Origin of the sequence: Buchnera aphidicola (Meitanaphis flavogallis), assembly GCA_039830035.1 — a bacterium.
GTDB lineage: Bacteria > Pseudomonadota > Gammaproteobacteria > Enterobacterales > Enterobacteriaceae > Buchnera_B > Buchnera_B aphidicola_AZ.
On the sequence record CP140038.1, the window covers coordinates 173,015 to 403,700 of the forward strand.

The following is a 230,686-nucleotide window of genomic DNA, read 5'->3' on the forward strand; positions in this document are numbered from 1 at the left end:
ATTTGTGCATAATGGATGCTTGAGGACATATCTTGTATTAGTAGTTTTTAGTTGCTTGATCTTTTTAACAACTATAAAATTATTTTTATAGTTTTATGTTGTAATCAATAAAGTTAATTTTTTAACTATAGATATAGTTTAATTTATTAAACGACTAAACTAAAATAAGGAATATAATTAACATGTTGCTTCCTATATTTATTATGGTTCCTTTTTTAGGTGGAATATTATGTTTGTTATGCGATCAATATAGTTTAAAAATTGCTCATTATATTGCATTGATATTAATGAGTATAGTGTTTGCATTATCTATTTCGTTGTTGTTTTACGATTTGACAGTTTATGTCCCTAGTATATATGGATCTCATTGGAATTTTGAATATGAAACTCCTTGGATACCACGATTTGGGATTACTTTTCATTTAGCTGCTGACGGTTTATCTATTTTAATGTTAGTTTTGACTAGCATATTAGGAATTGTATCTATACTTTGTTCATGGAATAAAATTAAAAGGAATATAGGATTTTTTTATTTAAATTTGTTGTGGATTTTAAGTTTTTCTATAGGAATTCTTCTCTCTGTAGATCTTTTTTTATTTTTTATTTTTTGGGAAGTAATGATATTTCCAGCATATTTTTTAATAATATTTTGGGGATATAAAATTGATAATAAGAAAACTTGTTTAAATCGATATATTATTGCTAATAAATTTTTTATGTATTCTCAATGTTCTGGTTTAATTTTGTTGTTTTCAATACTTGCTTTAGTACACTGTCATTACATTTCTACTCATATCTTAAGTTTTAGTTATGATGCATTACATAATGTTCATGTAAATTTTTTTTTAGAAACATGTATTATGCTAGGATTTTTTTTAGCGTTTTCCATAAAAATTCCTATTGTTCCTTTTCATGGTTGGCTTCCAGATTTTCATACTTACTCTCCTATTTCAGGTTCTCTGGATATTTCTGGAATATTATTGAAAACCGCTGTTTATGCTTTATTACGATTTAATATTTTTCTTTTTCCCCATTCTTCAGCTAGATTTGCATGTTATTTTATGATTTTGGGACTTATCACTATATTTTATACTGCGTTAATTGCTTTTTCTCAAACTGATATAAAACGTTTGGTTGCGTATTCATCTATATCACATTCAGGATTTGTTTTAGTGGCTATTTATAGTGCTAGTCAAATAGCTTATCAAGGAGTAATTGTACAAACTATTTCTTATGCATTATCTACTGCTGCTTTATACTGTCTTATAGGTCAATTATTTCAACGTGTTCATACTCGCGATATGCGAAAAATGGGTGGATTATGGTCTAGTATAAAGTGGATTCCTGGTTTTTCTTTGTTTTTTTCGGTAGCAAATTTAGGTATTCCAGGTACTGGAAACTTTGTAGGTGAATTTATGATATTATTTGGAGCTTTTAAAAACAATATTTTATTAGTTAGTATTGCTTCTTTTTCTCTAATTATTTCAGCATTATATTCTTTAATGATGATACAGAAAATATATTTTGGTGTTCATTCGAGATCTAATGATGTAGTTATTATGCCATATACTTCTTTTCGTGAAATATTTATATCAGTATCATTATTGGTAATGTTGATATTAATTGGGTTGTATCCTAATATCATTATGAATATATCTGAATTGCCATTAAATAATCTTCGGTCTGTTTTTTCTAATTTTATTTTAATTACAAGGTTATAATTTTTGATGATCATCACTATAAATCAGTTAATATCATGTTCTCCATTATTAATTTTGTTATCAACTGCAATAGTTATAATGTTATTTATTGCATATAATCGTAATCATGCTTTTACTTTTTTATGTTCTATTATAGGATTATCATTTACCTTATTATCTTTATATTTTGTTCAAAAAAATATACCAACTAATGTAACTATATTATTTCATATAGATAAGTATTCGTTATTTTATATTGCAATGATTGTTTTATCGAGTATGATTTCTTGCGTATTTGCTTATTCATGGTTAAAAAATTGTCCTTATGACTATGAAGAATTTTATTTATTTTTGTTGTTTTCTACTATTGGTTGCATTTCATTAATTATTGCTAATCATATGTCTGTTTTATTTATTGGTATGGAGTTAATATCTTTACCAATGTTAGGATTAATTGCATATACATATTTTAAGAAACACTCTTTGGAATCAGCTGTAAAATATATGATTTTATCATGTACAGTATCAGTTTTAGCGTTGTTTGGTATTGCCTTAATATATTCAATTTCAGGAAGTTTAACATTTTTTAGTTTAATGTACGAATTATTAATGTCAATGTCGCATCCAAATATTGTTTTGCTATGTGGTGTTGGATTAGTTATTGTAGCTTTTGTTTTTAAATTATCGATATTTCCGTTTCATATATGGACTCCGGATGTTTACAATGGAACGCCTTCAATAGTGCTTATATATTTATCAACTGCAGCAAAAATTGCAGTTTTTAGTTTGTTTTTTAAACTTTTTTCTTTTTTAACGTTTTTTAATATAGGTTTCTTTAATATTGCATTAGAAATAATGTTGTGTTGTTCTATAGTTTTTGGACATATTATGGCATTATTTCAGACTAGTATTAAAAGGTTCTTAGGATATTCATCTATTTCTCAGTTTGGATATTTACTAGTATCTTTATTAAATTCTAGTAATTTTAATTTTTCTTTAGAAGTAGTTGGAGTATATTTAATAAGTTATTGGTTATCTAACATTGGTATATTTGGATTAATGAGTATGATATCTAACGCAAATTGCAAATTAGAATTTGATTGCATTTCTTGTTATCGTAGTTTGTTTTGGTATAATCCTGTTTTGTCAAGCATAATGACTATTACGTTGTTGTCTTTGTCTGGAATACCTATTACTATTGGTTTTATTAGTAAATTCTATTTGTTATCGTTAATTATTAAAGAACATTTGTGGTTCTTAGGAATGATATTTATATTAGGATCAATGATAGGTATATATTCTTATTTAAAGATAATTACGTTTTTATACTTAAAACCAGTTACAAACAGCAGCGTAAAAAAAATAATTTTAAATACTCATAGCAAGAAATATGTATTTTTTTTATTTATGATATCTTTGTTGATAGTAATATTAGGAATTTTTCCAGATATGGTAATAAATGTGATATCACGGTCTGAACCTAGGTTATTTAATATAGTTTGATATTGATTTTTTGTTATTTTTTTCTTTATCTTAGCTGTTTTATCATAATAATTTTAATATAGTAATTATTGTATGAAATAATGTTTTGAAGTTTTTAAATATAGTATTTAATTTTTTATAAATAATTTTAGTTACCTACTGACTATTTTAATAGGTTAAACATGAACGTGAAATTAAATAATATTGTATTTATATTAATATATTGTTTAATTACATTTCTAAAGAATATGTTTATAAGATTGTGCATTATTTTTGGTATTAAATTAATATTTTATAATATACTGTACTATGAAAGTAGTATTTCATAAAAATTATTTATTGAGGTAAGAATTAATGTGAATAATTTAAATTATATAGTTTATAATCATAGATTAATTTCATTTAAGTACGTTAGTTACTACACATATTTAAATATATTGTATGATTTTTTTTATTATTTATTTTGAAAATAGAAGAATTTTTTTTGGTTTTATGTATATGAATAATAGTTTAACTAAGTCTTTGTCTTTTTTTGAATGGTTAAGTTATCTTGAAAAATGTTATTTACATGTTAAACGTAGTGATATTAAAAATGTTGTTTTTATTGCTAAAAAATTAGGAATATTACATTTGAATGCATTTGTTTATGTAGTAGGAGGTACTAATGGAAAAGGAACTACGTGTTTTGTATTGGAAAAAATGTTATTGGAGCTCGGTTATCATGTAGGATTATATACTTCTCCGCATATGTTTCGATATACTGAGAGAATACGTATTAATGGATATGAATTAGAACACGACTTACATGTTTCTTCTTTTATTGCAATTAAAAATGTATGCGGTTCATTATCTTTAACTTATTATGATTTTATTACTTTGTCGGCTTTATACTTGTTTAAGTATAGTAAACTTGATGTAATTATTTTAGAAGTTGGCTTAGGAGGTAGATTAGATGCTACAAATATTATTAATTCAGACGTTTCTATTATAACTAATATAGCTATAGATCATTCAAATGTTTTAGGAGCAAATCGTAATGTTATTGGCATTGAAAAATCTGGAATTTTTCGTAAAAATAAAATTGCGATTATTTCTGAGAGACATATTCCAAATATTGTAAAATGCATTATTAGAAAAAATGAAGTCTATTCTAAATTAATAAATAAGGATTGGTTTTACAAAAAATACAACGATTTTTGGGCTTTTATTAGTAAAAATCATTTTTTTTTAGATTTACCACTTCCTAGAGTTTCATTAATTAATACTGCTACAGCATTAGCTGCTGTTACTGAATCAATATCTTGCATAAAAAAGCAGATTATTAAAAGTTGTATTGATAAAGTATCATTATTTGGACGATTTCAAATATTGTCTTATAATCCTAAAGTAGTTTTGGATGTTGCTCACAATTTTCATGCTACACAATTTTTATCGAAAAAGCTGATAAAAGTAAAAGGTACTGGTAAAATATATGCTATAATTGGAGTATTAAAAGAAAAAAATGTTTCAAGTCTTATAACTCCGTTGTTGCCGATAGTTGATTTTTGGTATTGTATTACATTGAATACATATCGTAGTATTTCGGCCGAAAAAATTATGCAACATCTTCCTATACATATTTCTAAAGTGTGTTCTAGTATTGAATGTGCTTGGAAGGAAGTTCAAAATGTTGTCAGAGCGATAGATACTATTTTGGTATTTGGATCGTTTTTTACAGTTTATGAAATATGTAAAGTTTTAAAAATATAAATGAATTTATTTATATAAGATATTTAATATTTTAAAATTGTAATAAAAACGAATATTTTATGAATATAATAGATTATATTTCAATAGCAATCATTTTTATTTCTACTATTATAAGTTTTTCTCGTGGTTTTTTTCAAGAAATTATATCAATTTTTGTTTGGGTAATAGGGGTATATATATATTTTAAGTATTATCATTTTTTTTCTTTTTTTTCGATTTATGTTTATAATAAAGTTATAAGGTATACGATTAATTTTATAATTTTTTTTATTTTCTTATTTCTAATTAAATGGATATTAAATTATGTAATAACAATATTTTTATGTCAATTCCATTTATCCGTGTTGAATCAAATATTAGGAATTTTTTTTGGTATTATTAGAGGAACGTTGATTGTTTGTATAATATTATTTTTTTTAGAATGTTCAACTTTCTTCGTAAATAGCAAATTTTTTAAAAGTTCATTATTAATTCCTTATTATAATTATTTTATAAAAATGTTTTTAAAACTTTTCATAAAAAGTATTTTTATGTAATATTATTGTAGAATATATTTAAATATTTTTATAAAATTAGTTTTTTAAACGTTAACACAATTTTCTAATTTCTTCCTGTAACTGTTTTTGAGTACAGTAAATAAAAATGATAATTTTATTGTACTCAAAATATTGTATTTCTATGTAATAGAATAATATAAAATTAGTGTTCAAACATAGCTGATATAGATTCTTCATTACTGATTCTACGAATAGCTTCAGCTAACATTCCAGCTAATGTTAACGTTCTTACATTAGGAAGTATTTTGATGTTTTTTGATAATGGAATTGTATCACATACTATTACTTCATCAATATTGGAATTTTTTAAATTTTCTGCTGCGTTTCCTGAAAAAATTGGATGTGTTGCATATGCAAAAACTCGTTTAGCTCCTCTATCTTTTAGAGCTTCAGCGGCTTTACATAATGTACCACCTGTATCGATCATATCATCTACTAAGATACAATCGCGATTAGCAACATCTCCAATGATGTTCATAACTTGTGATACATTAGCATTAGGTCTGCGTTTGTCAATAATAGCCATATCTGTATCATGCAGTAGTTTTGCAATAGCTCTAGCTCTTACTACTCCTCCAATATCAGGAGAAACAATGATGGGATTTTTAAGATTTATTTGTAACATATCTTCTAATAAAATTAAACTTCCAAATACATTATCAACTGGAACATCAAAAAATCCTTGAATTTGTTCAGCGTGTAGGTCTACTGTTAATACTCGATCTATTCCAATACTGGAAAAAAAATCGGCTATTACTTTTGCAGTGATTGGAACTCTAGATGAACGAACTCGACGATCTTGTCTTGCATAGCCAAAGTAAGGAATTACAGCAGTAATTCTTCCCGCAGATGCTCTTCTTAAGGCATCTACCATTACTATTAATTCCATAAGGTTATCGTTAGTAGGATAACAAGTTGATTGAATAATAAATACATCATTACCACGAACGTTTTCATTTATTTGAACGCTAATTTCTCCATCACTAAATTGCCCTACTGATGCGTTTCCCAAATTCATGTATAATCGACTAGCAATAGATTTGGCTAAGTTTGGAACAGAATTTCCAGAAAATAATTTCATATCAGGCACGAGAAAACCTCAGAATGTAAGATATATGAGTTTTTAATTTTATAATATTACAGTATGATTTAAAATAAATAATGTGATTATAGTTGTTTATGCAATATTGAAATATTTGTACCATTGGTAATAAATCCATGAACATTTAAAGGTAATATAGAAAAAATTTTTATTGCGTTCTTTTTGGAATTAAATTCAGAAAAGATACAAGATCCTGTTCCTGTAATTCGAAATAGTGCATATCGAGATAGCCAGGTCATTAAATTGTTTATTTTATTGAATTGTTTTCTTACGAGTATTTCACAGTCGTTTTTAAATGGTGTTTTTAATAATAAATTAATATTTTTTTTTTGAGAATTTCTTTTTAATTTCGGGTGAGAAAAAATTTGTTTGGTGGAGATTCTAATGTTTGGATAAACTATTAAATACCATTTTTTTTTGGTTGTTATAGGATACAATATATTTCCTATTCCTTCTGCTATGGACGTTCTTCCCATAATAAAGAAAGGAACATCGGCTCCTAGATTTTTTCCGAAACTTGCTAATTGTGAAATGTTAAATTTTGTGTTCCATAATTTATTTAATGCGATTAATGTTGTTGCAGCATTAGATGACCCTCCACCTAGTCCTCCTCCTATTGGTATATTTTTATTTATATAAATGTTAGCTCCTAACTTTAGTGAGCAATTTTTTAATTTTTGTGCTTTTTTTTTAATAATTTTGCTGCATGGATAATGATATTTTTAGAATGAGGTATATATGGTGTATGTGTTAATAGTTTTATATTCCCACTATTATTAGGAAAAATATATATTATATCTCCGTAATTCAACAATTGAAATAAAGTTTGGATATTATGGTAACCATCGTTTCGCATCCCTGTAATATATAAAAAAAGATTTATTTTGGCAGGAGATAACCAGGTAGTTCTTATCATATTGAAACACCGATTATTAGAATAAGATAATAGAATTTTTTTATCTTAATTAAGTCAAATAAATTTTAAAATAGTTTTATGGGTGGTAGTATAAACGTATTGACTAATAATTATACAACAAGACGTTGTGATTTAAATATAAAATGTATACTTTTATATAGAGTTTATTTTTTTATTCGAGTTAATTTGATAAAATTTTATTTATTAATAGTGTAGTGATATAATGACATAATTTAATATGTTTTAAGATAACATTTTTAGTTTTTTTTAATTCGCATTTTTCTTTTTATTTATGATTTTAAAGATATTTTTGAAACTGTTGTATTCATCTTTATTTAATAGGACTAATAAATATCATTAAATCATCTTGATACTAATATTGTTTTAAAATTTTATAGAATTTTGGTAGTTAATTAAAAAAATAGTAAATAGTTTTTTGTAGATTTTTTTGAAGTTATGTGTATTTTTACGCAAATTTTTTAACAGTAATATTTAAATAAATGTATTTTGACATATTTGCAAGAATTAATATACTTTATTTTTTGAGACAATAAATTTATGCTATAAAAGGATAAGTTATGCACGTTCATTGCGTATAGACAAATTAATTTAAGGGTGTATTTAAAAGTGAAAGATTTTATTATAAAAAAATTAGAAGATTTACATAAAAGGTATAAAGAAATTGAATATATGTTGTCTGACGTAAATATTTTTTCTAATCCAAAAAAATTTCGAAAATTATCCAAAGAGTATTTAAAATTATCTAATATTAATAATTGTTTTATTGATTGGAAGGTTAATGAAGATAACAAAAAAACAGTTTCATATTTATTGGATGATAGCGAATTGCATGATATGGCTAAAGAAGAATTAGAAATAGTTTGTTTTAAGAAAATTAAATTAGAAAATGAATTAAAAATGTTGTTATTACCTAATGATCCATTTGATAAAAAAAATTGTTTTGTTGAAATTAGAGCAGCTACAGGAGGAGATGAAGCTGCTATATTTGCTGGAAATTTATTGAAAATGTATATTAGATATGCAGAGTTGAAACATTGGAAAACAGAAATTATTAATATTACTCATAGCGACCAAGGAGGTTGTAAAGATGTAATAATGAAGGTGACTGGTAAAGGAGTATGTGGAAAATTAAAATTTGAATCTGGAGGTCATAGAGTACAAAGAGTACCACAAACAGAATCTCAAGGACGTATCCATACTTCAACATGTACAGTAGCTATTATTCCTGTAGTGCCAGAAAAAGAAGTGACAAGAATTAATACTAATGATTTGAAAATTGATACGTTTAGATCTTCTGGAGCAGGTGGACAACATGTAAACACTACAGATTCAGCTATTAGAATTACTCATATTCCAACTGGTCATGTAGTAGAATGTCAAGATGAACGTTCTCAACATAAAAATAAGGCTAAAGCATTATCTGTTTTAGTTTCGAGGATTCAAGCAGAACAGTTTTCTCAACGTCGTGAAGAAAATGCTATTATGCGTCGTAATCTTTTAGGTAGTGGAATGCGTTCAGATAGAAATAGAACTTATAATTTTTCTAAAAATAGAGTAACTGATCATAGGATTAACTTAACATTGTATGCTTTAAACGACATATTAAATGGAAATTTAGATTTGTTAATTGATCCAATTATTCAAGAATATCAAGCTAATTACTTATCTAGTTTTTTTAATAATATTGTTCAATGAATGTTAAATCTTGGCTAGATACAGCTTGCTTACAATTGAATAATTCTAGTACTAAATTAGATTTAGAAGTCTTGCTTAGTCATGTTCTTCATAGAAGTATTGATTGGTTAATTGGTCATAGTTCTTATAAAATATCTAAAAATGACTTTGAACAGTTAAATAATTTACTAAAACGTAGGATCAATGGCGAACCTATTGCATATTTGATTAAACAAAAAGAGTTTTGGTCATTGCCCTTTATTGTATCATATGACACTTTAATTCCTCGCCCCGACACTGAAATGTTAGTAGAACAAACTTTAACTCGATTAGACAATATTAATCACAAAAGTATATTAGATTTAGGAACAGGTTGTGGTTGTATAGCTTTGACTTTGGCTAGTATAAAATTTAATTGTTATATTGTAGGTATAGATTGCGTACAGAAAGCTATTCATATAGCTAAAAAAAATGCAAAAATGTTGCAATTAAACAATGTTATATTTTTTCATAGTTTTTGGTTTTCTTCTGTCGATCAAAAATTTGATATTATTGTAAGTAATCCTCCTTATATTAGTTTGAATGAAATTGATAATTTAGAAAAAGAAGTGTTATTTGAACCATTGACAGCGTTAGTTTCTTCGGACAATGGATTGGGCTCTATTTGTTATATTATTAAGAATTCTAAGAAATACTTAAAAAATATGGGTTGGTTATTGATAGAGCATGGTTGGATGCAAAAGGTTCGAGTACAAAAATTGTTTAAGCAACATAATTTTTTTAATATAATTACTTATCAAGATTATTCTGGAAATAATAGAATTACTGTTGGACAGAGGAGATAGATGTGGATGTTAATTTTACATTTTAATATACGATTTACGTTGGTATTTCAGTAAATTTCAGTTGTTTTATGCTATAATGATTTTTTAGTATATAATTTTTACGGTTATATTTGGTTTTTCAATTAAATAAAAAATTTATAATGTAATTATTGGAAATCATATGACATCTTTTTTTGGTTGTGATGTTTCTAAATCACCATTATGCGAATCAATTGTTTCTATATTATGTCTTATTCGATCAGATTTTCCTACTGATTTTGTAGTTCAAGAATTAAGTAATAGAGTAGAAGAAGCTAAATCGTATGTAGCATCTGAAAAAGAAATGCATTGTAAGCTAAAAAAGTTAATAGAATTGTTTTATGATCATTGGAAATTTGGTGGAGCTACTGGAGTATATAAGTTGTCTGATGTTTTATGGTTAGACAATGTTTTAAAAACTCGTCAAGGTACTGCAGTTTCATTGGGGGTAATATTATTACATATTGCTCAGAAGCTCTGTTTACCTCTTGTTCCAGTAATTTTTCCTACTCAATTAATTTTACGTGTCGATAAATTAAATAAAAAAATGTGGTTAATAAATCCGTTTAATGGAGATACATTAGACGAACATGTACTAGAAGCATGGTTGAAAGGTAACATTAGCCCTATAGCAGAATTATATGAAAATGATTTATATGAAGCTCAACATTTAACAGTTATAAGAAAAATGTTAGATGCATTAAAAAATGCATTAATAGAAGAAAAAAAAATGGAATTAGCATTAAATGTGAGTAATGTATTATTAAAAATTAATCCCAATGATCCTTATGAAATACGTGATCGAGGATTAATATATGCTCAACTGGAATGTAATCATGTTGCATTAGCTGATCTTATCTATTTCGTAGAACATTGTCCTGAAGATCCTATTAGTGAAATAATAAAAGTTCAAATTCATGCAATAGAAAAGAAAAAATTTACGTTACATTAAAATCATTTATGTACTTTAAAGTAAAAAATTGTTTTTAAATATACGACTTCATAATAAAATTTACGATAAATTCTTATTATATTAAAAAGTTAATTTATGTTGTATTTATTATGTTAATGTATGTTTTAATATAATTCATTACGTTCATATGATGTGAGATTTAATAAGATAGATTCTATTTTTTTAAGTATTAATATTGTTTTAGTTCTTTATTTTTTTAATCGTTATAGAAGTTATAAAAGATTTGTGATATTTTTTTGTTAACATTTTTTAGCCATGTTTGAGGTGTTATTGGCATTTGACGTTTATGCATAGTATGGATAAAATATTTTTCAATTGCTAATTGACTTTTTTTATTAATTTTCTTACCTTCTAAATAAGAATCAATATCTAAATAAGTTACACCTAAAATTTCTTCATCAGTTTTGTATGGATGCATATCTTCTAAATTTGCTCTAGGCTGTTTTAGATAAAGATGAGGTGGGCATTTTAGTTCTTTTAACAATAATTTTCCTTGTTTTTTATTTAACTCAGAAATAGGATTAATATCTGTTCCTCCATCTCCATATTTTGTAAAAAATCCAGTAATTGCTTCAGAAGCGTGATCAGTTCCAACAACGATACCTTTATATGCACTAGCAATGTTATATTGTATCTTCATTCTTTCTCTAGCTTTGTTGTTTTCTCTCATATGATCAGATACATTTACTCCTGATTTTTGTAGTGCTTGTTCAGTATTTAATACAGATTTTTTTATATTAATGTTTAACATTATTTGAGGTTTGATAAAGTTTATTGCATCTTGACAATCGTTTGAATCTATTTGTTTTCCATATGGTAGGCATAATAAAATAAGTTTATAAGTTCTACAATGAAAAACAGTATTAAGTTTGTTTATGGCTAATTGACACAATTTTCCAGTTAGTGTTGAGTCTTGTCCACCGCTAATTCCTAATACTAATGTTTTAATTTTATCATGATGTAGTATATATTCTTTAATAAAGTTAATTATTCTGTGAATTTCAAATTTAGGATTAATATTAGATTTTACACCTAAAGTATTGATAATTTTTTTTTGTAAACTCATAATTTATCTCTTATAAATATGTTAATTTATATTATATAGATAATATTTTAAATTATAAATGTAGTTATTGATAATAATATTTCAATATATATATATTTATAGAAAATATTAGTTAGTATTTAAAATTTATAATTTCAAATATCTGTTGTATAATAAATTGTATAGAGTATTTTTTTAAAATGACATAACAATGTATATCATAAATTTGGAATACTATTATGTGCGATCCGTTAGTTTTTACTTTAAATTGTGGTAGTTCATCTATAAAGTTTGCTGTTATAAATTCAGCAAAAAATCAAATAGCATTGTCAGGATTAGTTGATTTTTTAGGTTTTTCTGAAATAAGCATTTCATGGATAATAAAATCTGAAAAATACAATAAAAAATTTCAAAAGTCAACAAGTTATGTAGATATAATTCTTTTTATTGTATGTCATATCCTAAAAAAAGATTTAAAAATATATAATTATATTTCATGTATAGGGCATCGTGTAGTTCATGGTGGGTCAAATTTGAAAAAGTCAGAAATAATAACTGAAGAAATAATACAAGATATTAAACATGCTTCTTTTTTTGCCCCGTTGCATAATCCTATCAATTTATTAGGTATTCAAGCTACATTAGTTTGTTTTCCTCATCTAAAAAAAAAAATGTAGCTGTATTCGATACAGCATTTCATAGTACGATACCAAAAACATCTTATTTATATGCTATTCCTTATACTTTTTATAAAAAGTATGGTATTAGAAGATATGGAGCACATGGTATAAGTCATTCTTATGTCATGCATTGTACTTCTAAATTTTTAAAAATTCCGGTACCGAAATTGAATATTATTACCTGTCATTTAGGAAATGGTGCATCAGTAGCAGCTATTCGAGGTGGTATTTGTGTAGATACTTCAATGGGTTTAACGCCATTAGAAGGTTTAGTTATGGGTACTAGAAGTGGAGATATAGATCCTGCAATTATTTTTTTTATGTACAATAAATTAAAAATGAATATGAAAGACATTGAAAATATTTTGATTAAAAAATCAGGATTATTAGGATTAAGTGAATTGAGTAGTGATTTGCGTGATTTAGAGGATAAATATTTTTATAATAGTAAAGTAAAGTTATCTATTGATGTATTTTGTCATCGTTTATCCAAATATATTAGTTCTTATTCTTCGTTAATGGAAGGGAGATTAGATGCTCTTGTTTTTACTGGTGGAATTGGAGAAAATTCTTGTTTAATTAGAACTATTACTATTTCTTATTTATCTTTGTTAAATTGTAAAATTAATAAAAAATTAAATATGTTAATTAAACGTGGTAAAAAAGGCTTAATTAATGCTAAAGACAGTATATCTATATTAGTAATACCGACTCATGAAGAATTAGTAATAGCAAAAGAAGCGGTATCATTGATTAGTAATTAGTAAAATATAATTGTTTTGTAAAAAATGATTGTGTGTAAAAATAGAATTTATTTTTGGAGTAAATTTTCATGCGTACTGTAATGTTAATTCCTATAGGGATTAATGTTGGATTAACTACTGTTAGTATAGGATTAATTCAAAAAATACAAGATAGTAACTTTCATGTCAAGTTTTTTAAACCAGTCTTTTATAGTACGTATGATCATGATTGTGTTGATCATACTACAAGTATTTTAGAAAAAATGAGTTCTATTGTATGTCTTAAACCTGTTAAAGTACATCATATACATCATTTTTTAACAAAATATAAAAAACAAACAATTATAGAAAATATTTTATTAGAAATACGTTCTAAAACAAAATATAATGATGTTTTATTGTTAGAAGGAATATGTTTACGATCATTTACTTTGCTTTCTAATGAAATAAATTACGAAATTTCACGAATTACTAATGCAGAAGTTATTTTCATATGTACTATACAAAATGACAGTATAGTTGAAATTAACAATGTTATGAATATTATTAAAAGAAATTTCATGGAGAAAAAATATATACATATCAAAGGTATTATAATTAATGAATTTAAAATGATACAGTTTGACTCGTCTAGAAATTTTATAGGTTATTTTAATATATTTGATCTTATGTTAAAGAAAAAAAAGTTTAGCGTTCTTAACAAGAGTATATTATCTAAGCATTGTAATATACCGATATTAGGTTGTATTCCATGGAATTCAAAATTAATAGAACCTAATTTAGAAGAGATATCATTTTATCTTCAAGCGTATGTTATAAATAAAGAAAAATTGAGTTCTTTATACATTAAATCTGTTATTGTATATAAAAATAGTGATGTTTTTAAATATAATAATCAATTTTTATCTCGTACAATTTTACTACTGTCATCAGATCATTTTTATAATTTAGAAACGATATGTACTATTATAAATAGAAATAATCTCATTGTTTCTATATTGTTAACAGATAGTAATGCATTTTATATGCGTTTGGTAGAATCATGCTCTTTTATTAAAATACGTGTGCCGATTTTATTAGTTAAGACAAATATGTTAAAAACAATTTTATTATTAAAAGAGTTTGATTGCAAAGTATCTGTGAAGGATAATAGTAAGTTTAATATAGTAAAAAATCATGTTTCTTTACATATTGATAATAATTTTATAACTTCTTTAAGTGATAAATATAATTCCCAATATCCGATGTGTTCATCAGCATTTATTTATAGTTTACGAAAGTTATCTAAAAAAAATAAAAAAAGAATTCTCCTTCCTGAAGGAACGGAGCTGCGCATTATTCAAGCTGCTTCTATTTGTGCAAGTAAAAATATCGCACAATGTGTTTTATTAGGAAATCCAAATGAAATTAGAAACATTGCTAAACTTAATAACATTAGATTAGAATCAAATATAGAGATTTTAAATCCAGAATTAATAAGAAATGATTATATAGAGCGTTTTATACAATTACGTAAAAAATATAAAATTACTATTATGCATGCAAAAAAAATGCTTGCAAATAATTCTATTTTATCTACTTTAATATTGGAATCTAATAAAGTAGATGGGTTAGTATCAGGATCTGTAAACACCACTGCTAATACAGTTCTTCCTGCTTTACAATTGATTAAAGTATCCAAGAATTTTTCTTTAGTATCATCTGTATTTTTTATGTTATTACCAGATCGTGTTTTATTGTATGCAGATTGTGCTATTAATCTCAATCCTAATTCTAATCAATTAGCAGAAATTGCTATTCAGTCTGCTAATACTGCTATATCTTTTGGAATATTTCCAAAGATTGCAATGTTATCTTATTCTACAGGAACATCTGGCAGTGGTATAAAAGTTGATGCAGTAAAAGAAGCAACTGCTATAGTACGAAAAAAATGTCCTCATCTTATCATAGATGGTCCTATTCAATATGATGCAGCGGTAGATAGTATAATATCAAAATTAAAATGTCCCAATTCTGTTCTTGATGGTGATGCAACGGTTTTTATATTTCCCGATCTTAATGCAGGGAACATTACATACAAAGCAGTTCAGAGATCTACTAATATTGTTTCTATTGGTCCCATATTACAAGGTATTGAAAAACCAGTTAATGATTTATCTAGAGGGGCTTCAGTACAAGATATAGTATATACTATTGCTATTACAGCTGTACTATCTAAATAGTTTTGAAGTTTAATAGTTTTATACATTGTAATGAAATGGTATTTTGTTTTAAATTTTAATTATAATATTTCCTGTTGCTATACAACAACATGGGAAAATGTCTCCTATGTTGTATGAAGCTAAGGGATGTATTTCATTTATGTAATATATATTACCTTTTAGTAGTTTAATTCTACATGTACCACAATATCCTTGTTTACATTGATATTCTACATGTATGTTGTGTTTCGTTAATATAAGGAGTAATGGAATTTTTTTGAATTGATAATAGATAATATACTTTTTGTTATAAATTTCAATAGTTGAATAAGACATTTATAATTTAAACTTATTAAATGCAGTATCATTAATATCAGAATCAATTTGTCCGATTAGGTAAGAGCTTACAGAAATTTCTTGAGGTGCTACTTGAACATTATCTGAAATTAACCAAGCGTTTATCCATGGAATAGGATTAGAGGTAATTTCAAAAGGCATAGGTAGTCCGATAGCATTCATACGGATATTAGTAATGTATTCAATGTATTGCGATAAAATCTCTTTATTTAATCCAAGCATGGAACCATCTTGAAATAAATACTCCACCCATGATTTTTCTTGCTCTGATACTGAAATAAACAAATTACAGCATTCTTTATGACACTCTTGAGTAATTTTTGACATTTCTTCATGATTGTTATCATTTTTTAATATATTTAAAATATGTTGAGTTCCAGTGAGGTGCAGTGCTTCATCTCTAGCAATTAATCTAATTATTTTTGCGTTACCTTCCATAATTTCTCTTTCTGCAAAAGCAAAAGAACAAGCAAAACTTACATAGAATCGAATAGCCTCTAATGCATTTACACTGATTAAACACAGGTACAATAGTTTTTTAATCTCGCGTAGATTAATAGATATCTTTGTTCCGTTAATTATGTGTATTCCCTCTCCTAATAGGTGCCAATAGCTAGTCATTTTTATAAGATTATCATAATATTTAGCAATGTCTTGAGCTCTATTGACTATATTTTTATTATTAACTATATCGTCAAAGATTACAGAAGGAGTATTGATTATATTTCTTATAATATGGGTATATGATCTAGAATGAATAGTTTCCGAAAATGACCATGTTTCTATCCATGTTTCTAATTCAGGAAGTGAAACGATTGGTAAAAAGGCAACGTTTGGACTTCTCCCTTGAATTGAATCTAATAGTGTTTGGTATTTTAAGTTACTAATAAAAATATGTTTCTCGTGATCCGGAAGATTCTGAAAATCAATTGCATCTCGTGATAGATCTACTTCTTCTGGTCTCCAAAAAAAAGATAGTTGTTTTTCTATGAGTTTTTCGAAAATTTCATATTTCTGTTGATCATATCTTGAGACGTTAACTGGTTGTCCAAAAAACATAGGTTCAAAAAGTTGGTTATTTTTATTTTTAGAAAAAGTAGTGTATGTCATATGATTATCCTATATAAGTAATAAATATATTATGTCTTAAATGAAAGTAAAGTGATTAATTTATATTTTACAAGCTCCATTTTCGCAATTGTCATTATTTATAAAAATTGGAATTTCGATTTGATTATCTTTGGCATCATCTTTAGTATTTTGGTAATATAGTGTTTTTAAACCTAACTTATAAGCTGTCAATAAATCTATTATTAATTGTTTCATAGGTATTTTTCCATTAGAAAATAATCTAGGATTATAATTAGTATTAGTAGAAATAGCTTGATCTACGAATTTTTGCATGATACCTGCTAATTGTAAATACCCAGTGTTATTCGGAATGTTCCATAGTAATTCATAATGTGATTTTAGCTTTTTATACTCAGGTACTACTTGTCGAAGCATGCCATCTTTTGATGCTTTGATGCTAATAAATCCTCTAGGTGGTTCTATACCATTAGTAGCATTTGAAATTTGAGAAGATGTTTCTGAAGGCATTAATGCTGATACTGTAGAATTGCGTAATCCATATTTTTTAATTTTCCTTCTTAAAAATTCCCAGTCTAAATGCAATGGTTCGTTACAAATTTTATCTACGTCTTTTTTGTAAGTGTCTATAGGTAAGATACCCTGGCAATATGTTGTTTGATTAAACCCAGCGCATACTCCTTTTTCTTTTGCTAATTCGCATGACGCATTTAACAAATGATATTGTATAGCTTCAAATGTTCGATGAGTTAGAGCATTTGCACTTCCATCAGAATATCGTACTTTGTTTTTGGCTAAATAGTACGCAAAATTAATTACTCCAATGCCTAGTGATCTTCTGGATAACGCTGATTTTTTGGCTCCTATGATGGGATAATTTTGATAATCTAATACTGAATCTAATGCTCTTACTATTAAGTGCGAGAGTTCTGATAAATCTTTAAGATTCTTTAGAGAACCTAAATTAATGGCAGATAAAGTGCATAGTGCAATTTCCCCGTTGGGATCATGGATATCATTTAATGGATTAGTTGGTAGTGTTATTTCCAAACATAAGTTGGATTGCCTAATAGGTGCAAGTTTTGGATTAAAAGCACTGTGTGTATTACAGTGATCAACGTTTTGTATATAAATTCTTCCGGTAGAGGTTCTTTCTTGCATAATTAAAGAGAATAAATGAGTTGCTTTTATTTTCTTTTTTCTAATTTTTTTGTTATTTTCATATTTGACGTATAATTTTTCGAATTGTTGTTGATCAGAAAAAAAAGAATCATATAATCTCGGAACATCGGATGGACTAAATAATGTAATGTATTTTCCTGATATCATTCGTTGATACATCAATTTATTTATTTGTATTCCATAATCCATATGGCGAACTCGATTTTCGTCTATTCCTCTGTTATTTTTTAATACTAATAGACTTTCTACTTCAAGATGCCAAATTGGATAAAATATAGTAGCTGCACCACCTCTAACGCCACCTTGTGAACATGACTTAACAGCGCTCTGAAAGTGTTTGTAAAAAGGAATACATCCAGTATGAAATGCATCTCCTCCTCTAATAGGGCTTCCTAAGGCTCTAATTTGACCTGCGTTAATTCCGATTCCTGCACGTTGAGATACATATTTTACAATTGCGCTAGCAGTAGCATTAATAGAATTTAAACTATCAGCGCATTCAATTAAAACGCAAGAACTAAATTGTCGCGTAGGAGTTCTTAATCCAGCCATGATAGGAGTTGGCAAGGAAATTTTAAAAGTAGAAATTGCATTATAAAATTTTTTGATATATTGCATTCTATTTTCTTTTGGATATTTATGAAATAAACATGCTGATATTACAATATATAAAAATTGAGCACTCTCGTAAATTTTTTTAGTTACTCTATTTTGTATTAAATATTTTCCTTCTAATTGTTTTACTGCTGCATAAGAAAAATTCATATCACGCCAATGTTTGATAAAGGAATTCATTTGTATATATTCAGTTTCAGAGTAATCTTTTAATAAATGTTTGTCGTATTTTCCTAATTTTACCATATTTTTTATATACGTATATAAATCAGGAGGAGTAAATTGACCAAAAGCTTGTTTTCGAAGATGAAATATAGCTAATCTGGCAGCCATATATTGGTAATCAGGTGAATTTTCAGAAATAAGATCAGCCGCAGATTTTATAATAGTTTCATGTATAGTAGTAGTTTTTATAAAATTATAGAATTGTATTCTAGATTTTAGTGCTACTTGAGATACGGAAATATTGTCTAAATCTTTTGCTGCCCAATTTAGTACTCTGTGAATTTTATCTAAATTAATTAATTCTTTTTGTCCATCTCTTTTTGTAACTAGTAGTATTGGATTCATTTTATCTTTTCCTTTTGCGAAATATAGTTATATTAGTTATTTTGAATTTTATATGTTTTGGTTATTTTTTTGTAAATTTTAATTTTACTATTATAAATAATTTTTAAAAAGAAATAAAATTTTGAAAATAACTAATGTACATTTAATTGCTTAGTTTGTTTTTGAGCATAAATTTATATTTTTTTTGAATAAAGTAAACATTTCATATTATAAAACTAATATTTTTTGCTTTTTTTAAAAATGTTCTTTTAAATGCGTGCTTGTTTTTAAATTAACATTAACGAATAGTTTGTTAACTTGTATCATGAATTTGTATTATGGCTTATAAAAATGATTCATTTGCTTTTTGTACAGCTACTACTTTTTCTTTTTCTGATGTTCTAATTAAAATAACACCTTGTGTATTTCTTCCAAGGATTCCAATTTCTGATATTCTAGTTCTGACTAATGTTCCAGCATTAGTTATGATCATGATTTGATCTTTTTCTATTACTTGCATAGCTCCAATCATTATTCCATTTTTTTTAGTTATTTTTATTGCAATAGTTCCTCTAGTAGCTCTAGATTTCATTGGAAATTCACAAATTTCAGTTCGCTTTCCGTATCCATGTTCGGTGACAATCAATATGTTTCCAATTCCTCTCGGTACTACTAAAGACACTACTTTGTCTTGTTTTTTTATTGCTATTCCTTTCATTCCAGTAGCATTTCTTCCCATTGTTCTAACTAACTTTTCAGAAAAATGGACAGCTTTTCCTGCTGCAGTAAATAACATTATTTTGTCTTTTCCGTTGGTAAGAGATACACCAATTAATTCGTCATCTTCTTTTAATTTAATAGCAATTATTCCAGCAGTTCTTGGTCGTTTGAACTCACATAAATTAGTTTTTTTAACCATTCCTTGAGCAGTAGCCATAAAAATATTTATGCTATCTTTATATTTTGAAATAGGTAATATGGCTGTTATTCTTTCTTTGGTACTAAGAGGTAAAAGATTAACTATTGGACGTCCGCGAGCATTTCTACTAGCTTCGGGTAATTGATAAACTTTCATCCAATATATTATTCCTCGGCTAGAAAAACATAATATTGTGTCATGTGTATTAGCTACAAGTAAATTTTCTATAAAATCTTCTTCTTTTGTTTTTGCTGCTGATTTTCCTTTTCCTCCTCTTTTTTGCGCTTCATAAGTAGATAATGGTTGATATTTTACATATCCTGAATGTGATAGAGTAACTACTACATCTTCTCGATTTATCATATCGGAAATATTGATGTCTTCATAATTTGTAATGATTTGAGTTTTTCTTTTATCTCCAAAACTCTGTTTAACATTTATTAGTTCTTCTTTCATAACGTTAGTAAGCGTTTGGGTATCTTGTAAGATATTTTCTAACATTATACAGGATTCCTTAAATTTTTTATGTTCTGCGATAAGTTTAGAAGATTCTAAATTAGTGAGTTTTTGAAGACGTAGTTCTAGTACTGCATTTACTTGAATGGGAGTAAAAAATAAAGTTTTATCTTTATTGTATTGAGTTTGCATTGAGTATTTTTTTAAAGTATTATTTAGTTCATTGGTTTTTTTAAAACTTTTTGAGTACCAATTTTTTTCAAGTAACAGCTTTTTTGCTTCTGCCAACGATTTTGCGTTTTTAATTAATGCAATAATTATGTCAATATTTTCTAAAGAGATAATTAATCCTTCAATAACGTGTATTTTATTTTTAATATTTTTTAATTCAAATAAACTACGTCTAGTTATTATTTTTTTTCGATGAGTTATAAACTCGTTTAAAATATCTTTTAACGACATTATTTTTGGTTGTCCGTTAGACAATGCAACCATGTTAATACCAAAAGAAACTTGTAATTGAGTTAAAATGTATAATTGATTAAGAATAATTTCTGGTTTTGCTTCTTTCTTTGTATCAATAACTATTCTCATTCCTTCTTTATCTGATTCATCACGTAAACCGCTAATACCTTCAATTCTTTTGTCTTTTACTAATTCAGCAATTTTTTCAATTACGCGTGATTTATTTACTTGATATGGTAATTCAAAAATAATTAGGGATTCTTTTTTCGTTTTTTCTTGAATTTCTATTTTACTTTTGGCTCTGATATGAATTTTACCTCTTCCTGTTTGATATGCTTCTGTAATACCTGTACATCCATTAATTATACCTGCGGTAGGAAAATCAGGTCCTGGAATATGTTTCATGAGTTCTTGTAAAGTAATTTGATTATTATCTATAAAAGCAAGACAACCATTTATTATTTCTGTGATGTTATGAGGAGGAATATTAGTAGCCATACCAACCGCAATACCAGATGAACCATTAATAAGTAAATTAGGTATTTTTGTAGGAAGTACTTCAGGAATTTTTTCTGTTCCATCATAATTAGGAAAAAATTTTACTGTTTCTTTATCTAAATCACTTAACAATTCATATGCAATTTTAGACATCCTAATTTCAGTGTATCTCATTGCTGCTGCAGAATCCCCGTCTATTGATCCAAAATTCCCTTGTCCATCAATAAGTGTATATCGCAATGAAAAAGATTGAGCCATTCGAACTATAGCATCATATACAGCAGTATCTCCATGTGGATGGTATTTTCCAATAACATCACCTACTATTCTAGCTGACTTTTTGTATAGTTTATTCCAATTATTACTTAATGTATTCATGGCGAATAATATTCTTCTATGAACAGGTTTTAATCCGTCCCTTACGTCTGGTAAAGCACGTCCGATAATAACTGACATAGCATAATCTAAATAAGAATTTTTAAGTTCATCTTCAATGTTGATTTTTATAATTTCTTTTGCAATTTTTTTCATGATTATATTTATCTTTGTAATAATGTTTAGGGTAGTAATATTATCACAATAGAAAATTTGATTAATACAAAAATATTATTTTATAAAATTATCAAATTTCTAAGGTTTTGAGAAAAATATTATTTTTGTTGTTTTGATTATTGAGGAATATGAGTAATATAATAATATTTAAAGGATAAACAATGATCTAAAAAATTTATAATCTATGATAAGTAATATATATAGAATATACATTATATTTTTTATGATGATTAGTATCATTTTATATAAATATTATTTTTATATATTTTTTAAAAAAACATTTTAAATATAGATTGAAATTGATATAAAATATTGTTTTACGATATCATATGATGTATTCTTTTGTTTAGTAGTATTGTATTAAGTTATGACAACAATGTTATTTTATAATGTAATATCACGAGGTTTATATGAATACTGATGAAAAAAAATTAATAGAAGATTTGTTTTTTCGATTACATCAAACTGAGATTCAATCTCCTAATCGAGATAATATTGCTGAAGAGCTAATTAAAAATTTATTAGAAAAGTATCCAAATTCTCCTTACTATATGGCGCAAACCATATTAGTTCAAGAAACAGCAATAAAGAAATTGAATGATAAAGTTTCTGAACTAGAAAGTCATGTTCTTAAAGATAAGAAAGATAAAAAAAATGTATCTATTGGTTTTTTATCAAATTTGTTTGGGACAAAAAAAAATCAAAGTGTTTCAGAAACATATTCTAATAGTTCTATTAATCCATTACATAATAGAGCTTTTGATTCTAATACTAGTCCTTTTTCTTCACAAACTCGTTCTGGCACTTTGTCTCAAATAGGAGCTGCTAATAATACAGGAGGATTTTTTAGTGGAGCACTTCAAACTGCTACAGGAGTAGCTGGTGGTGTAGTGATGGCGAATATGTTAACGAATCTTTTTCAGAATAAAAAATCTGAAGAAGAGGTAATAAATTCAGCTCATAACGTTGATTCTTCTCATGTAGAATCTAACTCTATAGATAATGATCCTGCGCATAATCAGTATATTAACTATGATAGAACGAATTCAGACAATCATGTTGAAGAATGTCATCCGTTGAATTGTGATGTTCATGATGATAATGATTATGACAATTTTGAAGATGATAATTTTATTTAAATATTTTATATATTCATGTTTATAAATGTTTTATAAAAAATGCATAAAACCAGCAACGAACTTATTTTTCTGCTGGTTCATGTAAATAATTATGTTAGTTTATAAATAAAGGTTATTTAATATTTTTATTATTTTATTTTTCACCATATGTATTTTTTAAATATTGTTTTACTCCATCTGAAGTAGGTTTCATTCCGTGATTTCCTGGTATCCAATTGGCTGGACAAACTTCTCCATACGTTTCGTTAAAATTTAGTGCATCTATCATTCTTATCATATCTGAAATGTTTCTTCCAAATGGTAAATCATTTATTACTTGATGACGAACTATTCCTTTTTTATCAATGAGAAAAGATGCTCTTAGTGCTACACCTAATTTTGGATGTTCAACATTGTATAATTTTTGTATTTCTCTTTTTATGTCAGATATTATTATATATTTTATTTGTCCGATACCACCTTGGTTGCGACTAGTTTGACGCCAAGCTTTATGTACATATATTGAATCAATAGATACTCCTATAACTTCCGTATCTCTTTGTGTAAATTCAGAAAGAGACTTGTCGAATGCTATAATTTCTGAAGGGCATACAAATGTAAAATCCATTGGCCAAAAAAATAGTACTGTAGTTTTTTCATTAATGTGGTTTTTAAAATTAAAGCAATCTACAATGTCATTGTTATGTAAAATAGCAGGTGCAGTAAAATCGGGTGCTTGATGTGTTACTAACATATTTATTTCCTTGATTGAGTGATATACTTTATAAAATATAAATTATTTTATTTTAAAAATATTACGCGTTTTACAAAATAGTTTTAAATAATTTTCAATTTTTTAATTTTATGTTTTATTTTAAATGTTTTTAGATGAATGAAATAGTATAATATAGAAATACAGTGCATAATGTTATTATTATAGTAATGATATTTTTAAAATTGAAGTTTTGATATTTTATGAGTAATTGTATCATGAATTGGAAAGATGTATTAAAAGAAGAAAAAAAAAATTATATTTTATTAGTATTATTAAAAATCTTGCTAATATCAGACAAACTAAAATAGTATATCCTCCTAAACATGAGGTATTTAATGCTTTTTCATTAACAAATTTTTCTAATATAAAAGTAGTTATTATTGGTCAAGATCCATATTTTAAAAAAGGTCAAGCGAATGGATTAGCGTTTTCTGTGCAAAAAAATGTTAAAATTCCTCCCTCTTTAGTTAACATACGAAAAGAATTAGTTAATGATATAGGTAAAAATTTTTTATTTCAAAGTGGATGTCTTAAAAATTGGGCTCGTCAAGGTGTATTTTTATTAAATTCTGTTTTAACAGTAGAATCAAATAAACCCGGTTCTCATTTTAAATTAGGATGGGAAAATTTTACTAATAAAGTTATAAAAATTATTAGCGATTATCATACAGGAGTTATTTTTTTGTTATGGGGATCATATGCTAAAAAAAAAATAGCACATATTTGTATTCGCAAACATCATATTTTATTGGCATCGCATCCATCACCGTTATCATCTTATCACGGTTTTTTTGGATGCCGCCATTTTTCAAAGACAAATTTTTTATTAAAAAAACAGAATAAAACTCCAATTAATTGGTTTATATGACTAATTTTATGTTATGCATCATAATATGATGTTATATGCGTCATGTATTTTTAAAAATATAACATTTTTATTGTAATTTTTGTTATTTTAAATATTGTTTTTTCTTTTTTTTATTTTTACTATGGCTTTTCGTATGATCTCTCCTTGACATATATAACCGTCTTTAATGACTGATGAAACATAATAAGTATGAATATCATCTAATTTTTCATTGGATTCAGTTTGATGTAATGATGCATTAAATTTTATATTTTTTTGATTTTCTATAGTTAAATTAAATTTTTGAATTGTATCCAATAGTAATTTTAGTGTTAATGTGATTCCTTCTATTATTTTATTATGTTTAATATTAAGTTTATATGCAGTATTTTTTATGTTTTTTAAATTATCTAATATGGGAATAAAATTAATGCAAAAATATTGAAATTGCATTTTTTTTATTTTTTTTATCTTATTGTAAGTATTTTTTTTTATGTTTTCGATTTCAGCTTGTTCTCGTAATTTAATATTTATAATGTTTTTTTTAATGTTAAGTATTTTTTCGTTCAATTTATTTTCATCTTCAATAGTATTATTTCTATTGTCATTAGCTTCTTTTTTTTTGATATCTATATTATTATTTTTTGTAAAATCTAAATCTTTATTTTTATTATTCATAAAATTTTTCTCTGCATTTGTTTGAAATATTCCATACTTGTTAAGTATGGAGAATCATAATAAATTATTCAACATTATGTATTAAATAATAATTTATAATTGCATTATAAAGGAACCCATTTCGTGAAACAATTTTTTTATTGTATTGGAATAGTAGGTTATCCTCGTCATTTTAGTGCGTTATCTACACACAAGATGCTATATAATTGGTTAAAAAAAAAAGAATATCATGTTATTGTTGAAGATAAAGTAGCTAATAAATTGGGTTTAGAAGGAATAGATGCAGATTCATTACCTAACATTGGTAAACAGTGCGATTTAGTAATAGTGGTAGGCGGAGATGGAAACATGTTGCATGCAGCTCGTATATTGTCTGCTTATAAAATAAAAATTATTGGTATTAATAGAGGAAATTTGGGTTTTTTAACTGATTTAAATCCTAATACTGCATTAAAGCAGTTGTTATGCGTACTTTCTGGAGAATATATTCAAGAACGTCGTTTTTTATTAGAAGTAAAAATTATTAAAAAAAATGGATTGTTTTCGATAAGTAAAGCTATTAATGAGATAGTATTGCATGCTGAGCATGTAGCTCGTATGATAAATTTTGAAGTATATATTAATAATGACTTAGCTTTCTCTCAACGTTCTGATGGTTTAATTATTTCAACTCCTACAGGATCTACTGGGTATTCATTGTCGGCTGGGGGTCCTATTTTGGTTGCTTCATTGGATGCAATCGTGTTAGTTCCTATGTTTCCTCATACTTTGTCTTCTCGTCCTTTAGTAATAAATAATACCAGTACAGTTTGTTTAAAATTTATGGAAACTATATCAGAATTAAGAATTAGTTGTGATAGTCAAATAGTTTTATCAGTAGAAGAACACGACGTTGTTTTGGTTCAAAAAAGCAATGATTTTTTATTTTTAATACATCCTAAAAATTACAGTTATTTCGAAACCTTAAGTTCTAAGCTACATTGGTCTAGATAATAGTAATCAATATATAAATGTTTTTTAGTGTGAGTGATAAAATTATTCTTTAGAAGAACATAGTATTTTACGTAGTAAATACATACATAAAAACTTAAATACACATTATTAATGTTTGATCGAATAATATGAATTTTTTTTGCATTTAAGATGGGATATTTTAGTATATATGGAGCTGGCGGGATTCGAACCCGCGTCCAAAATTTTTACGACTTCAGTACTACATGCTTAGTCTATTATATTTAATTAATCTATAAACGTATAGACACATTATAAATTTTTTCTTATTATATTTTTTTTTAACGACTAAAATTTATAAGTATAATTTTAATACGCGATCTCTTATTTTTTGATCCTGTTTTCTTTTTAAGAGAAAAAAGAATCAGGAAGCTTTAGTTTAACTTATTAAGCTGCTAAAGCGTAGTTGTTATTTTTTGCTACTATATTTTACGGCTTTTATCGAGGCAAACCGTTCCTCGGCATGCACTTTAGTTTTCAATAATTTTGTCGAATCCAAAATCAGCCCCTTTTATTAATTGTATAATAAAAAACAATTATAATCTAGCAATAAATTGTATAAGAATTTATGTATAATTTATAAGTTATACAACTTTTAATAATAATTTTAAAATTTATGTAGGAAAAATTAACGTGAGTACTATTAATGTAATTAAAGATCAAATTAAAAAAAATCCTGTATTAATCTATATGAAAGGATCACCTGATTCACCTAGTTGTGGTTTTTCTGCTCAAGCTGTTCAAGCATTGTTATCATGTGGTAAAAAATTTGCATATGTTGATATTCTTGAATACCCAGATATTCGTATTGAGTTGCCAAAGTATGCTAATTGGCCAACTTTTCCGCAATTGTGGATAAATGGAAATCTTATAGGAGGTTGCAATATTATTCTAGAGTTGTTTGAAACTGGTAAATTACAAAATTTGGTCACAAAGGCTTTTGACAACATTGCAGTGCCTAATAATATATCTAAAGCTTAGTTTTTGAAATTTTTAAAAGTATTTATATGAGAAATAGTTAAATAATGATTTAATATTTTTAAATAAAATATATGTTATCGTTCATTATTGGGTGGCCATCCACCCAATTTTTTCCAACGATTAACTATTTCACAAAAGAGGTTAGCTGTTTTTTTTGCGTCGTATATAGCTGAATGTGCTTGGTTATTGTCAAAGTTTAATCCGATAGCTTTACATGCTTTTGCTAGGACCGTTTGTCCTACAGCTAGACCGCTTAATGTAGCTGTATCGAAAACGGAAAATAAATGAAATGGATTATTTTTTATGTTATTTCTTTCAATAGCAGCCATAAGAAAGCTATAATCAAATATTGCATTGTGAGCAACAATAATACCTTTTTTGCACTTATTTTTTTTAATTCCTAAGTTAATTAATTGAAACATAGAATTTAACGCTTTATGCTCATTAATAGCATTGCGTAGTGGATTAAATGGATCAATTTTATTGAATGCAATGGCGTTAGGATCAATTATTGATCCTATAAAAGGTTTGATATGATAGTGTAAAAAGTGCTCTTGTTTTATCAATCCTGATGAATTCATTTTTAATGTAATGGCAGCAATTTCTAATAATGCATTAGTTTTTGAGTTAAATCCAGAAGTTTCAATATCTATGATTACAGGATAAAAAGTTCTAAAGCGTTTATTTAAAGAATTTTGTTGTTTAATTTTGTACATTAGATGTCCAGTTTATATTAAAATTTATTTAATTCTTTTCTTGTTTACTGTATAATATCAATTTAAGAACGTTTTTATGAAAATAATTAGATAATATAATTTATAACTTTTAATACTATATGAATTGATATAAGATTGTATTTTTTTTTGCAATAACGTCTTAAGTTTTTTAAAAAATGCGACTGTGATCAAATAATATATTAAGATTTGTAGGATTATCAAAATGAAATATACTTTACCTGTTTTGCCTTATTCTTATAATAGTTTAGAACCGTATTTAGATGAAAAAACGATGAGAATTCATCATATTAAACATCATCAAGCATATATTAATAATACAAATGATATGCTACATAATAGTAGTTTCATAAATTTATCTATTGATACTTTAATTTCTCAATTAGATGTTATAGATGTTAGTAATAAAATAAAGTTACAAAATAATGCTGGTGGACATGCAAATCATAGTTTATTTTGGACTATTTTAAAACTTGGAACGGTTTTAGAAGGTGATTTAAAAATTGCTATTGAAGATAATTTTGGTTCTATAACCAATTTTAAAGAAGAGTTTGAAAGAATAGCTGTTAATCATTTCGGTTCTGGTTGGGTTTGGTTAGTAAAAAACAATAAAGAATTATCTATTGTTTCTACTGTTAATCAAAATAGTCCATTAATGGGACAAAATATATCAGGAGTGTCAGGATTTCCTATCTTATGTTTAGATATTTGGGAACATGCTTATTATTTAAAATATCAAAATAGACGCATGGATTATATACGTGCTTTTTGGAACGTAATAAATTGGAATGAAGTGAGTAAGAGATTTAATAGATAATTGAAACTTAATTTTTTTAACAAGATTTTTCTATATAGCTGTATGTATAAACATTTTCATATATTAGTATTTTGAGTATAAATTTTCAAATATAATCAAAATTATTTTATTAAATCGTCTTCTAATTATAATATCATGAGATGAATTTGACAAATATTAAATTGATAGTTGGATTAGCTAATCCAATCGTCGTATATGATAAAACTAGGCATAATGTAGGTTCTTGGTTTATTCAGACCTTAGCTCGTCATCATAATCAAACTCTAAAAGAAGATAAAAAGTTGTTGGGATATACTGGATCTTTTTTTTGTGTTGATTTTAAAGTACGTTTATTTATACCCAATGTGTTTATGAATTTAAGTGGAAAGTCTATTTTTATTATTTCTAGGTTTTATCGTATTGCATTAGATGAAATTTTGATTATTCATGATGAATTAGATTTAAACCCTGGATGTATTAAATTAAAGTTTGGTTGCGGGCATAATGGCCATAATGGAATAAGAAATATTATTAACGTATGGACAAAAAAAAACAATTTTTTAAGAATGCAAATTGGAATTGGTCGTCCTGAAAAAAAGAAAACAGTAGCTGATTTTGTTTTATCTCCGCCCACATTAGAAGAAAAACGTTTAATTGAGAAGTCTATATTTCATGCAATATATGCTACTAATTTGTTAATACAAGAAAAAAATGTAAAAATAGCACAAGAGATATTAAAAAATAAGTGTTAAATAAATTATTTCGAACATTTCGAGTACAAATTTTAAAATTTAACATTTTATTTTGAATATAGATAAGGTAAGTTTATTATGAGTTTTAAATGTGGACTAGTAGGATTACCTAATGTTGGCAAATCAACTATATTTAATAATTTAACAAATTTAACAGTGTCAGCAGATAATTTTCCATTTTGTACCATTAAGCCTAATATTGGAATGATTTTGGTTTCTGATAGTCGTTTAAATGTTATTGCTAAGTTAGTTAATTCTAACCGTATTATTCCCACTCATATAGAGTTAGTAGATATAGCTGGATTGGTAAAGGGTGCTTATAAGGGAGAAGGATTGGGTAATAAATTCTTAAATTATATTAGGCAAACAGATCTGGTTATTCATGTGGTACGTGGATTTAAAAATAATGAAATTGTCCATATACATGGTCAAGTAAACCCTATTGCAGATATTGAAATAATTAATTTAGAATTGATATTATCTGATCTTGAAATTTGTAAAAATAGAATCAAGAAACTTAAAAAAAGTTATCTATTAAACAAAAATACTTTAAATGTGGAAATTGAAATATTATATCGTTGTTTGGATTTTTTAAAAAAAAATAAATGTCTAAAATTATTGAATTTAACTCAGGAAGAAATAAACATAATTAGTTATTTAAAGTTTATTACGTTAAAACCAATGATTTATGTTGTTAACATGAGTATAAATACTAATAATAATGCATGTCTTGAAAAAGTTTATAAATTATCAAAACAAGATAATTCTAACGTATTGTTGGTTTATATGGATGTTATGAACAATAATTTTATTCAAAATAATAAAAATAAAGTTTTAAGTAGTTGTAAATTAAATTTAGATGTATCAGGATTAAGTGCTATTTCTAGTTCTGGATACGCTTTATTAAACTTAAAAACGTTTTTTACTGTTGGAAAAAAAGAAGTACGTGCATGGACTACTACAAGTGATATTGAAATTTATAAATCAGTAAAATGCATTCATACAGATTTAAGTAAAGGTTTTATTCGAGCTCAAGTTATTTCATATTCTGATTTTATTAAATATGGAGGAGAAAAAAATGTTAAAAAATTTGGAAAAGTTAGAATGGAAGGAAAAAATTACTATGTAAATGATGGAGATATTATCCATGTTCTATACAAAGTATAAACATATGTTATTGTTTCAAACAATGGGTATTTTAAAAAATTATTTTAAAAAATTGATAGAGTGTTGTTCTTGTTATTTTTTTTGTATATAGAGAAAAATTGTATCTCTATATACGAATAATGTTTTATTTTTGTAACAAAAAGTTTTTTAATATAGAAAAGTTGGGATTAATATTATGTGATAATAAAGGTAATTTAATTCGACTTTCTAATTCTATAGGTAAAGGTAAAGTTATATTTAATATTTTTTCTACTGTTTTTTTAAACTTAGATGGATGAGCAGTACCTAAAAATAAACCGAATTCGCTTTCTTTTATTTTATTTTTTAATAAGTAATATGCTACTGCTGCATGTGGTTCTGAAATGTAACCTTTCTCTTTAAGTTCTCTTAAACTTTGTTTTGTTAATGAGTCAGATACACTACCAAATCTAAGTTTTTTTAATGGCCATGATTTTCTTTTATATAGTTCTTCTACTCTTGGCCAATTGTTTGGCTGGCTTATATCCATAGCATTGGATATAGTTGATATAGTATTTTTAGGTGACCATCTCCCTGTATTAAGAAATCTTGGTATTGTATCATTAGAATTTGTGGAAGCTATAAAATATTTTATAGGAAGTCCTAAAGATTTGGCTAATAATCCAGCAGTGATATTTCCGAAATTTCCACATGGTACAGATATAACTAGATTTTTCTTTTGTTCATCAGTAATTAAAGAAAATGCTTCAAAATAATAGCATATTTGTGCGAATAATCTACTGATATTAATTGAATTTGCAGAATTAAGTCCTATTAATTTTTTGAGTTCATAGTCTTGAAAAGCTTGTTTAACTAAATTTTGACACTCGTCGAAACTACCATTAATTGAAATAGTTGTTATATTTTCTCCTAATGTACAAAATAGTTTTTCTTGTAGTTCACTAATCTTTCCTTTAGGATACAGAATTATGACTCTAACATTTTTCATTTTGTAAAATGCGTGAGCAACTGCTGCTCCTGTATCTCCAGATGTAGCAGTCAAAATAGTTATAATATCGTTTTTATTTTTGTTCAAAAAAGAAATAACATTAGCCATAAATCTTGCTCCAAAATCTTTAAAAGCAAGCGTAGGTCCATGAAATAGTTCAAAACAAGCTATATTTTCTGTAATTGGTACCATAATTGGAGTGATACAGGAAAATGCTGCGTTGATTTGTTCTGATAACTCCGATTTATCAATTTCGTTTCCTATAATAATAGAGAGTATTTCACTGCTTCGTTCAAGAAAATTCATTTCTAGTAATTCTGAAAGTTTATTTTTGGAGATTATTGGTAGTTCTTTTGGAAAAAATAATCCTTGATTTTTTCCTAATCCAAGTGTTACAGCTTCTGAAAAATTAACTTCTTCTCTTATGTGTTTGATATTATAAAGTTTCATGTATTATCCTATTTGTCGAGTACCTATGGTATCTAATTTACAAATATGAACAAATCCTTGGTCAGTTTGGAGATAGTTTTTATGAAGCCATGTTTTTATGTTTTTTGCAATTTTTATATCATCAGAAATAGCAAAAATTGTTGGGCCTGATCCTGATATTCCAAATCCTATAGATCCTATTTTTTTAATTTCTTTTCGTGTTTTTAAAAAGTTGGGTAATAATTTAATTCGATACGGTTCAGCAATAACGTCATTCATGAGCTGCGCGGCTAATTTAGGTTGTTTTGTATATAAAGAATGGATAAACCCGGCTAAATAACGACTATGTTTAATACAGATATCTTTACTATATTTTAAAGGTAAAATAGTCCTTGCATCTGCTGTTGTTATTTTTACTCCAGGCCAAGCAATAATCCATAACCAGTTTTTAAACATTGGTAATTGTTGGCATATAACGTTTTTTTTATTAATTATTAATTGAAGTCCTCCTAGAAAACAAGGTGCAACATTATCATAGTGTACGCTACCAGATATTTTCCCTTCTATTTTTCCCATAAGTAGTAGCAGATCAGCTGTTTTAATGGGATTATTAAAATATGTATTTATGGCAATAATAGAAGCAACAACAGAACAAGCACTAGATCCTAACCCTGATCCAATTGGCATATTTTTTTCCAGGGTTATAGTAATTGGAATGTTTTTTTTTAAAAGTGAACAAAAATAGGTCCAACATTTCCAAACTATATTTTTGTTAATATTTGTTGGTAGTTGATTTGAAAATGTTCCTTTATTTATTAAATTAAATGTTTTTGAAGGGGTTATAGTGACAATGTCTCCCAAAAACGATCCATCTATTGGTGCAATGGCAGCACCTAATACGTCAAATCCAACTCCTACATTTCCAATTGACGCAGGAGAATAAATTTTTATCATTATTTATACCCCTTGTTTTATAACAATATTCGTAGTATGTCGGAAAACACTCCAGCAGCAGTAACGTTGTTTCCTGCTCCGTATCCTCTTAATACTAATGGAATTGGTTGATAGTATTTACTATAAAAAGCCAATGCATTTTCTCCATTTTTAATTTCATATAATGGATCTTTTTTATCAACTTCATCTAATTTTACTTGACAATATCCTTCTTTTTCAATAATTCCAACAAATCTTAGAGTTTTTCCTGATTTTTTTGTTTTTTCCATTTTTTTGAAAAACATTTGATCTAATTTTTTTAGTTGTATCATAAAATCATTAGTATTAGAAATGGAGTTAAATTCTTTAGGCAATATAGAATCAATTTTAATATCACTTAATTCTAATTTTAGTCCAGTTTCTCGAGCTAATATAAGTAATTTTCGTGCTACGTCTATTCCAGAAAGATCATCTTTTGGATTGGGTTCAGTAAATCCAAGTTTTTGTGCTTGTTTTGTTGCTTCAGAAAGTGATATGTTATCTTCTAATTTTCCAAAAATAAAAGATAATGATCCTGATAAAATCCCTCTAAAATGTATTAATTTGTCTCCAGAATGTAATAAATTTTTTAAATTTTCTATTATAGGTAAACCAGCTCCGACATTAGTTTCATATAAAAATTTTTTATTAGCGCATAATGCTGCTAGTCTGACTTCTTGATAATATTTTAAACTAGATGTATTAGCTTTCTTGTTAGATGTTACTATATTAAATTTATTATTAAGTAATATAGGATATTGATGGGCTATTTTTTGGTCAGAAGTACAATCTACTAAAATTGGATTAATCAAAGTACTATTTTTAGATATCTGTATTAAATCATTTATTTCAAATGATTGAGTTGACATAGAAAGAGATTGATTCCAACTATTTAAATCAATTCCGTTCATATTTACTAGGAATTTTTTTGAATTCGCGATTCCATATACTCTTAAATCAATATTTTTCGATTTTAGTGAACATTGTTGCTTATTCAATTGTTGTAATAAAGTAGCTCCTACGCCTCCGACACCAATTAAAAATAATTCAATGATACGATTTTTTTTGAATAACATGTGATGGATTATCTTAATTCCAGATATAGAAAAAGTGTTTTCTATTACTATTGAAATAGAATGTTTGGATGGTTCTTTTACGATAGCAAATATTTTTGCATTAGTTTTAGATAATGCTGAAAACGTTTTATATAAGATATTTTTTTGTGTTTCTATTCCTGATCCTACAATTGATAGAATAGCTAATTTTTCTATTATTTGTATTGGCATCAATAGTTTATTGTTTAATTCTAACTGAAATTCATTTTCTAATATATTTCGTGTTTTGTTTGCATGATGTTGAGATATACAAAAGCTAACGTTCACTTCTGAGAAGGATTGCATGATAAGTATTATTTCAATTTTACTTAAAGACATAGCAGAGAATATTCGAGATATTATGGGTGTCATGTTGTGTATTCCAGATCCCGATATATTGAACATAGCAATATCATTTAAATGTGCGATTCCTTTGATAGGCATTTTGATATCGTCTGGGTGTTTGCATATTATTGTCCCGATAGAATTTGGATTTTCGGTATTTTTAATTAAACATGGAATTTGAAATTTTGAAATAGGAGCAATAGTTCTAGGATGTAATACTTTTGCTCCGAAATAAGATAATTCCATAGCTTCTTGATATGAAAGGGATTTTAATAATTTAGCGTTTTTTATTATTTTAGGATCGCATGTGTATATTCCATCTACGTCTGTCCATATTTCGCATACATTCCCTTTTAAGCATACAGACAGAATAGCTGCAGAATAATCAGAACCATTTCGTCCTAAAACAACTAATTGGTTACTTTTATTTCCAGCAATAAAACCAGCCATCAATATAATATGGTTTTTAGGGATGTTGATTGCATTAATTCTTTGCGTAGAAGTGTTAATGTCGATAGTAGAATTTAGATATTCACCTATTGCTAAAAGACTTTTTACTGGATCAATAATAGTAATTTTGTAAAGCTCAGATTTTAAGATACCATCCATGATGACTATAGATAGTAATTCTCCAAAGCAAATTATTTTAGCCCGAATATTATCAGGACATTGATTTAATAAACTTATTCCGTGAAAAATATGTTTGAGTTTTAAAAATTTGTGTTCAATAATATCTGTAATTTTTTTATATGGAAAATTACTATTTGTTATATATATATCAGTAGTTATCTTAGAAAAAATGTTTTTTATTATATATATATCTGATTGTGTATTTTGTTTGTTAATAGCTTTTTCTATTGCATTAATTAAAAGATTAGTAATTTTCTCAGGTGCAGAGAGTACAATAGCTACTTGTTCTTTTTCAAAACTTGCTTTAATAATTTTCGATACAGATAAAAATTTTTTTGCATTGGCTAGTGAAGTTCCACCAAATTTAAGTATTTTCATATTTACAATATTCCTGAAGAAAATATATAAGAAAAGCCCACACTTTGCAAAAGAGTAAGCTCTTTTTATGTATATAGCTTAGTTTGAACTAATTTTAAATGCATTTTTTGGAATTAATATATGTATATTTTTGAATAAAAATTGTACATTTTTATTCTTAGGTATATCAATTGTATTTAATGATAATTTTTTAATTTAAAATGTATTGAACTATTGTGATAGTGCATGACGAATTTATTATTTAATATATTATCATATCTATAATAAAAATATTTTTTATTTCATGAAATATACAAGACATTTAATTAAATGTTTTTCATATGATAAAAATTTTACTTTTAAAAATATTTTATATTATATGTCTTCAAAATAAAGTTTAAATTTTAATTATTACTAGCGATGTTTCATTGTTGATATTATTGTTATAATAAAAAGTAATACAAAAAATAATAGTATGTTTTAGTTTTTTTAATTTTTGTGAATAATTTATAATGAGTTATTAATGTTTAATATAAAATTTGTTTTTTTTAATGATCTTTTTTAGTTTTAGAAACGATTTTATTTTGAATAAACAACAAAAATTTTGTAAAATTTAGAAAAAATATTTATTTCAAGAATATTATAATGATGAGGATATTATTAATTTGGAATTTAATGTGAATAAAATATTAAAATTATATACGCTAAAATTTGCGTCATCTTATATTATGAAACAAGTATGAATATTAAAGAGCTAAAATTTGTGTAGATTTTTTTATTAGTTTTTTATTTAAAATAATTTTATAATAAATTATACAATCAATTATATTAAATTATATTATTTTTTATATTATAAGTATAATAAAATTAAAATAATTTGGACTTATATAATATGATTTGGGATTTTCTATAAGGATAGAGTATGACTTTCGTGCAATGTTAACATAGTATTAGAGTGAAACGGGTTATGTCCCGTTCACTATAATATTTTATATGAATTTTATCCCAATATTTGTTTTTTTCTAATTTCTGCTAATGTTTTGCAGTCTATACATAAATTAGCAGTAGGTCTTGCTTCTAATCTACGTATTCCAATTTCTACTCCGCATGATTCGCAATATCCAAAATCATTTTCTTCTACTTTTTTTAAAGTTTTTTCTATTTTTTCTATTAATTTTCTTTCTCTATCTCGATGGCGCAATTCAAAGCTAAATTCTTCTTCTTGTACAGCACGATCAATGGGATCTGGAAAATTCGTAGTTTTTTCTTGTATATACAATTTTTTTTTAGGTATATCGTTCTTTAATTGAGTAACCCAAGCAAGAAGAATTTTTTTAAAGTGATTGATTTGTTTGGTGTTCATATATTTTTCGTTTTTTTTATTTTCATAAGGTTGTACTCCCGCCATAAATAGTATACTCAAGGAAGATACTTTTTTATCTTTTTCTTTTTGCATGATATATTTCCTATGGATTAATTATATTTAAAACAAAATTATAACTGTATAATTTAAAATAAATATTGTGGATTAAATATATAGATTGAATTTTTTTTATTTTCTGATGTTATATAGTTATTACATTTTATACAGTATAATATTGATCTCTTTTTTAACAGTGTTTGTTTTACAGTACGTCGATAATATCAAAATATAAATTTATTGTAAATTTTATACTTTTTAAAAAAATAAGTTTATTTCGTGTTTAAAGTAGTTATTTTTTAAATTAAAATAATTATAGAAATTAATGAAATGTTAATTTCAAATAAAAGTAGTGTTATGTATCTTTTATTTTAATTTAGGTGATTACTTAATGAAAAAAATAAATAATCGTACAAAAATCGCATTAGGTATTGAATATCAAGGAAGTAATTATCACGGATGGCAATATCAACAATCGGTATCAAATATTCAAGAAAAATTGGAAATTGCATTATCAATCGTAGCTAATCATGCAGTAGATATTTATTGCGCAGGACGAACTGATTCTGGTGTGCATAGTACTGAACAAGTAGTTCATTTTTATACTTCTTCTATTAGAAAGCGTAATTCCTGGATAATCGGAGTAAATCGATATTTACCTAAAGATATTTCTGTATTATGGAAAAAAAAAGTTCCGGAATTTTTTCATGCACGTCATAGTGCTTTATCTCGTAGATATCGTTATATCATTTATAATTATCAGTGTCGTTCGTCTATCTTTTCAAAAGGATTATATAGTTTTTATAAAAAATTAAATGTACTAAAAATGAATCGTGCTGCTAAGTTTTTAATTGGTGAACATGATTTTACTTCGTTTAGAGCAGTAAATTGTCAGTCATGCACACCTATTCGTAGAATTATTTCCTTAAAAGTATTTAGCATAAATCGATTAGTGGTTATTGACATTACAGCAAATTCGTTTTTATATCATATGGTTCGCAATATCGTAGGATGTTTAATTGATATTGGTGTATCTAAGTATAGTGAATATTGGATGAAAGAATTACTATTATCTAGAAACAGAAAATTAGCATCTCCCACAGCTAAACCGGAAGGTTTATATTTAGTTAAAGTTCGGTATCCTAGTATTTTTAATTTGCCGAATACTTCCATCGGTCCTTTTTTTATATGCAAATCAATGTCATATTAATGTTGCAAAGGATTTTTTTATCAACTTATGTAAAATAATATAAAACTTATGTGTTATTTTGTATGAATTTATGATATTAACTTTTTATGTTTATATGAATGATATATTATTTTTGGTTTTTATGATAATTTTAATCTGGCATATGATAGTTCTTTTTTAGTGTTAATTTATGTTCTGAAATCAGCATTATTTTGACAATATGTTGAAAGTTTTATATGTGGTGTAAAGGCTATTGGTAATGTATAAAATTAATATAAGATTAAATGCGATTTTTTTAATAAAGATGTTTTTATTATTATTTTTTTCAATAATACTATATGGCTTTTTTTTATATATTAAAATAAGTTTTTTTATTAATGAAAAAATATGGAAGTTACCTGTATTAATATACAGTAGAGTTATTACTTTAGAACCTGGAAACCACTATACTAAACAAGAGATGATATCTATATTAAAAGGAATTCGATATAACTATGTATCTGTTTTAAAAACATCTGGAGAGTTTATTGCAAATAAAAATAGTATAACGTTGATTAGGCGACCTTTTTGCTTTCCTGATGGAAGAGAAGATAAAGTTTATGCTAAATTGTATTTTTCGCGTAATATGTTAATAAGAATTAAAAATTTGTCTAATAATCATGATTTTGGCATATTGCGTTTAGATCCTCAGTTAATTACTATGTTAAATTCTCCAAATGGGGAACAACGATTATTTTTATCTAGGCAACATTATCCTAAGATGTTAATTGATGCATTGCTGACTGTAGAGGACCGATATTTTTATAATCATGATGGGATCAATATTTATTCTATTATCCGTGCTTTTTTAGCTAATATTCATGCTGGTTGCACTATTCAAGGTGGAAGCACTTTAACGCAACAATTGGTAAAAAATTTATTTTTAACTAATACTCGATCATTCTGGAGGAAAATTAATGAAGTATATATGGCATTACTTATGGATTGGAAATATAGTAAAGATCAAATTTTAGAGTTGTATTTGAATGAAGTTTATTTAGGACAAGATGGTAAAAATGCAATTAGAGGATTTCCGTTAGCAAGTTTATATTATTTTGGTCGTCCTATAAATGAACTAAGTTTGGATCAGTATGCATTATTAGTTGGTATGATGAAAGGAGCTTCTTTGTATAATCCTTGGAGCAATCCTATTTTATCATTAAATCGACGTAATGTAGTTTTACATATGTTATTTAAACAAAACATTATTAACAAAAATTTATATAGTGTTCTTGTAAAAAAATCTTTAAATGTTGAACCTCGAGGTAGTATTTTTTCACCTAAATCTGCGTTTATACAAATCATTCAAAAAGAATTTAAAGAAAAGTTAGGTAAGGATATTAACAATTTATCAGGAATAAAAATTTTTACTACATTAGATCTCATATCTCAAATTTCTGCAGAATATGCTGTAAGAAATATTATACCTATATTAAAGAAAAAAAAACATCTTAAAGATTTAGAAACAGCAATAATTATTATTGATAGAGTTAATGGAGAAATTCAAGGTGTGTTGGGTAGTTCTAATCCGGATGTATTAGGATATAATCGAGCAATTCAAGCACGACGTTCAATTGGATCATTATCTAAACCTATAACATATTTAACTGCTTTAGCTCAGCCAGAGCATTTTAATTTAGGTACTTGGATTGCAGATATACCTATTTCTATAAAATTAAATAATGGAACAATATGGAAACCTCAAAATAGTAATTTTAAATTTATGAATAAAGTCATGTTAATTGATGCCTTAAGTTATTCAATTAATGTTCCTACAGTTAATCTTAGCATGAAATTAGGATTAAAAACATTAGTTAAAACTTGGATAGAATTAGGTTTACATAATAATCAATTATTTGTTAGTCCTTCTATATCTTTGGGATCAATTAATTTAACTCCTATGGAAGTAGCTAAAATTTTTCAAGTTATAGCTAGCGGTGGAAATAAATCGAATTTGTTTTCTATTCAGTCAGTAATGTCTGAAGATAATATTACATTGTACAGTAGTTTACCTCAATCTGAAAGAATAATTTCTAAACAAGCTTCATATTTGACACTATATGCTATGCAATCAGTAGTTAAATACGGTACTGCAAGACAATTGGGAATGTTATTTAAAGATACTTTTTTAGCGGGTAAAACAGGAACAACAAACAATTTAGTCGATAGTTGGTTCGTTGGTATTGATGGGAAACAAGTAGTAATAATTTGGATTGGAAGGGATAATAATGAATCTTCTAAATTTTATGGATCTTCTGGTGCAATGCAAATTTATCGTCATTATTTGCAACTTCATCAACCTCAACCTCTTATTTTAATACCTCCTACAGATGTAAATTTATTAAGTATCAATTTTGAAGGTAATATAGTATGTAATATTCAATCTAACGATGTTTATCGTTATTTACCGATATGGAATAAAAATGGAATAGTGTTATGTAATTAGATTTTGTTAAAATTATTTAAAGTAATAGTAGATGTTTAATTACAAAATATTAAATAAAATATTTGATTGTAAAATAATAATAATCTATTTATTTTTTTATTTGATATGACTTAGTATATTGAAATAATTTTATAATTCGATAACAAATAAAATAGTTTGACTTCATTTTATACAATATTTTATGTGGCATTAATAAATTTCATATAAAATATAATGTTTTAATATTCTATTCAAACGTGAGTATAAATTAATATGATAATTAAATTCTTTAGTAAATTATTTAGTAATCGTAATGATCGGATATTAGAACAAATTCAAAAGACAATAGAACGTATTAACAGTTTAGAAAGTAAATTTTCTAAATTATCAGATACAGAATTACGTAATAAAACTGATTTTTTTCGATACTGTTTGAAAAATGGTTATACATTAAATAGTTTATTATCTGAATCGTTTTCTGTAGTTAGAGAAGCTAGTAAGCGAGTATTTGGAATGCGTCATTTTGATGTACAATTATTGGGTGGAATTGTATTACACCATAGATGTATTGCAGAAATGAGGACAGGAGAAGGGAAGACTTTAACAGCTACGTTGCCAGCATATTTGAATGCTTTAGAAGGAAGAGGTGTTCATATTGTTACTATGAATGATTATCTTGCCAAGAGAGACGCTGATAACAATAAGATTTTGTTTAATTTTCTTGGTTTGACAGTTGGTCTCAATATTTCAGGTATGTCTCCTGAATTAAAACGAATAGCTTATTCTTCTGATATAACATATGGTACTAATAATGAATATAGTTTTGATTATTTAAGAGATAATATGGTGTTCGATAAAAAAGATAGAGTACAAAGAAGTTTAAATTTTGCATTGATAGATGAAGTTGACTCTATATTAATAGATGAAGCACGTACACCGCTAATAATTTCTAAAGATTTGAAAGATAGCTCAGAGCTCTATTTTAAAATTAATAAAATTGTGCCTAAATTAAGATCTCAAAAACAAGAAGATTCAGATATATCTTTTGGAATAGGGCATTTTTTTATTGATGAAAAACAACGTCAAGTTAGTTTGACTGAAAAAGGTTTAATAGAAATTGAACAGTGGTTATTAAAAGAAAACTTGATAAAAAGTGCAGAGTCATTATATTCTTCTAAAAATATTATTTTAATGCATCATGTTATAGCAGCTTTACGCGCTCACAACTTGTTTTTTAAAAATGTAGACTATATTGTTAAAAATAAAAATGTAGTTATTGTAGACGAACATACTGGTCGGACTATGGAAGGAAAAAGATGGTCAGATGGTTTGCATCAAGCAATAGAAGCAAAAGAAAAAGTAAAGATAAAAAGTGAAAGTGAAACATTAGCATCAATTACTTTTCAAAATTATTTTCGATTATATAACAAGTTATCGGGGATGACTGGTACTGCTATTACAGAAGCATATGAGTTACGTTCTATTTATAATTTAGATACGGTTGTTATACCAACGAATCGTCCTATGATACGTAATGATATGCCTGATTTAGTTTATATGACTGAATTAGAAAAAATAGATGCAATTATAAAAGATATTCAGACATGTATTAAGCGGAATCAACCTGTGTTAGTAGGAACGGTATCTATTAAAAAATCTGAGTTAATTTCTAAACGCTTAGTACAATTAGGTATTAAACATAATGTTTTAAATGCAAATTTTCATTCTCAGGAAGCAGATATTATTGCTCAAGCAGGAAAATTAAAAGCAGTTACTATTGCTACTAATATGGCAGGACGAGGTACTGATATAGTATTAGGTGGTAGTTTAGTATTGGACTTCATTAAGAAAAAGATGTTTAATGAGAAAAGAATACGAGATATTCAAGATGAATGGAAAAAAGAACATGATCTCGTTTTAAAATCTGGTGGATTGCATATAATAGGAACAGAAAGACATGAGTCTAGAAGAATTGATAATCAATTAAGAGGTCGATCTGGTCGTCAAGGTGATGTTGGTTCTTCTCGATTTTACTTGTCTATGGAAGATTCTTTAATGCGAATTTTTTCTTCAGACCGCATTATTAGTATCATGAAAGCATTAGGGATAAAACATGGAGAAGCTATTACTCATTCTTTTATTACAAAAGCAATTTCTAATGCTCAAAAAAAAGTTGAAAATCAAAATTTTGATATTCGTAAACAACTACTAGAATATGATGATATTGCAAATGAACAACGTCGTATTATTTATTATCAAAGAAATTGTATAATTGATTCTGAAGACATTAGCGATGTTATTAAAAGAATTTCCTATGATATATTTATTGATGTTATCAACAAATATATAAAAAAAGGTTCTTTGAAAGAAACATGGAAAACATCTAAATTAGAATTATGTTTGTATAATAATTTTAATTTAGTTTGTCCAATTGTACAATGGTTACACGATGATAATACGCTGTATGAAGAAGAATTAACTAAAAGAATTTTAAAATTTGCTAATATGAGTTATAGAAGAAAACGGGATTTAGTTGGAACGAAAAATATGAACCAACTTGAAAAATCAATAATGATTGAAACGTTAGATATATTTTGGAAAGAGCATTTATCAGCTATGGAATGTTTACGTCAGGGTATTCATTTACGAAGTTACGCACAAAAAGACCCTAAACAAGAATATAAAAGAGAGTCATTTGTAATGTTTTCTTCTATGTTAAAATTATTGAAACAAGAAGTAGTGTCTATTTTATTTAAAATTAATTTTGTTAATAAAAATCATCATACATAATAGAATTAATCAATATGAATTATATATTTTTCGAATCCAAGATTTATTATAATCAAATGTTAAATTTTAAAGTGATGTGATTTAAAATTTTTAATTGTTGTTTTCTGTTATTTTTTTTATGTTTTTGAGTTGTTTTTTTATAAAAGTAAATATATACGTATATATTTATAACAAAAATTAGTTTAAAACAATAACTCGTTTTTATTATTGTGGTAGTAAAATTAGCATTGTATTTGTAGTGTAAGAATTAGATACATTTTAAAGCACTTTTTTATTACTATCAACAATAGCATTTAGCATTTTATATGAAAAAAAGTTATTTTTTATAAAAATGCTTTTATTTAATAATATTTTTTCTTTAAATTATTATGAGAGTACATCGCGATTACATAAAATATTTAATTTAGAAAATTATATTATTAGCTAGTTTAAAATAATATTTGTTTAATTGTTTAACATATATTTTTAAAGATTGTATTGTATTAATGTTATATATAATGTCGTCTGCAATTAATAAACGTTCTTGACGAGTAGATTGAGAAGAGATAATAAGTTTCGCTTGAACTTTATTAATTTTGTCTCGTTTTATAGTTCTCTTTAGTTGTTGTCGTATAGGTACGTCAACTAATAATATTCGATTAGTATATTTGTATAGTTTCATCTCTATTAACAAAGGTACTACCCATAGACACCATGGAGATGTAACTTTTTTTATCTCTTTTTTCATAGTATTAATAATTATTGGATGTAATAATTTTTCTAACCATATTTTTTTTGTTTTACAAGAAAATATATAATTTCTTAAAAGTTTTCGGTTTATTGATCCATCTGTTTTTAAAAATTGAACTCCACAATTTTTTATAATTGTATTTATTACAATTTTGTTATTTTCCAAGATATTTCTTGTAATTATGTCAGCATCGATAATTTTTATACCAATATTCTTGAACAAATTTGATATGGTAGTTTTTCCGCTACCAATCCCTCCGATAAGAGCTACAATATAAGTCATAAAATTTAATTTTAAAATTTTTTATTTTAAAATTTTTATAAATGAATTTTGTTATGCGATAATGACATTAATTGTAAACTAGTTTTCTTGTTAAGAATAGAGAAAGCATTGTTTTGTGTAAAATTAGAGATTATTAATTTATGCGTATTGAAGAAGATATTAAGTTAGGATTTAAAGACGTTCTTATTCGCCCAAAACGTTCTATATTACAAAGTCGATCACAAGTGGATCTTACTCGTAGCTTTATTTTTAGAAATTCTAGAAAATTATGGACTGGTATTCCTTTAATTGCTGCTAATATGGATACTATAGGTACTTTTAGTATGGTACGAGTATTGTCATTATTTCATATATTAACTGCAGTGCACAAATATTATTCATATGCACATTGGAAGCGTTTTGTGCGTAGTATTTCTGATTCAGTATTAAATTACGTGATTGTATCTACTGGAACATCAAAAAAAGATTTTATAAAATTGCAGCAAATTTTTTCTTTGTCTCCTAAATTACAGTATATTTGTATAGATGCTGCTAATGGTTATACTGAACATTTTGTTGATTTTTTAAAAAAAGTACGAGATTGTTTTTCAGAAAAAATTATTTGCGCAGGAAATGTAGTTACTGGAGAAATGGTAGAGGAATTAATTTTATCTGGTGCTGATATAGTAAAAGTAGGTATAGGTCCTGGATCTGTTTGTACTACACGGATTAAAACAGCTATAGGATATCCGCAATTATCTGCTGTTATTGAATGTTCAGACGCTGCTCATGGCTTGGGTGGACAAATCATAAGTGATGGTGGTTGTACTGTATCAGGGGATATAGCAAAAGCTTTTGGAGGTGGAGCAGATTTTGTTATGTTAGGTGGAATGTTAGCAGGACATAATGAATGCGAAGGATCTGTTTTTGAAGAAAATAAAAAAAAATATATGATTTTTTATGGCATGAGCTCTAAATCAGCAATGGATCGTTATATAGGAGGCGTAGCCGGATATAAAGCTGTAGAAGGAAAGACAGTAAAATTATTGTTTCGTGGTTCAGTAGATAAAACTATACGCGATGTTTTGGGAGGTTTGCGTTCTACATGTACTTATGTAGGAGCTGCGAGTTTAAAAGAATTAACAAAACGTACTACGTTTATAAAAGTTTCTGAGCAAGAAAATAAAATATTTAATAATCAAGAAATATGAAATTATTTTTTTAGATAGACTATTGATATGTTTACTAAATTAGTATGCATATAAACAGTTATTTAAGAATTTTTATTATTTTAAATATTTTGTTTACAGTTTTTATTATCGTAATGTAAACGTTAAATTAGTAATACATCATTTCAGTAGAGTAGCGTATGTACATTTAATTGTAAGAATATATTTTTTGATTTTTTAATATGTACTGATTGAACGAGTTAAATGATTTTTAATAAATTTTTTTATTAATAAAATCATTAATTTTTAGATTTTATTTTTTAAATATTTAATTAGATATATTAATATGTTTTTTTGACAATTACAAAAAAAGAGTAAATTAATTAATTAATAGTTTATATATATAATTAACGAAGGTGAGGAATATGACAGAATTGTTGTTCAACGATATCGATCCTATTGAAACAAATGATTGGGTTCAAGGAATTGAATCAGTCATTCGGGAAGAAGGGATTGAACGGGCAAATTTTATTGTTCAATCTGTTATCGAAAGGTTAGAACGAGAGAATGTAAAAGTTATGCAATATCACAAGATAATTAGTGATTATATTAATACTATACCTGTTTCGGAAGAGCCTATATATCCAGGAGACTTGTTTATAGAACATAAAATATGTTCTGTAATAAGATGGAATGCAATTATGATTGTACTTCGTGCGTCAAAAAAAAATTTAGATTTAGGTGGTCATTTGTCTTCTTTTCAATCAGCGGCAATGATTTATGAAGTATGTTTCAATCATGTTTTCCGTGCTTATAATCAAAAAGATAGTGGAGATTTAGTTTATTTTCAAGGACATATTTCTCCAGGAATTTATTCGCGTGCGTTTGTTGAAGGAAGATTAAATCAAAAGCAATTAGATAATTTTAGACAAGAAGTAAATGGAAATGGCCTTCCTTCTTATCCACATCCTAAATGTATGCCTAATTTTTGGCAATTTCCTACAGTATCTATGGGATTAAGTCCATTATGTGCTATTTATCAAGCAAAATTTTTAAAATATTTGCAAAATAGAAATTTAAAAAATACATCTAATCAAAAAGTATATGCTTTTTTAGGGGATGGAGAAATGGACGAACCAGAATCTAAAGGAGCTATTTCCATTGCTTTTCGTGAAAAATTAGATAATTTAGTTTTTATTGTGAATTGCAATTTGCAGAGATTAGATGGTCCAGTAATGGGAAATGGAAAGATTATTAATGAATTAGAAAGTATTTTTAGAGGAGCAGGTTGGGTAGTTATTAAAGTAATTTGGGGTAGTGCATGGGATAAATTGCTGAAAAAAGATACAACTGGAACATTAATAAAATTAATGAATGAGACTTTAGATGGTGATTATCAAACATTTAAGTCTAAGAATGGAGCTTATGTAAGAAAACATTTTTTTGGAAAATATAAAGAAACAATGCACTTAGTAAAGAATATGACTGATGAACAAATTTGGGATTTGAATAGAGGAGGACATGATTTCAAAAAAATTTATGCGGCTTTTAGAAAAGCTAATAATATCGTTGATAGACCGGTGATAATATTGATACATACTATCAAAGGTTATGGATTAGGAGATATTGCAGAAGGTAAAAATATTGCTCATCAGTTGAAACAAATTGATGAACAAGTTATACGGAATATTCGTGATAAATTTTGTATTCCGATAGAAGATAAAGATCTTAGTTCTTTTCCTTATGTTTCTTTTAAGATGGATAGTAAAGAATACAAATATCTTCACGCAAGAAGAAAAAAGTTAGGAGGATATCTTCCTTTTCGCATTTCTCGCTTTACTGAAAAACTCGAGCTACCAAAATTAAGTGATTTCAATATGCTTTTGATTGAACAAAAAAAAGAGATCTCTACTACAATAGCTTTTGTACGTATGTTAAATATTATTTTAAGAATTATTCCTATAAAAAAAAGAATAGTTCCTATTATTGCTGATGAAGCTCGTACGTTTGGCATGGAGGGATTATTTCGTCAAATAGGAATTTATAATATAAATGGTCAGAAATATATTCCTCAGGATAAAGAACAACTCGCCTATTATAAGGAAGATAGACAAGGTCAAATTTTGCAAGAAGGAATTAGCGAACTAGGTGCTTTCGCTTCGTGGCTAGCAGCAGCTACTTCTTATAGTACTAACAATTTTCCTATGATTCCTTTTTATATTTATTATTCTATATTTGGATTTCAAAGAATAGGTGATATATGTTGGGCGGCAGGAGATCAACAAGCTAGAGGTTTTTTAATAGGTGGAACTTCAGGTAGAACAACGTTAAATGGAGAAGGTTTACAGCATGGAGATGGTCATAGTCATATTCAGTCATTAACTATACCAAATTGTATATCTTATAATCCTGCTTATTCGTATGAACTTGCAGTAATTATTCATGATGGATTAAACAGGATGTATGGTGATAAACAAGAAAATATTTATTATTATATTACTACACTTAATGAAAACTATATGATGCCTGCTATGCCTATAGGTTCCGAAGAAGGAATTCGTAAAGGAATTTATAAGTTAAAAAGTATAGGACAAACTAAGCTAAAAGTCCAATTATTAGGATCAGGATCTATTTTACCATGTGTTTGTAAAGCTGCTTTAATATTATTACAAAAATATAATGTAAGTTCAGATATTTATAGTGTTACATCTTTTACTGAATTAGCTAGAAATGGACAAGATTGCGAACGGTGGAATTTGTTACATCCAGACGATAAAGATAAAAAAGTTCCTTATATTACTAAAATAATGAACAGTTCACCAGCTATTGCTGTTACTGACTATATGAAACTCTTTGCTGAACAAGTAAGAGCTTATGTACCTGGGATAAGTTTTCGTGTGTTAGGAACGGATGGATTTGGACGTTCTGATAGTAGAACAAATTTGCGGAATTATTTTGAAATCAATGAATTTTATATAGTTATTGCTGCTTTAGTAGAATTATCTAAATGTAATACCTTTGATAAATCAGTGATTACTAATGCTATCGATCAGTTTAAAATTAATGTAAGCAAAGTAAATCCAAGGTTAGCATAGGAGGCAACATGGATATTGAAATTAAAATTCCTGATATTGGAGTGGATGTAGTCGAAGTTATTGAGATTTTAGTTAAAATAGGGGATACGGTAAAAAAGGACGATGCTTTAATAACAGTGGAAGGGAAAAAAGTATCTATGGAAGTGCCATCTACTCATTTTGGTGTTGTAAAGTCCATCTTAGTAAATATAGGACATAAAGTAAAAACTGGTTCTTCGATTGCTTTTCTAACATTGTTGGATAATTTTAATATACTGAATGAAAAACAAAATATGTGTTTATATAATACAGAATTTAAAAATAAAACTAATTTTTCTAATCATGAAATATTTAAAATATATCGAAATAAAAAAGAAACGTTAGTCCATGCCACTCCTATCATTAGGAGGTTAGCTAGAGAATTAAATGTTAATTTAGATAATGTGATAGGAAGTGGAAGAAAAGGTCGAATTATCAGAGCAGATATCATGTCATATATTAATAAAGAAGAAATAAAACATAAAGATGACTCTTATATAAAATATGATACAAAAAACAATATGAAAAATTTTGTTAAATATGATTCTCATGAGTCTAATGATGTTTCAGAGTTATATTTAACTAATATGCAGGTACAATCTGGTAAAAATTTATTTAAAAGTTGGTCTATAGTTCCTCATGTAACTCAATTTGATGATGCGGATATTACGGACTTAGAAAAATTCAGAAAAAGCTATAATTCTAATTTAGATAATCATAATATTAATTCTAAATTGACTGTATTAGTTTTTGTAATTAAGGTAGTAGCAAAGTCATTAAAAATTTTTCCTAAATTTAATAGTACTTTATGTACTAAAATCAAAAAAAAAGTAATATTAAAACAAGATGTTAATATAGGAATTGCAGTGAATTCTAAAAATGGATTGTTAGTTCCTATTATTAATAATGCAAATAATAAAAATTTAGTAGAGTTATCAGTTGAATTAACTTCGTTTTCAAAAAAGGCTGAGTTAGGAACTTTAAATATATCACATATGTCAGGTGGAGGTTTTACTATTTCCAATTTGGGTGGAATTGGTGGTACTGGATTTACGCCTATTATAAATTATCCTGAAGTAGCAATTCTAGGTATGTCTAAAGCTTTGATAAAACCATTTTGGAATGGTACAGAATTTATACCACGTTTAATGCTTCCGTTGTCTTTGTCTTATGATCATCGTGTTATTGATGGAGTAGAAGCTGTTTTATTTGTGAATTATGTTAAAAAATTATTGTCTGATATTAGGTTATTATTACTTTGAATGTTGGATTTATTATTTTTTTAGATAGCATGTATAATAGCACATGATACTTGGTAACTTGTAATGTTTACTATAGTAAATTAGAAGTTTTGTATTATAATTAAGCTTCATATGATAATCTTTCTAAGATAGGTAAAAATATGTCATATAAAAAGATACATACTCAAGTAGTTGTTATTGGATCTGGTCCTTCAGGATATTCTTCTGCGTTTCGATGTTCGGATTTAGGTATAGATACCATTTTAGTAGAAAGATACACTAATTTAGGTGGAGTATGTCTTAATGTTGGTTGTATACCGTCTAAATCTTTATTACATATTGCTAAAGTGATAAAAGAATCAAGAAATTTATCTGATTTAGGTGTAAAGTTTGAAGAACCTAAAATCGATATTGATAAAATATGTCAATGGAAAAATAAAGTTATTAGTAATCTTAATTCTGGTATAAAAAATCTAGCAAATAAACGTAATGTGAAGGTAATTTTTGGACTTGCCAAATTTTTAAATTCGAATAGTATTCTTATTGAAGGAGAAAAAGAGAATATTATTGTTTCTTTTGAAAATATCATTTTGGCAGTAGGTTCTCATGCTAGAAAATTGTCTTATGTTCCTCATAATGATCCGAGAATTTGGAATTCTACTTCTGCATTGTCTATTCCTAATATACCAAATAATTTATTAATTATTGGTTCAGGAGTAATAGGTTTAGAAATAGCTACTATTTATAGTTCGTTAGGTTCAAAAGTAGATATTATAGATAGTTCTCATGATTTATTGTCTCATTTAGATAGAGATATTATTAATGTATTTTTTAATTCGATAAGCAAGGATTTTAATATTATTTTAAATTCTGATATTAGTAAAATTACATCGCATAAAGAAGGTCTTTTAGTTTCTATTAATATCAAAAAAGATAACATTCAAGAAAATAAGTTATATGATGCTATCTTAGTATCTGTAGGAAGAATACCAAATTTGCATATGTTAGATATTGAAAAAGCAGGACTTAACATTGATGATAATGGATGTCTAAAAGTAGATAATAAGTTACGTACAAATGTACCTAATATATATGCTATTGGTGATATTACAGGACAACCGATGTTGGCACATAAAGGTATTCATCAAGGACATATAGTAGCTGAAATTATTTCTGGTAAAAATCATTTTTTTGATCCCTATGTTATTCCATGTATACTATATACTGATCCGGAAATTGCTTGGGTAGGTATGACAGAGAAAGAAGCTATTAAAAATAATGTAAAATATGAAGCTGCGGTTTTTCCATGGAAAGCTTTAGGACGAGCCATTTCTTCTAATTATTCTAATGGAATGACTAAGTTAATTTTTGATTCACAAACAAATAAAATCGTAGGTGGTTGTATAGTAGGTAATAATGCTGGTGAATTGTTAGGAGAAATTGGATTAGCTATAGAAATGGGGTGTGATGCAGAAGATATTGCATTAACTATACATGCGCATCCTACTTTATATGAATCCATTAATTTATCGGCTCAAATTTTTCAGGGTACTGTTACTGATTTAATTAATTCAAAAAAAAATTAACATTTTATGATCAATGCATGATGAATTTTTGAAAATTATACAATACAATATATGTTGTATTTTTTCGTGGTGTTCTAAATAAATGTACGAATTTTATTGGTTGATATGATGTTTTTAAAATAGAAAATATGTATTATTATATATTTTGTAGTATGAATTAATTTATATTAAGGTATTTCTTAAAAACTATTTATAATAAAAATTATTCTTCAGTTATTATTTTGTTATATAAGTTTTTTAACATATTTTGGGTAATTTTCGACAAGTTTTTAGATGCTAAATGAGAAAATTTTTTAAAGTTTGATAAAGCATCGTTATCTGAATAATCGGATATAGATTTAATAATTAAAAGAGGTTTTTTAAATTGATAACAAACTTGAGCAATCGCTGTTGATTCCATATCTACAGCAATTGCTGTTGGAAACTTTTCTTTTAATGTTTTTTTATATTTTTGCTTATTAATAAATGAGTCTCCGCTGATTATAAGATTTTTGTTATAGTATGTATTAGATTTTAACATATATATTTCAGTTAATCTTATCATATAATCATTTGTTGAAAACAATTTAGGCAATTTTTGGATTTGTCCTAATTCATAACCAAAAGCAGTAAGATCAACATCATAATAGCATGTATTATTAGGAAGAATTATACTTCCAGGAACTAGTTTTATATCTAAACTTCCAGCTGTTCCTACATTGATGATTAAGTCTATTTTATATAAATTTAATAGTATAGCACATGTCACACTAGCTGAAACTTTTCCAACTCCTGATGTTGTTAATATGATATCTATACAATTTAGTTGTCCTGTATAAAATATTTGACTATGGATTCTCGTCTTTTTTAAATATTTAATTTGTTGACGTAGAAATATGGTTTCTTCATTTAAAGCGCCAATAATACCAATTTTAATATTTTTTTTAATTTTCATTTTGAACTGCGTATTAACCAATAATTATATTCAATCAAATACTAAATGAAGATCCACAACCACAAGTAGTTTTTGCTGTAGGGTTAAATATAATAAATTTTGAACCATTCAAGTTTTCTTGATAATCTATTTTTCCACCAATCAAATATTGAAAGCTAATAGGGTCTATTATAACAGAAATTCCTAATTGAGTGACAATTATATCATCTTCATATTGATGTTTGTCAAATTTAAAATTATATTGAAAACCACTACATCCACCTCCAGTAATGTAAACTCTTAGTTTTAAGTTTGGTATGTTTTTGTTTTTAGTAATATGATCAATTTTTTTAATCGCTGCGTCAGAAAAAGATAATGATAGTTTAGTTGTACTTATCATATAGTGTCTCCTAGTTTACAAAAATGTTTTAACATTTCTTTTAAAAATGTTAAGATATATAAAAAAATAAAAGTGTATTTTAATATTTAATTTAAATTTTTGAGTGTATATGTATTTATATCTATTTATATAGGTTTTAATATTTGGATATTATTATTTTAATGCAATAAAGTATTTTCATTTAGGTTTTTTTCTTAAAAAAGTTGGAATATCTAAGTAATCAATATCATTGTTTTGCAATAATTTTTCAGGTTCATGGTTTATTTTTTCTTTTTTAGATTTTCTGATATATTTATTAGTGTCTGAAAGTTCGTATTGTTTTTTTTCATGATTAAACAGTGATTTTTTTGGATATGTGTGTGTTGAGAGATATAGATCTATAGATGTTGTTTCCATTCCAATCCCTGTTGCAACTACTGTTACTCGAAGGTTATCGTCCATTTCAGTATCTAGTGATGTACCAATTACTACAGTAGCATTATCTGAAGAAAAAGATCGAATAGTGTTTCCCACAGCTTCGAATTCATCTAATCTCATATTAAATCCAGAAGTAATATTTACTAATACTCCTTGAGCACCAGATAAATCAATGTCTTCTAATAATGGACTAGAAATAGCAATCTCTGCTGCTTCTTTAGCTCTATTTTCTCCAGAAGAAATTCCAGTTCCCATCATAGCGTACCCCATTTCGGACATAACAGTACGTATATCAGCAAAATCTACATTAATTAATCCAGGTTTAGTGATTAATTCTGCTATTCCTTGCACCGCTCCTTTTAATATATTATTTGCTGAGCTAAATGCATCTAATAAAGAAATACCTTTATTCAATACTTTTAGTAATTTATCGTTTGGAATAGTAATCAGTGAATCAACGTGTTTTGACAATTCTATTATACCCTGATCAGCATAAGCCATTCTTTTTTTTCCTTCAAAATTGAAAGGTTTTGTTACTACAGCAACTGTTAATATTCCTAATTCTTTTGTTATTTCTGCAATTACTGGAGCAGCTCCTGTACCTGTTCCGCCACCCATACCAGCTGCTATAAACACCATATCTGCACCTTCTAATACTAACTTTAAGTTTTCTCTGTCTTCTTCAGCTGCATTTCGTCCTATTGTTGGGTTAGCTCCAGCTCCTAGTCCTTTGGTTATATGACTTCCGATTTGTATAGTTTTCCCAACTTCTATTTTTCTTAACGCTTGTGTATCTGTATTGATAGCAAAAAATTCTACTCCTTCAATATGTTCTTTAACCATGTATTCTACTGCATTACCTCCTCCTCCTCCTATTCCAACTACTCTAATAATTGCATCATTATTGTTTTCTATAGGTTCAAACATAAGTTTATATCCATTATCTTTAGGTATCATTATAGTTCTTTTTTTATCCAGTTATTAACGTACTGAAACCATTTTTTAAAAATATTTTTAGATTCATAGTTTTTTTTATAATTTTTAATGTGTTCTTTTCCATAGTATAATAATCCTACTGCAGTAGCACAGTTTGTTTCTTCAATGTTGTTTACTAGGCTACTAATTTTTTTTGGTTTACCTATTCTTATTGGTATTGTAAAAATTTTTTTAGCGTTTTCTTTAAGATATTTAATGTTGGAAGCTCCACCAGTAAATACTATTCCTGCTCCAAAATTATAATGGTTATTAGATTTTTTAAGTATCTCTTGTACATTTAAAATTTGTTTATTTATTAAGTTTAATAATTCTGTATATCGTGGTTCAATAACGTCTATCAGAGTGCTTTTTTTAAATGTTTTAATTAATTTATTATTGGTATTAGATATTTCAATTTGTTCACACTTTTTTGTATTAGAAAGTATGTCAGCCTGCCCGTATTGAATTTTTATTGTTTCAGCTTTTATAAAGGGAATATTAAATGCATAAGATATATCATTGGTTACAGTATTTCCAGCGTATGGAATAACACAACTATGTTGTAATACTCCATTGGTGTACATAGCGATATCTATTGTTCCGCTACCGATATCTGCTATACAAACTCCCATTTGATATTCATCTTTTGTTAATATTGCTTTTCCAGAAGCTAGCCCTGAAAAAATAGTATGGTTAACTTGTAGTCCGCATGTTTTTACTGCTTTAATGATATTTTTTTCTATTTCAGTATGACATGTAATTAAGTGAACTTGTGCTTTTATTCTTTTTCCAGATAATCCAATTGGATTTTTTATACCTACGTGTTGATCAATAGAATATTCTTGCGGAATAATATGTAAAATGTGATGTTCATTACGTATTTGTACACATTTTGCTGTGTGTATTACGTTGTTTACATCTTCAATTGTTACTTCATTTTCAGATATAGGAACAATGCCTATTTCGTTTTGACAGTTAATATATTTGTTAGATAAAGCTAAATATACGGAAGAGATTTTACAATCAGCCATACTTTCAGCTTGGTTGACAGATTTTTTAATACATTTTATAATTGATTTCAAATCATTAATGATACCCTTTTGTATTCCGTATGAAGGACAAATTCCTATTCCAATAACATTAATTATACCATCTATGAGTATTTCTCCTACTAAAGTAATTACTTTGGTAGTTCCAATTTCAAGTCCAACTATTAAATTTCTATCTCTTTCTTTCATGTTTGTTTTAGCCTGTATTCATTATTTCCATGCTATTGCTATACCTGATTCATATCGTAAATCGATGTATTTTATTTTTTTTCTTTTGATTTTTTCTTCATATTTTAAAGTTTTCCAAATCATCATTAATTTTTTTAATTGAATAATATTATTTATTTTTCCTAGAGCTATTTCAATGTTGTTTTCAATTAATAGTTTCCATGAATGATAAGGTGTTATCGTAATAGATCTCAATATAACGTTATTTTTATTTAGTACATTTTTTATTTTTTCGTAATTTTTTAAAATTTCTTTTTCGCTATTTTTTGGTCCATAAAAATATGGAATGTTTTTAATACTTTGTTTTTTTTTTATAATATGAGATATAATTTCTTTTTTATCTAATATATATTTGTCGTTCCAATATGCTACAGGAATAGTATTTACAATATGGATTAGTAATGTATCTGGCCATTGTTTTTGAATTTTAATTTTTTTTATAAAAGTGAATTCTTTTAATTTATTTTTTATAAAAAAATTACATGGGAAAAAAAAATTACATGAAGTTTTTAAGGATAAAATAAAATCTTTCATTTCTTTTCTATTTAAATAACTAAATTGTCCTGAAATTATAAAATGAGATAATTTTTTTTTATACCATTGTTTAGATAATTTTATAATTATGAGACTATTAAGTATTATAAAAACAATTAAAGATAATATTATAGTATATCTTAATAAGACTAGTTTTTTTTTTGACATAATATATATTCGTTTTATGCATAGTTTGGTTTTAAATGTTTTTAATTAGCTGATTGTAAAATTTTTAAAATTAACAATTTTAAGGATATTCCAGCATTTTTAGCAGCTATAGGCATTAAGCTATTTTTAGTCATTCCAGGACACGTATTCATTTCTAATAACCAAAATTTCTCAGCACGATCCATGATTAAATCAATTCTTCCCCATCCTGTGCATCCAAGGGTATTCCAAGCTATTTTTATTATTTTATTTAATTCTATTTCTTTGTTTCTTTTTAATCCACTTGGACAAAAATATTTTGTGTTTTTAGATATATATTTAGATTCGTAATCGTAAAAGTCGTTATTTGAAGATATACGAATAGATGGAAGGATTTTGTTTTCTAAAATTCCTACAGAATATTCTGATCCGTATATAAATTTTTCTATGAGTATGTTATTGTCATATTGAAATGCTATCTTACATGCATGATGTAAACATTGATACGAGTGAACTAGTGATATTCCGATACTAGATCCTTCAGTGTTAGGTTTAACAATTATAGGTAATCCTAACATAAGAATTTTTTTTCTAAGGTCTTTTTCAGTTATTGTTTGAAATTTTTTGATATTAATAAAATAACAAGGAACTACAGGTAAATTAGCTCCTTTCCATAGTAATTTGGTTTTTATTTTATCAATTGAAATTGCTGATGGTAAAATTTTACTTCCTGTATATGCAATTTTTAGATAAGTTAATAATCCTTGTATAGTTCCATCTTCACCTTCCTTTCCATGAAGAGCAATAAATGCTTTTTTAAATCCCTGATTTGGTAATTGGGTAATAGGAAAGTATTTTGTATCTATGGGATATGCATTTATTTTAGATTTAAATAGATATTTTAATATATTTTCTCCAGATAATAAGGATATATTTCTTTCTTGCGATGTACCACCAAATAATACGGCTACTTTTTCAATCATAATAATTATTTCTTGTTTATTTTTTTAAGTTTTTTAATAACGTAATTATCTATTATAATGTGTATATTGCCAGCACCTTGTATTAAGAGTACATTGTTTTCTGATAGTTTTTTAACTAATGTTTTGAATATTTCATTATAATTAGATATTAATGTTACTGATGTTTTTCCACACTTTTTTAGTTCGTTATATAAATCCAAACTATTTGATCCTGAGATGGGATTTTCGTTAGCTGAGTAAACGTTTAAAAGTAATAATTCATCGATTTTAAGTAGCACTTTTTTAAATTGTTTAAATAGATAATAAGTTCTTGTGTACCTATGAGGTTGAAAAATCATCACTAATTTTTTATTTGGCCATCCTAATTTAACAGTGTTAATGCTAGCTAAAATTTCGTTAGGATGATGTCCATAATCTTGAATAATGGTAATAATATTATGTTCATTAGACGCATTGTATGCTAAAAATTTTCCGCATAGTTCGAATCTCTGTTTAACTCCTTTGAAAGTTTTTAGTGATTCGAGAATATTAATGTCACTAATATTTTTTTGAGTAGCGACTGCTATTGCTGCTGCTGCATTGAGAGCGTTATGTTTTCCAGGTATATTCAAAGTTATATTCAAGTTAAGTCGATGTTTTCTGATTATTTTAAAATAACTAGAAAATTTTTTTTGTGTGTACTTTTTTATTCGTATGTCAGATTTTATGTGAAATCCATAAGTAATAACATTACAACGTATTAATGGAATGATTTTTCTTATGTTTTTATCATCAAAACATATGATAGCTGTTCCGTTAAATGGAAGATTTTGAATAAATTTAATAAATGCTAGTTTAATATTATTAAATGTTTTGCAATAATTGTCTAGATGATCATTGTCAATGTTTGTTACTACAGCAACAATTGGTCTTAAATATAAAAAAGAAGCATCGCTTTCGTCTGCTTCTACAATGTAATAAGGGCTTTTTCCTAGTCTAGTATTACTGTTTATTTCTCTTACGTGCCCTCCATTAATGAGAGTCGGATCTAGATTACTTTTAAAAAATATGCTGAAAATGATTGCAGAAGTAGTAGTTTTTCCATGTGTTCCAGATACTGCTATTCCATATTTGTATCGTATTATTTCTGCAAGAATTTTACCTCTTTTTATAACAGGAATATTCAAACTTTTAGCTTGAACGATTTCAGGATTATACGGTGGAATTGCGCTTGATATTACTATTATGTTTGCATTTTTAATATTACATTTAGAATGATTAAAAAATATTTTAGCACCTAATTTTTGCAATTTTTTGGTAATATCACTTGATTTCAAATCAGAACCACTTATTATGTAGCCGTTTTTTAGTAACGTTTCGGCTATTCCACTCATGCCTATACCACCTATTCCGATAAAATGGATATGATTGACATAACGCGTCTTGGTATTAAGAAAATTTAGCTGTTTCATTCTACTGTTCTATAACGGTATTATATAAAAATTTTTTATAATTTCTTTTGATAAAAATGAACATGATGTTAGTGTATGCGCATTGTACTTTCAATTATATCAATAATGTTTTTGACAGGATTAATTTTTGATGAGGAATATAATTTTTTTGCCATAATAGTTATTGTGTTTCGATCTATTTTGTTTAATATATTAATTATTTTATTAGTACTTAGTAGATCTTGTTCTACTATTATAGCTCCTCCTTGTAATTGTAGTGGATAAGCATTCCAATATTGATGTTTATCTTTGTGAGGAAAAGGAATAAATATGGCTGGAAGTCCAATGTACTCCAATTCACTTACTGTAAGAGCACCGGAGCGACAAATAGTTAGGTCAGCCCAGTTATATGCTTCTGCTATATTTTCTATGAAAGAAGTAATTTTATATGGATGTAATTTAAATTTTTTGTAATTGTTTAATGTAAACTGTTTATTTTTTTTTCCGACTTGGTGCCAAATTATAATTTTTTTCTTTAATTTATGTGCTATTTCAGGTAGCATGGAGTTGAGTGTTTGAGCTCCTTGACTTCCTCCAATAACTAATATTCTAAGTGGACCGGTTCTATCTTTAAAACGACAAGTAGGGTTGGGTAGATTTATAATCTCTTTTCTTAATGGATTACCTACTGTAATGGCGTTTAGTTTTGTTTCTGGAAACGCTTGCATAATTTTAGTTGACAATCGAGACAATATTTTGTTAGATAGCCCCATGACTCTATTTTGTTCGTGGATCAATAGTGGTATTCTAAAAAAAATAGACATTAAGCCACCAGGAAGAGATATATATCCCCCCATTCCTAGTATTATATTGGGTTTCAGTTGTTTTATAATTATCGTAGTTTTGTAGCAGGAATGCAATAATTGAAAAAAAAACTTTGTCATGCTAAAAATATTTTTTTTAATTACATTTATATTAATAAATTTAATAGGAATGTGGTTCTTTAGAATGATTTTGGCTTCAATACGATTAGGTGTACCTATCCAAAATACATCCCATTCTTTTTTTATTAATGTATTAGCAATTATTAGTCCAGGTAGAATATGTCCGCAAGTGCCGCCTGCCATAATTATTATCGTTTTTTTCCTCATTACAAACCTTGACAAAATTTATTTTTTATTCTTGTTTCAAAGTCTATACGTAATAATATAGAAATAGCAATAGAAATAATTAATAAACTGGATCCACCATAACTAATGAGTGGTAATGTTAATCCTTTAGTTGGTAATATTCCCACAGTAGTACCTATGTTAATTAACGTTTGAGATACTAGCCATATTCCAATTGAAAAAGCAAAATAACCGGAAAAAAAATCGTTGTTTTTTAATGCGTTTTTTCCGATATTTATTGCCTTAAAAGAAATAAATAATATCATAGATAATATGATACAAACTCCACAATATCCTAATTCTTCTCCAATAATTGAGAAAATAAAATCAGTATGCGCTTCAGGTAAATATTCTAATTTTTGAATAGAATGTCCTAAACCTACTCCAAAAAAATTTCCTCTACCTAAAGCCATCAATGATTGTGTGAGTTGATAACCTTTTCCAAATGGATCTTTCCAAGGATTCCAAAATGATAATATTCGTTCACTACGATAAGGTGTAATTATTATTAATAGGATAGTAGTAATGATCCCTAAAAGTACAATAGGTATAAATTTCCAAATTTGGACTCCTGAAACAAACAATAAAGATAATACAGTTATGAAATATATAGCTACCGTTCCTAAATCAGGTTCTGTTAATAATAATATCGATATAATACTTATTATTCCTAAAGGTTTTAAAAAACTCCAAAAACTATTCATGATTTCATAACGTTTTTGTGATAAATAATTTGATAAATAACAAAAAACAGTAAGTTTAGATAGTTCTCCGGGTTGTATATGTATGAAACTTATTTTTATCCATCTAAAAGAACCATTAATAGGAGTACTTATTATTAACACGAGTAGTAACATAATGATAGAAATTAAAAGCATTTTGGTACTATAAATTTTCCAAAACATGATAGGAGTTTTAAGAAATATTTTAGTTAAAAAAAGAACTAATATTAAATATATTATTTCTTTTTTCGTAAAAAATAATAAATCTCCATATATATGACTAGCTATTGGTATAGAAGCAGAAGTTACCATAATTAATCCGATTAATAGTAAACTTATAGTACACCATACTAACTGAGAATCGTATAATTTTGGTTCGTAGTGCGTTTTATTTTTTTTTAAAATTTTTTTTACTGTGTTTAATAATAAATACTTTATTTTCATGAATATAGTTCTTCTATTAACTTTACAAAAGTATTACCACGTTCTTCAAAATTAGAAAATTGATCTAAACTACTACAAGAAGGAGATAATAATACTACATCACCAGATTTTACTATGTTTTTTATAAAATGTATTACGTTTTCTAATGTATTGAAACATATTGATTTTTTTGGATATAATGAGAAAAGTATTTTTTTACTTCTTCCATAACAATAAATAATTATTTTTTCATCTTTTAAATAAGGTTTTAATAAAGAAAAATTGGCTAATTTCCCATCTCCTCCTAATATTAATCTTATTTTCCCTTTTACATAAGGTAAAATATTGTTGATTGCTGATTGCGTACTTCCAATGTTTGTAGATTTAGAGTCATTAATCCATGTTATATTGTTTTTTTTATATGTTAGTTGAAATCTATGAGGTAATCCTAAAAATTCTTTTAATGCTACTAAGCTAGTGTAAATATTAACTTTTAAAATATGAACTATTGATAAAGCAGATAATGCATTAATATAATTATGTTGACCTGATATAAGTAATTTATCAACATTTAATAATTTTTCTTTGTTATAGCATAGCCATACATTACGATTTTTTCTACATAGATTATATTCTCCTTTATCAATTCCAAATGTAATGTTAGGTTGTTTTTTAATTTTCGCATTAAATGATAAATGGTCTTCTAAATTTAAAATAGATACTTCGGCTTGATTATATATTTTTAACTTATGTTTGACATATTCTGTAATACCTAATGGATATCGATCCATATGATCTGAACTGATATTAAGTACAGTAGCAACTTTTGCTTTTAAATTCAAAGTAGTTTCTAGCTGAAAACTGGATAATTCTAATATGTATAATTCTGAGGGATCATTAAGTATATTTAATGCAGGAATTCCTATATTACCACCTACGCGTACTTTAAATCCAGCTAGTTGTAGTATATTTCTTACCATCATAGTCACTGTACTTTTTCCATTTGAACCAGTAATAGCAATTATCGGGGTTTTGGTTTCTCTGACAAATAATTCAATATCTCCAATTATTTCAATTTTGTTTTTTTTGGCATATATTAACGCTGGATGAAATAATTGTATACCAGGACTTGTGATAATTAAATCGGATTCTTGAATCCATGGATAATATATTGAACCTACATGATATTGTATATTTTTTAAACATTGTACATTATGGATGTATTTGGGATTTTTGTTAAAGTCCATAATTTTAGGATAAATATTTCGCGATATAAAAAAATGTAGACAGGATATGCCTGTTAATCCCATTCCAAATATTAGTATTTTTTTTTATAATAATTATACATTTCTAATTGACCTTAAATATGAAAGAACATCCTAGCAACATAAACACTAAAGATATAATCCAAAATCTTACTGCTATTTTTGGTTCTGGGCAACCTTTTAATTCGTAGTGATGATGAATAGGTGTCATTTTGAATATTCTTTTTTTCTTTAACTTAAAGTATGTAACTTGAATTATGACTGATATAGTTTCAAATATAAAAATTCCACTCATAATAAAAAATATTATTTCTTGGTGTAGTAGTATTGCTATTATTCCTATCACCCCTCCTAAAGGTAGAGACCCTACATCACCCATAAATATTTGTGCTGGATAGGCATTAAACCATAAAAATCCTAATCCTGATCCTATAACGGCTGAGCAAAGAATAGTTAATTCTGCAATACTAGGAATATATACAATATTAAAATGTGTTGAATGGTGTAAATTTCCAGAAATAAATGATAGTAGATATAATCCTATAGTTATTAAGATGACAGGAACAATAGCTAACCCATCTAATCCGTCTGTTAAATTTACAGCGTTACTAAAACCTATCAAGATAATATATGACAAAAATATATGTATTATACCTATGTTTATAACAATATTTTTTTGGATAGGGCATATTAATTGAATTATAAAATTGTTTTTATTGTTATAATAAATTAAAATAATAACAAGAATAGTAATTATAGATAAAAAAAATAATTTCCATTGAGGTCGTAAACCTGTAGACGTGTTAAAGTAAATTTTTTTATAATCATCTATGAATCCTACTATGCCAAATCCTATTAAAATCATTAGTGCATACCATATGTATATGTTTGATAAATTAGACCATAATAAAGTAGATATAATGATAGAAGATAATATAAGTATTCCTCCCATAGTAGGTGTATATTTTTTGTTAATATGTATTTTAGGTCCATTACTTCGAATAGTTTGATACATTTGGTGTTTTTTTAAAAATTTGATTAGGTATGATCCTACTATTAGAGAAAAAAATAGTGACGTTAGTAAACTAATAATAGAACGATAAATTAAATATGATGTCTTATCAAAATTTGTGTGAAAATAGTATTTAATAATGAATTCAATCATAATTACATTCCTCAACTAATTTTTTTACTATTCTTTCTAGATTTTCGCTTCTAGATCCTTTAATTAAAATTGTAATTTTTTCATACATAAAAATTTTTTTAGTTAAATCTTTAATTAGTGTATTAATATTAGTGTAATGGTTTCCTTTTTTACTATTAATACTGATAGATTTACTTAATTTTCCAATGCTCATAACTTCGTTTATATCAGATATGTAAATGACATTACCAATTATTTTATGATACATAGTACTCATTTTTCCTAATTCAGACATATCACCAGATACAAAAATTTTATATCCAGGCATGTTTTCTAACACTTTAATTGCTACAATCATTGATGCAACATTAGCATTGTAAGTATCGTTTATAATAGTTTTATGTTGGCTTAGTGTGATAGTTTCTAATCTACCTGAAAGTATTGGAATTTTAGATAATCCGAGTTGAATGCATTGAAGTGGAATGTTTAATGTTATTGCTATAGCGGCTGCAGCTAGAGCATTAGAAATATTGTGAAATCCAAGCAAAGGCAAATTAACATTTATAACTCCATTCGGAGAATGTAGAATGAAGGATGAGCCTGTATTATCAATAACGATATTGCTTGCAAAGAATTGACTTTTTTTTTTTATTGAAAACCAAATAATGTTTTGGCTGTTTATGTTTTTTTTCCATCTTGACCAATGATGACTATCAGCATTAAATATAGCTGTACCAGTTTTAGGTAATGTACAAAGAATTTCTTGTTTTGATTTAGAGATTCCTAATAAAGATTTAAATCCATCTAAATGCGAATAATAAATGTTGTTTATTAATGCAATATTAGGATTTGTTAATTTTGTTGCATATAAAATTTCTTTAGGATGATTAGCTCCTATTTCAATAACAGCATATTTATATGATAGATCAAGATTTAGTAGAGTTAATGGTACTCCAATATTATTGTTAAAATTTTTAAAGGTAGATAAAGTTTTTCCATAACATTGCAAGATAGAAGTAGTAATTTCTTTTACAGATGTTTTTCCAGAAGATCCAGTTAATGCTATAATACTAGCATTACTTTGTTGTCTAATCCAAAATGCTATATTTCCTAGTGCTAAAGTAGTATTTTGCACAACTATTTGTGGTAGCTTGATATCAAGTTTTTTTTCTAATACTACTGCTGTAGCTCCTTTTTTCATTGCTGCATAAACGAAATTATGTGCATCGAAATTTTTTCCGATCAAAGCAATAAATAAACATCCTGGAGTAATTGTTCTTGAATCAGTACTTATAGCATGAAAAATTAAGTTATTTATTTTTACATTATTTTTGTTAAAAAAATAACCTTTTGTGATACGACATATTTGATAAAAAGATATTGGGATCATATTTATTTTTCCAATAGTTTTTTAATTGTTTCATAGTCAGAAAAATAATAAGTTTTATTTTTTATTATTTGATATTTTTCATGACCTTTTCCTAATACAACTACACAGTCATTGATGTTAGCATTCATTATGGCAAATTTGATTGCTTGTTTTCGATCCAATATAATATGTATATTTTTTTTATTTTGAATGTTTTGTGTGATATCTTTTATAATTTCTTTTGGATTCTCGTTTCTGGGATTGTCATTAGTTAGAACGATTTTATTAGCAATTTTTTCAGAAATCTTTCCCATTAGGGATCTCTTTAATTTGTCTCTATTTCCTCCGCATCCAAATACACACCATACATTGTGATGATATATTTTACGAATAGTTTGTAATACATTTTTAAAAGCGTCTTCATTATGTGCATAATCAATGATAATGTTTGGTTTATTTGGAATTTTAAGAGATTGCATTCTTCCAGGAACGGCTATTATATATTCGCATACGTCTATCAAGCAAGATAGTGAAAACCCCAAGTTTAATAATGCCACTAAAGCTAGTAGTAAATTAGTAACGTTAAAGTTTCCAATTAATTGGCTTTTTAACAATCCTTTTCCCCAACTAGATTTAAAGTAAATGTAAGTATAATTTGTATTATATATTATACGATATGCGTGTACCCATCGTTTAAATAATGAGTAATTAAAATTTTTATTTATACTTACGACGATAGTTCTTTTTTTAGATAATTTTTTTGTCCATAGTTTTCCAATATGATTATCTATATTAATTATGAATGTTTTAATTTTGTTTTTAGAAAAAAAAGTCCATTTTGCTTTAATATAGTTTTCTATAGTTTTGTGATAGTCTAAGTGGTCTGATGTAATGTTTGTCAAAATTGCCATAGAAAAATTTAAATTTGACACTCTATGTTGTATGATTCCATGCGAAGATATTTCCATAGCAATTGTTTTTATATCGTTTATTAACATTTCTTTTAAGAATTTTTGTATATTTATAGGAGAATCAGTTGTATTTACAGATGGTTTTAGATCGTTGTAAGTTCCATTCCCTAGACTTCCCATAATTCCTATTCTTTGGTTTAATAAGTAATTCCATTGAGCAATAATATGAGTCACAGTACTTTTTCCATTAGTTCCAGTGACTCCAATAAGTGTTAATTCTTCATTTACTTCATAATATCTATTGGATATTTTGGATAAATTTTTAGATAATTTTAAAAAATAAATTACTGGAATGTGTTTATTTTTATATGTTATATGTCCATGATATTCTTTTTTTTTGTTTCGCAAAGAATAGCTATTGCTCCATTATCAATAGCTTTTTTTATAAATTGTCGTCCATGAAATATATTTCCTTGTAGTGCGCAGAATAAGTTTCCTGTAGTAACTTTTCGACTATCTGATGCTATTCCAGTTATATTATATGATTGTGTTATATTCATCCAAGGTTGTAATAGGGTTTGTAGGTTATGTTTCATTTTTACTCCAAAATTTTGTGATGTATTTAATATATAAATAAATTATCAGGTTGAATATTAATAATTTTTAATGCAAAACTCATAATTGTACTAAATACTGGAGCTGAAATAGTTCCTCCATAGTATTGTCCTGCTCGTGGATCATTAATCATCACAAGCAAAGAAAATTGTGGATTGCTAATTGGAGCAAGTCCTACTGCATATGATACGTATCTATTTACGTATTTTCCGTTTGAATTGACTTTTTTTGCAGTACCCGTCTTTACAGCAACTTTATAGCCTTTAATGGCTGCTTTTACTCCTACGCCTCCTGGCTGAGTTACTGATTCGAGCATGTTTAATACGATTTTTACTAAAGATTTTGAAAATATTCGTTTTTCGTTGTTTTTGTTATTAGTTTTAATAATAGATAATGGTTTGTATAATCCATATCTACCCATAATTGTGTATACGTTAACCAATTGTAGTGGTGTAACCATCAATCCATATCCAAAAGAAAATGTTACTTTATCTAAGTTAGACCAATGTTTTTTTTTGGGGTAAATTCCTTTTTTTTCTCCTATCAATCCTGAATTTGTCGATTTTCCTAAGCCAAATCTAGAATAAATATCAATTAATTCAGATTCTGACATAGATAGTGCTATTTTAGATACACCTGTATTGCTTGATTTTTTCAAAATATCGGTAACTGATAATTGTCTGTTATATGAAACATCTTTTATTACGTGTTTATCTATTATAAAAGGTGTTGTGTCAATAATAGATTTTGGAGTTATTATTTTTTTTTGCAATGCTTTCATAATTACCATTGGTTTAACTGTTGATCCAGGCTCAAATACGTCAGTCACGGCTCTGTTACGAATTAAATCCATAGATACTTTTTTTAAATTATTTGGATTATATGTAGGGCTATTGACCATAGCTAGGATTTCTCCAGTTTTAATATTTGTTAAAATAGCCGTTCCAGATTGAGCTTTATGAAAACTAACAGCATGACTTAATTCGCGATATATAATCGTTTGTAATCTTATGTCTATACTAAGATTTATATTGCGTGGCGCATTTTTTTTAATTAATGAAACATTTTCAATAATGTTTCCAAACTTGTCGGTTCTAATTTTTCTTTTACCTGGAGCTCCTTGAAGTATTTTGTTAAAACTCTTTTCTATTCCTTCGATGCCTATTCCATCTGTGTTGGTGAATCCAATTAATTGCGAAACTATTTTTCCAGAAGGGTAGTATCGCTTAAAATCTTCAACAATATATACACCTGGTAAGTTTAATTTTTTTATGTATTCTCCAATTTCTGGACTAACTTTTCGTGCTAGATATGTAAAACGATTGTTTTTAAAATGATTAATTTTATATATAATTTTTTCTAGAGGAGTGGATAGTACTTTCGATAATGCTTTCCACTTTGCATTTATAACTATTTTTTTTTTGAAAAAAATATTTTTGGATCAATACAAATGTTATTCGTAGGTATACTTAGAGCTAATATATTTCCTGATCTATCCTTAATAGTTCCTCTTGAATTTGTTTCTACTTGTATTCTTGATGATCTTAAATCACTTTCTTTAATTAGTTGCTTAGTTTTAAATAATTGTAATATAGTTATTTTAAGTAAAATTATGATGATAGAAATAGTAATTATACTAAGTAGTGTGATAAGTCGATGATTGAAATAACAGTTTTTTTTTTAGATAACTAAATGGAATGTTGTTGAAAAAATATTTCATGAATTTGTAAATTTCCTATTGTTTCAGTAATTATTGTGAAAAAATATTTTCTTCTAATGGGTTAATATAGATCATATTTAATTTTTCTATAGCATTTTTTTCAATTTTTCTATGGGAGGATAATAAGTTTCTTTCTAAAATTAAATTATTCCACTCTATTTCTGCTTTCTTTTGAATAATATTTAATCGTTCTCCTTGCGCAATTAGTAATCTTGTTTTATGAACTATAGTAACAATTAATATTGAAAAAACTGTAATTATTACAAGTAAAATTAATACTTGTTTGTGGATTTTTATAACGTCGTTAAAAATTATTTTAGGTAAATTATAAATGTCATCATTCATCTATATTTTTTCCGATGTTCTTAAAATTGCACTACGTGATTTCAGATTGTTTTTAATTTCTTTTTTAGTTGGTATAATTTTATTAATAATTTTTAATGTTGTTTTTTTTAGATTTCTTAATTGTATTTCATTAATAGCAATTCCCATAGGAATTAAAGGTGTATTGCTGTTTTTTATAAAAAAATTTTTAACTATACGATCTTCTAATGAATGAAAACTAATTATTACGAGTCGACCTCCAGAATTTAATAATGTTAACGCATATTTTAAAACTTTCTTAAGTTCGATTAATTCTCGGTTAATATGTATTCTGATAGCTTGAAAAGTTCTTGTAGCAGAGTGTTTTTTTCTTCTTGGAACAATATTTTTTACGAGATCAGCTAATTCTATGGTTTGAACAATTGGTTTAATTTTTCTTTGTCTTATGATTTGATTAGCTATTTTTTTTGCAAAACGTTCCTCCCCAAATTCATATAGTACGTTTGTAATTGATTTAATATTGGCTTTCATTAACCATTGCGATGCTGTTATTCCTATTTTTGGATTCATACGCATATCCAGTGGTCCGTTTAATAAAAAAGAAAATCCTCGATTAGAATTACCAATTTGTATAGATGATACTCCTAAATCTAATAATATTCCATCGACTTTTTTTGTTATATTTTTTTCTTGAAAATGTCGTAAAGCGTTAGAGAAATTATCTGAAATAAAATAGAATCTATGATCTTGGATTGTAGATGCTATATTGATAGAAAATGGATCTTTATCAATAGCATATAATTTTCCATTTTTGTTTAAATTCTTTAATATTTCTTTTGAATGACCTCCGCATCCAAATGTACAATCAATATAAATTCCATTTTTTTTAATATTTAACGATGCAATAGTTTCTTCTTTTAGAACAGGAATATGAGTTAAATGTATATTATTCATAGTTATAATTTAGTACCGCAATGTTCTAATGATGTAATTTGTATATTTTCTATTTTTATTTATATATATGTTTAGAAAAATTAGTATAATAAGACAGACATTTTTTAAAAAATGAGTTTTATAATGTTATTTTTTAAATTATCTTCAAATATAAATTATAAACGTTAGTTTCTGGAGATACTTATGATGCCTGAACGAGAAATTTCAATAATTTCAGATATATCTTGTATGACTGCTAAGTATGAGTCTAATTTATTACTAGTTCCTGATAATTGTACAGTATAATGTAAAGATGTAACGTTTACGATTTTTCCTTGAAAAATATCTGTAATATGTTTTAGTTCTTTTCGAATTATACTAGTTGTACTTTTAATTTTAACTAATATAATTTCTCGTTCTAAATAATTTTCGTATTCTATTTCGGTAACTTTTAAAACATCAATTAATTTATGTAGTTGTTTTTCGATTTGTTCAATTATTTTTTCGTCTCCAATCGTTTGTATTGTCATTTTTGATAAAGATGGATCTTCTGTTGGTGCTACAGTAATGCTGTCTATGTTGTATCCGCGTTGTGAAAACAAACCTACTACTCTTGATAATGCTCCAGATTCGTTTTCTAATAAAATAGATATAATTCTTTTCATAAGATTTATTTTTCTTTTTTCCTTAATAGCATATTATTCATCCCGCCATCTCGAATTTGCATGGGATATACATGTTCTGAAGCATCAATAGCAATATCAACAAAAACTAAATGCCCTTTACTGAGTTCTTCTAGAGATAATTTTAATTTTTTTTCTAGGTCTTTAGGGTGTTGGATGGAAACTCCTATATGACCATAAGACTCAGCTAATTTTACAAAATTTGGAAGTGATTTCATATAAGAATGAGAATGTCGACCTGAATAAATTATATCTTGCCATTGTCTTACCATTCCTAAAGATTTGTTGTTTAAATTCAATATTAATACTGGTAGTTCATATTGCATAGCTGTAGATAGTTCTTGAATATTCATTTGGATACTTCCATCTCCAGTTATACAAATAACAATTTCTTTTGGAAATGCTAGCTTAACGCCTAGCGCTGCTGGTAATCCAAATCCCATAGTTCCTAAACCACCTGAATTAATCCATCTTCTTGGTTTAAAAAAGGGATAATATAATGCTGCAAACATTTGATGTTGTCCAACGTCTGATGTAACGTAAGCTTTTCCTTGAGTGAGTTTCCAGATCGTTTGAATTACGTTTTGTGGTTTTATATTATTGTTGTCTACATCAAAGTGTAAACTATTTATATTTTTCCAATTATGAATTTTTATCCACCACTTTTTTAAACAGCAAAATTCTTGCATAAGTATGTTATTTTTTATGAACTGCAACATTTGTTTTAAGATATTTTTTGCATTTCCTACAATTGGAACATGTGCAGTAATAGTTTTTGATATAGAAGTAGGATCAATATCAATGTGTATAATTGTTGCATCAGGACAATATTTGTTTACATTATTAGTAGTTCTATCATCAAATCTTACTCCAATCGCTAAAATTACATCTGAATGATGCATGGCCATATTAGCTTCGTAGGTGCCATGCATACCCAACATATGTAGATTTTGGGGGTGGTTTCCAGGAAATGCACCTAAAGCCATTAAAGAAGTGGTAACTGGAATATTAAGTGTTTCTGCAAGTTCTTTTAATTCTACATGGCTATTAGAACTAATAACTCCACCTCCTATATATATTACAGGTTGTTTTGCTGTTTTTAAAATGTCGATAGCTTTTTTTATTTGACCTGGATTTCCTTTAATTATGGGATTGTAAGATCTTATGTTAACTTCTTTAGGCCATATATATGGTTTTTTGTTATTGGAATTGAGAATGTCTTTTGGAAGATCGATAACGATTGGGCCTGGTCGACCACTAGATGCTAACCAAAACGCTTTCTTAAAAGTGATAGGAATGTCTTCTGTTTTTTTTACTAAAAAACTATGTTTGACTATTGGTCTCGAAATTCCTATCATGTCACATTCTTGAAATGCATCATATCCTATTAAAGAAGATGCTACTTGTCCTGATATTATTACTATAGGAACAGAATCCATATATGCTGTAGCAATACCTGTTATAGCATTAGTTGCCCCAGGTCCAGAAGTCACTAAAACGACTCCTATCTTTCCAGTAGCTCGTGCATATCCATCAGCCATATGCATTGCTCCTTGTTCGTGGCGAACTAAAATATGTTGAATTTTTTTAGCGGATTTTAGAGAGTCGTATATATCTAATACTGCTCCTCCTGGGTATCCGAAAATATGCTCAATGCCTTGGTCAATCAGTGATTGAATAACCATTTCGGATCCTGATAGAATTTCCATTTTTTCTCCAATTTTTATTTTTTGAATATAAATCGATATGTATATATTATTTTTAATATTGAAATGTTTTTGTGTTTATTATCTATTATTATTGTTAGTTTTAATTTTTTTTAATGTTATTAAATTGTATAACATAAGATATTGTTATTCAAAAAAATAAATGTTTTTAGAAATCTTTTTTTAAAAAAAAATAAAATTTAGGTGAAATCCATGTAAATAATTTAGATCCGTGTTTTTTTATCAAACACACTGCTAATTTTTCTTTAATAGCTAACTGTTTAGCTTTTTCAAATCCTAATATCATTAATCCTGTATCCCATGCATCTGATTCTAATGCTGATTTTGTGATTACACTCACTGAAACTAAATCAGTTTTAGTGGGATACCCTGTAATAGGATCAAGTAAATGCACAATTTTTTTTCCTTTTAGATAATAATAATTTCTATAAGTGCCAGATGTACTAATGGCATGATTTTGTAATTTTACAATCATATGGATGTTAATTTTTTTGTCTGTTGGTTTTTGTATAGCTATTATTTTAGGATTAGAAAAATTGTTTTTACTATGAGTAGTAATTGCTCCTCCAACAGAGATAACAAAATCTTCTATTCCTTTTTTTATAAGTAGTTCTTTTAAATGATCAGCAATGAAACCTTCTCCTAGCGTAGAAAAATCTAATGTTATTTTTTTTATGTTTTTTTTTAAGTAATATTTTTTATTTTTTTTAATAAGTTTTATATTTTTTAATCCTGTGAACAACAATGCATTTTTAATTGTTTTCAATTTAGGAATTTTATTTGGAGGTTTTTTTGGCCCGAAACCCCATATATTGACTAATGTTCCTATAGTAACGTCTAAAGCATAAGATGTTTTTTTTCCTATTAATAATGCTGTTAACATTATTTTGGCAAAGTTTTTGCTAATATGTTGAGGTTTAGTACCGTAATAGTTATTAAATTTTAAAATTTTAGAATTTTTTTCCCAAAAAGATAATTCTTTGTTATCATAATACAATTGTTTATTGATTTCTTTTATTAATTTTTTATTATTCGCGTATGTATTGATAAGATTTATTTGCCATGTTGTTCCCATAGTTTTTCCAGACAAATAAACTGTTTTTGTTTGCTCTTTTTTATATAAATTTATGTATAGAAATATAAGTAAAAAAAAAATATTCTTAAAAACATATTTTCACAATTCCTGTACATACTTTAAAAAAGTTATATTGATGTGGAATATTCATATGTTTTGGAAGCGAATATAATAAAGTTATTTAATTGAAATTATGTAATTATTGATTACAATGGTTATTGTATATTATGCGAGTTTTAATAAAAATTTTCAAAAGTGTTAGTGATATATAAATTTATTTTATACATATTTTTTATGTAAAAGTATTATAATGCATATCATATTACTATATCAAATTAAAATAAAAAAATGTAACTGTGTATGCGTATTTTTATATTAATATTATATAAGTTTTATATTTAGATTAATATTTTATGTATGTTAAAGTTTTTATAGAAAGAAAAACATCGTTGAGTTATATAAAGTATATTTCTAAATTTATAGAGTTCATTGATTTTTCTATTAACATAATTTATTCCATACAATTAAGTAAAATATAATAATTTAGTTTTAATTTTATAATACCTAGTATTAATTAAATTATGAGAAAAAAATGAAAATTAAAGAGTTAGTATTACGCATAGTATCTATATTTACAATTTTAGTTCTAAACTTAGGTTTGTCATGGAATCACCACCAATCATCTTTTCGTGCTATTCCGCGTTTAGAATTTATGAATACCAGTTTAGCGCCGATGATAGAACGAGTAATGCCTTCTGTTGTAAGCATAAACGTTGAAGGTAGTACTGCTATTCATAGTTCTTATATTCCTCCTCATCGATTTCGATCTTTTTTTGGGAATATTTTTCCGTTTTGCCAAACAGAATCTTTATTGAAGAATTCTCCGTTATGCCAAGATGATTTTAATGATGATTCTAATCAAGATAAATTTCGTGCATTAGGATCTGGAGTAATTATTAATTCTAGTAAAGGATATGTGGTTACTAATAATCATGTTGTTGATCATGCTAATAAAATCCAAGTTCAATTGAGCAACGGTAGTCAGTATAACGCTAAAGTTATTGGTAGAGATGCACGCTTCGATATTGCTTTAATTCAATTAGACGAAATTAAGAATTTAAAAGAAATACAGATGTCTGATTCGAATTTATTAAAAGTAGGGGATTATGTTGTTGCTATTGGAAATCCTTATGGATTAGGTGAAACTGTCACGTCAGGAATTATTTCAGCTTTGAATCGTAGTGGATTAAATATTGAACATTATGAAAATTTTATTCAAACTGACGCAGCTATTAATAGAGGTAATTCTGGAGGAGCATTAATTAATTTACAAGGAGAATTAATTGGAATCAATACTGCTATTTTAGCTCCAGATGGTGGAAACATAGGTATAGGATTTGCGATCCCAACTAATATAGTTAAAAGTTTGACTAATCAGATGATAGCTTATGGTCAAGTTCATCGTAATGAATTAGGAATTATGGGTATTGAACTTAATTCTGATTTAGCAAAAGTAATGAAATTAAATGTGCATAGAGGAGCTTTTGTTAGTCGAGTTTTACTAAAATCATCAGCTGATGTTGCAGGGATAAAGCCTGGAGATGTGATCGTTTCTTTAAATAAAAAACCTGTTTTTAGTTTTTTAGCATTACGTGCTGAAGTAGCTTCTTTGCCGGTAAATACAAAAATGGAGTTAGGTTTATTAAGAAGTGGAAATTTACAGTCTGTCGTAGTGGAGTTAAAACCGTATATAACAAATAAAGTGTATTCTTCAGATTTATGCCTTGATATAGCAGGAGCTGAATTAAGTGATTTTTACTTAAATGGACAAAAAAAAGGAATTTATGTTGAATATGTTGAAAAAAATACAGCAGCTTTTCGCATAGGCTTAAGAAAAAACGATATTATCATTGATATTAATAAAAATCCTATATCTTCTTTAGAAGATTTTCGAAAATTACTCCGTATGAAACCAGAAGCATTAGTTTTTCATGTTAAGCGTGGTAATGAAATGATATATTTAGTTACGAGAGATTAAATTAGCGTAACCTACCTAGAGAAATAATAAATATGTTATATTTTTTAGGTAGGTTTTTATTTAAAAAAATTATTAGATTTTTTCAGAAATGAATTTTATAGAATTTTAATTAACATTTCTCAAAATTTTATTAATTTCAGTTTTTTTTAATGTTTTTTCGTCTACATTTTTTACGATAACAGCGCAGTAGAGATTGTAATCTTTGTTTTTAGATGGCAAACTTCCTGGAACTACTACAGATCCTTTTGGAATTCTTCCATAAGAAATAGTTTTATTTTGTCTATCGTAAATTTTAGTACTTTGACCGATATAAACACCCATTGAAATTACTGATCCTGATTCGATAATTACTCCTTCAACAATTTCTGATCTAGCTCCAATAAAACAGTTATCTTCAATGATGGTTGGATTGTTTTGTAATGGTTCTAGTACACCTCCTATTCCTACTCCACCTGATAAATGTACGTTTTTTCCTATTTGAGCACAAGATCCGACAGTTGCCCATGTGTCTATCATGGTTCCTGAATCAATATATGCTCCGATGTTTATAAAAGAAGGCATTAAAATTGTATTTTTTCCAATAAAAGCACCATATCTGATTGATGCTGGAGGTACTATTCTTACTTTGTCTCGAAAAAAATGTTTTTCTTGGTATTCAGAATATTTCAATTTAATTTTATCATAGTATTGTATTTCATTGTTTTTAATAAGATTATTTTTTTTTATACAAAAATAAAGTAAAATAGCTTGCTTTATCCATTGATGAGTAATCCAGTTGTTTTTAATTTTTTCTGCAATTCTTAATATTCCTTGGTCTAACATGGATATTACTTGATTAATAGCATTGGTAGTAGTGCTATCAATATTTTTAAAATCAATACTGTTTTTATTTTCAAATGTATATTTGATTATTTTTTTTAAGTTTGGCATATGTAGTTATAATTTTATTTATGTTTAAGAAACAGTTAATCATTTAAAAATGTAACGTAAATAATTAATATTTGATAACTTCTGAAGTTTATATATTAATCGCAATTGTTCAATATCTTTGGTATTTTTTCTTCTTTTTGTATTGTTAGTATTTCACATCCTTTTTCATTTACTAAAACAGTATGTTCATATTGTGCAGATAAACTGTTGTCTTGCGTTTTTATTGTCCATCCATCATGCATACATTTTACTTGACTATCCCCTGCATTGACCATTGGTTCTATCGTAAATGTCATACCTGATTTTAATATTACTTTTTTGTTGTCATAATAATTATGATGTAATATTTGAGGATCTTCGTGAAAATTTCTTCCAATTCCATGTCCGCAGTATTCTTTTACTACAGAAAAACTATGTTTTTCTACATGTTTTTGTATTATTATACCAATTTGATTAAGTTGTACTCCTGGTTTTATGGCGTATAACGATAAATACAAGCTTTCCAAGGTTACTTTGCATAATAATTTTCCTAGTTGATTGGGTTTTCCTACAAAAAACATTTTAGATGCGTCTCCATAATATTGATTTTTAATAATTGCAACATCAATATTTATAATATCTCCATTATTTAATTTATCTTTGTGATTAGGAATTCCATGGCAAACAACGTTGTTAACAGAAATACAAATAGATTTTGGAAATCCATTATACCCTAAACAAGCTGGTTTAGCTTGTTGCTTATTTATTATATAATCATGACAAATGGAATCTAATTCTCCTGTAGAAATATTGGGTTCAATATATTGTTCAATCATTTCTAGTACTTCTGCTACAAGTTTTCCTACTACTCGCATCTTTTGTATTTCAATTTCATTTTTAATAGAAATAGTAGTCATAATTTTTTATATGTTTATTTTTTTATAAACATAATTATAAATGTTTTTTGATAAAATATATATCATTAGATAATTATATCTTTTAATATAAGTGTTCCTTGTTTAATAAAAAAATTTATTATTTTCATGTTCAGTACTATTTTAAGTATATTTATCTATATATGTTATTGTATGGATTGAATTATATTAAAAAACTTCTAATAAATAAGATATGACGTAGAGTACATTTTAAAATATTTTTGCAAGAAATCAGTATGCAATGGAATTTTTAATACGTCAGGTTATCTGGTTAATTTATTCACATTCGTTTTGGAGTATTTATGTCTGTTATATCGATAAAAGATATGTTAAAAGCAGGTGTACATTTTGGTCATCAGACTCGTTATTGGAATCCTAAAATGAAATCTTTTATTTTTGGATCAAAAAATAAAGTTCATATTATAAATTTAGAAACAACTTTATTAATGTTTAATATTGCTTTATCTGAATTAAAAAAGATTATATTAAAAAAAGGAAAAATATTATTTGTAGGTACAAAAAAAGCAGCAAGCGCGATAGTTAAAAGTTCTGCGATATCTTGTAAACAATTTTATGTCAATCGTCGTTGGTTAGGTGGAATGTTAACAAATTGGAAAACAGTACGTCAATCCATAAAGTTATTAAAAGATTTAGAACTACAATCTAAAAATGGGACTTTTAACAAATTGACAAAAAAAGAAGCGTTATTACGTATGCGCGAACTGTCGAAGTTAGAAAATAGTTTGGGCGGTATTAAAAATATGGGAAGTTTACCTGACGCATTGTTTGTAATAGACGCGGAGCATGAAAAAATAGCTATAAGAGAAGCAAATAATTTAGAAATTCCGGTATTTTCTATAGTAGATACTAATTCTAATCCTGATGGGATAGATTTTATTATTCCAGGTAACGATGATGCTATTAGAGCAATCAATTTATATCTTAGCATTGTTGTTAAAACTATATTAAAATGTTATTTTCGCGATCAATCGTATGATATAGCATCTAACAACTAAAATAATAAAATCTATATAAGGATGTTTAATGAAAAAAATTACTGCACTTTTAGTAAAAAAATTACGTATCCAAACTGGATCAGGAATACTTGATTGTAAAAAAGCGTTGATAGAAACACAAGGAGATATAGAAAAGTCTGTTGATTTTTTGAGAAAATTAGGTTGTGTAAAAGCGAAACAAAAACAGTCATTTTTTACCTCTTATGGTGTTATATTTATAGGTTCTAATAATAAATGTGCTGCTATGGTAGAATTAAATTGCGAAACTGATTTTGTTACAAAAGAAGATAGTTTTCTTTCTTTTGGAAGAAATATAATACATCGTGCTATTACTTTACGAACAAATGATGATTCATCATTACTGAAAACATTATTTGAAGAAGAAAGAGTACATTTAGTCTCAAAATTGAGTGAAAATATTGTTATTCGTCGCATAGTAATATTGCATGGAACCAATATTAATAGTTATTTACATCATCGTAGAATTGGTGTTTTAATAAAAACTACATCACAAAGTAATCAAGCATTAATGAAAAATATTGCTATGCATGTTGCTTCTAGTAAACCTGAATATCTACGACCTGATTTAATTCCTAGTGCTGTTATAGAACGAGAATACAAAATACAACTAGAGTTAGCTATGCAATCTAATAAGCCTGAATCAATTGTAGAAAAGATAGTAAAAGGACGAATGATTAAATTTTCTAATGAAAAATCATTGTTTGGTCAAAATTTTATTTTTGATCCACAAAAAACCGTGGGTGAAATTGTTATAGAAAATAATATTGATATTGTTTCTTTCGTTCGATTTGAAGTTGGAGAATTAATTTGTAAATAGGATTTTATTAACTATAAGGAGCATGTAATTTAAAATACATAATTAATCGTTTTTATAAACCGCCTAATGGCGGTTAATATACTTCTTTGTTAAAGTAATATAGATTTTGGCAAGCATTATATTCTTAAATTTAATTTAGTAATGAGTTATACATGAAAAAAAAAAATAATAAAGTATTTAAATTTAAACGTATATTAATAAAATTGAGTGGTGAATCTTTACAAGGTAGTAACAAATTTGGAGTAGATGTAGATGCATTAAATTGTATTATAAAAGAAATAAAAGATATTGCGAATTTAGGGATACAAGTAGGTATTGTTGTCGGTGGAGGAAATATATTTCGAGGAAAGAAATTAAAAAATTTTGGTATTAATAAAATTGTTTCTGATAATGTAGGTATGTTATCTACTATTATTAATGGATTGATATTGTGTGATTCCATGAAAAAAATGAATCTTAATGCGCATTTAATGTCTTCAATTCCAATTGGTTCAATATGCGAAATTTATCACTATGAAAAAGCTATAAATTGGTTGAAAAATAGATATGTAGTAATATTTTCTGGAGGTTTAGGAAATCCATGTTTTACTACAGATTCAGCAGCTTGTTTACGAGCAATAGAAATAAAAGCTGATATTATTTTAAAAGGCACTAAAGTTAACGGAGTATATTCTAGTGATCCAAAAAAAAATATTAATCCGGTATTATATAAAACAATAACCTATGATGAAGCATTAACTAAAGAATTGCAAGTTATGGATTTATCTGCTTTTATATTAGCTCGAGATCACAAATTGCCAATTTGTATTTTTAATATATATAATCCAGGGATTTTACGCCGGATTGTACAAGGTAAACGAGAAGGAACGTTGATTAAATTTTAGTAATTTAAACATTACAATATAGATTTTTAAAGATTATATATTTTATATATTAATTTCGTAGATAAATATTTTAAGGGGGCTATTATGGTTGAAAATATTAAAAAAATTACGATAACAAAAATGGATAATTGTATAACTTTATTTATAAATCATCTTAATACGCTATGCATAACTAGAGCATCTCCCTCTATTTTAAGTTCTATTTACATAAATTATTTTGGTAAAAAAGTACAATTGTGTAAAATTTCTAGTATATCTATAGAAAATTTTAATACTTTAAAAATTAATTTATTTGATATTTCTATTAAAAATGATGTAGAAAAAGCTATTAAAAATTCTGAATTAAACTTAAATCCTATTTCTATAGGAAGTGCTATAAAAATAGTACTTCCTATTTTGACAGAAGAAAGAAGAAAAAATTATATAAAATTAGCAAAAAGTGTTGCAGAACAAAGTCGAGTATGTGTTAGAAATATTCGTCGTAATGCTAATGATAAAATAAAGTGTATTTTAAAAGATAAGTTAATTAGTCATGATATAGAACGGAAATTGCAAAACGATATTCAAAACATAACTAATGATTTTATAAAGAAAATTAATCAAATATTGAAAAACAAAGAAAAAGATTTAATTAAAATATAATAAATTTCTTGTATATGCAAATCATATATTTACTATATTGAAATTTCTTAACGTTTATTAATTACTTAATTAAAAATATTTTTATTGAATTCATTTTATTTATATAGTATTGGAATGATATCATGAAAAAATTAGCTATTTTAGGTTCTACAGGATCAATTGGAGTCAATACTTTATTAATTGTTGAAAGAAATCCTCATTTATTTAAAGTTATTGCTTTGTCTGCACATAAAAATGTTAAGGTAATGACGCAGCAGTGCGAACTTTTTTCTCCTGAATGGGCTTCTTTAAAAAATATAAAAGCAGCTAAGGAATTAAAAATACAACTTAAAATTAGAAATATTAAAACTCAAGTACTTTCAGGCAGTAGCGCGGCTTGTAAATTTGCTAGTTTAGAATCGGTAGATTATGTTGTGTCTGCTATTGTTGGTTCTGCAGGTTTAATGTCTACATTACATGCAGTTAAATCTAGAAAAACAGTATTATTAGCAAATAAAGAGTCTCTGGTAATAGGAAATAGTATTTTGATGAGAGAAGTAGTTAACAATAATGCAATATTATTACCTATTGATAGCGAGCACAGTGCTATATTTCAAAGTTTACCTATTGACGTGCAAAAAAGATTGGGATTAGTAAAACTTAGTGAATATGGCATTAAATCTATGATTTTAACAGGATCGGGTGGACCTTTTTTAAATTTTCCATTGCATAAACTAAACAATGTTACTCCTCGTCAAGCTTGTGCGCATCCTACTTGGCGTATGGGAAAAAAAATTTCAGTCGACTCTGCTACTATGATGAATAAAGGATTAGAATATATTGAGGCAAAATTGTTATTTCACGCTTTTGATATTAAAATAGAATTAGTTATTCATCCTCAATCAATTATTCATTCTATGGTGAGGTATTGCGATGGAAATATAATAGCTAATTTATCGATTAATGATATTAAATTGTCTATTTCATATGCTATGTTTTGGCCAGATCGTGTAGTTTCTGGTTTACCTCATTTAGATTTTTCTAAAGTTAAAACGTTATCTTTTTTAGAACCAGATTTTAAAAAATATCCGTGTTTAAAATTAGCGTTAAATGCATTTTTAAGTGGACATGCTTCTACTATCATATTGAATGCTGCAAATGAAGTTGCTGTTTCTGCATTTTTATGTTCAAAAATCAAATTCAACGATATTTATAAAATTATTGATTCTACATTAAATTTGTTATCTTTTTCTAATCCTAAAACTTTTAATGAAATATTAGAAATTGATAAAATAACTCGTATGAGAACACAAAAAATTCTTTCAAATTTTGTAGATAAAATATGACTGCTTGATTATTTTATTCATTTAAATAAGGTTATAGCAAGTTTTATGTCATTAAAACACTTTTTAACTATTAATAAAAATTATAAAAATATTTTACCACAACATGTAGCTATCATAATGGATGGTAATGGGAGATGGGCTAATAAAAAAGGAAGGCTACGAATTTTTGGTCATCAAGCAGGATTAAGAGCAGTTCGACGTGCTGTATCTTTTTCTCTTTTTTATAAATTAAAAGTTCTTACTTTATATGCATTTAGCAGTGAGAATTGGAAGAGACCTTTCTTAGAAATTATGGTATTAATGGAGCTATTTTTTAGTGGTTTGCATAACGAAATTAATAATTTAAATAAACAAAATATTCGTTTAAAGGTAATCGGCGATATTACAAAGTTTAACTCTGTCCTAAGAAAAAAAATTTGTGCTGTAGAAAAATTAACAATAAAAAATGATGGTTTGATATTGAATATTGCAGCTAATTATGGTGGTAAATGGGATATTGTTGAAGCAGTAAAAAAAGTCTTTTTTAGAATTCAAAAACGTTATTTGTTGATTGACGATATTACTGAATCTACTATTTCTAAATATTTATCTATTAGTAATTGTATTCCTATAGATTTGGTAATTCGTACAGGTGGTGAATATCGTTTAAGTAATTTCTTTATTTGGCAAATTGCGTATTCGGAATTATACTTTACTAATATATTTTGGCCTGATTTTAATAGAAATATTTTTGAAAAAGCTATATTTTCGTTTATAAATAGAAAGCGCCGTTTTGGTTCTTTAGATTAATTATTTTATGTAAGTTATTGTGATTACTGCGATATTAATTTGAATATAAAAGTATAATTTTTTATTATGCATGCAAAATTAAAATTTGAATATAATATTTATAAAAAAATATTGTTTAAAATCTTATAAGAATACTTTTTTTATTTATAATAGTAACATTATTATGTATTTTTTGTGATTTTTAAATGTGCAAACTGAAACTTAAAGATATTTTAATGTTATTACCTCATCGAAATCCTTTTATTTTTATTGATAAAATTATAAAATATAAAGAAAAAAAATATATTATTGCAAAAAAATACGTAAAATTAAACGATTTTTTTTTAAAAGGACATTTTCCAAATTTTCCTGTAGTTCCTGGAGTATTAGTTTTAGAGTCCATATTTCAAACAGCGTGTGTTTTGGCATATAAAAGTACTCCTCAATTATGTAAGAGGGAACTATTTTATCTTTCTAGTATTGATTGTACTAAATTTAAAAAAAAGATATTTCCAGGCGAAACAATGACAATTTATGTAGATATTATTACTATCCGTACTCATGCTATTCGCTTTCAAGGAAATGTATTTGTAAAAAATCGAGTTGTATGCAGTACAAAAATGTCTGTCATGAATGATACAAAATTAAAAAAAAATTTTATTTAAATGTTATATTGGAATGTTGAAATGGCAGATCCAAAATTTATTCATCTTCGAATTCATAGTGATTTTTCTATGATCGATGGATTATCCAAACCTAAATTATTAGTCAATCGAGTGGCAAAGTTTGGAATGCCTGCGATGGCTATCACAGATTTTAGTAATTTACATGGCGTTATTAAATTTTATCAAGCAGCATTATATAAAGGAATTAAACCAATTATTGGTGTTGATTTTAATATGTATGTTGATGAATTTTCATTAAATAAATTATCTAAAATTACTTTATTAGCTTCTACTAATACGGGATATAGAAACCTAATTCTATTACTTTCTCGAGCATATCATAGTGGATACGATAGTACTATTGGAATAATAATAAAAAAAACATGGTTAATTGAATATCGTAAAGGTATCATTTTATTGTCAGGTGGTTGTTATGGTGATGTCGGAATCAATATATTGCAAAATAATAAGTTAGCGTTGTATAAAAGTTTATTTTTTTACAATAAGTATTTTAAAAATTTTTATTATTTTGAAATTACACGTAATGGAAAATCTAATGAAGAAGAATATATTGATGAAATAAAATGTTTATCTGTAAAAGAAGGAATACCTTTGGTAGCTACTAATTCTGTTTGTTTTTTAAATGAAAGCGATTTTTCGGTTCATAAAATTCGTGTTTATATTAACCAAAGATATGTAATTAATAATAAAAAAGTTGAGCATGATTATACATCACAGCAATTTTTAAAAAATGAAGTTCAAATGTTAGAGATATTTTCAGATATTCCTGAATCACTTTCGAACAGTGTAGAAATTGCTAAGCGTTGTAATGTAATTTTAAAATTTGATAAACATTTTTTACCAAAATTTCCTATAAGATGTAATAGTATTAATGATTATTTAGTTATTAAAGCAAAAAAAGGATTATTGAAGCGTCTTATTCATTTATATCCGGATAAAAAAATCCGAGATGCTTGTTTAGATAAATATGTTTCTCGTTTATTGTCGGAACTAGACGTGATAAATAAAATGGGATTTCCTGGATATTTTTTAATAGTTATGGAATTTATTAATTGGTCAAAGAAAAATGCAATTCCAGTAGGCCCAGGAAGGGGATCTGGTGCTGGATCTTTAGTATCATACGCTTTGAACATTACTGAATTAGATCCTTTGCGCTTTGATTTGATATTTGAACGATTTCTTAATTTAGAACGTGTTTCAATGCCAGACTTAGATATTGATTTTTGCATGGATAATCGTGATAAAGTCATTGAACATGTTTCTCAAATATATGGACGAGAGTCAGTATCTCAAATTATTACTTTTGGAACTTTGACGGCTAGAGCAGTGATACGAGATGTAGGTCGAGTTCTTGGTTTCCCTTATGGATTCTTGAATCGTATTTCTAAATTAGTTCCATTAGATCCAGGAATAACCTTAAAAAAGGCTCTATCTAATCGATCAGAATTGTTAAAATTGTATCATTCTGATGAAGATGTAAAGGTATTGATTGATATTGCTAAGAAATTAGAAGGAACTACTCGAAATATTGGAAAACATGCTGGAGGATTAGTTATTTCACCTGGGAAGATTACTGACTTTTCTCCATTACATTATGATGAAAATGGTTGCAATCCTATTACTCAATTTGATAAATCAGACATTGAATTAATAGGATTAGTTAAATTTGATTTTCTTGGATTAAAAACGTTAACTATAATAAATAATACAGTAAAAGTAATTAACTATAATTTGTTGATGCGCAAAAAAAATCCAATTGATATTAATTTTATTCCTTTAAATGATAAAAATTGTTTTTATTTTTTACAATCATGCTGCACTATAGGTATTTTTCAATTAGAATCTTATGGAATGAAAGATTTAATTGTCCGTTTGAAACCAGATTGTTTTGACGATTTAGTTGCTTTAATAGCTTTGTTCCGACCAGGACCTTTACAATCAGGAATGGTAGATAATTTTATAAATCGGAAACATGGTAATGAAAAAATTTTTTATCCTGACAAAAAATGGCAACATATATTATTAAAACCCATTTTAACATCAACTTATGGAGTTATATTATATCAAGAACAAGTAATGAAAATTGCGCAGGTATTAGCAAATTATACTTTGGGTAGTGCAGACATTTTACGCCGCGCTATGGAGAAAAAAGATCCTGTTGAGATGAGATATCAAAGAACTATGTTTAAAGAAGGAGCAAAAAAGAATGGAATTAATTCTAAATTGGCAATGAGTATTTTCAATTTATTAGAAAATTTTGCTGGATATGCATTTAATAAATCACATTCTGTTGCTTATTCTTTAATATCATATCAAACTCTATGGTTAAAGTTGTATTATCCAGCTGAATTTATGTCATCTGCTATGAATGCTGATATAGATAATACTGATAAGTTAGTGACATTAATTTATGAATGTAGAAGAATTAAACTAAATATTATTGCTCCTAGTGTTAATAACAGTGATTATTATTTTAGAGTTGATCAATTTGGTAATATTATATATGGGTTAGGCGCAATAAAAGGAATTGGAAAAAATGTTGTTACTGCTATTGTTAAAGCTAGAAAGCGTTATGGTATTTTTTCTGAATTATTTGATTTATGTGTGTATGTTGATTCGTCAAAATTAACAAAAAGAGTGATTGAGAAATTAATTAAATCAGGAAGTTGTGATTGTTTTAAGATAGCAAGATCTATATTAATAAATAATTGCAATAATATTATTCGATCAGCGCATCAATATGTACAATCGAAAAAATCAAAAAAGATAGAATTATTTGGATCTTTACTAGAGGACTTAAAACAAACATATAATGACTCTTCTTTAACTAATATTAATGTTAACAAACGATTAATTCTTGATTGGGAAAGAGATTGTTTAGGATTTTATTTAACTAAACATCCTGTAGATCAATGTTTAGATATATTAAATAAGTATCCGAAATGTATTCGTGTAAAAAATGTAAGTTATTTGAATAATGGCACAGATGTTATAATTTTGGGTATGATTACTGAATTAAAACTCACAATAACAAAAAAAAATAAAAAAATGATGGTTTTCTTTTTAGAAGATTATTTTTCTCGACTTGATGTCATAGTATTTAATGCCATTTTAGATAGGTATAAACTTAATTTAAATAATGATTCGGTAGTGATTGTTTTTGGTTGTGTTAAAGTTAACTCAGTGAATAAGAAATGCGTAATATTAGCAAATCGAATTTTAAGTTTAAGTAGCATAATAGTATAACAAGTTATTTTTTTTTTATTTATGTTATTTTTAAAACGGTAAATGTTAATTGTAAATGTTTTGGTATATGTATATGTTTTAGTTTATGAAATTGGATTATGTTGTTTATTTAATTTTTTCGAATGCAAATGATAATTTTATTGTATTGAGAGTAGTTAAGTAAAACAACTATTAGTGGAATATTTTTTAAGAAAATATTTAAATGAAGTATGTGATTATGTTAAAGTTTTTTAAAAAAAGTTATTGTTTATTTTATGGTTAAATTTTTTATTAAAAAAATAAAATAATTTAACCATGTTATGTTATGATTTTTTTATTGTTTTTATCATGAATTGAATTATTTCATTTTTAGAAATAATTTTTTTTGTACCATTATATCTATTATGGTATTCTACTTTATTATTTTTTATTAAATTTTCACTAATTACGATACTATAAGGTATACCGATAAGTTCCATTTCAGAAAACATGGTTCCAGGATGTTCATTTCTATCGTCTAACATAGTTGTAATTTTATGATTTTTTAAAATTTGATAAATAATTTGTGATTCATTTTGTATTATTTTAGATTTATAAAAATTGATAGGTATAATAGCTATTTGAAATGGGGCAATAGAAATAGGCCAAATAATACCTTTCTTATCGTTGTTTTGTTCAATTATAGCTGCTATAGTCCGTGTAATGCCAATTCCATAACATCCCATCTTTAAAAATTTTTTATATCCAGTATGATCTTGAACTTGAGCTCCTATTGCCTGAGAATATTTATCTCCTAATTGAAAAATGTGACCTATTTCAATACTTTTTTTAATTTTTAATGTTCCTATACCATCAGGACTAGTGTCTCCTTCTACAGCGTTTCTAATATCGAAGCTTTTTGGAATAGAAAGATGTTGATTCCAATTAACATTATTAAAATATTTTCCTGTAGTATTTGATCCAATGGTAAAATTTTTAAGAGAAATTACTGAAAAATCAGCTATGATAGGTAAATTTAAACCAATTGGTCCTAGAAATTTTAGTGTAGTTCCAGTTATATTTGATATTTCTTTTTGAGAAGCAAAAACTACAGGATTAGATATGAAATCTATATTAGAAATTTTTTTTACATTAATGTCATGATCTCCTCTAATTAATATTGCTATAAAGTTATGTTCTTGGTTTTTTTTTAGTTTTACTAAAATTGTTTTAATGGTATTTTCTTTTAGTGAATAACATTTTTTTGAGTGATACAGAAGAGTTGATGGAATATTTATTTGTTTTAAAATTTTTAATGATTGACATTTATTAGCGCTTGTTTTGTAAGTAGCTACTTGTATGTTAGCTGCATAATTTGATTTAGTTGATAATACAATGCTATCTTCTCCATTCTTACTTAATGCTTGAAATTCATGCGATTGGTTTCCTCCCATAGAGTTCGAATCAGCTTCTACAATATGAAATTTCAATTTCATATTTGAAAATATGTTTTTATAAGCGTTATACATTGAATTATAAGTATTATTTAATGATAATGAATTTATGTGAAAAGAATATGCGTCTTTCATAATAAATTCTCGAGATCTTATCACTCCACAACGAGGTCGAATTTCATCTCGAAATTTTGTTTGAATTTGATATAGTAGTAGTGGTAGTTGTTTATATGATTGTAATTCGTTTTTAATTAGATTGGTGATTATTTCTTCATGAGTAGGTCCTAGTATAAATTTATTATTTTTACGATCTAAGATTTCAAATAGTTCTTTTCCATAAATTTTCTTACGGTTACTTAGATTCCATAAAAATTCAGATTGTAATATTGGCATTTTAATTTCTAATGCATGTATTTTTTGCATTTCAGTTCTTATTATTTTATATGTGTTTTTTAGTATTCGTAATCCTGTAGGTAGCCAAGTATATATACCTGAAGAATTTTGCCGAATCATTCCAGATCGTAACATGAGTTTATGACTAATACTATCTGTATGTTTAGGATTTTCTTTTAGTGTTAAAAATAGATATTTTTTAGCGCGCATTTATTTTAATTCTCAAATAAAATAATATTTATAATATATTTTAAACGTTATTTAAAATTTATGTTGATTTCGAATGCTTAATTTTTTATTTTTTTGATATTGTTATGTTTAAAAACTTTTTATTTGTATATTTATAATTTCATTATGTAAAATAATTGAAAATAGTTTTTATATTTATGTAAGTATATATTATATATAAAATAAATTATTGAATAACACGAGGTAGTTATTGTGGGTGGTGATAATAATGAAGAAAAAACTGAACAGCCAACGAGTCATAAGTTAAAAGAAGCGAAAAAACAAGGTAATAAAAGACATTTTCGTGAATTAAATTCATTATTAATTTTGGTTAGTGCTTTAATGATATTTTGGTTCAAAAAAAAGGATATAGTAATTTCGTTCGAAAAAATAATGCGTTATAGTTTAGTTTTTGATCATGATTCTCTTAGACAAAAGTATATTTTTAATGTTGATTCCTTTTTTCATTTGTTTGAAATAATTTTTTTTCCTATGTTTTTGACTACGTTGTTATCAATAATTTGTAGTAATTTTAATTTTCATATACAGTTTTTGAGAGTCAATTTTAGTAAATTAAATCCTTTAGCAGGTTTTAAAAAACTGTTTTCAAGTCAAATTATTTTAGAATTATTTAAAACAATATTAAAGGTATTTTTAGTTGGTTATGTTGTTTATTTTCATATTTCTTATTTTTTTTTACAATCGTTAAATTTTATAAATAAGAATGTTTTTTTTGTTTTGCAAGATAGTTTTTTTACAATTTTTTTGTGTATTTTAATTATTTTAGTTACTATAATTCCCATTGTTGTGTTTGATGTATTTTGGGAAAGATATAATCATTATAAGCAACTTAGAATGACTCGGCAAGAGGTAAGAGATGAATTTACAAGAACAGAGGGAAATCCTCATATTAAATCTCATATCCGTAGAATGATGCGAGAAATAGCACGTCGTCGTATGTTGTCGAATGTTTCGAAATCTGATGTAATTATTATCAATCCTGTGCATTATGCTATTGCGTTGCAATATAATGAGAAAAGTATGAAAGCACCGAAAATATTAGCAAAAGGATCTGGTGAACTCGCTCTAAAAATTCAAAAAATAGGAAATAAACATTCTATTCCTGTTCTTTTTTCATCTTCACTTGCCCGTGTATTATATCATTATACTGACATTGGACAGTACATACCTAATAAATTGTATACAGCTGTTGCAGAAGTATTGGCATGGGTGTGGAAAATTAGAAGTTGGAGAAAAGAAGGAGGAATTTTTCCTAAACAACCTAATAACTTTTTTATTCCTTTAGAATTACGTACTTTAGGAGAGGATAAAAATTAATGATTCGTGCTTTTTCATTATCAAACATCTTAAAACAACTAAAATCAATTCAATGGCAAGTATTATCTGGTCCTGTATTAATTTTAATTATTTTGTCAATGATGGTGTTACCCTTAGCTCCATTCGTTTTAGATTTATTTTTTACTTTTAATATAGCTTTGTCAATTGTAATATTATTAGTTGCTATGTTTACAGTTCATACATTAGAATTTACTGCTTTTCCTATAATTTTATTGTTTTCTACATTATTGCGTTTAGCTTTAAACATTGCGTCTACAAGAATTATTTTATTGAATGGACATATAGGATCTTATTCTGCTGGAAATGTAATACACGCATTTGGTCAGTTTTTAGTTGGTGGAAATTTTGCAATAGGTATTGTGGTATTTATTATTTTAGTAATCATAAATTTTATGGTTATTACAAAAGGAGCTGGAAGAATTGCGGAAGTAGGTGCGAGATTTATATTAGATGGAATGCCTGGAAAACAAATGGCAATTGATGCTGATTTGAATGCAGGTTTAATAGGAGAAGAGCAAGCTAAAAATCGTAGATTAGAAATTACGCAAGAAGCTGACTTTTACGGTTCAATGGATGGAGCAAGTAAATTTGTTAGAGGTGATGCTATAGCAGGAATATTAATTATGGGAATTAATGTTATTGGTGGATTAATTATTGGTATACTACAGCATGGTATGCCATTTGCAAAAGCAGCAGAAGTATATACTATGTTAACGATAGGAGATGGATTAGTAGCTCAAATTCCTGCGTTAGTAATTTCTACAGCTTCTGGTGTCATTGTCACTCGTGTTAGTACAGATCAAAATGTTAGTGAACAAATGATTAGTCAACTGTTTTATAATCCTAAGGTAGCATTACTTAGTGGAATTGTTTTAGGAGTTCTTGGATTAGTTCCTGGTATGCCGAACATAATTTTTTTACTATTTACTAGTTTATTATTCATGTTGTCTTGGTTGTTATATAAAAACCCTTCAAAGTTTGAACAATTATCATTAAAAAAGAGTAAGGAAAATGTTTTTGATTATGCTAAAGATGCTACTTGGAATGATGTAAAATTAGAAGATTCTATAAGAATTGAGTTAGGTAGTCATCTTGTATCAATGATAACCAGCAAAACAGAAGATAATTTATTGAATAAGATTCGACGCATACGAAAAAAATGTGCTAAAGAAATCGGATTTCTACCCCCATTCATTCATATTAGAAATAATATTTATTTACCTCAAAACACTTACCGTATATTGATTAAGGGTATTGAAGCAGGAAAAGGAATAATCAAATATGGTTATTTTTTAGCCATTGATTCAAAAAATGTGTTAGAGGCATTACCAGTAGAAGAAACTACTGATCCTACTTTTAATTTTCGCGCGTTTTGGATTGATCGATCTTTACTTAATCAAGCAAAATACAAGGGTTATAATGTTGTTCAAGACAGTACTGTAATTGCAACCCATCTTAATCAGATTATTTTAAATAATGCCAGCAAATTGTTTGGAAGACAAGAAGCTCAATACTTGTTAGATTATGTTGGCAAATATTTTCCAAAACTTGTTGAAGATTTAACTCCAAACGTAATTAGTTTAACAACATTTCATAAAGTTATTCAGAACTTATTGTTGGAAAGTGTTCCTATTAGTGATATGCAAACTATTTTAGAAACTTTAATAATTAATTCTACTTCTTATCAGAATGATGCATTGGCGCTAACTAGCTTAGTTCGTATTGCTTTACAAAAATTGATTGTTCAAAAAGTATTTAAAAATAATGAACTGAAAGTGATAGGTTTAGGTGTCAAGTTGGAACAAATATTATTACAAACTTTTCAAGATGAAAGTAATAGTAGTGGTGTCTTGGAACCTGGGTTATATAACTTTTTTTTGAAAGAGCTAAAAAAAGTAATTGACAATCAGGCATCGCTGAGTGATTCTATGGTGCTTTTAGTTCATCATAAATTACGTATATATTTATCAAAAATATTATTAAAAATATTTCCAAATTTGGTGATTTTGTCTAATTTAGAATTAGAAGAAAATGATAAAAAAATACATATTACTAATATTGTAGGATCTTAATTAAGTTTATTTTCCTTTATTTCATTTTTTATATTTATAATAATACTGGCATATTTATAATTGAATTTGTTTTTTAGTGGTACATATTTAGGTTTATGTATCACTCTGTTTGTATATATAATAATGTAATATATTATTAATTTTAATAATATTAATACATATTAAAATATCACAATTATATATTAAATAGTTAAATTTTTTCTTTATTTACATATAGTTTGTTGTGGAAATACCAATAATATTTAAACTTTTTTTTATTGTTTTTGCAGTTAAAGACGATAAAATTAGTCTACTATTACGAATTTCGATGTTTTTAGAAAATAGGATAGAACATGTTTCATAAAAACTTGAAAATATTGTAGATAGTTCATATACGTAATTACACAGTATATGTGGCATGCCTTTATTAGATGTTTCTAAGATGATCTCTTCAAATTGCAGTAATTTTAATCCTAGCTGTTTTTCGCATTGTTCTTTTAATTGAATTTTTCCTTTTATGCGAAACATTGAAATATTTAATTTTTTAAATATTGATAATATTCGAGTATATGCATATTGTATGTAAGGAGCTGTATTACCATTTAACGACAAAACATTATCCCAATTAAAAATGTAATTAGTAGATCTATTTTTAGACAAATCGAAATATTTTACTGCTCCAATACCTATTTTTTTAGCCAAAAAATATAATTTATTAGTGGAAAGTTTAGGGTTTTTTTGTTTTGTAATAATTTTAGCTCTTTTTATTGACTCGTTTAATAAGTCAGACAATTTTATATTATCTCCAGATCGAGTTTTAAAAGGACGTTTGTTTTTAGATAATATCATGCCAAACATATGATGTTCTACTATTGGATGATTTGGAATATATCCAGCTAATTTTCCTATTTCTATTATTTGTAGTAAATATTGATGTTGACGAACATCGGTATAATATAATATTTTATCAGCATGAAGAATTTCGCAACGATATTTCAAACATGCTAAATCAACAGTAGCATAAAGAAATGCTCCGTCTTTTTTTTGGACAACAACACCAAGCGGTTCTCCATTTCTATTCTTAAAATTGTTTAATAATACTATTGTTGCGCCGTGACATTTTATTGCGATCTTTTTTTTTCTGAGATCATTTACGATTTCAGGTAGCATATTTCTATAAAAACTTTCTCCTACAATATGTTTTTTAGTTAAAGTTACGTTCAATTTTTTATAAATTTTTTCATTATTTTTAATAGTAGCTTCAACAATTTTTTTCCAGATATTTATATAAAATTGATCTTCAGATTGTAATTTTAAAGTATATTCTTTCACTTTTTTTGAAAACATCTTATCGTTTTCATATTTTATTTTTGATTTTTGATAAATCTTATTAAAATTTATATTTTTTATGGTTATTGTTTTTTTTTGTTCTTTTAAGTAAGCTAGTATCATTCCAAATTGTGTTCCCCAATCTCCGATATGACTTGTTCTTATAACATTATATCCGAGAAATTCCATTATTCTAGCTGTAGCATCTCCTATTATTGTTGAACGTAAGTGCCCTACATGCATTTCTTTAGCTATGTTGGGAGATGAATAGTCTATAACAATGTTTTTAGATTTTACGCGTTTAATACCTAATCGTGTCGATTTCATTTTTTTTTCTAACATCTCAATTATCCATTTGTTATTCAAAAAGATATTAATAAATCCAGGTTTAGAAACGTAAATTTTGTGATATATTTTATGAATATTGATGTTACAAGCTATTTTTTTTGCAAGATTATAAGAATTTATGTTTAACGTTGCAGCTATTTTAATTATTCCATTTATTTGATAATCCCATGGTTTTTTTTGATGAGTACTATTAATTAAAAGATTATTAGTGTTGTTTATTTTGTTTTCTATTAAAGCTTGAATCACGTGTTGTTCTAATATTAATTTTATATTCATGTTGGTTTTATTTTATTTTTTTTTGTAATATTTGAATTTTTTAGAATAAGTTATTTTTTTCTGTAAAGTTATGTATATTTTAATATTTAGAAAAAATAGATGTAACAATAAGTAATTAAATAATATTATTTGCACTATATCAATTTTTTATTTCTTTTTCGAGGTTATTAATAGTAATTATATAAATTATATACGCAAAATATTTAAATTTGTATGTAAAGTTGTTGACAAGATATATAAAAAATGTAATTATATAAAAAGTTAAAAAGTTAAAAGTAATGCTCTTTAAAAAAATATTAGAAAATTTGTGTGGACACACCAAAACTTAAGATTAAAATTATTTTAATGTTTTTATTTATTAAAAAATAATTTTTTTATTTTTTATAAAAGAATTTTTAAATTGAAGAGTTTGATCATGGCTCAGATTGAACGCTGGCGGCAAGCCTAACACATGCAAGTCGAGCGGCATCGAAAGAAGATTTTTTCTTGTCGGCAAGCGGCAAACGGGTGAGTAATATCTGGGGATCTACCTAAAAGAGGGGGATAACCATTGGAAACGATGGCTAATACCGCATAATGTTGGAAAACCAAAGTAGGGGACCAAATTTTTTTTTGGCCTTATGCTTTTAGATGAACCCAGACGAGATTAGCTTGATGGTGAGGTAATGGCTTACCAATGCTACGATCTCTAGCTGGTCTGAGAGGACAACCAGCCACACTGGAACTGAGATACGGTCCAGACTCCTACGGGAGGCAGCAGTGGGGAATATTGCACAATGGGCGAAAGCCTGATGCAGCTATGCCGCGTGTATGAAGAAGGCCTTAGGGTTGTAAAGTACTTTCAGCGGGGAAGAAAAAAAGCATATCTAATAAATAAGCTTTTCTGACGTTACCCGAATAAGAAGCACCGGCTAACTCCGTGCCAGCAGCCGCGGTAATACGGGGGGTGCAAGCGTTAATCAGAATTACTGGGCGTAAAGAGCACGTAGGTGGTTTTTTAAGTCAGATGTGAAATCCCTAAGCTTAACTTAGGAACTGCATTTGAAACTGATAGACTAGAGTATCGTAAAGGGAGGTAGAATTCTAGGTGTAGCGGTGAAATGCGTAGATATCTAGAGGAATACCTGTGGCGAAAGCGACCTCCTAGATGAATACTGACGCTGAGGTGCGAAAGCGTGGGGAGCAAACAGGATTAGATACCCTGGTAGTCCATGCCGTAAACGATGTCGACTTGGAGGTTGTTTCCTAGAAGAAGTGGCTTCCGAAGCTAACGCGTTAAGTCGACCGCCTGGGGAGTACGGCCGCAAGGTTAAAACTCAAATGAATTGACGGGGGCCCGCACAAGCGGTGGAGCATGTGGTTTAATTCGATGCAACGCGAAAAACCTTACCTGGTCTTGACATCCATAGAATTTTTTAGAGATAAAAAAGTGCCTTTGGGAACTATGAGACAGGTGCTGCATGGCTGTCGTCAGCTCGTGTTGTGAAATGTTGGGTTAAGTCCCGCAACGAGCGCAACCCCTATCCTTTGTTGCCAGCGGTTTGGCCGGGAACTCAAAGGAGACTGCCGGTTATAAACCGGAGGAAGGTGGGGATGACGTCAAGTCATCATGGCCCTTACGACCAGGGCTACACACGTGCTACAATGGCATATACAAAGAGATGCAACTCTGTAAAGATAAGCCAACCTCATAAAGTATGTCGTAGTTCGGACTGGAGTCTGCAACTCGACTCCACGAAGTCGGAATCGCTAGTAATCGTGGATCAGAATGCCACGGTGAATACGTTCCCGGGCCTTGTACACACCGCCCGTCACACCATGGAAGTGGGTTGCAAAAGAAGCAGGTAGCTTAACCAGATTTATTGGATGGCGCTTACCACTTTGTGATTCATGACTGGGGTGAAGTCGTAACAAGGTAACCGTAGGGGAACCTGCGGTTGGATCACCTCCTTATAAATGATTCTTAGTTTTTTAGGTTGTGTCCACACAAATTTTCTGATCAGTTTTTTATAAAAACAGGCTTGTAGCTCAGCTGGTTAGAGCACACCCCTGATAAGGGTGAGGTCGGTGGTTCAATTCCACTCAGGCCTACCATATATCAAATAAGTTAGTTAATATTTTTAAATATGGGGCTGTAGCTCAGATGGGAGAGCGCCTGCTTTGCACGCAGGAGGTCAGCGGTTCGATCCCGCTTAGCTCCAATTCTATTTTTTGTATTCTTCCTTCATTTTTCTTAATTTCTGCAAGATGTTTAATTGAAACATCAAATCTTTATGAATTTTTGTAGACTTTTTAATTGCCATTTTATCTAAATTTAAAAATGGATTTATTTTCTTTTCTGTACTTAATTTGCTAGGAAGTGAGCAAAGTTTGTTTGAATGCATGATCTTAATTTTTTTGTAAAAGTCTGATACTTCATTATTATTTAAAAAAATAGAGTTAGTAAATTTTAAATTTTCAAACGTATACTCATGAGCGCAGTAAATTAAAGTGTTATCAGGAAGTTTCATAATTTTTTTAAGTGAATTATACATTTTTAGTGTCAACCCTGTTTGTATTTTTCCACATCCTCCAGAAAATAATGTATCACCACAAAATAAATATGGTTTTGTATAATAAGAGATATGTCCAGAAGTATGGCCAGGAGTAAATAAAATTTTAAATTTATAGTTTAAAATATTAATACAATCGTTATCTTTACATACTTTATTTACACTAAATTTTTTTGCTTCGTTTGGACCATAAATTAATAAATTAGGATAAATTTCTAATAATTTCTCAATTCCTCCAGTGTGATCACGATGATGATGCGTAACTAAAATAGCTATAGGATGTACATTAAGTTTTTTAATTGTATTAATGACTGGTATATAATCACCTGGATCAATAATGATACATAAATTATTATGATTTATTATTATCCAAACATAGTTATCTTTTAATATAGGAATGTATTTGATTTTCATGTATATTCTATTACGTTATTTTGTTAAAAGTTTTTTTTGTTAAGTTGTTTTTTTAAAAAATTATTTAATTGTATTTCATATTTAATAATGTATAACTCTGATAAAATTAAGATATATATCCAGTATCTTCCAAAGTTGGGTTTTTTGCATAATGTTGTGCTAAATCATTACATTTTTCATTTTCTATGTGTCCCGAATGACCTTTGATCCAATGCCAACTCATATGATGTAAATTTGATATGATGTTTAAGCGAGACCATAAATCGATGTTTTTGACTGGCTTATTTTTTGTGGTTTTCCAATTATTACGTTTCCAGTTTTTTATCCATAATAAAATTCCTTTTTTCACATATTGACTGTCAACAGTAATTTCTATATTACATGGTTTTTGAATTTTTTCTAATGCTATTATTACTCCCATGAGTTCCATTCGATTGTTTGTAGTAAAATAAAAACCTGCACTAATAATTTTTTTATGATTTTTACATTTAATTATTGAACTACAACCTCCAGGACCTGGATTACCTAAACAAGATCCATCTGAAAATATTTTAACAAATTTTGTCATAATTACAATTTCCTTTAAAATATGATGTTTAAAATATATGAAAAATAATAAAAGAAAAGTTGTTTTAGATATTGAAACAACTGGTATGAATTTTTCTGGATGTTTTTATAAAACTCATAGAATCATTGAACTTGGAGCAATAGAAATTATTAACAATTGTATAACAGGAAGTTATTTTCATTCATATATTTGTCCTGATAGATTAGTAGATGATAGTGCTTTTAAAATTCATGGTATTTCTAATAACTTTTTATTAGATAAACCAAAATTTTTTGAAATAGTTAAAGAGTTTTTAAAATATCTTGACTGTTCTGATTTAATTATTCATAACGCTAAGTTTGACGTTAGCTTCATCAATTATGAATTAAGCATGCTTAGTTTAAAAATAAAAAATATTGAAAAACATTGTAATATTATTGATACATTAGTAATGGCGCGTAGGATTTTTCCTGGAAAAAAAAATACTTTAGATGCTTTATGTTCTCGATATAAAATTAACATTAAAAAAAAACGCATCCATAGCGCTATTTATGATGCTAAATTATTATCTAAAGTATATATATTTATGAATAATCGTCAAGAATCATTACCTTTTTTAAATCATGATGTTTCGTATTATCGTGATACGCATAAGTTTATTCCTTCAAAACGTATCTCATCAAAAATATTGTTAGCAACACACCAAGAAAATGTTGTTCATAAAAATTTTTTGGAGTATATCATTCAAAATTCAGGAAAATGCATATGGACAGATAAGTAAAATGTACATGAAACAGTGTTGACAGATATAGTATTAAATTATATAATTTAAAAATAGAATTTTAGTAGTATGGTGCGGTAGTTCAGTTGGTTAGAATACCGGCCTGTCACGCTGGGGGTCACGGGTTCGAGTCCCGTCCGCACCGTTTTAAAATTTTTTAAATTAAATTTTGTTTTTTATTATGAATATAATTTAAATAATAAAATTTTAAAGAAATGAAAGAATTTAATGATTTCAGATAAAAAAATAAAAATAATATTTTTAGAGTAATATATAATATTTTTATTAATATTAAAACAAACTCAAATTAATAAATGTACATATAATCTATAGCAATAGATATTGTAATATGTTATATATTTTAATTTTTTTTATTTTTAAAACACGGTAGTTTAAAATTTACAAAAATATATTTAGCATAAATTTTGTAACTTTTTCTAATACAATTTAGATAATTTTTAAAATTACGCTGTTTTAGGTTTTTTATGAGTAAGAAATACATTGTTACTTGGGATATGTTACAAATTTATGCTAGAAAATTAGCTTACAAATTACTTCCAGCAACACAATGGGAAGGTATTATTGCAGTAAGTAGAGGGGGATTAATACCATCAGCATTATTAGCAAGAGAACTAAATATTAGATTTATAGATACTATTTGTATATCTAGTTACGATCATAATCGTTTGCGAGATTTAAAAATTCTAAAGCATACTTCTATAAAAAATATAAATGAATCTAAAATTATTATAGTTGATGATTTAGTAGACACTGGAGGAACAGGTCAGATAATTCGTTATATGTATTCTAAAGCAACATTTGTTTCAATTTTTGCAAAGCCTATGGGCAAATTATTAGTAGATAAATATATTATAGACATACCACAAAAAGTATGGGTTGAACAACCATGGGATATGGGGATTTCTTATCAATCTCCATTAGTAAAAGATTTTTAAAATATTGTATTTTTTTAGGTATTTTTAATCATGGACATAAAAAAAGAAATATTAGATAGACATGATACTAGTGATTTTGATGTACAAAATGATAAATTAAAATCCAACGTAAATGTTGACATAGAAAAAATGAATATATTGAATAAACAAATTTCAGATCTTGAGTTAAATTTGTTAGATCAAGAATTATTTTCAAAAAACAAGTTAAAATCGTACTGTGATAGGGTAAAAAAAGAGATTGATAATACTTACAAATTCGCGTTACAAGATTTTTTTAATGCATTACTTCCTACTATCGATAATATAGAGCGCGCTTTAGATTTATTTGAAAAAAAAGATGACATTATAAAACCTATATTTGATGAATTAAGTGTGGCCTTGAAATCTTTAATGAAATTGTTAATAAAATTTGGTGTAACGCAAATAGATGAAACATGTGTTCCATTTAATCCTGATATACATCAAGCTATGATTGTACAATCATCTAAAACAATAAAAGAAAATTATGTTATTTCTGTTATGCAAAAAGGTTATTTACTAAATGGTAGATTATTACGTCCAGCTATGGTAACAGTTTCTAAACCATAGACTCAAAATCTGAAGCATATAATAATATCGTTTTCTTGCAGGCAATATACAATATTTAATATTGTGCTCTGCAAGAATGTACTCAAATATCTTCCTTCTATTTCTTTGATAATATTTTTTTTCTTCTTAGTTCTTTTGGATCTATTAATAATGGTCTATAAATTTCAATTCTATCTCCGTTTTTTACTAAATCGTTTAAGTTAACTATATTTCCATAAATTCCTACATTGTTGTTTGTTATATCCATATTTTTTTTATTAATAATATTAGAAGTTAATATAGCTTCTTTTATAGAAATTTTGTATTTTAATTTCATTTCTTTAATAAATTGTTTATTCTGTAAAGCATATACAATCGTTATTCTAATTAGTTTCATTTTATATCGCATTAATTTTTATTGTTTTAAAAGTACAATTTATATTATTATTAATATATATGAACGTAAAATATTTTAGTTTAAAATTGATGATTTAGAATATACAATTTATATTGGATTTGGGATTAAAAATTATGATAAAAAAAAATACAATTAAAAATCCAATGACTAGTATTGTTGTTAATAGAAAAGCTAAACATAAATATTTTATTAAAGAAACGTTAGAAGCTGGATTAGTTTTATTGGGTTGGGAAGTAAAAGCGTTTAAATCAGGAAATATAAATATTAGTAATAGTTATATTTCTTTTTATTTGAATGAAGTTTATTTAATAGGATCACAATTTAATTTTCTTTATACTACTAATTTACATACTTTACATCACGTTAGTAGAAATCGAAAAATATTGCTACATAAAAATGAAATTATGTCTTTGCGTAGTAAAATATATAAAACTGGTTATACTGCTATAGCTTTATCACTTTTTTTAAAAAATAGTTGGTGTAAAATACAAATAGCTATTGTAAAAGGAAAAACAAAATACGATAAACGTGAAACAAAAAAAGAATCTCAATGGAAACTTGAAAAAAACCGCATTTTAAAAAATAAATTAATTTTTTAATGCCATAATTAACATGTTAATATAACAAGAATTGTTTTTGGATTAAAATATGTATAAATATGATGAGTATTTTATGAAGCATGCTTTAAAATTTGCTCGATTAGCAGAAATAGATAGAGAAGTCCCTGTTGGAGCAGTATTAGTACTAAATAATGTTATTATTGGACAAGGTTCTAATAGTTCTATTTCAACACATGATCCTACTGCTCATGCTGAAATTATAGCATTACGTTCTGGAGGAATGTTTCTAAAGAATTATCGTTTAATAAATACGACATTATACGTTACACTAGAACCTTGTTCTATGTGTTATGGAGCTATTATTCATAGTAGAATTTTTAGACTAGTGTTCGGAACAAGTTATAATAATAAAGATAATGGTGCTTATTTTAATCACAATCAATACGGAAAAATTAAAAACAGTAAAATAATAATTACGAAAAATATTTTAAACAAAGAATGTAAAAATATATTAAAATTTTTTTTTAAAAAAAAAGAAAAAAATAATTATAATTTAAATTCTATATTAAATTTATTTTTCAATAATAACAATAGTAGATACATGTGATTTTTCATCACTTAAACTAACATGAATTGAATTTATGTTTAAATTTTTTGCTATTTTTTTTGCTTTTTTTAATAATCTTAAACTTGGTTTTCCTAAATGATTGTGGTACAATTCAAAATTATTAAATTTTACACCATGTTTGATTCCTGTTCCTAATGCTTTGGAAGCTGCTTCTTTTACAGAAAATCTTTTTGCTAAAAATACTATAGGATTTTTACTTTTTTTGTATTCGTTTAATTCATAATTAGATAGTATTTGATATAAAAATTTTTCTTCTAATTTATGCATAATTTTTTTAATTCTAGTTATAGATAAAATATCTATACCTATTCCAATAATACTCATATAGTTTAATTTCCTTTATTAATTTAGATATTGTCTATGTAACTTATGTTATATTCAAACAATTATATATTGGTAAATTTATATCCTTATTTTTAATTAATTAAATATCAATTATATATATAAATTAGCAGAGTATTTTTTTGTATTTTTTACAAATAATGAAAGATATACTGAATTTTGTAAATATTTTTCTAGTTCTTGTCTAGCAATTGTTCCGCATAATTTTATTTTTTGTCCTTGATATCCAATGATGATTTTTTTATGTGAATTATTTTTTACGATTATTATACCTTTTATGATATAAACTCTTTTTTTTAAATTCACACTTTCAATAATAATTTTTATTGAATGAGAAAGTTCATTTCCTAAATAAAATATAAATTTCTCTCTAATAATTTCTGAAATTTGAAAATGTAAACTGTTATTTGTAATTTGATTAAATGGAAATCGTGGTGCAGACATAGGTAATATTTTTTGAACTATATTTGATAATAAATCAATATTATCTCCTGTTTTTCCTGAAATAGGAATAATTTCTTGAAACGAATATTTTTTTCTTAAAAATTCTATGTGTGGTAATAAAGAAATTTTGTGTAAAATTTTATCATTTTTGTTAATAACGGCTATTGTAGGAGTAATATTATTTTTTATTATTTGTAAAACTAACTCATCGTCTAATGTCCAATGAGTTTGATTTAAAACTAATAATATTAATTCTGAACTGTTACACAACTTTTTTATATGACTATATTGTTTTTTGTTTATAAATTCTTTATATTTACGAGATATGCCAGGTGTATCTGTATAAATAGCCTGAATACTTCTATCGTTTTGAATTCCAATTATGTTACTTTGAGTAGTGTGAGGTCGTTTAGAAACTATTGATACTTTTGATTTTACTAATTTATTAATTATTGTTGACTTTCCAACATTTGGTTTTCCAATGATTATAATTGTACCGCAATAATTTATTTTTTTCATTCTAATCCCAACTTTATTAAAGCATTTTGTGCAGCTTCTTGTTCTGCTTTTCTTCGACTAGAACCAATTCCAATTGATTTTTCATTTATTCCAGAAATTTCACAGAAAATAGTGAACAATTGATTATGTGCTTCTCCATATACTTTTTCTACTAAATATAAGGGTAATGGTAAATGTTTTGATTGTAGATATTCCTGTAATCTAGTTTTTGGATCTTTTTGAGTATCTCCAGGACTAATTTTTTCTAATCTTTTTTGATACCACTTTAAAATCAATTTTTCAACTGTTGTTAAATTACTGTCTAAAAATATACTTCCAATAAGCGCTTCTATAGTATTTGCTAATATCGATTCTCTTCTAAACCCCCCGCTTTTGAGCTCTCCCTGTCCTAATTGCAGATAGTAACCTAAATTAAATTCATGTGCTATCTTCGCTAAAGTATGCCCTCTAACTAAAGTTGCTCGCATTCGACTCATATCTCCTTCATTAACGTTCGGAAAGTAATGATAAAGAGCATTAGCTATAACGAAACTTAAAATAGAATCCCCTAAGAATTCAAGCCTTTCATTATGTTTACTATTTGCACTTCTGTGTGTTAATGCTTGAATTAACAAATGTTTTTTGACAAAAGTATATCCTAGAGTTTTTTGTAATTTTCGAACTACATTATGATTCATATTGTTGCCAATTATACTGATGTAGTAATTTAGAATACTATTTAACGATTTTATATATATTTTATCACAAGAAATATCAGTGTTTCGTAAATTATTTTAATATATACTTCCAATACGATTTATTCTCACTTTTGTTAGCCAACTATTTTCTTTTCTTTCTGAACTCATCCATATAAGAGTAGCTTTTCCTATTAAATTTTTGTCTGGAACGAATCCCCAATAGCGACTATCTAAACTGTTGTCTCTATTATCACCCATTACAAAGTACATGTTTTTTGGAACTGTCCAAATTCCTTCTTTTTGATTAAATTGTTTGAAATACATAATTTTTTGATCTATCATTTCTTTTGAAAATAATATTTGATATTTTAAGTCTTTTATAGTTTCTGTACATGTATTTAAATGAAAAATATTGTTATGAAATTTTTGGATATAATTACTTGGTTTTAAATTAATATGAGAAATTAGGATTTTGTTTTGGTTATTTTTTAAATTAATGTTACTATATTTTATAATTAGATTTTTTGTTAATGAATTATAAATAATTGTATCGCCAGGTAATCCAATTACTCTTTTAATATAGTTTAAGTGTATATTTTTAGGATATTTAAAAACTGCTATATCTCCATGCTTAGGAGTATTCGTATCAATTAATGTAGTATTAGTAATTGGATTTCTAATCCCATATGCAAATTTTTGCACTAATATAAAATCTCCTACTAACAATGTAGGCATCATTGATCCAGATGAAATTTGAAATGGTTCATATAAAAAAGATCGAATTAAAAATGCTATGAGGAATATAGGAAAAAAAGATGCTAAAAATTGAATTCCATTCTTAATCAGCTTAACAATTGTAAAATTACAATCAATACTAGTAGCTACTATATTTTTTTTTTAAAATTGTTTTTATTTTTTTTGATATCCAAAAAATTCCAGTAATCAATGTAGACACTAATAGAAACATAATTAGATCATCATTACTCATAATAATTTCCTTTTATTTACTATATTTTAAGTTCATTTTGTTATTTAAAATAGATAAAAATACTTCTTGAGGTATATTGACATTTCCTATTTTTTTCATTTTTTTCTTTCCAGTTTTTTGTTTTTCTAATAGTTTGTTCTTTCTAGTTACATCTCCTCCATAACATTTTGCTAATACATTTTTTCTTAATTGTTTGACAGTAGAACGTGCAATAACTTTTGTACCTATCATAGCTTGAATAATAATATTAAATTGGTGTCGAGGAATTAATGATTTCATTTTTTCTATTATTATACGTCCTTGAATAGTAGATTGTTTTTTATGAATTATTAATGATAAAGAATCAATTTTTTTGTAATTAATTAATATATCTAATTTTTTCATATCAGAAGTCTGATACGATTCAAAATCGTATTCTAATGATGCATAACCACTCGATTCGGATTTTAATTGATCGAAAAAATTTAATATAATTTCTGACATTGGTATGTTATAACACAATAATACTTGATTTTCATAATAAATTATATTATTTTGTATTCCTCTTTTTTGTGAACATAATAGCAATATTTTTCCTAAATATTGAAGTGGGAGTAAAATTTTACATTTAGCAATAGGTTCTTGAATTTTCTTAATTTTGTTTAGTTCAGGGAGTTTAGATGGAGAATCAAGAAAAAGTACTTTATCTTCAGATGTGATGATTTTATATACTACCGTAGGAGCAGTAGTTATTATTTCTAAATTATATTCTCTTTCTAATCTTTCTTTTATAATTTCCATATGTAGTAATCCTAAAAATCCACATCTAAATCCAAATCCTAATGCTATAGAAGTTTCAAGTTCATAAAATAAAGAAGTATCGTTTAAACTTAGTTTCTCTAATGCATTCTTAAAAGTATTAAATTGATTAGATTTAGTTGTAAATAATCCTGCATAAATTTTTGGTTTAATTTTTTTAAAACCAGGTAATGTATATTCTGAATTACTATAAGTTGTAGTTAAAGTATCTCCTACAGGAGCACCAATAATATTTCTGATTCCACAAATAATCCAACCTATTTCTCCACATTCTAAAAAATCTCTATATATGCTTTTTGGAGTGAATATTCCTATTTTTTCTACAGAATAGATTTTTCCTGTACTCATGATTTTAATTTTAGATTTTCTTTTGAGAATTCCATTTTTAATGCAAATCAAAGATACTACTCCTAAATAATTATCAAACCATGAATCAATAATTAATGCTTGAAATTCGTTATTTATATTACCTTGAGGAGGTGAAATATTATGAATAATACATTCCAACAAATTTTTCATGCCTTCACCTGTTTTTGCTGAACAATATATTGCGTTTTCAGTAGAAATTCCTATAATATTTTTTATATCTTTTTCTACTTTAATGGGATTAGCATTTGGTAAATCAATTTTATTTAGTACAGGTATAATTTTCAAGTTCATATCTATAGCTTTATGGCAATTAGAAACGGTTTGTGCTTCTACTCCTTGTACTGAATCTACAATCAATAAAACACCTTCGCAAGCAGATAAAGAACGTGATACTTCATAGGAAAAGTCTACATGACCTGGTGTATCAATGAAATTTAATTGATATTTTTTATTTTTTATAGATGTATACTGTATTGTAACACTCTGTGCTTTAATGGTAATCCCTCGTTCTTTTTCTAATTCCATTGAATCCAATACTTGAGAGCACATTTCTCTTTCTGATAAACCGCCACAAATTTGAATAAGTCTGTCAGAGATAGTTGATTTTCCATGGTCTATATGGGCAATGATACAAAAATTTCTTATTTCTTTCATTGAATTTAAAATATCTCCTGATAAGATTAAATTATTTTTTACTATTTTAATTAAATTTATATTATTTACAACATTATTATCATATTTAATAATATAGATGTTATACAAGTTTTGTATACGTATAGTTATACTTGTATATAATTAGATTCAAGATATAAACTAAAATATGTCATGATGTGTTTAATAAGATTAACATAGATTATTAATAACATTAATATATCAATTATGTGTCTAAATTTTTAAAAAAGAACATACATGATTAAAATTTTTTTTAAAATATGTTTTATTGTTTTTTAACCTTTATAATATAAATTAATTTTAAGTATTATTGTATTATAAAAATTAATAAATGTTGTTTATGATTTTACTTTGATTTTAAAAAATGTTATATAAGGTGTTTTAATGAAAGTTTTACATCTAAAAAATAAATAATATGTTTAAATTAAAAAAAAAAGTGATTCTAGCTATGTCTGGAGGCGTAGATTCATCCGTGTCTGCATGGATTTTGAAGCAACAAAATTATTACGTAGAAGGTTTATTTATGAAAAACTGGGAGGAAAATGACAAAAATTTCTATTGTTCTGCAAAACAAGATTTAGAAGACGCTGAACATGTTTGTCGTCAGTTGGGCATTTATCTAAATAAAGTAAACTTTTCTTTTGAATATTGGGAAAATGTATTTCAAGTATTTATAAAAGAATATCAATTGGGTAGAACACCTAATCCTGATATATTATGTAATAAGGAGATAAAATTTAAAGTATTTTATGAATTTGCTGTTAATAATTTAGGAGCTGATTTTATTGCAACCGGTCATTACGTGCAAAAAAAATATTTTAAAAAATCATTGTTTTTATTACGTGGTATTGACCATAATAAAGATCAAAGTTACTTTTTATATACTATTAATAAAAGTATTCTTAATAAGTGTTTATTTCCATTAGGAAAATTTAACAAAAAAACAGTACGTAATATAGCCAAAAACTTAAATTTAATTGTATCCGATAAAAAAGATTCTACTGGAATATGTTTTATAAATCCAAAAAACATTAATCATTTTCTAAATTTTTATATTCCTCAAAAGAAAGGAGATATAATTACACCTTGTGGTAAAACAATAGGACAACATAGTGGATTAGTACATTATACTTTAGGTCAAAGGAAAGGATTAGGGATTGGAGGAATTAAAGGTATCAAAAATATTCCATGGTATGTAGTAGATAAAAATGTTGCACGTAATTCTTTAACCGTTGCTCAAGGGATGAATAATGATTATTTAATGTCTATAGGATTGATAGCTTGTCAGTTACATTGGATAAATCGTGTTCAGTTAAGTAATATTCCCTTTTTTTGTTCAGTAAAGATTCGATATTGTCAAAAAGATGTTTCATGTAAGATATTTTTATATAAGAAAAAATTTGTTAAAGTATTGTTTCAAAATCCGATTTCATCCATTACTCCTGGACAATCTGCAGTATTTTATTTATCTGAATTATGTCTTGGAGGAGGAATAATTAAAACGAGATTACCTATTTTATCACTATAAATTAATCATAGTATTTTTTAAATTTTAGGGAAATATATAATTGTGACAAAGAATTTTTATTCGATTATGTTGTCTCTTTCTGGAATATGTCAGTCTGTTGCTATTGTATGTCAACTATCTCAAACTGGAATTTGTAATAATGACGCATTTAAAATCGGTATTGATAGTATTTTAAACATTAATCCTAAAACTACACTATCTGTATATGGGAATTCAGAAAAAAATTTGCAGTTGGGTATAACAACGTTATTATCTTTATTACATAATTCTAATAGTTATGATACTTCAGCAAAAATATTACGCTATATATTAAAAATCATGATTTTAGAAAAAAAATTAAAAAAAAATGCTATTTATAATGAAATGTTATTTCAACGTATTTCTGAATTAATTAAAAAAAATGTTAATGGTTTTAGTTCATATGATATATTAACTGATCATTTATCAGAAATATATTTAAATATAATCAGTAAGTTAGGATCTCGTATTCAAGTGTTTGGATCGCCAGAAATTCTAAAAAATATATTAATACAGAATAAAATTCGTTGTGCTTTATTTTCAGGAATTCGTTCGGCTGTTTTGTGGAGGCAGGTAGGTGGTAATTTTTTTCAATTTATTTTTTTTAGAAATCAAATATATAATCAAGCTAACAATGTATTTAAAAAATTTTCTTCTTAAACTTTTTGAACTATAAATTTAAGATTTACATATATTTTTTTAAAGAGGTATATACAACAATGACATTATCATCTCTGACTGCTATTTCACCTATTGATGGACGTTATAATAGTCATACTGTTAAACTAAGAGAAATTTTTAGCGAATATGCATTCTTAAAATTTCGAGTAAAAGTTGAGCTTTTGTGGTTAAAGAAATTATTAACATTACATGAAATAAAGTTATTTGCACGAGAAGATGAAAAAATTAATTTTCACCTTGATGAAATTATAAATAATTTTAATGAAAATGATGCTCAAAATATAAAAAAATTAGAAAAAACTATTAATCACGATGTAAAATCAATAGAATATTTTTTAAAAGACAAATTATTTAAAATTCTAGGAACACATCGCATCATAAACTTTGTACACTTTTCTTGTACTTCAGAAGACATAAATAATTTAGCTTATTCTTTAATGCTAAAAACTGCTAAAGAAAAAATTATTATTCCGATATGGGAAAATATCATTAAAGAAATAAAAAAAATTATATCTCATTATTATAATTTTCCTATTTTGTCTCGTACTCATGGCCAACCAGCTACTCCATCAACCATAGGAAAAGAAATGGTTAATTTTTCTTATAGAATAGAACGTCAACTGAAACAGTTAAAAAAAATCAATTTATTAGGAAAAATTAACGGTTCTACAGGAAATTATAATGCTCATTTTTCTGCTTATCCTAATGTAAATTGGCATCAAATTAGTCAAGAATTTGTAGTTTCTCTTGGATTGGTTTGGAATCCTTATACTACTCAAATTGAACCACATGATTATATTTCTGAATTTTTTAGTTGCATAGCTAGAGTTAACACAATTTTAATTAATTTTAATCAAGATATGTGGGGATATATCTCATTAAACTATTTTATTCAAAAAAATAATTCAAATGAAGTAGGATCTTCTATTATGCCTCATAAAATAAATCCTATAAATTTTGAAAAATCTGAAGGTAATCTTGGATTATCTAATGCTATAATAAATCATTTTGTTAGTAAATTGCCTATTTCTCGTTGGCAAAGAGATTTAAGTGATTCTACAGTATTGCGAAATATAGGATCAGTAATTGCTTATTCAGTAATAGCATATGATTCCTTGATATTAGGAATGCAAAAATTAAAAGTAAACGAAGTACAACTATTAGAAGATTTAGATAAACATTGGGAAATATTAGCAGAACCAATTCATACTGTAATGTGTAAATATGGTATAAGAGATGCTTATGATAAATTAAAGTTATTAACCAGAGGCAATAAAATTAATTCAGCTATAATTCATAGTTATATCAATAGTTTAACTATTCCAGAAGAGGAAAAAATACAACTAATTCAATTAACACCAATGAATTATTTAGGACTAGCAACAAAATTAGCAAAAAATTTTAAAAATCAACAGTACTATGAATAATATGTTTATACCATAGTAACCGTGATACGTTTCAATATTTCAAATGTTTTGGAAGTAATTATTTTATTTAATTAAATTTTATTTTTAAATAAACAAGAACAATAACTTATGTATAAATGTCAATTTTTAAAAAAAAAATAGCATCTATAGTATGCATTGGATTTTGTATAATGTTTTTGTCTGGACTATATCATGTAGATAAAAAACATGACATTTATTATACAACACATAACAATAATCAATTTTGCTCTACTGAATTTATAAAATCTTGGTCTAGCGTAATAAAAAAGTCTTCAAAGAAATATAATGTTGATCCGAAATTAATTAAATCTATCATTTGCATTGAATCATCTGGAAACAAAAAAGCTACTAGTCGTTCTCATGCTGTTGGATTAATGCAAATAAAACCCTTAAGTGCTGGTAAAGAAGTATATCGTTTTAAAAAAAAAGATGGTCAACCATCTGTTTACGATTTATATAATCCTACAATTAACATTGACATAGGAACAGCATATATTCACATTTTACAGCATAGGGATTTAGTAGGAATCAATAATACAGAAATGTTAAGATATGCTACGATTGTATCGTATGTAAATGGTTCAGATAAATTATTAAAAATTTTATCTAATAATAGAAGAAAAGCAGTAAAAAAAATAAATCAAATGACAAAAAAAGAATTTTTTTATTACATAAAAAAAAACATCCAGCCTTGCAAGCTTGGAAATATCTTAAAAAAATAATGATGATTTACGATTTGATGTAATATTAATGTATTAAGAAACAAATTGATATATGTAAAAATTTGTATAATTTAATAAAATATAAACTGTTGTCATAGGATAATAGAATATGGGTTTTATGAAAGGTAAAAAAATTTTGATTACTGGAATAACAAATCGGTATTCTATTGCTTTCGGTATAGCAAAAGCAATGCATGCACAAAAAGCTACATTAGCATTGACATATCATCTCGATAAGGTGAAAGAAAAAGTATATTCCTTAGCACAAGAATTAGGAATTAACATTGTTTTCCCATGTGATGTTTCTAGTGATGAAAGTATTAAAACATTGTTTTTTAATATATCAAAAAAATGGAAAAAATTTGATGGTTTTGTTCATGCTATTGCTTTTTCTCCGCGAAATCAATTGTCTGGAGATTATGTTAATAATATAACTAGAAGTGATTTTTCTCGTGTACATGATATTAGTTCTTATAGTTTTGTTGGGATGGCTAAAGAATGTCGATCAATGCTAAAAAAAAATTCTTCAATTTTAACTTTAAGTTATATAGGTTCTAAAAAGGTAATACCAAACTATAATATTATGGGTGTTGCTAAAGCGTCTTTGGAATCTAATGTGAGATATATGGCTTATAGTATGGGAATGGACAGTATTAGAGTAAATGCAATATCATCTGCTCCTATTAAGACTTTATCTTCATATGGAATAAAAAATTTTCGGAAAATGTTAAATTTTAGTAATAGCATAAATTTTAGTAATCATCCGGTTACTATTCAAGATATAGGTAATACTGCAGCGTTTTTATGTTCTAATTTATCTAAAGGTATTACTGGTCAGATAATTTATGTAGATGGAGGATTTAATATTACTACTATGAATAAATTAGATAATGAATCACATTGATAAATTATTTTTTATTTTGTATTTTTATGTAGTTCAAAATAGTCCTAGTTTTACCTATACAAAAATTATAATTTATTCTGTGTTTCTAGATCAAATATGAACTTTTATAGTATTAATAATAGTCATAGTGATTGATATTATATATTTACGTCGATAAAATCACGAATGAGATATATAAAGTAGATAATATAGTTATTATGCAATGTATTTTTAACGTTTTTATTTAAGATATTTATTAATGTTTTCATAAACATTGTGTTTGATGTGTTTATTTCGTCTTAAATACAGGATTTATACTCATGTTTCGTAATCATCCCTTGCTTTCACGATTAAAAAAAAAATTACATTCTAAGATAACTCGAATTGAAGGAATTGTAAAAAGTACAGAAAAAGGATTCGGATTTTTAGAAACAGATCCGCGAACGAGTTATTTTATACCACCTCGAAAAATGAAACGAGTTATGCATGGAGATCGTATCATAGCTCAATTGAAAATTGAACATGCTCGAGAAATTGTTTGTCCAGAAAGGTTAGTAGAACCATTTTTGTCTAAATTTGTTGGAAGAATTCAAAAAATAAAAGATACTTTTTATATAAAACCAGATTATCCATTTTTAAAAGAACCAATTGTTTGTGTTATTTCTTGTCCATTTCTACAAAGCGTTCGTAATGGAGATTGGGTTATGGCTGTATTAACTCAACATAAATTAAAAGGAGATTATAGATTTTCTGCTGAATTAATTAAGTTTATTGTTGAAAATAAAAATCCATTAGTACCATGGCTAGTGACTCTTTCACGACATAAGTTAGACATATCAGAACCTAAATTAAATAGAACTGAGGTAAATTTTCATGATCATCATTCAAGGATAGATCTGACTAATTTAAATTTTATTACTATTGATCATAGTTCTACAAAGGATATTGATGATGCTTTGTTTATAGAAAAAGAAGTATTAGGCATGTTTAGTTTAATTGTAGCTATTTCTGATCCTACTGCTTATATCCCTTTGGGAAGTGTATTAGACGAAATCGCATTCAAAAGAGGATTTACTAATTATTTACCTGGTTTAAATATTCCTATGCTACCTCGTTTTTTATCAGAAGATAAGTGTTCATTAAAAATAAACCAACGTCGCCCTGCTGTAGCATGCAAGATTTTTTTTAATTATGATGGAACTATATTGCATGAAAAAACTAATTTCTTTTTAACGTGGATTAAATCTAAATCTCAATTGTCATATGAATCTGTATCTGACTGGTTAGAACATAAGGGAACATGGCGTCCAGAATCTCGTTTAGTAGCTAATCAATTGTCTTTATTACATGAATTATGCACTTTAAGAATTCAATGGAGAAAAAAAAATGCATTGTTGTTTAAAGAACGTCCAGAGTATTTTTTTAAAATATCAGATACTTTTAAAGTACTAGGAATTTATGTTGAATCTAAACGTATAGCTAACAAAATTATTGAAGAAGCTATGATAGCAGCTAATGTATGTGCAGCTCAATTGTTGTCAGATAAACTAGGTTTTGGAGTATATAATATACATTCTGGATTTGAATCTATTAATGCAGAGTGCGCTGTTTCATTGTTGTCTAAATATGACCTTTTATTTGATATTAATCAAATTCAAACATTAGAGGGATTTTGCAAATTACGACGTACGTTGGATGATATGTCAAATGAATATCTTAATAATCGCATTCAAAAATGTTTATCGTTTGGAGAAATAAATAGTATACCAGGTCCTCATTTTGCTTTAGGATTACCAATTTATGCTACGTGGACTTCACCGATTAGAAAATATGGTGATATAGTTAATCATCGTCTTTTAAAAATAATTATTACAGGTATTGGTGAAGCTATTCCACCTAGTAATGAAATTTTATCGAAAATTACTGATATACGTCGTCGTATTAGAGTTGCAAAAAGAGACATAGAAAATTGGTTATATACTTCTTTTTTAAAAAAAACAAATTGTGAAAACAAAGTTTTTAATGCTAAGATAACTGATATATTCCGTTCTGGAATGAAAGTAAAATTGTTAGAAAATGGAGCAAATGTATTCATACCAGCTCCTTTTTTACATAATATCAAACATGAGTTAGTTTGTGATAAAGAAAAAGGAATTGTATATATTATGGGAAAGGAATATTATACTATTGCTAACATGATTCAAGTTGTATTAACGGACATAAAAACAGAAACAAGAAGAATAATAGGTAAGCCAATTTAATATATATAGAACATTAATTTTTTTGTAAATTTTTTATAGTTTCTAATATGTCATCAAAACCTATTTAGAAAAATTAATATTGTATTTTTTTAATATTTAAAAAAAGTTATTCTAATATATTTAGGTATTTTGATATATTATTATTATTTATATTAAAATTATTAATTTTTATCTATTAGCTGTTTTTAATATTTTATTTAATCAATGATAATTTAGGAGTAAAACATGCATATTTCTGTGTTTGATTTGTCCGCATATATAAGTTTTTTTTTCAGTTTATTTGCTTTAGTTAATCCTATCGGAATGATTCCAATTTTTACTAGCATAACTAGTTTCCAGTCTATAGAGGAAAGAAATCAAACAAATTTTACTGCAAATTTAGCAGTAATTTTTATTTTATTTTTTTCTTTACTTTTTGGTAATATTGTTTTAGATTTATTTAATATTTCTTTAAGTTCTTTTCGGATTTCAGGGGGAATATTAATCATTTCTATCGCATTTTCTATGGTAAATGGGAAATTAATAGCTAGTATAAAAGATAATAATAAAAAAAATGTACAAAATAGTTTTACAGATAGTATTGCAGTTGTTCCGCTAGCTATGCCTTTAATAGCAGGTCCAGGAGCAATTAGTGCTACTATTATTTGGAGTACTCATTATTCTAGTTGGATTAACACGTTAGGATGTACTATTACAATAATTCTTTTTTCGTTATTATGCTGGTGTTTATTTAAAATTGCACCTTTAATTGCAAACATTATAGGTGAAAGTGGAATTAATATTATGACTCGAATTATGGGTTTATTATTAATGTCTATAGGTATAGAATTTATCGTTGCAGGTTTAAAGTCTATTTTTTTAAGTTATATTTGAACCTCTTTTATAGTTATTAAGTGATAACTAATCTTTATAAATTTTTTATGTAAAATAATTTTGTTAGGTGTTTTGTTGTATACTATATTTATAGTATTAAATTTTGCAGTCTTTTTATTTTTTTGATAGGTTATCAACAGTTGTGAAATCTAATCTTAAAATTCGTAATTTAGGATTACGTCATATCAAAGTTATATCAAATTATATGAAATATTTTACTATTACGAGAAATAAATTTACGTTAGATGAAATATGGTTAGTACAACACTATCCTACCTTTACTTTTGGAATTAGTGAAAAAACATGTCATTGGTTTATTCCAAAAAATATTCCAATTTTGTTTAGTAATAGAGGAGGAAAAACTACATATCATGGTCCAGGCCAATTAGTGATATATTTTTTATTGGACTTAGTACGTCGTAAGATGAAAATTAGCCAACTCATTTTATTAATGCAAAAAATAATATTGTCTACTTTGCAATGTTTTTCTATTCATGCATATGTTTCAAAAAAATTTCCTGGTATATATGTAAATGATAAAAAAATATGTTCTTTTGGATTGCGCATTAAAAAAGGTTGTTCTTTATATGGTATGGCTTTGAATATTGATATGAATCTGTCTCCATTCAACTATATTAATCCTTGTGGGAATCACATTAAAATGACACAAGTCATTGATATTAAACCTTCTTTAAGTTTTAGAATGGTTCAATTAGTATTAATAAACAACATTAAAAAATATTTTTTATGATTTTAATGTGAATATATATAGTATTAATTAATGATTATTAATAATTTTCTGGTAATGCATTTCAAAAATTTATAATATAAGAACGTTATAAATTTTTGAAAGAATAAATATTGTTTATTAATACATATTGAGAGGAAAATTAAAACAAATGCATGATAAAAAGTTAAAAAGGTTATGCAATAAAAACATTAAAACATTATACAAAAGAAATATATCAGTAAAAATTTTGCCAAATTTTAGTGACCGAATTTTAAAAAAACCTAACTGGGTAAAAATTAAATTTCCATCTGATACAGAAAAAATTCGTCATACTAAATATACTTTGAGAAAAAACAAGTTAAATACTGTTTGCGAACAGGCATTGTGTCCAAATTTATTTGAATGCTTTAATAAAGGTACAGCCACATTTATGATTCTTGGTACAATGTGTACTAGAAGATGTCCTTTTTGTGCAGTAGATCATGGAAACAGTCCATCTATTGTTAATTTAAAAGAACCGCAACAATTAGCTAAAGCTGTAATAGATCTAAATATGAATTATATCGTTATTACTTCTGTGGTTCGAGATGATTTAAAAGATCGAGGAGCAGAGCATTTTTTAAATTGTATTCGAGCTATTCGTCAGAAAAAAAATATTATAATTGAAATTTTAGTTCCAGATTTTAGGGGTGCTTTACGAAATGCTATTAAAACTATTAGTTTATCTCCACCAGATATATTTAATCACAATTTAGAAAATGTACCAAGATTATATAAATTAGTACGACCTGGAGCAAATTACAAGAAATCATTGAAGTTGTTAGAACTATTTAAAATGAATAATCCAACGATTCCAACTAAATCTGGCTTGATGTTAGGATTAGGAGAAACTGAAAACGAAGTAATACAGGTTATGAAAGATTTGTTTAATAGTGGTACAAGTGTATTGACTTTGGGTCAATATTTGCAACCTAGTATGGCGCATTTTCCAGTTCAAAGATATATTGATCCATTAGAATTTTTGCAATTCCAAAAAGAAGCATTGTCAATAGGATTTGAAAAAGCTTTCTGCGGGCCTTTTGTTCGTTCATCCTATCACGCTGAATTCCAATATAAATACTCTAAATCTATTTTAAAAAATGTATAAATTTTAAATTCTTAAATTTTTAAATTGGAATAAATATTTTTTAATGTCACTAATGGATTTTTTAAAGATGTAATAGCCCTTCCAATAACAATATAATCAACATTATATTTTTTAGCTTGTTGCGGAGTAATAATGTTTTTTTGATCATAGCACATACTTTTTTGAAATCGAATTCCAGGAACTAATATTTTTAGCTTGTTGCCTAAGTGTTTTTTAACGTTTAATACTGTATTTCCTGGACAAATAATACCATCTAAATTACAATCTTGTGCTAATTTTGATAAAATTAATACATAATTTTGAATGGACATATTAATTCCCATATTACGAATATCTAAGTCGTCAAAACTAGTAAGTGCTGTTACACCCATTAGTAGTGGTTTTTTTCCATGAAAAGGTTTTAATGCTAACTTAGCTGAATGTAACATTTGCATACCTCCACAAACGTGTATACTAATCATCCACACATCTAAACTAGCAACTGCTTGTATAGTTTTAAATATTGTATGAGGAATATCATAGAATTTTAGATCTAAAAAAATATTAAATCCCATTTTTTGTAGTTCTTTTATAAATTTGTTTCCAAATAAAGTAAACATAATCTTTCCTATTTTTAGTATATAAATATTAGGATTAAGATTATTTATTAGTTTCATGGCTTCATTTTTACTAAAAAAATCTAAAGCAATAATAATCATTGGTTTTTGAATAGTCATATTTATTAGACTTATATTAGTGACATAAATTATTTTTAAAAATATTTAATATATAAATTATGAAATATTGAATTATAGATATTTATATATTTTAGATGTTTTAACACAGTCTTGGGTTTTAATAATTTATTTTTCGAAACATTTAATGATTTTAAAATAGAAATATGCCATCATAAATAATATTATTATCTGCAATTAATGTTAATACATTTAAAAATTTATAATAACATCAATAAATTTATTAAAGAATCTTTGTAATCTTACGCTATATATTTAATAGTTTAGTTTTTATTTTTTTACATTAATAAACTATATATTTATTTATATAAAAAAATTATCATTAACATGATAATTAAACATTGTCAAAATTACAACATATATGATTTGTATATATTTTATATTAGCAAAGAAAATATTTTTTTACAAAATAATATAATTAAAAAATAAAATTTTAACAAACATAAAAAATGGAGAGTATATGCAGCTTAAAAGGATAGCAGAAACTAAATTACCTACCATATTTGGTGAATTTTTGATGATTGTTTTTGAAGAGAAAAATGGAGGAAAAAATCATATTGCTTTAGTTTACGGAAACATTAAAAGTCATCATCCAGTTTTATCAAGAATTCATTCTGAATGTCTTTCGGGTGATGCATTATTTAGTTTGCGTTGTGATTGTGGCTTTCAATTACAATCAGCATTAATGACTATTGCTCAAGCTGGTAGTGGAGTTCTTATATATCATCGTCAAGAAGGAAGAAACATTGGTTTATCTAATAAAGTTCGGGCTTATGCATTACAAGATATAGGATTAGATACTGTTGAAGCTAATCATTATTTAGGTTTTTCTAAAGATGAAAGGGATTTTACTTTTTGTGCAGATATATTCAAATTATTAGATATAAAAAAAATACGATTATTAACTAATAATCCGCTAAAAGTAAAAATATTAAAAAAAAATGGTATTAAAATTATAGAAAGAATATCATTAATTGTTGGAAGAAATGCCAATAATTATAAATATTTAAACACTAAAGCAAAAAAAATGGGTCATATTTTGCCAATTTTATATAAATAACATTTCAAATTGTAAAATTTGATTTTAATTTTTTATAAAAATGTTTATCTTTAAATATATTGTAAAATATAATATAATATTAATTGAAATAAAATCTTTGTTTTTGTATTCAAACGTTGAATATTTCGAATATTTTAAAATAGTCAATTAATATATTGCAAATATATTATTAATAATAAATGATTATTTCTATATGTAGGCATCTTATATTTATTTCAATTTATCGAATGCCTACATAAAATATGTTAAAATATATGATGCTATAAAAAGTAATGATTTAAATTAAGAAAAACCAAAGATTAATAATCTTAACATATGTTTTATATAATAATTTTAATATAAAAATAATATTAAATATAAACTTTAATATTTATAACTAATTTAATCAAAATTTTTTAAAAAAACAATGCATTTTCATATATAAATATAAAATTATATAACTGATTTTTTATTACATAGTAAATAAAAAATAAGTATTAAAAATTGTTAAATCGATTAGATCAGAGATAAATCGAGAACACTAAATTGCATTTACGATTATTGTCTTTTTTTGATTATAACTTTTTCTTTAATATTTTTGTTTTTATTTTTTATTAACTATTCAGAATAACGTAAATGTTATTTAAAATTATCAGTATTTCATTATTATTTTTTAAAAATTTCTTAAAAACCATTATATAATAACAATTAACTTAAAAAAATGTAATATTTATTTAAAATAGTAAATTTATTTTTTACAACATTTATACATTGCATTTTAAGTCTTAAAATTTAATAACACGTATTAGAATTTTTATTTCTTAAAAGTTTGAATATTAATTCATACTATGAAAGAAATTAATTTTTTGGTGATGATTGTACGTATATATTTATTTTTATATTTTAAAAGTTAATAATAGTACTATAACTCTATAATACATAGATAATTTAATATATTTTGTTTTTTTAAATTAGTTCCTTATGTATATGAACGAACATAAATTTTTATAATAGAGGACTTAATAAATAAAATAATTTTTCTATTACTTTCTCCCAGTAAGATCTAATAGCCCATAATTTTGGATCTACTAATTTAGAATGCGAAATATATTCACTATGTAATAAAGATAAATCTTTTCCAAAAGTGCTATTATCTACTACTAAAGTAATTTCTAGATTTAACCATAAACTTCTCATATCTAAATTCGCAGTACCAATTAAACTTAGTTGCGTGTCTATTAAGATGCTTTTGCTATGTAACAATCCTTTTTCGAATTGATAAATTTTTACTCCGGATTCCAAAAGCTCGCTGAAAAAAACGCGACTAGCCCATTTAACTAATATAGAATCATTGCTCTTTGGGATTATTAAACTTACTTCTACACCTCTTTGAGCAGCTGCACATATCGCATATAGCAAATCATCGCTGGGAATTAAATATGGAGTTGTTATTATTATTTTCTTTTTTGCTGAATAAATAGAAGTTAATAATACTTGATGAATGATATTTTCAGTAAATCCTGGACCAGAAGCAATTATTTGTATAGCAGAAGTTTCGTTTTTAGATAAGGAATCTACTTTACATCTTGGTTTTCGCGGAAAAATTTTTTTTCCTGTTTCTATTTCCCAATCACAAGAATATACGATGCCCATAGTAGTAGCAACTGGTCCTTCTATACGTATCATTAAATCTATCCATTGACCAACTTTTGATGATCTTTTAAATAAGCGTGGATCTACTAAATTCATACTTCCTGTGTATGTAATATAGTTATCTATAAGAATAAATTTTCGATGTTGTCTTAAGTCAATTCTTCTAAGGAAAAAGTGATATAAATTTATTTTTAGTGCTTCAACTATTTGTATGCCAGAGCTACGCATGATACTAACCCACTTACTTCTAAAAAATTCTAAACTGCCTGCCGAATCTAACATTACTTTACATTTTATTCCTCTTTTAGCTGATTTCATTAAAGCTGTAGCTACATCATCTGCTAATCCACCAGGCTTCCAAATATAAAATACGATTTCAATATTGTTTCTTGCCAAATAAATATCATGTATTAAAGTCTCAATAATTGTTTTTGTATTAGCTAACAATTTTAATTTACTATATTTAACGCCTGATATTCCCTGTCTATGTTTGCATAACTGAAACACTGAAGTGGCTACTTCGCTGTTGTTTTTTTCAAAAATAAAACTACAAGATTTTAAATTATTTAACCACTTATTTTTTTTTGACCACATTGTACTAGCTAATTTCAATTGTCTTTTCCCAAGATATAATTCTTTGAAAAACAACCAAGTAATAATACCTATTATAGGAAGTGCATAAATAACCAACAACCAAGCCATTGCTGATGATATTGCGCGACGTTTAGAAAATATACGTATAGTTATGCTAAAAATTAATAACCAATATCCCAAAATAGTTAACCAAGTGACTATATAAGAAAAATTAGCCATTTAATAATAATCCAATTAATATTTTTACAATTTTAAATGATGAAACGAAACATTAATTTTTTTATTTTTTATTTCTTGTAATTATTATTATCTATAAAAAATTAAGTTTTGTATTTACGATATTATGATTTAAAGTGAATATTTTAATATAATTGTTGTATTTTAAAGTATATTTTTTAAATTGTAAAAAATGTATTACATTGTAATGTAATTGTATCATGTAAATATAAATTATTAACATATATCACATAATACCTAGCGGAAGTATATTTCTAGGTTTTCCTTTTTTATCTATAGCTACATATACAAAAACTGCTTCTGTAGTACAATAGTGTAATCCTAATGGCTCAGAAGTTACTTTTTTAATCCATACTTCAATTTTTATGGTAATTGAGCTATTTCCTACTTTTATACAATGTGCATAGCAACTTACTACATCTCCCACGCTAACTGATTTTAAAAATGTCATCCCATTAACACTTACAGTTACTACTCTCCCTCCTGCTATTTCTTTTGCTAAGATAGCTCCTCCTATATCCATTTGAGACATAATCCATCCCCCAAAAATATCTCCGTTTGCATTAGTATTTGCTGGCATAGCTAGGGTTCGTAAGACTATTTTTCCTATGGGTAATTTACATTTTTTATTCATAAATAATTTTTTCTCTGATGATAGTTGTCAACTATTTATTTTTTTAGATAAAAAAAGATATGTATATTCCATTTATCAAAATAAAACATAATGTTATTAAAGTTAATCCAAAAACTTTAAAAAGTACCCATGTATTTTCCGATAAATAATGCATAACATATAAATTTATGCCAGCACATGATAGAAAAAAAATAGACCAAATAATATTAAGTTTCTTCCAATTAGCATTAGTTAATGTTATTTTTTTTTCTAACCATTTTTGTATAAGTAGTTTTTTAAAATAAATTTGGTTAATAAAAAGTACAAGAGATAAAATTAAATATATTATTGTGACTTTCCATTTAATATAAGTGCTATTATGAAACAACAATGTTAAACTTCCAAAAAATAAAACAGAAATACAGTTAATATAATCTATTTTTTCAATTTCATTGAACATAATTTTCATTAATATACACGCTAACACTGTTGTAATTATTAACACGATGGATGCGTAAAAAATATTGTAAAGTTTATATGCAATAAAAAAAGTAAAAATTGGAGTAATATTAAGTAAATGCTTCATAAAAGTATGTCCGAAATGGTATTGAGTGATAGTTTTATTATGCAGATAACAACATGTGAAAACGAAATAAATATATAACCAATATAGAAGAAATAAAATTAATTATTATGTTTAATGATAATAATAACATAAACTCAGGAATAACTTTTATATCTGATAAAACCACTAAGACAATAAATTTTAAAAATAGCCATAATATAACAGCAGGAAAAACTATTTTTGCATGACATAAAGTTATTTTTATACTTGATGCAATAGATTGTATTATAGTTGTATTGTTTACTATTAATACAATCGGAGACAAAGATAATAGTATGACTAGTATTATCCCTGGCAATACTAATGATATTAATCCTATTTGAATAATCACAGTATTGACCAATATTAGCGCAAATAAGTTTAAAAATAAGAATAAATTTGTAGGTTTTAATTGTAAAAATAAATTTTCATTTTTAAATGAAATGTATTGCATGAATGTTATTAAGATACCTATTAATACAGTATTTCCGATCAATGATGAAATTAGTTTTATTATTGAAAACAGTAATAGCTGTTTTTGTTGATAAGGTGTTAATGTTTGTATAAATTCGAATAATGAATAGTATTGATCTTTTTTTGATTCATGAAAAAACATTAATATATTTGAAGTAGGAGCAAAAAAATTATCCAAAATTGCAGTTATGATAGAAGAAACAAATATAATAACAAATATTGTTAACCATTGTGTTTTAAAAAAATTAACAGTGTCACGGTATAACGAGTTTGCCGTGATATACATGAATTCTCCTTAATATTATGATTTTAGTATCAGAACACAATATTTCTATAAAACTATATTTTAATTATTTTAATATCATGTAATTTTATAGAAATATTGTGTTCTGATACTAAAATATCACATTTATGTTCAAAAGTAGCATTATTCAATAATTTTCGTAGCTTTTTTTAGAGATAGAGATAAATTTTTAATTTTTTGTATAAGTATTTCTTCGTCATGAGAATGTTGCTCAATCAATTGAATAATAATTGATCCACAAATAATACCAGATATTCCTGACAATACAATTTTTTTTATTTGTTTAGTATTAGAGATACCAAAACCCTGTATTATGGGTACATTAGTTATTTTTTTTAATTTATTAATTAAATGTAACGGTGGTACTATTATTTTGTTATCTATCCCAGTAACCCCAGATCTAGATAATAAATAAATATATCCCGTACTATATCTAGCAATTTTTGTAATTATTTCTTGTTCAGCATCAGGAGGACAGATAAACACTGGTGATATATGATAGATTTTAGCATATTTTCTGAAACTATATGATTCTTCTACTGGAAGATCTGCTATTAATATAGAATCAATATCGATATCAGAACACTTCAAATAAAAGTTTTTAATTCCAAATTTAAATATTAAATTAGCATAAGATAATAATCCTATTGGAATATTTTTATGTTTTTTCCGTATATCATATAACATTTTAAAGCATTTATATATGTTAATACCAGAACTGAAAGCCCTTAAATTAGCATTTTGTATAATCTTTCCATCTGCTAAAGGATCAGAAAATGGAATACCTAATTCTAATCCATCAGCTCCATTTTCAATTAAAAGATCAATAATTTTTAATGATATATTAATAGATGGATCACCAAGAATTAAAAAAGGAATAAAGCAGCCATTTTTAAATGGAATTAACGTTTTATATAATTTTTGATAACGGTTCATTATAAGTATTACTCTGAGTTTTTTAAAAAATTTTTTACGGTTTTAATGTCCTTATCCCCTCTTCCTGAAATGTTTACGATTAGTACTTGATGTTTATTAGGATCACTTTTCATTAATTTAAGTGCATAAGCTAATGCATGAGAGCATTCTAATGCTGGAATAATCCCTTCTGATTTACTTAAACACTGAAACGCATGTATAGCTTCATGATCAGTTACTGATACGTATGTAGCTCGTTTAATACTATCTAACCAAGCATGTTCAGGTCCCACTGCTGGAAAATCTAAACCAGCAGAAATAGACCACGATTCTTTAATTTGGCCTTCTTCTGTTTGCATAATTTTTGTTTTCATACCAAAAAATATACCTGTATCTCCATGAGTTAAAGGAGCTCCATGTTTTTTAGTATGAATACCTTTTCCTGCTGGCTCTACACCAATTAGTTTGACTGAGTTATCTGTAATAAAGGATGAAAATATTCCAATAGCATTTGATCCTCCTCCAATGCATGCAATAATAGCATTAGGTAAACAATGTTCTTTTGTAAGAATTTGTTTTTTTGTTTCTTTTCCAATAATGCTTTGAAATTCTTTAACTATAGTTGGATAAGGGTGAGGCCCAGCAGCAGTACCAAGCATATAATGAGCATTAATATAATTTTTTGACCAATCTCGTAATGCTTCATTACATGCATCTTTTAAAGTTCCACTTCCAGTTGTTACTGGTATTACTTTTGCACCCATGAGTTTCATTCTAAAAACATTTTGTTGTTGCCTTTTGATATCTTTTATTCCCATATAAACTCGACATTTTAAACCCAATAAAGCACACGATAAAGCCGATGCCACTCCGTGCTGACCTGCTCCTGTTTCTGCAATTATTTCTTTTTTTTTCATTTGTTTTGCCAATAAAGCTTGTCCTAAAACTTGATTAGTTTTATGCGCACCTCCATGAAGTAAATCCTCGCGTTTGAGATAAATACGCGTGTTTGTACCTTTTGTTAAATTTTGACACAATGTTAATGGTGTTGGTCTACCTGCATAATTTTTTAAAAGATCAGATAGTTCTTTTTTAAATTGATGATCTTTTAAAGAGAAAACAAATGTTTTTTCTAATTGATACAATGCAGGCATTAAAATTTGCGGTACATACATACCACCAAATTTACCAAAATATGAATTTAATAAAGTCATTTTGAAAATAAATTCCTAATTTATAAATTTTTCATTAATTATTATTTTATGTTCTCTTAGAGAGTGAAATAATGACGCTATTTTACTTGCATCTTTAATGCCAGGAGAAATTTCTAATCCAGAATTAAAGTCCAGTCCGAAGCAGCCTAGATTAGATGCTAAAATACAATTTTTTATATTTAGTCCACCAGCTAAAATAACATTTTTTAGTTCTTGGTTTTTTAGTAAAGACCAATCAAATGGAGAACCACTACCTCCACATGCATTATCGAAAATGTATTTGTCTACATGTTTAAAATTTGATGGTTTATTTTTATTATTTAAAGAAATAGCTTTCCAAATTTTTATGTTTTCTGGTAGTTTCTTTCTTAAGTTATTAATATAAATTTGATCTTCTTTTCCATGAAGTTGAACAGCATATAATGACAGATATTTTACTAAATGAATAATACTATCAATATCTTCATTACAAAAAACTCCTATATATTTCATAAGAATAACATTATTTATATTAATAGCTGTTTCGAAATTAATATATCGTGGAGAAGATTTACAAAAAATAAAACCTGCGTAAATAGCTCCATATTTTTTTGATATTTTAACATCTTGTAATCGCGTCAATCCGCATATTTTATTATTTCCTATTATAATTTTACGAATAGAATTTTCTAAATTACTTCCAATCATTAAAGCAGATCCAATGAGAAAACCTTGTACAACAGATTTTAATTGTCTTAATTGGTGATAATTTTTAATACCTGATTCACTAATAATAATTATATTTTTTGGTATCTTAGAGGCTAAGTAAGGTGTATTAGTCATTGAAATAGAAAAATCACGTAAATTTCGATTATTGATTCCAATAATTTTTGCATTTAAATTTATAGCTCTATTTAATTCTTCAATATTATTTATTTCAGTTAATATTCCCATGTTGAGAGATTTGGCTAACTTTTTAAGTAAAAGATACTGATAATCATTTAAAATAGATAACATTAACAATATAGCATCAGCTTGATAATATCTCGCTAAATAAATTTGATATGGATCTGTAAAAAAATCTTTACATAAAATTGGTTGATTAACAGCAATATTTCGAATAGTAGGTATAAATTCAAACTTTCCATGAAAATATTTTTCATCAGTTAATACTGATATAGCTGAAGCATACTTTTTATATGTTTTAGCTACAAATTTAGGATCAAAGTTATTAAGTACTCCTAATGAAGGTGATGCTTTCTTGAACTCTAATATAAAAGCAGGATGCGTTTGTTTTAATGATTGATAAAAATTGCGATCTGATAATGTAATGTCATTTTTAAAAGTAGACAATGGTTGTATTTTTTTTCTATTTGCAATCCAACTTAATTTATTTTTTATTATTTTTTGTAGTATACTAGTCAAAATAAATAATCCTTTTAAAATTTAGACAATGCAGAAATAGTTTCGTATACTTTTCCACTACGAATTATTTTTAAAGCATATTCTGTATTTTTTTTTAAATTTTCGTTACCAAATATTTTAAATAATACAGCTACATTAGCTGCTATAGTTTCTGTGATTGCAGAAGGGCCTTTTCCTTGTAATGTTTTTTTAATAATTTCATAGTTTTCCTTAGGTGTACCTCCTAAAATAGAATTTTGATTGTGATAGTGAACCCCAAAATCTTCTGGATATAGTGTATATGAATTAATTTTAGAATTTTTCAGTTCAATGACATTTGTAGGACTATGTAAAGTAACTTCATCTGTATGGTTACTATATACTATTATTGAACGATGACTTTTCAATTTTCTTAATATCTTTGCAATAGGAAACATTAGTTTAATGCTATAAACACCTATAAAAGATAACGGTGGTTGAGATGGGTTTAACAAAGGACCTAATATATTAAATAGTGTTTTCGTTTTTAATATTTTTCGAACTAATGTTACATATTTAAAACTTATATGATACTGAGGTGCAAATAAAAAACAAACGTTAAATGTATTTAACATTTCTTGAGATTTTCTTTGTGATATATTTATGTCGATGCCAAATTCTTTTAACAATTCATATGATCCAGTTTTACTAGATATATTTGTATTGCAATGTTTAATTATTTTTAATCCACAAGTTGCTCCTACGAATGCACTAGTAGTAGATATGTTAATACTATTACTAGAATCTCCACCAGTGCCTACAATATCAGCAAACATATAATTTGGTTTAGGAAAAGGTTTGACATATTTTAGACAAGCACGTAGTGCTCCCATTATTTCACTTTCAGATTCGCCTTTAATTTTTAAAGCTATTAATATTGCAGATAATTGTATATCATTAATTTTTTTAGACATTATAAATGTAAATATTTTATATGATTCTTGTTCTGTTAAATAATCGCCATTATAAATTTTATTTAATATAGTTTGCATTTTATATCTTATAGTAAAAAATATGTTTTTATAGTTTTTTAAAAACATATATTACGATCTATTAATAATTAATTAGAACATATGTTTGTATTTTTTAATTGTATATTAAATGTAGTTTTAATTAAATCAATCTTGCCATCATTTAATAATAAATCATATCTAACTTATTAGATTAATTGCAATTATTTTCATGATTTAAAATTATTATCTATAAATATCACTTTGAATAGTTTAATGTTTTTAAAAATATAACGATTCACATTAATATAAATTAGGAATGATAATGATACAAAAAATAATGATAATACTATTGTTTATGATAGTATCTATAACGTGGGGTACTACATTTATGGCTATGAAAATTGCTGTAAATACTATTCCTCCTTTATTTATAACTGGAGTGAGATTTTTATTAACATCTTTATTATTAATTTATATTTGTTATTATACTAACACCTCCTTGTTTTTTCCTCGTGGAGAAAAAATTTTTCAAATAATTGTATGTATATTTTATTTTATAATACCTTTTTCATTCATGTTGTATGGTGGGACGTATGTAAATTCAATTATTGCATCTGCTATATTTGCTAATATGCCAATTATGGTGTTATTGTTTTCTTTTCTCTTTTTTGACAGAAAATTATGTTATATGCAACATATCGGATTAATGTTAGCAATTTTGTTTTTGTCGATGATTTTATTTCAAGAAATAAAATTAGGTAATATAAAAACAATAAATGGAATAGTAGTATTGGTATTAGCGATGATGAGTCATGCTATAATATACTTATATTCTCAAGAAAAATGTTCTAAAATATCTGTTTTAACTTTTAATGCTCTTCCTTCATTTTTTTCAGGTTTATTCTTATTATGCATTTCCAATATAGTCGAACATCCTATATTTCATAACTTTTCTTTTGCATCTATTTTGGCAACGTTGTATTTAAGTTACGTTTCAGGAGTATTTGGAATTTTATCTTATTTTTATTTACAAAAACAAGTTAGTTCTTTTCATGCTTCTATGGTTTTTTTTATATTTCCTTTTATAACTTTAATTTTAGAGAAATTGATTTATGGAAATTCTTTATGCATACATCAATTAAAACTACTAACTTTTTTAATGAGTAGTATATTTTTAACATTAGTTCCATTTAATTATAAAAAAATTAGAAATTATATTAAAAACATAAGAAGAAAACTTTAATATATTTTATTTATATAAAGTAATATTTGTAACAACATATTTGATATATGTATTTGTTTTTAATTTACAATTATTATTATAATAATCTAAATAAAATAATTTCTTAAAAAAATCATATATGTCTTCATGTGATTGTACATTGAATAACTGTTTTAGTTAAATATATGTTTATTTAAAAATTAGAAGATTAAATAAACACAAAAAATCTCTATAAATAAGTATAATTATGTGTTGATACATTTTTTATTTTTTAAATGAAATTTATGTACATATTATTAAATAACAACATTATAATACAACTATAATATTATAATAAATGTAAATATGACGTTTCAAACATTCATGTCACTTATAATACTAGAAAATATACTTGTTGTTTTAAGTTTTATTATAACGTTAATTTTATTAGTTTAATAAACAATTAGCTATTTAGTGAAAATAATTGTTATATTTTTTAAATTAATAAAAAAATAAAAAAAGGAAGGTTTTATGGATTTTATTTCTAATTATATGTTATTTTTTTCTAAAATGTTTACTATAATTTTATTAATTTTACTTTCTACTATTATATTTTTCAATGTCGTACGAAAAAAAAATCAAAAAAATTTTAAGCTCGATATTATATCTTTAAATGATCATTATGAATCAATTAAAAATCAAATTTTTTTTTCTATGATGTCAGCATATGAAAAAAAAATATGGAAAAAAAATTGTAAACAAAAGAAAAAAGAACAATTAAAAAGTGATATACAATTTGTTAAAAAAAATCGTCATCAACTTTTTTACAAGAAAAAACCTACATTATATGTATTAGATTTTAAAGGTAATATTAATGCAACAGAAGTAACTTCACTACGCGAAGAAATATCAGCAATACTTTTAGTTTATCGAGAAAAAGATGAAGTATTATTACGGTTAGAAAGTGGAGGTGGAGTAGTAAACGGATATGGTTTAGCAGCTTCGCAATTAAAAAGATTAAGAGAAAAAAACATATATCTAACAGTTTCTGTAGATAAAATTGCAGCTAGTGGAGGATACATGATGGCATGTGTAGCTAATCATATTATGGGGTCTTCATTTTCCGTTATCGGATCTATTGGAGTCATAGCTCAAATACCTAATTTCTATAAATTATTAAAAAAAAATAACATTGATATGGAATTGCATACATCTGGAAATTATAAAAAAACATTGACTATGTTTGGAGAAAACACATCAGAAGATCGCGAAAAATTTTGTTCTGAACTGCATTCCACTCATACTTTATTTCAAGAATTTGTCAACAATATGCGACCATCATTAAACATTGAAAAAGTTTCTAATGGAAAATATTGGTTTGGAGCTCTTGCTTTAAAAAAAGGGCTAATAGATAGTATTAGTACTAGTGATGATTTTATCATGTCAAAAATTAAAAATTTTTCTGTATTACAGCTTAAATATACTCAAAATCAAACAACATTAGTTTCTCTTTTTTTAAAGACAATAAAAAGTTTTAAAAATGTAGTATACAAAATATTAAATATATAAATTTGTTATAATAAATAATACCATTTCTCATTATATACAATGAGTTTAAATTCATTTAAAAAATTTTTTTTTATTCTATATTAGAATTATGCGTACTATAAATATGACATAGTGATCTATTAGAAATATTAAAAAATTAAAGATATAAACAATAAAAAGTTTTATATTTTATTTGTAATTTTTATAAAAATGTTGATAAAAGTTATTATTTTGAAATAAAAAAATTTTATATGTTGTTGAAATGTTGTATTACATTACTATATTTTTTATTTCGTATTATATTATGAGTATAATAGTATTAATTAAGATTTTAAACGAGTATATTATTATGATAAATAAAAAATTAGATATTGTCTTAATAAATATTTTAATAATATCATTTTACAAAGAATTAATCTGTTAGTTGTATTTTACCTTAAATTTTTTTTAATATTTTTTAAAAGTAACAGGTGCAAATATGTTATGTAATAGTATTGTTAAAACTTAAGTATTTTCGTAATTCTATAAGAATTACTCGCATTAATTTTGCATTCCCGACTAGTACAGATCTAAATAAAAAATAATTATTACCTCCATTTGGATCACTAATTAACCCCCCAGCTTCTTTAACTTGCAAAAATCCTGCTGTTAGAATAAAAGGTTGTATATCAAAATTACACAAAAAATCTAATCTTCCAACAGAAATATAGCTGTAATCAAGGTTTATACATCCTGTTGATCTTAATTTAACATTTTCTAATAAGAATGTATTAACAATTTTTAAAAAGTTTTCATTAATATGATATCTTTTATATGGAAGAGTAATTCCAATTAAACTGCGATTTAAAACACTAACATTATTACATCTCATTCTATATCCATTTAATTGAGCTCCTTGTCCTTTAACAGCAGTAAACAATTCATTTCTGAGAGGATCGTATATTACAGATATTTCAGTAGTTTTACGAATTATAACAGCAACAGAAACACAAAAATGTGGTAAATTTCTTTCAAAATTGCTAATTCCATCTAATGCATTAATAAACCATACTATTTCTGACATTTTAAATACTATATTAGTATTTTTTTGTGTAATGATAATGTGTTCTGGATAAGATTTATGAATAATATTAATCATTAATTTTTCTGATATTTCAATCATTTTAGAAATTAATTCATGTTTTCCAGCTTGTTTTTCATAGTGAATCTTTTGATTGTCATAGTTTTGAATAAGTATATTTCCGCCTTTTCTGACTACACGAATAGCAATATTAAGAATGGGATGCATAATTGTCCTTATCTAACGAATATTAATTATATAATACAGTTATAGATTTATCTTTTATACTTTAAATATGTATGTTCTTTGATTTTTTAAAAAGTTAATTTCTTATGCAATAATAATCATATAAAGATCATTATTTTTGTAATTTATAATAATTATATATCAAAATATTTGTTTTTTTAAAATATTAAATTTTATAATATCAAATTTTATATTTTACTTTAATATATATTTTAAACATTATTTACTAGGATTGATGCAATGAACAAGTTTTTAAATATATCTCATAATACTAAAATTAATCTGTTAAATTTTGATTTAAAAAAAATGCGTAATTTTTTTTCGTCTATAGGTGAAAAAGAATTTTGCGCAGTACAAGTTATGCAGTGGATATATAAATACTATTGTGATGATTTTGAAAAAATGTCTAATATTGGAAGAAATTTAAAAAAAAAATTATCACGATTATGTTACATCGCTCCTCCTTTGTTTTTAAATCAAATTACTTCTTTGGATGGTACAATAAAATGGAATGTTTCCATTGATAATTTTTTCGTAGAAACAGTTTATATTCCTAGTAACAAACGTATAACATTATGTATTTCGTCTCAAGCAGGTTGTCCTTTATCTTGTAAATTTTGTTCTACTGGAAAACAAGAATTCAATAGAAACTTAACTATATCAGAAATAATAGGACAAGTTTGGTATGTCGGCAAGCTGATATATAATAAACAATTAATAAATATTAAAAAAATTACTAATATAGTTTTAATGGGCATGGGAGAACCCTTGTTAAATTTAAAAAACGTTGTAAATGCATTGAATATCATAATTGATTCATCAGGATTTAATTTTTCTAAAAATCGTGTAACTTTATCCACTTCAGGAGTTGTACCTGCTTTAAAAAAACTTACGAATATGATCGATGTATCATTAGCCATTTCTTTACATGCATCTAATGATATTGTTCGAAATCAATTGATGCCTATTAATAAAAAATATAACATTCAAATGGTGTTAGATGCAGTTAAATTATATCTTAAACATTCTCATGCTAATAGAGGAAAAGTAACAATAGAATACGTTATGTTGCATAACGTTAATGATCAATTGTATTATGCGAAAGAATTATCTTCTTTATTAAAATGTGTTCCTAGTAAAATAAATTTAATTCCATGGAATATTTTTCCACAAAGCAATTATATTCCTAGTAGTAATATTAATATTAAAAATTTTGCTAATATTCTTATAAAAGGAGGGTATTCTACTACGATTAGAAAAACAAGAGGCGCTGATATTAATGCTGCTTGTGGACAATTAACAGGTAAAATTTTAAATGTTTCTAATATAAGCGTATCAAAAAAACATTGAAAAGTTATGTAATATCATTTCGCTATAAATTATTTTATTTTATTATAAATAATGTTCATATTTTTTATGAAATTATTTTAAATATATTTAAAACAAATTTTTTAAAATATGGATTGAAACATGAATATAAAAAAATATATTAAAAGAAGAAAATCTGATCGGATTTATATAGGAAATGTACCAGTTGGTGATAATACACCTATTTCTGTTCAAACCATGACAAATACAGAAACTACTGATATTTCTGCTACAGTTAAACAAATTATACAGTTAAAAAATGTCGGAGCAGAAATAATTCGTATTTCTATACCTACTATGGAAGCTGCAAATGCATTTAAAAAAATTAAAAAACAAGTTGATGTTCCTTTAATTGCAGATATACATTTCAACTATAAAATAGCGATAAAAGTATTAAATTATGGAGCTGATGGTTTAAGAATAAATCCTGGAAATATTGGAAATAAAAATAAAATTAAGCAAGTAGTAGATTGTGCAAAAGATAACGATGTACCTATTAGAATCGGTGTTAATTCTGGATCTTTAGAAAAGGATATATTAGAAAAATATAAATTTCCAACTCCAGAAGCATTATTGGAATCAGCTATGCGGCATGTAAATTATTTAGATAGTTTTAACTTTAACAAATTTAAAGTTAGCATAAAATCTTCTGATATATATATAGCTATCCAAGCCTATAAATTATTAGCAAAAAAGATTAGTCAACCTTTACATATAGGAATAACTGAATCTGGGGGTTTTCGTAATGGAACAGTAAAATCTTCTATCGGAATTGGATTACTGTTATTAAATGGTATTGGTGATACGATTAGAGTCTCATTAGCTACAGATCCAATAGAAGAAGTCAAAGTAGGATTTGATATACTTCGGTCATTGCATATTCGTTTAAAAGGAATTAATTTTATCGCTTGTCCTACTTGTTCTCGTCAAGAATTTGATGTTATTACAACAGTTAATATTTTAGAAAAAAGATTAGAAGATATAAAAACACCTATAAATGTTTCCATAATTGGATGTGTAGTAAATGGTTTAGGAGAAGCTCTTACTTCTACTATAGGAATCACTGGTTATAGAAAAAGCAGTGTATTATATGAAGATGGAGTACGTCAATTACGACGCATTAACAATGATCAAATTATTGATGAATTAGAAAAGTATATTCGAAATAAATCTAAAAAATTATTGTTACTAACATAATTTTTATTGATAAATTGTTATTATTCATATTTTAATATTTTTAGAAAGGTAAATCAGTGAATTCAACAATTCAATCCGTAAAAGGCATGCACGATTATATTCCTAAAGATGTTCGAATTTGGCAGTACATAGAAAAAATTTTAAAACAAATCTTATCTAGTTATAGTTATCAAGAAATTCGTTTTCCTATCATAGAAAAAACAGAACTATTTGAACATAACATTGGGCAAGCTACTGATGTGATTGAAAAAGAAATGTATTCATTTCAAGATAGGAATAAAAATAGTCTTACACTTCGCCCAGAAGGAACAATAGGATGTATGCGATCTTGTATTAAACATGGATTATTAAGACATTCAGAGCAAAAATTATGGTATTTAGGACCAATGTTTCGTTATGAAAAACCACAATATGGACGATACAGACAATTTCATCAATTAGGAATTGAATCTTTTGGTTTATTAGGACCAAATATTGATTTAGAAATTATTTTATTAATTCAAAGAATTTGGAAAAATTTAGATGTTTCTCAGTATATTAGTTTAGAATTAAATACTATTGGATCAATCAATGATAGAATTAATTACAAGAAATTATTATATTCATATTTTAAAAAATATGAATCTATTTTAGACGAAGATTGTAAACGTCGATTATATACAAATCCATTTCGTATTTTAGATAGTAAAAACAATGCTATAAAAGATCTTATTCATAAAGCTCCAATTTTGATGGACTATGTTGATCATGATTCTTTAACACATTTTAAACAATTATGTACATTTATGAATGATATAGGTATTTCTTATACTATTAACCATAAATTAGTTCGAGGATTAGATTACTATAACAAAACTGTATTTGAATGGAAAATAAAAAAACTAGCATCAAAAAATACTATTTGTGCAGGTGGTAGATATGATTATCTATCTCAATCTTTTGGAACTTTTGCAATTCCTGCTATCGGTTGCGCTATCGGAATGGAGCGATTAGTATTATTATTAAAGTCATCAAAAAAATCATTGAATTTTACAAATTTTATTGACATTTTCATTATTTTTTTACACAAAGATATAGAATTATATGCAATAAAATTATCTGAAAAAATTCACGAAGAATTACCATGTAAAAAAATTCAAATTAATTTTTTAAGTGGTAATATAAAAAAGCAATTTAGTAAAGCAAGCAAATTAGGTGTTCGCATAGTATTATTGTTAGGTTATATAGAAATACAAAATAAAACAGTATTAATAAAAGATCTTGAATCAAATACGCAAAAAACTTTTTTAATAAAAAATATTATTCAAGAGCTAAAAATTATTTTTAATAAATAATTTTTTACAATAAAAATATTATATAACAATATTAAAAAATGATAATACAATATACATTGTAGTGAGAAATCGAAATTAATTAATACGTATATTATAATTTTAATTAATATAAAAGGATACATTTGTGTTCAACATTGTTAAAAGTATTAAAGACTATGATTTAGATGTATGGAATATTATGAAACAAGAGGAAAATCGTCAAGAAAATCATATCGAATTAATTGCTTCAGAAAATTATGCTAGTTTATGTGTTATGGAAGCACAAGGATCTATCATGACTAATAAATACGCAGAAGGATATCCAAATAAAAGATATTATGGAGGTTGTGATTATGTAGATATGATAGAACAATTAGCAATTAAACGTGCTAAAATTTTGTTTGACGCAGACTATGCCAATGTACAACCTCATTCTGGATCACAAGCTAACTTTGCAGTTTATAATGCATTATTAAGTCCAGGAGATACTATATTAGGCATGAGCCTTTCCCATGGTGGGCATTTAACTCATGGATCTTCAGTAAATTTTTCAGGTAAACTATATAAATCTATTTCTTATGGACTCGATGATGAAGGTAACATTAACTACTCTCAGATAGAAAAGTTAGCTAACACTTATAAACCAAAAATGATTATTGGAGGATTTTCTGCTTATTCTGGAATATGTAACTGGAAGTTATTTAGAGAAATCTCTGATTCTATTAATGCATATTTTGTTGTAGATATGGCTCATATTGCTGGTTTAGTAGCTGCTAACTTGTATCCAAGTCCACTGAAATACGCGCACGTTGTAACTACCACTACACACAAAACTTTAGCAGGTCCTAGAGGAGGATTAATTCTGGCAAAAGGAACGAACAATGAATCTTTATATAAAAAAATAGATGCATCAGTTTTTCCTTTTTGTCAAGGTGGACCGTTAGTTCATGTTATCGCAGCTAAGGCAGTTGCATTAAAAGAAGCAATGAGTTCTGATTTTAAAGTATATCAAATGCAAGTAATGAAAAATGCTCAACTTATGGTAGAAGTTTTTTTAAAAAGAAAATATGTAGTCGTTTCAGGAAAAACGTTGAATCATCTATTTCTACTAGATTTATCAAATACAAATTTAACAGGAAAAGACGCCGAATCAGCATTAAATATGGCTAATATTATTGTAAATAAAAACAGTATACCTAATGATGTTCGAAGTCCATTCATTACTTCAGGAATACGAATAGGAACACCAGCAATCACAAGGAGAGGTTTCAAAAAACTAGAAGTATACAATCTATCTCATTGGATTAGCGATATATTGGATGATGTAAATAATATTTGTAGTATGTCTAAAATAAAAGAAAAAGTGTTAGATTTATGCAAATTATTTCCTGTGTATAAATAATGTTAGTAAGTATTACGCAATATTATACCATCTACATTAGATGGTGTAATCAAATTGTTGTATAGCAATATTTATTTTGCATTTTTTGTTAATTCATTTTTTGCATTAGGTAGTATAATAGTAATATTTGAATTGTAAAATTTATCTATATTTTTAAAATGTTTCACATATCCTAAAAATTGAGATTTCAAATATTTTTTTAAAATTATGATATATTCGAAATCATATTTATTTATAGGAGATAAATAATTTACAATCCAGCCTAAAAATGTAACACCTGCATCTAAAATAGCTTGTTGCGTGAGAATTGCATGATTAATGCATCCTAATTTAATACCTATTACTAAAATTACACTTAATTTTTCTTTTATTACCCAATTTGAAAATGTAATTTTTTCCGATAGAGGCGTATGCCATCCTCCGGCACCTTCTACTAATACATAATTAGATTTTTTTTTTAAGTTATGCAAACCCAGCGATAATTTATCTGTACAAATAGGAATAGAATATTTTTTACTTGCAAGATGAGGACTAATCGATTCAGGAAAAAAAAAGGGATTTACTTCTGAATAAGTTAATTTAATAGTACTAAAACGTTGCAGTAATAGTGCATCACTATTTTTTCCATTATTTTTATTAGATCCAGAAGCAACTGGTTTATATCCAACAGCATGATATCCACTATTTTTGGCTAATATTAATAATAAAATAGTACATATTGTTTTACCTACATTAGTATCTGTGCCAGTTACAAACCAACATTGTTTCATTAATACGTTACTCCAAAAACCATTAATAATTTAATAAATGTTGACATTACCTTAAAATTAAAAAATTAAGAAATAATTTTTTAAAAAATAAAATAATATTTTCATTATTTTAATCGTAATTAATTTTTTAAAGTTATTTTTTAAAAAAAAGACTTAAAACATTAAATTAATAACGATTTTTTAAAAATACATAAAAACTACATGAATAGCAATAATTAAAAATAAATATATTAATCGTCTTTAATAGTTTTAATTATTTTAGTATATTCTTACCTTGATAAATTTCTAGTTCTACCATACTATTAATTTTTTTATATTGACATACTTAGTGTAATGTTTAAAATTAAAATAAAATTATTAAATAAAAATGCATTATTATGAAACGATGATTAAAAATTTTTTTATGAAACTAAATTAAAAAAATTTATCACTATTACTTTAATAATGTATGTCATGTTTTTTTTTGCATCATTTATTTACAATTATTTAAAAATACAAAAAATAAAGATAGTTCTTTTGATTTAAAAAATACTTTGCATAGTTCATTGTAATGCATATGCAAATGATAATTTTAATATTTCACATCAGAATAGAATTCTATTTTTTATTACGATTAAATACAAATGTTGATAACATTATATAATAATTTTTTAAAAATATGAGCGAAATATTTTCTGTGGCAATATATTGTTACTTTAATTTATTAACTATACATATCTAAAAATAAATTATATTTTTTATTGCAAAAATTAACATATTTTTAGAAAATTATTTTTTTGTAATATAATATTTTTTCTTTAATAATTTTATTGCATGTAGAATTTCAATGTTTTAATCATTAAATACCCGCGTTATAATATTGTATTTGTGTCGTATCTTGTATTTTACTTATAATATTTTTTATATATAAATAATTTTTTGAATTAATATAATTATTTTTTGAATTTAATCCTAATTTTTTGAACAAATTTAGATCAGTATTTTTTGTAGGGTTAGGAGTAGTCAGTAGTTTACATCCATAAAAAATAGAATTAGCACCAGCCATAAAACACATTGCTTGAGTTTGTTCGTTCATATTTTCTCGACCAGCCGATAAACGTATATAAGACTTAGGCATCATTATTCGTGTTACTGCAATAGTTTTTATAAAATCAAATATATCTATATCTTCATTATATTCCATTGGTGTCCCTTTTACTTTCACTAACATATTTATAGGTATACTTTCTGGAACTATTGATAAATTAGACAGTTGTATTAGTAATTCTATTCGATCATTAATTTTTTCTCCTAATCCCATGATTCCTCCAGAACATACTTTCATTCCAGACTGTCGTACCACTCTTAAAGTGTTTAATCTATCTTGATAGCTTCTAGTTGTTACAATTTTTTTATAAAAATTTTCTGAAGTATCTAAATTATGATTATAAAAATCTAATCCTGCTTTTGCTAGTTTATTTGCTTGATTTTCATTCAAAGATCCTAAAGTCATACATGTTTCCATTCCTATTTTTTTTACTTCTTTAATAATTTCTTCTAAATATGGTATATCTTGATCTTTAGGGTTTTTCCAAGCTGCTCCCATACAGAATCTTTCAGATCCTGATTTTTTAGCTTCTTTAGCAAACTTCAATATTTGTTTTATGTTCAATAATTTTTCTTTTTTTACATTGGTTTTGTATCTAGCACTTTGAGGGCAATATTTACAATCTTCCGGACATGAACCTGTCTTAATTGATAATAAAGTACTAATTTGAACTTCATTTGGATTAAAATTTTTGCGATGAATGGTTTGAGCAAAAAACAAAAGATCAAGAAATGGTAAATCAAATAATAATTTCACTTTTTTAAAATCCCATCTTTTTTTCATTATTAATTCCAAAAATTGTTTATTTAAATAAATAAAAGTTTATAATTGTAATTTCATTTTTTAATAATATTTTATGAATAAATCTGATATAAATTTTGATCAACAACATATTTGGCATCCTTATAGTTCTATGATTAATCCGTTACCTTGTTATTTAGTAAAATCAGCTCAAGGAGTTTTTTTAAATTTAAGTAATGGTCAGAAATTGATTGATGGAATGTCTTCATGGTGGGCGGTTATTCATGGATATAACCATCCTAGATTAAATCGTGCATTAAAAAATCAAATAAACCGAATGTCTCATGTTATGTTTGGTGGTATTACACATCATCCAGCTATTTCATTGTGCAGAAATCTTATAAAGATTACTCCAAAAAACTTAAATTGTATTTTTTTGTCAGATTCAGGTTCTGTAGCTATCGAAGTAGCAATAAAAATGGTATTACAATATTGGAAATCATTAGGTAAAAACAAAATTAAGTTTTTAACTATAAAAAATGGGTATCACGGCGATACATTTTCTGCTATTTCAGTATGTGATCCAAATAATTCTTTTCATAATTTATATAGTAATTTTTTTCCAAAAAATTTATTTTCCGATGCTCCTAAATGTTCATTTTACAATAAATGGGATGAACAAGATATATATTCGTTTAATAATTTTATAGAAAAATATAAAGATGTCATTGCAGCTGTTATTTTAGAACCTATTGTACAAAGTATAGGTAGTATGAATTTTTATCACCCAACGTTCTTAAAGAAAGTAAGGTTATTATGTAATACATTTGAAATTCCATTAATTTTAGATGAAATTGCTACAGGATTTTGTAGAACTGGAAAATTTTTTGCTTTTGAACATGCAAATATCGTTCCAGATATTCTGTGTATTGGAAAAGCTATAACAGGAGGAACTATAACTTTATCTGCAACATTAACGACAAAAAAAATTGCAACAACTATTAGTAAGAATAGTATATCAGGGTGTTTCATGCATGGTCCTACATTTATGGCTAATCCGTTAGCATGTGCAGTAGCAAATGAAAATATAAAAATGCTTCAAGAAAATAGATGGAAAGTACAAATTAAAAATATTGAAAAATGTTTCCGTTTAAACTTATTACCTTTACGCAGTCATCCTGAAGTGAATGATGTTCGCATTTTAGGTGCTATTGGAGTTGTTGAATGTATGCATATTATAAATGTTGCATATATGCAAAAATTTTTTGTAAAAAATGGCGTATGGATTAGACCATTTAAAAAAATTATTTATCTTATTCCATCTTACATTATTGACGAAAATTCTTTAAAACAACTTATACACGTTATTTCTATTGCATTAGATCATAAAAATTTTTTTATACGATAAAATACATTTTTGTTTTATTATAAATGTTAATAATATTAATTTTTTTATTCATTACATTTTATAGATAGATATCCATATAGGTCTATTTCCAGTAGGATATCTATTTTTAAATGTTAATAATCCTGTTTTAGAACGTACATTATAAACACTAATACTATTTGATTTTTCTCCAGCAACAATTAAAATTTTTCCAGTTGTATCGATGCAAAATGATCTTGGTTGTATTTCTGTTTGAATATATCCAATGATTTTTATATTGTTAATATCTTTATCATTTTTTATAATTGCAATACTACTATTACTTCTATTAGAAGCATATAAATATTTTTCACATAGAGAAATATGAAGATCTGACGACCATGCGCAGTGTATAAATTCATGTGATATGACATTGATATTTTTTAAAAATGTAATGATATTACATGAATTATTTACATTCCATATACTTATAGTCCCATTTAACTCATTGATGCTAAATAAACGATTGATACTTTTTTGAAAAATCATATGTCTTGGACCAGAATTGTTTTTTACTGATATAAATTTTAATTGATTTTCTAATAGTACTCCTGAATTTGTAAAATTATATAAATAAATTCGATCACTTTTAAGAGATGATACGAACAAATTTTTATTGTTATGATGCATTAATGATGCATGACATCCTTTTATTTCATGTATAGTTTGTATAATAGGTTGAGGAATTCCATATGAGTTAATTGGAGAAATATTTATGCAGTTAAAATGATAAGAACTAGAAAACAAATATTTTTCAGTTTTATCTATTTCAAAATGATTAATACTACAAAAAATATTAGAACATCCTATTTGTGTCAACGTACCATTGGTTTCAATTTGATATACATAAATAGAAAATTTAGGACGTATTCCTAAATATAAACGTTTTGTATTTTTTACGATAAGAATAGGTTGAGGTTCACCATCAACTTTTAAGACTTGAATTAAGTTTAGAGACCAATCAGAATGTATTTCCCATACTTCTATTTGTTGACTGTTTGCGCTAGAGACATAAAGTATTTGTTTCATGCATCAATTCCTAATTGAAAATGACAGATAATATATGTACATTATGTGTCAACTAATATCAAAAATGTTACTCATTTATGATGTAATATTTTAAGTTATAATATATTTTGATTACGAAAAATTTTATATTTTCAAAAATATAAAATTTAAAAAAATTATATACTATATTGGTAATATTTTAATATTTCTTTAATACAAATTGGATTTATAAAACATAATGTAGTTTTTTAATAAAAAATAAATTAAAGTACATATAAAAGTTAATATACACAATAGAGTACTATTAGAATAACAAGTAAAGAGCACAAATATAGTATAAACTTATCAATTAAAAAATTGTACGTATAATGTATATGTAAATATTTATTTAAAAACAGTTAAAATAAATAATTAATAACATATATTCTATAATTTTAAACTTATTTATTTTATACTTAGTATTTTAATATGTATTATGTTTTACTTATAAAATGTATTTTAAAGTTGCATTATCTATTTATCTTTATGTTGTGTATTTAAAATATACAATTTTTTATTTTTTTACTTTTCAAATGAAATTATTCAACATGATATATTAGTATTTCATACATTTATATACCATATTTAAATCTTTGTTATACAAAATAAAACATCATATTTAGCATGCATAAAATCAATGTTTATAAAATATTAATTGTTATTTTTATTTATAATTAATTCAAGTTTAGCATGAATTGTATTACTTTTCTCTTGTTAACATACTTTTTAAAAATTTGTAAAATTATTGAATAAACTTTTTAATGTTTATATATTATTTATTTGTTTAGACATTAAGAACGTTTAATTTATACTACAATACTAATAAATGTAGTATTTTATCTTTATTGATTAAAACAATAGAAATAACTTTATATTTTTTATTAATTATAATTCCTATTTCAATTTTAATAAAAAGTTTAGTATTAATTTTTTAAGTTGTCTCTTATATTTAAAACATTAATAATAATATTTCCAATTTTGTGAAAAAATTTTATTACAAGAAATATTTATATGAATTTATTGATTTCGTGTTTTATTGGATTTCGCTATTTTTTTAGTAAATCTAGAACTTTCCTGAACAAATTAACCAACGTATTATCTATTATTAGCATGTCATGCGGAGTATCTGCTGTAATAACTATTATTTCTATTATGAATGGATTTGAAGATGAATTTAAAAATCGTATTTTAAATTTTATTCCTCATATTATTGTTAGTAAAAACAATAATAATATGAATAAATTTAGTATTAATCAACATGACTTGATTTCAAAATATGTAAAAAAAATATCTGAAATAATTATTAGCGACGTTATTATTCAAGGTAATTCTGCAATTTCTATTGGTTCAGTATTATCTATGCACTATCAACAATACAATGTTTTTAAACCTTATTTAAGAAATGATAACTATTTAAAAATTTTAAATAAAAATAACTATGATGCAATAATAGGACAAGGATTAGCAAAAAAATTAAATATTAATATTGGTGATAAATTTGCATTAATTCTTCCGAATTTTCGTCCATTTTTTTCATTTAAAAATATGCCTAATAGACGTATATTCAAAGTAATTGACACTTTTATTACTAATACTGAAATTGACGATTATCAAGTATTAGTAAATCATCAAGATTTATCTAACTTTTTGTGTTATCCAAAAGATCACATTACAGGATTACGATTATGGTTAGAAGATCCATTAGAAATTGATAATTATTTAGAACATTTACATTTATCTGATATAAAAATAAAGAACTGGAAACAAAGTAGAGGTGAATTGTTACAAGCTGCAAAAATAGAAAATTATATGATGATATTTTTGTTTAGTTTAATTGTAATGGTGTCTATATTTGGTTTATTTGTATCTGTTAGTTTATTTATTATGAATAAAGAAAAAGATATTGCTATATTTCAAACATTAGGTTTATCTAAATGTAATATTATGTTAGTTTTTATATTTCAAGGAATGTTAAGTGGTATAATAGGAACATTATTAGGTACAATATTAAGTTTTTTAATTATGAACAAAACAATTGGAATTATGTCTATGATAAAATTATTTTTTCCAAATATTTCATTGCCTTGCATTATTTTTTTTCGTCAAATTATAACAATTGATGTGATATCTATAATATGTATTTTATTATCTACCGTTTATCCTGCTTGGAAAGCAACTACAATATTTCCATCAAGAAGGTTATCTTATGAATAATATAAACTTGTTAAAATGTAGTTCTATATGTAAATATTATCTCAATGGAACAGTAAAAAATTATATTTTAAAAAATATTTCCTTGGTATTAAAAAAAGGCGACATGCTTTCTATAATCGGTGCTTCTGGATCAGGAAAAAGTACTTTTTTGCATATCGTAGGAGGTCTTGATTCCCCTAGTTCAGGAGAAATTTTTTTTTAGGCCAAAATATACATAGTATTTCTAATAAAAAACAATCTATATTAAGAAATTATCATTTAGGTTTTATATATCAACTGCATCATCTACTATCGGATTTTAATGTTATTGAAAACGTTACTTTACCTTTACTTATTCAAAAAAAAAGTAAGTTATTTGCATTTGAAACAGCATATAATGTTTTAAAAAGTGTAGGAATAGAAAAAAAAATTAAAAGCTTTCCTTCAGAATTATCAGGAGGAGAACGACAAAGAGTAGCTATTGCAAGAGCATTAGTTGCGAAACCTAGTCTTGTTATAGCCGATGAACCAACTGGAAACTTAGATAAAAAAAATTCCAATCGAATTTTAGATCTATTTTTTAATCTTAATAGTATACATAAAATTACTTTTTTAATAGTCACCCATGATATGGAATTTTTTAAAAATATACCATTAAAAATGCAATTGAAAACTGGAACGTTATATAAAATAGATTCTTAGAAAGGAAATTATAGAGTGATTTATTTATCTTTGTTAATATCTAGAAAACTTAACATTCAGTTTAAAAAAAATAGTATAAACTATTTAGTTTCTATTGTTGCTAAAATTGGTATATTCTTAGGAGTATTAGTATTAATTATAAGTTTTAGTGCATTAAATGGATTCAAACTTGAATTAAATAATAGAATTTTATCAATACTTCCGCATGGAAAAATTTTACCTACAAAGCATCCATTTCAAAATTGGAAAAAAATTAAAAATTTGTTAAAATTTTCACCCGATATCATATCTATAGTACCATATGTAAGTACTACAGCATTAATAAATCATATAAACGGAATTAAAGGAATTCAACTAAAAGGATTAAACTTTGATAGTGATCATGAACCAAATAATTTATATAAATTTATAAATAAAAAAACATTAAAAAAAATAAAAAAAAATAAATATCAAATTATTCTCGGAAAAAGTATAGCAACATACTTGTCTATTCATAAAGGAGATTGGATAAATATTGCTTTATCTGATAATTATAACTCTTCAATATTATATCCTAAATACGTTTCTTTACAAGTATTAGATTTTTTTAATATAAATAGTAGTTTAGATGATACGTTAGCATTAGTTCCTATTTCGGATTTACAACGATATTTAAATATGCGTTCTAATATTTCAGGATTAGAATTATCTATAAAGAATCCATTTGATGGAAATAAGATTTTTAAAAAAATTCAATATAACTTACCAAATAATTTTATTATTAAAAATTGGATGATAGAATATAATTATATTTATCATGAAATTCAATTAGTAAAAACTATCATTTATTTCACTATGACATTAATTATTATTATTTCTTGTTGTAGTATAGCTTCAATTACTTTATTCAATATATCAAAAAAAATACATAGCATTGCAATATTCAAAACTTTAGGAATAAATAATAATTCGATTAAGTTTATACTGTTAATTTATGGTATAAAATCTATATTTAAAATTGGATTATTATCTGTATTACTAAGCATGATATTATTATTCAATTTTCAGTATTTCGTATATTATATAGAACAATGTTTGGGTTACAAATTAGTACCTAATACTGTTTATTTTATTGATTTTATTCCTATTTCTATTGCTTGTTCAGATATTTTTTTAATATTTTTCATACTTTTTATAACAGGATTTATAACTAGTTATTATCCTGCAAATTATGCTAGTAAAATTGATCCTGCAACAATCTTAAAAAATATTGAATAGATTGCTGCATTAAAATGTACTTAAATGTAAAAATATAGTGAACTACATATTAAATTTTTTAATTAAAAATCATTAAGGTAAATGATGCAGGTAACTAACCGAAGGCTTAAAAACACACGTTATAAAAAACACAAAAGAAAAATTCATCAACGTTTTCGGAAAAATATTTTTGAACGCGAAATTAAAAGAATATTTTTTAATACGCAATATTTTTTAAATAAGATCAAATCTTTTTTTATATGATATACATCACGTATTTCATATTGTTTAAAAAAAGTAATAGTATCACTTTATAACAACTTCTCAAATGATTTAAGATCATAAGTTTATTATTAAACTATTACAAATGGCAACATTTAAGATGTTTTTATATATTTTTTAAAATTCTTAATTTTACAATAATGATTGGTATAAAAATGACTATTAAAGTTGGTATTAATGGATTTGGGCGAATAGGGAGAATGGTATTTAGATTAGCTCAATCTCGTTCTGATATTGAAGTATTAGCTATAAATGATTTCATTGACACAAAATATATGGCATATATGTTAAAATATGATTCTACACATGGACATTTTCCTGGAACTGTAAAAGTTAAAAATAATGTTCTTATTGTAAATAATAAAAATGTTTTTATAACTAATGAAAAAAATCCAGAACGTTTGTTATGGGGAGATTTAAACATTGATATAGTGATAGAATCTACAGGAGTATTTCTAACTACTAACGAAGCATGTAAACATATACAGTCTGGTGCTAAAAAAGTAATAATAACTGGTCCGTCAAAGGATAATACTCCGATGTTTGTAAAAGGTGCTAATTTTGAAAAATATTCAGGTCAAAAAATAGTTTCAAATGCATCTTGTACTACTAATTGTTTAGCACCTATAGCAAAAATAATAAATGACGAATTTGGTATTATAGAGGGATTAATGACAACAGTTCATGCTACTACTGCTGCACAGAAAACTGTAGATGGATTATCATATAAAGATTGGAGAGGAGGTAGAAGTGCATTGCAAAATATTATTCCTTCTACAACAGGAGCAGCTCAAGCTGTTGGAAAAGTATTACCTGAATTAAATAAAAAATTAACAGGAATAGCTTTTCGTATTCCTACAGCAAATGTTTCTGTAATAGATTTGACTGTTCGTCAAGAAAAGTCAGCTACTTATTCAGATGTGTGTCAAAAAATAAAAGATGCTTCTGAAACAAATATGAAAAATATTATTGGTTATACCGAAGAACCAGTTGTATCAACAGACTTTAATGGAAATGAGCTAACCTCTATTTTTGATGCTACAGCTGGATTATGTTTAAATAATAATTTTATGAAATTAATAGCTTGGTATGATAATGAAACTGGATATTCTAGTAAAGTGTTAGATTTAGTGGAATTAATTTATTAAAAGTAGAAAAATTTAATATTTAACATTCTACTTTAAAAAATCTATAAATTTCATACTGGCATTATATTTTATAATGTCATATGAAATTTATAATAAATGAGATGTTTAAAAATAATAATTTTTATAATATTATTGTGATATACATGTAAACGCAATATATATGTTTATGTTATTTGTAGTTCTTTTTTTAATTGTTGCGTCCATTCAATAACTCTTTTTTCACTTTTTTTTGATTGTCGATCTTCATCTATAGCTAATCCTAAGAAATATTGATCATTATATAATGCTTTAGAATCATCAAAAAAATAATCATTAGTTGACCATTTTCCAATAAAATTTACATGTGTTTTTTTAATATTGTTAAACAATATTCCAATACCATCACAAAAATATTCAGAATAATCTTCTTGGTCTCCACATCCAAAAAAAGCAATAGTTTTATTGCAAAAATTTATTTTTTTAAAAATTGGTAAGAAATCATCCCAATCACATTGTAGCTCGCCATAGTACCATGTAGAAACACCTAATATAACAGTATTATATTGTTCTATATCTTCTTGTTTAGAGTCAGCAATATCATAAATAGTAGAAATATTTTTTCCAAGACATGTTTGAATACGCGCAGCTATTTTTTCTGTGTTTCCTGTATCACTACCAAAAAAAATACCTATATTAGTTGTCATATATAATCCTATTTAATAAAATGAAATATTTATTAATATTTTTTAATAAATGTATATTTTATATAAAAAATTGAAATATATTTTAATTAAAATAGTTAACATATTAAAAAATAATGTAGATTTATCATATTGTAATATAAATTAATATTTTATTATTAAACATATTTTACATTAATTTTACAATTAAAATAGCACTATTACTTCATAATATATGCGTAAAAATAAATATAATAAAAATATTTATAAAAATTTTGTTCTAATAAAGGAAGTTATTAATATAATGATAATTAATCTTGTTTGGTTTCGAAGTGATCTACGTGTACGTAACAATCCCGCACTTTACTTTGCTTGCAAAAATAATGAGTCAATTGTATTGGCTTTATTTATCTTATCTTCGAAACAACAGAAACTTAATGTTTTTTCTGACAAAAAAATCAGTCTAATATATAAAAATATTATTGCTTTAAGTAAAGAACTAAGAAAACTTAACATTATTTTATATTATTATGAATCTACTACTTTTTTAAAATCAATAAATTATCTTGTTCAATTCTGTAAAAAAAATAAAGTAAATAATTTATATTACAATTATGAATATGGATTTTTTCATCAAAAAAGAGATATTATGGCAATGAAGATACTTAAAAATCATTCCATTTTTTCGTATGGATTTCATGGTTCTACATTGATACAACCTGGAAAAATTACAAATAAAACAGGAAATATGTATAAAAAATATAGTTTTTTTAAAAAAAAATGTATTCAAATGTTAGAAAAAAAACAATTAAATTATATTTTTACAATCAAAAAAAGAAAAAAAATTGTAAATAACCTTAACTATAAAATTTCATCATTTCACTTCTCTTTTAAAAAATTTAATGAACAACTATTTCCAATAGGAGAAAAAAAAGTAATTAAAAAATTAAAATTGTTTCTTAAAAATAAATTAAATAACTATAATAGTAATCATAATAGTATTTTATTAAATAGTACTAGTATGATTTCTGCTCACTTATCTATTGGAGTACTATCACCTTTACAGTGTTTATCACTTTTATTTAAGTATCATGCAAGAACACATAAATATTCTATTGAGAAGTGTTCTTGGATCAACGAATTAATTTGGCGCGAATTTTTCAAACATTTATTATATTTTTATCCATTACTATATAAAGAAACAACATTATGTAATTGGGAAAAAAACATAACGTGGAAAAGTAATACAAAACATTTTAATGCATGGAAAACAGGAAAAACAGGATTTCCTATTGTAGATGCTAGTATGAGGCAATTAAACCAAATAGGATGGATACACAATCGCTTACGCATGATTACTGCTAGTTTTTTAGTAAAAAATTTATTAATTAATTGGAAAAAAGGAGAAAAATATTTTATGTCACAACTCATTGATGGAGATTTAGCATTAAATAATGGGGGATGGCAGTGGATATCTTCAGTAGGTAGCGATAGTGTTCCGTATTTTCGTATCTTTAATCCTATTTTGCAATCTAAAAAATTCGATCCAAAAGGGATATTTATCAAAAAATATATTCCTGAATTAAAAAAAATTTCTTCAGTTAGTATTCACGATCCTAGTTTATGGAATAAAAAAGTAAAAAAAGAAATTAATTATCCTCAACCGATTGTTGATTTTTCTCATTCTAGAAAAGAAGCATTAACTATATTTAGGCGCGCAAAATATAAATTATAACTATATAAAAAACTAATTTATGAAAAACATTACATTAGAAAAAATTATTAATAAAAAACTTAATTCTTTTCAGATTCATGATGTTATTCCAAATGGATTACAAATAGAAGGAATTCAAGAAATTAAAAGAATCATAACTGGGGTTACAGCGTGTCAAGAATTATTAGATATTGCGGTCGAAAAAAGAGCTCAAGCTGTAATTGTACATCATGGATATTTTTGGAAAAATAGTGAAAGAACTATTACAGGAATATTAAGAAATAGAATAAAAACTATACTTGAAAATAATATTAATTTATATTGTTGGCATTTACCTTTAGATCTTCATTCTGAATTAGGAAATAACGTTCAAATAGGAAAAATTCTCAAATTGCAATTACAAGGGTATATATTACCATTAGTTCCTTGGGGAATTTTCGAACAAGAAGTGACTGAAGAGCAAATGTTAAATATAATAACACAAAAGTTCAATAGACTTCCTTTTCACTATAAATGTAATGCATCTAAAACTATTCGTAAGGTGGCATGGTGTAGCGGGAAAGGACAGGGTTTTATCCATTCTGTTGCAAAACATGGAGTTGATGCATTTTTAACTGGTGAAGTATCGGAAGAAACAATTCATGTTGCTAAAGAAAAAAATTTTCATTTTTTTTCAATAGGACATCATGCTAGTGAATGCGGAGGAATAATAGCATTAACTAATTGGTTAAAAAAAATAAGTAACTTAGATGTTACTTTTATTGATGTTCATAATCCCGTTTAACGTAATTAAACATTAATTAAACGTAATTTTATATATTTTAATTTAATTTTATTGAAAAGCATTTGAGAATAATTCATGTCCTAGTAGTTTACTTTTTTAGCAATATATTTTTCTAATTATTTAAAATTTATTGTATCTTATATATTTTGAACTATAAAAGACCTTGTTTGAATCATGATATAAAAAAATAAATATACCAATATTACTGGTAATATTTATCATTTTTTAAAATAAAAATTTATATAATAGACTTATTACATGTTAAAAATTACTAATTTTTATTATTAGAAATTTATAACAATATTAAATTAAAAATTGTTTCCTAAATTTTACTACTGATTAAGGATCATTATGCAAAAAGACAAATTTAAAAAAAAATTAGATCTTTTATGTTTAACACGAGTTAGTAAACGTTATTTAGATAATATGCATCAAAAATTCTTAAAAAATCCTAATTCTATAGAAGAATCTTGGCGTTCTTTATTTTTAAAACTATCACACGTAACTAGTACAAATAATAAACCAAAAATATGCCGAAATAGAAGCTCTGAAGATCAAACAAACATCAAATATATAGCATCTAATATAATTAGCACTTTTCGCAATACAGGACATATATATTCAACTTTAGATCCCTTAAATTTAAAAAAGTACGAATCTTTTCCTAAATTAGAAATATTTTTAAATAAAAAAAATACCGAAATTATTGATCAACCTTTTTCATTAAAACTTGCAAATTTTTCTTTTCATACAATCACTTTGAAAAAATTATATTCTATATTATTTAACATATATTGCAATAATATAGGATATGAATATATGCATATGAGTTGTCTAGAAGAAAAAAAATGGATTCAAAATTACATTGAACGTGATTTTGAAAAAAATGCATTTACCTTACAAGAAAAAAAATGTTTATTAAACAATTTAATTTCAGCAGAAACATTAGAAAAATATTTTTCTTTTAAATTTCCTGGATCAAAACGTTTTTCTTTAGAAGGAGCGGAATCATTAATACCTATGTTGCAAGAAGTAATTAATTGCGCAGCGAGATATAATATTAAAAAAATTATATTAGGTATGTCTCATCGAGGTAGATTAAATGTATTAATTAACATTCTTGATAAACCAATTCAAAATGTATTTAATGAGTTCTTTGAAATTGCTAAAACACAAAATAGTACAAATGGAGATGTAAAATACCATATGGGCTTTAATAAAGATAGAATTACTCAATTTGGAACTATCAATTTAGATCTGAAGTTTAATCCCTCACATTTAGAAATTATTAATCCAGTAGTAGTCGGTTCTACTCGAGCATATCAAGATAATATCACAGCACATGATAAAAAAAATATTTTTTCTTTAGTACTTCATGGAGATGCAGCTATTTCTGGTCAAGGTGTAGTACAAGAAATTTTAAATATGTCTCAAGTTAGAGGATACAAAGTAGATGGGACTATACATATAGTATTAAATAATCAAATAGGATTTACTACATCTGATTCGAACAGTTTAAGAAGCAGTAAATATTGCACTGATATCGCTAAAATGATTGAATCACCTGTATTCCATGTTAACGCTGATAATCCAGAAGCAGCATTATTTATAATGCGCTTAGCTACTAGTTTCAAAAATCGTTTTAAAAAAGATGTATTTGTAGATCTTGTTTGTTATAGACGTCATGGACATAACGAAGTAGATGATCCATTTATTACACAGCCAGTTATGTATTCAGTAATTAAAAAACATCCTACTGTTTGTAGTATCTATAACAAACAGTTAATAGAAACAAAAGTTATTAATCAAGACTATATAAATCATGCCATAAAAAAATATAAAAAAAAGCTTGACGAAAAGTATTCGGAATATACAAATGGAACAAAACCAAAACATGAACGTTCATTCCATAAAAATGATTCTATTATAATTTGTTCTAAAAAAATTAAAAAACTTTCTGAATATAATTTAAAAGAACTAATTAAAAAAATTAATATTCTTCCATCTAATATTGTAGTTCACAATAGAGTTTTAAAAATATACAACGATAGATTAGAAATGGCAAATGGAAATAAACTTATAGATTGGGGTGCAGCTGAAGCATTAGCATATGCTGCTTTATTAAACCAAGGAATTTCTTGCCGATTGTCTGGTGAAGATGTGGGAAGAGGTACATTTTCTCATAGGCATGCTATTATTCATGATCAAAACAACGGTACTTTATATATTCCTTTGCAACATATACATGATCAACAAGGAAAATTTTATATTTGGGATTCTGTATTATCAGAAGAAGCAGCATTAGCTTTTGAGTATGGGTATTCTATTAGTCAAAAAAATACATTAACTGTTTGGGAAGCACAATTTGGAGATTTTGCTAATGGAGCACAAGTTGTAATTGATCAATTTATTTGTTCTAGTGAAAAAAAATGGGGTATTTCATGTAATTTGGTACTACTATTACCGCATGGATATGAAGGACAAGGACCGGAACATTCTTCATCTCGATTAGAGCGATATCTTCAATTGTCTGCCGAAAACAATATAAAAATTTGCATACCTACAACTGCTTCTCAAATGTATCACATATTATATAACCAATTATGTGATTCTATTGTCAAGCCTTTAATTATTATGACACCAAAATCTCTTTTACGTTATCCATTATCTTTTTCGCCTTTGTTAGAATTTGAAAAAAATAATTTTCAAACAGTTATTGATGAAATTGACGACATAAATATTGCATTTGTAAAAAGAATTATTTTGTGTTCTGGAAAAATATATTACGATTTATTAAATCAAAGACGTATAAATCGACAAACTAACGTAGTTATTTTAAGAATAGAACAATTATATCCATTTCCTAATGATGCTTTATCAAAAATACTACAATTATACTCGCATATTAATGATTTTATATGGTGTCAAGAAGAACCATTCAATCAAGGTGCATGGCTTCATAGTAAATATTACTTAAATAAAATATTATCCAGAACATCTGTTTTGGATTGTATAGGACGCCCTGAATCTTCATCTACCGCTACCGGATATATGAATGTTCATAAAAAACAACAGAAAAAATTAGTACATGATGCTTTAAACGTAAGTTAAAATAAGAGATAATAATGAATAAAATTAATATTCTTGTTCCTGAACTTCCTGAATCAGTCAACGAAGCTATTGTTGCATCATGGTATAAAAACCCTGGTGATTCTTTAAAAGAAAATGAAATATTAGTAGACATTGAAACTGATAAAATAGTTCTAGAAATACCATCATTATTTGATGGAATATTAGAAAGTATCATTGTAAAAAAAGGGCAAAAAGTAATTTCAGGTCAAATTATAGGAACGTTAATTAAATCAGCTGCAAATAATCATTTACCAATTAGTCATCGTAGTAAAAATGAAATTGTTGAAATACAAAAACAATTCACTTTTTCTAAAAATTATCTTAGTCCTATGGTAAGGCGGTTAATATCAATACATCATTTAAAAAATATTTACATTCAAGGTAGTGGAATAAAAGGTCGCATAACTCGCGAAGACATAATGAAATATATAAATAAAAATAATGTAAATGTTCATAATAAAAATAATTATGAGTGTCAAAAAATACTTAAAGAGAAACATAATAATCGAAATATTAAACGTATACGAATGAGTGAATTAAGAAAAAAAATTTCTGAAAGACTATCAACATCCAAAAATAATTCAGCTTCGCTAACTACCTTCAATGAAGTTAATATGGAGTCTATTTTACATTTAAGACAAGAGTATGGAGAATTATTTAAAAAAAAATATAATGTTAAATTAGGATTAATGCCTTTTTATGTAAAAGCCGTTATAGAAGCACTTAAATGTTTTCCAGAAATTAACGCTTCCATTGATCAAGACGATATTATCTACTATAAATATTTTGATATTAATATTGCTATATCAACACCTCGTGGATTAGTAGCTCCTGTACTAAAAAATGTCGATTTAATGAGTATGTTTGACATTGAAAAAAATATTCAAACACTAGCTCTGAAAGGAAAAAATTCTAAATTAACTATAGACGAATTACAAGGAGGAAACTTTACCATTACTAATGGTGGAATTTTTGGATCTTTGTTTTCTACTCCGTTAATTAACCCACCTCAATCAGCTATTTTAGGTATACATGCTATTAAAGAACGACCAATGGTTGTAAAAGGTAGCATAAAAATACTTCCTATGATGTATTTAGCATTAACATATGATCATCGTTTAATAGATGGAAAAGAATCAGTAGGATTTTTACTAAGAATAAAAGAACTATTAGAAGATTTTAATAGAATTACTATTAGTGTTTAATATATAAACATTATCATTAAACATAAAAAACTATTTTTTGGTGCTATGATAAATCTTAGCACCAATATAAAACATTGCATTTATGAATATATTATAACTGCTCTTCTATTTTTTGAATAAGCATCTTCTGTATTCCCAATTTTCGCTGGTTTTTCTGAACCATAAGATACGGTAGAAATTTGATTAGACGGTATTCCTTTACTTTCTAAATATAATTTTACTGCTTCAGCACGACGTTTTCCTAAATCAATGTTATATTGTTTTGGTCCTCTTTTGTCAGCATGTCCTTCAATAACAACACTTGCTTCAGGATGATTATACAAAAACGTAACAGTACTATTTAATATTTTAGAAAATTTTGCATTGACATTAGATGTATTTAAGCCAAAATAAATTGTATTATCTTGTTGCACATCATCAAATGGTTTAATGATATTAGAATCTTCTTGAGTATCTATTATAGGATTATTTTGATCCGCAATTATTGGATTAAGTTTGTCTTTCTGAAAACTACATGAAAACATTGCTATTATTGGCAAAAAAAGAGTTAATATTTTAAATATTTTATTTAATTTCATTCATAGTTCCTATGATTCAATACGTTTTTATATTATTTTGAATATTGTGTATTACAAACTTTAAAATATTTGATGTTAATGTCAAATATAAATATATAAAATTATTTTAATATATATTTAATGTTAATATTAATAATAATGATATAAAAATGTGTTTATGTTTTTTATTTATTAAAGTATAATTTTAAAACTACTTGACATTCTATAAATTTTGTATATAAAACAAATTTCATTTTAATCTATATTTGTACTTTTGTACAAATATTAAATTATACGGAAATATTTAATTTATATAAATAATAATATTTTTTATTTTAAATTTATCACTCATAAAAAATAAATCAACTTGTGATTAAATTATTTTTTATACATAAAACATTTAACAATGTATAAAATGCAAACATTATAACAAATAATAATTCGTTTAAATTATGGTATACAAACTATAAATTTATTATACATCAAATACAATTGGCAATTGAAAAATTAAATTAATATTTTAATGAAAAATAAAAAAAAATATAATGTTATTACTTTGATTACTAAACGTATTTTATCATGAATCTAACAAAATATTGTTAAATAATTTACATAGTTATTTAAAAATTTTATAATATTACACAATATATGAAAGCTTACATTTTGCATATATAACTATTTTGAAAAATAAAAAAATATTAAAGTATTTTTTAAGAAATATTATTCTTTCATAAAGTAAAAACATTTTTTCATAATTGTATAAAACGATATCAAGAATTATCAACATAAATCATTACAAGGTTGAATTATTGTGAAAATATACAAATTAGTTTTAATGCGACACGGTGAAAGTGAATGGAATAAATTAAATAAATTTACCGGATGGATAGATATAGATTTATCTGAAACTGGGATAGTTGAAGCTGTAAGATCTGCTAAACTATTAAAATCAAAGGGATTTCAATTTAATTATGCATATACGTCTGTCCTAAAAAGATCTATACATACTCTTTGGACTATCATAAGATATTTAAATCTATCATGGATTCCAATAAAAAAATCTTGGCATTTAAATGAACGCCATTACGGGTCTTTACAGGGATTAAATAAAAATGATGTAATTGAAAAATATGGAGAAATACAAGTGCAACAATGGAGAAGAGGATTTAATATTTCTCCTCCACAAACAAGTATTTCAGAAAGAAAAATTTTAGCATTAGATCCTAAGTATTCTACTATGAATATTCAAGATATTCCATTATCTGAAAGCTTAAAATCTACATCTAAAAGAGTTATTCCTTTTTGGGAAACATCTATTTTTCCTAATTTTAAGAAAGAATCTAAAATTATTATAATAGCTCATGGAAATTCTCTTCGCGCATTAATAAAACATTTAAGTAATATAGACGATCAAGAAGTGATGAATTTAAATATTGCTACTGGTATTCCTATGGTATACGAATTTAATAATTATTTTGAACCTATAAAATATTATTATCTATGATAATTTGTAATATATTGATATTTTAAACATATAATATATATGTTCTATCACTGTTATAAAAAAATTAGCAGTAAAATCTATTTTGAATGACATTACATTATAATATTTTAGTTATTAATATTAGTTTAGATATTATATCTTGACATACAGTTTATTCAGTAATGATTTTAGAGAATAATATGATTAAAAAAATTGGTGTACTAACTAGCGGAGGCGATTCTCCAGGAATGAATGCAGCTATTCGGGGAGTAGTAAGAACTGCATTAAGTAAAAATTTAGACGTGCTTGGAATATACGATGGATATCTTGGATTATATGAAGATAAAATGGTAAATTTAGATCGATATAGTGTATCTGATATGATTAATAAAGGGGGTACTTTTCTCGGATCTGCTCGTTTTCCTAATTTTTTAAAGGAAAATGTAAGATTGATAGCTATTGAAAACATGAAAAAACGTAAAATAGATGTTTTAGTAGTAATTGGTGGAGATGGTTCATATATAGGTGCTAAAAAATTAACAGAAATGGGATTTCCTTGTATCAGTATACCAGGAACTATAGACAATGATGTAGCAGGAACTGATTATACGATTGGATACTTTACAGCATTAGAAACAATAGTAGAAGCAATAGATAGGTTAAGAGATACATCTTCTTCTCATCAAAGAATTTCTATAGTAGAAGTAATGGGACGAAATTGTGGAGATTTAACTCTGGCTGCAGCTATAGCAGGAGGATGTGAATTTATAGTATTACCTGAAATTAATTATATACAAGAAGAATTAATAAAAGAAATTAAAGCGGGAATTAAAAAAGGTAAAAAGCACGCAATAGTAGCTATTACTGAATATATTTGTGATGTTGAACAATTAGCCAAACATATCCAAAATGCAACAAAGCGAGAAACGCGAGCAACAATTTTAGGTCACATACAAAGAGGAGGTGCTCCAGTAGCTTTTGACCGAATTTTGGCTTCTAGAATGGGTGAATATGCTGTAGAATTATTATTACAAGGATATCAAGGTAGATGTATTGGAATTAAAAATGAAAAAATAGTAAATCATGATATTACCGATGCTCTAAAAAACATGAAAAGACCATTTAAATTTGATTGGTTAGTTACTGCAAAAAAATTATACTAACCAAAATAAATTGTACCTTGTTATCTATGTTCTTATTAATTTTAAGATTATTAAAGTTAAAATTTTAATTTAATCCTATACCAAAGGAATTTTCGCATGAGTAATAAAAAAAAATTGTATTATGGATACAATGTATTTTTGAATTTCTTGGTACAGGATTAATAACGTTGCTTAGTTATAGCTATGTTATATCGCTAAAATTAACAAATGAATTTGACCATTCATGGAAAATTAGTGTTGTATTAGGATTAAGCACTTGTATAGCAATATATATTAGTATATTTATATCTGGTGCGCATCTAAATCCAATTATTACTTTATTGTTTTTTTTATTTTTTAATTTTAATCCCAAAAAGGTTATTCCTTATATTACATCTCAAATATTTGGTTCTTTTTTTTCTTCAATGTTAGTATATGAATGGTATTATCACTTATTAATACACTTTAAGAAAAAAAAAATTATAAGAGGTAATTTAGATAGTTTAGAATTAACTTCTATTTTTTCTTTTTTTCCAAATAATAAAATAAATATAGTACAACTTTTTGCAATAGAAATTGTTGTTTCTTGCATATTTATATTTATAATTTTAATTTTAAACGATAGTAAACGAAGTTTTTTCGTTAAGATGATTATTTCTCCTATATTAATAGGCATATTAGTGTTTATAATTGATTTTTGTATTTCTCCAATAACTAATTTTACATTAAATCCTGCACACGATATTGGATCTCGTATATTTATTTTTTTATCTGAATGGGAGAAAATAACATTTACGAGTGGATTAAATATGATTTATTTCTTTGTTCCTATATTTGGGACAATTATAGGATCAATCATGTCTTTTTATATTTATACGTATATTAAAAAATTGAATTTTTTATGAATAATTAATTTCAAAAAATACAGATTCATTCCATAATAGAAATTATGGTTAATATTTTTAAAAAACGATGCAAAGTTAATGCCGCTGAACCTATTAAAAAACCATCAATTTCAGTAATACTACATAATTCTTTAATATTATTTTCGTCTACAGAACCACCATATTGAATCAAAAATTCCTTCTCATTTACATTTTGATTTTTTATAATATAATTTTTTATAAAAGAACATGTATTTTTTATAAAACAAAGTGATGGAATTTGTCCTGATCCAATAGCCCAAATAGGTTCATAAGCTATAATTGTATTACAAAAAGCTTTTTTACCTAACAAATGAAAAATAACATCTATTTGATTCTTACATATTTGTTGTGTCATACCAGAATTGTAATCTTCTTTAGTTTCTCCAATACATAATATTGGAATTAGTTTAGCATCCTTTATAATTTTAAATTTTTTTGCAATTAATAAATCATTCTCTTTATGATATAATTTTCTTTCAGAATGTCCAATAATAATATATTCAACATGTACGTCTTTCAACATATCAATTGAAATTTCTCCAGTAAAAGCCCCGTTTAAATGTACATCAACGTTTTGTGCTCCTACTATAATGTTTGTATTCATAACAATGTTGTGTGTTTGATGTAAATATGTAAAAGGGGGAAAAATAATTAATTTTGACGCTATTTTATGTATTTTTACAAAATCAACTATAGGTTTTAATAAACTTTGGAGTAAAGCTGTACTTCCGTTAAGTTTCCAGTTAGCTGCAATTATTTTTTTGGTCATGATCATATCTCGTATAAAAGACAACTAAGTTACTAATTAAATATTGTAAGTTAGTAACTTAGTATTAAGTTTCGTAATTTATAATTATTAAATTATATCTGTAATAATTTCAAAATTTTAAGCCTATAAAATTTTGAAAATATAATTTTTTTTACATATGTCGAATTAAAAAATTGTCTTCAGCACATCTTAACTAAATAAAAAATAAAAAATTAAATATGCTAATTGGAATTTTAATAAAAACAATAATATTTTGCGTACTTACTATAAAAAACTTAAATTACATTATAAATAATATAAATGTACTTAATTAAAATTATAAAAATATTTCGTTAATCTACATTTTTGCAGCTTTGAATGCTTCAGTCATAGCATTTGAAAAATCTTTTTCATCTTTCTTTTTATCTTGTTTTTCAATACCTTCTTTTTTATTTAAACATTCGGATATTATAGCAGACAAAAAAATAGTTTTATTTTTTCGATCTATACTATTTATTTTTACATCTACTTGTTTCTCAATAATGAAGTTTTTAAAAACCGATGAAATATTAGTGTCTACAAAAGGTAGTTCTGGTATTTTTATATATCCTTCAATAAATTCAGCTAGTTGAATGACAATAATTTTATCATCTATTTTTTTAACAATTCCAGATACTATCTGCCCTTTTTTATGATCAGAAATATATTGAACAAATGGATCTTCTTCTAATTGTTTGATACCTAAAGAAATACGTTCTCTTTCAGGGTCAACTTGTAATACTATCACTGAAATTTCATCACCTTTTTTATATTTTTTGACTGCTTCTTCTCCTGATAATATCCAAGATATATCAGATAAATGTACTAATCCATCAATCCCACCATGTAATCCAATAAAAATTCCAAAATCAGTAATAGATTTTATTTTTCCTTGTACACGATTTCCCTTACTGTTTAATTTTGAAAACTCTTTCCATGGATTAATTTTACATTGTTTTAACCCCAAAGAAATACGCCTTTTTTCTTCATCAATATCTAATACCATTACTTCTACAATAAGATTGACATGTACTACTTTAGAAGGATGAATATTTTTATTAGTCCAATCCATTTCTGATACGTGAACTAAACCCTCCACCCCTTCTTCGATTTCTACAAAACATCCATAATCTGTTAAATTTGTGACTTTTCCAGTTAATTTCGAACCTTCAGGATATCTTTTTGAAATGTTTGTCCATGGATCTTCACCTAATTGCTTTAATCCTAACGAAACTCGCGTTTTTTCTCGGTCAAACTTTAGTATTTTTACCTTTATTTCATCACCTATATTAACAATTTCACTAGGATGTTTTACTCTTTTCCATGCCATATCTGTAATATGCAGTAGTCCATCTACTCCACCTAAATCTACAAAAGCACCATAATCAGTAAGATTTTTTACTATCCCTTTAGATTCCATACCTTCTTGCAACGTTTCAAGCAATAAATTACGTTCTATGTTATTTTCTGATTCAATTACTGCTCTACGAGATACAACAACATTATTACGTTTTTTATCTAATTTAATAACTTTAAACTCTAATTCTTTTCCTTCTAGATGATTAGTTTCTCGAATAGGACGAACATCTACTAGAGAACCAGGCAAAAATGCTCGAATTTCATCTAATTCTACAGTAAAACCTCCTTTTACTTTTCCATTAATTACCCCAAGAACTATGTTAGAATCTTTGTACGCTTTTTCTAAAGTTAACCATGCTTCATGACGCTTAGCTTTTTCACGAGACAATAATGTTTCTCCAAATCCATCTTCAATGGCATCTAGAGCAACATCAACTTGATCTCCTATTTTAATTTCTATATCGCCTTTAACGTTTTTAAATTGTTCTATAGGAATAGTAGATTCAGATTTTAATCCAGCATCAACTAATACAGTATCCTTATTTATATCGATAATGATACCTTGAATAATTGATCCTGGTTTTGTTTCAATAGTTTTTAAGGATTCTTTAAACAATTGAGAAAAGGATTCAGTCATATTGATGACCTTAAATTGTGATTAAAACATCTATTATTAACATCATGTATAATAGTATTTATTTTGTGAATTCTATGATAGTCTTTACCATAAATTGTTTTTAAAATTTAGTACTTTTATTAATATCTTTTATATTTTTATATATTGCATACACACATTAACGACCTGTTGAAAATTCATATCAGTTGAATCTATTATGATAGCATTTTTTTCTGGAACTAAAGGTGATATTGCTCTATTATAGTCACGATAATCTCGTTTTTCCATCATAACAAGTACTTTGTTAAAATCTGTTTCTATTCCTTGTTTTGTTAAATATTGTAACCGTCGTTGTACTCTAACATTTAAGTTAGCTTTTAAAAAAAATTTAACACAAGCATCAGGAAAAATAACAGTACCCATATCTCTTCCATCAGCTACTAAACCTGGAAATCGACGAAATAATCGCTGTTGAAATAAAAGATATTTTCTAATATATGAAATGCTAGCTAATTTAGAAGCAATATTTCCTATTGTTTCTGTATCCATTTGATTTAAAATATTTAATTTTTTATTGTCGTTTTTAAAATTTTTGTTGTTTATAATATTAAAAAAATTTAAAGATCGTAATAAAAAAATTAAATCTTTTTTTTTATATTTTTCGTTCGAAACTATCGATGCTAAACATCTATATATCAATCCAGATTCTAAAATGTTCCAATTTAATTTTTCAGCTATTTTTCTGCATAATTTACTTTTTCCTGATCCACTAGGACCATCTATAGTAATAACAGAAATACATTGTTTCATGAAAAACCTTAATTTACAATTCAAATCATAATGTGGGTAGTATTTGTTATATTTTAAAATTAATGTTAAGATTATATACAATGTACAGTTAAATTTATTTATATGAGATGCAAATTTTATATATATAGAAATATTTGTATTTTAGAAACTAATATATTCTAATTCTCGAAAATAATTTGGAAATGTTTTATTTACACAACTTGGATTTAATAAAGTTACTTTTTCATTAGACAGCGCTATTAAAGAAAAACACATAGCCATTCTATGATCATTATAAGTATTAATGTTAGCATGAAGAAATTTTTTTGGTGGAGAAATATGAATGTAATCATTCCCTTCTTTTATTATAGCTCCTATTTTTCTTAATTCTATAGACATTGCAGACAATCTATCAGTTTCTTTTACTCTCCAATTATAGATATTTCTAATAATAGTATCTCCGATAGAAAATAAAGCAACCATAGCAATAGTCATAGCTGAATCGGGTATATCATTCATATCTAAGTCCACTCCGTGTAACTTTCCCTTTCTACAACAAATGAAATTATTTCCTATGGTGATAAACGCACCCATTTTTTTTAATATTTTTGCAAATTTTATGTCTCCTTGAATACTGTTTAAACCCACACCAGTAACACATACCGATCCTCCTTTAATAGCAGCAGACGCTAAAAAATAAGAAGCAGAAGAAGCATCTCCTTCTATGAAATAGTTTCCTGGCGACTGATATCGTTGACGACCTTGAATATAAAAGCAGCTATAGGATTCATTAATTATGTTGATTCCAAATATTCTTATTAATTTAAGAGTCATATCTATATATGGCTTAGATACTAATTGTCCTAGTATTATAATTTTAGAATCTAAAGTAGCAAGAGGAGCTGCAATAAGCAAAGATGTTAAAAATTGACTAGAAATTGATCCATCAAGAGTTATATTTCCTCCAGAAAATCCTCCTTTTATGTAAATCGGTGGATAACCTTCTGTTTCGCAATATTGAATATCCGAACCTCCACTTTGCAAAGCATCAACTAAATGTTTTATAGGTCTTTCTTTCATTCTTTTGTCACCTGTTAAAAATACGCTATTTTTATTTAATGACAATACTGCTGTTAAAGGCCTCATAGCAGTTCCTGCATTACCTAAAAATAACGATAATTTTTTATCTACATACAGTGACTGAAGTTGTCCTTTAATTGCACATATAGTTTTATTTTCAGATAAGGTCCAATGGATCCCAAACATTTTTAATGCATCTAACATACATTTGGTATCATCACTATATAAAAAATTATGTAAATAAGTGATACCTTCTGACATAGCTGATAACAATAGTACTCGATTAGAAATACTTTTTGATCCTGGTAAATTCACAGTTCCATTGATAGATGAAATTGGATTAAGCGTTATGCGATCTTGCATTATGAATCTCTCTAAAAATAGTTATTATATTAACCCAAAAAATACACGATAATATTTCCTACTATTTTGAAAAGGTTATTAAATTATCTATATTTTTGTTCAAAAATTTTCATAAATTTTATTAGTTTTAGTACACCCTCTATAGGCATAGCATTATAAATAGAAGCCCGTAATCCACCAATCACATTGTGTCCATTTAAATAGTGCAATCCAAAATCATAAGATTCTCTTAAAAATGGTATAAGAAAATTATTATTTGCAATAGTAAACGTAATATTCATAACAGAACGATTATGATTAACTATGTTATTAACATAAAAATCAGTACTATCTATCATTTCATATAACAAATTAGCTTTATTTTGATTATATTTTTGTATAACTTTCAATCCACCCAAGTTTTTTATCCATTTTAAAACTAAATTAGACATATATAAAGAAAACGTAGAAGGTGTATTAAACATTGAATTGTTTTCAGACAATATTTTATAATTTAAAATAGATGGACATATACTTTTTACCTTTTTTAATAAATCTTGGCGTATAATAACTATTGTTATTCCAGATGGACCTATATTTTTTTGTGCACTAGCATAGATGACACCGTATCGTTCAATATTTATAATTCGGGAAAACAGAGTGGATGAAAAATCACCTACTACAATGATGTTGTCATTAAAATCTGGTTCTTCATGAATGGCTATTCCTTCAATCGTTTCGTTAGGACAATAATGTAAATAAGCACTTTTAAGATTTATATTCCAATTATTTATAGAAGATATGTAGTGATTTTTATTAGAAACTTTTCTAACATTAATAATATTAGGAATACAATATTTTTTACTTTCTAATGCTGCATTATATGACCAATATCCGCTATTAATGTAATCTGGATTTGTTTTATTTCCAAGTAAGTTTATTGGTATAGCTGAAAATTGTCCTCTTGCTCCGCCATGACAGAACAATACTTTATAATACTTGGGAACATTCAGTAATGTTCGCAAATTATATTCTAGCTCTTCTAATATTAATATGAATTCTTTACTTCTGTGACTGATTTCTATGACAGATTTTCCAGAATCATTCCAATTGCATAACTCTAATTGTGCTTTTTTTAACACCTCTTTAGGTAGCATAGAAGGACCTGCACTAAAATTGTAAACTATATTTTTATTTTTATCCATAAGTTAATCCAATGATATTAAATTCTGATGTTCCGTGAATTAAATTTTAACATTAATAAACTCTCATAATACATGCTTAAATTTTTTATAATACAACAAGTGTTATATATTTTTATAAAAACTTTAATCCTCTCATATAATTTTTTTGTAATATTTTAGGTATCTCTATACGACCGTCAGAGCACTGGTAGTTTTCTAAAATAGCAGCTAATGTTCTACCAATAGCTAATCCTGATCCATTAATAGTATGTAAAAAATAGTTTTTATTATTAATATTTGAACGAAATTTGGCATATATACGACGTGCTTGAAAATCTAACATATTAGAACATGAAGATACTTCACGATAAGAATTTTGAGATGGAAACCATGCTTCTAAATCATAGGTTTTTGCAGATGAGAAACTTAAGTCTCCCGAACACAATAGCATTTTACGATATGGTAATTCTAATAAGGTTAAAATTTTTTCTGCATGTAATGTTAATTCTTCCAATTTTTCCATAGAACTATTTGGATGCACAATTTGAACAATTTCTACTTTTTCAAATTGATGCATTCTAATTAATCCCCTAGTATCACGTCCATATGAAGAAGATTCTGAACGAAAGCAGGGAGTATTAGCCACCAGCATTATGGGAAGTTTGTCTTCTGAAAGTACACAATTTCGAAATAAATTAGTTAATGGAACTTCTGCCGTGGGTATTAGTACATAATTATTATCTTTTATTTTTTCAGGAGATAACTGAGTATAAAATAAATCCGTACTAAATTTTGGCAATTGTCCTGTCCCATACATACTAGATTTAGATACTAAATAAGGCACATAAGTTTCTAAATATTTGTGTTGTACAGTATGTACATCCATCATAAATTGTCCTAATGCACGATGCAATAAAGCAATATTACCTTTCATAACAACGAATCTAGATCCAGATATTTTTGCTGATGATACCCAATCAAAACCATCTATTTTGTTTCCTAATTCAACGTGATCTTTAGCTTGAAAAGAAAAACTTCGTATGTATCCCCAACGGTATATTTCTTGATTGTATTCGCTGTTGCGTCCATTTGGGGTAAAATCATCAGGAATATTGGGAATATAAGTTAAAAAAATATGTATTTTTTCCAAAACTTTTTTTAGTTTTTGTTTTATATGAAATAATTCTTTAACAATTATTTTTGCTTTATTTTTAAGATCAGAAAAATCTTTATCAATATCATGATTATTTTTTATAAGATTAGAAATAATATTGTGTTCTGATTGGAGGTTTTCAGTTTTTATCTGTAATGATCTTCTTTTTTTTTCTAAAGCAATAAACAATTCTTTATCTAATGAAAATCCCTTTCTTGCTAATTTTTGTGCAATAGGATTAATATCGTTTCTTAATAGTTTAATATTTAGCATATTTTTAATTAATTTTGTATTGTAAAAAACATATTTAATTTTAATAGAATTTTTCTGATAAATAATATTAATATATTCAAAACTATATTTTTTAATTATTTATTACAGTTATATTTCAGAATATTTTTATTATTGATATTTAAACTTAAAGTAAATATAAAAAATAAATCATTTACAATCAGGTTTACATAATATTTGTTTTATGTAATAACGTTTTATAACCATTGTTTATGAATTTTATCATTTAGATTATGTCATTATTATTTACATAAATTATATGATTTAATATTAATGTTTAAAAAATAAAAATAAAATAATTATATTTTTTAAAATATTTTGTTATTTAAATATTAATAGAATTTTTCAAAAAAAACATAAAAATAATGGTATTAATCAAATCTTTTAAAAAAGAAAAATTTCATGATCTTAAAAACGTACAATTATAAATTGTATTACATTCTAATTATAAACATAACATTTTTGATAAGTTATAAATTTGCATAAAAAAATCAAGAATGTAGTCAATTTTAAAAATATTACTTACTATTTTATATACTATTCGCTTTTAATAATCTAGTTTATTATTATGGTATAATGTTATGCATATCGTACGCAAAAAAATATACCGTTATAAAAAATTTTTTATTATAAATACTCTTATTATTTTGTAGTTTTTGATAAACAAAATTCAATATTTTATTATATACTGTATAACAAGTATCTTAAATTTTACATTTCTAGTATAAAGTATCAATCAATATGAATACTATTCAACATAAAAAATTAATTATCATTGGATCAGGTCCAGCTGGATATACCGCAGCTATTTATGCATCTCGAGCTAATCTTTTTCCTACATTATTTACTGGAGCAAACCCTGGAGGACAATTAACAAATACCAATTCAATTGAAAATTGGCCTGGTAATTCCAAAACTATAACTGGAACAAAATTAATGAATAAAATGTATAATCATGCAAAATCACTAAATACTATTGTTATTTCTGAAGAGATCATTAAAGTAAAATTTGATATACATCCTTTAGTATTAATAAGTGAATCAAATAGAAAATATACTTCTGATGCAGTAATTATTGCTACAGGATCTTTAACAAGATACTTGGGTTTACCTTCAGAAAAAAGATTTATGGGAAAAGGTGTATCGACATGTGCTACTTGTGATGGTTATTTTTATAAAAATAAAAACGTTGCTGTTATTGGAGGAGGAAATTCTGCAATAGAAGAAACATTATATTTATCAAATATAGCAAAATTAGTGCATTTGATTCATCGAGGAAACATTTTTCGCGCTGAAAAAATATTAATTTCGCGTTTATTAAAAAAAGTAAAAAATAATAATATTATATTACATAAAAATAGCGTAGTTAATGAAATTTTAGGAAACGATAAAGGTGTAACTGGGATACGAACAATTAATAATAGTGGCATTAAAAAACAATATCATGAAATTAATGTATCTGGAGTATTTATAGCCATTGGAAGTAATCCTAATACTAAAATCTTTATAAATCAAGTTTCTATGAAAAATAATTATATTGTTATTAAATCTGGAACACATGGAAACTATACTCAAACTAGCGTTCCAGGAGTTTTTGCAGCTGGAGATGTAATAGATCACGTTTATAAACAAGCTATTACCGCAGCTTCTAGTGGTTGCATGGCTGCTTTAGATGCAGAACATTATCTTAACACATTATAAAAATATAAATATTAATATCAATGTAATTTTTACTAATTTATATACCCTAAATTCAGAGGAAAAAATCAAATGGCTAAAGAAGATAATATTGAAATGCAAGGTACAGTAATCGATACCCTTCCTAACACTATGTTTCGTGTTGAATTAGACAATAAACATGTTGTAATTGCACATATCTCTGGAAAAATGCGAAAAAACTACATTAGAATTCTTACTGGAGATAAAGTGACAATAGAATTAACTCCTTATGATTTAAGTAAGGGAAGAATTATATTTAGAAGTAGATGATATTTTTACATAACGAACATATCTATAAACACTTGATATGCATATCAAGAACATAATTAGTATTTTTAAAATTATTGATTATAACATGTTGATAAAATATTTATTTAAAATGTAGATGTTATATCTTTATATTAAATAGTTACAGTATCTACAATATTACATATAATTTTTTAAAAAAATAAAACTTGTACGTAAATTATATCCATATTTTGAATTATATTAAATACTAAAAAGTTTAGGAATGAATAAGAATGCGCACGAAATACTGTGGAGAATTAACTTTAAAGCATGTAAATAGAAAAGTAATATTATGTGGATGGGTTAATAAATGTAGAAATATAGGAAAAATATTTTTTCTAGATATGAGAGATCGAGAGGGTATAGTACAGGTTGTTTTTCATAATTCATCTACTCATTTGTTTCAAAAAGCTATAAATTTAAAAAATGAGTTTTGCATTCAAGTAACTGGAATAGTTCGAGAAAGAAATGAAAAAGACAAAAATCACACACTATTGACTGGAAAAATAGAAGTTTTAGCCTCTACACTAAAAATTATTAATAAATCGCAACCTCTACCTTTAGATTTTCATAAAAAAAATTTAGATGAGTCTCGTTTGAAATTTCGTTATTTAGATTTAAGACGTTTTGATATGATGCATAATATAATAATACGTAATGATATTACTACCATAGTAAGATCATTCATGAATCGACATAAATTTCTAGATATTGAAACGCCTTTATTAACTAAATCTACTCCAGAAGGATCCCGCGATTATATTGTTCCAAGCAGAATTCATAAAAACAAATTTTATGCTTTACCACAATCTCCTCAACTATTTAAACAATTGCTAATGATCTCTGGAATTGACAAATATTATCAAATTGCTAAGTGCTTTCGAGATGAAGATCTAAGATCAGATCGGCAACCAGAATTTACTCAAATTGACATGGAGGCTTCATTTATAACAGGAAAAAAAATACGTAACATTGTAGAAAAAATGATTAAATATTTATGGAAACAAATATTAAAAGTTCATCTAAAAACCTTTCCAGTACTTACTTTTAATGATGTTATAAAAAAATATGGAACAGATAAGCCTGATTTAAGAAATCCTATGAAATTTGTCCATGTTACTGATCTACTTAAAAAAGTAAAAAATGAATTGTATTCTATGTTGAATTTAGATATAGGATATTTAGTAATTGCATTATGTGTACCAAATGGTGCTATTTTAAGTATAAATCAATTACAAACATATAATAAATTTATAAAAAAATATACTAATCAAAATTTATTTTTTGTAAAAATAACGAATACGAAAAAAAAAGACAATATTAAAGGTTCTATCTTACATTTATTAGATGATCAAGTTTTACAAAAGTTACTTAATGAAACTTCTGCAAAACATGGCGATATTATATTTTTTATTTCAGATACTAAAAATTTAGCAAATCACGCTATGAATAAATTAAGAATAAAAATTGGAAATGAATTAAAAATTACTAATGAAAATTCTTGGAAACCTGTATGGATTATTGACTTTCCATTGTTTCAGAAAAATGAAATAAATTGTTATACTTCTACTCATCATCCTTTTACTGCTCCAAAAAATAAAAAAAAGTTAATGTTAAACAAAAATTTAGATAAAATTCTCGCTAACTCTTACGATTTAGTTATAAATGGATATGAAATTGGAAGTGGATCAGTACGAATTCATAATGAAGAAATACAAAAAACTGTTTTTAAAATATTAAAAATTAATAAAAAACAACAACAAGAACAATTTGGATTTTTTTTAAAATCATTACGTTTTGGAACTCCACCACATGCTGGAATTGCTTTAGGACTAGACAGAATCGTTATGTTATTAACTAACAGTAATAATATTAGAGATGTGATTGCTTTTCCTAAAACTACTTCTGCTTCATGTTTAACTACTGGAGCACCAAGTAATATTGATACTGATATATTAAAATGACTTTAAATGATTATGTAAAATTGTTATATAATAAAATTATTCAGGATATACAAAACATGTATTATATTTCATAAATTAGTTGATTTAATGCACAATAACGTTATTAATTACAATTTAACATACAACACTATTAAAATGGTACAATAATTTTGCCTTAAAATTTAATGAAATAATCAATTTTTTTATCTTTTAATATGACTAATTAAAAAAATACCAGTCGAAAATAAAACAACAGAAGGACTAACGGGAAAATGAAAAAATGTTGATAATATAACACCTCCTGTTATAGAAATCATTCCTATAAAAATTGAAAAAATAGCCATTTTTTCTGGAGAAGATGAAAAAAATTGCGTAGTTGCAGAAGGGATTAGTAATAATGATATAATAATTAAAGATCCTATAAATTTTATTGCAATACTAATAGTCAAAGCAATTAGAAACATTAAAATAAAATTTATTTTATACACATTAATTCCATCTATTTTAGCTAGATCAGAATTAATAGTTACTAATAACATATTATTCCAATATTTTAATATAATCAAAAGAACTATAATGCAACTAAAAAATATGAAAATTAAATCAGGAACAGTAACTTCTAATAAATTTCCAAACAAATAGTTTGTAAAACGCTCTTTTTGAGTGCTTGACACTACACTCATTATCATCATACCTAATGATAGTGAACTATAGCCTATAATTCCAAGAATAGTATCTAGAGATAGAGCAGAATGATATTCAATCCAATGAACGAATACTCCAAAAAATAGAATAATAATCAAAACTATATAAAACGGATGTATATTAAACAATATAGCACATGCAATGCCTAATAATGAAGAATGAGATAAAGTATCTCCAAAAGATGATATACGACGCCAAATTATAAATGAACCAAGGGGGCCTGCAATCATAGCCAATAACATTCCAGCTAACCATCCAGAAAAAAGTAATTGATACATATTTAACTTGTATTCTCTTAATATTAAATTTACTTTGTTTAAAAATCGTGATAATGATTATGTTTATGATGATATAAAGCTAATTTATTCTTTTTTAAATGCCCAAAAATAGCAATAAACTTCGAATCTTTCGAAACTACCTCTGGTGATCCTGAACAACAAATATGTTTATTGAGACAAATCACTTCATCTGTATTAGACATTACTACACTTAAATTATGAGAAACCATTAAAATAGCACATTTTAAATCGTTTTTAATTTCACTAATTAATTTATAAAACATCGTCTGTCCTAAAAAATCCATACTTTGCGTTGGTTCATCTAAAACCAGTAATTGAGGATTATTTAATAATGAGCGAGCTAACAATATTTTTTGCATTTCTCCATTAGATAATTGTTTTAACGGAATATCTATTAAATGAATAGCATTTACACGTTTTAATACACTTAAATTAGATGTTTTACTTTTAAACAAACTCATAAACCTATTTACTGTAATGGGAAGAGTTGTATTAAAATATAGTTTTTGTGGTACATATCCAATGCGTAAGTGTTTGTTATATATTACTTTCCCCGAATTAGGTTGCAAGAGTCTAAGTATTACTTTTACTAAAGTAGATTTTCCTGCGCCATTAGGACCAATTAACGTTAAAATACGATTAGCAATTAAAGTTAATGAGATATCAGAAAGAATTTGTATTTTATTGAAATTTACTGAAACATTTTTTAATGAAATAAATAATGACATATTCAGTGAACATTGTATAAAATTACTAATATAATATGCTATCATAAAGTTGCATTTATTTAAATAAAAAATTCGATTCTGATATGAAACAACGTATGTATAATACCCATTGCAAAATATAATAAAACAATGTTTTATTATAATATTCAACTATAGTTAACTAACCAAAACTCATGATTAAGTAAATATAAAAAAATTCATGATTTACATTATTAAAAAATGAATAAAAAATTAATTGTGTTTACTAAAACATATACTTAATTTTTTTATAGTATGTTGTGTCGATAGTTTATAAGGGGAACATAGGAAAACCTGAACCGTGTTATATAAATTTAAAAATATTTCATTTATTACTCTAAAAAAACACTTTACACTTATAGTCAGTTTTTTTGTAATTATTTTTTTTGAAATTATATTTGTTAATTGTAGTTCTTTAGATTATCATACAAAAAATGAACGAAAAAATTTTCAAGTAAACAAAAAATTTAAATATTCTTGTTTCACTAAAAAACATTTTTTTTTAGGTTATTTTAAAAAAAATACATCTCTTAATTATTCCTATAATACTTTGATGAAAAATTTAACGTTTAATAAATTATACACATCGAGTATCATTCCAAAACATAATTCATGTTTTTTTACACTATCAACTCACAGTACAAAAAATTTTTCTCATAAAATATTTACACGTTATATGAAAAAACATTGTAAATATATAAGTATTAAAGGGTGGTTAAACGAAAATTTTGTAAAAACTGCTAAGAATTCTGGATTAGATATAAACGAAATTACTAATATAATACATATTATAAAACATCAAATTCGTTTTCATAAATTAAAACATAATAATCCATTCAGTATTTTAATTAAAAAAAATACATGTAATAAAAAAATTTACAAAAATAAAATTATAGGTTTAAAAATATACCACAAAGGAATAAATTATTATGGTGTGATGGCAGGAAATGGAAAATTTTATGATAAAGAAGGATACAGTTTAATGGAAACGTTCCTGAAATTTCCATCGTTAAAAAAATATCGCATTTCTTCTACTTTTAATCCGCATAGATTAAATCCAATAACTAAAAAATTTTCTCCCCATCAAGGTGTAGATCTAGCCATGCCCATAGGAACTCCTATCTTGTCAACCGGGAGTGGAGAAATTATACAAACTAAACGTAGCTTAGCAGCAGGAAGATATATAGCTATCAGACATAATGTAAAATGCATCACTAGATATATGCATTTAAAAAAAATTTTAGTTAAAGTAGGAGAAAAAGTAAAAAAAGGAGAAAAAATTGGATTGTCTGGAAATACAGGTTATACTACTGGACCACATTTACATTATGAAATATGGTTCAAAAATAAAGTTATTAATCCTGAAAAATTAATAATTCCAGAAAGATTATCAGGAGATAGTTTAAATAAATATTTAAAATCTCTAAAAGAAATCATTTGGTATCTTAGAAATATTTAGTTAAACATTTAATTTTTTATTCAATTTCCTTTAATTTCATCAAATTATACTTTTAAAATTCTACTAGTATTAGTTTTTCCTATTTTTCCCATTATATCTCCTTGCGTGATAATTACTAAATTACCTGCATGTAAAAAACCTTTATTTTTCAATAATACAATTGCATCATTAGCTGCTAATACACCGGAATTTTTGCTATTAAAAAATATAGGAGTAACTCCACGATATAAAGAAGTTAATTTGAGTGTGTTAATATGAGAAGATAAAGCAAAAATCGGAAGACCGGAAGTAATGCGTGATGTCATTAAAGCTGTTTTTCCTGATTCTGTCATAGTAATAATAGCAGTAATTCCATCTAAATGATTAGCCGTATACATAGCTGACATGGCAATTGCTTCTTCAATATCATAAAATTTATCGTGTATCCTATGACGAGATACATTAATACTTGGTACTTTTTCTGCACCTTGACAAATTTTAGACATTATTTTTATTGTTTCAATTGGATATTGTCCAGCAGCAGTTTCTGCCGATAACATTACTGCATCACTTCCATCTAAAACAGCATTAGCTACATCCATGACTTCTGCTCTAGTTGGCATTGGGCGCACGATCATAGACTCCATCATTTGAGTTGCTGTTATTACTACTCTATTTAACTGACGAGCACGTCTTATTAAAATTTTTTGAATACCAACTAATTCTGAATCGCCTATTTCTACACCTAAATCACCTCTCGCTACCATAATAGCATCTGATGCTAATATGATATCATCAATAATATTTTGGCTAGATACTGCTTCAGCACGTTCTATTTTAGCAACTATTTTCGCTATGCTACCACATTTTAATGCTATATTACGTGCTATCTTTATATCTTCACTACAACGAGGAAAGGAAACAGCTAAGTAATCAACTCCAATTTTAGATGCGATCTTAATATCTTCTTTATCTTTTTCAGTTAAAGTTTCAGCAGACAAACCCCCTCCAAGTTTATTTATACCTTTATTGTTAGAAAGCATTCCTCCTACAATTATTTTAGTTAGTACTGTACTACTTGTAGTACTAATTACTTCTAATTGTATTCTTCCATCATCTAATAATAATATATCTCCTTTAAAAACGTCATCAGGTAATTTTTTATAATCTATTCCTACTTGATTTTCATTTCCTAAATTCGCATTTAAAAAAGCATCTAAAATAAATAGTTCTCCCATTCTTAATGTTACTTTACCTTTTTTAAATTTTGAAATACGAATTTTTGGACCTTGTAAATCACCTAGCAATGCAATGTATGTATCCAATTTTTCCATAATTTTTTTTGCATTTTTAGCTCTAAGCTCGTGTTCTTCCTTAGTACCATGAGAGAAATTTAAACGAAGAACGTTTACTCCTGATTGAATCATTTCTTTAAGAACAGTATTATCATCTGTAGATGGACCTAAAGTAGCAACAATTTTAGTTCGTTTAAAATACTTTTTCATATTTTCATCTTAAATGAGAGTTTTAATGATATAAACAAATTTTTAATAAATATTTTCGTAAAAACGTAAATCTTAAGTTTCATTTACGAAAATATAGCTATGGTATATAATTTTATTAATTATAATCAACACTGTAAATATTTTATATAAATATATTGTCATTTTTAAAGTCTTTAGCTTAATAAACGACATCAAGTAATGTAAATTTTTTATTCAATATAATACTAATATATATTATAATTCATTTAAATAAAAATAATAATGATTTTTATTATCATGCTTATGATAATAAAAAGATGGATATTGTATACATACACTGTATGCAACAATTAATGTATAAATTAAAATAAAAATTTTAAAAATATATAGTACAACAAAACTGTGAGTATATAGAATTAAAATAATAAGGAAATAATTATGAAAGAAACAAATACAACATGCTATCTGGTTATTTTTGGTGCGAAAGGAGATCTTGCTTGCAGAAAACTTTTACCTTCTTTATATCAATTAGAAAAAATAAAAAAACTGTCAAAAAATATGAAAATTATCGGAGTTGGACGAGCTAATTGGGATAAAAATGTCTATTCAACTGTAGTTCGTAAATCTCTAGAGAAATTTATGAGTGAAACTATCAAAAAAAATATATGGAATGTTTTTTCTCTTCGATTAGAATTTTGTGATCTCGATGTCAATAATATTCATAGTTTTTATAAACTAAAAAAAATGTTTATTAAAGCTAATCATTTAATTATAAATTATTTTGCAATGCCACCTAATACATTTAGTGCTATTTGCCAAGGATTAGGAAAAATAAATTTAAATCTTGAGCCTACACGTATTATAATAGAAAAACCATTAGGCTCTTCTTTACAAACTTCTCAAAATATAAATAATGAAATTAGTAAATATTTTAAAGAAAATCAAATTTTTCGTATGGATCATTATTTAGGTAAAGAGACTATATTAAATTTACTAGCCTTTAGATTTTCTAATTCTATTTTTTATCACAATTGGAACAATAATTTCATAGATCATATACAAATAACTATTTCTGAACAAATAGGAGTTGAGGGTAGAAAAGAATATTTCGATAATACAGGCCAAATTCGAGACATGGTACAAAATCATTTATTGCAAATATTAACTATAATTACAATGTCTCCACCAATAAATTTATATTCCGAAAATATTCAAAACGAAAAAATAAAAATATTAAAGTCATTACGACCATTTAACAAAAAAAACATCCATAAAAAAGTAATATTAGGTCAATATACTTCAGGTGTTGTAAATGAAAAAAAAATACCTTCATATTTAGAAGATATAGGGGAAAAAGTACATAGCAAAACTGAAACGTTTGTATCGATGAAGGTCAACATTGACAATAAACAATGGTATGGAGTTCCATTTTACTTAAGAACGGGAAAAAGACTTCCCAAAAAATATTCAGAAATAGTTATATTTTTTAAAAATGTACCAATGAACATTTTTAGTCACCAAGATGGTAATTTACCAAAAAATAAAGTAACTATTTCTTTGCAACCAAATGAAGGAATAAACATTCAAATTCTAAATAAAATTCCAGGATTAGAATCTAATTATAAATTAGACGTAACTAATTTTAATTTTAATTATTCTCAATGCTTTAAAAAGCACAAGTTATTTGATGCGTACGAACGATTATTATTAGAAAGTATCAGAGGAAATCGATCTTTATTTGTAAGTCGAGATGAAGTAGAATTGGCGTGGTATTGGATTGACTCAATTTTTAGTTCTTTGAATTCTCAAAAAAAATTATTACATTTATATCCTGCTGGTACATGGGGGCCTCGTTCATCTCATGATATGATACAAAAAGATGGTTATGAATGGAACGCTCCATAAATTAAAAATTTTTTATAAATATAAGTGAACCAGTATAAAATATTTTCATATTTAATATAGTATTAAAAAATAATGTCTTATCCAAAGAAATGTTGTTATAGTTAATCATTAATGTGAATTGTATTTATTGTAATGTTTGTAAACATCTAATTACTGTCCTTAAACATGTAATAGTATCATTTAAAATATGTATTATATGGTAATAAATTCTATAAATTTAAATATCACAATAATATAAAATATATTTTGACAACCAAAATATACAATATAAATAATTTTTGTCTAATAATTAATATTATCTTTTTTATAAATTTTTACAGATGTGCATATAAAATATTTGACATCAATAACTAAATTTTAAAAAATATTCTAAATTATATTATTACAATGCACCTAATATTATTTGAAAATAATTCAAAAACAAAACTAGTTTATAAAGTATACATAAATATCAATTGTAAGTTAATATGAGTATTATCATTACAAGATAAAAAAATTCAATCAATTATTTATATAAACAACTTAAACGTTTATTTTCAATAAAAAATTTAGGAAGATAATCATGATTCGTATCGTTCTTTTTTTGCTAACTAATTTAGCTGTTATGTGTGTTTTTGGTTTTATTTTAAGTGTTACAGGAATAAAATCGGAGAGCATATATGGACTATTAATAATGTCAACTATATTCGGATTTAGTGGTTCTATTGTGTCATTGCTAATGTCAAAATGGATTGCATTGAAATCTATTAATGGACAAGTAATAAAAAATCCAAATAGTGATCTTGAAATTTGGTTAATGAATACAATTAAACGTCAATCTGAAAAAGTAGGTATTCGAATGCCAGAAGTAGCAATATATTGCGCTGCTGATATAAATGCATTCGCTACTGGTCCAAGACGTAATTCTGCATTAATTGCTGTTTCTACTGGTTTGTTAGATCATATGAATAAAGATGAAGCTGAAGCTGTTTTAGCTCATGAAATTACTCATATAGCTAATGGTGATATGATTACTATGACTTTATTGCAAGGAGTAGTAAATACATTTGTAATCTTTGCATCTAGAATTATAGCTCAAATGATATCACATGTTTTATCGAAAGATAAAGACGAAAATGATAATTCTCCTGGAAATACGTGGATATATATAATTTCTTCTACCATTTTAGAACTAATTTTTGGTATCTTTGCTAGTATAATAACTCTATGGTTTTCTAGACATCGTGAATTTTATGCTGATGCAGGATCTGCAAAACTAGTAGGAAAACATAAAATGATTGCAGCATTAGAAAAACTAAAATTAAGTTACGAACCTCAAGCATCTAATAGTATGATTGCATTTTGTATTAATGGAAAATCTAAACGTTTCTTAAATTTATTTATGTCTCATCCATCATTAGAAAAACGAATTAACGCTCTATATAATAGAGAATATATGTAAAAAACTGATCAACTAATTGCAATAATATATAAAACATATGGTTTAATAAATAAAAGATATAACATTTATTATTTAAAAAATAATATTTTGATATTACTTTTTTATAAAATTATAAGAATCAAACGAAAAAATAAAAAATTAATTATTAATACACGATGTATGTAAAATTAAAAAATTTGTCTCAATGTGACTTTTATTACCTTAAAATTCTAATGAAGGCCTATGTACATTTCATAAGGCCTTTATTTTAAAAAACGTTGTTTGTATCTTAACATAAATATAAAAAATAGATAATAAGAAGAACTAAAATACCAATTTTTAAACTTTTACGTTCATATGTAACTAAAAAATTTTATTCTGTCCTATTATTTTACGGAGTTTCTAATGGAACTTTTTTTAGATCCGTCAAGCTGGGCAGGTCTATTAACACTTGTCATACTAGAAGTAGTATTAGGTATCGATAATTTAGTATTTATTGCAATTCTTTCTAAAAAGTTACCCCCATGCAAACAAGATAAAGCTCGTTTAATTGGATTGAGTTTAGCGCTTTTAATGAGATTAAGTCTTCTTTCATTTATGTCATGGATGGCAACTTTAACATCAATCATCATTAGTAATAAATATTTTTCTCTTTCGGGACGAGATCTAATATTATTAATTGGTGGTTTATTTTTACTATTTAAAGCAACTATAGAATTACATGAAAGATTGGATAATGATATACGTCAAGATGATGATAACAAAAATTATGCTAGTTTTTGGACCATAGTAATTCAAATTGTTATCTTAGATGCTGTATTTTCTTTAGATTCTATTATTACTGCCGTAGGAATGGTAAATAATTTACCAATTATGATGACTGCAGTAATCATAGCTATGACTTTGATGTTATTAGCTTCTAAACCTTTAATAAATTTTATTAATTCACATCAAACGGTAGTGGTTCTATGTTTAAGTTTTTTACTCATGATAGGATTCGGGTTAGTATCAGAAGCATTAGGATTTTTTATACCAAAAGGATATTTATATTCTGCTATTAGTTTCTCTATTATTATAGAACTATTTAACCAAATTGCGCGTCGAAACTTTATTCGACATCAATCTCGAAGACCGATGAGACAAAGAGCTGCAGAAGCTATATTGAGATTAATGATTCGAGATCAATCTAAAAATACTAGTATAATAACCTCCTCTATTAGTAATACAGAAAAAAAAATTATAAATACATCATGCGCAGATACTGGAGAATTTAAGGAAGAAGAAAAGTATATGATCAATAGTGTATTAACATTAGCTGCCAGATCTATTAAAAGTATCATGACTCCTAGGAGCGAAATTTCTTGGGTTAACGTAGAAAAATCAATATCTAGTATTCGTACTCAATTATTAGACACTCCTCATAGTTTATTTCCTATTTGTAAAGGAACATTAGATGAAGTTATAGGGATCGCGCGTGCTAAAGAACTATTAGTAGAAATAGAAAATAAAACAGATGTAGTAAAATTTTCTTCTACTATTCCACCAATAATTATACCAGATACGATCGATCCAATTAATTTAATGGGAGTATTAAGACGTGCTAAAGGAAGTTTGGTCATTGTTACTAACGAATTTGGTGTGGTACAAGGACTAGTGACTCCATTAGATGTTTTAGAAGCTATTGCTGGTGAATTTCCTGATGCAGATGAAACACCTGATATCATTGTTGAAAAAGACAGTTGGTTAGTAAAAGGTGGAACAGATTTGCATTCTTTACAGCAATATTTAAATACTACAAATTTAATTAAACAAGAAAATAGTTATGCTTCATTAGCTGGATTATTAATTTCTCAAAAAGGACAATTACCTTTACCAGGAGAAACTATTCATATTCCTCCTTTGCGTTTTTATATCGTAGAAGCAACACAATATCGAATTAATTTAGTGCGAATTACTAAAGATAACACATCCCATCATCAAAAAAATAATTAGTGTTATTACTCAACTAATACAATTAAAATAATACAATATAAACATTTTATTTATTTTTTGATATATTCATTAATACAAAATATTTAATACATCTTAAAAAGATAAAATTCATATGTATAATACTATTTTAGCTTTTGATTCTTCAATTTCCAATTGTTCTGTTGCTTTGCTACATAAAAATAATATTTATAGAAAAAATAAATTATGTAATAAAAATCAAACTAAATATATTTTGCCTATGATAAAACAACTATTAATAGAAAATTATATTACTTTGAATGAAATAGATATTATACTTATTTCTAAAGGACCTGGGAATTTTATAGGAACAAGAACAACTATTGCTGTAGCTCAAGGTTTAGCATTAGGATTAAAAATTCCAATTATTGCATTTCCCACTACGCTAATTATGGCAGAACAAGCATGGAAAATGTTTCACAACAACAAGGTTTTAGTACTATTAAAAATAAATAATAGTTTATTATATGTTATACAATATGTAAAAAATGAAAAATGTTATTGGACACAACAAACATCAGAAATAATACTGTCTATTGAACAGACTATTAGAAAAATTTCTACCTTTCAAACACCATGGATAATAGTTGGAAATTCTTCAAAATTATTTCTAAATAACGTTTGTAAACATCTAATCGTAACTAATATTGCGTTTCCTCAATCAGAATTTATCATTTCTTTATATTTATCACATAAAATTTATCAAAATTATAAAAATTCTTACAAAATATCTCCAATGTATTATCGTCAAATAATATATTAATAAAGACTATATAACTTCTATTAACTCAATATAAAATACATCTATTTATCCAGAATTTTAATTCTGGATTAATAAATATTTAAAATATAAATAACATTTTTATAAAAAATTAGTTTTGTTTTTATTCCTACTTATTCTGGAATAGTAACGTTTAATTCTAATATAGAAATATCTTTTTCTTTATGATCCAATTGAACTGAAATCATTTTAGGATCAACTTTAATGTATTTACAAATAACGCGTAAAATTTCTTGTTTTAATTCAGGCAAATAATTTGGTTCATTATCTTTCTGCCTACGTTCAGCAACAATGATTTGTAATCGTTCTTTTGCTATGTTAGCAGTATTTTTTTTTCGAGATAAAAAAAAATCTAATAAAGCCATGTTTATCTCCTAAATAATCGTTTCAAAAAACTCTTTTTCTTTTCTTTAATAAATCGAAAAGGAACATTTTCACCTAATAAACGATTTACAGTGTCATAATACGCTTGTCCAGCATGAGAAGTTGTATGTAAAATTACAGGTTTACCTTGATTAGATGCTTTTAAAACAGAAGAGTCTTCAGGAATTACTCCAATTAATGGTATTTTAAGAATATCTAAAACGTCTTGTATGCTTAACATTTCTCCTTTGTTAACTCTAATTGGATCATAACGAGTTAATAATAAGTGCTCTTTTATAGGAGCATTGCATATATTTTTTGAACGTTTAGATTTTGATGCAATAATCCCTAGCATACGATCAGAATCTCTTATAGATGATATTTCAGGATTAGTAGTAATAACTGCTTCATCTGCAAAATATATTGCTAAAATTGCACCAGACTCTATTCCTGCTGGTGAATCACAAATAATGATATCGAAATTCATTGCTATTAGTTCTTTAAAAACATTATTTATACCCAACGTAGTTAATGCATTTTTGTCTCTAGTTTGAGATGCTGGAAGAATAAATAAGTTATCTGTTCTTTTATCTTTAATTAACGCTTGATTTAAATTTGCATCCCCATTAATTACATTTATAAAATCATATACTACTCTACGCTCACATCCCATAATCAAATCTAAATTTCGTAATCCTATATCAAAATCAATTACTATCGTTTTTTTTCCTTTTTGTGCAAAACCTGTTGCTAAAGCTGCACTAGAAGTAGTTTTGCCAACGCCTCCTTTACCTGATGTTACTACAATAATACGCGTCATAAATGCATCCTTAACAATTTTTATTACAGCTTAAATATTTTTAATTTTTTATTTTTTATATAGATTCTAACACTTTGTCCTATGAAATTCGAAAAAAATTGATCAATTAATAAATATTCTCCCGAGATAGAAACTAGTTCTGCAAAAAATCTAATACAAAATATTTGACATGTAATATCTCCTTTAGCACCAGCCAATACTCTCCCTCTCATATTTCCGTAAACATGCACATTACCATCTGCAATTATTTCTGCTCCTGCATTTACATTACTAGTAGCTATTAAATCAGAATTAATGGCATAAATTTTTTGACCAGATCTAACTGGAAAATCAATTATTTTGGTTTTTTCATATTTATTGAAAGAAAGAGCGCAATCAGTACTTGATTGATATCGATGAGTATCATTAATTGTATTGTTAGATAAAATTGGTAATCCAGATTTTACAATGATATTTTTTAAAACATCATTGTAACAACCACTTATCCCTACAATACACAAATCAAATGAAATAATTACTTTTCTTATATTATCTAAATTGTCTAAATTCGATAGTTGTTCTACATTAATTATAATTGGTAAATTTTTAAAAAAATTGGGAGATATTTGGATTTTTTTATTTAGTTCTTTACGTATTAAAACGATAGAGTTAGTTTTCAAATGAAGAACTAATATTTTAAGAGTACTTCCTTTTAATTCAAGTGGTAAAATTTTCATTATTTCAAACACTTTTTCAAATGAAAAAAATTTTAATATTTTAATATAGAAAATTTTAAATAACATTAGAATATTCTTGAACAATTATTACATCTTCAATATTAAATAAAATTATCATATAAGACATTATATTAATAAAATAAATAGTAAAAATAAAGAAATAAAAAATATCAGTCACTTATAAAAGTGTTATTATAAAATATAATGTCTTTTTTTATATAACGATATTTTACAATATATTATCAAAAAATATGTGATATTCAACATGATAATTCAATGTATAGTTAAATATCTATCGAAAGAGAATAATGTCAAGTACATGACAAATACAAACAAATTACTTTTAAAAAACATACATTTATTTCTAAAAAAAAAATTTTCATATCAGGAAACATATATAGTGATTTATATTTAAATAAACTAGAAAAAACAATAACTATATATACTCAAATGTTAAATAATTGGATTTATTTAAAAAATAAAACCAAACATATAGTAAAATTTATTTTATTAGAAGATAAACAAATAATTTTAAATTCTAATCTTATATTATATTTTTGGCCAACAAGTAAATTTGAAGCTATATTTCATTTAAAACGTATTCTTTCCTTTTTATCTGAAAAAAACCACATTTTTTTAATTGGAGAAAAAAGAAGTGGGATACAAACTGCAAAAAAATTGTTGAAGACATGGATACATCTAGAAAAAATAGATTCTGCAAAACATTGTCATCTTTTTTCTGGTAAAATCATCGTCAAACCAAAATTTAAATTTGAAAATTTTATATACCAACAAACATGGAAAGAAATTTGTATAAAAACTATACCAGGAGTATTTAGTTATAATAAAATTGATATAGGTTCACAACTATTAATATCAACATTTTCAAAATCAATACAAGGAAACATACTTGATATAGGATGTGGATCAGGAATTTTATCAGTATCATTAGCTAAGCAATCTAGTAAAGTAAAATTAACATTAGTTGATACACATATAGCTGCATTAGTATCTAGTCAATTAACTTTAGAATGCAATGATATCATAGGAGATATATTTCCTAGTGACGTTTATTCAAACATTCATAAAAAATTTAATTTTATTATGTCAAATCCTTCTTTTCATTGTAATTCAAAAATAAATTTAAGTTTTATAAGTACGATTATCAAAGATTCAGTGAGATATTTAAAAAAACAAGGTGAAATAAGAATTGTAGTTAATTCAAGTATATCTTGCGATCAATTTTTTAAATATGCTTTTGTAAAATATAATATTTTAAAAGAAAATACTAAGTTTAAAGTTTATCAAGCATATCAAAAAAATAAAAAATAAAATAAAAGTTAATACCCAGAGCGGGAATCGAACCCGCAAAGCCATATAGCCGAGGGATTTTAAATCCCTTGTGTTTACCAATTTCACCATCTGGGCTTAATAAAGATAAATGAATAAAATAATAAAGGCGCATCCCGGAATCGAACCGGGCTAAACGGATTTGCAATCCGCTACATAACCAATCTGTCAACGCGCCATACCTTTAAAGTTTATCAATATTAATTCATAATTACAAGTACTTTAATATCAATTAACACAGTAGTATAAGTTATTTTTTAAAAATTACGTTTATTATAAAAATAATTTCTTTAAAATTTTGGATATATATTATATAATGTTTTATTACGTAATAGTCGTTTATGGAGGAATGGCCGAGTGGTTTAAGGCAGCGGTCTTGAAAACCGCCGATGAGAAATCATCCGAGAGTTCGAATCCCTCTTCCTCCAAAATATTATTCAAAGTTTATTTTTTTTAATTCAATTAATAAAAAGTGTCTCAAACGAAATCCTAATAAAAAAAGCATGATTAAATAACTACACCCCGATAATAAACATATTAATATCAATTGATATAATTTAAATAACATCGTTCCTGAATTCCAGTTAGAAAAAACATCTAAATTGAAGTATAAAATAAAAATCATAACTATAGAAGCAATAAATATTTTTCCTAAAAACATTAACCATCCAGGTTCAAACTGAAAAAATTTTTTCTTTAATAATATTGAACACAACAAAATAAAGTTTATCCAAGCTGCAATACTAGAAGATAATGCAAAACTGTTATGTTGCAAATAAGGTAAAAAAATACTATTCATTAACTGAGTTATTATTAAAATCAAAATAGAAATAATTGTAGGACTAATAAAATCGTTCTTTGAATAAAATTGGGATAATAAAACTTTTGTTAAAATCAATGGAATTAATCCTATTGAATAAAAAATTAAAATATTTTTAGTCATAAGAACATCAAACATCGAAAAACTTCCGTATTGAAATAATACGATTATTATTATTTTTGATAAAATAGCTAAAACAATAGAACTAGGAATAGCTACTAAACATCCAATTCGAAGAGCCCAATTTAATAATTTAGAATATTTTCTTTTATCGGTATTAATTTTACTATTTGATAATAAAGGTAATAAAATTGTTCCTAAAGAAACTCCAAAAATTCCAGAAATAAATTCTACTAATCTATCAGCATAATATATCCACGATATAGATCCAGGAACTAAAAAAGAAGAAAAAATAGTATTTATAATGACTGAAATTTGACTAATTAACATTCCAATAACAATTATACTAATTTTTTTTAAACTTGTTTGTAATCCAATATTTTTAATATTTAATTTTGGAAATACCAACATATCAATTCTTCTTAAAAATGGAATTTGATAAAATACTTGGATTAATCCACCTAATAAAGTTGCCCAGGCTAAAGAAAAAATAGATACGGAAAAATATGAAGAAAAAAATAATATAAAAACTATTATGTTTAAATTTAATATCATAGGAGAACAAGCAGGTATAAAAAAATAGTTCCAAGTATTAAGAATAGAACTAATTAACGATCCTAAAGAAACAAAAAATATATAAGGAAAAACAATTTCAAGTAATTTTGTTGTTAAATATAATTCATAAGGATTATTGTTTAAACCAGGAGCAATAATTGAAACTATATTCGATGCAAAATATATTCCCAAAAATGTAAAAATGCCTAAAAAAAGCATCATAAGACCTAATACATTAGAAATGAACTCTTTTATAAATTTAACATTATGAATATTTTTAAATTCTGATAAAACAGGTATAAATATTTGAGAAAAAAATCCTTCTGCAAAAATTCTACGAAACAAATTCGGAATTTTAAAAGCTAAAAAAAAAGCATCTGTTAATCCTGATGCTCCAAATGTATATGCAATAAATGTGTCTCTTATAAATCCTAATATTCTTGAACAGAAAGTAATAAAACTTAATGATATTAACAATTTCAAAACATTCACAATTATACTACCTTTTAATTATGTATAATGTAAAAAATAAAACTATTAGTTAATTTTAGTATTATTTACATCATTAGAATACTGCTCAAATTTAAAATTTATAGTAATTTCTAAAAATAGTTTTTAAAAAATAGATCATTACTGTAAAACAATGAACATATTCGTAATTAAAAGATTAAACTAATATAATTTATTTTATGAAATTCTAATAGTGAATGAATTTTTATTAAAAAGATATAATCTTAAAAAACCTTGATAATACTAAAATATTTACTAAAAAATTTTTTATTGAACTTTAGCACAAAAATAATACTAATTTGTTGAAATAAAACACTAATACAATTAAATTTTATTACTATTTTAAAATATATCAGAACAAGAATAATGTTATTAATTAATAGAAAACAAATTAATAAAAATATTTATACATTTTACAAAAAATGATTCTGTAACAAGTATAATTGTATTATACAAAAGTTCTACAACGCAAAATAATTTTAGAATAAATACCAAAGACCTGTTAATTACATTAAATATATATAAAATAGTACAATATCTATGATCATATACCACTATATATTGATACATGATATAAATTATATCCATTCAACTACTAGATATTAATATATCTTATTACTTCCGCAATAAACAAATAAATAATTAGCAAAGTTTTACTTATTATTACTATCATAGATATATATGTAATATTAGAAAAATGAATTATTTAAATATTTTTAACATTTTAAACAATAAATTTTAATTTCGTTTACTTTAAAAAAAATAAAAATATCATTTTATTTATTTAAATATAAAATGAAAATACAGTTATAATAAAATAATTATTTTAGTTAAAAAAAAATTATGCAGTAAGAACTAAATTTTATCTATTTACCATAATGACGCCTGTATTATTTACTATTCCTGATATTATTGTACCATTATCTAATTTTATTTTTACTTTTTGATTTCTATAAGCATTATTCATTGCATATCCTTCTGAAACAATTGTAAATCCTACGTCTCTAATTGTTACTGACACTTTTTGATGAATTTTAATTAACCACATAGGTCGTAATAAATTTTTAGTAATTAATTCGTTCTTTTTAATATTTTTTAAACTCATTAAATTCAATATTTTTTTCTTATTTAAATGTGCATTAAACTTATTTTTATCTAAATATCCATATTTTATAGAAATGTCTGAATCTACTATTCTTGTTCCCTTTTTAATATTTCGAGAAGCTACTATATATTCTCCTTTAACTTTAACTTCTACTTGGATGAATTGATGTATTTTCTCGCATATCACTTCAATGTTCATTAATCCAAATAATTTTAGAGTATTTGAAGCAATAAACGTAGGAGAAGAACATGTTAACCATTTTTTAGAAGAAATATCGTTATATAAAATAATACTCATACTATCAGCATATGCAAGATTTTTTTGCTTTAAAAAATTAACGAGATGTTCTGGAAAACTATTAGCTTGAATTTTAAAAACTATTAAAAATAATAAATTTAATAAAATACATATTTTAAAAATCATATACTTTTCCACTATAATAGTTATTATAATAATCATACTCATAAAATACACGTATACTATGTACATAATTATATTAATTCATATATATAAAATTAAAATAAATGAATAATTTTGCATCCATTATTGTATTATACATTTTATATATCTAAGTTCAGTTTAGTAAAAAAATTAATATATTTTTTGTAATATTATATTTGAAAAATAAAATACACTGGATAAACAATGTTAAATAAACTAGATAAAGAATTTTATTTTAATAAATGCGTATTAAATTTACGTTCCTATCGACAAGAACTATTAGCTTCTAATATCGCTAATAGCGATACACCAAATTATCAACCATTAGATATCGATTTTTCAAAAGCATTAAATGAACTCTTGAAAAAAAATGATAAACAACCGCAATTTCAATTAACATTAACTTCCAAAAAACATATTCCTATTACACAGCATAAAAAATTAGAAAGCTATGAAGAAATGATAGCAAAAAAATATATTATAAAAAAAGATAAAATAAATATGGATGTTGAAAAAGTAAACTTTATTAACAATAGTTTATTATATCAAATGGATATCATTTTTATAAACAACAAATTTAAAAATTTAACTAATGTATTAAAAGGATAACATATGTCTTTACTAAAAATATTTGACATTGCAAATTCTGCAATGATTGCACAATCTCAAAAAATGCAGATGCATGCAAGCAATTTAGCTAACATAGATAGCCTAGTAAACACTAATGGAAAATTACATCCATATATAGCAAAAAAAATAATTTTAAAATTTGATAATTCTAATGATGTTAGATCTGGAGGAGTTAAAGTTGAAAAAATAATAGACGATACAACACCATTAAAAGTGATATATGATCCCAATAATCCTATCGCCAACTCTAAGGGATTTTCTGAAATTTCCAATGTTAATGTAGTCACCGAAACTATTAATGCTATCTCAGCATCCAGAAACTACCAAGCTAACTTAGAAGTGTTAAATACAATCAAATCTATGATTATGAAAACGTTAACCATTGGACAATAAATATAAATTTAAATAATTGTCACTTTATCAAAAATTTAAAAAATTCACGATAAATGCAAAATTTCAGTAGCGTGATGTTATGTGTATAATAACATAACGCTATTTTTTCCAAACAAAAACACAAAATGTAATTAAATTAATTTACTAAATATTAGTATTCAATATATTTTTTAATTTAACCAAAACAATCAATACAATAGATACTTTTAAGACTAATAAAAAAATTAATTTAAAATCAAAAATAATACATGAAAAAATTTTATTAATACTTTTTCATAACATAAAGATTATTTTAACGATATAATTGTTTTTGAAAGTATAAAACTACATAAATTTATATTAATTATGCAATAAATATGTTACTTTTTTTAAAAATAATATATATTACTATCCAAGTACATAAATCAATAATATTATTATATTTAAAATACTATCTAAAATAATATTAAAAAAAAATTAGTATAAATATATTAAACATAAATTGATTCAATGTAGTTCTAATAAATAATTAATGTTATATGAATCATGTGTCATTATTATAATTGTTTATAAAAAAACTTAGTAAATAGTTAATATATATAATATTTAATGCTGTCTTAAATAAATAACGTTTTTATCTTGAATAAATTCAATTATTGATACAAAATTAAATATTACATTACATTTTTTAAAAAAATTATGGAATTTTCAATATATTTATCTATGATTTCTGCTAAAAAAATATTAGAAAATCAAGAAATATTAGCCAACAATTTAGCTAATATGTTAACAACAGGATTTAAAGCAGAATTATACTCTAGAACTATTTTAAATGATAATGCTCATTGGAAAGAAAATCCTTACGGATCGGAAAAACGATACAATCTTACGCAAGGTTCATTTCGAAATACTATGCAACCTTTGGATATTGCTGTCATCAATCCAGATGGATGGATAGTAGTAAAAGTTAACAAAAATAATGTAGCTTATACTAAAAATGGACATTTAAAAGTTAATGCAAAAAGACAATTAACAAGTCAAGGATATATAGTTATAGGAAAAGATGGACCTATAGTTATACCAAAGGATGCTAATTGTAAAATATTATCAAACGGAACAATAACAATAACAAAAGGAAAAAATAAATTTAGTCAAAAATTAAATAAAATAAAATTAGTGAAAATTAAAATAGAAGATTTAATACATAGAAATGGCGGATTATACTTTATTAATAACAATAATCAATCTAACAAAATAATTAAAGATAATCCTCACATAAAAATATTATCTGAAACGCTAGAAGATAGTAATGTTAATCCTTCTGAAAGTATGGTTAATATTATTTCTGATTCTAGAAAATTTGATATGCAAATGAAAATTTTAACTAGTTTTGATGAAAACATACAGCTTGTTAACAAATTTCTAAATATCAACAACTAAAAAGGAAAATCTTGTATATGATACCTTCTTTATGGATTGCAAAGACCGGATTAGATGCTCAACAAATAAATATGAACGTAATTTCTAATAACTTAGCTAATGTTAGTACCAATGGATTTAAGCGTTCTAGAGCAATTTTTGAAGATTTGATTTATCATACAATACGACAACCTGGATCAAAATCGTCTGGTGATACAACATTACCTTCTGGACTTCAAATGGGAACAGGAGTAAGACCAGTATCTACAGAAAGAGTTCACAATCAAGGAAATTTATCTAAAACTGATTCTTCTAAAGATATTGCTATAAATGGAAATGGATTTTTTCAAGTACAATTACCAGATGGCGATTTTGCTTATACACGAGACGGATCTTTTCAAGTAGATCAAAGTGGACAATTGGTAACTAACAGTGGATTTCCTGTGCAACCAGTAATTAATTTTCCATCTAACAGTGTTAATATGCAGGTAGGAAGAGATGGAACAGTAACAGTTACTTTACAAGGTCAGTCTCAACCTATGCCAATAGGACAATTGCATCTTATTAATTTTATTAATAGCTCCGGATTATCAAATTTAGGAGAAAATTTATATCAAGAAACTGAAGCTTCAGGTGATCCTATCGTTACAATACCTGGATTAAATGGTACAGGATTACTATATCAAGGATATGTAGAAACTTCTAATGTCAATATAGCAGAAGAATTAGTTAATATGATTCAAACACAACGCGCTTATGAAATTAATAGTAAAGTAATTACCGCAGCTGATCAAATGCTACAAAAATTATCCCAATTATAATACATTATAAAAATTTTTATCAAATCGTGATCATTAAAGGTGATATTTTTGTGACTATGTTATTTACTTTTAAAATCAGATATTATGTAATCTTCATATTGCTCACAGTACTTAATGGTTGTGCTTTAAATCCAAACACAATTTTTAATAAAAATATATTAAAATCTTCTGATTCTTCTATAACTTGGCCAAAATCAATTAATCATTCAAATTATCAAGAACCAAGTGCTAATGATTATCATTTTGAGCCATTATTTGAAGATTATAAACCTAGAAATATAGGAGATACTTTTACTGTTATTTTACAAGAAAGTCTTAATGCAAGTAATAATGTATCTAGTAACTTAATTCACGATGGTAACGCTAATCTTGGAATAACATTTGGAAATGATCAAAAAAGCAATAATCATGAAAACCAAACTGGATTAAATAGCTTTTTTAAAAACAATTTTACTGGACAAGAAAGTTCGTTTGCAAACAATCAATTTGTAGGATTAATTACCGTAACGGTAGAAAAAATATTACCAAATGGAAATTTAGAAGTGTCAGGAGAAAAAAAAATTTCAATTAATAAAGAAGGGGAAAAAATATATTTTTCGGGAATAGTTAATCCTCGTACTATTTCCAAAAATAATTCTGTAATTTCCACTCAAATAGCTAATGCTCATATTGAATATATCAGTGATGGATTTATCAATAAAGGACTCAATGTTGGCTGGTTTCAACGTTTATTTTTAAGTATTTTATCTTTTTAACAAGATCAATAATTAAAAAAATAAATATTGTATTTAATTATGTAAATTATTGATATTTGTTATGAAAATATTTAATCATTGATATTAGTCAATTGAGGAATTCTATGTTCAAAAAATATTTATTAAAATACATGGTTATACTTTTAGTTATTATAGATTCAAGCGTATATGCTGATAAAATAAGGGATTTAACAACAATTCAAGGAACTAGAGATAATCAACTTATAGGTTATGGTTTAATCGCAGGTTTAGATGGAACCGGAGATGATACTCAATATATTCCATATACTATGCATACACTGCAAAATATGTTGTCCCAATTAGGAATTGGATTTACTTCAGAAAAAAATATGAAGCTAAAAAATATTGCAGCAGTTATGGTGACTGCAAAATATCCTAGTTTTATTCATTTAGGACAAAAAATAGATGTAAACGTTTCTTCTATAGGTAATGCAAAAAGTTTAAAAGGAGGTACGCTATTAATGACTCCTTTAAAAAGTATTGATAATAAAATATATGCTATTGCTCAAGGAAATGTTTCAATAGATGAAATTTATTATCCTAAAAATGTGCTTAATACAACCATAAAAAACCAATATAATAGCGGAAAAATCATTGATGGAGCAATAATAGAAAGAGAAATTAATAATAATTTTGGAAAAAGTCAAATTGTTGTATTACAACTTCACAATGAAGATTTTACTGCAGTTCAAAAAATTAGTGATTTAATTAATACAAAATATCCTAATACTGCCGTTGCATTGAATTCTAGAACGATACAATTATATACTCCAGAAGACAGTACTGTTCAAGTACGTATGTTATCTACTATCCAAGACATTGATGTTGACCTACCTATTCAAAATGCAAAAATAATTATTAATACTAAAACTGGTGATATTGTTATGAATCATGAAGTAAAAATAAATTCATGTGCAGTTGCACATGGAAATATGTCTATGATTATCAATGCAACTAAAAATGTACAATATCATGTCAATAACCCTGTTAATCACATGGATAATGATGACTTAAAAAATCAAAAAAATGACTTAAATAGTTATAATAATCGTCATGAAATAAAATATATTAATAAAGTTACACATCTCAATAATATAGTTCGCGCACTCAATTCTCTTGGAATAAAACCTATTGAATTAATATCAATTCTTCAAGCTATGCAAAACGTAGGATGTTTACATGCAAAATTAGAGATTATATAATTATGAATAACGATTTTTATTTTTTCACCAATTTGAATTTTAATGTTGAGCATAAAAATGATTTAACTTTGTTAAAACAAAAACAGAACAATAGTACTGTAAAAATTGCAAAAAAAATAGAAGGACTATTTCTCTATATGATGTTAAAAAGTATGAGAAACAGTTGTCCAAAAGATACTCTAATTGACAAAAATCAAGAACATATATATGAAGATATATATGATCAATTTATTACTCAAAAAATGAGTGAAACAGGTTTGGGATTAGCAAAAATAATTGAAAAACAAATCCAACAATTACATGAAACAATTCCAAATTAATATTATATATAACTAAAATATTAATATAACCTAATAATAAATAGTATTTTTAAACTGTTTAAGTTTTAAAATAGTAATAATGTATATTTTTTATAATTGCATAAACTATAAAATAAAAACGTGATTTATAATATTTGATATACATTCTAAAAAACTTTTAATTTAAAAAAATTCATCCCATGATCTTATAACTACAATATATATTTATTTTCATGGGAGAACGATTAAAAGCAAATAATTGTATAATATTATTTATAATGTACAATTTAAAAAACTTTTATATGAAAAATCTCGCAACTATTATTAATAAAATTTTTATATATTTTTTTATTTTTTCAATATTTATATAGATAAAAATATATTAAATAACTTTATAACATAAATGTATTCTTTTATTTATCTTAAAATAAATATTACTAAAATATATTTATATACTATACTAAATAACTTTTTAAAATAAACAATTTTTACATTGTGTTAATATATTGAATAACAAAATTAACATGAATATTTAAAAAATTTTATACATTTTATTAAGAATAAATATAATATTTGAAATAACATAGTTTATTTTATTCAATATTATTATTGTATGAATATTTAAAAAAATTAGTTAAATGTATTATATAATTTGTATAAAATCACACCGTGATTAAGTTTTAATTATTTTGAACATCGTTTGTTTTATATATACATTAAATTCTTTTTATTACATCATTTTTATTGATAATATAAATAATTTTATAATACTATACTAATATAATAATTATATTGTTAATAAAGTTCTATTAATGTTTATGCATTTACAACATTCACGTTTTCATATTTAAATAATGTTTTCCTAGTCAAAACGTATTAATATAATTTTATCTTTTAAAATATTAACAAAAAAAATTATTCAAAAAAATTTAATTTTATTATATCTTTGTTTTAAACAATTTTTTTTTAATCAAGTGTAAAACAGAAAGAGATAAATGCTTGTCATCTTTAATGACCTCATTTCTATTACATTTAGAACAAATATGAAATTTAGATTCTCTTATAGATGAACTCAAACGTTGTCTAGACATTTCTAACAAACCAAACTTAGAAATATCTCCAATTTGAATGCGCGCACGATCTTGCTGAATAGTATTTCGTAATCTATTTTCAACTAATCTTTGATGGTTAGATATTGTCATATCAATAAAATCAATTACAATTAATCCACCTAAATTACGCAATCTTAGTTGACGTGAAATTTCATCAACAGCTTCTAAATTTGTATTAAGAGCCGTTTCTTCAATACCTATACCTTGAGTAGAATGAGCTGAATTTATATCAATAGCAGTTAATGCTTCTACAATATCAATTACAATTGAACCTCCAGAAGGAAGTTTTACTTTACGTTGAAAAGCAGAATTAATTTGTGATTCTATTTGATAATAATTAAATAAAGAATTTTTCCCGGTGTATAATTTAACTTTATTTTTAAAATCAAATCTTCCTAATAAGGATATACACTGACGTACTAAATTTAATATTACTGGATTATCGACAAGAATTTCATCAACATCATGATGCAAGTTATCTCGTAAAGCTCGAATAATAATATCATTTTCTCGATGAATTAAAAAAGGTGCCGTATTAATTTGAGCGGTTTTTTGAATTTTACTCCAACGTTTTAATTGAAAGTTTAAATCTAACTGTATAACACTTAAATTTTTTTTAATTCCAGCAGTACGAATAATTAATCCCATATCAACGGGACATTTTAATGACAATAACAATTTTTTTAAGTAAGTCCTATCATCTCCTTCAATTTTTCTAGATATACCTCTGATTTGAGGATTATGAGGCATTAACACTAAATAACTACTAACTAAACTAATAAATGTAGTTAATGAAACACCTTTGTCTCCTCTTTCTTCTTTATTAACTTGTACAATATACTCTTGTCCTATTTTTAAAAAATTATTATAACGAATTTTTTCGAAGTTATTAATACAAAAATATTTATTAGAAATTTCTTTAAATGGTAAAAATCCATTTCTACACGATCCGTAATCAATAAATGCAGCTTCTAAACTAGGTTCAATACGAATTACCGTTCCTTTATAAATATTTGATTTTTTTTTTATGACATAAGTGTTCAATGTCTAAATTATATAATTTTTTACCATCTATAAGAGCAACACGAAGTTCTTCTCTTTGAGTAATATTAATGAGCATTCTTTTCATTATAACTAGTTCTCTTGTTTAAAATTAATGAAAGGACATACATTAAATCCCTATATAGATAAAGTTAAAAATATTTAATATTGAAAAATAAAGACCTACTATTATTTTTAACAATTATAGTGACTAAAATTTTTAGTAATTTGTATAATTACATATAAATTACTTTTTTTAGTTACATATTATTACTACAACTAGGTAATTTGACCTTAATGGACGAAGAATATTATTATAAATTTTATTATTTTTAACGCTTACAAATGATAATTTTAAAATTATAAATTAAATTCTATAATGAACATATAAATGTTATTATATTAAACTACTAAACAACATGCTTTATTCCTATATTTCATTATATTGAATATATATTATATAATTTTATAATTATAATTCATCTATTTAACTAACATTATTTTAATTAACATTATCATAAAATTTAAAAAAATTTGTTATTTATAATATATAGGATAATCAATGATAGATAAAATACTTCCTGTATCATTTTTATATACTACAAAAAAAAATATAGAACAAAGAATAGATAATTTCTTACGAAGTAAGTTTAAACAATTACCAAAAAATACAATTTATAAAATACTAAGAACAGGACAAATTAGAGTTAATAGAAAACGCGTAAAACCTAAATATAAATTGCAAATTGGAGATTTCATAAGAATTCCTCCCATGAAAGATATTGATATAAAAAAAAATAACACAAATGTAAATGCAAAATTATTTTCTTTATTATCTAATAATATCTTATATGAAGATAATTATCTACTAATACTAAATAAACCTCCTGGAATAGCAGTACACAACGGAAGTGGTATTCACTGCGGAATTATAGAATATCTTAGAACATTGCGTGATGAAAACTCATATCTTGATTTAGTCCATAGATTAGATAGAGGAACATCTGGTGTACTAATGATAGCTAAAAAACGCTCAATATTATGTGAATTACATAAACAACTACGAGAAAACAAAATTCAAAAAAAATATTTAGCTTTGGTACATGGAAATTGGCCAAAAAAATTGAAACATGTCTCTGTTCCTTTATTAAAAACTAAATCAAATTATGATCATATTGTTAAAATAAATCATACTTTAGGAAAATTTTCAAAGACCTACTTTCAAATAAAACAACAATATACTAACAACACTTTGATGCTTATTACTCCAATAACTGGAAGAACACATCAAATCCGAGTTCACGCTCAATATGTAAATCATCCAATTGTTTTGGACAGAAAATATGGTAAAATCAACTTAGACAATTTGATTAAAAATAACGTATCTACTCATAGAGTATTATTACACGCTAGTTCTATTAATTTTTTTCACCCCCAAAAGAAAATATTTATTCATGTAGTAGCACCTATGGATGCAGAATTTAAAACTATTTTAAAAAACCTTTAAAATGGTTAAATCCAATAAAATTATAGTATTTCTATAAGATTTTTTTAAATACAATTTATAATATACATATTACTTTTAGATATTTATTTTTCAGAAAATATTCCATAAAATATTTAATTTTACAGAAAGTTTTAATAACAATAATTTAGCAGTTTCAGTATATTTTAACTATATGACACTTTTTAAAAAATAGGAAACAACATGGCAGTACAAAAAAGTAAACCGACTCGTTCTAAAAGAGGAATGCGTAGATCTCATGATCACATAAAAGTCCCAGTATTATCTGTAGACAAAAAATCAGGAGAAACTCATATTAGACATCATATTACTAAAAAAAAATATTACAAAGGTATAAAAATATTTTAATTTGTTAGTGTTTTATATATACAACACATAGTGCTGTTTAAAAAATAGCACTATATATATTTATATTATGTATGTATTATGTATGTATTATGTATATAATGTATTGAAATATACGAAACTACAATGTATATGTATATATAAAACGAATTAATTATTATTAAAATAACTCTATTTATTCTTTAGCATAAAATTTATTTTAATCAAAAAATAAATTTATATTAAAAAAATAAAATAATTAAATATTAAATATTTATGTCTTATAATTATTATTGTAAAAGGAATATTAATGTATTCACATTCCATACTCTTTCCAGGTCAAGAATTACAAAATATAAACATGTTATCATCTCTTATTAAAGAAAACAAAATTATAAAAAAAACTTTTGACGAATCTTCTGAATATGTTAAATACGACTTAAATGCATTAATAAAAAGAAGTTCACAAGAAGAAATTAATAAAAATAAATTTAAATTATTGATTACCTTTACGTTGTCAATTGCTATGTATCGTTTATGGAATAACAAAAATAAAAAAAAATCAATTATATTAGCTGGACATAGTTTAGGAGAATATTCGGCATTGGTATGTTCACAATCATTAACGTTTCACGATGCTATAAAACTAATTATTCTTCGAAAAAAATTTATGAAAGAATCCATGAACAATAAAAAAGGAGCTATGCACGCAATAATAGGATTAACAAAATCTAAAATTGAAAAAATATTAGAAGATTTCAAGTATACAAAATCAGTTTCAATAGCTTGTATCAATACTAAATATCAAATTGTTATTGCAGGAGAATTTTCTGTAGTTCATAAAGTCAGTGCTATTTGCAAAAAAAATGGTGCTAAAAAGATTTTTTCTCTTCCTATATCCCCTCCTTCTCACTGCATTTTAATGAAAAAAGCTTCTAAAAAGTTGTCAATAATACTTAATGAAATAAAATTTAGCAAACCTATGTTTCCAGTAATTAATAATGTCGATGCACGATGCGAAACTTCTATATCAGCTATCCGAAGAGCATTGGCAAAACAATTATGTAGTCCAGTACAATGGGTTAATACTATCATATATCTAATGTCTAATTATACATTAAAATTTATTGAAGTTGGACTAAATAACACATTAACTAATCTAAACAGATCTATAATAAAAATATTATAAATTAAATTTAACAAGACAATTAACTTCTTCTAAATTTTTTTAAAAATAATTATTCAAAACTCATAATGAACTTCAAAAAAATAGCATTAGTTACAGGAGCAAGTCATGGTATAGGAAAAGGAATTGCTAAAAAACTAGTAAATCAAGGAATCACAGTAATTGGAACCTCTAAATCACAGTATGGAAAAAACATAATCAATGATTACTTAAAAAATAAAGGTATGGGTATAATTCTTAATACTGCAAATTGTAATTCCATTGAAAAAACTATAAAAAATATTTATAATAATTTTAAATACATCGATATATTGATAAATAACATAGGAATAGTAAAAGATAAATTATTAATTAATATGACAGATAAAGAATGGAATGATGTTATAAATATTAATTTAAATTCCATTTTTCACATATCCAAACCTATTGTCAAAAACATGACTAAAAAAAGAAAAGGAAAAATTATTACAATAGGATCAATTATGGGACATATAGGTAATCACGGGCAAACTAATTATTCTGCTTCTAAATCTGGATTAATAGGATTTCATAGATCTTTAGCATTAGAAGTTGCTCATAAGGGTATTTGTATTAACATGATAGCACCAGGTTTTATTAAAACAAGAATGATAAAACATTTAACGCAACGCCAAATAAATAAATACTTATCAAAAATTCCTATGAAAAAACTTGGAACTATTGATGAAATTTCTGAAGTTGTTTTATTCTTAATATCTGATCGTATTAGTTATATTACAGGTCAAGTTATACATATCAACGGAGGGATGTACATGCCTTAAACTTTTAAAATATATTTAATAATATTTAAATTATTATATATATGTGGCATATATTTTAAAAAACATTTTATTACATTAGCATAAGATATTTATATGAATAGCATAGAAAGAAAAGTCAAAAATATTATTTCGAAACAGTTAGGATTGATAAAAAAAGAAATAAAAAACTCATCTTATTTATCGGAGGACCTTGGCGCAGATTCATTAGATCACGTTGAATTAATTATGACATTAGAAGATGAATTTAATATTGAAATTAAAGATCAAGAAGCAGAAAATTTAAATACAGTACAATCAATACTTGATTTTATAAAAAGTAAAATTTTATAACATTTATTACTATTTTAATTCAATACAACATTAAAAAATCGATATCTTACTGTTAAAAAATTAACTTGGAATATATATATCATGTTAAATAGTAAATTTATAGTCATTGAAGGAATAGAAGGATCTGGAAAAACTACTATGTGCAATTTTACTAAACAATTACTATTTAAATATGGTGTAACTAATGTCATAAATCTCAGAGAACCAGGAAGTACTCCCTTATCTGAAAAAATAAGAAACTTAATTAAATACTCTACCAAAAATGAACATATTCATAGCGAAAGTGAACTATTATTAATTTATGCAGCTAGAATGCAATTAATAAAATCAACCATTCATCCAGAACTGAAAAAAGGAACTTGGATAGTAATTGATAGATATACGTTATCTTCGTTAGCTTACCAAGGAGGTGGAAGAGGTATTAGTAAAAAAAAAATATTACTATTACAATCACTTTTTTTCAAAAATCCCATTCCTGATATAACACTTTATTTAGATGTTTACCCAGAAATTGGTTTAAAAAGAATTCAAAAAAGAAAAAATTTAGATCGAATAGAAAAAAATACATTAACTTTTTTTATTAAAGTAAGACATACATATTTAAGGTACATCAAGAATCGTCCTAACATTATTAAAATTAATGCTAATTACAATTTAAATATAGTAAAAAAAACATTTGAAAAAAAATTTTATTCTTGGTTTAAAAAAAATATATGAACCTATATCCATGGTTAGATATGCACTATTACAATATTATTTACCATTTGAAAAACAAAAAAAATAATCGTGCTATTATTTTAAACACATATAAAGGAATAGGAACTACTTCTCTGATAAAAAAAATCGGAATTTGGTTATTATGTATTAATCATATGAGCAATGGTTGTTTCTGCAATCAATGTCGAAATTGTCAACTAGTTAGCTCAAAACACCATCCTGATTGGTATAATATGAAACTATTTTCTCATAATAATATAATAGGAGTTGATACAGTAAGATGGCTATGTAATGAAATATTTAAAACACCTAAAATAAGTAAAAATAAAGTTATATACTTTCCTGATGCGTCACAATTAACAGAACACGGAACTAATGCTTTATTAAAAACACTAGAAGAACCTCCGAAAAATACATATTTTCTATTAATAAACTACTTTTCTTATCCATTATTACCTACATTACGTAGTCGATGTACGCTATACAAGATTTCAATACCATCAGAAAATGTTAGCATCAATTGGTTAAAAAATAATCATCCTGAAATAAAAGAACACATCTTTAAAACTGCATTACGTGTTAACAAAGGATCACCTATCTATGCTAAAAAATTTATTTTTACACAATTATGGAAAACACGAAACACGTTTTTTCATGACTTAACATACTCTATAAAAAATGATAACCTATTTTATATTTTAGATAATTTAAATTTAGGTGATATAAAAGAAAAAATTTTTTGGTTATGTAGTTTACTATTTGATTCTATGAAAGCAAAATATAATGATATGAATCATATCATTAATTTAGATAAAATAGATATAATAAGATGCTTTGAAGAAAAATATTCTTTTTTTTCACTTGATAATAGTCTCAGATCATGGATACATTTTAATTTTAAATTGATCAACATTTCTGGAATTAATAAAGAACTGTTACTTACTGAACAATTATTACGATGGGAAAGTATTTTAAAATTGTATAAATATTAAAACTGTTTTTAAAAAAGAGAAAAAATTATGTTTTTCGTAGATTCACATTGTCATATTGACCTTTTAAATTATCAAAATTTACATTCAGGAATAGAAGATGTATTAAAAAAAGCTTTCGAAAATAATGTTAAATTATTACTGACAGTATCAACATCTATAAAAAATTTTAATTATATAAAAAACTTTATAAAAAATAATAAAAATATTTTATTATCTTGTGGAATTCATCCATTATATCTTAATCAAAATCAAAACGAAATAAAACAATTAGAATTACTTTCTAAAATTAAACAAGTAATTGCTATAGGAGAAACTGGATTAGATTATTATTATCAAAAAAATAACTGTAAAGCTCAAAAATTATTATTTCGACAACATATTCGTATTGCAATTAAACTGAATAAACCATTATTAATACATACTAGATGTGCAATTGATGACACAATCACCATCTTACAAGAAGAACAAGCGGAACAATGCATAGGAATTATGCATTCTTTCACTGAAAACATTCATTATGCAAGAAAATTGTTAGATATGGGATTTTATATTTCTTTTTCTGGTATTGTAACATTTAAAAATTCTGAAAACATACGCAAAGTTGTACAATTTATACCTTTAGATCGAATTTTATTAGAAACTGACGCTCCATATTTAACACCAACACCACTCCGAGGACAAGAAAACCAACCAGCTTTTTTATATCATATAGCAAAAACAATTTCTAAATTAAAGAAAATAGATACTAAAACCCTAGCTAATAATACTACACAAAATTTTTTAAAACTATTCCGATTAAAACAAAAATTATTAAAATATATTTCATAAATTATTATATAATAATTGAATACGTAATGTCGTTTAATAACTAATATCCTAACAATAATATTTATATAAATATATAGAACTAAAAAAAATTTTATTTTCAAATGTTTTATGCATAATCAATTTCATAGGAAATTAAAATATATGTTTAAAAATATATTTTCAAATTTACAGAAAATAGGTAAATCATTGATGTTACCAGTATCTGTGCTCCCTATAGCTGGAATACTGTTAGGAATTGGATCCGCAAATTTTTATGTTATTCCGCATATTATTTCTAGAATAATGGCGGAAGCAGGAGGATCAGTATTTTCTAACATGCCTTTAATTTTTGCTATCGGGATAGCATTAGGTTTTACTAAAAACGATGGAGTTTCTGCTTTAGCAGCAGTAATTGCTTATGGAATCATGACTCATACGTTCTCTTTGATGATTCCATTTGTTCTAAAAACATCAATTTTAGAAACAACCAACAAACATTTACTAGATACTGGAATACTGGGAGGCATTATTGCTGGTACCATTTCTGCATATATGTTCAACAAATTTTATTGTATTCAACTTCCAGAATATTTAGGTTTTTTTTCTGGAAAGCGTTTTGTTCCTATTATTTCAGGTTTATCAGCTATTATAATTGGTTTAATTTTATCACTCATATGGCCACCTATAGGAAATACAATAAAAATGTTTTCTGAATGGGCAGCGTATCAAAATCCAACACTAGCTTTTGGAATGTATGGTACAATAGAACGCGCTTTAGTACCATTTGGATTACATCATATATGGAATGTACCTTTTCAAATGCAAATAGGAGAATATAGTAATTCTATAGGACAAACATTTCATGGAGACATTGCTAGATATATGGCAGGTGATACTACAGCTGGAAAATTATCGGGAGGATTTATATTCAAAATGTATGGTCTCCCTGCTGCAGCGTTAGCAATATGGCGATGCTCTTACAAACATAATAGAGCGAAAATAGGAGGAATTATGATTTCTGGAGCATTAACTGCTTTTTTAACAGGAATAACAGAACCAATTGAATTTTCATTTATATTAGTAGCTCCTATATTATACATAATTCATTCTATTTTAGCTGGTTTAGCTTTTCCTATTTGCATTTGGTTAGATATGAGATCAGGTACTAGTTTTTCTCATGGATTAATTGATTTTATAGTATTAAGTGGAAACAGCCATAACTTGTGGTTATTTCCTATTATAGGAATACTATATGGTGGTCTCTATTACATTATTTTTTATCTGATCATAATTAAGTTAAATTTACCCACACCAGGAAGAGAAAACTCTGAAACAATATTATTACATAAAAATACAAAAGAAATGGCGCCATTGTTAATATCTGCTTTAGGAGGAAAAAATAATATTACTTTCTTAGATGCTTGTATTACTCGATTGCGTATTACAGTAGCTGATATGTCTAAAGTTAACGTACAACAACTAAAAAATCTTGGATCTTCTGGAGTTATTATTTCAGGATTAGGAATACAAGTTGTATTTGGAACCAAATCAGATAATATCAAAACAGAAATAGACAATTATATCTTAAACAATTAATATGTTTAAAATAAAAAACAACATCTAATTTCAAATATTTTGTTCCTTACTTCTAACATATAATTACAAAATTGTAATGACATTCTTAAAAAAGGCATATTATTTTGAATATTAAAAGCGTATTTAGTCAAATAATAGAGAAAAATATTGACTCTAAAATAATTTATAAAGATGAAAATGTCACTGCCTTTCATGACATTAAGCCACTAGCACCTGTACATATACTAATAGTTTCAAATCAATTAATTAAATCCACTAATGATATTAGTGAAAAAAATAAAGATATACTAGGACATATGTTATATTCAGCAATTGTATTAGCTAAAAAGTTTAAAATTAATAAAAGTGGATATCGTATGATAATTAATTGTAATGAACATGGTGGACAAGAAATTTTTCACTTACATTTACACTTATTAGGAGGAAAAAAATTAGGAAGAATGACTTCTTAAAAAATTTATTATTAAAATAATCTCATCAATAAGAATAATTATAAAGGAGTTTTTTAATAAAAATCGTATATATATTAATATTATTATCTACATTAATGCTAACTGATTGTAACTTTTTATTTAAAAAAAATTTTTTAAAAGATAGAAATCATACAAGATTTCTATTAAAAAAATATGTATTTATTGATTTATTAAATTTTGAAAAAGTATTAAAAAATGATTTGTTAAAAAAAATAAACAATATTAATATACCATTTCAAGACAATTTAATACTTGTAAATGAAGTCAACAATAATACTATTTATGAAATAAACACAAATAAAATTCAAGATATATTTATTAATTTTTTTAATAAAGAAATTTCTTGCTTTAACGTAGCTCAAAAAAGTAATATTAAAAAAGCTAAAAAAAATTTAAATATTTCGTCTAAAGACATATTAATTAACAGAAACAAAGCATTAATGTTAGCAAAAAAAATAAATGTAAATTATTTGTTATATAATTCTATATATGAAAAGCACAAACAATTATATATGCAATTACAAATTATTGTGGTTAATTCTAAAGAAATTATTTTAGAAGACAATATGTTAATAGGAAAACTTGAAAATTAAATTGTTTATTAATTTAATATATATTTTATATAATGAGTATTTTAACTTACTTCGAAAATTAAAAAAAATTATAATTAATACCAATAAAAATATTAACATGCTCAAATATACTAAAATAGATACAATATTGTAATATTTGTAATATGCATTTAATAAAATTAATATAAAAAATAAAAATATCATTTTATGTTGGAAAGTTTTTAGGTAAAATAAACCAATCTTGACTAAACAATAAATATTGTACTATTATTAAAACATAGTCACCTTATTTTTTAATATATACGTTTAAATATATAACACATCAAAATTTTAACGAAATTATATTTTTTATATTATAATTTTGTATATTTATTCTAAATTTTAATATTATAATATTAGAAAATATTAATTTGAAAGCACTTTAATGCTCAATTAAGTTAAAAAATAAAATTCAGTTTTTTATACGAAGTATATTTTTTATTTTTAATATATATTAAAACCTATATTTTCAAAAATATACTAAACACTAATGTTATTTACAGTTCTAGGAAAAGGACATACATCTCTAATATTTTTAACTCCAATGATATATGATAAAAAACGTTCAAAACCTAATCCAAATCCTGCATGTGGGACAGTTCCATATTTACGAAGATCTCTATACCACCAATAATTTTTTTTATTTAAACCAAATTCAGAAAATCTTTTATCTAAAATATCTAGTTTTTCTTCTCTCTCAGATCCTCCTAAAATTTCTCCAATTTTAGGTACTAATAAATCCATTGCTGCAACAGTTTTACCATCTTTATTTAATTTCATATAAAAAGCTTTAATAGACCTAGGATAATTTACAATTATAACTGGACAACCAAAATACTGTTCTACAATATATTTTTCATGTTCTGATAATAAATCCATTTCTGAAAATATTGAATTTAAAGAGAACTGTCCCGATTTTTTTAAAATATTTATAACTTCTTCATATTCTATTTGGACAAATTTTCTTTTTGAAAATTGTTGTAATCGAGATATAATATCTGTATCTGAAGTTTTTTTAAAAAATTCAATATCTATTAAGCATTGGTCTAAAATATTATTCACTGCATGTTTTAACATTTCCTCAGAAAATGAAACTAAATCATTTAATGTAGAAAAAGCAGTTTCTACTTCCAACATCCAAAATTCAGCAAGATGCCTACTAGTATTAGAATTTTCTGCTCTAAACGTTGGACCAAAAGAATAAACTTTTGACAATGCGCATGCATACGCTTCTAAATTTAGTTGACCAGAAACACTTAAAAAACTTTCCCTTCCAAAAAAATCTTTTTTAAAATTTATATTTGAACAATCAGTCTTAGAAAGATTAGAAAAATCCAGTGTAGATACTTTAAACATATCACCACACCCTTCGGCGTTTAATCCTGTAATAATAGGTGTTGCAATCCAATAATATCCTTTTTTATATAAAAATTGATGTAAAGTTTGAAATAAACAGTTTCTAATCCTAGATATAGAACCAATAAAATTTGTTCTTGGTCTTAAATGAGAATATTGCCTTAAATGTTCAATAGTATGCCTTTTGGACGACATAGGATAACTTGAAGGATCATTAACTAATCCGACTATTTTTATTGTTTTTGCATTAATTTCATATAATTGGTTTTTTTTGAGTGATTTTATTAATATACCATGCACAATCATTGAACAACCAACTGTTAATTTTATAATATCTTGATAAAAATTAAATAAAGAACAATGAACTACAACTTGTATTGTATCGAAACAAGATCCATCATACAAATCAATAAAAGAAATACCAGATTTTGAATTTCTTCTATTTTTTACCCAGCCTCTTACACTAATAAGTGTATGCTTTTTTATTTTATTATGATATATATCAGATACAGAAACTATATCCACGACGTTATCCTCAATAATTATATGAAATTATTTAAAAAAAATTATTTTATTTTAAATTAAAAGCTTTTTTTAAATTTTCCATAAATAATTTATTAAAACAAACTATTTTTTCTGGACTGTCTGAAAGTTTAGCTACCGGTTTACCATTACATTCTACTAACTTAATGACAATATTTAAAGGATTTACATTAGGAATATCACAAGTCAATTTCGTTCCTATACCAAATATTGTATTGATTTTTTTATTAAAAAATTGAAATAAATGCACTATTGTTTCAAAATCTAGACTATCTGAAAACAATAATGTTTTTGTTAACGGATTTATTCCAAGTTTTTCATAATGACTAATAGCTTTTTTACCCCATTGAAATGGATCACCAGAGTCATGTCTTAATCCTTTATAATTGTTTGCCAAATCAAAACTAAAATCTTTTAAAAAAGAATCCATAGAAATACAATCTGTTAAAGCAATACCTAAACATTCTTTGTACTGAAGTAACCATGTTTTTAATGCGATTTTTTGACTATTTTCTAAAATAGGACTAATTTGCTGATGTGCTTGAAACCATTCATGAGATTGAGTTCCTATAGGATGCATTCCAAAAACTTTAGAAAAATGATAATTACTTGATCCAATTAACCATGGAAAATTCATTTTTAAAAATTTAATTATAGAAAAATGAATGTCATACGAAAATCTTCTTCTAGTTCCAAAATCTATTATTTTTAATTTAGATATATCTAAATTTTTAGTTAGTTTATGAAAATGAAAAATCTTTTTTTTTAAATAATTTAAAGCAATGTTTGATGTAACATTAGGCGATGTATTTGTATGAACTATTTCACTTATCAACGATAACAATGGAACTTCCCATAATATCACATCTTTCCATAGTCCGTGTATGTAAATACACAACTGTCCATTCTTATTGAAAATATTTACTTGCGAAAGATTATATCGAAAATCCTTTAACCACAATAAATATTCTTTTTTAAAAAAAGGAAGAGAAGACATATATATATATTCATCATTAGTAAGATACAAATTAGTAGCCATCATTTCAATTTGATTAATCAACATTTTAGAATAATTGCCAAAAATATTGACACCTCGACATATAAATTTTGCAGATACAGTAACATGTTGATAATAATAAAATACCACTTGTTGCATATGAAACTTATAAGCATCAGTGTCTAAAAAAGTTTTCAATATTGGATAGCTGTATTTCTTCATATTATATTTGATGCATATTATTGTAATTAATAAATTTTAAAAAAATTATAATGTATTAACAGCACATATTACACTTATATTTTTTTAAAACATCAATATATATAACAACTATTGAAATTTTAAATTAAATATAAAAACAATACTACGAAATATCATTATTAATATGTACTATCTCGAAAACGTATACATAATTTTAAGTATTTATATTGTATAATTTAATTAATAATATATTATTCTAATTCCGTTAAAAAATCATATTTATTAATATTAAACTACTTAATATTTAAAATACATTCTAATAAATAGTTATAAAAATCTGACAATAATTATAAAGAAAGAATTATAACAATGTTTTATGTAATAGTAAAAATTAAAAAATAAAATATATACTAATAACTTAAAAAGAATTAATTTTAAAAAAGCAATAAAAAGATCAATATAGAAAAAACAAAAATATCTTATTTTAATAAATCTTTCCACTAATTTTTTAAAATAAAGAATTTATCTTTATAACAATATAGTTAAATAATTAATTATTATAGTATACCAAAGACTAATATCATTAAAATTTTTTTTCTTAATAAAACAAAACGTATTCATTAGCTTTAGTTAAAAACTATATTTAGAAATATATTTTTTTAATTAGAACTTACATTAACATATATAAAACTTAAAATTTATAAATATTATATAATATTTATAAATTAGTTATTATAGTTATTATTAAAGAACTTACATTCAATGAAATATGAATTATGAGATATCTCTGGCTATTATTAAATATTATTTGTACTTTCAAACTCATATAAATACTATTAATAAAAAATATCATTCAATACAACAACTTATTTTCATAATTAATATAGTATAAATCTAACATTTATAAAAATTTTTCTATTACTCATAAATTTCATAATACATTTCGAATTATTATCAAAAAAAATATAATCTAAAGAAGGTAATTATGTCGCTAGTATATGTACAAAACGCAACTTTTTTACTTAATCAAAACAAATTACTAAATGATATAAATTTCCAAATTAAAGAAAAAGAACGAATTTGTTTAGTAGGAAACAATGGAACTGGGAAATCTACTTTTCTCAATATTATTGCAAAAAAAACAACATTAGATAATGGCATAATTACATACAAAAAAAATATAAAAATAAAATATTTACAACAAAACATTGTTTACAATAACGATAAATCTATTTACGAATTTATTTGCGAAGATATTGCACATGAATCTCAATATTTAAAAAATTATTTTCATATTTTGCATCATTTAAAATTTACGAAACCTTTAAATGATTCACAAAAATTAATCCAATTAAAAAAAATATTTAATACAAAACAATTATGGGAAAAAAAGACAAAAATTGATAACATTATCAATTTTTTTGGATTAAATAATCATGCTATGTTATCTTCACTGTCTGGAGGACTACTAAGAAAAATAGAACTCGGAAAAATATTAGTAAGCGAACCTGACTTAATAATATTAGACGAACCTACAAATCATTTAGATATAATTACTATTCACTGGCTAGAAGAATTTTTAACAACGCATCTTATTAGTTTATTATTTGTATCTCATGATCGATCATTTATAAATAAAGTATCAACTAGAATTATTCATTTAAATTCTGAAGGTTTAATTTCATGGACAGGGAATTATGATTCTTTTTTAAACGATCAATTCAATAATAGATGTATAAATGCAGTAAAAAAAATAAAATTTAAAAAAAAATTAGACAAAGAAAAATTGTGGGCTAATAGCGGAGTCAAAGCGCGATCTACAAAAAATGAAAGTCGAATAAAACAATTACAAAAAATGATAGACAAAAGTAAACTTAGTCAACCTATTATGAAAACAACAAATATTGTTATCAATGAAGATAACTATTCGGGTCATCTATTTTTTAAACTAAAAGAAATATGTTTTAATTCAAACCAAATGATTTTAATTAATAGTTTCTCGGATATTATACAAAGAGGTGAAAAAATTGCGTTAATTGGAACAAATGGAAGTGGAAAAAGCACACTATTAAAATTAATTATAGGAGAATTGAAACTAAATAGTGGAAGTATTGTCTGCAATCCTAACGTGAAGACAGCATATTTTGATCAAAAACGAGTCAAAATTAATTTTGAACAAACTGTCTTAGACAATTTATCTCATGAAAAAAATGAAATTTCCATTAATAATAAAAAGTATCATAAATTAAAATATTTAGAACAATTTTCATTTCCAAAAGAAAAAATTAAATTAAAAGCTAAAGTACTTTCAGGAGGAGAAATAAATAAACTACTATTAGCAAAATTATTTTTAAAAAAAAGTAACGTTTTGATACTGGACGAACCAACGAACGATTTAGATTTAGAATCATTACAAAACCTAGAAACTGCATTAAAAAAATATAAAGGAGTAATCCTTCTAGTTAGTCATGATCAAAAATTTATTCAAAAAGTAGCTAACAAATATTGGTTTTTTAAAAAAAACGGATATATTGATAAACATTTAATTTTTCCTGATATAAAAAAATGGAATGATATTATAAAAGTAGCTCCAAATCTTGATTCTTTACAAAAAACTAATAAAACTGTACTAAATAAAAACCAACTAATTTCTAAAATATCAAAAAAAGATCTAAAAAAAGAGCTAAAAAATATACCAAAAAAAATAGAAAAAATAGAAAATTGTATTAATCATTTACAAAACGAAATAAATTCTTCAAAGTTTTTTTGTTTATCACCAGACAATAAAAAAGAACTCTTAAATCAGTTAAAAAATGCAGAAATTAATTTAGAAAAACATTTTTTAAGATGGGAATATTTAGAATTATACAAAAAATAACTTATAAATATTAAATTACATATTATTAATATGAAAAAATCAAAATTTTATTGAAAAATACAAAATAAACAGCAAAAAATATTTTTATATCTTACATAAAAAAATAAATGTTTTATTCTAAAATAAGTAGAATTTACGTTTTTTATTTAAAATACATTTTTAAACATAAAATAAAATATTTTTTAAAAATTTATACAAATATACTAACTTATACATTATATCTATAATAGTTAATCATCATACAACTATATGAACAACAATTTTTAAATTTCTTAGAACATGTTATACATTGAATAAATAAATTATGACATGAATTATTATAACAATTCTTGTACATGTCACAATCGTTTTCACATTGAGAACACTTAGATAAAATGTCATGTGATACTATTTCACTTATTCTTTCATCAAAAACAAAGTTCTTTCCTTTAAAAAAAACCGGTAAACCATTCTTCTTAGCATCATTAACATATCCAATAATTCCTCCTTTTATTTGATACACATATTTAAAACCATTATACATCATCCAAGATGATGTTTTTTCACACCGAATTCCTCCAGTACAATAAATTACAATTTGTTCATTTTTTTTATGTCGTAGAAAACCAATGATTTCTTTTAATTGCATTCTAAAAGTATTAACCGGGATATTAATCGCTTTTTCAAAGTGACCAATTTTATATTCATAATGATTTCGTATATCTAAAAATATTACGTTACTTTTATTTAACATATTATTCACATCTACAGATTCTAAATATTTTCCATCGTAATTTACATGATGTAATTCTTTACATAAATTATCCGCAAGAATTGTTTTTTTAACTTTTATACGTAATACCCAAAAAGACCGTTTATTATCTAAAGATTTATTAATATATACATTTTTTAAATCCTTAGAATATGTCCGAATGAAGCATTTTACATTATCATATACATTGTTAGGAATACTGATTTGCGCATTAATACCTTCTCTAGCTATATATATTCTACCAAAGACATCAAAATTGTATAAAGCTATATACCAATCATTTCTAAATGTTTGAGTATTAATTATAGGAAAATATTTATAAAAAGAAATTGTAATACGAGGGACATCATCACATAACATCCTGTTTTTTAATTCTTTATTAGAAATAACATTGTTTAAAATAACCATTTACATAGTTTCTCCTATATTTATGTAATACAATATTTGAAAAAACATAAAATTTTAAATTAATAAATATTTATATAACATAATATACATATTAAAATAATTTAGATTTTTTTAAAAGTAATTGTTGCTTTCTTAATTGACATTGAAACAAAGTAGATTTTATATTTTCTACGATTGTAAACGGAGCATATCGTAAAAAATTCTTATTAAGCAATTTTATCTTTAATTTTTTTATTTTTAAATCAATTTCAGACATTTCTTTTTCTATTTTTTTAAGCTCTATTGTTTGAGAAAAATGACCTAAGATAGGAATTAATAATTCTGCTCCAGGTAATGAATACAATAAAACAGATAATTTATGTTGATTATTAGTTAATATATTTATATCTTTTAAATACAAAATTTTTTTTATATACTCCTGATATGTTCTTATTAATGCATATGTATCTAAATCAACATTACAAAAATATATAGATATGGGCATTTGATAAGGTAAGTTCATATTTATTCGACTTTGACGAATTATTGACATTAAATGTTTGATCCACTTCATTTCTTTTATAACAATATCATTTTTTAAACTTACATCATATCTTGGAAACTGACACAACATAATTGTTTTAATGCGTTTTATTTTTAAAAAAACGCGAAATTTTTGCCAAATTTCTTCAGTAATAAATGGAATAATAGGATGAGCTAAACATAATATTGATTCTAACACATAAAACAAAGTATGTTTAGTACCAACTAATTCAAAATTCGAACAAGATGTAATAAAAGATTTAACTAATTCTATATAAAAATCACAAAATTGTTTCCAAACAAATTCATATAATATACTAGCAGCTATATCAAATCGATAAGTATCTAACGCATATCTATATCTTTTAACTAAAACATTCAATTTTAGTAAAATCCATTGGTCAGCTATTGACAACACTTTTCTTTCATCATTTATTATCACTCGTTTATCAATGTTTAATAATACAAAACGACTAGCATTCCATAACTTATTACAAAAATTACGATATCCATAAAGACGATCAACACTCCAGTTAATATATCTAGTTGGACTAGACAATATTGCACAAGTAAAACGCAATGCGTCAGTACCTACTGCTGTAACTCCTTTAGGAAATTGTTTTTTAGTTTTTTGACAGATTGATATTTTTAAATTAGATTCTAATGTATTTTCTGTTCTTTTTTGAATTAATTCTTCTAATGTAATTCCATCAATCATATCCAAGGGATCAATGACATTACCTTTAGATTTGGACATTTTTTGACCATTTTCATCACAAATTAAACCAGTAATATAAATTGCTTTAAATGGAATTTTTGGTTTTCCATTTGAATCTTTAATAAAATGCATACCAAGCATAATCATTCTAGCAATCCAAAAAAAGATTATGTCAAAACCACTTACGATGACATCAGTTGGATAAAAATATTTTAAAAAATTAGTATCTTTAGGCCAACCTAATGATGAAAATACCCATAAACCAGAAGAAAACCATGTATCTAAAACATCACTATCTTGTTTTAACTCTATATTATCCGGTAATGCATATACTTTTCTTACATCGTTTTCGTTATGTCCTACATATATATTATTTTTTTCATCATACCAAACAGGAATTTGATGCCCCCACCATAATTGTCGAGAAATACACCAATCTTGTATATTACTCATCCAAGAAAAATACATATTTTCATATTGTTTTGATATGAACGTAATATCTCCATTTTTTACAGCTTGCGAAGCTTGCTTTGCTAATTCAGTAACATTTAAATACCATTGATCAGTTAACAATGGTTCAAGTACAGTATTACTTCTATCTCCATATGGAATAGTTAAAGTTTGTACTTCCACTTTTTCTAATTTTTTGTGTATCATTAACTCATTAACAATTTCTTTTCGCGCTAAAAATCTATTCATATTACGAAATTTAAAAGGAATTTTTTCACTATAAAAATATGAAGGTAGTCCATTAACATTATATTCTTGTGCAATATGAGAAATATTTCCGTCAAGAGTTAAAATATTAATCATCGGTAAGTTATGTCTTACACCAATTTCAAAATCATTAAAATCATGAGCAGGAGTAATTTTCATACAACCAGTACCTTTTTCCGTTTTTACAAAATTATCTCCAATAATAGGAATTATTCTATTAATTAATGGAACTAACACTTTTTTTCCTATTAATTTTTTATATCTTACATCATTAGGATTAACGGCTATTGCTGTATCTCCAAATAACGTTTCAGGTCGAGTAGTAGCAATTGTCAAGAACTGATTACAAGTTTTATCAATACAACATAGATCATCATTTACTAATGTATATTTTATGTACCACATTTTCCCTATACAATCACGATTCTGTACTTCTAAATCAGATACTACTGTTTTTAGCATAGGATCCCAGTTAACTATTTTTTTTCTTTTGTATATTAATTTTTGATTATATAAAATAATAAATGCTTTTCTCACTGCATTAGATATCTCAGAATCTAAAGTAAATTTTATTTTTGTCCAATCTACAGAAATTCCTAATCGACGCATTTGATTAGTAATTATTTTTATAGATTTTTCTTTCCATTTCCATGCTTTTTTTATAAAATTATCTTTTCCAAATTCTCGAATAGTTTTTTTTTCTTCTAATAATATCTTTTTTTCAAGAATAATTTGAGTAGCAATACCAGCATGGTCCGTGCCCACTTGCCAAAAAGTATTTTTGCCTTGCATACGATGATATCTTACCAAGATGTCCATAATTGTATATTGAAATGCATGGCCTATATGCAAATTACCAGTTATATTTGGAGGAGGTAATATTATACAAAAGTTGGGTTTACCACATTCTAAATTAGGTTTAAAATATCCATTTTTTTCCCAAAAATCATATAAAGTTTGCTCAATTTCAAAAGGATTAAAAGATTTTTTCATTTTTAAAGTTATTTAATCAAAAGTAAGTTAATATTATGTGAAACAGTCGTTCCAGAGCATAAGGATTGTACATTTTACATCATTTTTGAACTTTTTAATATATTTAAAAGAAACTGAGAAAGTAATGGAATAGGACGTCCTGTAGAACATTTCTTGTTTCCTGAAATCCAGGCAGTTCCGGCAATATCTAAATGAGCCCACTTATATTGCTTAGCAAACTCAGATAAAAAACAAGCAGCTGTAATCGCACCAGCTACATTTCCCCCAGTATTATTAATATCAGCTATATTTGATTCTAAACTTTTGTAATATTCTTTAAACAAAGGTAACTTCCATATTTTATCATCAGTTTGACAACTAGATTTTTCCAAATCTTTTGCCAACATCACATCATTAGACATTAAACCTGTAACATCATTTCCCAATGCAACAACACATGCACCGGTCAAAGTAGCTATATCAATAACTATTTCAGGATCAAATTTTGTAACATATGTAAGCACATCGCAAATCACTAATCGACCTTCAGCATCTGTATTTAATATTTCTACTGTTTTTCCAGACATTGTTGTTAACACATCACTAGGACGAAAAGATTTGGCACTAAGCATATTTTCACAACACGCTAATATTCCTATAACGTTTAAAGGTAATTTTAATTCAGAAATAATAACCATCAATCCAAAAACAACTGCTGCTCCAGACATATCATATTTCATTTCATCCATATGTTTTGATGGCTTAATAGAAATACCACCAGAATCAAAAGTAACCCCTTTTCCTATAAAAACAATGTTCTTTGAATTATGTTTTTTATCTCCTCTATATTTTATTATTGACATTAGGGCTTTGTTTTTAGATCCTTGTCCAACAGATAAATATGCATTCATACCTAAATTTTTCATATCATTACAATCAATAACACGAGTATTCATAATATCAGGATATTTTAAAGATAATTGTTTAGCCTTAACAGCCAAATATGAAGGAGTGCAAATATTAGGTGGAGTATTTGATAGATCTTTAGCAAACTTTGTTCCTTTTGAAATTGCTATTCCGTGTTCCAATGCTGTTTTAGCATGTGATATGTTATCGTTACGTCTTATATTAAAAAAAATACTATTTAATGAAGCAAATAACTTTAATTGCGTAGTTTTAAATTTGTCAAAACAATATAAATTATTCTGAATAGATTCTATCGCAAATCTAATTTTCCAATATATGCTTAAATTTTTAACATTAAGTTCAGAAAAAAAATAGTGAACATTGGAAACTGGTAATTCTCGAATTATGTTTATACTTTTTTTAAAAATTTTTTTGTATATATATACATCAAATACATCTTGCTTTCCACATCCAAACAACATAATTCGTTTTACAGGAACAGAAGGAAGATCATACAATAATAAAAATTGACCTAATTTTCCTTCTATTTCTTTTGTATTGATCATTTTGCTAATATAACCATTAGAACGCTGATCTACATCTTGCATTAATCCATTAATTTTTGAATTTTCAAATAATCCAAAAATCAGACAATCAGGGTTTTTCTCATCTAAACTACTGTATTTTATATTATATTTCATATTTTTTTCCAAAAAAAAAATAAAACTTTTTCATTATTTATTAAATAAATTAATGTTTTAAATTACGTATTCAAGATAATACATATATAAAAAATTACATGCCTCAAGAACGTACATAATATAAAATGTAGAAATTTCTTATTATAGTTAAAGCGACTACAATATTTTGTTAGAAAAAACTAATCATACGAATATTTTAAATTCATATTAACTTGATATTTACTTATTTTAATTAAATTTCAATGTAACTTAAATGTTCAATATGATAATATCTAATTTTATTTAACTAATTTTAATGATTAAGCATGTATATATTTAAAGTATATAATTAGTTTTTTAAAAAACGCAGACATACAATTCTGTTTTAATAAATATATCATTATAAAAAAAATAAAACTAAATTAATTTTTACATTATACAATGTCTAATTTTTTTAAAATAACCAATCAATAAAAATTAATATATTATAATTAAAACTTTTTTACAACATTATATGCCTGCAAAAAATAAAATTACATAGAACGCATAAATCAATTAAATATATTTTTATAAATTATTTGTTTTTTATTCATTTTTCAATTTCAACATAAAATATAAAATTATATTAGAGATAATAAATTATGAACACATTATATAATAAAAGCTGTCTTAGATTATTAGACTTCCAAAAATGCGAAATTGAATACATTATTCATTTGTCTAGTTTTTTAAAAAGTTTAAAAAAAAATAATAAAGAAGTGCGTTATTTAAAAAACAAAAATATTGTACTGATTTTCGAAAAAGAATCAACTAGAACTAGATGCGCATTTGAAGTTGCAGCATTTGATCAAGGAGCTAATGTCACATACCTAGGACCAGGAAACACTCACTTAGGATACAAAGAATCCATAAAAGATACCGCTAGAGTATTAAGTCGCATGTATAATGGTATTCAATATCGCGGGCATAATCATAAAACTATAGAAATATTAGAAAAATATGCTACTGTTCCAGTATGGAATGGATTAACAGAAAAATTTCATCCTACGCAAGTATTAGCGGATTTGCTAACTATGAAAGAAACTTTGTTGTCTCAATCATTATCTCAAATTAGTTGCGCTTATATTGGTGATACAAAAAATAACATAGGATATACTTGGTTAGAAGCTGCAGCTCGTTTAGGTTTAAATTTACGTTTAGTTTCACCTTCCGAATTTTGGCCAGAATCAAATTTCTTTTTACAATGTAAACTTGAAGCACAAAAAAATAATGGAGATATAATTTGTACAGAAAATATTGAAGAAGGTGTAAAAAATGTTAATTTTATTTATTCTGATGTTTGGATGTCTATGGGAGAACCAAACAAAAAGTGGAACAATCGTATTTTATTATTAAAAAAATACCAAATTAACTCTAAAATGCTACATTTAACAAAAAATAAAGAAGTAAAAATTTTACATTGCTTACCAGCTTTTCATGATAATAATACCATCGTAGGAAAAGAAATAATTAAAAAAAATAATTTAAAAGATGGAATAGAAATTACAGATGAAATATTTGAATTACATGCAAATACAATTTTTGAACAATCTGAAAATCGATTACATACTATTAAAGCATTAATGATTGCCAGTCTAACAAAAAATTTTTCTTATTAAACGTTCAAAAAATAAAATATATTTTTATTTAAACTATCAACTTAAAATTAAACTAAATCATTAATGTTTTAATGCTAAATAAATGTCTTACGTTTAAAATAAGATTGCATAACATTTAATATATGCTTGTGTTTATTTAAAATAAGGAAAATTAATATGAATCATTCTTTATATTTAAAAAATATTATATCTATTAATGATTTAACTAAGCGAGAATTAGAATTAATTTTACATGTTACTAGTATTCTTAAAAAAAAAATCATTTAAACATATTAAAAAACAAAATTATTGCTATTTGTTTTTTCGAAGCTTCTACTCGAACAAGATTATCTTTTGAAACTGCAATACTTAGATTAGGTGCATCAATAATTGGTTTTTCTGATGGAAATAATATTTCTTTCGGAAAAAAAGGAGAAAATTTATCAGATACTATTTCAGTTATTAGTACTTATGTTGATTTAATCATTATTCGACATCCCAAAGAAGGAGCAGCTCGTCTTGCATCTGAGTTTTCTAATAATATTCCTATTATAAATGCTGGAGATGGTTCCAATCAACATCCCACTCAAACACTATTAGATTTATTTACTATTAAAGAAACTCAAAAAAAACTACACAACTTAAATATAGGAATGGTTGGTGACTTAAAATATGGAAGAACAGTACACTCTTTAGCTCAAGCTTTGTCAAAATTTAAAAACAATCGTTTTTTCTTCATATCACCTGATGAATTAACCATGCCTAATTATATTAATAATATGTTGTATGAAAAAAATATTATTTGGAATAAATACGATAACATAAAAAAAATTATTTCCAAAGTAGACATTTTATATATGACGCGTATTCAAAAAGAACGTTTCGAACCTACTGAATATATCAATATTAAAGAACGATGCATCTTAAAAGCTATAGATTTAAAATACGCAAAAAAAAATCTTAAAATTTTACATCCATTACCTCGTATCAACGAAATATCCAAAGATGTAGATCAAACACCGTATGCTTGGTATTTTCAACAAGCAAGAAATGGAGTTTATGCACGACAAGCATTATTAGCATTAGTATTAAGAAAGGACATATATGAATCAAATTAAAAAATTACAAGTAGAAGCTATTAATTGCGGTAGCGTGATTGATCACATTCCAGCTCAAATCGGATTTAAACTACTCACGTTATTTAGATTTACAGAAATAGAACAAAGAATTACTATAGGATTAAATTTACCTTCAAAAAAATTAATAAAAAAAGATTTAATAAAAATAGAAAACGTGTTTTTAACAGATCATCAAATCAATCAATTATCCATTTATGCTCCACATGCTACAGTAAACTATATTAAAAAATACCAACTAGTAGAAAAAATTTTTCCTATTGTACCTAAAAGTATAGATAAAATATTAATATGTCCAAATAGTAATTGTGTAAGTAATGATATAGAAATTACTTCTAGTTTTACATTTAGAAAAAACAATGATATGTATTTAATATGCAAATACTGTGAAAAAGAGTTCCAAAAAATATTATTTTAAAAACTCCATGTAAATGATCATGTTATGTATAATTTTACATATAATTAACGATATCTATTGTCACACTAATGTTTATAGAGATAATACAATTTATGAAAATTATAATCGACACAAAAAAAATAATTAATCCTATTGGTCCTTACACAACAGCAATACAAATAGAAAACTTGATTTTTGTATCCGGACAAATTTCTAATGCCATCGATTTAAATAATAGCAACAATAATATTGTTATTCAAACTCAAGAAATATTAAATAATATTGAGTTAATTCTGAAAAAAGCTAAGACAAATATCGAAAACATTGTAAAAACTACTATATTCATAACTAACTTAAAGAAATTAGATATTGTCAATGAGATATATAAAAATTTTTTTTTAAAATATTCTACTTGTTTTCCAGCAAGATCTTGTATCGAAGTATCTAAATTACCTTACAATGCTTTAATTGAAATTGAAGTTATTGCTTATAAAAAATCATAATGCATTTAAATGTAATTTACAAGGCAAAGAATTTATTCCTTTGCCTTATATTGGAATTATTAATATTTTTAAAAAATAGTTTTATCTGAAACTTAAAACTCATAACAAAATTTTATTCAATTAATAACCAATATTTAAAATATGTTCTTAAAAATAACCTTTTACATTAATTTTATCATTATTCATTAAAAATTGTATGTACATAACGTATATAGCTTTATATTCTCGAATTAACTATAGAAATAACATCGTCAACAATAAATTAAATATGTTTACGACGATAAGAAGTTAAAGTGTTGTCTTCTTTACGAGTACTTTTAATATTTCGTTTTATTTCCATTGTTTTTCTAAGATTTAAACGTTCATGATTATAATTTTTTTTATGATTATTGAATCGATAACTATTTTTAAAATTTGAATTATATAGTAATCTTATATTGATTGGTTTATTAAGTATTTTTGTGTTAATAAATAATTTTGATAAGTTTTTAGATAATCCTATTGGTAACTCAATAGTAGAGTATGTTGAAAATAATCTAATATTTCCAATATTCTTACTACTAATATTTCCTTCATTAGCAATAGCTCCAACTATATGTCGAACTTCTACACCATCATTACGACCTATTTCAACACGATATAAATCCATATTTTTACTGTCTTTACTATCACGTCGAGAACGAACATTGTTTGTTTTATCATGAAATCGATGAGAATCCCTCGCATTTGCATGTCGAGTGAAACGTACTAAATCTGGTTTTATGATCAAAGTACGTTCTCCTTGCGCCATTTTTAACAATGCTGCTGCTAATAATTCTATATCTAATTTTTCTGTAAGTTGTAATTTAGATAATAGATCACGATACTGATTTAAATCTTTACTTTCTAGTTGTAATTGAACTTTTTTAGAAAATTTTTCTAATCGTCGTTTACTTAACAATTCAATTTTTGGTAATGTCACTTCTTTCATAGTAAGCTGCATTATACGTTCAATATTTCTCAATAAACGTCGCTCGCGATTTTCAACAAACAATAATGCTTTTCCTTTTCTTCCTGCACGACCTGTACGACCAATTCGATGGATATATGATTCTGCGTCCATAGGAATATCGTAATTAATTACTAAACTAATACGGTCAACATCTAAGCCACGAGCAGCCACATCTGTAGCAATTAATATGTCTAACCTTCCATCTTTTAATTTTTCTAATGTTTGTTCTCGCAGCGATTGATTCATATCACCATTTAATGCAGCACTACTATAACCATTACGTTCTAAAGCTTCAGATACTTCTAATGTCGCATTTTTAGTACGTACAAATATAATAGTAGCAGAAAAATCTTCTGCTTCTAAAAAGCGAACTAATGCATCAGTTTTTTTCCCATAAACTATCCAAAAACTTTGACGTATATCAGGACGCGTGATAGTGTTAGACTGAATTTTTATTTCTTTTGGATTATGCATAAATCTTTTAGAAATTCTTCGAATAACATCTGGCATTGTTGCGGAAAACAAAGCTGTTTGATGCTTATCTGGAACCTTAGTCATAATCGTTTCTACATCTTCTATAAATCCCATTCTTAACATTTCATCAGCTTCGTCCAATACTAAACCACTTACATTAGATAAATTTAATGTTCCTCTTTTTAAATGATCAAGTAAACGTCCTGGAGTACCTACAACAATTTGAGGACCTTGACGCAAAATTTTTAACTGTACATCGTATCTTTGACCACCATATAATGCTAATACATGTATTCCGATTAAATGTTTTGAAAAATTCGAAAATGCTTCAGCAACCTGCACTGCTAATTCACGAGTAGGTGTTAAAACTAAAATTTGTGGATGTTTTATATTTAATTTTACATTATTTAATAAAGGTAATGCAAATGCAGCGGTTTTTCCACTTCCCGTTTGTGCCATTCCTAAAACATCTTTACCTTGTAAAAGATGAGGAATACACGCAGATTGAATAGGCGAGGGATCTATATATCCCATATCATTTAATGCATTTAAAATAGACGAATTCAAACCTAATTTGGAAAATGTTGTTTTATAAGTGTAAATCATGTAAATATGTATGCCTCTTAAGTTACAGCAGCCAGTTTACATTACTTATAATAAAAAATCTCTTTTTATTTTTCATTGGACAATGTTAACCGGCTCAAAATAGATAATTTGAAAAAACACTCATACTCTATAAGAGTTTAATAATAAAATTATTTTTTGTCGTATTATATAAAATCTTGTTAAAATGATATATTTTTATTAAATACGAACTTATTACATATAAAAATGAGATATGAATTTTATTGAATGTTTAAATGTATTTTATACTACAATATATATTTAAAATTATAAAAAAATCAAAAATTTAAAATATAATAATAATTATGAAATTAATATTTTTTAAAAAAACGATGAAAATACTTATTAAAAGAAATTCTAAATACCAAACATCGATATAAATTAAACATTAAAGTATTATTAATTTTTTGAAATAAAACATTACTAGAACGTATAATTTTAGCAAGTTTTTAGTGTATATATCCAGTATTGATTTTAAAATATATTATATTATATATATTTTATAATATGGATGATTATTATTCATATACTAAAAATTTAATATGAAGTTTATTTATTTTCTTTAATACTTAGTCGCAATCTACCTTGCCTGTCTATCTCTAATACTTTTACAAATACTTGTTGATCTAAGCGTAAATAATCTGCTACTTTTCCTATTCGTTTACTTGAAATTTGCGAAATATGAACTAATCCTTCTTTACCTATTCCAATAGAAACAAATGCACCAAAATCAACAATGCGTGTAACCTTACCACTATAAATTTTACCGACTTTAATCTCAGCTGTAATTTCTTGAATTCTACGAATAGCATTTTTAGCTTTTTCCTGTATCATAGCAGAAATTTTAATAATTCCATTATCTTCAATTTCAATAGTAGTACCTGTTTCTTCGGTTAGCATTCGAATGACTGAACCACCTTTTCCTATTACATCTTTGATCTTATCAGGATTAATTTGCATAGTATGAATTCTAGGTGCAAATTCAGAAATATCTTGTCTCGGAAACTGTAAAGATTTCTTCATAACACTTAAAATATGAAGTCGAGCTATCTTAGCTTGATATAAAGCTAATTTTATAATTTTATTAGTTACATGTTCAATTTTCATGTCCATTTGAAGAGAAGTAATGCCATTTTCGCTACCAGCTACTTTGAAATCCATATCCCCTAAGTGATCTTCATCTCCTAAAATATCAGATAGTATTACAAATTTATCCCCTTCTTTAACTAATCCCATAGCTATTCCCGCTACAGCATCAGATATTGGAACTCCGGCATCCATAAGAGCTAAAGAAGCTCCGCATACTGAAGCCATCGAAGAAGAACCATTAGATTCAGTAATTTCAGATACAATACGTATTGTATAAGGAAATGTTTCTAAATCTGGCATAACAGCTAATATACTACGTTTTGCTAATTTACCATGTCCTATCTCACGACGTTTAGGGGATCCTACAATACCTATTTCTCCTACAGAATAAGGAGGGAAATTATAATGAAATAAAAAATTTTCTGTTCTATCACCTAACAATTCATCCACGTTTTGTGCATCCCGAGATGTTCCCAAAGTTACTGATACTAAAGATTGTGTTTCACCCCTGGTAAACAACGCCGATCCATGAACCCTAGGTAGCACTCCTGTTCGGATATCTAAATTGCGTACCATATCTTTTTTCCGACCATCTATCCTTAATTCATCTCGTAAAATACGTGTTCGAATAATGTCTTTTTCGAAATCACAAAATATTGATTCTATTTCTGATTCATCCGAAATTAAGTGCTCGCTAATTAAATCAGATATTAAATTAGATTTAATGTCCTTTAATTGTTTTAACCGTTCTTGCTTATCAAAAATATCATATGCATTATTTATGTGTTCTTTAACTAAATTACCAACTCGAGATCTCAAAAAATCGTTTATAGGACATAAAATATTTTCCCACTTCGGTATATTAACATCATGCATTAAACGAAAAACATTATGAATCACTACTTGTTGCTGCTGATGTCCAAAAGTAATTGCTTTCATTATTTCACTTTCAGATAAAATATTTGCTTCGGCTTCAACCATTAAAATTGAATCTTTTGTTCCAGATATTATTAAATCTAACGTACTATATTTCATTTGATCAATATTGGGATTTAATATGTATTCATTATTTATATAACCAATCCTAGCAGCTCCGATAGGTCCAGAAAACGGCAATCCCGATATACTTAACGCCGCAGATGCTCCAATCATTGCAACTATATCGGGATTAACTTGAGGATTTAGTGAAATCACTGTTGCAATAATCTGTATTTCATTAAAAAATTTTTTTGGAAATAGAGGACGAATTGGACGATCAATTAAACGCGCAATTAATATTTCATTTTCACTTGGCCTGCCTTCACGACGAAAAAATCCACCAGGTATACGACCTGCAGCATATGTTCTTTCTTGATAGTTAACTGTTAGAGGAAAAAATTTCTGCTCCAATAACGGTTTCTTCTGACCAACAACAGTTACTAGTACTGTAGTATCATCCATACTAACCATAACAGCTGCAGTAGCTTGTCTTGCTATTAAACCTGTTTCTAATGTTACAGTATGTTGACCATATTGAAATTTACGTACAATAGGATTTAGCAAAATAGCATCCTTAATATATTATAATTGACATGTTTATTAAATATGAATTAATATTTGTAGCCTTTTATTTTCTTGAAATAGAAATATAAAAATTTTAACAAATAAATGAAAAAAGTTATTAAAAATAATAAACATACTTTATGTATAAAGTATAATAATTAAGTGAATTAATACACATTTCAAAGCTTTTTAAAAATAACGAAACTCCCTTTTTAGGGTATAACATTTTTAGTAACTTTAATGTATAAATTATAAATAATATACTTCAATTTATTAGTTAATAACGTAATTGTAATTGATTAACTATATTAGTATAACGCAATATGTTTTTATTTTTTAAATAATGTAACAATTTTTTACGATGTGATACCATATTCAGTAATCCGCGTCTACTGCAATGATCTTTTTTATGAATGGAAAAATGTTTTTGTAAGCAATTGATTTTATTTGTTAACAAAGCAATTTGTACTTCAGATCGACCACTATCTTTTTCATGAATACCAAATTGCGAAACAAATGTATTTTTTTTAATAACATTTAAAGACATTTTGTTACACTCCATCTTTATGTTGTAAATATAAAATAAATAACTAATACAAATCTTAAAAATATTTATTTATGGTACTATCATATAGTTTTTATAGCAAATAACTTATTCATAGACAATATATGATCAAATAATACGATAAGGTGACAATTCATTAATATTATTAATTTTTCCTATTCCAATAAAATTTTTATTTTTTCCTTCTGTAATACGAAAAAATTTACTGTTCAGATAACAAACAACTCTTATTTTATTACCTTGTTTTATTTTATTGGCTTTTTCAATAGATAAATTTATTTCTGGGAAATTTAACACAGGAGCATCTAAAGGAATTAAAAATTGAGGTAAATTTTTCGAAAAAAATTGTATGCTATTATTTTCATATAATGTTTTTAATTGATTTATAGTTATCATTTTAGAAATTGGATAATTGTCCACCTGAACTCTATGTAATTTTATTACATGCGCACCGCATCCTAAATTCTCGCCTATATCTTCTATTAAAGTTCTAATATAAGTTCCCTTGGAGCACGTAACGTCTAATTCTAGAAAACAATCACAATAGTTAATATATTGTAATTTGTAAATAGTGATTTTTCTACGTGCTCTGGGTATAGTAATACCCTTTCTAGCATATTTATATAGCGGTTGACCATGATGTTTGATTGCAGAATACATAGAAGGAATTTGATAAATATCACCTTGAAAAGAATTTAAAACTGCAATTATTTTCGTTAATGTACAATTTACTTTTCTAATTTTGATAGTTTTACCTTCAGAATCAGATGTATTTGTAGTATATCCAAGACGAGCAATTACTCGATAACGTTTATTAGAATTAAGCAAAAATTGAGAAAATTTTGTTGCTTTCCCACAACAAATGGGCAACATTCCTGTTGCAATAGGATCTAATGATCCCGTATGCCCTGCTTTTTTTATATTTAATATTTTTTTTACTTTTTGCAAAATATTATTAGAAGAAAATCCCCTTGGCTTATCAATTAATAATATACCATTAATTATTTTAAATTCACGAAAAAACATTTAACTATCCTTGTTTATTAAATTATTTTTTAAAAGATTTGCTCATTAACTTACTTAATTTAATACCTTGAATTAATGAATTATCATAAATAAAATGCAACTTAGGAATGATTCGTAAACGAACTTTTTTTGCTAATAAATACCTTATATAAGATGAAGATTTTTGCAATGTTAACACTACATTTTGTGGAGATAAAATGCTATTATTATCAAACACACTAACATATATTTTAGAATAATTAAAATCGCAAGAAGTTTGAACTTCTAATACTGTTATTATAGCTTTTAAACTAGGATTAGATAGTGAATGACAAATAATCCATGATATTTCTTTTTGTAATTCTCTTGATACACGAAAAAAACGGTTAGATTGTAACATATATTAAATTCTCCAATCATTTGTATAAATAGAATAAAATAATAAATTATACTTTAACTTACTTAATTTTAAGTTTTTGAAACGCTTCAATTAAATCGTTAATGCAAATATCATTATAATTTTTTATTCCAATACCACATTCTACTCCGTTTCTTACTTCATTCACATCTTCTTTAAATCTTCTTAACGATTCTAATTCTCCTGTATAAATTATTTTATTTTGTCTTAATACTCGAACATAATCGTTACGTTTTACTATACCTTCAATAACCATACATCCAGCTATGCTTCCAAACTTTGGAGATTTAAATACATTTCTTACTTCTGCTGATCCTACTATTTCTTGTTTATATTTAGGAATAGTCATACCATATATAGAATTTTTTATTTCATCAATAATATGATATATTACCGAATAATAACGCAAATCTACGTTTTCTTTGGAAACAATTTGCTTAACAGATAAATCTGACTTAACATTAAAACCTATAATCATAGCTTTTGAAGCAATAGCAAGAGATACATCAGTTTCTGTAATATTACCTACTCCTTTTCCTATAATTTTTATTTTTACATCATTATTAGATAATGAGTGTAAAGCATCAGAAATAGCTTCTAGTGAACCTTGAGCATCAGATTTTAAAACGACATTTAACTCTAATTCATTATTTTTTTTTGCTTTTTCAAAAATGTTAGATACATTATACATTGTTTTTTTAGATAACTTTTTTTCTCTAAATTTTTCTTGACGATACAAAGAAACTGCGCGAGCTTCTTTTTCGTTTCTAACAACAATTATTGTATCTCCAGATATAGGAATGCCTGATAAACCTAGTACTTTTACTGGAATAGAAGGACTAGCAAATTCAATTTCTTGTTCTAAAGAATTTTTTATAGCACGAATTTTCCCATATTCTAATCCACATAATACTATATCACCCTTATTCAGTACGCCTTCTTGTATTAATATCGTAGCAATAGGACCTTGCCCTTTATCTAAAAATGATTCAATTACTAAACCTGTAGCCATTCCGGAAACAGAGGCTTTTAATTCCAATATTTCAGCTTGTACTAAAATAGACTTTAATAAATGATTTATGCCTTGTCCTGTTTTAGCTGAAACATTTACAAAAATATTATTTCCACCCCATTCTTCTGGAACAATATTATGTTTTATCAATTCATTTTTAATTTTATCTGGTTCTGAATTTAATTTATCTATTTTATTAATAGCTACTATAATCGGAACTGATGCTGCTTGAGCATGTTGTATAGCTTCTATTGTTTGAGGTTTGACTCCATCATCAGCAGCTATAACTAAAATTACTATATCAGTAATTTTAGCTCCACGAGCTCTCATTGCAGTAAATGCTGCATGACCAGGTGTATCTAAAAATGTAATAGTTTTACGTTCTATTTCAATGCAATACGCACCTATATGTTGAGTTATTCCACCAGCTTCTTGAGAAGCAATTTTGGTTAATTTAATATAATCTAATAATGAAGTTTTTCCATGATCAACATGACCCATAACAGTTACTATAGGAGGACGAATTTTTAAAACGGTATCACTAATATTACGATTTCTCATAATTTTTTGTTCTAATGAATCGTTTTGATATATAGTTACTTTATGTCCCATTTCTTCTGCAACTAATTGTGCTATATCTTTATCTAAATTCTGATTAATAGTTACTGCATAACCTAATTTCATCATAATTTTAATCAATTCAGAAGATTTAACTGCCATTTTATTTGCTAATTCAGATACTGTCATTACATTATTAATTGTTATATTTCGATTAATTATACAAGATGGTTTTTGAAAAACTTGTTGTAAGACACTACTTGGATAACTCTTATTGTTTCGTTCTATGCAAGTAAATTTTTTTAAATCTGCTTGATAAATCTTTTTTTTATGACGCAAATGTTTTGTATTCTTATTATTAGATTGACTCTTTATTTCTATACTATCATTGTTGTTATGAGAGTAATTAGAACGTATCATGTTAGTAACAACATGATACTTATCATAATTAACAATTGATTGAATTTGATTTCTTTTTTGTTCTTTATTAGTTTTTTTATTTTCAAATGTAGACCGTTTGATATCTAGGTTATGCTTTGATATTACTGTCTTAGAAAAATGATTTTTATTAACTGCATTACGAGAAAAATTATTACTTTTTTTTCTAATATCATTAGATTTTAAATTTGATTTTAAATTATTAGGAATACTACTATTTTTAATAGAACTTTTGTGAGAATGAATTGTGCTGTCATCTTTTTTACTTGTTGTTAGTAGTGTATTGTCATCATTTTTTTTTGAAAAAAAATTAATTTTCTTAAAAATATTATGTTTAAACTCTTGTTTAGGTTTTATATATGTTGTTTTTTTTCTAATCTCAACTTGAACACATTTATTTTTTCCTCCTACATTAGATATATTCAATGTACTTCGAGTTTTTCTTTTTAAAGTTAATGTATTTTTTAATATAGCATTAGTATTTTTTAAATATTTATCTAAAAGTTTTTTTTCATGATCATTAATACAGTTATATTTTTGCTTCAAAATACCTGCACTAATACATTTTTTTACTAAATCTTCTATTGAAATATTCATTGCTTCAGCTAATACTTTTATATTTATTGCCATAATTACATTTTTCCTACTTAGGTCTTTTCACCAAACCAACATATATTACGTGCTGCCATAATCAAATCACCAGCTGTATTAATGTTGAGTTCTTCAATATCAACTAAATCATCTACTCCCTGATCAGCTAATTCTTCTAAACTATAAATATTTTTTTGTGCTAATTTTAAAGCTATTTTCGAATTCATTCCTTTTAAATTCAACAATTCTTGTTTAGGTTTGTTATCTTCTAATTTTTTTTTATTTTCTTTTTCAATTGTTGTTAAAGCTTTTTCTGCCTCCATTCGAATTAATAGAGCTAACGTTTCATTTATTTTATTAACATGAAGCAGTTCTTCAAAAGGAACGTATACTAATTCTTCTATTGAAGAAAATCCTTCTTGAATTAAAATTTTCAATATTTTTTCATCTATATTTAAATATTTTTTAAAAATATTTAAAATTTTATCTGCTTCTTTTTGATGTTTAATTTTTAAATCATCAATTGTCATGACATTAATTTCCCAACCACTTAGTTGAGAAGCTAATCGCACATTTTGACCATTTCTCCCAATAGCTTGTGCTAGATTTTTAGGATCTACAGAAATGTCCATCGTATGACTTTCTTCATCAACTACAATAGACGCAACATCAGCCGGAGCCATAGAATTAATAACAAATTGAGCTGCATTGTTATCCCATAGTACAATATCAATACGTTCACCACATAATTCGCTAGATACTGCTTGTACTCGAGCTCCTCTCATTCCTACACAAGCACCTACTGGATCAGTTCTTTTATCATTACTTTTTACTGCAATTTTAGCTCTAGATCCTGGATCACGAGCTGCTGCTTTAATTTCAATTATTTCTTCTCCTATTTCTGGAACTTCAATTTTGAATAATTCAATTAACATTTCAGGTTTAGATCTACTGACAAATAATTGTGTACCTCGTGCTTCAGGGTAAATAGCATAAAGAACACCTCTTATTCGATCACCTAATCTAAAATTTTCTCTTGGTAGCATATCTTCTTTTAAAATTAATGCTTCAGCGTTGCTGCCTAAATCCAAAGTAATACTATCTCTATTAATTTTTTTTACTATACCTGTAACAATTTCTCCAAAATGATTACGAAATTGATCTACAATCATTGCTCTTTCAGCTTCTCGTACT

Annotated in this window: 183 protein-coding genes, 6 tRNA genes, 1 rRNA gene, 1 other RNA gene and 7 pseudogenes (2 of these 198 cut by a window edge); 105 read left to right on the plus strand and 93 right to left on the minus strand. The window is 25.4% G+C overall.

The window, feature by feature from the left end:
- The 4 genes from nuoL to folC form a co-directional block, all read left to right on the plus strand.
- Window positions 1-91 carry the 3' portion of an NADH-quinone oxidoreductase subunit L gene (gene nuoL / locus U0T59_00755; GenBank protein ID XBC43460.1) on the plus strand. The gene continues 1,748 nt to the left of window position 1, outside the view, so the window shows 91 of its 1,839 coding nt (coding positions 1,749-1,839); its start codon lies off the left edge, out of view; its stop codon occupies window positions 89-91.
- A gap of 91 nt (window positions 92-182) precedes the next feature.
- Window positions 183-1,721, plus strand: a complete 1,539-nt coding sequence (gene nuoM, locus U0T59_00760) for an NADH-quinone oxidoreductase subunit M (GenBank protein XBC43461.1) — start codon at window positions 183-185, stop codon at window positions 1,719-1,721.
- A 6-nt stretch (window positions 1,722-1,727) separates the two neighbouring features.
- Window positions 1,728-3,203 (plus strand): NADH-quinone oxidoreductase subunit N, encoded by a 1,476-nt coding sequence (locus tag U0T59_00765; GenBank protein XBC43462.1) that lies wholly within the window; start codon window positions 1,728-1,730, stop codon window positions 3,201-3,203.
- Window positions 3,204-3,680: 477 nt separating this feature from the next.
- On the plus strand, window positions 3,681-4,931 hold the full coding sequence (folC, locus tag U0T59_00770; protein ID XBC43463.1) for a bifunctional tetrahydrofolate synthase/dihydrofolate synthase: 1,251 nt from the start codon (window positions 3,681-3,683) through the stop codon (window positions 4,929-4,931).
- 699 nt (window positions 4,932-5,630) lie between these two features.
- On the opposite strand, the gene U0T59_00775 is transcribed toward folC, so the two are convergent.
- Entirely contained in the window at window positions 5,631-6,578 is a 948-nt protein-coding gene (locus tag U0T59_00775; protein XBC43464.1) for a ribose-phosphate pyrophosphokinase, read from the minus strand.
- Window positions 6,579-6,655: 77 nt separating this feature from the next.
- A pseudogene (gene ispE / locus U0T59_00780) lies at window positions 6,656-7,503 on the minus strand (4-(cytidine 5'-diphospho)-2-C-methyl-D-erythritol kinase).
- A 630-nt stretch (window positions 7,504-8,133) separates the two neighbouring features.
- Here ispE and prfA point away from each other — a divergent pair.
- The 3 genes from prfA (at window position 8,134) to sirB1 (ending at window position 11,016) form a co-directional block, all read left to right on the plus strand.
- A complete protein-coding gene (gene prfA, locus U0T59_00785) occupies window positions 8,134-9,222 on the plus strand; it encodes a peptide chain release factor 1 (protein ID XBC43465.1) in 1,089 nt (362 codons plus the stop codon).
- A complete protein-coding gene (gene prmC / locus U0T59_00790; GenBank protein XBC43466.1) occupies window positions 9,219-10,046 on the plus strand; it encodes a peptide chain release factor N(5)-glutamine methyltransferase in 828 nt (275 codons plus the stop codon). Before prfA ends, prmC begins: the two co-directional genes overlap by 4 nt.
- 160 nt (window positions 10,047-10,206) lie before the next feature.
- Window positions 10,207-11,016, plus strand: coding sequence for an invasion regulator SirB1 (gene sirB1, locus U0T59_00795; GenBank protein ID XBC43467.1), 810 nt, complete (start codon window positions 10,207-10,209; stop codon window positions 11,014-11,016).
- A 217-nt stretch (window positions 11,017-11,233) separates the two neighbouring features.
- On the opposite strand, the gene nadE is transcribed toward sirB1, so the two are convergent.
- On the minus strand, window positions 11,234-12,103 hold the full coding sequence (nadE, locus tag U0T59_00800) for an ammonia-dependent NAD(+) synthetase (protein XBC43468.1): 870 nt from the start codon (window positions 12,101-12,103) through the stop codon (window positions 11,234-11,236).
- Window positions 12,104-12,321: 218 nt separating this feature from the next.
- Between nadE and U0T59_00805 the strand changes: the two are divergent.
- A pseudogene (locus U0T59_00805) lies at window positions 12,322-13,526 on the plus strand (acetate kinase).
- 68 nt (window positions 13,527-13,594) lie between these two features.
- Entirely contained in the window at window positions 13,595-15,727 is a 2,133-nt protein-coding gene (gene pta / locus U0T59_00810) for a phosphate acetyltransferase (GenBank protein ID XBC43469.1), read from the plus strand.
- Between the two features lie 48 nt (window positions 15,728-15,775).
- Here pta and yfaE read toward each other — a convergent pair whose 3' ends face one another.
- The 4 genes from yfaE to gyrA form a co-directional block, all read right to left on the minus strand.
- Window positions 15,776-16,042, minus strand: a complete 267-nt coding sequence (gene yfaE, locus U0T59_00815; GenBank protein ID XBC43470.1) for a class I ribonucleotide reductase maintenance protein YfaE — start codon at window positions 16,040-16,042, stop codon at window positions 15,776-15,778.
- Window positions 16,043-17,173, minus strand: a complete 1,131-nt coding sequence (gene nrdB, locus U0T59_00820) for a class Ia ribonucleoside-diphosphate reductase subunit beta (GenBank protein ID XBC43471.1) — start codon at window positions 17,171-17,173, stop codon at window positions 16,043-16,045.
- A 60-nt stretch (window positions 17,174-17,233) separates the two neighbouring features.
- Window positions 17,234-19,519, minus strand: coding sequence for a class 1a ribonucleoside-diphosphate reductase subunit alpha (gene nrdA, locus U0T59_00825; GenBank protein ID XBC43472.1), 2,286 nt, complete (start codon window positions 19,517-19,519; stop codon window positions 17,234-17,236).
- 322 nt (window positions 19,520-19,841) lie between these two features.
- Window positions 19,842-22,367 (minus strand): DNA topoisomerase (ATP-hydrolyzing) subunit A, encoded by a 2,526-nt coding sequence (gene gyrA, locus U0T59_00830; GenBank protein ID XBC43473.1) that lies wholly within the window; start codon window positions 22,365-22,367, stop codon window positions 19,842-19,844.
- 431 nt (window positions 22,368-22,798) lie between these two features.
- Between gyrA and U0T59_00835 the strand changes: the two genes are divergently transcribed.
- Window positions 22,799-23,527, plus strand: coding sequence for a DUF2076 domain-containing protein (locus U0T59_00835; GenBank protein ID XBC43474.1), 729 nt, complete (start codon window positions 22,799-22,801; stop codon window positions 23,525-23,527).
- A 133-nt stretch (window positions 23,528-23,660) separates the two neighbouring features.
- On the opposite strand, the gene U0T59_00840 is transcribed toward U0T59_00835, so the two are convergent.
- Window positions 23,661-24,260, minus strand: a complete 600-nt coding sequence (locus U0T59_00840) for a peroxiredoxin C (GenBank protein ID XBC43475.1) — start codon at window positions 24,258-24,260, stop codon at window positions 23,661-23,663.
- A 221-nt stretch (window positions 24,261-24,481) separates the two neighbouring features.
- On the opposite strand from U0T59_00840, the pseudogene ung reads away from it, so the two are divergent.
- Window positions 24,482-25,149, plus strand: a pseudogene (gene ung, locus U0T59_00845) (uracil-DNA glycosylase).
- Between the two features lie 87 nt (window positions 25,150-25,236).
- Here ung and grpE (U0T59_00850) read toward each other — a convergent pair.
- Window positions 25,237-25,806, minus strand: coding sequence for a nucleotide exchange factor GrpE (gene grpE, locus U0T59_00850; GenBank protein ID XBC43476.1), 570 nt, complete (start codon window positions 25,804-25,806; stop codon window positions 25,237-25,239).
- A 123-nt stretch (window positions 25,807-25,929) separates the two neighbouring features.
- Here grpE (U0T59_00850) and nadK point away from each other — a divergent pair, with 123 nt between their 5' ends.
- Window positions 25,930-26,799, plus strand: coding sequence for an NAD(+) kinase (nadK, locus tag U0T59_00855; GenBank protein ID XBC43477.1), 870 nt, complete (start codon window positions 25,930-25,932; stop codon window positions 26,797-26,799).
- 167 nt (window positions 26,800-26,966) lie between these two features.
- Here nadK and ssrA read toward each other — a convergent pair.
- Window positions 26,967-27,326, minus strand: a transfer-messenger RNA (tmRNA) gene (ssrA, locus tag U0T59_00860).
- 124 nt (window positions 27,327-27,450) lie between these two features.
- On the opposite strand from ssrA, the gene grxD reads away from it, so the two are divergent.
- On the plus strand, window positions 27,451-27,798 hold the full coding sequence (grxD, locus tag U0T59_00865; protein ID XBC43478.1) for a Grx4 family monothiol glutaredoxin: 348 nt from the start codon (window positions 27,451-27,453) through the stop codon (window positions 27,796-27,798).
- Window positions 27,799-27,872: 74 nt separating this feature from the next.
- Here grxD and rnt read toward each other — a convergent pair whose 3' ends face one another.
- The gene (gene rnt / locus U0T59_00870; GenBank protein ID XBC43479.1) at window positions 27,873-28,514 is read right to left on the minus strand and encodes a ribonuclease T; all 642 of its coding nucleotides are present in this window, start codon (window positions 28,512-28,514) and stop codon (window positions 27,873-27,875) included.
- A 223-nt stretch (window positions 28,515-28,737) separates the two neighbouring features.
- On the opposite strand from rnt, the gene U0T59_00875 reads away from it, so the two are divergent.
- From U0T59_00875 to ychF, 3 genes are all read left to right on the plus strand, one after another.
- The gene (locus tag U0T59_00875) at window positions 28,738-29,349 is read left to right on the plus strand and encodes a Fe-Mn family superoxide dismutase (GenBank protein ID XBC43480.1); all 612 of its coding nucleotides are present in this window, start codon (window positions 28,738-28,740) and stop codon (window positions 29,347-29,349) included.
- 161 nt (window positions 29,350-29,510) lie between these two features.
- Entirely contained in the window at window positions 29,511-30,080 is a 570-nt protein-coding gene (gene pth, locus U0T59_00880) for an aminoacyl-tRNA hydrolase (protein ID XBC43567.1), read from the plus strand.
- Between the two features lie 78 nt (window positions 30,081-30,158).
- Window positions 30,159-31,247: a redox-regulated ATPase YchF gene (ychF, locus tag U0T59_00885; protein ID XBC43481.1), complete on the plus strand. Its 1,089-nt coding sequence runs from the start codon at window positions 30,159-30,161 to the stop codon at window positions 31,245-31,247.
- Window positions 31,248-31,371: 124 nt separating this feature from the next.
- Here ychF and thrC read toward each other — a convergent pair whose 3' ends face one another.
- The 4 genes from thrC to dksA all read right to left on the minus strand — a co-directional run bounded on the left by thrC (window position 31,372) and on the right by dksA (window position 37,497).
- Window positions 31,372-32,664 carry a threonine synthase gene (thrC, locus tag U0T59_00890; GenBank protein ID XBC43482.1) on the minus strand — a complete coding sequence of 431 codons (1,293 nt, stop codon included), beginning with the start codon at window positions 32,662-32,664 and terminating at the stop codon, window positions 31,372-31,374.
- Window positions 32,665-32,667: 3 nt separating this feature from the next.
- On the minus strand, window positions 32,668-33,597 hold the full coding sequence (gene thrB / locus U0T59_00895) for a homoserine kinase (GenBank protein XBC43483.1): 930 nt from the start codon (window positions 33,595-33,597) through the stop codon (window positions 32,668-32,670).
- 17 nt (window positions 33,598-33,614) lie between these two features.
- Window positions 33,615-36,062 (minus strand): bifunctional aspartate kinase/homoserine dehydrogenase I, encoded by a 2,448-nt coding sequence (gene thrA / locus U0T59_00900; GenBank protein ID XBC43484.1) that lies wholly within the window; start codon window positions 36,060-36,062, stop codon window positions 33,615-33,617.
- Window positions 36,063-37,041: 979 nt separating this feature from the next.
- Complete coding sequence (gene dksA / locus U0T59_00905) at window positions 37,042-37,497, minus strand: RNA polymerase-binding protein DksA (protein ID XBC43485.1); 456 nt, start codon at window positions 37,495-37,497, stop codon at window positions 37,042-37,044.
- 355 nt (window positions 37,498-37,852) lie between these two features.
- Between dksA and truA the strand changes: the two genes are divergently transcribed.
- From truA to secA, 3 genes are all read left to right on the plus strand, one after another.
- The gene (gene truA, locus U0T59_00910) at window positions 37,853-38,671 is read left to right on the plus strand and encodes a tRNA pseudouridine(38-40) synthase TruA (GenBank protein XBC43486.1); all 819 of its coding nucleotides are present in this window, start codon (window positions 37,853-37,855) and stop codon (window positions 38,669-38,671) included.
- Between the two features lie 238 nt (window positions 38,672-38,909).
- A complete protein-coding gene (mrcB, locus tag U0T59_00915) occupies window positions 38,910-41,135 on the plus strand; it encodes a penicillin-binding protein 1B (GenBank protein ID XBC43487.1) in 2,226 nt (741 codons plus the stop codon).
- Between the two features lie 252 nt (window positions 41,136-41,387).
- Window positions 41,388-43,904 carry a preprotein translocase subunit SecA gene (gene secA / locus U0T59_00920; GenBank protein XBC43488.1) on the plus strand — a complete coding sequence of 839 codons (2,517 nt, stop codon included), beginning with the start codon at window positions 41,388-41,390 and terminating at the stop codon, window positions 43,902-43,904.
- Window positions 43,905-44,307: 403 nt separating this feature from the next.
- On the opposite strand, the gene coaE is transcribed toward secA, so the two are convergent.
- Entirely contained in the window at window positions 44,308-44,916 is a 609-nt protein-coding gene (coaE, locus tag U0T59_00925) for a dephospho-CoA kinase (protein XBC43489.1), read from the minus strand.
- A 140-nt stretch (window positions 44,917-45,056) separates the two neighbouring features.
- Between coaE and U0T59_00930 the strand changes: the two genes are divergently transcribed.
- The 4 genes from U0T59_00930 (at window position 45,057) to lpdA (ending at window position 52,004) form a co-directional block, all read left to right on the plus strand.
- Window positions 45,057-46,106: a GMP reductase gene (locus tag U0T59_00930; protein ID XBC43490.1), complete on the plus strand. Its 1,050-nt coding sequence runs from the start codon at window positions 45,057-45,059 to the stop codon at window positions 46,104-46,106.
- Window positions 46,107-46,489: 383 nt separating this feature from the next.
- Window positions 46,490-49,159, plus strand: a complete 2,670-nt coding sequence (gene aceE / locus U0T59_00935) for a pyruvate dehydrogenase (acetyl-transferring), homodimeric type (protein ID XBC43491.1) — start codon at window positions 46,490-46,492, stop codon at window positions 49,157-49,159.
- An 8-nt stretch (window positions 49,160-49,167) separates the two neighbouring features.
- Window positions 49,168-50,439, plus strand: coding sequence for a 2-oxo acid dehydrogenase subunit E2 (locus U0T59_00940; protein ID XBC43492.1), 1,272 nt, complete (start codon window positions 49,168-49,170; stop codon window positions 50,437-50,439).
- 140 nt (window positions 50,440-50,579) lie between these two features.
- Window positions 50,580-52,004 (plus strand): dihydrolipoyl dehydrogenase, encoded by a 1,425-nt coding sequence (gene lpdA, locus U0T59_00945; GenBank protein ID XBC43493.1) that lies wholly within the window; start codon window positions 50,580-50,582, stop codon window positions 52,002-52,004.
- A 202-nt stretch (window positions 52,005-52,206) separates the two neighbouring features.
- Here the strand turns inward: lpdA and U0T59_00950 are convergent, their stop codons facing one another.
- The 16 genes and pseudogenes from U0T59_00950 to U0T59_01025 form a co-directional block, all read right to left on the minus strand.
- Window positions 52,207-52,938, minus strand: a complete 732-nt coding sequence (locus U0T59_00950; protein ID XBC43494.1) for a 5'-methylthioadenosine/adenosylhomocysteine nucleosidase — start codon at window positions 52,936-52,938, stop codon at window positions 52,207-52,209.
- A 34-nt stretch (window positions 52,939-52,972) separates the two neighbouring features.
- A complete protein-coding gene (gene erpA / locus U0T59_00955) occupies window positions 52,973-53,317 on the minus strand; it encodes an iron-sulfur cluster insertion protein ErpA (GenBank protein ID XBC43495.1) in 345 nt (114 codons plus the stop codon).
- A gap of 177 nt (window positions 53,318-53,494) precedes the next feature.
- Window positions 53,495-54,661, minus strand: coding sequence for a cell division protein FtsZ (ftsZ, locus tag U0T59_00960; protein XBC43568.1), 1,167 nt, complete (start codon window positions 54,659-54,661; stop codon window positions 53,495-53,497).
- Window positions 54,662-54,690: 29 nt separating this feature from the next.
- Window positions 54,691-55,947: a cell division protein FtsA gene (ftsA, locus tag U0T59_00965; protein XBC43496.1), complete on the minus strand. Its 1,257-nt coding sequence runs from the start codon at window positions 55,945-55,947 to the stop codon at window positions 54,691-54,693.
- A 21-nt stretch (window positions 55,948-55,968) separates the two neighbouring features.
- Window positions 55,969-56,688, minus strand: coding sequence for a cell division protein FtsQ/DivIB (locus tag U0T59_00970; GenBank protein XBC43497.1), 720 nt, complete (start codon window positions 56,686-56,688; stop codon window positions 55,969-55,971).
- A 41-nt stretch (window positions 56,689-56,729) separates the two neighbouring features.
- Window positions 56,730-57,650 carry a D-alanine--D-alanine ligase gene (locus U0T59_00975; protein XBC43498.1) on the minus strand — a complete coding sequence of 307 codons (921 nt, stop codon included), beginning with the start codon at window positions 57,648-57,650 and terminating at the stop codon, window positions 56,730-56,732.
- A gap of 5 nt (window positions 57,651-57,655) precedes the next feature.
- A complete protein-coding gene (murC, locus tag U0T59_00980; protein XBC43499.1) occupies window positions 57,656-59,101 on the minus strand; it encodes a UDP-N-acetylmuramate--L-alanine ligase in 1,446 nt (481 codons plus the stop codon).
- Between the two features lie 68 nt (window positions 59,102-59,169).
- Window positions 59,170-60,231: an undecaprenyldiphospho-muramoylpentapeptide beta-N-acetylglucosaminyltransferase gene (gene murG / locus U0T59_00985; protein ID XBC43500.1), complete on the minus strand. Its 1,062-nt coding sequence runs from the start codon at window positions 60,229-60,231 to the stop codon at window positions 59,170-59,172.
- Complete coding sequence (gene ftsW, locus U0T59_00990) at window positions 60,231-61,415, minus strand: cell division protein FtsW (protein XBC43501.1); 1,185 nt, start codon at window positions 61,413-61,415, stop codon at window positions 60,231-60,233. The genes murG and ftsW overlap by 1 nt, the downstream gene beginning before the upstream one ends.
- Entirely contained in the window at window positions 61,412-62,719 is a 1,308-nt protein-coding gene (murD, locus tag U0T59_00995; protein ID XBC43569.1) for a UDP-N-acetylmuramoyl-L-alanine--D-glutamate ligase, read from the minus strand. The genes ftsW and murD overlap by 4 nt, the downstream gene beginning before the upstream one ends.
- 25 nt (window positions 62,720-62,744) lie before the next feature.
- Entirely contained in the window at window positions 62,745-63,824 is a 1,080-nt protein-coding gene (gene mraY, locus U0T59_01000) for a phospho-N-acetylmuramoyl-pentapeptide-transferase (GenBank protein ID XBC43502.1), read from the minus strand.
- Window positions 63,817-65,193: a UDP-N-acetylmuramoyl-tripeptide--D-alanyl-D-alanine ligase gene (gene murF / locus U0T59_01005; GenBank protein XBC43503.1), complete on the minus strand. Its 1,377-nt coding sequence runs from the start codon at window positions 65,191-65,193 to the stop codon at window positions 63,817-63,819. Before murF ends, mraY begins: the two co-directional genes overlap by 8 nt.
- Before the next feature lie 2 nt (window positions 65,194-65,195).
- Complete coding sequence (locus U0T59_01010) at window positions 65,196-66,491, minus strand: UDP-N-acetylmuramoyl-L-alanyl-D-glutamate--2,6-diaminopimelate ligase (GenBank protein ID XBC43504.1); 1,296 nt, start codon at window positions 66,489-66,491, stop codon at window positions 65,196-65,198.
- Entirely contained in the window at window positions 66,455-66,679 is a 225-nt protein-coding gene (locus U0T59_01015; protein ID XBC43505.1) for a Mur ligase domain-containing protein, read from the minus strand. Before U0T59_01015 ends, U0T59_01010 begins: the two co-directional genes overlap by 37 nt.
- Window positions 66,680-66,705: 26 nt before the next feature.
- Window positions 66,706-67,599: a penicillin-binding transpeptidase domain-containing protein gene (locus U0T59_01020; protein ID XBC43506.1), complete on the minus strand. Its 894-nt coding sequence runs from the start codon at window positions 67,597-67,599 to the stop codon at window positions 66,706-66,708.
- A 219-nt stretch (window positions 67,600-67,818) separates the two neighbouring features.
- Window positions 67,819-68,130: pseudogene (locus U0T59_01025) on the minus strand (peptidoglycan glycosyltransferase FtsI).
- 18 nt (window positions 68,131-68,148) lie between these two features.
- Between U0T59_01025 and U0T59_01030 the strand changes: the two are divergent.
- Window positions 68,149-68,358, plus strand: coding sequence for a hypothetical protein (locus U0T59_01030; GenBank protein ID XBC43507.1), 210 nt, complete (start codon window positions 68,149-68,151; stop codon window positions 68,356-68,358).
- Window positions 68,359-68,448: 90 nt separating this feature from the next.
- On the opposite strand, the gene ftsL is transcribed toward U0T59_01030, so the two are convergent.
- The 5 genes from ftsL to U0T59_01055 form a co-directional block, all read right to left on the minus strand.
- Window positions 68,449-68,763 carry a cell division protein FtsL gene (gene ftsL / locus U0T59_01035; GenBank protein XBC43508.1) on the minus strand — a complete coding sequence of 105 codons (315 nt, stop codon included), beginning with the start codon at window positions 68,761-68,763 and terminating at the stop codon, window positions 68,449-68,451.
- Window positions 68,764-69,696 (minus strand): 16S rRNA (cytosine(1402)-N(4))-methyltransferase RsmH, encoded by a 933-nt coding sequence (gene rsmH, locus U0T59_01040; GenBank protein XBC43509.1) that lies wholly within the window; start codon window positions 69,694-69,696, stop codon window positions 68,764-68,766. It abuts the gene before it with no gap.
- Between the two features lie 164 nt (window positions 69,697-69,860).
- The gene (ilvN, locus tag U0T59_01045; protein XBC43510.1) at window positions 69,861-70,340 is read right to left on the minus strand and encodes an acetolactate synthase small subunit; all 480 of its coding nucleotides are present in this window, start codon (window positions 70,338-70,340) and stop codon (window positions 69,861-69,863) included.
- Between the two features lie 5 nt (window positions 70,341-70,345).
- The gene (gene ilvB, locus U0T59_01050) at window positions 70,346-72,067 is read right to left on the minus strand and encodes a biosynthetic-type acetolactate synthase large subunit (protein XBC43511.1); all 1,722 of its coding nucleotides are present in this window, start codon (window positions 72,065-72,067) and stop codon (window positions 70,346-70,348) included.
- A 166-nt stretch (window positions 72,068-72,233) separates the two neighbouring features.
- On the minus strand, window positions 72,234-73,175 hold the full coding sequence (locus U0T59_01055; protein ID XBC43512.1) for an FAD:protein FMN transferase: 942 nt from the start codon (window positions 73,173-73,175) through the stop codon (window positions 72,234-72,236).
- A 577-nt stretch (window positions 73,176-73,752) separates the two neighbouring features.
- Here U0T59_01055 and U0T59_01060 point away from each other — a divergent pair.
- Window positions 73,753-75,198, plus strand: coding sequence for a Do family serine endopeptidase (locus U0T59_01060; protein ID XBC43513.1), 1,446 nt, complete (start codon window positions 73,753-73,755; stop codon window positions 75,196-75,198).
- A 105-nt stretch (window positions 75,199-75,303) separates the two neighbouring features.
- On the opposite strand, the gene dapD is transcribed toward U0T59_01060, so the two are convergent.
- Together dapD and map are read right to left on the minus strand one after the other, a co-directional pair.
- Complete coding sequence (dapD, locus tag U0T59_01065; GenBank protein ID XBC43514.1) at window positions 75,304-76,128, minus strand: 2,3,4,5-tetrahydropyridine-2,6-dicarboxylate N-succinyltransferase; 825 nt, start codon at window positions 76,126-76,128, stop codon at window positions 75,304-75,306.
- Between the two features lie 95 nt (window positions 76,129-76,223).
- Window positions 76,224-77,024, minus strand: a complete 801-nt coding sequence (gene map / locus U0T59_01070) for a type I methionyl aminopeptidase (GenBank protein ID XBC43515.1) — start codon at window positions 77,022-77,024, stop codon at window positions 76,224-76,226.
- Between the two features lie 320 nt (window positions 77,025-77,344).
- Between map and rpsB the strand changes: the two genes are divergently transcribed.
- From rpsB to dnaE, 8 genes are all read left to right on the plus strand, one after another.
- On the plus strand, window positions 77,345-78,058 hold the full coding sequence (gene rpsB / locus U0T59_01075; GenBank protein ID XBC43516.1) for a 30S ribosomal protein S2: 714 nt from the start codon (window positions 77,345-77,347) through the stop codon (window positions 78,056-78,058).
- A gap of 28 nt (window positions 78,059-78,086) precedes the next feature.
- Window positions 78,087-78,896, plus strand: coding sequence for a translation elongation factor Ts (tsf, locus tag U0T59_01080; protein XBC43517.1), 810 nt, complete (start codon window positions 78,087-78,089; stop codon window positions 78,894-78,896).
- Between the two features lie 152 nt (window positions 78,897-79,048).
- A complete protein-coding gene (gene pyrH / locus U0T59_01085; GenBank protein ID XBC43518.1) occupies window positions 79,049-79,780 on the plus strand; it encodes a UMP kinase in 732 nt (243 codons plus the stop codon).
- 84 nt (window positions 79,781-79,864) lie between these two features.
- Entirely contained in the window at window positions 79,865-80,422 is a 558-nt protein-coding gene (frr, locus tag U0T59_01090) for a ribosome recycling factor (GenBank protein XBC43519.1), read from the plus strand.
- A 122-nt stretch (window positions 80,423-80,544) separates the two neighbouring features.
- Window positions 80,545-81,747: a 1-deoxy-D-xylulose-5-phosphate reductoisomerase gene (ispC, locus tag U0T59_01095; protein XBC43520.1), complete on the plus strand. Its 1,203-nt coding sequence runs from the start codon at window positions 80,545-80,547 to the stop codon at window positions 81,745-81,747.
- Window positions 81,748-81,792: 45 nt separating this feature from the next.
- Window positions 81,793-82,536: a polyprenyl diphosphate synthase gene (uppS, locus tag U0T59_01100; GenBank protein XBC43521.1), complete on the plus strand. Its 744-nt coding sequence runs from the start codon at window positions 81,793-81,795 to the stop codon at window positions 82,534-82,536.
- A gap of 185 nt (window positions 82,537-82,721) precedes the next feature.
- Window positions 82,722-83,180 carry a 3-hydroxyacyl-ACP dehydratase FabZ gene (fabZ, locus tag U0T59_01105; protein ID XBC43522.1) on the plus strand — a complete coding sequence of 153 codons (459 nt, stop codon included), beginning with the start codon at window positions 82,722-82,724 and terminating at the stop codon, window positions 83,178-83,180.
- 21 nt (window positions 83,181-83,201) lie between these two features.
- Window positions 83,202-86,447, plus strand: a complete 3,246-nt coding sequence (dnaE, locus tag U0T59_01110) for a DNA polymerase III subunit alpha (protein ID XBC43523.1) — start codon at window positions 83,202-83,204, stop codon at window positions 86,445-86,447.
- A gap of 302 nt (window positions 86,448-86,749) precedes the next feature.
- Here the strand turns inward: dnaE and U0T59_01115 are convergent, their stop codons facing one another.
- On the minus strand, window positions 86,750-88,462 hold the full coding sequence (locus tag U0T59_01115) for a proline--tRNA ligase (protein XBC43524.1): 1,713 nt from the start codon (window positions 88,460-88,462) through the stop codon (window positions 86,750-86,752).
- Between the two features lie 231 nt (window positions 88,463-88,693).
- Between U0T59_01115 and flhB the strand changes: the two genes are divergently transcribed.
- Both flhB and flhA read left to right on the plus strand, forming a co-directional pair.
- Complete coding sequence (flhB, locus tag U0T59_01120; GenBank protein XBC43525.1) at window positions 88,694-89,818, plus strand: flagellar biosynthesis protein FlhB; 1,125 nt, start codon at window positions 88,694-88,696, stop codon at window positions 89,816-89,818.
- Window positions 89,818-91,911: a flagellar biosynthesis protein FlhA gene (gene flhA, locus U0T59_01125; protein XBC43526.1), complete on the plus strand. Its 2,094-nt coding sequence runs from the start codon at window positions 89,818-89,820 to the stop codon at window positions 91,909-91,911. Before flhB ends, flhA begins: the two co-directional genes overlap by 1 nt.
- A 207-nt stretch (window positions 91,912-92,118) precedes the next feature.
- Here the strand turns inward: flhA and argS are convergent, their stop codons facing one another.
- Window positions 92,119-93,843 carry an arginine--tRNA ligase gene (gene argS, locus U0T59_01130; protein ID XBC43527.1) on the minus strand — a complete coding sequence of 575 codons (1,725 nt, stop codon included), beginning with the start codon at window positions 93,841-93,843 and terminating at the stop codon, window positions 92,119-92,121.
- A gap of 397 nt (window positions 93,844-94,240) precedes the next feature.
- Between argS and U0T59_01135 the strand changes: the two genes are divergently transcribed.
- The 3 genes from U0T59_01135 to U0T59_01145 all read left to right on the plus strand — a co-directional run bounded on the left by U0T59_01135 (window position 94,241) and on the right by U0T59_01145 (window position 96,044).
- Window positions 94,241-95,796 (plus strand): 16S ribosomal RNA (locus tag U0T59_01135).
- Between the two features lie 64 nt (window positions 95,797-95,860).
- Window positions 95,861-95,937, plus strand: a tRNA-Ile gene (locus U0T59_01140).
- A gap of 34 nt (window positions 95,938-95,971) precedes the next feature.
- Window positions 95,972-96,044, plus strand: a tRNA-Ala gene (locus U0T59_01145).
- A 3-nt stretch (window positions 96,045-96,047) separates the two neighbouring features.
- Here the strand turns inward: U0T59_01145 and gloB are convergent.
- Both gloB and rnhA read right to left on the minus strand, forming a co-directional pair.
- Window positions 96,048-96,809 (minus strand): hydroxyacylglutathione hydrolase, encoded by a 762-nt coding sequence (gene gloB / locus U0T59_01150; protein XBC43528.1) that lies wholly within the window; start codon window positions 96,807-96,809, stop codon window positions 96,048-96,050.
- A 106-nt stretch (window positions 96,810-96,915) separates the two neighbouring features.
- On the minus strand, window positions 96,916-97,377 hold the full coding sequence (rnhA, locus tag U0T59_01155; GenBank protein XBC43529.1) for a ribonuclease HI: 462 nt from the start codon (window positions 97,375-97,377) through the stop codon (window positions 96,916-96,918).
- A gap of 37 nt (window positions 97,378-97,414) precedes the next feature.
- On the opposite strand from rnhA, the gene dnaQ reads away from it, so the two are divergent.
- The 4 genes from dnaQ (at window position 97,415) to grpE (U0T59_01175) (ending at window position 99,681) form a co-directional block, all read left to right on the plus strand.
- Window positions 97,415-98,137 (plus strand): DNA polymerase III subunit epsilon, encoded by a 723-nt coding sequence (dnaQ, locus tag U0T59_01160; GenBank protein ID XBC43530.1) that lies wholly within the window; start codon window positions 97,415-97,417, stop codon window positions 98,135-98,137.
- A 71-nt stretch (window positions 98,138-98,208) separates the two neighbouring features.
- Window positions 98,209-98,282 (plus strand) — tRNA-Asp (locus tag U0T59_01165).
- Between the two features lie 340 nt (window positions 98,283-98,622).
- The gene (gene gpt / locus U0T59_01170) at window positions 98,623-99,093 is read left to right on the plus strand and encodes a xanthine phosphoribosyltransferase (GenBank protein XBC43531.1); all 471 of its coding nucleotides are present in this window, start codon (window positions 98,623-98,625) and stop codon (window positions 99,091-99,093) included.
- A 30-nt stretch (window positions 99,094-99,123) separates the two neighbouring features.
- Window positions 99,124-99,681: a nucleotide exchange factor GrpE gene (gene grpE / locus U0T59_01175; GenBank protein XBC43532.1), complete on the plus strand. Its 558-nt coding sequence runs from the start codon at window positions 99,124-99,126 to the stop codon at window positions 99,679-99,681.
- A 97-nt stretch (window positions 99,682-99,778) separates the two neighbouring features.
- Here the strand turns inward: grpE (U0T59_01175) and U0T59_01180 are convergent, their stop codons facing one another.
- Window positions 99,779-100,057, minus strand: a complete 279-nt coding sequence (locus U0T59_01180) for an RnfH family protein (GenBank protein ID XBC43533.1) — start codon at window positions 100,055-100,057, stop codon at window positions 99,779-99,781.
- A 134-nt stretch (window positions 100,058-100,191) separates the two neighbouring features.
- Here U0T59_01180 and smpB point away from each other — a divergent pair, with 134 nt between their 5' ends.
- Window positions 100,192-100,677 (plus strand): SsrA-binding protein SmpB, encoded by a 486-nt coding sequence (smpB, locus tag U0T59_01185; GenBank protein XBC43534.1) that lies wholly within the window; start codon window positions 100,192-100,194, stop codon window positions 100,675-100,677.
- Between the two features lie 49 nt (window positions 100,678-100,726).
- Window positions 100,727-101,245: a tRNA adenosine(34) deaminase TadA gene (gene tadA / locus U0T59_01190; protein XBC43535.1), complete on the plus strand. Its 519-nt coding sequence runs from the start codon at window positions 100,727-100,729 to the stop codon at window positions 101,243-101,245.
- Here the strand turns inward: tadA and acpS are convergent.
- The 5 genes from acpS to lepA form a co-directional block, all read right to left on the minus strand.
- Window positions 101,210-101,590 carry a holo-ACP synthase gene (gene acpS / locus U0T59_01195; protein XBC43536.1) on the minus strand — a complete coding sequence of 127 codons (381 nt, stop codon included), beginning with the start codon at window positions 101,588-101,590 and terminating at the stop codon, window positions 101,210-101,212. The genes tadA and acpS overlap by 36 nt on opposite strands.
- A gap of 111 nt (window positions 101,591-101,701) precedes the next feature.
- A complete protein-coding gene (gene era, locus U0T59_01200) occupies window positions 101,702-102,571 on the minus strand; it encodes a GTPase Era (protein XBC43537.1) in 870 nt (289 codons plus the stop codon).
- Complete coding sequence (gene rnc / locus U0T59_01205; protein ID XBC43538.1) at window positions 102,568-103,248, minus strand: ribonuclease III; 681 nt, start codon at window positions 103,246-103,248, stop codon at window positions 102,568-102,570. The genes era and rnc overlap by 4 nt, the downstream gene beginning before the upstream one ends.
- A 96-nt stretch (window positions 103,249-103,344) precedes the next feature.
- Window positions 103,345-104,136: a signal peptidase I gene (gene lepB / locus U0T59_01210; GenBank protein ID XBC43570.1), complete on the minus strand. Its 792-nt coding sequence runs from the start codon at window positions 104,134-104,136 to the stop codon at window positions 103,345-103,347.
- Window positions 104,137-104,248: 112 nt separating this feature from the next.
- Window positions 104,249-106,057, minus strand: coding sequence for a translation elongation factor 4 (lepA, locus tag U0T59_01215; GenBank protein ID XBC43539.1), 1,809 nt, complete (start codon window positions 106,055-106,057; stop codon window positions 104,249-104,251).
- A gap of 433 nt (window positions 106,058-106,490) precedes the next feature.
- Here lepA and mnmA point away from each other — a divergent pair, with 433 nt between their 5' ends.
- From mnmA to lipA, 9 genes are all read left to right on the plus strand, one after another.
- The gene (mnmA, locus tag U0T59_01220) at window positions 106,491-107,603 is read left to right on the plus strand and encodes a tRNA 2-thiouridine(34) synthase MnmA (protein ID XBC43540.1); all 1,113 of its coding nucleotides are present in this window, start codon (window positions 106,491-106,493) and stop codon (window positions 107,601-107,603) included.
- A 42-nt stretch (window positions 107,604-107,645) separates the two neighbouring features.
- The gene (gene hflD, locus U0T59_01225; protein ID XBC43541.1) at window positions 107,646-108,281 is read left to right on the plus strand and encodes a high frequency lysogenization protein HflD; all 636 of its coding nucleotides are present in this window, start codon (window positions 107,646-107,648) and stop codon (window positions 108,279-108,281) included.
- Window positions 108,282-108,340: 59 nt separating this feature from the next.
- Complete coding sequence (gene purB / locus U0T59_01230) at window positions 108,341-109,729, plus strand: adenylosuccinate lyase (GenBank protein XBC43542.1); 1,389 nt, start codon at window positions 108,341-108,343, stop codon at window positions 109,727-109,729.
- Between the two features lie 116 nt (window positions 109,730-109,845).
- Entirely contained in the window at window positions 109,846-110,472 is a 627-nt protein-coding gene (locus tag U0T59_01235; protein XBC43543.1) for a transglycosylase SLT domain-containing protein, read from the plus strand.
- Between the two features lie 109 nt (window positions 110,473-110,581).
- Window positions 110,582-111,376, plus strand: coding sequence for an enoyl-ACP reductase (locus U0T59_01240; GenBank protein ID XBC43544.1), 795 nt, complete (start codon window positions 110,582-110,584; stop codon window positions 111,374-111,376).
- A 299-nt stretch (window positions 111,377-111,675) separates the two neighbouring features.
- Window positions 111,676-113,616: an exoribonuclease II gene (locus U0T59_01245; protein XBC43545.1), complete on the plus strand. Its 1,941-nt coding sequence runs from the start codon at window positions 111,676-111,678 to the stop codon at window positions 113,614-113,616.
- A gap of 225 nt (window positions 113,617-113,841) precedes the next feature.
- Window positions 113,842-114,489 carry a YchE family NAAT transporter gene (locus U0T59_01250; GenBank protein ID XBC43546.1) on the plus strand — a complete coding sequence of 216 codons (648 nt, stop codon included), beginning with the start codon at window positions 113,842-113,844 and terminating at the stop codon, window positions 114,487-114,489.
- Between the two features lie 142 nt (window positions 114,490-114,631).
- Window positions 114,632-115,240: a lipoyl(octanoyl) transferase LipB gene (lipB, locus tag U0T59_01255; GenBank protein ID XBC43547.1), complete on the plus strand. Its 609-nt coding sequence runs from the start codon at window positions 114,632-114,634 to the stop codon at window positions 115,238-115,240.
- A 148-nt stretch (window positions 115,241-115,388) separates the two neighbouring features.
- Complete coding sequence (gene lipA / locus U0T59_01260) at window positions 115,389-116,366, plus strand: lipoyl synthase (GenBank protein ID XBC43548.1); 978 nt, start codon at window positions 115,389-115,391, stop codon at window positions 116,364-116,366.
- A gap of 11 nt (window positions 116,367-116,377) precedes the next feature.
- On the opposite strand, the gene pyrF is transcribed toward lipA, so the two are convergent.
- Window positions 116,378-117,082: an orotidine-5'-phosphate decarboxylase gene (gene pyrF, locus U0T59_01265; GenBank protein ID XBC43549.1), complete on the minus strand. Its 705-nt coding sequence runs from the start codon at window positions 117,080-117,082 to the stop codon at window positions 116,378-116,380.
- A gap of 478 nt (window positions 117,083-117,560) precedes the next feature.
- Here pyrF and ribA point away from each other — a divergent pair, with 478 nt between their 5' ends.
- A complete protein-coding gene (ribA, locus tag U0T59_01270) occupies window positions 117,561-118,160 on the plus strand; it encodes a GTP cyclohydrolase II (protein XBC43550.1) in 600 nt (199 codons plus the stop codon).
- A gap of 984 nt (window positions 118,161-119,144) precedes the next feature.
- Here the strand turns inward: ribA and cls are convergent.
- The 8 genes from cls to trpD all read right to left on the minus strand — a co-directional run bounded on the left by cls (window position 119,145) and on the right by trpD (window position 127,161).
- Window positions 119,145-120,605: a cardiolipin synthase gene (cls, locus tag U0T59_01275; protein XBC43551.1), complete on the minus strand. Its 1,461-nt coding sequence runs from the start codon at window positions 120,603-120,605 to the stop codon at window positions 119,145-119,147.
- A 244-nt stretch (window positions 120,606-120,849) separates the two neighbouring features.
- A complete protein-coding gene (gene yciA, locus U0T59_01280) occupies window positions 120,850-121,257 on the minus strand; it encodes an acyl-CoA thioester hydrolase YciA (protein XBC43552.1) in 408 nt (135 codons plus the stop codon).
- 43 nt (window positions 121,258-121,300) lie between these two features.
- Entirely contained in the window at window positions 121,301-121,822 is a 522-nt protein-coding gene (gene ispZ, locus U0T59_01285; protein ID XBC43553.1) for a septation protein IspZ, read from the minus strand.
- Window positions 121,823-121,859: 37 nt separating this feature from the next.
- Complete coding sequence (locus U0T59_01290; protein XBC43554.1) at window positions 121,860-122,600, minus strand: YciC family protein; 741 nt, start codon at window positions 122,598-122,600, stop codon at window positions 121,860-121,862.
- Between the two features lie 141 nt (window positions 122,601-122,741).
- A complete protein-coding gene (gene trpA, locus U0T59_01295) occupies window positions 122,742-123,554 on the minus strand; it encodes a tryptophan synthase subunit alpha (GenBank protein ID XBC43555.1) in 813 nt (270 codons plus the stop codon).
- Between the two features lie 8 nt (window positions 123,555-123,562).
- Window positions 123,563-124,747, minus strand: coding sequence for a tryptophan synthase subunit beta (gene trpB, locus U0T59_01300; protein ID XBC43556.1), 1,185 nt, complete (start codon window positions 124,745-124,747; stop codon window positions 123,563-123,565).
- Between the two features lie 15 nt (window positions 124,748-124,762).
- Complete coding sequence (gene trpCF, locus U0T59_01305) at window positions 124,763-126,154, minus strand: bifunctional indole-3-glycerol-phosphate synthase TrpC/phosphoribosylanthranilate isomerase TrpF (protein ID XBC43571.1); 1,392 nt, start codon at window positions 126,152-126,154, stop codon at window positions 124,763-124,765.
- 11 nt (window positions 126,155-126,165) lie between these two features.
- Complete coding sequence (trpD, locus tag U0T59_01310) at window positions 126,166-127,161, minus strand: anthranilate phosphoribosyltransferase (protein ID XBC43557.1); 996 nt, start codon at window positions 127,159-127,161, stop codon at window positions 126,166-126,168.
- 286 nt (window positions 127,162-127,447) lie between these two features.
- Between trpD and U0T59_01315 the strand changes: the two genes are divergently transcribed.
- Both U0T59_01315 and sohB read left to right on the plus strand, forming a co-directional pair.
- Complete coding sequence (locus U0T59_01315) at window positions 127,448-128,365, plus strand: DMT family transporter (GenBank protein XBC43572.1); 918 nt, start codon at window positions 127,448-127,450, stop codon at window positions 128,363-128,365.
- Between the two features lie 489 nt (window positions 128,366-128,854).
- The gene (sohB, locus tag U0T59_01320) at window positions 128,855-129,892 is read left to right on the plus strand and encodes a protease SohB (GenBank protein XBC43558.1); all 1,038 of its coding nucleotides are present in this window, start codon (window positions 128,855-128,857) and stop codon (window positions 129,890-129,892) included.
- A 460-nt stretch (window positions 129,893-130,352) separates the two neighbouring features.
- Here the strand turns inward: sohB and U0T59_01325 are convergent, their stop codons facing one another.
- Window positions 130,353-131,159: an inositol monophosphatase family protein gene (locus tag U0T59_01325; GenBank protein XBC43559.1), complete on the minus strand. Its 807-nt coding sequence runs from the start codon at window positions 131,157-131,159 to the stop codon at window positions 130,353-130,355.
- A 249-nt stretch (window positions 131,160-131,408) separates the two neighbouring features.
- Here U0T59_01325 and rlmN point away from each other — a divergent pair, with 249 nt between their 5' ends.
- From rlmN to glyA, 4 genes are all read left to right on the plus strand, one after another.
- The gene (gene rlmN / locus U0T59_01330; protein XBC43573.1) at window positions 131,409-132,527 is read left to right on the plus strand and encodes a 23S rRNA (adenine(2503)-C(2))-methyltransferase RlmN; all 1,119 of its coding nucleotides are present in this window, start codon (window positions 131,409-131,411) and stop codon (window positions 132,525-132,527) included.
- 120 nt (window positions 132,528-132,647) lie between these two features.
- Complete coding sequence (gene ispG, locus U0T59_01335) at window positions 132,648-133,742, plus strand: flavodoxin-dependent (E)-4-hydroxy-3-methylbut-2-enyl-diphosphate synthase (GenBank protein XBC43560.1); 1,095 nt, start codon at window positions 132,648-132,650, stop codon at window positions 133,740-133,742.
- A gap of 56 nt (window positions 133,743-133,798) precedes the next feature.
- On the plus strand, window positions 133,799-135,076 hold the full coding sequence (gene hisS, locus U0T59_01340; GenBank protein ID XBC43561.1) for a histidine--tRNA ligase: 1,278 nt from the start codon (window positions 133,799-133,801) through the stop codon (window positions 135,074-135,076).
- A 124-nt stretch (window positions 135,077-135,200) separates the two neighbouring features.
- A complete protein-coding gene (gene glyA, locus U0T59_01345) occupies window positions 135,201-136,457 on the plus strand; it encodes a serine hydroxymethyltransferase (protein ID XBC43562.1) in 1,257 nt (418 codons plus the stop codon).
- Between the two features lie 71 nt (window positions 136,458-136,528).
- Here the strand turns inward: glyA and bioD are convergent, their stop codons facing one another.
- Window positions 136,529-137,227 carry a dethiobiotin synthase gene (gene bioD, locus U0T59_01350; GenBank protein ID XBC43563.1) on the minus strand — a complete coding sequence of 233 codons (699 nt, stop codon included), beginning with the start codon at window positions 137,225-137,227 and terminating at the stop codon, window positions 136,529-136,531.
- Window positions 137,228-138,065: 838 nt separating this feature from the next.
- Entirely contained in the window at window positions 138,066-139,097 is a 1,032-nt protein-coding gene (gene bioB, locus U0T59_01355) for a biotin synthase BioB (protein XBC43090.1), read from the minus strand.
- Between the two features lie 73 nt (window positions 139,098-139,170).
- On the opposite strand from bioB, the gene bioA reads away from it, so the two are divergent.
- Window positions 139,171-140,463, plus strand: a complete 1,293-nt coding sequence (bioA, locus tag U0T59_01360; GenBank protein XBC43091.1) for an adenosylmethionine--8-amino-7-oxononanoate transaminase — start codon at window positions 139,171-139,173, stop codon at window positions 140,461-140,463.
- 51 nt (window positions 140,464-140,514) lie between these two features.
- Here bioA and pgl read toward each other — a convergent pair whose 3' ends face one another.
- Window positions 140,515-141,510: a 6-phosphogluconolactonase gene (gene pgl / locus U0T59_01365; GenBank protein ID XBC43092.1), complete on the minus strand. Its 996-nt coding sequence runs from the start codon at window positions 141,508-141,510 to the stop codon at window positions 140,515-140,517.
- 1,029 nt (window positions 141,511-142,539) lie between these two features.
- Here pgl and U0T59_01370 point away from each other — a divergent pair.
- From U0T59_01370 to gap, 4 genes and pseudogenes are all read left to right on the plus strand, one after another.
- Window positions 142,540-143,742, plus strand: a complete 1,203-nt coding sequence (locus U0T59_01370) for an FtsX-like permease family protein (GenBank protein ID XBC43093.1) — start codon at window positions 142,540-142,542, stop codon at window positions 143,740-143,742.
- Window positions 143,735-144,423, plus strand: a pseudogene (locus U0T59_01375) (ATP-binding cassette domain-containing protein). The gene U0T59_01370 and the pseudogene U0T59_01375 overlap by 8 nt, the downstream one beginning before the upstream one ends.
- 15 nt (window positions 144,424-144,438) lie before the next feature.
- Window positions 144,439-145,680 carry an FtsX-like permease family protein gene (locus tag U0T59_01380; protein XBC43094.1) on the plus strand — a complete coding sequence of 414 codons (1,242 nt, stop codon included), beginning with the start codon at window positions 144,439-144,441 and terminating at the stop codon, window positions 145,678-145,680.
- A gap of 416 nt (window positions 145,681-146,096) precedes the next feature.
- Window positions 146,097-147,089, plus strand: a complete 993-nt coding sequence (gene gap, locus U0T59_01385; protein ID XBC43095.1) for a type I glyceraldehyde-3-phosphate dehydrogenase — start codon at window positions 146,097-146,099, stop codon at window positions 147,087-147,089.
- 164 nt (window positions 147,090-147,253) lie between these two features.
- Here the strand turns inward: gap and fldA are convergent, their stop codons facing one another.
- Complete coding sequence (gene fldA, locus U0T59_01390) at window positions 147,254-147,772, minus strand: flavodoxin FldA (GenBank protein ID XBC43096.1); 519 nt, start codon at window positions 147,770-147,772, stop codon at window positions 147,254-147,256.
- A 280-nt stretch (window positions 147,773-148,052) separates the two neighbouring features.
- On the opposite strand from fldA, the gene phrB reads away from it, so the two are divergent.
- The 4 genes from phrB (at window position 148,053) to sucB (ending at window position 154,583) form a co-directional block, all read left to right on the plus strand.
- The gene (gene phrB, locus U0T59_01395) at window positions 148,053-149,483 is read left to right on the plus strand and encodes a deoxyribodipyrimidine photo-lyase (GenBank protein ID XBC43097.1); all 1,431 of its coding nucleotides are present in this window, start codon (window positions 148,053-148,055) and stop codon (window positions 149,481-149,483) included.
- Between the two features lie 19 nt (window positions 149,484-149,502).
- A complete protein-coding gene (locus U0T59_01400; protein XBC43098.1) occupies window positions 149,503-150,246 on the plus strand; it encodes a Nif3-like dinuclear metal center hexameric protein in 744 nt (247 codons plus the stop codon).
- 351 nt (window positions 150,247-150,597) lie between these two features.
- The gene (locus U0T59_01405) at window positions 150,598-153,357 is read left to right on the plus strand and encodes a 2-oxoglutarate dehydrogenase E1 component (protein ID XBC43099.1); all 2,760 of its coding nucleotides are present in this window, start codon (window positions 150,598-150,600) and stop codon (window positions 153,355-153,357) included.
- 14 nt (window positions 153,358-153,371) lie between these two features.
- Window positions 153,372-154,583: a dihydrolipoyllysine-residue succinyltransferase gene (gene sucB, locus U0T59_01410; GenBank protein ID XBC43100.1), complete on the plus strand. Its 1,212-nt coding sequence runs from the start codon at window positions 153,372-153,374 to the stop codon at window positions 154,581-154,583.
- Window positions 154,584-154,663: 80 nt separating this feature from the next.
- Here sucB and U0T59_01415 read toward each other — a convergent pair whose 3' ends face one another.
- The gene (locus tag U0T59_01415; GenBank protein ID XBC43101.1) at window positions 154,664-155,161 is read right to left on the minus strand and encodes an OmpA family protein; all 498 of its coding nucleotides are present in this window, start codon (window positions 155,159-155,161) and stop codon (window positions 154,664-154,666) included.
- Window positions 155,162-155,951: 790 nt separating this feature from the next.
- Here U0T59_01415 and gpmA point away from each other — a divergent pair.
- From gpmA to U0T59_01430, 3 genes are all read left to right on the plus strand, one after another.
- On the plus strand, window positions 155,952-156,644 hold the full coding sequence (gpmA, locus tag U0T59_01420; protein XBC43102.1) for a 2,3-diphosphoglycerate-dependent phosphoglycerate mutase: 693 nt from the start codon (window positions 155,952-155,954) through the stop codon (window positions 156,642-156,644).
- Window positions 156,645-156,823: 179 nt separating this feature from the next.
- A complete protein-coding gene (gene pfkA / locus U0T59_01425; GenBank protein ID XBC43103.1) occupies window positions 156,824-157,786 on the plus strand; it encodes a 6-phosphofructokinase in 963 nt (320 codons plus the stop codon).
- A gap of 125 nt (window positions 157,787-157,911) precedes the next feature.
- A complete protein-coding gene (locus U0T59_01430; protein XBC43574.1) occupies window positions 157,912-158,670 on the plus strand; it encodes an aquaporin in 759 nt (252 codons plus the stop codon).
- 25 nt (window positions 158,671-158,695) lie between these two features.
- On the opposite strand, the gene tpiA is transcribed toward U0T59_01430, so the two are convergent.
- From tpiA to serS, 6 genes are all read right to left on the minus strand, one after another.
- A complete protein-coding gene (gene tpiA / locus U0T59_01435) occupies window positions 158,696-159,460 on the minus strand; it encodes a triose-phosphate isomerase (GenBank protein XBC43104.1) in 765 nt (254 codons plus the stop codon).
- Between the two features lie 337 nt (window positions 159,461-159,797).
- Window positions 159,798-161,474 (minus strand): 30S ribosomal protein S1, encoded by a 1,677-nt coding sequence (gene rpsA, locus U0T59_01440; protein ID XBC43105.1) that lies wholly within the window; start codon window positions 161,472-161,474, stop codon window positions 159,798-159,800.
- Between the two features lie 129 nt (window positions 161,475-161,603).
- On the minus strand, window positions 161,604-162,263 hold the full coding sequence (cmk, locus tag U0T59_01445) for a (d)CMP kinase (protein XBC43106.1): 660 nt from the start codon (window positions 162,261-162,263) through the stop codon (window positions 161,604-161,606).
- 141 nt (window positions 162,264-162,404) lie between these two features.
- The gene (gene aroA, locus U0T59_01450) at window positions 162,405-163,685 is read right to left on the minus strand and encodes a 3-phosphoshikimate 1-carboxyvinyltransferase (protein ID XBC43107.1); all 1,281 of its coding nucleotides are present in this window, start codon (window positions 163,683-163,685) and stop codon (window positions 162,405-162,407) included.
- Between the two features lie 83 nt (window positions 163,686-163,768).
- Window positions 163,769-164,869 carry a 3-phosphoserine/phosphohydroxythreonine transaminase gene (gene serC / locus U0T59_01455; protein ID XBC43108.1) on the minus strand — a complete coding sequence of 367 codons (1,101 nt, stop codon included), beginning with the start codon at window positions 164,867-164,869 and terminating at the stop codon, window positions 163,769-163,771.
- A 112-nt stretch (window positions 164,870-164,981) separates the two neighbouring features.
- Complete coding sequence (serS, locus tag U0T59_01460) at window positions 164,982-166,274, minus strand: serine--tRNA ligase (protein ID XBC43109.1); 1,293 nt, start codon at window positions 166,272-166,274, stop codon at window positions 164,982-164,984.
- Between the two features lie 759 nt (window positions 166,275-167,033).
- Here serS and trxB point away from each other — a divergent pair.
- The 3 genes from trxB to aspS all read left to right on the plus strand — a co-directional run bounded on the left by trxB (window position 167,034) and on the right by aspS (window position 170,263).
- Window positions 167,034-167,993 carry a thioredoxin-disulfide reductase gene (gene trxB, locus U0T59_01465; GenBank protein ID XBC43110.1) on the plus strand — a complete coding sequence of 320 codons (960 nt, stop codon included), beginning with the start codon at window positions 167,034-167,036 and terminating at the stop codon, window positions 167,991-167,993.
- Between the two features lie 69 nt (window positions 167,994-168,062).
- On the plus strand, window positions 168,063-168,281 hold the full coding sequence (infA, locus tag U0T59_01470; protein XBC43111.1) for a translation initiation factor IF-1: 219 nt from the start codon (window positions 168,063-168,065) through the stop codon (window positions 168,279-168,281).
- 251 nt (window positions 168,282-168,532) lie between these two features.
- A complete protein-coding gene (gene aspS / locus U0T59_01475) occupies window positions 168,533-170,263 on the plus strand; it encodes an aspartate--tRNA ligase (GenBank protein ID XBC43112.1) in 1,731 nt (576 codons plus the stop codon).
- Window positions 170,264-170,445: 182 nt separating this feature from the next.
- Here aspS and U0T59_01480 read toward each other — a convergent pair whose 3' ends face one another.
- Both U0T59_01480 and znuC read right to left on the minus strand, forming a co-directional pair.
- On the minus strand, window positions 170,446-171,225 hold the full coding sequence (locus U0T59_01480; protein XBC43113.1) for an iron chelate uptake ABC transporter family permease subunit: 780 nt from the start codon (window positions 171,223-171,225) through the stop codon (window positions 170,446-170,448).
- 38 nt (window positions 171,226-171,263) lie between these two features.
- Window positions 171,264-171,974 (minus strand): zinc ABC transporter ATP-binding protein ZnuC, encoded by a 711-nt coding sequence (gene znuC / locus U0T59_01485; GenBank protein ID XBC43114.1) that lies wholly within the window; start codon window positions 171,972-171,974, stop codon window positions 171,264-171,266.
- Window positions 171,975-172,668: 694 nt separating this feature from the next.
- On the opposite strand from znuC, the gene U0T59_01490 reads away from it, so the two are divergent.
- Window positions 172,669-173,451, plus strand: a complete 783-nt coding sequence (locus tag U0T59_01490; GenBank protein XBC43115.1) for a peptidoglycan DD-metalloendopeptidase family protein — start codon at window positions 172,669-172,671, stop codon at window positions 173,449-173,451.
- A 44-nt stretch (window positions 173,452-173,495) separates the two neighbouring features.
- Here U0T59_01490 and pyk read toward each other — a convergent pair whose 3' ends face one another.
- A complete protein-coding gene (gene pyk / locus U0T59_01495) occupies window positions 173,496-174,935 on the minus strand; it encodes a pyruvate kinase (protein XBC43116.1) in 1,440 nt (479 codons plus the stop codon).
- Between the two features lie 417 nt (window positions 174,936-175,352).
- On the opposite strand from pyk, the gene zwf reads away from it, so the two are divergent.
- The 4 genes from zwf (at window position 175,353) to tsaB (ending at window position 181,012) form a co-directional block, all read left to right on the plus strand.
- Entirely contained in the window at window positions 175,353-176,819 is a 1,467-nt protein-coding gene (zwf, locus tag U0T59_01500) for a glucose-6-phosphate dehydrogenase (protein XBC43117.1), read from the plus strand.
- A 562-nt stretch (window positions 176,820-177,381) separates the two neighbouring features.
- Entirely contained in the window at window positions 177,382-178,260 is an 879-nt protein-coding gene (gene htpX, locus U0T59_01505) for a protease HtpX (GenBank protein XBC43118.1), read from the plus strand.
- 384 nt (window positions 178,261-178,644) lie between these two features.
- Window positions 178,645-180,231, plus strand: a complete 1,587-nt coding sequence (locus U0T59_01510) for a TerC family protein (protein ID XBC43119.1) — start codon at window positions 178,645-178,647, stop codon at window positions 180,229-180,231.
- Between the two features lie 112 nt (window positions 180,232-180,343).
- Entirely contained in the window at window positions 180,344-181,012 is a 669-nt protein-coding gene (tsaB, locus tag U0T59_01515) for a tRNA (adenosine(37)-N6)-threonylcarbamoyltransferase complex dimerization subunit type 1 TsaB (protein ID XBC43120.1), read from the plus strand.
- 131 nt (window positions 181,013-181,143) lie between these two features.
- Here the strand turns inward: tsaB and minE are convergent, their stop codons facing one another.
- Genes minE through minC form a run of 3 tightly spaced genes read right to left on the minus strand, consistent with a single transcriptional unit; the run spans window position 181,144 to window position 182,929 of the window.
- Window positions 181,144-181,395 carry a cell division topological specificity factor MinE gene (gene minE / locus U0T59_01520; GenBank protein XBC43121.1) on the minus strand — a complete coding sequence of 84 codons (252 nt, stop codon included), beginning with the start codon at window positions 181,393-181,395 and terminating at the stop codon, window positions 181,144-181,146.
- Window positions 181,396-181,397: 2 nt separating this feature from the next.
- Window positions 181,398-182,213, minus strand: a complete 816-nt coding sequence (gene minD, locus U0T59_01525; protein XBC43122.1) for a septum site-determining protein MinD — start codon at window positions 182,211-182,213, stop codon at window positions 181,398-181,400.
- Window positions 182,214-182,236: 23 nt separating this feature from the next.
- Window positions 182,237-182,929 carry a septum site-determining protein MinC gene (gene minC / locus U0T59_01530; protein XBC43123.1) on the minus strand — a complete coding sequence of 231 codons (693 nt, stop codon included), beginning with the start codon at window positions 182,927-182,929 and terminating at the stop codon, window positions 182,237-182,239.
- A gap of 336 nt (window positions 182,930-183,265) precedes the next feature.
- On the opposite strand from minC, the gene rsmC reads away from it, so the two are divergent.
- Window positions 183,266-184,261 (plus strand): 16S rRNA (guanine(1207)-N(2))-methyltransferase RsmC, encoded by a 996-nt coding sequence (gene rsmC / locus U0T59_01535; protein XBC43575.1) that lies wholly within the window; start codon window positions 183,266-183,268, stop codon window positions 184,259-184,261.
- Between the two features lie 12 nt (window positions 184,262-184,273).
- On the opposite strand, the gene U0T59_01540 is transcribed toward rsmC, so the two are convergent.
- Both U0T59_01540 and U0T59_01545 read right to left on the minus strand, forming a co-directional pair.
- A tRNA-Leu gene (locus tag U0T59_01540) sits at window positions 184,274-184,357 on the minus strand.
- A 29-nt stretch (window positions 184,358-184,386) separates the two neighbouring features.
- Window positions 184,387-184,457, minus strand: a tRNA-Cys gene (locus U0T59_01545).
- A gap of 165 nt (window positions 184,458-184,622) precedes the next feature.
- Here U0T59_01545 and U0T59_01550 point away from each other — a divergent pair.
- A tRNA-Ser gene (locus U0T59_01550) sits at window positions 184,623-184,707 on the plus strand.
- A gap of 5 nt (window positions 184,708-184,712) precedes the next feature.
- Here the strand turns inward: U0T59_01550 and murJ are convergent.
- Both murJ and flgA read right to left on the minus strand, forming a co-directional pair.
- Window positions 184,713-186,266: a murein biosynthesis integral membrane protein MurJ gene (murJ, locus tag U0T59_01555; GenBank protein XBC43124.1), complete on the minus strand. Its 1,554-nt coding sequence runs from the start codon at window positions 186,264-186,266 to the stop codon at window positions 184,713-184,715.
- Window positions 186,267-187,146: 880 nt separating this feature from the next.
- Window positions 187,147-187,812: a flagellar basal body P-ring formation chaperone FlgA gene (gene flgA / locus U0T59_01560; GenBank protein XBC43125.1), complete on the minus strand. Its 666-nt coding sequence runs from the start codon at window positions 187,810-187,812 to the stop codon at window positions 187,147-187,149.
- A 222-nt stretch (window positions 187,813-188,034) separates the two neighbouring features.
- On the opposite strand from flgA, the gene flgB reads away from it, so the two are divergent.
- The 7 genes from flgB to U0T59_01595 all read left to right on the plus strand — a co-directional run bounded on the left by flgB (window position 188,035) and on the right by U0T59_01595 (window position 193,370).
- Window positions 188,035-188,439 carry a flagellar basal body rod protein FlgB gene (flgB, locus tag U0T59_01565; GenBank protein XBC43126.1) on the plus strand — a complete coding sequence of 135 codons (405 nt, stop codon included), beginning with the start codon at window positions 188,035-188,037 and terminating at the stop codon, window positions 188,437-188,439.
- A gap of 3 nt (window positions 188,440-188,442) precedes the next feature.
- Window positions 188,443-188,853 carry a flagellar basal body rod protein FlgC gene (gene flgC / locus U0T59_01570; GenBank protein ID XBC43127.1) on the plus strand — a complete coding sequence of 137 codons (411 nt, stop codon included), beginning with the start codon at window positions 188,443-188,445 and terminating at the stop codon, window positions 188,851-188,853.
- Window positions 188,854-189,531: 678 nt separating this feature from the next.
- On the plus strand, window positions 189,532-190,272 hold the full coding sequence (locus U0T59_01575) for a flagellar basal body rod C-terminal domain-containing protein (GenBank protein ID XBC43128.1): 741 nt from the start codon (window positions 189,532-189,534) through the stop codon (window positions 190,270-190,272).
- Window positions 190,273-190,289: 17 nt separating this feature from the next.
- The gene (gene flgG / locus U0T59_01580; GenBank protein ID XBC43129.1) at window positions 190,290-191,072 is read left to right on the plus strand and encodes a flagellar basal-body rod protein FlgG; all 783 of its coding nucleotides are present in this window, start codon (window positions 190,290-190,292) and stop codon (window positions 191,070-191,072) included.
- Between the two features lie 56 nt (window positions 191,073-191,128).
- Complete coding sequence (locus U0T59_01585) at window positions 191,129-191,827, plus strand: flagellar basal body L-ring protein FlgH (GenBank protein XBC43576.1); 699 nt, start codon at window positions 191,129-191,131, stop codon at window positions 191,825-191,827.
- 104 nt (window positions 191,828-191,931) lie between these two features.
- Window positions 191,932-193,050, plus strand: coding sequence for a flagellar basal body P-ring protein FlgI (locus tag U0T59_01590; protein ID XBC43130.1), 1,119 nt, complete (start codon window positions 191,932-191,934; stop codon window positions 193,048-193,050).
- A gap of 2 nt (window positions 193,051-193,052) precedes the next feature.
- The gene (locus U0T59_01595; protein XBC43131.1) at window positions 193,053-193,370 is read left to right on the plus strand and encodes a rod-binding protein; all 318 of its coding nucleotides are present in this window, start codon (window positions 193,053-193,055) and stop codon (window positions 193,368-193,370) included.
- Window positions 193,371-194,308: 938 nt separating this feature from the next.
- Here U0T59_01595 and U0T59_01600 read toward each other — a convergent pair.
- Window positions 194,309-195,590, minus strand: a pseudogene (locus U0T59_01600) (Rne/Rng family ribonuclease).
- A gap of 474 nt (window positions 195,591-196,064) precedes the next feature.
- On the opposite strand from U0T59_01600, the gene U0T59_01605 reads away from it, so the two are divergent.
- The 11 genes from U0T59_01605 to U0T59_01655 all read left to right on the plus strand — a co-directional run bounded on the left by U0T59_01605 (window position 196,065) and on the right by U0T59_01655 (window position 204,845).
- Complete coding sequence (locus tag U0T59_01605; protein ID XBC43132.1) at window positions 196,065-197,009, plus strand: RluA family pseudouridine synthase; 945 nt, start codon at window positions 196,065-196,067, stop codon at window positions 197,007-197,009.
- 201 nt (window positions 197,010-197,210) lie between these two features.
- The gene (gene rpmF, locus U0T59_01610) at window positions 197,211-197,375 is read left to right on the plus strand and encodes a 50S ribosomal protein L32 (GenBank protein ID XBC43133.1); all 165 of its coding nucleotides are present in this window, start codon (window positions 197,211-197,213) and stop codon (window positions 197,373-197,375) included.
- 286 nt (window positions 197,376-197,661) lie between these two features.
- On the plus strand, window positions 197,662-198,540 hold the full coding sequence (gene fabD, locus U0T59_01615) for an ACP S-malonyltransferase (protein XBC43134.1): 879 nt from the start codon (window positions 197,662-197,664) through the stop codon (window positions 198,538-198,540).
- 65 nt (window positions 198,541-198,605) lie between these two features.
- Window positions 198,606-199,337 (plus strand): 3-oxoacyl-ACP reductase FabG, encoded by a 732-nt coding sequence (gene fabG / locus U0T59_01620; GenBank protein ID XBC43135.1) that lies wholly within the window; start codon window positions 198,606-198,608, stop codon window positions 199,335-199,337.
- A gap of 93 nt (window positions 199,338-199,430) precedes the next feature.
- Complete coding sequence (gene acpP / locus U0T59_01625; GenBank protein ID XBC43136.1) at window positions 199,431-199,667, plus strand: acyl carrier protein; 237 nt, start codon at window positions 199,431-199,433, stop codon at window positions 199,665-199,667.
- Window positions 199,668-199,748: 81 nt separating this feature from the next.
- The gene (tmk, locus tag U0T59_01630; protein XBC43137.1) at window positions 199,749-200,384 is read left to right on the plus strand and encodes a dTMP kinase; all 636 of its coding nucleotides are present in this window, start codon (window positions 199,749-199,751) and stop codon (window positions 200,382-200,384) included.
- Window positions 200,381-201,376 carry a DNA polymerase III subunit delta' C-terminal domain-containing protein gene (locus tag U0T59_01635; protein XBC43138.1) on the plus strand — a complete coding sequence of 332 codons (996 nt, stop codon included), beginning with the start codon at window positions 200,381-200,383 and terminating at the stop codon, window positions 201,374-201,376. The genes tmk and U0T59_01635 overlap by 4 nt, the downstream gene beginning before the upstream one ends.
- Before the next feature lie 27 nt (window positions 201,377-201,403).
- A complete protein-coding gene (locus U0T59_01640) occupies window positions 201,404-202,204 on the plus strand; it encodes a YchF/TatD family DNA exonuclease (protein ID XBC43139.1) in 801 nt (266 codons plus the stop codon).
- Between the two features lie 141 nt (window positions 202,205-202,345).
- A complete protein-coding gene (gene ptsG / locus U0T59_01645) occupies window positions 202,346-203,779 on the plus strand; it encodes a PTS glucose transporter subunit IIBC (protein ID XBC43140.1) in 1,434 nt (477 codons plus the stop codon).
- A 104-nt stretch (window positions 203,780-203,883) separates the two neighbouring features.
- Complete coding sequence (locus U0T59_01650) at window positions 203,884-204,231, plus strand: histidine triad nucleotide-binding protein (protein XBC43141.1); 348 nt, start codon at window positions 203,884-203,886, stop codon at window positions 204,229-204,231.
- 95 nt (window positions 204,232-204,326) lie between these two features.
- Window positions 204,327-204,845 carry a hypothetical protein gene (locus U0T59_01655; protein ID XBC43142.1) on the plus strand — a complete coding sequence of 173 codons (519 nt, stop codon included), beginning with the start codon at window positions 204,327-204,329 and terminating at the stop codon, window positions 204,843-204,845.
- A gap of 498 nt (window positions 204,846-205,343) precedes the next feature.
- On the opposite strand, the gene asnS is transcribed toward U0T59_01655, so the two are convergent.
- On the minus strand, window positions 205,344-206,744 hold the full coding sequence (gene asnS / locus U0T59_01660; GenBank protein XBC43143.1) for an asparagine--tRNA ligase: 1,401 nt from the start codon (window positions 206,742-206,744) through the stop codon (window positions 205,344-205,346).
- Between the two features lie 46 nt (window positions 206,745-206,790).
- Window positions 206,791-207,981: a nicotinate phosphoribosyltransferase gene (pncB, locus tag U0T59_01665; GenBank protein XBC43144.1), complete on the minus strand. Its 1,191-nt coding sequence runs from the start codon at window positions 207,979-207,981 to the stop codon at window positions 206,791-206,793.
- A gap of 964 nt (window positions 207,982-208,945) precedes the next feature.
- Between pncB and U0T59_01670 the strand changes: the two genes are divergently transcribed.
- Window positions 208,946-210,838 carry an ATP-binding cassette domain-containing protein gene (locus U0T59_01670; protein ID XBC43145.1) on the plus strand — a complete coding sequence of 631 codons (1,893 nt, stop codon included), beginning with the start codon at window positions 208,946-208,948 and terminating at the stop codon, window positions 210,836-210,838.
- Between the two features lie 208 nt (window positions 210,839-211,046).
- Here the strand turns inward: U0T59_01670 and U0T59_01675 are convergent, their stop codons facing one another.
- The 3 genes from U0T59_01675 to U0T59_01685 all read right to left on the minus strand — a co-directional run bounded on the left by U0T59_01675 (window position 211,047) and on the right by U0T59_01685 (window position 216,533).
- Window positions 211,047-211,997 (minus strand): rhodanese-related sulfurtransferase, encoded by a 951-nt coding sequence (locus U0T59_01675; GenBank protein XBC43146.1) that lies wholly within the window; start codon window positions 211,995-211,997, stop codon window positions 211,047-211,049.
- A 91-nt stretch (window positions 211,998-212,088) separates the two neighbouring features.
- Window positions 212,089-214,947, minus strand: coding sequence for a valine--tRNA ligase (locus U0T59_01680; GenBank protein XBC43147.1), 2,859 nt, complete (start codon window positions 214,945-214,947; stop codon window positions 212,089-212,091).
- A gap of 74 nt (window positions 214,948-215,021) precedes the next feature.
- Window positions 215,022-216,533 carry a leucyl aminopeptidase gene (locus U0T59_01685; protein ID XBC43148.1) on the minus strand — a complete coding sequence of 504 codons (1,512 nt, stop codon included), beginning with the start codon at window positions 216,531-216,533 and terminating at the stop codon, window positions 215,022-215,024.
- Window positions 216,534-217,153: 620 nt separating this feature from the next.
- Between U0T59_01685 and argF the strand changes: the two genes are divergently transcribed.
- The 4 genes and pseudogenes from argF to U0T59_01705 all read left to right on the plus strand — a co-directional run bounded on the left by argF (window position 217,154) and on the right by U0T59_01705 (window position 220,185).
- Complete coding sequence (argF, locus tag U0T59_01690) at window positions 217,154-218,170, plus strand: ornithine carbamoyltransferase (protein XBC43149.1); 1,017 nt, start codon at window positions 217,154-217,156, stop codon at window positions 218,168-218,170.
- A gap of 156 nt (window positions 218,171-218,326) precedes the next feature.
- Window positions 218,327-219,267: pseudogene (gene pyrB, locus U0T59_01695) on the plus strand (aspartate carbamoyltransferase).
- Window positions 219,254-219,703, plus strand: a complete 450-nt coding sequence (gene pyrI, locus U0T59_01700) for an aspartate carbamoyltransferase regulatory subunit (GenBank protein XBC43150.1) — start codon at window positions 219,254-219,256, stop codon at window positions 219,701-219,703. The pseudogene pyrB and the gene pyrI overlap by 14 nt, the downstream one beginning before the upstream one ends.
- A 92-nt stretch (window positions 219,704-219,795) precedes the next feature.
- Window positions 219,796-220,185 (plus strand): RidA family protein, encoded by a 390-nt coding sequence (locus U0T59_01705; GenBank protein ID XBC43151.1) that lies wholly within the window; start codon window positions 219,796-219,798, stop codon window positions 220,183-220,185.
- A gap of 262 nt (window positions 220,186-220,447) precedes the next feature.
- On the opposite strand, the gene U0T59_01710 is transcribed toward U0T59_01705, so the two are convergent.
- The 7 genes from U0T59_01710 to nusA form a co-directional block, all read right to left on the minus strand.
- The gene (locus tag U0T59_01710; protein XBC43577.1) at window positions 220,448-222,253 is read right to left on the minus strand and encodes a DEAD/DEAH box helicase; all 1,806 of its coding nucleotides are present in this window, start codon (window positions 222,251-222,253) and stop codon (window positions 220,448-220,450) included.
- Window positions 222,254-222,823: 570 nt separating this feature from the next.
- A complete protein-coding gene (gene pnp, locus U0T59_01715; GenBank protein ID XBC43152.1) occupies window positions 222,824-224,905 on the minus strand; it encodes a polyribonucleotide nucleotidyltransferase in 2,082 nt (693 codons plus the stop codon).
- Window positions 224,906-225,182: 277 nt separating this feature from the next.
- A complete protein-coding gene (gene rpsO, locus U0T59_01720; protein XBC43153.1) occupies window positions 225,183-225,452 on the minus strand; it encodes a 30S ribosomal protein S15 in 270 nt (89 codons plus the stop codon).
- 126 nt (window positions 225,453-225,578) lie between these two features.
- Window positions 225,579-226,496, minus strand: a complete 918-nt coding sequence (gene truB / locus U0T59_01725) for a tRNA pseudouridine(55) synthase TruB (GenBank protein ID XBC43154.1) — start codon at window positions 226,494-226,496, stop codon at window positions 225,579-225,581.
- A 22-nt stretch (window positions 226,497-226,518) separates the two neighbouring features.
- The gene (gene rbfA / locus U0T59_01730) at window positions 226,519-226,875 is read right to left on the minus strand and encodes a 30S ribosome-binding factor RbfA (GenBank protein ID XBC43155.1); all 357 of its coding nucleotides are present in this window, start codon (window positions 226,873-226,875) and stop codon (window positions 226,519-226,521) included.
- 58 nt (window positions 226,876-226,933) lie between these two features.
- Window positions 226,934-229,534, minus strand: a complete 2,601-nt coding sequence (infB, locus tag U0T59_01735; protein XBC43578.1) for a translation initiation factor IF-2 — start codon at window positions 229,532-229,534, stop codon at window positions 226,934-226,936.
- A gap of 14 nt (window positions 229,535-229,548) precedes the next feature.
- Window positions 229,549-230,686, minus strand: partial view of a transcription termination factor NusA gene (nusA, locus tag U0T59_01740; GenBank protein ID XBC43156.1) — the 3' portion only. The gene runs 350 nt beyond the window's last position; only the last 1,138 of its 1,488 coding nucleotides appear in the window; the start codon falls outside the window, past its right edge; its stop codon occupies window positions 229,549-229,551.

Excerpts from the sequence above, each read along its gene's own strand:
- U0T59_01060 (XBC43513.1), top strand. The coding sequence starts at position 73,753 with ATGAAAATTAAAGAGTTAGTATTACGCATAGTATCTATATTTACAATT.
- pfkA (XBC43103.1), top strand. The coding sequence starts at position 156,824 with ATGATTAAAAAAATTGGTGTACTAACTAGCGGAGGCGATTCTCCAGGA.
- U0T59_01240 (XBC43544.1), top strand. The coding sequence starts at position 110,582 with ATGGGTTTTATGAAAGGTAAAAAAATTTTGATTACTGGAATAACAAAT.
- tsf (XBC43517.1), top strand. The coding sequence starts at position 78,087 with ATGAAAAAAATTACTGCACTTTTAGTAAAAAAATTACGTATCCAAACT.
- U0T59_00970 (XBC43497.1), bottom strand. The coding sequence starts at position 56,688 with ATGTCAAAAAAAAAACTAGTCTTATTAAGATATACTATAATATTATCT.
- fldA (XBC43096.1), bottom strand. The coding sequence starts at position 147,772 with ATGACAACTAATATAGGTATTTTTTTTGGTAGTGATACAGGAAACACA.
- argF (XBC43149.1), top strand. The coding sequence starts at position 217,154 with ATGAACACATTATATAATAAAAGCTGTCTTAGATTATTAGACTTCCAA.
- rnc (XBC43538.1), bottom strand. The coding sequence starts at position 103,248 with ATGAATCATAATGTAGTTCGAAAATTACAAAAAACTCTAGGATATACT.
- U0T59_01575 (XBC43128.1), top strand. The coding sequence starts at position 189,532 with ATGGAATTTTCAATATATTTATCTATGATTTCTGCTAAAAAAATATTA.
- secA (XBC43488.1), top strand. The coding sequence starts at position 41,388 with ATGATAATTAAATTCTTTAGTAAATTATTTAGTAATCGTAATGATCGG.
- ribA (XBC43550.1), top strand. The coding sequence starts at position 117,561 with ATGCAGCTTAAAAGGATAGCAGAAACTAAATTACCTACCATATTTGGT.
- U0T59_01595 (XBC43131.1), top strand. The coding sequence starts at position 193,053 with ATGAATAACGATTTTTATTTTTTCACCAATTTGAATTTTAATGTTGAG.
- U0T59_01030 (XBC43507.1), top strand. The coding sequence starts at position 68,149 with ATGTTATTCGTAGGTATACTTAGAGCTAATATATTTCCTGATCTATCC.
- U0T59_01680 (XBC43147.1), bottom strand. The coding sequence starts at position 214,947 with ATGAAAAAATCTTTTAATCCTTTTGAAATTGAGCAAACTTTATATGAT.
- gap (XBC43095.1), top strand. The coding sequence starts at position 146,097 with ATGACTATTAAAGTTGGTATTAATGGATTTGGGCGAATAGGGAGAATG.
- sucB (XBC43100.1), top strand. The coding sequence starts at position 153,372 with ATGAATAAAATTAATATTCTTGTTCCTGAACTTCCTGAATCAGTCAAC.
- dnaQ (XBC43530.1), top strand. The coding sequence starts at position 97,415 with ATGAAAAATAATAAAAGAAAAGTTGTTTTAGATATTGAAACAACTGGT.
- tpiA (XBC43104.1), bottom strand. The coding sequence starts at position 159,460 with ATGACCAAAAAAATAATTGCAGCTAACTGGAAACTTAACGGAAGTACA.
- argS (XBC43527.1), bottom strand. The coding sequence starts at position 93,843 with ATGAATATAAAATTAATATTAGAACAACACGTGATTCAAGCTTTAATA.
- U0T59_01180 (XBC43533.1), bottom strand. The coding sequence starts at position 100,057 with ATGAAACTAATTAGAATAACGATTGTATATGCTTTACAGAATAAACAA.
- lepA (XBC43539.1), bottom strand. The coding sequence starts at position 106,057 with ATGAAAGAAATAAGAAATTTTTGTATCATTGCCCATATAGACCATGGA.
- serS (XBC43109.1), bottom strand. The coding sequence starts at position 166,274 with ATGCTAAATATTAAACTATTAAGAAACGATATTAATCCTATTGCACAA.
- U0T59_01640 (XBC43139.1), top strand. The coding sequence starts at position 201,404 with ATGTTTTTCGTAGATTCACATTGTCATATTGACCTTTTAAATTATCAA.
- pyrI (XBC43150.1), top strand. The coding sequence starts at position 219,254 with ATGAATCAAATTAAAAAATTACAAGTAGAAGCTATTAATTGCGGTAGC.
- ispC (XBC43520.1), top strand. The coding sequence starts at position 80,545 with ATGAAAAAATTAGCTATTTTAGGTTCTACAGGATCAATTGGAGTCAAT.
- cls (XBC43551.1), bottom strand. The coding sequence starts at position 120,605 with ATGGCTAATTTTTCTTATATAGTCACTTGGTTAACTATTTTGGGATAT.
- U0T59_01015 (XBC43505.1), bottom strand. The coding sequence starts at position 66,679 with ATGAAACATAACCTACAAACCCTATTACAACCTTGGATGAATATAACA.
- pgl (XBC43092.1), bottom strand. The coding sequence starts at position 141,510 with ATGAAACAAATACTTTATGTCTCTAGCGCAAACAGTCAACAAATAGAA.
- U0T59_01705 (XBC43151.1), top strand. The coding sequence starts at position 219,796 with ATGAAAATTATAATCGACACAAAAAAAATAATTAATCCTATTGGTCCT.
- ptsG (XBC43140.1), top strand. The coding sequence starts at position 202,346 with ATGTTTAAAAATATATTTTCAAATTTACAGAAAATAGGTAAATCATTG.
- yfaE (XBC43470.1), bottom strand. The coding sequence starts at position 16,042 with ATGTCTTATTCAACTATTGAAATTTATAACAAAAAGTATATTATCTAT.
- U0T59_01415 (XBC43101.1), bottom strand. The coding sequence starts at position 155,161 with ATGAAATTAAATAAAATATTTAAAATATTAACTCTTTTTTTGCCAATA.
- bioA (XBC43091.1), top strand. The coding sequence starts at position 139,171 with ATGAATAAATCTGATATAAATTTTGATCAACAACATATTTGGCATCCT.
- rpsA (XBC43105.1), bottom strand. The coding sequence starts at position 161,474 with ATGACTGAATCCTTTTCTCAATTGTTTAAAGAATCCTTAAAAACTATT.
- thrB (XBC43483.1), bottom strand. The coding sequence starts at position 33,597 with ATGATAAAAATTTATTCTCCTGCGTCAATTGGAAATGTAGGAGTTGGA.
- flgC (XBC43127.1), top strand. The coding sequence starts at position 188,443 with ATGTCTTTACTAAAAATATTTGACATTGCAAATTCTGCAATGATTGCA.
- U0T59_00930 (XBC43490.1), top strand. The coding sequence starts at position 45,057 with ATGCGTATTGAAGAAGATATTAAGTTAGGATTTAAAGACGTTCTTATT.
- U0T59_01670 (XBC43145.1), top strand. The coding sequence starts at position 208,946 with ATGTCGCTAGTATATGTACAAAACGCAACTTTTTTACTTAATCAAAAC.
- rbfA (XBC43155.1), bottom strand. The coding sequence starts at position 226,875 with ATGTTACAATCTAACCGTTTTTTTCGTGTATCAAGAGAATTACAAAAA.
- U0T59_01245 (XBC43545.1), top strand. The coding sequence starts at position 111,676 with ATGTTTCGTAATCATCCCTTGCTTTCACGATTAAAAAAAAAATTACAT.
- U0T59_00950 (XBC43494.1), bottom strand. The coding sequence starts at position 52,938 with ATGAAAATTAAAAAAAATATTAAAATTGGTATTATTGGCGCTTTAAAT.
- fabD (XBC43134.1), top strand. The coding sequence starts at position 197,662 with ATGTATTCACATTCCATACTCTTTCCAGGTCAAGAATTACAAAATATA.
- U0T59_01480 (XBC43113.1), bottom strand. The coding sequence starts at position 171,225 with ATGTATCAATTACTTTTTTCTGGATGGTTAGCTGGAATGTTATTGGCT.
- bioD (XBC43563.1), bottom strand. The coding sequence starts at position 137,227 with ATGAAACAATGTTGGTTTGTAACTGGCACAGATACTAATGTAGGTAAA.
- fabG (XBC43135.1), top strand. The coding sequence starts at position 198,606 with ATGAACTTCAAAAAAATAGCATTAGTTACAGGAGCAAGTCATGGTATA.
- serC (XBC43108.1), bottom strand. The coding sequence starts at position 164,869 with ATGGATAAAAATAAAAATATAGTTTACAATTTTAGTGCAGGTCCTTCT.
- coaE (XBC43489.1), bottom strand. The coding sequence starts at position 44,916 with ATGACTTATATTGTAGCTCTTATCGGAGGGATTGGTAGCGGAAAAACT.
- gpt (XBC43531.1), top strand. The coding sequence starts at position 98,623 with ATGAGTAAGAAATACATTGTTACTTGGGATATGTTACAAATTTATGCT.
- infA (XBC43111.1), top strand. The coding sequence starts at position 168,063 with ATGGCTAAAGAAGATAATATTGAAATGCAAGGTACAGTAATCGATACC.
- U0T59_00875 (XBC43480.1), top strand. The coding sequence starts at position 28,738 with ATGAAATATACTTTACCTGTTTTGCCTTATTCTTATAATAGTTTAGAA.
- grpE (XBC43532.1), top strand. The coding sequence starts at position 99,124 with ATGGACATAAAAAAAGAAATATTAGATAGACATGATACTAGTGATTTT.
- flgB (XBC43126.1), top strand. The coding sequence starts at position 188,035 with ATGTTAAATAAACTAGATAAAGAATTTTATTTTAATAAATGCGTATTA.
- murG (XBC43500.1), bottom strand. The coding sequence starts at position 60,231 with ATGAGGAAAAAAACGATAATAATTATGGCAGGCGGCACTTGCGGACAT.
- U0T59_01020 (XBC43506.1), bottom strand. The coding sequence starts at position 67,599 with ATGGTCAATAGCCCTACATATAATCCAAATAATTTAAAAAAAGTATCT.
- minD (XBC43122.1), bottom strand. The coding sequence starts at position 182,213 with ATGACGCGTATTATTGTAGTAACATCAGGTAAAGGAGGCGTTGGCAAA.
- ychF (XBC43481.1), top strand. The coding sequence starts at position 30,159 with ATGAGTTTTAAATGTGGACTAGTAGGATTACCTAATGTTGGCAAATCA.
- U0T59_00840 (XBC43475.1), bottom strand. The coding sequence starts at position 24,260 with ATGTTAGTAACACATCAAGCACCCGATTTTACTGCACCTGCTATTTTA.
- nrdB (XBC43471.1), bottom strand. The coding sequence starts at position 17,173 with ATGACATACACTACTTTTTCTAAAAATAAAAATAACCAACTTTTTGAA.
- minC (XBC43123.1), bottom strand. The coding sequence starts at position 182,929 with ATGAAAATTTTACCACTTGAATTAAAAGGAAGTACTCTTAAAATATTA.
- aroA (XBC43107.1), bottom strand. The coding sequence starts at position 163,685 with ATGCAAGATCGCATAACGCTTAATCCAATTTCATCTATCAATGGAACT.
- cmk (XBC43106.1), bottom strand. The coding sequence starts at position 162,263 with ATGAAACAATGTATTTCTGTTATTACTATAGATGGTCCTAGTGGATCA.
- thrA (XBC43484.1), bottom strand. The coding sequence starts at position 36,062 with ATGAAAATACTTAAATTTGGTGGAACTTCACTAGCCAATGCAAAAAAA.
- U0T59_01490 (XBC43115.1), top strand. The coding sequence starts at position 172,669 with ATGAAAAAACATTGTAAATATATAAGTATTAAAGGGTGGTTAAACGAA.
- aceE (XBC43491.1), top strand. The coding sequence starts at position 46,490 with ATGACAGAATTGTTGTTCAACGATATCGATCCTATTGAAACAAATGAT.
- tsaB (XBC43120.1), top strand. The coding sequence starts at position 180,344 with ATGTATAATACTATTTTAGCTTTTGATTCTTCAATTTCCAATTGTTCT.
- purB (XBC43542.1), top strand. The coding sequence starts at position 108,341 with ATGACATTATCATCTCTGACTGCTATTTCACCTATTGATGGACGTTAT.
- minE (XBC43121.1), bottom strand. The coding sequence starts at position 181,395 with ATGGCTTTATTAGATTTTTTTTTATCTCGAAAAAAAAATACTGCTAAC.
- trpB (XBC43556.1), bottom strand. The coding sequence starts at position 124,747 with ATGACTTTATTAAATTCATATTTTGGTAAATTTGGTGGTATGTATGTA.
- bioB (XBC43090.1), bottom strand. The coding sequence starts at position 139,097 with ATGAAAAAAAGATGGGATTTTAAAAAAGTGAAATTATTATTTGATTTA.
- U0T59_01370 (XBC43093.1), top strand. The coding sequence starts at position 142,540 with ATGAATTTATTGATTTCGTGTTTTATTGGATTTCGCTATTTTTTTAGT.
- rnhA (XBC43529.1), bottom strand. The coding sequence starts at position 97,377 with ATGACAAAATTTGTTAAAATATTTTCAGATGGATCTTGTTTAGGTAAT.
- pta (XBC43469.1), top strand. The coding sequence starts at position 13,595 with ATGCGTACTGTAATGTTAATTCCTATAGGGATTAATGTTGGATTAACT.
- dksA (XBC43485.1), bottom strand. The coding sequence starts at position 37,497 with ATGCAAAAAGAAAAAGATAAAAAAGTATCTTCCTTGAGTATACTATTT.
- htpX (XBC43118.1), top strand. The coding sequence starts at position 177,382 with ATGATTCGTATCGTTCTTTTTTTGCTAACTAATTTAGCTGTTATGTGT.
- pyrH (XBC43518.1), top strand. The coding sequence starts at position 79,049 with ATGAAAAAAAAAAATAATAAAGTATTTAAATTTAAACGTATATTAATA.
- U0T59_01635 (XBC43138.1), top strand. The coding sequence starts at position 200,381 with ATGAACCTATATCCATGGTTAGATATGCACTATTACAATATTATTTAC.
- U0T59_01585 (XBC43576.1), top strand. The coding sequence starts at position 191,129 with ATGTTATTTACTTTTAAAATCAGATATTATGTAATCTTCATATTGCTC.
- uppS (XBC43521.1), top strand. The coding sequence starts at position 81,793 with ATGTCATTAAAACACTTTTTAACTATTAATAAAAATTATAAAAATATT.
- trpA (XBC43555.1), bottom strand. The coding sequence starts at position 123,554 with ATGAACCGTTATCAAAAATTATATAAAACGTTAATTCCATTTAAAAAT.
- U0T59_01675 (XBC43146.1), bottom strand. The coding sequence starts at position 211,997 with ATGGTTATTTTAAACAATGTTATTTCTAATAAAGAATTAAAAAACAGG.
- U0T59_01405 (XBC43099.1), top strand. The coding sequence starts at position 150,598 with ATGCAAAAAGACAAATTTAAAAAAAAATTAGATCTTTTATGTTTAACA.
- rnt (XBC43479.1), bottom strand. The coding sequence starts at position 28,514 with ATGTACAAAATTAAACAACAAAATTCTTTAAATAAACGCTTTAGAACT.
- pyrF (XBC43549.1), bottom strand. The coding sequence starts at position 117,082 with ATGACTATTCAAAAACCAATGATTATTATTGCTTTAGATTTTTTTAGT.
- prmC (XBC43466.1), top strand. The coding sequence starts at position 9,219 with ATGAATGTTAAATCTTGGCTAGATACAGCTTGCTTACAATTGAATAAT.
- pyk (XBC43116.1), bottom strand. The coding sequence starts at position 174,935 with ATGAAAAAGTATTTTAAACGAACTAAAATTGTTGCTACTTTAGGTCCA.
- mrcB (XBC43487.1), top strand. The coding sequence starts at position 38,910 with ATGTATAAAATTAATATAAGATTAAATGCGATTTTTTTAATAAAGATG.
- gyrA (XBC43473.1), bottom strand. The coding sequence starts at position 22,367 with ATGAAAAAAATTGCAAAAGAAATTATAAAAATCAACATTGAAGATGAA.
- pncB (XBC43144.1), bottom strand. The coding sequence starts at position 207,981 with ATGAAGAAATACAGCTATCCAATATTGAAAACTTTTTTAGACACTGAT.
- U0T59_01590 (XBC43130.1), top strand. The coding sequence starts at position 191,932 with ATGTTCAAAAAATATTTATTAAAATACATGGTTATACTTTTAGTTATT.
- U0T59_01115 (XBC43524.1), bottom strand. The coding sequence starts at position 88,462 with ATGCGCGCTAAAAAATATCTATTTTTAACACTAAAAGAAAATCCTAAA.
- dapD (XBC43514.1), bottom strand. The coding sequence starts at position 76,128 with ATGCCAAACTTAAAAAAAATAATCAAATATACATTTGAAAATAAAAAC.
- U0T59_01510 (XBC43119.1), top strand. The coding sequence starts at position 178,645 with ATGGAACTTTTTTTAGATCCGTCAAGCTGGGCAGGTCTATTAACACTT.
- truA (XBC43486.1), top strand. The coding sequence starts at position 37,853 with ATGAAAAAAATAAATAATCGTACAAAAATCGCATTAGGTATTGAATAT.
- dnaE (XBC43523.1), top strand. The coding sequence starts at position 83,202 with ATGGCAGATCCAAAATTTATTCATCTTCGAATTCATAGTGATTTTTCT.
- rpsO (XBC43153.1), bottom strand. The coding sequence starts at position 225,452 with ATGTCTTTAAATGTTATTAAAAAAAATACATTTGTTTCGCAATTTGGT.
- folC (XBC43463.1), top strand. The coding sequence starts at position 3,681 with ATGAATAATAGTTTAACTAAGTCTTTGTCTTTTTTTGAATGGTTAAGT.
- ftsW (XBC43501.1), bottom strand. The coding sequence starts at position 61,415 with ATGAAAATAAAGTATTTATTATTAAACACAGTAAAAAAAATTTTAAAA.
- acpP (XBC43136.1), top strand. The coding sequence starts at position 199,431 with ATGAATAGCATAGAAAGAAAAGTCAAAAATATTATTTCGAAACAGTTA.
- fabZ (XBC43522.1), top strand. The coding sequence starts at position 82,722 with ATGTGCAAACTGAAACTTAAAGATATTTTAATGTTATTACCTCATCGA.
- U0T59_01290 (XBC43554.1), bottom strand. The coding sequence starts at position 122,600 with ATGTATATCACGGCAAACTCGTTATACCGTGACACTGTTAATTTTTTT.
- U0T59_01325 (XBC43559.1), bottom strand. The coding sequence starts at position 131,159 with ATGCATCCCATTCTTAATATTGCTATTCGTGTAGTCAGAAAAGGCGGA.
- rsmH (XBC43509.1), bottom strand. The coding sequence starts at position 69,696 with ATGAATAATATACATTTAACTCATATTCCTGTTCTAAAAGAAGAAACT.
- truB (XBC43154.1), bottom strand. The coding sequence starts at position 226,496 with ATGTTTTTTCGTGAATTTAAAATAATTAATGGTATATTATTAATTGAT.
- ispG (XBC43560.1), top strand. The coding sequence starts at position 132,648 with ATGAATATAAAAAAATATATTAAAAGAAGAAAATCTGATCGGATTTAT.
- mraY (XBC43502.1), bottom strand. The coding sequence starts at position 63,824 with ATGATTGAATTCATTATTAAATACTATTTTCACACAAATTTTGATAAG.
- U0T59_01655 (XBC43142.1), top strand. The coding sequence starts at position 204,327 with ATGCTAACTGATTGTAACTTTTTATTTAAAAAAAATTTTTTAAAAGAT.
- acpS (XBC43536.1), bottom strand. The coding sequence starts at position 101,590 with ATGAGTATTATTGGAATAGGTATAGATATTTTATCTATAACTAGAATT.
- nuoM (XBC43461.1), top strand. The coding sequence starts at position 183 with ATGTTGCTTCCTATATTTATTATGGTTCCTTTTTTAGGTGGAATATTA.
- thrC (XBC43482.1), bottom strand. The coding sequence starts at position 32,664 with ATGAAACTTTATAATATCAAACACATAAGAGAAGAAGTTAATTTTTCA.
- sohB (XBC43558.1), top strand. The coding sequence starts at position 128,855 with ATGGATTTTATTTCTAATTATATGTTATTTTTTTCTAAAATGTTTACT.
- U0T59_01685 (XBC43148.1), bottom strand. The coding sequence starts at position 216,533 with ATGAAATATAATATAAAATACAGTAGTTTAGATGAGAAAAACCCTGAT.
- U0T59_00835 (XBC43474.1), top strand. The coding sequence starts at position 22,799 with ATGAATACTGATGAAAAAAAATTAATAGAAGATTTGTTTTTTCGATTA.
- U0T59_01250 (XBC43546.1), top strand. The coding sequence starts at position 113,842 with ATGCATATTTCTGTGTTTGATTTGTCCGCATATATAAGTTTTTTTTTC.
- U0T59_01235 (XBC43543.1), top strand. The coding sequence starts at position 109,846 with ATGTCAATTTTTAAAAAAAAAATAGCATCTATAGTATGCATTGGATTT.
- U0T59_00765 (XBC43462.1), top strand. The coding sequence starts at position 1,728 with ATGATCATCACTATAAATCAGTTAATATCATGTTCTCCATTATTAATT.
- trxB (XBC43110.1), top strand. The coding sequence starts at position 167,034 with ATGAATACTATTCAACATAAAAAATTAATTATCATTGGATCAGGTCCA.
- ftsL (XBC43508.1), bottom strand. The coding sequence starts at position 68,763 with ATGAATGATGACATTTATAATTTACCTAAAATAATTTTTAACGACGTT.
- znuC (XBC43114.1), bottom strand. The coding sequence starts at position 171,974 with ATGTCATTATTTATTTCATTAAAAAATGTTTCAGTAAATTTCAATAAA.
- frr (XBC43519.1), top strand. The coding sequence starts at position 79,865 with ATGGTTGAAAATATTAAAAAAATTACGATAACAAAAATGGATAATTGT.
- flgG (XBC43129.1), top strand. The coding sequence starts at position 190,290 with ATGATACCTTCTTTATGGATTGCAAAGACCGGATTAGATGCTCAACAA.
- ilvN (XBC43510.1), bottom strand. The coding sequence starts at position 70,340 with ATGAAAAGAATTATATCTATTTTATTAGAAAACGAATCTGGAGCATTA.
- tmk (XBC43137.1), top strand. The coding sequence starts at position 199,749 with ATGTTAAATAGTAAATTTATAGTCATTGAAGGAATAGAAGGATCTGGA.
- trpD (XBC43557.1), bottom strand. The coding sequence starts at position 127,161 with ATGCAAACTATATTAAATAAAATTTATAATGGCGATTATTTAACAGAA.
- ispZ (XBC43553.1), bottom strand. The coding sequence starts at position 121,822 with ATGAAGCATTTACTTAATATTACTCCAATTTTTACTTTTTTTATTGCA.
- erpA (XBC43495.1), bottom strand. The coding sequence starts at position 53,317 with ATGATAAGTACAACTAAACTATCATTATCTTTTTCTGACGCAGCGATT.
- lipA (XBC43548.1), top strand. The coding sequence starts at position 115,389 with ATGCATGATAAAAAGTTAAAAAGGTTATGCAATAAAAACATTAAAACA.
- flhA (XBC43526.1), top strand. The coding sequence starts at position 89,818 with ATGATTCGTGCTTTTTCATTATCAAACATCTTAAAACAACTAAAATCA.
- map (XBC43515.1), bottom strand. The coding sequence starts at position 77,024 with ATGACTACTATTTCTATTAAAAATGAAATTGAAATACAAAAGATGCGA.
- ilvB (XBC43511.1), bottom strand. The coding sequence starts at position 72,067 with ATGGAAATTCTATCAGGATCCGAAATGGTTATTCAATCACTGATTGAC.
- mnmA (XBC43540.1), top strand. The coding sequence starts at position 106,491 with ATGTTTAAATTAAAAAAAAAAGTGATTCTAGCTATGTCTGGAGGCGTA.
- tadA (XBC43535.1), top strand. The coding sequence starts at position 100,727 with ATGTATAAATATGATGAGTATTTTATGAAGCATGCTTTAAAATTTGCT.
- nadE (XBC43468.1), bottom strand. The coding sequence starts at position 12,103 with ATGAGTTTACAAAAAAAAATTATCAATACTTTAGGTGTAAAATCTAAT.
- yciA (XBC43552.1), bottom strand. The coding sequence starts at position 121,257 with ATGAATAAAAAATGTAAATTACCCATAGGAAAAATAGTCTTACGAACC.
- phrB (XBC43097.1), top strand. The coding sequence starts at position 148,053 with ATGATAATTAATCTTGTTTGGTTTCGAAGTGATCTACGTGTACGTAAC.
- ftsA (XBC43496.1), bottom strand. The coding sequence starts at position 55,947 with ATGAAAGAAAGAGATAGAAATTTAATAGTTGGACTTGAAATTGGAACT.
- murC (XBC43499.1), bottom strand. The coding sequence starts at position 59,101 with ATGAAACAGCTAAATTTTCTTAATACCAAGACGCGTTATGTCAATCAT.
- U0T59_01605 (XBC43132.1), top strand. The coding sequence starts at position 196,065 with ATGATAGATAAAATACTTCCTGTATCATTTTTATATACTACAAAAAAA.
- sirB1 (XBC43467.1), top strand. The coding sequence starts at position 10,207 with ATGACATCTTTTTTTGGTTGTGATGTTTCTAAATCACCATTATGCGAA.
- ftsZ (XBC43568.1), bottom strand. The coding sequence starts at position 54,661 with ATGTTTGAACCTATAGAAAACAATAATGATGCAATTATTAGAGTAGTT.
- smpB (XBC43534.1), top strand. The coding sequence starts at position 100,192 with ATGATAAAAAAAAATACAATTAAAAATCCAATGACTAGTATTGTTGTT.
- U0T59_01400 (XBC43098.1), top strand. The coding sequence starts at position 149,503 with ATGAAAAACATTACATTAGAAAAAATTATTAATAAAAAACTTAATTCT.
- lpdA (XBC43493.1), top strand. The coding sequence starts at position 50,580 with ATGTCATATAAAAAGATACATACTCAAGTAGTTGTTATTGGATCTGGT.
- U0T59_00940 (XBC43492.1), top strand. The coding sequence starts at position 49,168 with ATGGATATTGAAATTAAAATTCCTGATATTGGAGTGGATGTAGTCGAA.
- U0T59_00975 (XBC43498.1), bottom strand. The coding sequence starts at position 57,650 with ATGATTGAAAAAGTAGCCGTATTATTTGGTGGTACATCGCAAGAAAGA.
- rpsB (XBC43516.1), top strand. The coding sequence starts at position 77,345 with ATGTCTGTTATATCGATAAAAGATATGTTAAAAGCAGGTGTACATTTT.
- zwf (XBC43117.1), top strand. The coding sequence starts at position 175,353 with ATGAAAGAAACAAATACAACATGCTATCTGGTTATTTTTGGTGCGAAA.
- era (XBC43537.1), bottom strand. The coding sequence starts at position 102,571 with ATGAAAAAAATAAATTATTGCGGTACAATTATAATCATTGGAAAACCA.
- rpmF (XBC43133.1), top strand. The coding sequence starts at position 197,211 with ATGGCAGTACAAAAAAGTAAACCGACTCGTTCTAAAAGAGGAATGCGT.
- aspS (XBC43112.1), top strand. The coding sequence starts at position 168,533 with ATGCGCACGAAATACTGTGGAGAATTAACTTTAAAGCATGTAAATAGA.
- murF (XBC43503.1), bottom strand. The coding sequence starts at position 65,193 with ATGATCCCAATATCTTTTTATCAAATATGTCGTATCACAAAAGGTTAT.
- flgA (XBC43125.1), bottom strand. The coding sequence starts at position 187,812 with ATGATTTTTAAAATATGTATTTTATTAAATTTATTATTTTTAATAGTT.
- grpE (XBC43476.1), bottom strand. The coding sequence starts at position 25,806 with ATGAATAATAAAAATAAAGATTTAGATTTTACAAAAAATAATAATATA.
- nrdA (XBC43472.1), bottom strand. The coding sequence starts at position 19,519 with ATGAATCCAATACTACTAGTTACAAAAAGAGATGGACAAAAAGAATTA.
- gloB (XBC43528.1), bottom strand. The coding sequence starts at position 96,809 with ATGAAAATCAAATACATTCCTATATTAAAAGATAACTATGTTTGGATA.